198 protein-coding genes, 7 tRNA genes and 1 pseudogene (2 of these 206 only partly in view) are annotated in these 230686 nt (G+C 64.9%); 44 read left to right on the forward strand and 162 right to left on the reverse strand.

The features are described from left to right. Together QP140_RS00535 and pgl are read left to right on the forward strand one after the other, a co-directional pair. Positions 1–314, forward strand: partial view of a glucose-6-phosphate dehydrogenase assembly protein OpcA gene (locus QP140_RS00535; RefSeq protein ID WP_284757476.1) — the end only. The gene continues 700 nt to the left of window position 1, outside the view; 314 of the gene's 1014 nt are visible here — the last part of the coding sequence; the start codon falls outside the window, past its left edge; the stop codon is at positions 312–314. Between the two features lie 44 nt (positions 315–358). After that, positions 359–1261, forward strand: a complete 903-nt coding sequence (gene pgl / locus QP140_RS00540) for a 6-phosphogluconolactonase (RefSeq protein ID WP_284757478.1) — start codon at positions 359–361, stop codon at positions 1259–1261. A 111-nt stretch (positions 1262–1372) separates the two neighbouring features. Here pgl and secG read toward each other — a convergent pair whose 3' ends face one another. From secG to aspS, 44 genes are all read right to left on the reverse strand, one after another. Next, a complete protein-coding gene (gene secG, locus QP140_RS00545) occupies positions 1373–1606 on the reverse strand; it encodes a preprotein translocase subunit SecG (protein ID WP_070758920.1) in 234 nt (77 codons plus the stop codon). A 120-nt stretch (positions 1607–1726) separates the two neighbouring features. Next, positions 1727–2518, reverse strand: coding sequence for a triose-phosphate isomerase (gene tpiA / locus QP140_RS00550; protein WP_284757479.1), 792 nt, complete (start codon positions 2516–2518; stop codon positions 1727–1729). A gap of 97 nt (positions 2519–2615) precedes the next feature. After that, positions 2616–3824 (reverse strand): phosphoglycerate kinase, encoded by a 1209-nt coding sequence (locus QP140_RS00555; RefSeq protein WP_284757480.1) that lies wholly within the window; start codon positions 3822–3824, stop codon positions 2616–2618. Positions 3825–3934: 110 nt separating this feature from the next. Then, entirely contained in the window at positions 3935–4960 is a 1026-nt protein-coding gene (gene gap / locus QP140_RS00560; RefSeq protein WP_070758922.1) for a type I glyceraldehyde-3-phosphate dehydrogenase, read from the reverse strand. Positions 4961–5093: 133 nt separating this feature from the next. Beyond that, positions 5094–6080: a DNA-binding protein WhiA gene (whiA, locus tag QP140_RS00565; RefSeq protein ID WP_284757483.1), complete on the reverse strand. Its 987-nt coding sequence runs from the start codon at positions 6078–6080 to the stop codon at positions 5094–5096. A 65-nt stretch (positions 6081–6145) separates the two neighbouring features. Then, positions 6146–7183, reverse strand: coding sequence for a gluconeogenesis factor YvcK family protein (locus QP140_RS00570; protein ID WP_284757484.1), 1038 nt, complete (start codon positions 7181–7183; stop codon positions 6146–6148). Between the two features lie 87 nt (positions 7184–7270). Further along, positions 7271–8155: an RNase adapter RapZ gene (rapZ, locus tag QP140_RS00575; RefSeq protein WP_284757485.1), complete on the reverse strand. Its 885-nt coding sequence runs from the start codon at positions 8153–8155 to the stop codon at positions 7271–7273. A 5-nt stretch (positions 8156–8160) separates the two neighbouring features. Continuing rightward, complete coding sequence (gene uvrC, locus QP140_RS00580) at positions 8161–10251, reverse strand: excinuclease ABC subunit UvrC (protein ID WP_284757487.1); 2091 nt, start codon at positions 10249–10251, stop codon at positions 8161–8163. A gap of 3 nt (positions 10252–10254) precedes the next feature. After that, the gene (locus tag QP140_RS00585; RefSeq protein WP_070761400.1) at positions 10255–10731 is read right to left on the reverse strand and encodes a PH domain-containing protein; all 477 of its coding nucleotides are present in this window, start codon (positions 10729–10731) and stop codon (positions 10255–10257) included. Between the two features lie 51 nt (positions 10732–10782). Next, a complete protein-coding gene (gene ribH / locus QP140_RS00590; protein ID WP_284757488.1) occupies positions 10783–11265 on the reverse strand; it encodes a 6,7-dimethyl-8-ribityllumazine synthase in 483 nt (160 codons plus the stop codon). Between the two features lies 1 nt (position 11266). Beyond that, positions 11267–12535: a bifunctional 3,4-dihydroxy-2-butanone-4-phosphate synthase/GTP cyclohydrolase II gene (locus QP140_RS00595; RefSeq protein ID WP_284757489.1), complete on the reverse strand. Its 1269-nt coding sequence runs from the start codon at positions 12533–12535 to the stop codon at positions 11267–11269. A gap of 89 nt (positions 12536–12624) precedes the next feature. Continuing rightward, a complete protein-coding gene (locus tag QP140_RS00600) occupies positions 12625–13215 on the reverse strand; it encodes a riboflavin synthase (RefSeq protein WP_284757728.1) in 591 nt (196 codons plus the stop codon). 80 nt (positions 13216–13295) lie between these two features. Further along, entirely contained in the window at positions 13296–14285 is a 990-nt protein-coding gene (gene ribD / locus QP140_RS00605; RefSeq protein WP_442874970.1) for a bifunctional diaminohydroxyphosphoribosylaminopyrimidine deaminase/5-amino-6-(5-phosphoribosylamino)uracil reductase RibD, read from the reverse strand. A 100-nt stretch (positions 14286–14385) separates the two neighbouring features. Continuing rightward, entirely contained in the window at positions 14386–15072 is a 687-nt protein-coding gene (rpe, locus tag QP140_RS00610) for a ribulose-phosphate 3-epimerase (protein WP_284757491.1), read from the reverse strand. A gap of 14 nt (positions 15073–15086) precedes the next feature. Beyond that, positions 15087–16628: an RsmB/NOP family class I SAM-dependent RNA methyltransferase gene (locus QP140_RS00615; protein ID WP_284757492.1), complete on the reverse strand. Its 1542-nt coding sequence runs from the start codon at positions 16626–16628 to the stop codon at positions 15087–15089. Then, on the reverse strand, positions 16625–17614 hold the full coding sequence (gene fmt, locus QP140_RS00620) for a methionyl-tRNA formyltransferase (protein WP_284757493.1): 990 nt from the start codon (positions 17612–17614) through the stop codon (positions 16625–16627). Before fmt ends, QP140_RS00615 begins: the two co-directional genes overlap by 4 nt. After that, positions 17615–18115 carry a peptide deformylase gene (gene def / locus QP140_RS00625; RefSeq protein ID WP_284757496.1) on the reverse strand — a complete coding sequence of 167 codons (501 nt, stop codon included), beginning with the start codon at positions 18113–18115 and terminating at the stop codon, positions 17615–17617. Positions 18116–18124: 9 nt separating this feature from the next. After that, positions 18125–20263: a primosomal protein N' gene (locus tag QP140_RS00630; RefSeq protein WP_284757497.1), complete on the reverse strand. Its 2139-nt coding sequence runs from the start codon at positions 20261–20263 to the stop codon at positions 18125–18127. Between the two features lie 71 nt (positions 20264–20334). Beyond that, positions 20335–21540 carry a methionine adenosyltransferase gene (gene metK, locus QP140_RS00635; protein ID WP_284757499.1) on the reverse strand — a complete coding sequence of 402 codons (1206 nt, stop codon included), beginning with the start codon at positions 21538–21540 and terminating at the stop codon, positions 20335–20337. A gap of 120 nt (positions 21541–21660) precedes the next feature. Continuing rightward, a complete protein-coding gene (gene coaBC / locus QP140_RS00640; protein WP_284757502.1) occupies positions 21661–22950 on the reverse strand; it encodes a bifunctional phosphopantothenoylcysteine decarboxylase/phosphopantothenate--cysteine ligase CoaBC in 1290 nt (429 codons plus the stop codon). A gap of 18 nt (positions 22951–22968) precedes the next feature. Further along, positions 22969–23250, reverse strand: a complete 282-nt coding sequence (rpoZ, locus tag QP140_RS00645) for a DNA-directed RNA polymerase subunit omega (RefSeq protein ID WP_012360221.1) — start codon at positions 23248–23250, stop codon at positions 22969–22971. Between the two features lie 171 nt (positions 23251–23421). Continuing rightward, positions 23422–23997: a guanylate kinase gene (gene gmk / locus QP140_RS00650; protein ID WP_070758938.1), complete on the reverse strand. Its 576-nt coding sequence runs from the start codon at positions 23995–23997 to the stop codon at positions 23422–23424. A 3-nt stretch (positions 23998–24000) separates the two neighbouring features. Continuing rightward, a complete protein-coding gene (gene mihF / locus QP140_RS00655) occupies positions 24001–24327 on the reverse strand; it encodes an integration host factor, actinobacterial type (RefSeq protein ID WP_012360219.1) in 327 nt (108 codons plus the stop codon). Between the two features lie 201 nt (positions 24328–24528). Continuing rightward, positions 24529–25377 carry an orotidine-5'-phosphate decarboxylase gene (pyrF, locus tag QP140_RS00660; RefSeq protein ID WP_070758939.1) on the reverse strand — a complete coding sequence of 283 codons (849 nt, stop codon included), beginning with the start codon at positions 25375–25377 and terminating at the stop codon, positions 24529–24531. After that, positions 25377–28709, reverse strand: coding sequence for a carbamoyl-phosphate synthase large subunit (carB, locus tag QP140_RS00665; protein ID WP_284757507.1), 3333 nt, complete (start codon positions 28707–28709; stop codon positions 25377–25379). The genes pyrF and carB overlap by 1 nt, the downstream gene beginning before the upstream one ends. Before the next feature lie 67 nt (positions 28710–28776). After that, positions 28777–29931 (reverse strand): glutamine-hydrolyzing carbamoyl-phosphate synthase small subunit, encoded by a 1155-nt coding sequence (gene carA, locus QP140_RS00670; RefSeq protein ID WP_284757509.1) that lies wholly within the window; start codon positions 29929–29931, stop codon positions 28777–28779. A gap of 59 nt (positions 29932–29990) precedes the next feature. After that, positions 29991–31358 carry a dihydroorotase gene (locus QP140_RS00675; protein WP_284757510.1) on the reverse strand — a complete coding sequence of 456 codons (1368 nt, stop codon included), beginning with the start codon at positions 31356–31358 and terminating at the stop codon, positions 29991–29993. 24 nt (positions 31359–31382) lie between these two features. Further along, positions 31383–32327 (reverse strand): aspartate carbamoyltransferase catalytic subunit, encoded by a 945-nt coding sequence (locus tag QP140_RS00680; RefSeq protein ID WP_284757512.1) that lies wholly within the window; start codon positions 32325–32327, stop codon positions 31383–31385. Then, positions 32327–32962 (reverse strand): bifunctional pyr operon transcriptional regulator/uracil phosphoribosyltransferase PyrR, encoded by a 636-nt coding sequence (gene pyrR / locus QP140_RS00685; RefSeq protein ID WP_070758944.1) that lies wholly within the window; start codon positions 32960–32962, stop codon positions 32327–32329. The genes QP140_RS00680 and pyrR overlap by 1 nt, the downstream gene beginning before the upstream one ends. Before the next feature lie 175 nt (positions 32963–33137). Further along, the gene (gene nusB / locus QP140_RS00690) at positions 33138–33884 is read right to left on the reverse strand and encodes a transcription antitermination factor NusB (protein WP_284757515.1); all 747 of its coding nucleotides are present in this window, start codon (positions 33882–33884) and stop codon (positions 33138–33140) included. Positions 33885–33909: 25 nt separating this feature from the next. Next, on the reverse strand, positions 33910–34473 hold the full coding sequence (gene efp / locus QP140_RS00695) for an elongation factor P (protein WP_070758946.1): 564 nt from the start codon (positions 34471–34473) through the stop codon (positions 33910–33912). A 91-nt stretch (positions 34474–34564) separates the two neighbouring features. Further along, positions 34565–35650: a M24 family metallopeptidase gene (locus QP140_RS00700; RefSeq protein WP_284757517.1), complete on the reverse strand. Its 1086-nt coding sequence runs from the start codon at positions 35648–35650 to the stop codon at positions 34565–34567. A gap of 140 nt (positions 35651–35790) precedes the next feature. Further along, complete coding sequence (gene aroQ / locus QP140_RS00705; protein WP_284757730.1) at positions 35791–36222, reverse strand: type II 3-dehydroquinate dehydratase; 432 nt, start codon at positions 36220–36222, stop codon at positions 35791–35793. 17 nt (positions 36223–36239) lie between these two features. Continuing rightward, complete coding sequence (gene aroB / locus QP140_RS00710) at positions 36240–37349, reverse strand: 3-dehydroquinate synthase (protein ID WP_284757519.1); 1110 nt, start codon at positions 37347–37349, stop codon at positions 36240–36242. Between the two features lie 86 nt (positions 37350–37435). Beyond that, complete coding sequence (locus QP140_RS00715) at positions 37436–38005, reverse strand: shikimate kinase (RefSeq protein WP_070758950.1); 570 nt, start codon at positions 38003–38005, stop codon at positions 37436–37438. A gap of 31 nt (positions 38006–38036) precedes the next feature. Continuing rightward, on the reverse strand, positions 38037–39239 hold the full coding sequence (gene aroC / locus QP140_RS00720; protein WP_210398539.1) for a chorismate synthase: 1203 nt from the start codon (positions 39237–39239) through the stop codon (positions 38037–38039). A 33-nt stretch (positions 39240–39272) separates the two neighbouring features. Further along, positions 39273–39731, reverse strand: a complete 459-nt coding sequence (locus tag QP140_RS00725; protein WP_246821294.1) for a prepilin peptidase — start codon at positions 39729–39731, stop codon at positions 39273–39275. Positions 39732–39852: 121 nt separating this feature from the next. Further along, a complete protein-coding gene (locus tag QP140_RS00730; protein ID WP_284757524.1) occupies positions 39853–40815 on the reverse strand; it encodes a shikimate dehydrogenase in 963 nt (320 codons plus the stop codon). A 28-nt stretch (positions 40816–40843) separates the two neighbouring features. Beyond that, the gene (mltG, locus tag QP140_RS00735; RefSeq protein ID WP_284757526.1) at positions 40844–41998 is read right to left on the reverse strand and encodes an endolytic transglycosylase MltG; all 1155 of its coding nucleotides are present in this window, start codon (positions 41996–41998) and stop codon (positions 40844–40846) included. Between the two features lie 146 nt (positions 41999–42144). Beyond that, the gene (gene ruvX, locus QP140_RS00740; RefSeq protein WP_442874955.1) at positions 42145–42639 is read right to left on the reverse strand and encodes a Holliday junction resolvase RuvX; all 495 of its coding nucleotides are present in this window, start codon (positions 42637–42639) and stop codon (positions 42145–42147) included. A gap of 20 nt (positions 42640–42659) precedes the next feature. Further along, entirely contained in the window at positions 42660–45326 is a 2667-nt protein-coding gene (gene alaS, locus QP140_RS00745; protein ID WP_070758956.1) for an alanine--tRNA ligase, read from the reverse strand. Between the two features lie 107 nt (positions 45327–45433). Beyond that, positions 45434–46819: a replication-associated recombination protein A gene (locus QP140_RS00750; protein WP_442874972.1), complete on the reverse strand. Its 1386-nt coding sequence runs from the start codon at positions 46817–46819 to the stop codon at positions 45434–45436. Positions 46820–46826: 7 nt separating this feature from the next. Continuing rightward, entirely contained in the window at positions 46827–48086 is a 1260-nt protein-coding gene (locus QP140_RS00755) for a phosphotransferase (RefSeq protein ID WP_246818081.1), read from the reverse strand. Positions 48087–48157: 71 nt separating this feature from the next. Beyond that, positions 48158–49978: an aspartate--tRNA ligase gene (gene aspS, locus QP140_RS00760; RefSeq protein ID WP_284757530.1), complete on the reverse strand. Its 1821-nt coding sequence runs from the start codon at positions 49976–49978 to the stop codon at positions 48158–48160. A gap of 94 nt (positions 49979–50072) precedes the next feature. Between aspS and ypfJ the strand changes: the two genes are divergently transcribed. Further along, positions 50073–51008, forward strand: a complete 936-nt coding sequence (gene ypfJ, locus QP140_RS00765; RefSeq protein ID WP_012360196.1) for a KPN_02809 family neutral zinc metallopeptidase — start codon at positions 50073–50075, stop codon at positions 51006–51008. 153 nt (positions 51009–51161) lie between these two features. Here ypfJ and hisS read toward each other — a convergent pair whose 3' ends face one another. Both hisS and QP140_RS00775 read right to left on the reverse strand, forming a co-directional pair. Further along, complete coding sequence (hisS, locus tag QP140_RS00770; protein ID WP_284757533.1) at positions 51162–52445, reverse strand: histidine--tRNA ligase; 1284 nt, start codon at positions 52443–52445, stop codon at positions 51162–51164. Positions 52446–52485: 40 nt separating this feature from the next. Then, positions 52486–53190, reverse strand: coding sequence for an MBL fold metallo-hydrolase (locus QP140_RS00775; RefSeq protein ID WP_284757535.1), 705 nt, complete (start codon positions 53188–53190; stop codon positions 52486–52488). A gap of 144 nt (positions 53191–53334) precedes the next feature. Between QP140_RS00775 and QP140_RS00780 the strand changes: the two genes are divergently transcribed. After that, on the forward strand, positions 53335–54195 hold the full coding sequence (locus QP140_RS00780) for a peptidylprolyl isomerase (protein ID WP_284757537.1): 861 nt from the start codon (positions 53335–53337) through the stop codon (positions 54193–54195). Between the two features lie 90 nt (positions 54196–54285). Here the strand turns inward: QP140_RS00780 and QP140_RS00785 are convergent, their stop codons facing one another. The 23 genes from QP140_RS00785 to QP140_RS00895 all read right to left on the reverse strand — a co-directional run bounded on the left by QP140_RS00785 (position 54286) and on the right by QP140_RS00895 (position 77768). Next, a complete protein-coding gene (locus QP140_RS00785) occupies positions 54286–56562 on the reverse strand; it encodes a RelA/SpoT family protein (protein ID WP_284757539.1) in 2277 nt (758 codons plus the stop codon). Next, positions 56555–57142, reverse strand: a complete 588-nt coding sequence (locus QP140_RS00790; protein ID WP_148811743.1) for an adenine phosphoribosyltransferase — start codon at positions 57140–57142, stop codon at positions 56555–56557. The genes QP140_RS00785 and QP140_RS00790 overlap by 8 nt, the downstream gene beginning before the upstream one ends. 17 nt (positions 57143–57159) lie before the next feature. After that, positions 57160–58758 (reverse strand): ABC transporter substrate-binding protein, encoded by a 1599-nt coding sequence (locus QP140_RS00795; RefSeq protein WP_284757541.1) that lies wholly within the window; start codon positions 58756–58758, stop codon positions 57160–57162. Positions 58759–58843: 85 nt separating this feature from the next. Then, a complete protein-coding gene (secF, locus tag QP140_RS00800) occupies positions 58844–60055 on the reverse strand; it encodes a protein translocase subunit SecF (RefSeq protein ID WP_442874957.1) in 1212 nt (403 codons plus the stop codon). Beyond that, the gene (gene secD / locus QP140_RS00805; RefSeq protein WP_284757543.1) at positions 60052–61893 is read right to left on the reverse strand and encodes a protein translocase subunit SecD; all 1842 of its coding nucleotides are present in this window, start codon (positions 61891–61893) and stop codon (positions 60052–60054) included. The genes secF and secD overlap by 4 nt, the downstream gene beginning before the upstream one ends. 167 nt (positions 61894–62060) lie before the next feature. Beyond that, entirely contained in the window at positions 62061–62453 is a 393-nt protein-coding gene (yajC, locus tag QP140_RS00810) for a preprotein translocase subunit YajC (protein ID WP_284757544.1), read from the reverse strand. A gap of 149 nt (positions 62454–62602) precedes the next feature. After that, positions 62603–63706, reverse strand: coding sequence for a Holliday junction branch migration DNA helicase RuvB (ruvB, locus tag QP140_RS00815; RefSeq protein ID WP_284757546.1), 1104 nt, complete (start codon positions 63704–63706; stop codon positions 62603–62605). 66 nt (positions 63707–63772) lie between these two features. Then, complete coding sequence (gene ruvA, locus QP140_RS00820; RefSeq protein WP_284757547.1) at positions 63773–64393, reverse strand: Holliday junction branch migration protein RuvA; 621 nt, start codon at positions 64391–64393, stop codon at positions 63773–63775. A 44-nt stretch (positions 64394–64437) separates the two neighbouring features. Further along, the gene (gene ruvC / locus QP140_RS00825) at positions 64438–64941 is read right to left on the reverse strand and encodes a crossover junction endodeoxyribonuclease RuvC (protein ID WP_187441029.1); all 504 of its coding nucleotides are present in this window, start codon (positions 64939–64941) and stop codon (positions 64438–64440) included. Between the two features lie 251 nt (positions 64942–65192). Continuing rightward, the gene (locus tag QP140_RS00830) at positions 65193–65948 is read right to left on the reverse strand and encodes a YebC/PmpR family DNA-binding transcriptional regulator (RefSeq protein WP_284757548.1); all 756 of its coding nucleotides are present in this window, start codon (positions 65946–65948) and stop codon (positions 65193–65195) included. Positions 65949–66210: 262 nt separating this feature from the next. Next, positions 66211–67095: an acyl-CoA thioesterase gene (locus tag QP140_RS00835; protein ID WP_187441028.1), complete on the reverse strand. Its 885-nt coding sequence runs from the start codon at positions 67093–67095 to the stop codon at positions 66211–66213. A 6-nt stretch (positions 67096–67101) separates the two neighbouring features. Continuing rightward, a complete protein-coding gene (pdxS, locus tag QP140_RS00840) occupies positions 67102–68022 on the reverse strand; it encodes a pyridoxal 5'-phosphate synthase lyase subunit PdxS (protein ID WP_070758973.1) in 921 nt (306 codons plus the stop codon). 180 nt (positions 68023–68202) lie between these two features. Further along, positions 68203–68673: a hypothetical protein gene (locus tag QP140_RS00845; RefSeq protein ID WP_284757734.1), complete on the reverse strand. Its 471-nt coding sequence runs from the start codon at positions 68671–68673 to the stop codon at positions 68203–68205. Positions 68674–68678: 5 nt separating this feature from the next. Then, complete coding sequence (locus QP140_RS00850) at positions 68679–69872, reverse strand: glycosyltransferase family 4 protein (RefSeq protein ID WP_284757551.1); 1194 nt, start codon at positions 69870–69872, stop codon at positions 68679–68681. Continuing rightward, entirely contained in the window at positions 69869–70810 is a 942-nt protein-coding gene (locus tag QP140_RS00855) for a phosphatidylinositol mannoside acyltransferase (RefSeq protein ID WP_284757552.1), read from the reverse strand. The genes QP140_RS00850 and QP140_RS00855 overlap by 4 nt, the downstream gene beginning before the upstream one ends. Before the next feature lie 3 nt (positions 70811–70813). Beyond that, the gene (gene pgsA, locus QP140_RS00860; protein WP_070758976.1) at positions 70814–71458 is read right to left on the reverse strand and encodes a phosphatidylinositol phosphate synthase; all 645 of its coding nucleotides are present in this window, start codon (positions 71456–71458) and stop codon (positions 70814–70816) included. Positions 71459–71522: 64 nt separating this feature from the next. Next, positions 71523–72104 (reverse strand): HIT family protein, encoded by a 582-nt coding sequence (locus QP140_RS00865; RefSeq protein WP_284757736.1) that lies wholly within the window; start codon positions 72102–72104, stop codon positions 71523–71525. A gap of 160 nt (positions 72105–72264) precedes the next feature. Continuing rightward, the gene (gene thrS, locus QP140_RS00870; RefSeq protein ID WP_284757738.1) at positions 72265–74253 is read right to left on the reverse strand and encodes a threonine--tRNA ligase; all 1989 of its coding nucleotides are present in this window, start codon (positions 74251–74253) and stop codon (positions 72265–72267) included. A 141-nt stretch (positions 74254–74394) separates the two neighbouring features. Beyond that, entirely contained in the window at positions 74395–75603 is a 1209-nt protein-coding gene (locus tag QP140_RS00875; protein ID WP_070758979.1) for a Dyp-type peroxidase, read from the reverse strand. A gap of 129 nt (positions 75604–75732) precedes the next feature. Next, positions 75733–76389: a copper chaperone PCu(A)C gene (locus QP140_RS00880; RefSeq protein ID WP_284757553.1), complete on the reverse strand. Its 657-nt coding sequence runs from the start codon at positions 76387–76389 to the stop codon at positions 75733–75735. 128 nt (positions 76390–76517) lie between these two features. Further along, positions 76518–76820 (reverse strand): hypothetical protein, encoded by a 303-nt coding sequence (locus QP140_RS00885; RefSeq protein WP_246818082.1) that lies wholly within the window; start codon positions 76818–76820, stop codon positions 76518–76520. A 75-nt stretch (positions 76821–76895) separates the two neighbouring features. Then, positions 76896–77456, reverse strand: a complete 561-nt coding sequence (locus QP140_RS00890; RefSeq protein WP_262369135.1) for a copper resistance CopC family protein — start codon at positions 77454–77456, stop codon at positions 76896–76898. Positions 77457–77696: 240 nt separating this feature from the next. After that, positions 77697–77768: transfer RNA gene (locus tag QP140_RS00895), tRNA-Val, on the reverse strand. 310 nt (positions 77769–78078) lie between these two features. Between QP140_RS00895 and QP140_RS00900 the strand changes: the two genes are divergently transcribed. The 8 genes from QP140_RS00900 (at position 78079) to msrB (ending at position 80525) form a co-directional block, all read left to right on the forward strand. Beyond that, positions 78079–78154 (forward strand) — tRNA-Gly (locus tag QP140_RS00900). 18 nt (positions 78155–78172) lie between these two features. Continuing rightward, positions 78173–78244 (forward strand) — tRNA-Val (locus QP140_RS00905). A 31-nt stretch (positions 78245–78275) separates the two neighbouring features. Next, positions 78276–78351 (forward strand) — tRNA-Gly (locus tag QP140_RS00910). Positions 78352–78404: 53 nt separating this feature from the next. Continuing rightward, positions 78405–78476 (forward strand) — tRNA-Cys (locus tag QP140_RS00915). A 34-nt stretch (positions 78477–78510) separates the two neighbouring features. After that, positions 78511–78582 (forward strand) — tRNA-Val (locus QP140_RS00920). Positions 78583–78613: 31 nt separating this feature from the next. Further along, a tRNA-Gly gene (locus tag QP140_RS00925) sits at positions 78614–78689 on the forward strand. A gap of 71 nt (positions 78690–78760) precedes the next feature. Further along, a complete protein-coding gene (locus QP140_RS00930) occupies positions 78761–80107 on the forward strand; it encodes a glycosyltransferase family 87 protein (protein ID WP_284757557.1) in 1347 nt (448 codons plus the stop codon). A 7-nt stretch (positions 80108–80114) separates the two neighbouring features. After that, positions 80115–80525: a peptide-methionine (R)-S-oxide reductase MsrB gene (gene msrB, locus QP140_RS00935; RefSeq protein ID WP_148811721.1), complete on the forward strand. Its 411-nt coding sequence runs from the start codon at positions 80115–80117 to the stop codon at positions 80523–80525. Positions 80526–80618: 93 nt separating this feature from the next. Here msrB and hemG read toward each other — a convergent pair whose 3' ends face one another. Together hemG and hemE are read right to left on the reverse strand one after the other, a co-directional pair. Beyond that, on the reverse strand, positions 80619–82022 hold the full coding sequence (gene hemG, locus QP140_RS00940) for a protoporphyrinogen oxidase (RefSeq protein WP_070760688.1): 1404 nt from the start codon (positions 82020–82022) through the stop codon (positions 80619–80621). Continuing rightward, entirely contained in the window at positions 82019–83140 is a 1122-nt protein-coding gene (hemE, locus tag QP140_RS00945; RefSeq protein ID WP_284757563.1) for a uroporphyrinogen decarboxylase, read from the reverse strand. Before hemE ends, hemG begins: the two co-directional genes overlap by 4 nt. 116 nt (positions 83141–83256) lie before the next feature. Between hemE and QP140_RS00950 the strand changes: the two genes are divergently transcribed. Then, positions 83257–83925 carry a DUF3000 domain-containing protein gene (locus tag QP140_RS00950; protein WP_442874973.1) on the forward strand — a complete coding sequence of 223 codons (669 nt, stop codon included), beginning with the start codon at positions 83257–83259 and terminating at the stop codon, positions 83923–83925. Positions 83926–84039: 114 nt separating this feature from the next. On the opposite strand, the gene QP140_RS00955 is transcribed toward QP140_RS00950, so the two are convergent. From QP140_RS00955 to dut, 8 genes are all read right to left on the reverse strand, one after another. Further along, complete coding sequence (locus QP140_RS00955; RefSeq protein ID WP_070758986.1) at positions 84040–84795, reverse strand: iron ABC transporter ATP-binding protein; 756 nt, start codon at positions 84793–84795, stop codon at positions 84040–84042. Beyond that, positions 84792–85721, reverse strand: a complete 930-nt coding sequence (locus tag QP140_RS00960) for an iron chelate uptake ABC transporter family permease subunit (protein ID WP_246818084.1) — start codon at positions 85719–85721, stop codon at positions 84792–84794. The genes QP140_RS00955 and QP140_RS00960 overlap by 4 nt, the downstream gene beginning before the upstream one ends. Positions 85722–85813: 92 nt before the next feature. Further along, the gene (locus tag QP140_RS00965) at positions 85814–86908 is read right to left on the reverse strand and encodes an iron chelate uptake ABC transporter family permease subunit (protein ID WP_284757565.1); all 1095 of its coding nucleotides are present in this window, start codon (positions 86906–86908) and stop codon (positions 85814–85816) included. Positions 86909–87047: 139 nt separating this feature from the next. Next, positions 87048–88007, reverse strand: a complete 960-nt coding sequence (locus tag QP140_RS00970; protein ID WP_284757566.1) for a siderophore ABC transporter substrate-binding protein — start codon at positions 88005–88007, stop codon at positions 87048–87050. Positions 88008–88230: 223 nt separating this feature from the next. Continuing rightward, a complete protein-coding gene (gene dxs / locus QP140_RS00975) occupies positions 88231–90120 on the reverse strand; it encodes a 1-deoxy-D-xylulose-5-phosphate synthase (protein WP_284757568.1) in 1890 nt (629 codons plus the stop codon). A gap of 70 nt (positions 90121–90190) precedes the next feature. Continuing rightward, the gene (locus QP140_RS00980) at positions 90191–91441 is read right to left on the reverse strand and encodes a class I SAM-dependent RNA methyltransferase (RefSeq protein WP_284757570.1); all 1251 of its coding nucleotides are present in this window, start codon (positions 91439–91441) and stop codon (positions 90191–90193) included. Further along, a complete protein-coding gene (locus tag QP140_RS00985; protein WP_284757572.1) occupies positions 91434–92180 on the reverse strand; it encodes a DUF3710 domain-containing protein in 747 nt (248 codons plus the stop codon). The genes QP140_RS00980 and QP140_RS00985 overlap by 8 nt, the downstream gene beginning before the upstream one ends. 115 nt (positions 92181–92295) lie before the next feature. Beyond that, complete coding sequence (dut, locus tag QP140_RS00990; protein ID WP_070758993.1) at positions 92296–92745, reverse strand: dUTP diphosphatase; 450 nt, start codon at positions 92743–92745, stop codon at positions 92296–92298. A 221-nt stretch (positions 92746–92966) separates the two neighbouring features. On the opposite strand from dut, the gene QP140_RS00995 reads away from it, so the two are divergent. After that, positions 92967–93488: a DUF3093 domain-containing protein gene (locus tag QP140_RS00995; protein WP_070758994.1), complete on the forward strand. Its 522-nt coding sequence runs from the start codon at positions 92967–92969 to the stop codon at positions 93486–93488. Positions 93489–93555: 67 nt separating this feature from the next. Here the strand turns inward: QP140_RS00995 and QP140_RS01000 are convergent, their stop codons facing one another. Together QP140_RS01000 and QP140_RS01005 are read right to left on the reverse strand one after the other, a co-directional pair. Further along, entirely contained in the window at positions 93556–93855 is a 300-nt protein-coding gene (locus QP140_RS01000; protein ID WP_070758995.1) for a DUF4193 domain-containing protein, read from the reverse strand. Between the two features lie 185 nt (positions 93856–94040). Continuing rightward, positions 94041–95093 (reverse strand): inositol monophosphatase family protein, encoded by a 1053-nt coding sequence (locus QP140_RS01005; protein ID WP_442874959.1) that lies wholly within the window; start codon positions 95091–95093, stop codon positions 94041–94043. 8 nt (positions 95094–95101) lie between these two features. Between QP140_RS01005 and QP140_RS01010 the strand changes: the two genes are divergently transcribed. Then, entirely contained in the window at positions 95102–96007 is a 906-nt protein-coding gene (locus QP140_RS01010; protein WP_284757577.1) for an ROK family protein, read from the forward strand. Between the two features lie 354 nt (positions 96008–96361). After that, a complete protein-coding gene (locus QP140_RS01015; protein ID WP_284757578.1) occupies positions 96362–97990 on the forward strand; it encodes an RNA polymerase sigma factor in 1629 nt (542 codons plus the stop codon). A gap of 87 nt (positions 97991–98077) precedes the next feature. On the opposite strand, the gene QP140_RS01020 is transcribed toward QP140_RS01015, so the two are convergent. The 3 genes from QP140_RS01020 to QP140_RS01030 form a co-directional block, all read right to left on the reverse strand. Then, positions 98078–98437, reverse strand: coding sequence for a DUF308 domain-containing protein (locus tag QP140_RS01020; protein ID WP_246818088.1), 360 nt, complete (start codon positions 98435–98437; stop codon positions 98078–98080). Between the two features lie 78 nt (positions 98438–98515). Then, the gene (locus QP140_RS01025) at positions 98516–100252 is read right to left on the reverse strand and encodes a DEAD/DEAH box helicase (RefSeq protein ID WP_284757580.1); all 1737 of its coding nucleotides are present in this window, start codon (positions 100250–100252) and stop codon (positions 98516–98518) included. Positions 100253–100264: 12 nt separating this feature from the next. Beyond that, positions 100265–100507, reverse strand: coding sequence for a DUF3039 domain-containing protein (locus tag QP140_RS01030; protein ID WP_284757582.1), 243 nt, complete (start codon positions 100505–100507; stop codon positions 100265–100267). A gap of 60 nt (positions 100508–100567) precedes the next feature. Here QP140_RS01030 and QP140_RS01035 point away from each other — a divergent pair, with 60 nt between their 5' ends. From QP140_RS01035 to galE, 6 genes are all read left to right on the forward strand, one after another. Further along, the gene (locus tag QP140_RS01035; RefSeq protein ID WP_070760719.1) at positions 100568–101038 is read left to right on the forward strand and encodes a DUF3099 domain-containing protein; all 471 of its coding nucleotides are present in this window, start codon (positions 100568–100570) and stop codon (positions 101036–101038) included. 145 nt (positions 101039–101183) lie between these two features. Further along, a complete protein-coding gene (locus QP140_RS01040) occupies positions 101184–102893 on the forward strand; it encodes a DUF7782 domain-containing protein (RefSeq protein ID WP_284757585.1) in 1710 nt (569 codons plus the stop codon). A gap of 10 nt (positions 102894–102903) precedes the next feature. Beyond that, positions 102904–103371, forward strand: a complete 468-nt coding sequence (gene dtd / locus QP140_RS01045) for a D-aminoacyl-tRNA deacylase (protein WP_070759002.1) — start codon at positions 102904–102906, stop codon at positions 103369–103371. 173 nt (positions 103372–103544) lie between these two features. Next, entirely contained in the window at positions 103545–104567 is a 1023-nt protein-coding gene (locus tag QP140_RS01050) for a sigma-70 family RNA polymerase sigma factor (protein WP_070759003.1), read from the forward strand. 91 nt (positions 104568–104658) lie between these two features. Continuing rightward, positions 104659–105378: a metal-dependent transcriptional regulator gene (locus QP140_RS01055; RefSeq protein WP_070760723.1), complete on the forward strand. Its 720-nt coding sequence runs from the start codon at positions 104659–104661 to the stop codon at positions 105376–105378. A gap of 62 nt (positions 105379–105440) precedes the next feature. After that, positions 105441–106457: a UDP-glucose 4-epimerase GalE gene (galE, locus tag QP140_RS01060; RefSeq protein WP_284757587.1), complete on the forward strand. Its 1017-nt coding sequence runs from the start codon at positions 105441–105443 to the stop codon at positions 106455–106457. Here the strand turns inward: galE and QP140_RS01065 are convergent. Then, on the reverse strand, positions 106454–107770 hold the full coding sequence (locus QP140_RS01065) for a DUF4192 domain-containing protein (protein WP_284757588.1): 1317 nt from the start codon (positions 107768–107770) through the stop codon (positions 106454–106456). The genes galE and QP140_RS01065 overlap by 4 nt on opposite strands. A gap of 213 nt (positions 107771–107983) precedes the next feature. Here QP140_RS01065 and QP140_RS01070 point away from each other — a divergent pair, with 213 nt between their 5' ends. Continuing rightward, entirely contained in the window at positions 107984–109018 is a 1035-nt protein-coding gene (locus QP140_RS01070; RefSeq protein ID WP_442874961.1) for a PAC2 family protein, read from the forward strand. Further along, on the forward strand, positions 109018–111576 hold the full coding sequence (locus tag QP140_RS01075) for a DEAD/DEAH box helicase (RefSeq protein ID WP_284757590.1): 2559 nt from the start codon (positions 109018–109020) through the stop codon (positions 111574–111576). Before QP140_RS01070 ends, QP140_RS01075 begins: the two co-directional genes overlap by 1 nt. Here QP140_RS01075 and QP140_RS01080 read toward each other — a convergent pair. Continuing rightward, on the reverse strand, positions 111560–112528 hold the full coding sequence (locus QP140_RS01080; protein ID WP_284757593.1) for a hydrogen peroxide-inducible genes activator: 969 nt from the start codon (positions 112526–112528) through the stop codon (positions 111560–111562). The genes QP140_RS01075 and QP140_RS01080 overlap by 17 nt on opposite strands. A gap of 130 nt (positions 112529–112658) precedes the next feature. On the opposite strand from QP140_RS01080, the gene hrpA reads away from it, so the two are divergent. Further along, on the forward strand, positions 112659–116777 hold the full coding sequence (gene hrpA, locus QP140_RS01085; protein WP_284757595.1) for an ATP-dependent RNA helicase HrpA: 4119 nt from the start codon (positions 112659–112661) through the stop codon (positions 116775–116777). 52 nt (positions 116778–116829) lie between these two features. Here the strand turns inward: hrpA and nrdR are convergent, their stop codons facing one another. Continuing rightward, positions 116830–117303, reverse strand: a complete 474-nt coding sequence (nrdR, locus tag QP140_RS01090) for a transcriptional regulator NrdR (protein WP_070760735.1) — start codon at positions 117301–117303, stop codon at positions 116830–116832. Between the two features lie 108 nt (positions 117304–117411). Next, complete coding sequence (locus QP140_RS01095) at positions 117412–117861, reverse strand: cell wall hydrolase (protein WP_070760737.1); 450 nt, start codon at positions 117859–117861, stop codon at positions 117412–117414. 338 nt (positions 117862–118199) lie between these two features. On the opposite strand from QP140_RS01095, the gene lexA reads away from it, so the two are divergent. Both lexA and QP140_RS01105 read left to right on the forward strand, forming a co-directional pair. Further along, on the forward strand, positions 118200–118949 hold the full coding sequence (lexA, locus tag QP140_RS01100) for a transcriptional repressor LexA (protein WP_070759013.1): 750 nt from the start codon (positions 118200–118202) through the stop codon (positions 118947–118949). A gap of 32 nt (positions 118950–118981) precedes the next feature. Then, on the forward strand, positions 118982–119782 hold the full coding sequence (locus QP140_RS01105) for a DeoR/GlpR family DNA-binding transcription regulator (RefSeq protein WP_070760738.1): 801 nt from the start codon (positions 118982–118984) through the stop codon (positions 119780–119782). Between the two features lie 132 nt (positions 119783–119914). Here QP140_RS01105 and QP140_RS01110 read toward each other — a convergent pair whose 3' ends face one another. Together QP140_RS01110 and hflX are read right to left on the reverse strand one after the other, a co-directional pair. After that, entirely contained in the window at positions 119915–121291 is a 1377-nt protein-coding gene (locus QP140_RS01110) for a uracil-xanthine permease family protein (RefSeq protein ID WP_284757599.1), read from the reverse strand. Positions 121292–121354: 63 nt separating this feature from the next. Beyond that, positions 121355–122875, reverse strand: coding sequence for a GTPase HflX (hflX, locus tag QP140_RS01115; RefSeq protein WP_284757600.1), 1521 nt, complete (start codon positions 122873–122875; stop codon positions 121355–121357). A gap of 179 nt (positions 122876–123054) precedes the next feature. Between hflX and QP140_RS01120 the strand changes: the two genes are divergently transcribed. Then, positions 123055–123879 carry a hypothetical protein gene (locus tag QP140_RS01120; RefSeq protein ID WP_284757601.1) on the forward strand — a complete coding sequence of 275 codons (825 nt, stop codon included), beginning with the start codon at positions 123055–123057 and terminating at the stop codon, positions 123877–123879. Between the two features lie 2 nt (positions 123880–123881). On the opposite strand, the gene miaA is transcribed toward QP140_RS01120, so the two are convergent. Continuing rightward, positions 123882–124868, reverse strand: a complete 987-nt coding sequence (gene miaA / locus QP140_RS01125) for a tRNA (adenosine(37)-N6)-dimethylallyltransferase MiaA (RefSeq protein ID WP_284757603.1) — start codon at positions 124866–124868, stop codon at positions 123882–123884. Between the two features lie 141 nt (positions 124869–125009). Here miaA and QP140_RS01130 point away from each other — a divergent pair, with 141 nt between their 5' ends. Further along, positions 125010–126398 carry a DUF349 domain-containing protein gene (locus tag QP140_RS01130; RefSeq protein ID WP_284757605.1) on the forward strand — a complete coding sequence of 463 codons (1389 nt, stop codon included), beginning with the start codon at positions 125010–125012 and terminating at the stop codon, positions 126396–126398. A 56-nt stretch (positions 126399–126454) separates the two neighbouring features. On the opposite strand, the gene QP140_RS01135 is transcribed toward QP140_RS01130, so the two are convergent. The 5 genes from QP140_RS01135 to QP140_RS01155 form a co-directional block, all read right to left on the reverse strand. Continuing rightward, a complete protein-coding gene (locus tag QP140_RS01135; RefSeq protein WP_284757606.1) occupies positions 126455–127219 on the reverse strand; it encodes an Rv2732c family membrane protein in 765 nt (254 codons plus the stop codon). Then, positions 127212–128765, reverse strand: coding sequence for a tRNA (N6-isopentenyl adenosine(37)-C2)-methylthiotransferase MiaB (miaB, locus tag QP140_RS01140; RefSeq protein ID WP_442874964.1), 1554 nt, complete (start codon positions 128763–128765; stop codon positions 127212–127214). Before miaB ends, QP140_RS01135 begins: the two co-directional genes overlap by 8 nt. Before the next feature lie 81 nt (positions 128766–128846). Beyond that, positions 128847–129488 carry a recombination regulator RecX gene (recX, locus tag QP140_RS01145; protein WP_070759022.1) on the reverse strand — a complete coding sequence of 214 codons (642 nt, stop codon included), beginning with the start codon at positions 129486–129488 and terminating at the stop codon, positions 128847–128849. A gap of 8 nt (positions 129489–129496) precedes the next feature. Next, the gene (gene recA / locus QP140_RS01150) at positions 129497–130612 is read right to left on the reverse strand and encodes a recombinase RecA (RefSeq protein ID WP_070759023.1); all 1116 of its coding nucleotides are present in this window, start codon (positions 130610–130612) and stop codon (positions 129497–129499) included. Between the two features lie 411 nt (positions 130613–131023). Continuing rightward, entirely contained in the window at positions 131024–131230 is a 207-nt protein-coding gene (locus QP140_RS01155; RefSeq protein WP_070760753.1) for a DUF3046 domain-containing protein, read from the reverse strand. Positions 131231–131273: 43 nt separating this feature from the next. Between QP140_RS01155 and QP140_RS01160 the strand changes: the two genes are divergently transcribed. The 3 genes from QP140_RS01160 to QP140_RS01170 are packed head-to-tail and all read left to right on the forward strand — an operon-like array spanning position 131274 to position 133251. Next, a complete protein-coding gene (locus QP140_RS01160) occupies positions 131274–131906 on the forward strand; it encodes a biotin transporter BioY (RefSeq protein ID WP_442874965.1) in 633 nt (210 codons plus the stop codon). 14 nt (positions 131907–131920) lie between these two features. Continuing rightward, positions 131921–132628, forward strand: coding sequence for an energy-coupling factor ABC transporter ATP-binding protein (locus tag QP140_RS01165; protein ID WP_070759026.1), 708 nt, complete (start codon positions 131921–131923; stop codon positions 132626–132628). Beyond that, the gene (locus tag QP140_RS01170; protein ID WP_070760759.1) at positions 132616–133251 is read left to right on the forward strand and encodes an energy-coupling factor transporter transmembrane component T family protein; all 636 of its coding nucleotides are present in this window, start codon (positions 132616–132618) and stop codon (positions 133249–133251) included. Before QP140_RS01165 ends, QP140_RS01170 begins: the two co-directional genes overlap by 13 nt. 18 nt (positions 133252–133269) lie before the next feature. Here the strand turns inward: QP140_RS01170 and QP140_RS01175 are convergent, their stop codons facing one another. The 13 genes from QP140_RS01175 to QP140_RS01235 all read right to left on the reverse strand — a co-directional run bounded on the left by QP140_RS01175 (position 133270) and on the right by QP140_RS01235 (position 149519). After that, positions 133270–134136 (reverse strand): PspA/IM30 family protein, encoded by an 867-nt coding sequence (locus QP140_RS01175; protein WP_070759028.1) that lies wholly within the window; start codon positions 134134–134136, stop codon positions 133270–133272. A 107-nt stretch (positions 134137–134243) separates the two neighbouring features. After that, the gene (locus tag QP140_RS01180; RefSeq protein WP_442874974.1) at positions 134244–134540 is read right to left on the reverse strand and encodes a helix-turn-helix domain-containing protein; all 297 of its coding nucleotides are present in this window, start codon (positions 134538–134540) and stop codon (positions 134244–134246) included. A 166-nt stretch (positions 134541–134706) separates the two neighbouring features. Next, positions 134707–135243, reverse strand: a complete 537-nt coding sequence (locus QP140_RS01185; protein WP_284757612.1) for a CinA family protein — start codon at positions 135241–135243, stop codon at positions 134707–134709. 21 nt (positions 135244–135264) lie between these two features. Beyond that, on the reverse strand, positions 135265–135879 hold the full coding sequence (gene pgsA / locus QP140_RS01190; protein WP_070759031.1) for a CDP-diacylglycerol--glycerol-3-phosphate 3-phosphatidyltransferase: 615 nt from the start codon (positions 135877–135879) through the stop codon (positions 135265–135267). Between the two features lie 10 nt (positions 135880–135889). Beyond that, on the reverse strand, positions 135890–137005 hold the full coding sequence (locus QP140_RS01195; protein WP_284757614.1) for a TerC family protein: 1116 nt from the start codon (positions 137003–137005) through the stop codon (positions 135890–135892). Between the two features lie 243 nt (positions 137006–137248). Further along, on the reverse strand, positions 137249–140527 hold the full coding sequence (locus QP140_RS01200) for an FtsK/SpoIIIE family DNA translocase (RefSeq protein WP_284757741.1): 3279 nt from the start codon (positions 140525–140527) through the stop codon (positions 137249–137251). A gap of 204 nt (positions 140528–140731) precedes the next feature. Then, positions 140732–142951 (reverse strand): ribonuclease J, encoded by a 2220-nt coding sequence (locus tag QP140_RS01205; protein WP_070760769.1) that lies wholly within the window; start codon positions 142949–142951, stop codon positions 140732–140734. A 9-nt stretch (positions 142952–142960) separates the two neighbouring features. Continuing rightward, positions 142961–143863: a 4-hydroxy-tetrahydrodipicolinate synthase gene (gene dapA, locus QP140_RS01210; protein WP_070759035.1), complete on the reverse strand. Its 903-nt coding sequence runs from the start codon at positions 143861–143863 to the stop codon at positions 142961–142963. A 107-nt stretch (positions 143864–143970) separates the two neighbouring features. Then, a complete protein-coding gene (gene thyX, locus QP140_RS01215; RefSeq protein WP_070759036.1) occupies positions 143971–144735 on the reverse strand; it encodes an FAD-dependent thymidylate synthase in 765 nt (254 codons plus the stop codon). A gap of 19 nt (positions 144736–144754) precedes the next feature. Then, complete coding sequence (gene dapB / locus QP140_RS01220) at positions 144755–145501, reverse strand: 4-hydroxy-tetrahydrodipicolinate reductase (protein WP_284757618.1); 747 nt, start codon at positions 145499–145501, stop codon at positions 144755–144757. Positions 145502–145640: 139 nt separating this feature from the next. Then, positions 145641–147914: a polyribonucleotide nucleotidyltransferase gene (locus tag QP140_RS01225; protein WP_187441024.1), complete on the reverse strand. Its 2274-nt coding sequence runs from the start codon at positions 147912–147914 to the stop codon at positions 145641–145643. A gap of 210 nt (positions 147915–148124) precedes the next feature. Then, positions 148125–148394 (reverse strand): 30S ribosomal protein S15, encoded by a 270-nt coding sequence (gene rpsO, locus QP140_RS01230; protein ID WP_070759039.1) that lies wholly within the window; start codon positions 148392–148394, stop codon positions 148125–148127. A gap of 96 nt (positions 148395–148490) precedes the next feature. After that, positions 148491–149519 (reverse strand): bifunctional riboflavin kinase/FAD synthetase, encoded by a 1029-nt coding sequence (locus tag QP140_RS01235; RefSeq protein WP_284757621.1) that lies wholly within the window; start codon positions 149517–149519, stop codon positions 148491–148493. On the opposite strand from QP140_RS01235, the gene truB reads away from it, so the two are divergent. Further along, entirely contained in the window at positions 149511–150521 is a 1011-nt protein-coding gene (gene truB, locus QP140_RS01240) for a tRNA pseudouridine(55) synthase TruB (RefSeq protein WP_284757623.1), read from the forward strand. The two genes, QP140_RS01235 and truB, sit on opposite strands and share 9 nt — an antisense overlap. On the opposite strand, the gene QP140_RS01245 is transcribed toward truB, so the two are convergent. The 8 genes from QP140_RS01245 to rimP form a co-directional block, all read right to left on the reverse strand. Then, positions 150518–151264, reverse strand: a complete 747-nt coding sequence (locus QP140_RS01245; protein WP_070760781.1) for a 4'-phosphopantetheinyl transferase family protein — start codon at positions 151262–151264, stop codon at positions 150518–150520. The two genes, truB and QP140_RS01245, sit on opposite strands and share 4 nt — an antisense overlap. 3 nt (positions 151265–151267) lie before the next feature. Continuing rightward, entirely contained in the window at positions 151268–152212 is a 945-nt protein-coding gene (locus QP140_RS01250) for a metallophosphoesterase family protein (RefSeq protein WP_070760783.1), read from the reverse strand. 167 nt (positions 152213–152379) lie between these two features. Beyond that, entirely contained in the window at positions 152380–153750 is a 1371-nt protein-coding gene (locus QP140_RS01255; RefSeq protein WP_284757626.1) for an MATE family efflux transporter, read from the reverse strand. Positions 153751–153839: 89 nt separating this feature from the next. Then, complete coding sequence (gene rbfA / locus QP140_RS01260; RefSeq protein ID WP_070759044.1) at positions 153840–154271, reverse strand: 30S ribosome-binding factor RbfA; 432 nt, start codon at positions 154269–154271, stop codon at positions 153840–153842. A 149-nt stretch (positions 154272–154420) separates the two neighbouring features. Next, positions 154421–157216: a translation initiation factor IF-2 gene (infB, locus tag QP140_RS01265; RefSeq protein WP_148811649.1), complete on the reverse strand. Its 2796-nt coding sequence runs from the start codon at positions 157214–157216 to the stop codon at positions 154421–154423. A gap of 188 nt (positions 157217–157404) precedes the next feature. Then, complete coding sequence (locus QP140_RS01270) at positions 157405–157764, reverse strand: YlxR family protein (protein WP_284757628.1); 360 nt, start codon at positions 157762–157764, stop codon at positions 157405–157407. Positions 157765–157983: 219 nt separating this feature from the next. After that, entirely contained in the window at positions 157984–159012 is a 1029-nt protein-coding gene (nusA, locus tag QP140_RS01275) for a transcription termination factor NusA (protein WP_070759047.1), read from the reverse strand. 27 nt (positions 159013–159039) lie between these two features. Next, positions 159040–159630 carry a ribosome maturation factor RimP gene (gene rimP / locus QP140_RS01280; protein WP_070760791.1) on the reverse strand — a complete coding sequence of 197 codons (591 nt, stop codon included), beginning with the start codon at positions 159628–159630 and terminating at the stop codon, positions 159040–159042. 139 nt (positions 159631–159769) lie between these two features. Here rimP and QP140_RS01285 point away from each other — a divergent pair, with 139 nt between their 5' ends. Next, a complete protein-coding gene (locus QP140_RS01285; RefSeq protein ID WP_284757630.1) occupies positions 159770–160873 on the forward strand; it encodes a hypothetical protein in 1104 nt (367 codons plus the stop codon). Positions 160874–160959: 86 nt separating this feature from the next. Here QP140_RS01285 and QP140_RS01290 read toward each other — a convergent pair whose 3' ends face one another. Beyond that, a complete protein-coding gene (locus QP140_RS01290) occupies positions 160960–162738 on the reverse strand; it encodes a proline--tRNA ligase (protein ID WP_070760796.1) in 1779 nt (592 codons plus the stop codon). A gap of 56 nt (positions 162739–162794) precedes the next feature. Between QP140_RS01290 and QP140_RS01295 the strand changes: the two genes are divergently transcribed. Further along, positions 162795–163709 carry a YaaA family protein gene (locus QP140_RS01295; protein WP_284757631.1) on the forward strand — a complete coding sequence of 305 codons (915 nt, stop codon included), beginning with the start codon at positions 162795–162797 and terminating at the stop codon, positions 163707–163709. A 29-nt stretch (positions 163710–163738) separates the two neighbouring features. Here QP140_RS01295 and cobA read toward each other — a convergent pair whose 3' ends face one another. Both cobA and mqo read right to left on the reverse strand, forming a co-directional pair. Continuing rightward, entirely contained in the window at positions 163739–164776 is a 1038-nt protein-coding gene (gene cobA, locus QP140_RS01300; RefSeq protein WP_246821223.1) for a uroporphyrinogen-III C-methyltransferase, read from the reverse strand. Positions 164777–164888: 112 nt separating this feature from the next. After that, positions 164889–166376 (reverse strand): malate dehydrogenase (quinone), encoded by a 1488-nt coding sequence (gene mqo, locus QP140_RS01305; RefSeq protein WP_284757633.1) that lies wholly within the window; start codon positions 166374–166376, stop codon positions 164889–164891. A gap of 124 nt (positions 166377–166500) precedes the next feature. On the opposite strand from mqo, the gene QP140_RS01310 reads away from it, so the two are divergent. Both QP140_RS01310 and mtr read left to right on the forward strand, forming a co-directional pair. Continuing rightward, positions 166501–167661 carry an alpha/beta hydrolase gene (locus tag QP140_RS01310; RefSeq protein WP_284757635.1) on the forward strand — a complete coding sequence of 387 codons (1161 nt, stop codon included), beginning with the start codon at positions 166501–166503 and terminating at the stop codon, positions 167659–167661. 57 nt (positions 167662–167718) lie between these two features. Next, positions 167719–169146, forward strand: a complete 1428-nt coding sequence (gene mtr, locus QP140_RS01315; protein ID WP_284757636.1) for a mycothione reductase — start codon at positions 167719–167721, stop codon at positions 169144–169146. A 96-nt stretch (positions 169147–169242) separates the two neighbouring features. Here the strand turns inward: mtr and map are convergent, their stop codons facing one another. The 4 genes from map to QP140_RS01335 form a co-directional block, all read right to left on the reverse strand. Beyond that, positions 169243–170109 carry a type I methionyl aminopeptidase gene (gene map / locus QP140_RS01320; protein WP_284757637.1) on the reverse strand — a complete coding sequence of 289 codons (867 nt, stop codon included), beginning with the start codon at positions 170107–170109 and terminating at the stop codon, positions 169243–169245. Between the two features lie 38 nt (positions 170110–170147). Then, positions 170148–172064: a penicillin-binding transpeptidase domain-containing protein gene (locus tag QP140_RS01325; protein ID WP_442874967.1), complete on the reverse strand. Its 1917-nt coding sequence runs from the start codon at positions 172062–172064 to the stop codon at positions 170148–170150. Positions 172065–172144: 80 nt separating this feature from the next. Further along, a complete protein-coding gene (locus QP140_RS01330) occupies positions 172145–172795 on the reverse strand; it encodes a LuxR C-terminal-related transcriptional regulator (RefSeq protein ID WP_284757743.1) in 651 nt (216 codons plus the stop codon). 50 nt (positions 172796–172845) lie between these two features. Continuing rightward, entirely contained in the window at positions 172846–174192 is a 1347-nt protein-coding gene (locus QP140_RS01335; protein WP_148811638.1) for a sensor histidine kinase, read from the reverse strand. A 115-nt stretch (positions 174193–174307) separates the two neighbouring features. On the opposite strand from QP140_RS01335, the gene QP140_RS01340 reads away from it, so the two are divergent. Both QP140_RS01340 and QP140_RS01345 read left to right on the forward strand, forming a co-directional pair. Further along, a complete protein-coding gene (locus tag QP140_RS01340; protein WP_284757641.1) occupies positions 174308–175315 on the forward strand; it encodes an ABC transporter permease in 1008 nt (335 codons plus the stop codon). A 97-nt stretch (positions 175316–175412) separates the two neighbouring features. Further along, the gene (locus QP140_RS01345) at positions 175413–176186 is read left to right on the forward strand and encodes an ABC transporter ATP-binding protein (RefSeq protein WP_284757643.1); all 774 of its coding nucleotides are present in this window, start codon (positions 175413–175415) and stop codon (positions 176184–176186) included. A 72-nt stretch (positions 176187–176258) separates the two neighbouring features. Here the strand turns inward: QP140_RS01345 and ispG are convergent, their stop codons facing one another. The 3 genes from ispG to dxr form a co-directional block, all read right to left on the reverse strand. Continuing rightward, positions 176259–177419 (reverse strand): flavodoxin-dependent (E)-4-hydroxy-3-methylbut-2-enyl-diphosphate synthase, encoded by a 1161-nt coding sequence (gene ispG / locus QP140_RS01350; protein WP_012360082.1) that lies wholly within the window; start codon positions 177417–177419, stop codon positions 176259–176261. A gap of 128 nt (positions 177420–177547) precedes the next feature. Next, the gene (locus QP140_RS01355) at positions 177548–178951 is read right to left on the reverse strand and encodes a M50 family metallopeptidase (protein WP_284757646.1); all 1404 of its coding nucleotides are present in this window, start codon (positions 178949–178951) and stop codon (positions 177548–177550) included. Continuing rightward, the gene (gene dxr, locus QP140_RS01360) at positions 178936–180129 is read right to left on the reverse strand and encodes a 1-deoxy-D-xylulose-5-phosphate reductoisomerase (protein WP_284757648.1); all 1194 of its coding nucleotides are present in this window, start codon (positions 180127–180129) and stop codon (positions 178936–178938) included. Before dxr ends, QP140_RS01355 begins: the two co-directional genes overlap by 16 nt. Positions 180130–180258: 129 nt before the next feature. On the opposite strand from dxr, the gene QP140_RS01365 reads away from it, so the two are divergent. Further along, positions 180259–180645, forward strand: coding sequence for a DUF2631 domain-containing protein (locus QP140_RS01365; RefSeq protein WP_148811632.1), 387 nt, complete (start codon positions 180259–180261; stop codon positions 180643–180645). Between the two features lie 175 nt (positions 180646–180820). On the opposite strand, the gene QP140_RS01370 is transcribed toward QP140_RS01365, so the two are convergent. From QP140_RS01370 to rlmN, 6 genes are all read right to left on the reverse strand, one after another. After that, positions 180821–181684, reverse strand: a complete 864-nt coding sequence (locus QP140_RS01370; RefSeq protein ID WP_148812341.1) for a 4Fe-4S dicluster domain-containing protein — start codon at positions 181682–181684, stop codon at positions 180821–180823. Then, entirely contained in the window at positions 181665–182270 is a 606-nt protein-coding gene (locus QP140_RS01375) for a TorD/DmsD family molecular chaperone (RefSeq protein ID WP_148812343.1), read from the reverse strand. Before QP140_RS01375 ends, QP140_RS01370 begins: the two co-directional genes overlap by 20 nt. After that, positions 182270–183241 (reverse strand): dimethyl sulfoxide reductase anchor subunit family protein, encoded by a 972-nt coding sequence (locus QP140_RS01380; RefSeq protein WP_070758866.1) that lies wholly within the window; start codon positions 183239–183241, stop codon positions 182270–182272. The genes QP140_RS01375 and QP140_RS01380 overlap by 1 nt, the downstream gene beginning before the upstream one ends. 4 nt (positions 183242–183245) lie before the next feature. Continuing rightward, the gene (locus QP140_RS01385; RefSeq protein WP_012360075.1) at positions 183246–183887 is read right to left on the reverse strand and encodes a DMSO/selenate family reductase complex B subunit; all 642 of its coding nucleotides are present in this window, start codon (positions 183885–183887) and stop codon (positions 183246–183248) included. 23 nt (positions 183888–183910) lie between these two features. Continuing rightward, complete coding sequence (locus tag QP140_RS01390; RefSeq protein ID WP_284757656.1) at positions 183911–186370, reverse strand: DMSO/selenate family reductase complex A subunit; 2460 nt, start codon at positions 186368–186370, stop codon at positions 183911–183913. A 162-nt stretch (positions 186371–186532) separates the two neighbouring features. After that, entirely contained in the window at positions 186533–187645 is a 1113-nt protein-coding gene (rlmN, locus tag QP140_RS01395; protein WP_070762015.1) for a 23S rRNA (adenine(2503)-C(2))-methyltransferase RlmN, read from the reverse strand. Positions 187646–187778: 133 nt separating this feature from the next. Here rlmN and QP140_RS01400 point away from each other — a divergent pair, with 133 nt between their 5' ends. After that, entirely contained in the window at positions 187779–188216 is a 438-nt protein-coding gene (locus QP140_RS01400; protein WP_284757661.1) for a LapA family protein, read from the forward strand. A gap of 7 nt (positions 188217–188223) precedes the next feature. On the opposite strand, the gene QP140_RS01405 is transcribed toward QP140_RS01400, so the two are convergent. The 5 genes from QP140_RS01405 to rpsB form a co-directional block, all read right to left on the reverse strand. Then, positions 188224–189048 (reverse strand): phosphatidate cytidylyltransferase, encoded by an 825-nt coding sequence (locus QP140_RS01405; RefSeq protein WP_284757745.1) that lies wholly within the window; start codon positions 189046–189048, stop codon positions 188224–188226. Positions 189049–189280: 232 nt separating this feature from the next. Next, positions 189281–189838 carry a ribosome recycling factor gene (frr, locus tag QP140_RS01410; protein ID WP_070758862.1) on the reverse strand — a complete coding sequence of 186 codons (558 nt, stop codon included), beginning with the start codon at positions 189836–189838 and terminating at the stop codon, positions 189281–189283. 99 nt (positions 189839–189937) lie between these two features. Continuing rightward, positions 189938–190633 carry a UMP kinase gene (pyrH, locus tag QP140_RS01415; protein WP_222863800.1) on the reverse strand — a complete coding sequence of 232 codons (696 nt, stop codon included), beginning with the start codon at positions 190631–190633 and terminating at the stop codon, positions 189938–189940. Between the two features lie 204 nt (positions 190634–190837). Next, a complete protein-coding gene (gene tsf / locus QP140_RS01420; RefSeq protein WP_070758860.1) occupies positions 190838–191656 on the reverse strand; it encodes a translation elongation factor Ts in 819 nt (272 codons plus the stop codon). Between the two features lie 178 nt (positions 191657–191834). Next, positions 191835–192644, reverse strand: a complete 810-nt coding sequence (rpsB, locus tag QP140_RS01425) for a 30S ribosomal protein S2 (protein WP_070758859.1) — start codon at positions 192642–192644, stop codon at positions 191835–191837. A 516-nt stretch (positions 192645–193160) separates the two neighbouring features. Here rpsB and QP140_RS01430 point away from each other — a divergent pair. Further along, a complete protein-coding gene (locus QP140_RS01430; RefSeq protein ID WP_148820413.1) occupies positions 193161–193787 on the forward strand; it encodes a M23 family metallopeptidase in 627 nt (208 codons plus the stop codon). 47 nt (positions 193788–193834) lie between these two features. On the opposite strand, the gene QP140_RS01435 is transcribed toward QP140_RS01430, so the two are convergent. From QP140_RS01435 to betT (QP140_RS01490), 12 genes are all read right to left on the reverse strand, one after another. Continuing rightward, positions 193835–194818, reverse strand: a complete 984-nt coding sequence (locus QP140_RS01435) for a tyrosine recombinase XerC (protein ID WP_392389729.1) — start codon at positions 194816–194818, stop codon at positions 193835–193837. Between the two features lie 61 nt (positions 194819–194879). After that, positions 194880–196136 carry a DNA-processing protein DprA gene (locus QP140_RS01440; protein WP_284757665.1) on the reverse strand — a complete coding sequence of 419 codons (1257 nt, stop codon included), beginning with the start codon at positions 196134–196136 and terminating at the stop codon, positions 194880–194882. Beyond that, entirely contained in the window at positions 196133–197749 is a 1617-nt protein-coding gene (locus QP140_RS01445) for a YifB family Mg chelatase-like AAA ATPase (RefSeq protein WP_284757667.1), read from the reverse strand. Before QP140_RS01445 ends, QP140_RS01440 begins: the two co-directional genes overlap by 4 nt. After that, positions 197749–198213: a YraN family protein gene (locus tag QP140_RS01450; RefSeq protein ID WP_149121889.1), complete on the reverse strand. Its 465-nt coding sequence runs from the start codon at positions 198211–198213 to the stop codon at positions 197749–197751. Before QP140_RS01450 ends, QP140_RS01445 begins: the two co-directional genes overlap by 1 nt. A gap of 236 nt (positions 198214–198449) precedes the next feature. Further along, a complete protein-coding gene (locus tag QP140_RS01455; RefSeq protein ID WP_012360061.1) occupies positions 198450–198758 on the reverse strand; it encodes a DUF2469 domain-containing protein in 309 nt (102 codons plus the stop codon). Then, the gene (locus QP140_RS01460; RefSeq protein ID WP_070762000.1) at positions 198755–199480 is read right to left on the reverse strand and encodes a ribonuclease HII; all 726 of its coding nucleotides are present in this window, start codon (positions 199478–199480) and stop codon (positions 198755–198757) included. Before QP140_RS01460 ends, QP140_RS01455 begins: the two co-directional genes overlap by 4 nt. Before the next feature lie 2 nt (positions 199481–199482). After that, a complete protein-coding gene (gene lepB / locus QP140_RS01465) occupies positions 199483–200376 on the reverse strand; it encodes a signal peptidase I (protein WP_284757670.1) in 894 nt (297 codons plus the stop codon). A 140-nt stretch (positions 200377–200516) separates the two neighbouring features. Further along, positions 200517–200858, reverse strand: a complete 342-nt coding sequence (gene rplS / locus QP140_RS01470; protein ID WP_012360058.1) for a 50S ribosomal protein L19 — start codon at positions 200856–200858, stop codon at positions 200517–200519. A 130-nt stretch (positions 200859–200988) separates the two neighbouring features. Further along, positions 200989–203352 (reverse strand): Tex family protein, encoded by a 2364-nt coding sequence (locus QP140_RS01475; protein ID WP_284757671.1) that lies wholly within the window; start codon positions 203350–203352, stop codon positions 200989–200991. Positions 203353–203432: 80 nt separating this feature from the next. Continuing rightward, positions 203433–205619: a choline BCCT transporter BetT gene (gene betT, locus QP140_RS01480; RefSeq protein WP_070761996.1), complete on the reverse strand. Its 2187-nt coding sequence runs from the start codon at positions 205617–205619 to the stop codon at positions 203433–203435. A 114-nt stretch (positions 205620–205733) separates the two neighbouring features. Next, the gene (locus QP140_RS01485) at positions 205734–207305 is read right to left on the reverse strand and encodes an aldehyde dehydrogenase family protein (protein WP_284757673.1); all 1572 of its coding nucleotides are present in this window, start codon (positions 207303–207305) and stop codon (positions 205734–205736) included. Between the two features lie 39 nt (positions 207306–207344). Further along, positions 207345–209609 carry a choline BCCT transporter BetT gene (gene betT / locus QP140_RS01490; RefSeq protein WP_284757676.1) on the reverse strand — a complete coding sequence of 755 codons (2265 nt, stop codon included), beginning with the start codon at positions 209607–209609 and terminating at the stop codon, positions 207345–207347. A 454-nt stretch (positions 209610–210063) separates the two neighbouring features. On the opposite strand from betT (QP140_RS01490), the gene betA reads away from it, so the two are divergent. Continuing rightward, positions 210064–211854 (forward strand): choline dehydrogenase, encoded by a 1791-nt coding sequence (gene betA / locus QP140_RS01495; RefSeq protein WP_442874975.1) that lies wholly within the window; start codon positions 210064–210066, stop codon positions 211852–211854. 57 nt (positions 211855–211911) lie between these two features. Here betA and trmD read toward each other — a convergent pair whose 3' ends face one another. The 5 genes from trmD to QP140_RS01520 form a co-directional block, all read right to left on the reverse strand. Beyond that, positions 211912–212793: a tRNA (guanosine(37)-N1)-methyltransferase TrmD gene (gene trmD / locus QP140_RS01500; RefSeq protein ID WP_284757679.1), complete on the reverse strand. Its 882-nt coding sequence runs from the start codon at positions 212791–212793 to the stop codon at positions 211912–211914. Beyond that, entirely contained in the window at positions 212790–213374 is a 585-nt protein-coding gene (gene rimM, locus QP140_RS01505; protein ID WP_015381525.1) for a ribosome maturation factor RimM, read from the reverse strand. The genes trmD and rimM overlap by 4 nt, the downstream gene beginning before the upstream one ends. A gap of 8 nt (positions 213375–213382) precedes the next feature. Beyond that, positions 213383–214726, reverse strand: coding sequence for an NADP-specific glutamate dehydrogenase (gdhA, locus tag QP140_RS01510; protein ID WP_070758845.1), 1344 nt, complete (start codon positions 214724–214726; stop codon positions 213383–213385). 349 nt (positions 214727–215075) lie between these two features. Next, positions 215076–215585 (reverse strand): 30S ribosomal protein S16, encoded by a 510-nt coding sequence (rpsP, locus tag QP140_RS01515; RefSeq protein WP_070761991.1) that lies wholly within the window; start codon positions 215583–215585, stop codon positions 215076–215078. Positions 215586–215825: 240 nt separating this feature from the next. Continuing rightward, entirely contained in the window at positions 215826–216962 is a 1137-nt protein-coding gene (locus QP140_RS01520) for a YkvI family membrane protein (RefSeq protein ID WP_070758843.1), read from the reverse strand. A 31-nt stretch (positions 216963–216993) separates the two neighbouring features. Between QP140_RS01520 and QP140_RS01525 the strand changes: the two genes are divergently transcribed. After that, positions 216994–218586: a protein adenylyltransferase SelO gene (locus QP140_RS01525; RefSeq protein WP_284757685.1), complete on the forward strand. Its 1593-nt coding sequence runs from the start codon at positions 216994–216996 to the stop codon at positions 218584–218586. Positions 218587–218664: 78 nt separating this feature from the next. On the opposite strand, the gene ffh is transcribed toward QP140_RS01525, so the two are convergent. The 7 genes and pseudogenes from ffh to QP140_RS01560 form a co-directional block, all read right to left on the reverse strand. Continuing rightward, positions 218665–220251, reverse strand: coding sequence for a signal recognition particle protein (gene ffh, locus QP140_RS01530; protein WP_070758841.1), 1587 nt, complete (start codon positions 220249–220251; stop codon positions 218665–218667). Between the two features lie 282 nt (positions 220252–220533). After that, positions 220534–220920, reverse strand: a pseudogene (locus tag QP140_RS01535) (ammonium transporter); the annotation flags it as partial. Between the two features lie 139 nt (positions 220921–221059). After that, a complete protein-coding gene (gene ftsY / locus QP140_RS01540; RefSeq protein ID WP_284757687.1) occupies positions 221060–222742 on the reverse strand; it encodes a signal recognition particle-docking protein FtsY in 1683 nt (560 codons plus the stop codon). 5 nt (positions 222743–222747) lie between these two features. After that, positions 222748–226302, reverse strand: a complete 3555-nt coding sequence (locus QP140_RS01545; RefSeq protein WP_284757688.1) for a hypothetical protein — start codon at positions 226300–226302, stop codon at positions 222748–222750. Between the two features lie 79 nt (positions 226303–226381). After that, positions 226382–229870: a chromosome segregation protein SMC gene (smc, locus tag QP140_RS01550; RefSeq protein WP_284757690.1), complete on the reverse strand. Its 3489-nt coding sequence runs from the start codon at positions 229868–229870 to the stop codon at positions 226382–226384. Positions 229871–229921: 51 nt separating this feature from the next. Next, on the reverse strand, positions 229922–230218 hold the full coding sequence (locus tag QP140_RS01555) for an acylphosphatase (RefSeq protein WP_284757691.1): 297 nt from the start codon (positions 230216–230218) through the stop codon (positions 229922–229924). Positions 230219–230269: 51 nt separating this feature from the next. Beyond that, positions 230270–230686, reverse strand: partial view of an alanine/glycine:cation symporter family protein gene (locus QP140_RS01560; RefSeq protein WP_284757693.1) — the 3' portion only. 1089 nt of this gene lie beyond the right edge of the window; 417 of the gene's 1506 nt are visible here — the last part of the coding sequence; the start codon falls outside the window, past its right edge; its stop codon occupies positions 230270–230272.

Below are 230686 nucleotides of genomic sequence, written 5' to 3' on the forward strand. Positions count from 1 at the left end.
CTCCCGTGGACGCTGCGGGCCACGAGACCATTCCCGTTCAGAAGACGGTCCTGAAACGGAAGGGTGCGGACATCACCGTTGCTGTTCAGGACGCCCACACCGCCGAGGTCACCGTCGGGACGCGACGTTCCCTGGTGGCCCTGGCTCCCCGAGATCTGGGCGACTGCCTCGCCGAGGAGCTGCGCCACCTGGATTCCGACTACGCTTTCGGGCGGGCCCTCCGTGGACTCGTGCGTGTGAATCGCCCCCGCCGCAGCGGTGAGACGGTCACCCGCATCGTCGAGGACCTGGAGAGCCTCGAGTCCCAGCGCTAAGCACTTCTTTCCCACCCAGTTGTGGCTGAACACAAGGAGAAAGCATGACCGCAGAACACCGTGGAGAACACGCCACCATCGACGGCACCGTGAGCGAAGGTGGCGTCACCGTCGTCCAGAATGCTGACCAACGAGGCCTGGCTGCTGCCGCGGCCCGGGAACTCGTGCGCACGGTCACGAAGATCCAGCGCGAACAGTCCGGCGTCCACGGCGATGGGGTCGCACGCATCGTGCTGACCGGCGGGGGTGCCGGCATCCAGACTCTCCGCGATCTCGCGGTGCTGGATCACGCCGCTACGACGGCCGCGGAGGACTTCCCCATCGATGCGATCGATTGGTCCCGGGTGCTGATCTTCTTCGGCGACGAACGCTTTGTGCCCGCAGGTGATTCCGAGCGCAACGAGAAGCAGGCCCGCGACGCCCTGCTGGACCACATCGCGATTCCGGCTGAGAACATCGTGAGCTACCTCGCCCCCACCGGTGCCGGTCCAAGTGATGGTGCGGAGCTGGATGAAGCGGCCCGTGACTACGAGGAGAAGCTGGCCCGCCTGGCGCCACAAGGCTTCGACGTTCACCTGCTGGGGATGGGGCCGGAAGGGCACATCAACTCCCTGTTCCCCCACACCCCTGAGCTGCTGGAGGCCACCGTTGAGGTGGTGGCGGTGCGTGACTGCCCCAAGCCCCCGCCGGAGCGGGTCAGCCTCACGATCAACGCGGTGAACCGGGCAGCCCAGGTGTGGCTGCTGGTCTCCGGGGCCGAGAAGGCCGAGGCTGCCGAGCAGGTGGCCAACGGCGGCAATGGGGCCCAGTGGCCGGGCGCGATCGTGGCCGGAGTGGAGCGCACCGTGCTGTGGGTCGATGAGGCCGCCTCCCCATGGCTGGCCGCGGGCGCCAGCGACACTGCTACGGTCGCGGCCACAGAAGACGCCGAGAACGCCGAGAACTAGGTATAGGTAGCACGACGCCCCGCTCGCAAGACTGACGAGCGGGGCTTAAATCTGTGCGGGCGTCGCAAACGCTATGCAGCTACGTGGGAAATGTGGTGTCGCGAGAACTGCTTAGCCGTAGTGCAGAACCAGGTTCAGCGCGATGATGCACAGCAACCACACGACGCCGGTGCCGACGGTGAGTCGGTCCAGGTTCTTCTCTGCGACCGTGGAGCCGGAGAGGTTGGTCTGCATACCGCCGCCGAAGAGGCTGGACAGGCCGCCACCCTTGCCCTTGTGCAGCAGCACGGACAGCCCCAGCAGCAGGCTGGTGATGACAAGGAGAATCTGGAGAGTGAGAATCAAAGCCTTAAACCTTTAAAAACTTCTCGCTGAAGAATCTAACTAACAGAATAAATCTACCCACCCTGGCGGGCGGCGGGCAATTCGGCGCGCCGCCCGGTCGGTGGGAATGTTGCGTGCCGACTAGCTGACGGACGCCGCGACGAGGCGGGCGAACTCTGCACCGTCGAGGCTTGCGCCGCCGACCAGGCCGCCGTCGATATCCGGCTGCGCCATCAGCTCGCCGATGGACTCCCGCTTCACGGAGCCACCGTAGAGGACCCGGACGTCAGCGGCGACGTCCTCTCCTCCCAGCTCAGCGAGCGCCTCGCGGACCGCGGCGCAGACCTCCTGCGCGTCCGCGGCGGAGGCGACCTTGCCGGTGCCGATGGCCCAGACGGGCTCGTAGGCGATCACGATCTTGGAGAGTTCCTCCCCACCGAGGCCGGAAAGCGACGCCTTGAGCTGGTCGACGACGTAGCCCACGTGCTCGCCCGCCTCACGAACCTCCAGCGGCTCGCCGACGCAGGCGATTGGGGTCAGACCATGCTTGAGCGCGGCACGCGCCTTCGCAGCGACCGTCGCATCGTCCTCACCGTGGTACTGACGGCGCTCAGAGTGACCGACAACCGCGAAGTTGCAACCCAGCTTCGCGAGCATCGCACCGGAGACCTCACCGGTGTACGCGCCGGAGTCGTGGGCAGAGACGTCCTGGGCGCCATAGCTGATCTGCAGCTTGTCACCCTCGACGATCGTCTGCACGGAGCGGATGTCGGTGAACGGTGGCAGAACCGCAACGTCGACTCGCTCGTAGTACTCCTTCGGCAGAGCGAAGGAAAACTTCTGCACCACCTGGATCGCCTCAAGGTGGTTGAGGTTCATCTTCCAATTGCCCGCGATCAGGGGCTTGCGCTTGACGGCGCTGTGAGCTGCCACTCAAGAATCCTTTCTGTGACTTCCCCGCCCCGTGCCTCGGGTGCGGGAAAAACGGCGGGTTGCGGCCCGGTACCTCGGACTAACCCGGTATCTCGGACTAACCCAGTACCTCGACGCCCGGCAGGGTCTTGCCCTCCAGGAACTCCAGGGAGGCGCCACCGCCGGTAGAAATGTGGCTGAAGCCCTCCTCATCCAGCCCCAGGGTGCGCACAGCGGCAGCGGAATCCCCGCCACCGACCACGGAGAAGGCACCGGCGTCGGTGGCCTTGATGATGGCCTCAGCGACCGCCTTGGTTCCAGCGGCGAACGCCGGGAACTCGAAGACACCCATCGGGCCGTTCCAGAAGACGGTCTTCGCCTCGCCGAGTACCGCAGCGAACGCGGCCGCGGACTCCGGTCCGATATCCAGGCCCATCCAGCCGGTCGGGATCTCGGACAGGCCCACGGCCTTGTGCTCGGCGTCCTTGGAGAAGTTTTCTGCTGCGACGACGTCCGTCGGCAGGACGATGACGTCGCCGTAGCGCTCCAGCAGGTCCTTGCAGGTGTCGATCATGTCTTCCTGCAGCAGGGAGCCGCCGACGTCGTGGCCCTGGGCGGCCAGGAAGGTAAAGCACATGCCACCGCCGATGATGAGACGGTCGACCTTCGGTGCCAGCGCCTCGATCACGCCCAGCTTGTCGGAGACCTTGGAGCCTCCCAGCACGACCGCGTACGGGGCCTCCGGGGAGCCCGAGACCTTCTCAAGAACCTCGAGCTCCGCGGAGACCAGGCCACCGGCGTAGCTCGGCAGCTTCTTGGCCACGTCGTAGACACTGGCCTGCTCGCGATGAACCACGCCGAAGCCGTCGGAGACGAAGGCGCCGTTATCGGCGGTGAGCTCGGCCAGCTCCGCGGCGAACTCCGCGCGCTCGGCCGCATCCTTAGAGGTCTCGCGGGGGTCGAAGCGAACGTTCTCCAGCAGCAGGATGTCGCCGTCGTCCAGGCCGTTGGCGCGCTCGTGGGCGTCCTCCCCCGTCACGTCGCCAGCCAGAGGCACCCACTGGTCCAGACGCTCGGCGAGCGCCTCGGCGACTGGTGCCAGGGACAGCTCCGGGTCGACCTCGCCCTTGGGGCGGCCCAGGTGGGCGGCGACGATGACGCGAGCCCCCTCGTCCAACAGGGCGCGCAGCGTCGGGATGGACGCGTCGATACGGCCCGGGTCGGTGATCTCCCCGTCAGCCAGCGGAACATTCAGGTCCGAACGAACCAGCACGTGGCGGCCTTCCACGCCTTCGGCCAGAAGGTCCTTGAGGGTCTTTACTGCCATGAAACTCGACATCCTTTGAAAGAAGCTTGAGGGAAAGTTTTCTGCTCGCACCCACGCTCAGCGGCCGGAAGCCACCGGGCGTGTGCGATAAGTAACCGCTGCGATTCTACCTAGAGGCGGGCGCCGATATAGTCAGCCAGGTCCGCGAGTCGGCAGGAGTATCCCCACTCGTTGTCGTACCAGGAGACAACCTTGACCTGAGAGCCGATCACCTTCGTCAGCTCCGAATCGAAGATCGTGGAGTGCGGGTCACCGATGATGTCGGTGGAGACGTAGGGCTCCCCGTTGGAGTACAGTGCGATGCCCGCCAGCGGCCCCTCCGCAGCATTGCGCAGGGCGTTGTTGACGGCCTCGACGGTCACCGGCTTGCTGGCCTCGAAGGTGAGGTCAACCAGGGATCCGTTGATGACCGGCACGCGCACGGCGTAGCCATCCAGCTTGCCTTCCAGCTCCGGCAGCACCAGGCCGACGGCGCGGGCAGCACCGGTGGAGGTCGGGACGATGTTCTGGGCGGCGGCGCGAGCACGGCGCAGGTCCTTGTGCGGGGCGTCGTGGATGCGCTGGTCACCGGTGTAGGCGTGCACGGTGGTCATCAGGCCACGCTCGATGCCGAAGGCGTCGTTCATGACCTTGGCCAGCGGTGCGAGGCAGTTCGTGGTGCAGGAAGCGTTGGAGACGACGGTGTGCTTCTCCGGGTCGTAGTCCTCGTGGTTGACGCCCATGACGAGGGTGGCGTCGACCTCCTTGCCAGGTGCCGAGAGCAGAACCTTCTTCACGCCGGTCTCGAGGTGGCCGTGGGCCTTTTCGTTCTTCGTGAACTGGCCGGTGCACTCCACGACGATGTCCACCCCGGCCTCGGACCATGGGATGGATGCCGGATCCGGCTCCGCGAAGGTGCGGATGGTCTCCTCGCCGATGCGAAGAGAGTGCTCGGAGTGCAGTACCGGCTCGCCGAGGCGTCCCATGACGGAGTCGTACTTCAACAGGTTCGCCAGGGTGGCGTTGTCGGTCAGGTCGTTGATCGCGACGATGTTGAGGTGGGGGTGCATCTCGCGCACCGCGCGGAAGAAGCTGCGTCCCACGCGGCCGAAGCCGTTGATGCCGATGTTGATTTTCTTCTGGTTGCTAGCTGGCATGCTTATTGCCTCTGTCCTTTCGCTTCCTCGGTCCCGTGGGGCCGGGTGCCGGCGGATGTCATCAGCCGCTGGCGGGGTATCTATTGGTCGTGGTGTTTGGGTGCTGGAGGCTTCCAGTTCCCGATCTTAGGGATTATTCGACGTCCTGGAAGAGGTCCTCGGTCACCGCGGCGTGGGTATCCGGGATGTCCAGCTCCTCGGCCCGCTTATCCGCCATCGAGAGCAGACGGCGGATGCGGCCGGCCACCGCGTCCTTCGTCATCGGCGGTGACGCCAGCTGGCCGAGTTCCTCCAGGGAGGCCTGCCGGTGCTTGACGCGTAGCTGGCCGGCTTCGGCGAGGTGGGGGGGAACATCCTCACCCAGGATCTCCAGAGCCCGCTCCGCCCTGGCGGCAGCGGCCACCGCCGCGCGGGCGGAGCGGCGCAGGTTCGCATCGTCGAAGTTGGCCAGGCGGTTCGCCGTGGCACGAACTTCCCGTCGCATGCGGCGCTCCTCCCAGACCAGGCGCGTGGCCTGCGCCCCCATCAGGGTCAGCAGCGCGCTGATCGATTCGGCATCCTTGACCACCACGCGGTGCACCCCGCGGGTCTCCCGGGTTTTCGCGGTCACGCCAATTCGGCGCCCCGCACCCACGAGGGCGAGCGCCGCCTCATTGCTCGGGGTCGCGACCTCGAGCGCGCAGCTGCGACCAGGCTCCGTGAGGGTGCCGCGCGCGAGGAAAGCGCCCCGCCACGCTGCCACGCAGGCGGACTTTGGGCCGCCGATGATCGTCCGTGGCAGCCCCTGCACGGGCCTTCCTGCGCGGTCGATCAGCCCGGTGCGGCGGGCGATCTCCGTGCCGCCCTTGATCCACTTCACGATGTAGCGCGCGCTCTTGCGCAGGTTGCCTGCGCCGATGATCTGCAGCTGCGCCTCGTGGTGGTAGAGCTGCTCCACAAACTCCATCAGGCGTCGCGCCGTCGCGGAGCTGTCCACCTCGGACTCCACCACGATCTGTCCGGCGACCAGATGCAGCGCGCCGCTATAGCGCAGCAGTGCTGCCACCTCGGCGTTCATGTCCTCAGCGCGAACGACGCTGACGCGGGCGATCTCGTCCTTCACATCGGCGGTGAGAGCCACGGCTTGATTACCTCTTTCCTCTTCACATTCTCTTCAACCTGGGTGCCGCGTGGGCCCCGTGGGTTTTACCGGGTGCGGTGCTTCGCGGCGATGTCCGCCAGCGCGGCGGCCAGTTTCTTGGGCTTGTGCCGGTCGGTCCAGCGCCCCCGGTTGTCGTCCTCCCGGACGTCAGCGCAGATCAGCTCCGCCCCCATCGACGCTGCTGCGCGTTCGATGTGGGTGCCCATCGTCCCGCCCGGCATGGTGGACTGGTCGATGAGCATGTAGTCCACGTTCAGGTCGCGCGCGTGCTGGTGCAGCATGTGGACGTGATGCTCCTGGGAGAAACCGGAGGTCTCCCCGGCTTCCGCCACGAGGTTCAACACCACCACAGTCGGGGCCTGCGACTCGTTGAGAGCTTCGACGATCCCCGGAACAAGGAGGTGCGGAATCACCGAGGAGAACCAGGACCCGGGACCAAGAGTGATGAGGTCGGCGTCCTTGATCGCTGCGACGGCCGGCGCAGCTGCCGGCGGGTTGGCCGGGTGAACACGCACCCGGCGCACCTCCCCGATGGTGGTGGCCACGGCAACCTGGCCGCGAACCTGCACGCTCTCTCGGGGATCCTTCGCCAGCCCCAACACATCCGCCTCTAGATCCAGAGGCACGGTGCTCATTGGCAGAACCCGGCCCTTCACGCCCAGCATCTTCGCGAGCGTATCCAGGGCGGCGATGTCATCGCCCAGCACCTGGGAAATCCCGGTGATGAGGAAATTACCGATGGCGTGACCGTTGAGAGCACCCTGCCCGCCGAAGCGGTGCTGGATGACCTCCTCCCAGAAGCGTCCCTTGTCGCTGTCCTCGGTCAATGCTGCCAGCGCCATGCGCAGATCCCCCGGCGGGAGGCAGTCCAGCTCTCGGCGCATGCGGCCCGAGGAGCCTCCGTCGTCCGCGACGGTGACGACGGCGGTCACGTGATCCGCGATGGTGCGTCCCGCGCGCAGGGTGGCGAAGAGGCCGTGACCACCACCGAGCGATACGAGGCGCTGGAGAGGCTTGTTACCCGTGTCAGTAGCGGGCGGGGTGGTCGGGTTATCGACCACGGGGTGATCGTTATGAGACATGAGGTGCAACTTCCCAGTGAGCAGTGTGTGCTCCCCACACGACGGGGAACGAAGGGGTGAAGGAAAAGTTCAGTGCGTCGGTGACCATCAGCCGCGTTCCAGATCACGGTGTCGGGTCCGAACCTCCATTCCCCGCTCCCGCAACCTGGCGGAAACCTCCTCGGTCACCGCGACGGAACGGTGATGGCCACCGGTGCAGCCGATCCCAATGCTTAAGAAACCCTTCCCCTCGCGGTGGAATCCCGGCAGCATGGCCAGCAGCATCGACTCGAAGGAGTCCAAAAAGCCCGGGGCACCCTGCTGGCTCAACACGTAATCGGAGACCGGCTTATCCACGCCCCGCAGGCCCCGGAGCTCGGGAACCCAGTACGGGTTTGGCAGGAAGCGCACGTCCAGGAGGATGTCCACGTCCCGAGGAGCCCCGTGCTTGAAGCCAAAGGACTGCAGAACCACCCGGGTGCTATCACCGGCCGCATCGGAGAACTTCATCTCCAGGATGCGGCGGAGGTCATGGATGCTGGTGCTGGAGGTGTCGACCACAATGTCGGCCTCCTGCTTGATCCCACTGAGCATCTCGCGCTCGCGGTCGATCCCGCTCTGCAGAGAATCGCCGTCCTGCAGCGGGTGGGAGCGGCGCACCTCGTCAAAGCGGGAAATCAGGGCCTCGTCGGACGCCTCCAGGAAGAGCACGATGGGTTTGCGCCCGGAGTCGACCAGCTTCTCGAGCACCCCCGTCAGGCTGCCGGCAAAAGAGCGCGACCGCACGTCGGTGACGATCGCCAGCTTCTCCACCGGGGATTCCGCATCAAAGCTGAGCTCCACCATCCGGACGATCAACTCCGGCGGGAGGTTATCCGTGACGTACCAGCCCATCTCCTCGAGTACGGCCGCGGCGGTGCGGCGGCCAGCACCGGACATGCCGGTGACGAGGATTAAGGAGGGTTCTTTCTGCGGCGAGGTCATGCTGACCATAGTAGCTACCCCGCAGGCTTAGTGGGGCGGTGCTGTACCGCCTCGTGCACCTTCTCGGCCAGCGCGGGGCCGAAACCAGGTACCTCGGCGATCTCCTCAACGGTGGCGGCGCGCACCTTCGCCACAGAGCCGAAGTGTTTCACCAGCTCCTGCCGGCGTTTCGGTCCCAGCCCCGGCACGTCATCCAAGACGGATGTGCGCATCCGCTTGCTGCGCTGCTGGCGGTGGAAATTGATCGCGAAGCGATGCGCCTCATCGCGGATGTGCTGCACGAGATAGAGGGCGTCGGAATCGCGCGGGATGATCACCGGGTACTGGTCCTCCGGCAGCCAGAGCTCCTCCAGGCGCTTGGCGATGCCCACCAGGGTGACATCGTTGACCCCCAGCTCGTCCAGCACCTTCTGCGCGGCGTTGACCTGCGGTGGGCCGCCATCGACGATGAACAGCTGCGGCGGGTAAGCGAAGGCCCGCTTCGGCTCCTCACCTGCCGTCTGCTCCAGTTCTTCCTCGCCTTCCAGCCGGTCGCCGGCGTCGTCGCCGGTCGGGACGGCGGTGATGTCCTCCTTGTGCCGCAAGAAACGGCGACGGACGACCTCGGCGATGGAGGCGACGTCGTCGGAATGTCCGTCTCCCGCGGCGTCCCGGATCTTATAGCGACGGTAGTCGGCCTTCTTCGGCAGGCCGTCTTCGAAGACGACGAGGCTGGCGACGACGTCCGTTCCCTGGATGTGCGAGATGTCCGTGCACTCAATGCGCAGGGGTGACTCGTCCATCCAGAGGGCCTCCTGCAGGTCACGCAGGGCTGCGGAGCGTGCGGTGATGTCCCCGGAGCGCTTCAGCTTATGCTGTGCCAGCGCCTGGGTGGCATTGGTGTGCGCGTTGCTCAACAGCGCCTTCTTATCGCCACGCTGCGGAACCCGGATGGTGACCTTGGAGCCACGCAATTCGCTGAGCCACGCACCGAGGCGAGCATTACCGGCGGGCAGCTCGGGCACCAGTACCTCGCGGGGCACGGGCGAGATCTGCACATCCCCCACCAAACCGCCGAGCTCCGCGGCGGAGGCCGGGTTGATGGCGGTCGCCAGGTCGACATCCACATGCGAGCTTGCGGCACCACCAACCGCCGTCTCCGTCGCGGCGACCAGCTCGGCCTCCCCGCCGTAAAACTGCGTGATGAACTGGCCGATCATCTCCGCACGGGTTTCGTCGGAATGCTCCACCACCCAGCCGCGCTGGCCGTGGATGCGCCCGCCGCGGACGTGGAAGATCTGGATCGCCGCTTCCAGCTCGTCCTGTTCGATGGCAAGGACATCGGCGTCCGTGGCGTCGGAGAACACGACCGCTTGCTTCTCCATCGCCTTCTCCATGGCCTGCAGCTGATCACGCAGGCTCGCGGCCCGCTCGAAGTCCAGGTTCTCGGCGGCCTCCTCCATCTCGCCGCGCACCCGGCGCAGCACGGGCTCGGTGTTGCCGGCCAAAAAGCTACTGAACTGGTCGACGAGTGCGCGGTGCTCGTCCTCGGTCACCTTGCCGACGCACGGTGCGGAACAACGGTCGATATAGCCGAGCAGGCACGGCCTGCCCAGGGCCTCGTGTCGGCGGAACACGCCGGGCGCGCAGGTACGGATCGGGAATACCCGGGTCAGGGACTCCAGGGTCTCCCGGATCGCCCAGGCTTTCGGGTACGGGCCGAAGTAGCGCACGCCCTTGCGTCGCGGCCCACGGTAGAGATAAGCGCGCGGGAAGCGATCCTTCACGCTGATGGCCAGCATCGGGTACGTCTTATCGTCCCGGTACATGACGTTGAAGCGCGGGTTGAAGCGCTTAATCCACGTGTATTCGAGGTTGAGGGCCTCGAATTCGCTGCCCACGACGGTCCACTGCACCCGGTTGGCAGTTTGCACCATCGTGCGGGTGCGCGGGTGCAGCTGGCTGAGGTCCTGGAAGTAATTGGACAGGCGCGCCCGGAGGTTCTTGGCCTTGCCCACGTAGATGACGCGGTCGTGCTTATCGCGGAAAGTGTAGACCCCCGGCTGCGTGGGGATAGTGCCGGGGGCTGGCCGATAATCGACGGTGTTGGGGGTGCGTTCCGCCACCGGCTAGTCCTCCGGCATATAGCGGTCCTCAAGCAGGCGGAACCGCTCGACGTTCGCGGCGATGGTCTCCTTGTCGTAGATATTCAGCGCCATCATCGGCACGAACTCGAAGTCCGGGAGCTCCAGCCGCGCCATTTTCGCCTTAGCCGGGAAGGAGAGGCCGTGGATGATCTGCCAGGGGTAGAACTGCGCGTTGGCGATGTTGCGCACCTCAACCCCGCGCTCATCAATGCGGACGCGGGGACGCAGCAGGAAGAGGCAGACGCCGGAGAAGAGCAAGCCGATGCCGACGAAGGACCACTGATCCGCCGAGGTCAGCGTCACGCCGGTGTCGCCGATGCCAACGATGATGGCCATGACGATGTGGATGATCATGATGACGACGACACCGATGATCGCGATCCGCTTGAGGAACGGCGAACGGGCCTCAAAGAGCCACTGCCCCTTGGCCGGTGCTGCCTGCGACACTGGGTTACTCATCTGTGAAACTCGACCGCTCTCCTCATTCGTACTGCTACAACGTATCGGCTACTACCCTACCGCCGCGATCTGGCGGAGAACTAATGCGGCGTGGATGGCCGCGGCCGCCGAGTCCGCGCCCTTGTTTTCCTTGGCATCCGGACCGCCCGCGCGGTCGACGGCCTGCTGGTGGTTGCCGACGGTGAGTACGCCGTTGCCGATTGGCACACCCGTATCCAGGCCGACGCGGGTCAGCCCGTAGGTGACGGCATCGCAGACCACGCGGAAGTGCTCGGTCTCACCCTCGATAACGCAGCCAGTGGCAATGACGGCGTCGAAATTCTTGCAGGCCGCGGCCACGACGACGGGGAGCTCCAGGGCGCCAGCCACCCGCCAGTCCTCGACGCTGGCGCCGAGCTCACGGGCAGCTGTGATGGCCTCGGCGTGGAGCTTATCGGTGATCTCGGCGTTCCACTGGGCGCTGATCACGGCGACACGCAGCCCCTCTGCTGCGCCGGGGCCCAGGTTGATCTGCGGGATACCTTCGGCTGGCATGCTAGTTCTCCTTCTCGGCTGTCGCGGCAGCCGGTGCAACGTTGAGGTTGTCGAGCTGGTGGCCCATCTTGTCCCGCTTGGTCTGCAGGTAACGAGCGTTATCCTTCGTTGCCGGTGGCTGCACTGGGATGCGGCCGGTGACAGAGACCCCGAAGTTCTCGAGGCTCTGCTTCTTCGCCGGGTTATTGGAGATCAGGTGGACGCTCTCGATCCCGAGTTCCTTGATGATCGACGCTGCCGCGCTGTACTCGCGGGCGTCGGCTGGCAGGCCCAGGGCGGTATTCGCCTCCACGGTGTCCAGTCCCTCGTCCTGGAGGACGTAGGCACGCAGCTTCGGAACCAGGCCGATCCCGCGGCCCTCCTGGTTGCGCAGGTAGATGACGACGCCGTGGCCCTCGTCCTGGACAGCCTCCATGGCGGCGTGGAGCTGTTCGCCGCAGTCGCAACGCAGGGAGCCGAAGACGTCGCCGGTGAGGCACTCAGAGTGCACGCGGACTGGGACGTCCTTCTGACCGGTGACGTCCCCGTGGACGAGCGCGACGTGCTCGGTGCCGTCGACGAGGCTGGTGTAGCCTACCGCGCGGAACTCGCCGCGGGTGGTCGGCAGGCGGGCCTCGGTGCTGCGCTCCACGGTCTGCTCGGTGGCGCGGCGGTACTCGATGAGCTGCTCGATGGAGACCATGCGCAGGCCGTGCTCGTCGGCGAAGCGGCGCAGTTCCGGGCCACGAGCCATGTCAGTGGGGTCGTCCTCGGAGACGATCTCGCAAAGCACGCCGACGGGTGCGCGGCCGGCGAGCCGGGACAGGTCTACGGAGGATTCGGTGTGGCCATCGCGGGCGAGCACACCACCGCGGCGGGCGCGCAGGGGGACGATGTGGCCCGGCCGGGTAAAGGCCTCGGGGCCAAAGCTCTCGTCGGCGAGGCGGGTGATGGTTTCGCAGCGGCTGCGGGCGGAAATGCCGGTGGAGCCGGTGGCCGCATCCACGGTGACGGTGTAGGCGGTCGAGCGGGCATCCTCGTTGCGGGCGACCATCGGCGGCAGGTTGAGCGCGTCGGCGCGGTCGTCTCCCATGGCGACGCAGATGTAACCGGAGGTGTAGCGCACCATGAAGGCCACGAGTTCTGGGGTTGCCAGATCCGCGGCGAAGATCAGGTCGCCTTCGTTTTCGCGGTCCTCATCATCGACGACGACCACCGCTTTGCCGGCGGCAATATCGGCGATGGCGGATTCGACGGAATCCAGGACTAGCGAGTCTCGTTCAGCGGTCATAGCTTCTTTCCAACGATGCCACCCTCGCCCGGTTGGGGCGGGTGGCTTAAGGCTTGTCGAATTCTTCTTTGTGGTTCTGTTGCGGCGGGTCAGCGGTCGAGCATGGCGCGGACGTATTTCGCAAGCACGTCGCATTCGATATTGACCTTATCCCCCGGCTGGAGTTCGCCCAGCATCGTGGCCTCCAAAGTGGCGGGGATGAGGCTGACCTCGAAGAGCCCATCGGCTAGTTCCGCGATGGTCAGGGAGGTGCCGTTGATTGCAATCGATCCCTTTTTCACCAGGTAGGTGGCAAGTTCCGGGTCGTCAAGCTGGAAGCGGAAGACCTCCCAATGTTCGGAGGGCACGCGTTCCTGCAAGGTGGCGGTGCCGTCGACGTGCCCCTGGACGACGTGTCCGCCGAAGCGCCCCTGGGCGGACATCGCGCGCTCCAGGTTGACGGACGCCCCCTCGGAGAGTGTGCCCAGCGACGTGTAATCGAGGGTGACCTTCATGACGTCAGCGGTGAAGCCGGTGTCGTCGAAGTCGGTGACGGTCAGGCAGACGCCATTGACGGAGATGGAGTCTCCCAGACCGGCATCAGAGACCACTCGCGATGCGGCGACGCGGATGCGCGCGGAGTCGGGAAGCCTTTCGATCTTCTCGACGTGACCGATCTCTTCGATGATTCCGGTGAACACAGCCATCCTCTCTGACGTCGGGACCAAAACTACCAATGATGATATATCTTCTTGCGCTTGAGCACGGGTCAATCCCCGGTCTAGCGTTGCGCCAGCCAGAGGATGTCCTCGCCGATGCGCTGCACACTACGGGTGGCGAAGCGCTGCAGATCCGTGATCGAAGTACTGCCGATGCCGCCGGCTCCCAGTGCGGGTAGGCCGCGCGGCAACCAGGCGGGGGCAAGATAGGCCCGGATCTCGTCGACCAGGCCGTGGGCAAGGAAGCTTCCCGCTAGTTCGGGTCCGCCCTCCACCAGCACATCCGAGATGCCCTGCCGGCGCAGCTCCGCCAACGCCGCATGGAGGTCCCGGGTTGCCAGGTGCTGGCCGGCCGGCGCGTGAGTCCCAGCTTGCAGGAGGCGAGCGTTAGTGGGGAGCTCCCGCTGCCCCAACGCGAAGCGCAGCGGCTGCCGGGGTCCTTCCGCCCCGCCGGGGCGGGCGGTGAGCTGCGGGTCATCGGCCAGGACGGTTCCGGTGCCCACGAGGATCGCCTCCCGGTACTGCCGGTCTGCGTGGACGTCCGCGCGGGCGGTCGGGCCGGTGATCCACTGGCTCGTGCGGTCCGTGGCAGCAGCCAGGCCATTGAGGGTGCTGGCGAACTTCAGCGTGACGTGCGGCCTGCCCAAATGTGCGGCGCGCAGCCAGGGTTCCACGCTGAAACGGTGCTCCCCCAGGTGGAAGGGCTCGAGGTAGGGGCCGGTGACGGTCACGCCGGCAGCGCGCAGGCGCTGGCCTCCCCCGCCCTCGGTCTTGCCCGGGTCGGCGAAAAGGTAATGCACCTCAGCGATTCCAGCGGCGATCAGGGCCTCCGCGCACGGCCCGGTGCGTCCGGTGTGATTGCAGGGCTCGAGGGTGACGTATGCGGTGGCACCAGCGGCGCTCGCACCGGCAGCCTGCAGCGCGACCACCTCGGCGTGCCTCCTGCCTGCCGGTTCGGTAGCGCCCCGGCCCAGAATCGTGCCGACCGAATCCACGATCACGCAGCCCACTGGCGGGTTCGGCCGGGTATTGCCCGCAGCGTGCCAGCCCATCTCGTCGGCCAGCAGAAATTCCGCTGGGAGGTCCGCTGGTACCTCGGTCCGCGACGGGGTCGCCCCCTGCGTCGCAGCCTGAGAACCGCGCTGGGGGGTGTTAGGCACCTGCGTTGGCCTCCGCGGCCGCGCGGATCTCGCCGATCGCCTGATTACGGTCCTCCTTGCCAAAGACCGAGGAACCCGCAACGTAGACGTCGACCCCGGCCGCAGCAGCATCCGCGGCGGTCTCTGGTCCGATACCGCCGTCGATTTCGATGAGGGTGTCCAGCCCCTCAGCGTCGATTTCTTCGCGCAGGGCACGCACCTTATCCAGCACCTCGGGCATGAACTTCTGCCCGCCGAAGCCAGGCTCCACGCTCATCACCAGGACGAGGTCGAACTCGGCCAGATGCTCCAGCAGCGGCTCCACCGGGGTATTCGGCTTGATGGACACACCGGCCTTGGTCCCGGCGGCGCGCAAGGCACGAGCCAGAGCCACCGATTCCTCAACCCCTCCGGCAGCCTCCACGTGGAAGGTGACGTTGTCGAAGTCGGTGTACTCCTTCACCCAGCGCTGTGGGTCCTCGATCATGAGGTGGACGTCGAGGAACTGCTCGGTCTTCCCGATCAGGGACTTGGCGACCGGGGCGCCGAAGGAGAGGTTGGGGACGAAGTGGCCGTCCATCACGTCAATGTGCACCCACTCGGCGTCCGAAATGGCCTCGACTTCCGCGCCAAGGGCGGAAAAATCCGCGGCGAGGATGGAGGGGGCGATGATGGTCTGCTGTCCGTTGGCTGTGCTCATAACACTCACTCTACTTAGGCTTTTCTGATGCCCGCGATGAACATCGCGTCGGTGCCGTGGCGGTGCGGCCACAGCTGGATATAAGGGCCGACCGCTCCCCCGGCGGCCGCTGCGGCAGCCAAGGCCGGCACCTCGGAGCCAAGGTCGATGGGCTGGGCTCCCGCCTCCCGGCAGAAGGAGTCCACCAACTGCGTGGTCTCCAGCGGATGCGGCGAGCACGTCGAATAGATGACGACTCCGCCCGGTGCGGTGGCCTCCCACGCCGAGCGCAACAACTCGCGCTGGAGGGGAACCAGCTCGGTGACGTCCTTCTCCTGCTTGCGCCAGCGGGCCTCCGGGCGGCGGCGCAGCGCGCCCAGGCCGGTGCACGGGGCGTCGACGAGGACCCGGTCGAAACCGTCCTCGGGCAGCTGGAGGCCCCGCACCTCAGCGAGTTTCCGGCCGTCGCCGGTATGAACCTGCACCGGCAGTTCCTTGGTGGATTTCGCGACGAGGTCGGCGCGGTGCGCGGAGATCTCGGTGGCATCTACCGTGGCCTGCTCGGCCTGTGCCCAGGAGCCGATGAACGCGGTCTTTCCGCCCGGACCCGCACAGAGGTCGAGCCAGCGCCCGCGGTCCTCCCGTTCCAGCGGCGCCTGGACCAGGGTCAGAGAGATCAGTTGCGAACCTTCGTCCTGAACGCTCGCCAGGCCTTGGGTGATCGCCTCAAGCTCGCCCGGCGCTCCGGAGTCCAGGTAGACCGCATAATCGGACCAACGACCCTGCTCGCCTCCGGTGATGAGGGCGAGCTCTTCAGCGGAGATCTGCCCTGGTCGGGCGGCGAGGTGCACGATGGGTCGGGCGTCGTCGGCTTCCAGAGCCTCGGCCAGATCAGCCGCAGGGTTCTCCGCCGTCCCGCCGAGCGCCTGGTTGAAGGCGGCGGCGATCCACTCCGGGTGGGAAGAGCGCAACGCCATGCTGGCCAATCCCGAACCGGGTGCCACCCGGTCCAGCCATTGCTCGGGTGTGCTGCGGGAAATCGTGCGCAGCACACCATTGACGAAGCCGCTGGCCTTGCCCCCGCCATTGGCCTTGCCCAACTCCACCGAGGTGTCCACCGCGGCGTGCGACTCGACCCGGGTGCGCAGCAGCTGATAGGCACCGATGCGCAGTGCGTCCAACGCCACCGAGTCAATCTTCTCTACTGGTCGTCCCGCGGCCTTGGCGATGATCGTGTCGAGCAGCCCGGTCGCTCTCAGCGTTCCGTAGGTCAGCTCTGTGGCGAAGTTCGCATCCCGGCCGTTGATCCCGCGCTCCCGCAGGACGGCGGGCAGGGCGAGGTTGCCGTAGGCGTCCTCCTCGGTGACCTGCCGAAGCACGGTGAATGCGGCGTCGCGGGCCTTATCCCCGGTCCCGGCACGTCGGCTCTTTTCCTGGCGGTGTTCCGGGCGGCGCTGCTGATAGCCCCGAGCCCGCCCCGATTCGCGTTGCTTAGAACGTCCGGTGCCGCGGGAGGCCGTGTTGGGGCGTGCCTTGCCGCTACGTGCGGACTCGGACCTCGAACGAAAAGAACTCATTTAGCCGTGTCTTCCTCGATATCAAAGCGTGGGGACTGCGCCAGCAGCTCCTGCTGGCCACGGGCCCAATCGGCGGCCCGCATCATCTTCTTGCCTGGTGGCTGGATGCTTTCCACCAGCAGTGGATCGTCACCAGTGCCGACGAGCACCCGCGTCTTATTTGCCCACAGCTGGCCGGGGGCCAGCTCCGGGCACTCCTCCCCCTCTGGAGCAGGCAGTAGCAGCCCGAACTTATAGCGCTGGCCGTCCAGCGTGCACCACGCACCCGGTGCCGGAGTGTGGGCGCGGGCGCGGCGTTGAATCACCTTCGCCGGCGTAGAGAAGTCGATACGCGCGTCAGCGGGGTGAATCTTCGGGGCGTGTGTCGCGCCCTCCTCCGGCTGCGGCTGCGGGGCGGTCGTGCCCTCGCCGAGTGCGACCAGGGTGTCGGCCAGCAGCGACTTGCCAAAGTCCGTCAGTTCGATGAGCACGTCCTCGGCAGTATCGCGGATGCCGATCTCATAAGTCTTTTTCGACAGCATCGGACCGGTGTCCAAGCCCTGCTCGATGCGGAAGATCGTCGCACCGGTCTCTTCGTCGCCCGCGGCGATGGCGGCCTGCACGGGAGCGGCGCCGCGCCAGCGCGGCAACAGGGAGTAGTGCAGGTTCACCCAACCGTGGTCAACGGCGTCGAGCAGGTCAGCCGGGATCAGATTTCCATAGGCAACCACGGCCACCGCCGTGGCGCCCGCCTCGCGATAGGCAGCCAGCGTGTCGCGCACATCGCTTGCGTCCTCGGCGCTCGCCCCGAGGGAGGCCCACTTGTGAACCTTCAGCCCCGCGTCCTCAGCGACCTCCGCGACGGGGCTGGGGTGCAGGCTGCGCCCACGGCCGCGGCGAGCGTCGGGCTGTGTGATGACCCCGAGGACCTCCAGCCGTGGATCAGCGAGCAGGTGCGCCAGAACGATTGCGGCGGGCTTGGGGGTGCCGGCGAAAAGAATCTTCATTTAAAACCACTCCGAGCGTCGAATATCTGCCATAGCTTGCTTGCGATCCTCCGGCGCGAGGTGCTTGAGGAAAAGCACGCCGTCCAGGTGATCGGTCTCGTGCTGCACGCAGCGAGCCAGTAGGCCCGAGACCTCCCTGTCGACCAGTTCGCCGTCCAAAGTCTGTCCACGCAGGCGCACGGTCTCCGCACGCTCTACCTCGCCGCGGATCCCGGGAATTGACAGGCAGCCTTCCGGGCCTGTTTGCGTCTCCTCTCCCACCGGCTCCCAGGTGGGGTTGATGACGTGCCCACGGTCGGACTCGCAGTCGTAGACGAAGACGCGCTTGGTCACGCCGACCTGGTTTGCGGCCAAGCCGACGCCACCGTGGTGGTCCATGGTTTCCAGCATGTCCGCCACGAGAGTGGCCAGGGTAGCGTCGGAGGAAAAATCGGCCGCGACCTCGGCGGCAGGAGTGCGTAGGACGGGATCGCCGAAGTAGCGCAGGGACAGAACAGCCATGGGGATACTCTAACCGATACGAACTGGATCCATGACCACGCGTAGGGGTGCAGAGTGCCGCTGCGAAGAGCGCACCGCGATAGCGCTTTTGAGGGCGTTGCCCAGGGACAGCGCGTCAGAGTGTGGCACGCGAATGATGAGCCGGCGTGCCTCATCCGCATGGCCGCTCGACAGCCCCGCGGGAAGCCTCACCCCGGTGGGAAGCTCGACGGGGCCCAAAAGCTCCGCTGATTCTGGCAGCTCCCAGGACTCCTCGAGCTCGGCGAGGCTCGCAGGAATGCCGTCCACCACCGCCACCACAGCCGCCGGTGGGAATTCTGCCTCCACCCTGCTCGCCAACTCTGCGGCGGCGGCCGCATCCGGGTTCCAGCGGATGAGCTGCTGGATCGCGCTCAGCCGATAGTCCCCTGCCACGATGACCCGGCCACCGGCCTCACGGGGTGCGACGAGTGCGGCAGCGCCCATCCACTGGCGCAAGGCGTTCTCCTCGGCCCGCAAATCCGCGCGCGTCAACGGCGCCCAGGGATCGAGGACGATTAACGCCCCATAGTGCCCATTGGGCTGCTGAGGTGGTGTACCGGCTGCTCGAAGGATCGGTTCGGAGCCGGGGGTAGCGACGACGATGCGTCGCCCTGGTGGCACTGATGTTTTGACCTGTTCCCCGCCCGAGACGGTCACCGGCACGCCCGGGAAGGCCCGGCCCAGTTCCTCAGCGGTGCGGTCGTGGCCCACCACGCTCATGCGCAGTGCGTGGTTACCGCAGTTCGTGCAGGTGAAGGTCGGGTGCAGGTGCCCGCACCACCGGCAAGCGGGGGCGGAGTGATCGTTAGCCTGTGGCAGTTCGAGTGGGCCATTGCAGTTCCGGCACCGGGCCGGGGTGCGGCATCGAGCACAGGCCAAGGCCGGAGCGTAACCACGGCGCGGCACCTGGACCAGCACAGTGCCGTCCGCATCCACGGTCTCGCGGATCGTGGCGAAGGCCAGAGCCGGCAGCCGGCTCCCCGGGCTGTGGCTCTCGGCCTCGAGCTGGCGTTCGGTGTCCCCAAGCCCTCGAATCCAGGGCAGCTGCTCACGCAGGGTTTCGGGCGTGGGGCGGATGGAAGCCAGCTCCCCCGCCGCGACCCACTGCTGGACCTCGGCGGTGCGGTGGTGACCGATGATTGCCAACGCCGCGGACTCACCCTGACTGCGGGCCTTCGCTACCTCCCTGGCGTGCAGGTAGGGGGCTCGTGGGTCGACAAGGGAATCGTCCCCCTCCCCCAATACGACCACCAAGCCGAGATCTTTGAGCGGCGCGAAGACTGCATTGCGGGTTCCGACGACGATCCTGGCCTGACCGAGCACGATGGAAAGGAAACGCCGGTAGCGCACATGCGAGGACTCTGCGGCCGTCATTTGGAGCACCTGCTCGGTGGACGTCCAGGCCGCCAGGGCCTCGCTGACGCGGTCCACGAGCCGCTGATGTGGAGCGATCACCAGTGCCGACTTCCCTGCCCACGCGGTCGCAGCGGCGAGGACGGCGGCTAGGCGGGCGTCGTCGTCCCCAGGAGCGGTGAGCAGCGACATGCGCGGGGCGGAACCCTCGTCCAGGAGGGCAGCAAGGAAGCGCGGGCCAAAGTGATACTTGCCGAGCGCGGATTCGGCATCTGACCGCGCCTGGGTGCGCAACTCGGCGACGGGCTCCAGCGTCGAGTAGAGATCCTCCCACGCCTTACCGCCTGCAAACAGCCCTGCCTTCTCGGCGCTCGCATGGCGGGGCGGGATCGCTGCCCGTAGAACATCCGCTCGGGTCCCTGCGGCGCGCTCGGCGAGCTGATTCACCAGCCGCCACATGTGCTCCGGTAGCAGCCGAATCGGGCTGATGACGCGCTCCAACGGGCGCAGCTTTCCCGAGTGGTCGCTGCTCGAGCGTCGCTCGATGATGAAACCGTCCACGAGGCGCCCGTTGAACCGGATACGGACTCGCACGCCGGCCTGGGCCTCGGCGTCCATCTCGGTGGGAACCTCATAGTCGAAGAGGCGGTCGAGATGTGGCACCCCGACCAGCGGCAATACCCGCGCGATCCGGCGAGGCCCGCGCCCCGCACGGGCAGCGAGCAGTTCCCGATCACCGGGGTTGGCTGCGGCTGGCTGTGCGGTCGTGTTCATGAGCTACAGGCTAGCCGACGGTGCGGACACACCCAGCAGGGCGCCGAGATGCGCACCCGGAAGAGCTGCTGTTAGTTGCCGCCGACAGCCTTCTTGAGCTCCTCAACCTTGTCCAGGCGCTCCCACGGCAGGTCGAGGTCATTGCGACCGAAGTGACCATAAGCAGCCGTCTGGGCGTAGATCGGGCGGAGCAGATCCAGCTCGCGCAGGATCGATGCCGGGCGCAGATCGAAGACCTCGGCGACAGCGCGCTGGATGTCCTCCACCGGTGCCTTCTCGGTGCCGAAGGTTTCCACGTAGAGGCCGACGGGGCGGGCCACGCCGATCGCGTAGGCCACCTGCACCTCGGCGCGGTCGGCCAGGCCAGCAGCCACGATGTTCTTTGCCACCCAACGGGTCGCATAGGCAGCAGAACGGTCCACCTTCGACGGGTCCTTGCCGGAGAACGCGCCGCCACCGTGGCGAGCCATGCCGCCGTAGGTGTCAACGATGATCTTGCGACCGGTCAGGCCGGCGTCACCGGCAGGGCCGCCCAGGATGAAGGAACCGGAGGGGTTAACCAACAGTTCCAGGTCCTCGGTCACGAAGGGCTTGAGGCTCTCGTCAGAGAGCACGTGGTCCACCACATGCTCGGACAGGAGCTCCCGCAGCTCATCCTGGGTGCGCTCCGGGTCGTGCTGCGTGGAGATGACGACGGTATCCAGACGCACCGGGGTGCCGGCCTCGTCGTATTCGAAGGTGACCTGGGTCTTGCCGTCCGGGCGAAGGCCGGTGACGATGCCCTCCTTGCGCACCTCAGTCAGGCGACGGGAAAGGCGGTGGGCGACGGAGATGGGCAGCGGCATGTACTCCGGGGTCTCGTTCGTCGCGTAGCCGAACATCAGCCCCTGGTCGCCCGCACCCTGGCGGTCGTCCTCGTCGGTAGAGGAGGAACCGCGGACCTCGTGGGAGGTATCCACGCCGGCTCCAATCTCTGGCGACTGCGCACCAATGGACACGGACACGCCGCAGGTGGTGCCGTCGAAGCCCATGTCGGAAGAGGTAAAGCCGATCTCCTTGAGGGTATCGCGCACCAGCTGCGGGATCTCAACGTAGCCCGAGGTGCGGACCTCACCGACAATGTGGACGAGGCCGGTGGTGACCACGGTCTCCACAGCGACGCGGGCCTGCGGATCCTCGGCGAGCATGGCGTCGAGGATCGTATCGGAGATCGCGTCACAGATCTTATCCGGGTGACCCTCGGTGACGGATTCGCTGGTAAATAGGCGCTTAGACACTAGTTATCTCGCTTCTATCGTTCGTATTGTTGGTGCGGCCCGTCGGTGGCGGGTGGCGGGCGACGACCTAGACGGTGAACTAATTCATCAATAATAGACCAAGCGGTCTAGAAATGCACGCTAGCGATCGGCGGTTCGTGGCAAAGCGTCAAGAATCGCTCCGGCTACCTCGAGCTTATGCCCTGCCGGGACTTCACGGACATCCAGCGTCTCCGGATCATCGGAGCCGGACGGATTAGCGATCAGCCAGCCCGCGGAGTCCTCCTGACCGAAGACCTTACCGCGGCCGACAGCGTTCGCCATCAGCAGGTCGCAGCCCTTGCGGAGAAACTTCCGCTGCGCGTGCTCGAGAGGGGTAGATTCCGCGTCACCGGTCTCCGCTGCGAAACCCACGATGCGCAGATCCTTCGGCAGCTCCCCTGCCCGGCGCAGCTCGACGAGCCCCGCCAGGATGTCTGGGTTTTCTACCAGTTCGATGACCTCCAGCTGATCCTCTCCGCCCTTCTTGAGCTTCGACTCAGCCTGCTGGGCGGGACGGTAGTCCGCCACCGCCGCCGCCATGATGACGACATCCGCTTCCCGAGCGGCCTGCTCGGTCGCGTCCTTCAGCTCAAGAGCGCTGTTGATCCGAGTCACCCGCGCGCCGGAAGGCGTCGGCAGATCCTCGGTATGCCCCGCGATGAGGTGAACGTCGGCGCCACGTTGGGCGGCGACGTCCGCCAGCGCGTAGCCCTGACGGCCCGAGGAGGCGTTACCAAGAAACCGCACCGGGTCGAGATCCTCGTGCGTGCCGCCGGCGGTGACCACCACGCGGGTGCCGACCAAGTCCTGGTCGAAGATTCCCGGCTGGGCGTGGGCCGCCAGCGCCAGTGCCGCGATGTGATCGGGCTCGGGCAGCCGACCAGGGCCGCTATCCTTGCCGGTGAGGCGCCCGTGGGCGGGCTCCAGCACGGTGATCCCCCGGCTCCGCAGCGTCAAAACATTCTCCTGCGTCGCCGGGTTTTCCCACATCTCGGTGTGCATCGCCGGGGCAATGACCACCGGGCAGGTCGCGACGAGGCAGCTCGCGGTGAGCAAGTCATCCGCGCGCCCCATACGCAGTCGCGCCATAAGATCGGCCGTGGCCGGGGCGACCACGATAAGGTCGGCCTCCTGACCGAGACGGACGTGCTGAACCCCGGAGACGTCGTCCCAGACGGTCGTACTGACCGGATTACCGGACAGGGCCTCCCAGGTGGCAGCACCCACGAAGTTCAGTGCGGATTCGGTGGGAACGACGTGGACGTTGTGCCCCCGTTCCGTGAAATAGCGAACGAGGTGGGCCGCCTTAAACGCAGCAATGCCGCCCCCAACACCCACCAGGATGCGGAGCGGCTTGCTCTTATTCTTCTTCGAAGCGTTATCAGTCACACGTGACAGGATAGCCTCTTAGCCCTCGGTGTGCTCCAAGAGATCCGCGTTAATCTCGCGCAGGGCGATGGACAGTGGCTTCTCGTGCATCTCCGGGGTCACCAGCGGGCCAACGAACTCCAGGACACCTTCGTCAATGCTCTGGAAGTAGTCGTTGATCTGACGCGCGCGCTTAGCAGCGAAGATCGCGAGGGCATACTTCGAGGACACCTTGGTCAGGAGCTCGTCGATCGGCGGGTTGGTGATGCCGACTGGCGGATCGAAAACCGTCTCGTTCGAGTTGACGTCCTGATTTTCCACGAAATGCACCTATTCTTTCGATTGCTTAATTAAGCCGCGTCTGATCCCCACGACGGCTTAGGGGAAACTATATCTTAATCACCTGGAAGCGCCTAACCCCACGCCCACGTCGGTGGGTCGCGGGGTGCGGTAACAGGCTGGGTGGAGCCGGTGCCTCTGGGGCGAGGTGCCCTAGGCTTCCGGCACCAGGATGTCGCGGATTCCCGCGACGGCCTCGTCCACATCCGAGTTCACGATGACGTGGTCGAACTCATCCTTAGCGGCCAGTTCCCCGCGGGCGGTCTCCAGGCGACGCTGGATGACCTCGTCGGATTCGGTGCCACGGCCGGTCAGCCGTTCCACCAGCACCTCCCACGAGGGCGGAGCAAGGAAGACGGTGTGGGCCTCCGGCAGGAGCTTCTTCACGTTCCGCGCACCCTCGAGATCCACCTCAATGAGGACGGGGTGCTGGGCGGCCATGGCCTCCTCCACCGGCTTGCGGGGCGTACCGGAGAGCTGCAGCCCACCGTGGATCTCAGCCCATTCGAGCATGAGGTCGCTGTCGATGTTGGACTGGAACTCGTCTCGCGTCACGTAGAGATAGTCACGACCGTGTACCTCGCCGGGGCGAGGTTCGCGGGTCGTCATCGATACGCTGAAGAAGAGGTTCGGGACCGACTCGCGGAGCTTAGAGACCACCGTGGACTTACCAACGGCGGACGGCCCGGCGAGGACGACCACGCGGCCGCGGCCCGATTCCTGCGTCACGGCTTAAGCCTCTGGGTCGAAGCCGAAGTGCTCCAGCAGAGCGCGACGCTGACGGTCGCCCAGGCCGCGCAGACGGCGGGTCGGGGCGATCTCGAGCTGGTTCATGATCTCCTCGGCCTTGATCTTGCCGACCTTCGGCAGGGAGACCAGCAGAGCGGAGACCTTCATCTTGCCCAGGATCGGGTCAGTCTCGGCGTCCTTCAGGACCTGCTGCAGATCGGTGCCGCCGCGCTTGAGCTTCTCGCGAAGTTCGGCGCGTGCCTTACGTGCCTCGGCTGCCTTCTTCAGGGCCTCTGCACGCTGCTCCGGGGTCAGCTGGGGAAGTGCCACGGGATTCCTCCGTACGTAATCGTTTTTGAAAATCTTGTGGAATGTCTTGCATTTTAGCCAATCAGCGTCGGGCTGCTGGCTTGAACACCCCTTTTCAGGGCGCTACTTGCTTAAGAAAGCAAAGCACGAAGGTGAATCCTAAGGTGCTTTTGCCGTGGTGGCAACTGCGACGCGCGGATTCACCTTCGCCAAATTTGCAGGCTACACCTGAAGTTCCGCGGCGAAGCGGCGCGCTGCGGCCTGCAGATCCGCCACGGCAGGCCCTTCGTTCAGGACAGCGCGGGAGACATTCGGGCTCGCGAAGCGTGCCGCCTCACCGCAAATACGCCGCACATCGGCCATCGTGCCGCCCTGGGCCCCGACGCCGGGCATGAGGATCATGCCGTTGACCTGGTCCAGAACCGGTGGATTCTCCACCGTCGCGCCGACCACGACGCCGACGTTGCCGGGCTTGTCCCCCGCGTTGAGTTCGGCCACGCGGTCGCACACCGCCTGGGCCAGCGTGGCGCCGGACTGCGTCTGGGACAGCTGCACAGACGGGGCCTCCGGGTTGGATGTCGCCGCGAGCACGATGGCACCCTTGTTGTACTCGGCTGCCAGTTCAAACACCGGGGCCAGGGAATCCACACCGAGCCACGGAGAGACCGTCACCGCGTCCGCCTCCAGGGGCGAGCCCGGCCGCAGCCAGGCGCTGGCGTAGCCCGCCATGGTCGAGCCGATATCGCCTCGCTTGGCGTCAGCGATCACCAGCACGCCGGCCTCCCGCAGCTCCGCCATCGCGTTCTGGAGAACCTCGAAGCCTGCAGCCCCGAAAGCCTCATAGAAGGCCACCTGTGGCTTGACGACGGCGACGGTATCCCGGAAAGCGGCAACCGCGGTATCGGTGAATTCTTTCAGCCCGGCCAGGTCATAGCTCAACCCCCAGCGCTCGAGGATGTGTGCGTGCGGGTCAAGCCCCACGCACAGCGGCCCCAGGTCGGCAGCCCGAGCCAGGAAGCGCTCGCCGAAGGTCTGAGACTGGTCTGCAGCCTGCCTCACCGGCGTGGTCATTAGTGCTCCACTTCCTGAATCGGGGTCACAGTGGTGTCGTGGTCCAGCAGAGCCTCGATGCCCTGCACCGCTGCGACGGTGCCCTGAACGGTCGTCGCGCACGGCACGCCGCTGTTCACAGAGGCCGCGCGGATCTCGTAGCCGTCGGTGCGCGCGTCAGCGGTACCGGCCGGGGTGTTGATGACCAGGTCGATCTCGCCGTCGCGGATGTAGTCCACGACGTTGCGGGCGTTCTCGCCCTCGCCGCTGGTGGCGGAGACCTTCGCGACGACCTCGCACTCCACGCCATTGCGGCGCAGCATGCTTGCGGTGCCCGCGGTGGCGAGCACGTTGAAGCCCAAGGAAGCCAGGCGCTGGATCGGGAGGATCAGGGTGCGCTTGTCGCGGTTAGCGACGGAGACGAAGACGTTGCCCTTGGTCGGCAGCGCGCCGTAGGCACCTTCCTGGGACTTCGCGAACGCGGTACCGAAGTCCGAGTCGAGGCCCATGACCTCGCCGGTGGACTTCATTTCCGGGCTCAGCAGAGAGTCCAGCACCTTGCCCTCGAAGCTGCGGAAGCGGTTGAACGGCAGCACTGCCTCCTTGACGGCAATCGGGTGACCGATCGGCAGCGAGCCACCGTCGCGATCGGAAGGCAGGATGCCTTCCTCCTTGAGCTCGGCGATGGAAGCGCCCAGCATGATGCGCGCGGCGGCCTTGGCCATCTGCACGCCCGTGGCCTTGGACACGAACGGGGCGGTGCGGGAGGCGCGCGGGTTGGCCTCGATGACGTAGAGGATGTCGTCCTTCAGTGCGTACTGGACGTTCATCAGGCCCTTCACGCCGATGCCCTGGGCCAGCTTGCGGGTGGATTCCCGGACCTTTTCGATGTCCTGCTCCCCCAGCGTCATCGGTGGCAGCGCACAGGCGGAGTCACCGGAGTGGATACCGGCCTCCTCGATGTGCTCCATCACGCCGCCGAGGTAGACGTCCTCGCCATCGCAGAGGGCGTCGACGTCGATCTCGATGGCGGAATCCAGGAAGCGGTCGACCAGGACCGGGTGCTCGTCGGTGATCTCCGTGGCGCGCGAGATGTAGTCGCGCAGGCTGGCCTCGTCGTAGACGATCTCCATGCCTCGGCCACCGAGGACGTAGGACGGGCGGACCAGTACCGGGTAACCGATGTTTGCGGCGACCTCACGGGCCTCCTCGAAGCTGGTGGCGGTGCCGAAGGCCGGGGCTGGCAGCTCGGCGTCGCGCAGGACCTTGCCGAACGCGCCGCGGTGCTCCGCCAGGTTGATGGCCTCCGGGGTGGTGCCGACGATCGGCACGCCGGCGTCGGAGAGGCGCTGCGCCAGGCCCAGTGGGGTCTGGCCACCGAGCTGGACGATCACGCCCGCGACGGTGCCGGACTCGGACTCCGCGCGGTAGATCTCCATGACGTCCTCGAAGGTCAGCGGTTCGAAGTACAGGCGATCGGCGGTGTCATAGTCGGTGGAAACGGTCTCCGGGTTGCAGTTGACCATCACGGTCTCGTAGCCAACGCGGGAGAGCTCGAGGGCCGCGTGGACGCAGGAGTAGTCGAACTCAATGCCCTGGCCGATGCGGTTCGGGCCGGAGCCCAGAATGATGACCTTTTCCTTCTCCTTCTGCGGCTCGACCTCGGACTCGGCGTTCGGGTCCAGCTCATAGGAGCTGTAGTGGTACGGGGTCTTCGCCTCGAACTCGCCGGCGCAGGTGTCCACGGTCTTGAAGACCGGGTGGATGCCGAGGGACCAGCGCAGGGATCGCACGCCGTCCTCACCTGCGAACTCCGGACGCAGGGCGGCGATCTGGCGGTCGGAGAGGCCGAGGAACTTCGCGTAACGCAGGAGATCCACGTCCAGGACCGGCGCGTCGATCAGCTGCTGGCGGAACTCCACCAGGGCCATGAGTTCGTGCAGGAACCACGGGTCGATGCCGGAGGCCTGGTAGATCTCGTCCACGGTCGCGCCGAGGCGCATGGCGAGCTCGACGTCGTAGAGGCGGCCCTCGGTCGGGCGCTTCAAGTCCTCGAGGACGGCTGCCTTGTCGGTGGCACGCTCGCCCGCAAAGTCCTCATCCGGGACGGTCCAGAAGCCCGCCTGCTTGGTCTCCAGGGAACGCATGACCTTGTTCAGGCCGGTGATGTAGTTGCGGCCGATGGACATGGCCTCACCGACGGACTTCATCGTGGTCGTGAGGGTGTCGTCGGCGCCCGGGAACTTCTCAAAGGCGAAGCGCGGAGCCTTGACGATGACGTAGTCCAGAGTCGGCTCGAAGGCAGCCGGGGTGACCTGGGTGATGTCGTTGCGGATCTCGTCGAGGGTATAGCCGATCGCCAGCTTCGCGGCCAGCTTCGCGATCGGGAAGCCAGTAGCCTTGGACGCGAGCGCGGAGGAACGGGATACGCGCGGGTTCATCTCGATCGTGATGATCCGGCCGTCCTTGGGGTTGATGGCGAACTGGATGTTGCAGCCACCGGTCTCCACGCCGACCTCGCGGAGGATGGCGATGCCCTGGTCGCGCATGATCTGGAACTCGCGGTCCGTCAGGGTCATGGACGGGGCGACGGTGACGGAGTCGCCGGTGTGGACGCCCAGGGCGTCGACATTCTCGATGGAGGCGACGACGACCACGTTGTCCTTCGCGTCGCGCATCAGCTCCAGCTCGAATTCCTTCCAGCCGAGGATGGACTCCTCGATCAGGACGTTGGCCTCCGGGGACGCGGCGAGGCCGCCGCCGGCGATGCGCTCCAGGTCCTCGTAGTCGAAGGCCAGGCCGGAGCCAAGGCCGCCCATGGTGAAGGACGGGCGGACGACGACTGGCAAGCCCAGCTCGGCGACGGTCTCGTGGACCTCGTCCATGTTGTGGCAGACGCGGGAGCGGGCGGAGGATCCACCGATCTTCTCGACGATGTCCTTGAACTTCTGGCGGTCCTCGCCGCGCTCGATGGCGTCGATGTCCGCGCCGATGAGCTCGACGCCGTACTTGTCGAGGATGCCGCGGCGGTCCAGCTGGATCGCGGCGTTCAGCGCGGTCTGTCCGCCGAGGGTGGCCAGCACGGCGTCGATCGGGTGCCCCTCTGCCTTTTCCTTGGCGAAGATCTTCTCGATGTACTCCGGCTGAATCGGCTCGATGTAGGTGTGGTCGGCGAACTCCGGGTCGGTCATGATGGTCGCCGGGTTGGAGTTGATCAGGGTGACGCGGAGGCCCTCTTCCTTGAGCACTCGGCAGGCCTGGGTGCCGGAGTAGTCGAACTCGCAGGCCTGACCGATGACGATCGGGCCGGAACCGATGACGAGGACGTGGTTGATGTCTTCACGACGTGGCATGAGTGTTTTCTCTTTCTGTTGGGCGTTGTGCTGCTGGATGCGTTCTGTGCTGTGAGAAGGCGTCGGCTTAGGCCTTCTTCTCCTGCTCCAACAGGTTGAGGAAGTGGTCGAACAGGGGGTTTGCGTCATGCGGGCCGGCGGCGGACTCCGGGTGGTACTGCACCGAGAAGGCGCGTCCGCTGGTCAACGCCACACCCTCGACGACGTCATCGTTGAGGCAGATGTGGGTGACCTTGGCGGAACCGAACGGCGTGTCGAATTCCTTCTCCAGGCCGCCGGCGGGGGCCGCGAGGGCGAAGCCGTGGTTCTGGGCGGTGATCGCGACCTTGCCAGTCTCCAGGTCCTTCACCGGCACGTTGGTGCCGCGGTGGCCGAACTTCAGCTTGTAGGTGTCCAGGCCGAGGGCACGGCCAAAGAGCTGGTTGCCGAAGCAGATGCCGAAGAACGGGATGTCGGCCTCGAGCACCTTCTTGACCTGCTCCACCGTGTGGTCGGCGGTGGCCGGGTCACCCGGGCCGTTGGAGGCGAACACGCCCTGGGCCTCGTACTCGCTCAAGTAGCCCTCGAGGGTGGAGAACTCGGTATCGGCCGGAATGACGACGGTGCGGATGCCGCGCTTGGCGAACTCGCGCGGCGTGTTGGTCTTAATGCCCATGTCGTAGGCGAGGACGGTGTACTTGCGCTCCCCTTCCGCGTCGACGACATAAGGCTCGTCGGTGGTGACGTCCGCGGTCAGGTCCGCGCCGCTCATCGACGGCTGCTCCTTGACCTGGGCGATCATCTCCTCGTCCGTGCCGAGGGCGTCGCCGGAGAAGATGCCCGCGGCGATGGATCCCTCCTCGCGCAGGTGGCGTACGACGGAGCGGGTATCCACGCCGCAGATGCTGACGATGCCCTGTGCCTCGAGCTCCTCGTTGAGGCTGCGCTTGGCTCGCCAGTTGCTGACGGTGTTGGAGAGGTCGCGGATGACCAGGCCAGCGGCCCAGATCTTGCCGTCGCGGGACTCGGAGTCCTCGTCGTTCCAGCCGGTGTTACCGATCTGTGGGGCGGTGAGCACCGTGATTTGACGGTGGAAGGAGGGGTCGGTGAGGGTCTCCTGGTAGCCGGTCATGGCGGTGGTGAACACTGCCTCGCCGAGGGTCTTGCCGGTCGCGCCCATCGCGAAGCCGCGGTAGATCGTGCCGTCTGCGAGAACCAGTGCTGCTGGAGTGTGAGTCTGCATATCTTTAGTCCTTAGTTTTTCTTTCAAGGTCAGTCGCCGATTGTTGAGTTATCGGGCAGCTAGTCGGTTGTCACAGGGTTGCCGTCGCGGCATGTCACCTTGCCACGCAGGATCGTCGTGGATACCCGAACCGGCATGGGCATGCCTTCGTAAGGGTTGTTCTCGGACTTGGAGGCCATCTGCTTGGCCTCGGCGGTCCAGCTAGCGTTGGTATCCACCACGCACAGGTTCGCTGGCTCGCCTTCGGCGATCGGGCGGCCGTGGCCCGGCAGCTTGGTGATCTCGGCTGGCCGCTCGGACATCACCTTGGCGACGAAGCGCCAGTCCTGATCGCCGTTGATGACGAAGAGGTCCGCGATGATCGCCAGGGAGGTCTCCAGGCCGAGCATGCCCGGACGAGCCTGGTCGAATTCGCAGCACTTCTCCTCGGAGGAGTGCGGGGCGTGGTCGGTGGCCACGCAGTCCACCACGCCGTCGATGAGTGCCTGGCGCAGGGCCAGGGTGTCCCGCTCCTCACGCAGCGGCGGGTTCACGCGGTTCACGCCGTCGAAGGTCTCCAACCGAGAGTCGGTGAGGATCAGGTGGTGCGGGGTGACTTCGGCGGACAGCGGGATGTCCTGTCCCTTCGCCCAGCGCAGCAGCTCGACGGTGCCTTCCGTGGAGGCGTGACAGATGTGGAGCCGACCGCCGTAGTCGCGGGCCATGAGGGCGTCGCGGGCGACGATGGACTCCTCCGCCACGCGTGGCCAACCACGAAGGCCCAGGCGGGCGGCAGTCTCGCCTTCGTGGGCGACCGCGCCCTCGGTCAGGCGGGGCTCCTCGCAGTGCTGCGCGAGCAGCACGTCCATGCCACGCGAGTACTCGATTGCGCGACGCATCAGGCGCGGGTCGTCGACGCACTTGCCGTCGTCGGAGAACATGCGCACCTTGGCGTCGGAATCGGCCATCATGCCGAATTCGGTGAGCTCCTTGCCCGCCAGTCCCTTGGAGATGGAACCGACGGGGTGGACGTCGCAGAGGTTCGTGTTCTGGCCCTTGTACCAGACGCTTTCCGCGATGGCGGGGTCGTCCATGACCGGGGAGGTATTAGCCATGGTGAACACGGCGGTAAACCCGCCCTTGACAGCCGCCGCGGAGCCGGAGGCGATGGTCTCGGTATCCTCGCGGCCCGGCTCGCGCAGGTGAACATGCATGTCCACCAGGCCCGGCAGGAGCACCTGGCCGGCAAGGTCGAGCACCTCGGCCTCAGCCGGAGCCTCGTCGGAGAGATCCGCGCCGATCTTGGCGATCACGCCGTCGGAGAGCAGGACATCCTGCGGCTCCCCTTCACCGTAGATGAGCACGCCCTTGAGGAGCACCGCGTTCTCGGCACCCGCCGGGTGCGCAGCCAGTGGGCCAGTCGGGGGAAAGTTCTTGTTGTCGACCATAAAAATCGCTTATCCTTTCTGGCCTTAAGCGTCTGTCTCGGTCTCGGAGGCCGAGTGGCCGCCGATCAGCAGCTGGAAGAGGATCGCCATGCGGACGTGAACACCGGCAGTGACCTGCTGGAGCACGACGGTGTTCGGGGCGTCCGCGACGCTGTAGTTGATCTCCATGCCGCGCAACATCGGGCCTGGGTGCATCACAACCGCGCCCGGCTTCAACATGGCGTGGCGGGCCTTCGACAGCCCGTATCGGGTGGCGTACTCGCGGTGCGAGGGGAAGAAACCACCGTTCATGCGCTCCGCCTGGACCCGCAGCATCATGACCGCGTCGGCGCTCGGCAGCTCCGCGTCAAGATCGTGGCTCACGCGCACGCCCCAGTTCTCCACCCCGATCGGAAGCAGCGTCGGAGGTGCGACGAAGGTGACATCTGCGCCGAGGGCATTGAGCAGCTGCGCGTTGGAGCGGGCGACGCGGGAGTGCAGGATGTCACCGACGATCACGACGTGCTGCCCCGACAGATCACCCCGTTGACGGCGCAGCGTCGTGGCGTCGAGCAGCGCCTGGGTGGGGTGCTGGTTGGAGCCATCTCCGGCGTTGATCACCGCGGTATCGCCGATGAAGTTGGCAACGTGCTGCGCCGCCCCGGAGGACGGGTGGCGCATGACCAGTGCGTCGGCGCCGATGGACTTCAGCGTCAGTGCCGTGTCCCGGAGGGACTCGCCCTTCTTCACGCTCGAGGAGGACGCGGAGATGTTGATAACGTCCGCGCTCATCCACTTCCCCGCCGTCTCGAAGCTGGCCCGGGTGCGGGTGGAGTTTTCGTAGAACATCGTGAACACGGTGCGCCCCCGCAGGGTGGGCAGCTTCTTGACCTCGCGGCCCTTCAGCGCCTCGGCGAAGCGGTCCGCCTCGTCCATGATGCTCACAATCTCATTCGGAGTGAGATCGGAAATGCTGAGCAGGTTCTTCACTACGCACGCCCCTTGTCTGCGGCGGACGGTACCTGCCCGCCCTGATTCGCTGGTTGCTGGTCGGCGGGTGTGGTCGACCGGGTCAGGGTGACCTCGTCGCGGCCGTCGAGCTCGTGGAGAGCGACGGTGACGTCCTCGGAGGCTGCCGTCGGAATGTTCTTGCCCACGTAATCGGCGCGAATCGGCAGCTGCCGGTGACCGCGGTCAATCAGGACGGCCAGCTGGACGGTATCGGGACGGCCGAGATCCCGGAGGGCGTCCAACGCGGCGCGGATGGTGCGGCCCGAAAACAGGACGTCGTCGACCAAGATGACGGTTGCGCCGTCGATCCCCTCGTCCGGGATGATCGTGGGCTTGAGAGCACGGTGCGGGCCGCGCCCCAGATCGTCCCGGTACAGCGTGATATCCAGCGAGCCTTGGAACACATCCACGCCACTGAATTCGCTGATCTTTTTCTGCAGCCGCTCCGCGAGCGGCACTCCCCCAGACGGAATACCCAACACCACGACCCGCCGGGCGGATCCGCTGTCTAGAGCCGTCTTCTCAATGATTTGGTGCGCGATGCGTGCGACCGTGCGATTGACATCGTCCGGGTTCAGCAGAACCACGGAGTGCTGATCGACTGTCGGATTCATCGTGACCTCCTTTCCCGCCTCTCTGTGCGGTCTGTTAAAGGATGCCTCTGAAAGAAAACCTTTCATGTGAACGATAGCACAAAGCACTACCCCCGGCTGCGCGGGGCAACCGGGGGTAGATGGGTGCGATTTACTCATTCGCCGACACGATGCCGCGACTGAAAAACCTCGCTTTTTAGACGGAGTTCTGGCCGTCAGCGGCGGTGTCTTCGCCAACCCCCGCCTGGCCGTCTTCGGTCTCTTCTGCGGCGCCGTTCCCCACCTGCTCGGTGGGGTCTGCGATCACGGAATCAACCAGCGCCTCGATATCTGCCGGGGCAGGAGCAGAGCCCTCCTCGGACCCCGACTGTTCCTGCTCGCGCTGGGTGGCCAGACGGTCAGCCATCGCGGCGTCCGCGTCTGTGGCCACGCCGTCGAGCACAGCGTTGACGTAGTCCGGGGCCTTGACGTGGGAGTACTCGCTGGCAAGTTCGATCCCCTCGGACAGGGCAACGCGGTGCGGAACGTCCGGGTTAAACATCAGTTCCCACGCCGCCACGCGCATGACCGCGCGGTCCACGGCGGGGATGCGATCCAGGGTCCAATCGCTGGTGAGGTGCACGGCGATGGCGTCGTCGATCGCGTCGAGGTTACTTGCCACGCCGGGCACGATCTGGGAGGTGTACTCCGGGATCGGCTTGATCTGGTTTTCCTGATCCTTAGCTAGCTCCGCGCGCTCTTCCATGATGTCGACCGGGTCGATGTCGCGGAACTCCGCCTCGAAGAGGATGTCCACGGCACGGCGGCGGGCCTTATAGCGCGCACCACGCCGCTTGAAACGCGCAGCCGAACGCTCATCCTTCGAGCCTTTGCCCTCCCCCGCAGACTGCGGGTTCTGGCTTTCGGGGCGCGAGGATGGCGACGGCGACTGTGGTTCAACCATGAGGAAGTATCAGGCTCCTGGGGTGTTACTGGGTGACGCGGGACAGGTACTCGCCGGTGCGGGTGTCCACCTTGACGACGTTGCCGGTCTCGATGAACAGCGGCACCTGGATCTCGGCACCGGTCTCCAGGGTGGCTGGCTTGGAGCCACCGGTGGAGCGGTCGCCCTGCAGGCCCGGATCGGTGTGCTCGATCTTGAGGTCAACGTTGGCCGGCAGCTCAGCGAACAGCGCCTGGCCGTCGTGGAAGGAAACGTTGACGCGGGAGTTCTCCAGCAGGAACTTCGCGCCGTCACCCATGAGCTCCGGCTGCAGCTCGACCTGGTCGAAGGTCTTGTCGTCCATGAGGACGTAGGCGGAGCCGTCGTTGTACAGGTAGGTCATGTCGCGGCGGTCGACGGTGGCCTGCTCGACCTTCACACCTGCGTTGAAGGTCTTGTCCACGGTCTTGCCGGAGACGACGTCCTTGAGCTTCGTACGCACAAACGCCGGGCCCTTACCTGGCTTGACGTGCTGGAACTCCACGATCTGTTGCAGCTTGCCGTCGATCATCAGGACCATACCGTTTTTGAAATCTGCAGTGGTTGCCACTAGTTCAGGCTCCTCTATTCTCGTTGAGATTTTTTGCGCGCACGTCGACGCCCGAGGTCTCGGGCGTTCTCGTTCGACTTATTCTAACACCTTAAACGATGCGCAGATCAGTGCTGGAGGCGTTGCAGCTCTTCGCCCCGTCGGCCGTGACCACGTAGGTGTTTTCGATGCGCAGGCCGGTCTTGCCCGGGATGTAGATCCCCGGCTCCACGGTCAGCGTCATCCCCTCAGCAAGCGTTACTGATCGGTCGACCCGGGAGTTCGCCGACGGCGCTTCGTGGACGTCCAGGCCCACGCCGTGGCCCGTCGAGTGCACGAAGTACTCGCCGTAGCCAGCATCGGTGATGATGTCCCGGCAGGTCTTATCGATATCGAACAGAGCGGTTCCCGGGGCGACGGCCGCGGCACCAGCCCGCTGCGAGCGCAGGACGACGTCGTAGAGGGTGGCGGAGAGCTCGTCCGGCTCCCCCACGCAGACGGTGCGTGTCTGGTCGGAGGCGTAACCGTCCAGGTAGATGCCGAAATCGACGGTGACCAGACCGGGCACGATCGGGTCGCGGGAGACACCGGCGTGCGGCTTGGTGGCGTTAACTCCCGACGCCAGGATGGTATCGAAGCTCAGTGCTTCGGCACCGGCCTTGCGCAGGCGGTACTCAAGGTCCGCTGCGGCCTCGATTTCAGTGCGTCCCTCGCGGATGCCGCCCTCGTCGAGGAATTCCTGCCACACCGAATCTGCGAGCTCCCCGGCTGCCTCGAGGGCGGCGATCTCCGCGCTGTCCTTGACCAAGCGAAGCTCCTCGACGATGCCGACCGCCACCTCCGGCAGCGGCCCGTCCGCGGCAAGCTTCTTCGCCTCGCCGATGCTCAGGCTGGACTCCACAGCAAAGCCGGTGACCTGAGCCCGCTCCGGGACTTGCTCGAGCAGCTTATTGTCGATGAGGAGCTCGACATCCTCTGGCTGGCCGGTCTCGATCTCCACCTGGGTGGCGTATCGGCCATCGGTGCCGAGCACGCCCCGGCCGTCCGGCCGCTGCAGGTACACCGCATTGGAGCCACTGAAACCGGTGAGGTAGCGAACGTTCTTCAGGTCAGTGACCAGAAGGCCCGGCAGGTCGCGCTCCTGTAGGCGTGCGGCAAGCTTGTTGCGGCGCTCGGCGTATCGCTGAGTCTGGGTCATTCGCGCTCTCCTTCGATCGTTGTTTCCCCCATGCTGGGTTCAATCACCCCCACGCTACTCCCCTGGGCGTCCACACTCGCAGGCGCGGGTCATTGCGCGGAGCGTTGAGCCCGACCCCGCCCTCAAAGACGTCGGCGGTGCTAGCTCTGCGCGAGGTAACGCAGGGCCGCCAGGTATCCCTCGATCCCCAAGCCAGCGATCACGCCGCGGGCAATGGGGCTGAGGTAGCTGTGGTGACGGAAGGGCTCGCGGGCGTGGACGTTGGAAATGTGGACCTCCACGAAGCCCTGCCCGTCGGCGACCTCCGCGAGAGCGTCGCGCAGCGCCACAGAAGTGTGCGTCCAGCCACCCGGGTTGATGATCACCGCATGCCCCTGGTCAGCTGCCGCATGGATGCGGTCCAGCATCTCGCCTTCGTTGTTGCTCTGGAAGAACTCCACCGCCACACCCAGGCGTGCCGCCTCATCGGCGATCAGGGCCTCAACGTCGGCTAGCGTCGTCGCCCCGTAGACCTCCGGCTGGCGCTTGCCCAGCCGGTTGAGGTTCGGGCCGTTGAGCACGCTCACCGTCAGCTGCTGTTCCTGTGCGGTCACTGCGAAATCGCCTCCCACGCTGCGTCCAGGTGTTCCCTGCTCGGGGACTCGAGCCGGGTTGGTTTCGCCAGTCCCTCGAGGACGACGAAGCGAATCTTGCCCTGCTTATTCTTTTTATCCCGCCCCATGACCTCAATGAGGGTGTCGAAATCGGAGTGCTGATAGGTCGTCGCCAACCCAACGCTGCGCAGGATGTTCCGGTGCCGGTCCACGAGCTGCTGGTCGATGAGACCGGCGGCCTTGGCCAGCTCAGCCTCGAACATCATGCCCACGCCCACGGCCTGACCGTGACGCCAGCGGTAGTTCTCCTGCTGCTCGACCGCGTGGCAGAAGGTGTGCCCGTAGTTGAGGATCTCCCGGATATAGGACTCCTTGAGGTCCTGGGCCACCACCTCTGCCTTGACCTTGATCGCCCGCTCGATCAGCTCCGGGAGTACATCACCGGCGGGGTTCAGCGCCTCGACCGGGTCCTCCTCATAGATCTCGATGATGCGCTCGTCACGGATGAAACCTGCCTTGATGATCTCCGCGGAGCCAGCGATGAGCTCCTCGCGTGGCAGATCTTTGAGGGTGTCCAGGTCGATGAGGACCGCGGCCGGTTCGTGGAAAGCACCGACGAGGTTCTTACCCCGGGTGGTGTTGATCCCCGTCTTGCCGCCCACCGCGGCGTCGACCATCCCCAGCAAGGAGGTCGGGACGTGTGCCACACGGATACCGCGCATCCAGGTGGCGGCGATGAACCCGGCGAGGTCGGTGGCAGCGCCACCGCCCACGGAGACGATGCAGTCCTGACGCGTCAGCCCGGCATCCGCGCAGCGATCCCAGCAACGCTCGGCTGATGCAATGGTCTTGCCGTCCTCAGCGTCGGAGATCTCCAGCAGCTCGGCGACCTTGCCCTCGGCCTCCAGCAATTTCGCGACATGGGCTGCGCGCTCAGCCAGGGCCGGCTGGTGGATGATCAGGAAGGTGCTGGCGCCCTCGGTGGCCTCGAGCATCGGCGGGATCATCGTCTCGATGCCGCGGCTGATGAGGACCGGGTACGGCGAAGCGGTGCGCACATCGATGCGCGTTGGGGTGGGCTGCTGCGTGGAGTAAGGCGTTGTCACGCTGTCACGTTCTTTCTCAATCGCTGTGGTGGTTTGGTGGTCGGCCGTGGTGGCAGTGCCGCGGGTGAACGGCCCAGTGATGTCTCCTAGAGCTGTTCCGCGTCTTCGAGGTACTGCAGGATGGCAGTCACTGTCCGCTGCGGGTCGTGGTTGCCGGAGCGGATGCGGAAGCTCGCAACCTCTTCATAGAGCTCGTGGCGCTCGTCGTAGAGTCGCTGATAGACCTCTTCGGGGTTGGGGACATCCAGCAGCGGGCGGGTTTTGTTCCCGGAGGTACGGCGCACGCCCTCAGCGACGTCTACATAGAGGTAGACGACTTGGTGGTTCATGAGGGCCTCGCGGGTCTTCGCGCTCTTCACAGCTCCCCCGCCCAGGGACACCACCGCGTTAGTCTGCAGTGCCTGAGCGACGGCTTCCTCCTCAGCAGCGCGGAATTTCTCCTCGCCGAGCTCCCGCAGCACGTCGCCGCAGGGCTTGTTGAAGCGTTCGGCGATGAGCTCATCGGTATCGATGACGGGCAGGTGGAGGGCATGCCCGATGCGCCGGCCCATCGTGGATTTACCCGCGCCCGGCAACCCAGCGAGCACAACCTTGGGGCGCTGCCCAGGTGCCGTGTGCTGCGCGTTAACCGGTGTGGATTGCCCTGGTCGAGTCATCTTTCGCGAAGCCTCCTTGTCTGCGGGTTGGTTAGAAATCCAGCCGCTCGGCGACCTGCTGCTGATAAGCGGCCACGTTGCGCTTCATCTCGGCGAGGGAATCGCCCCCGAACTTCTCAACGGTGGCCCGAGCCAGCACGAGGGCGACCATCGCCTCGGCGACGACTCCTGCTGCGGGGACGGCGACGACGTCGGAACGCTGGTGGATGCCGGTCGCGGCCTCTCCGGTGGCCATGTCGACGGTGCGCAGGGCGCGCGGGACCGTGCTGATCGGCTTCATCGCGGCGCGGACGATGACGTCCTCACCGTTGGTCATGCCGCCCTCGATCCCGCCAGCGCGGTTGCTCAGTCGGGTGATCTCCCCGTCCTCGCGCACCATCTCGTCGTGGGCTTCGGAGCCGCGGCGGCGGGCTTCCTCGAAGCCGTCGCCGATCTCGACCCCCTTGATGGCCTGGATCCCCATGACGGCGGAAGCCAACTGGGCGTCGAGGCGAGCGTCACCGGACGTGTGGGAGCCCAAGCCGATCGGCAGGCCCTTGACCACGACCTCCACGATGCCGCCGAGGGTGTCGCCGCTCTTCTTGGCCGCCTTGATCTCCTCGACCATCGCGTCCTCCGAGGCCTTATCGAAGGCGCGCACCGGGGAGGCGTCGATAGCTTCCAAGTCGGAGAAACTCGGGGTGGGGCCGGTATAGGGCTCGCTACGACCGATCGAAACGACGTGGCTGAAGACCTCCACTCCCAGTACCTCGCGCAGCAGGGCGCGGGCGAAGGTAGCGGCGGCGACGCGGGCAGCGGTCTCGCGGGCGGAGGCACGCTCCAGGATCGGGCGGGCCTCGTCGTGGTCGTACTTCAGCATGCCGGCGAAGTCCGCGTGACCCGGGCGCGGGCGGGTGAGTTTCGCCCCGCGACCGGAGGCCATCGCCTTGGCCACCTCCGGGTCCTCCAGATCAACCGGGTCGGCGGACATGATGGTGGTCCACTTCGGCCACTCGGTGTTGCCAATCATGACGGCCACCGGGCTGCCGAGGGTCTTGCCGTGTCGGACGCCAGAGACGAAGGTCAGCTCGTCCGCCTCAAACTTCATCCGGGCGCCGCGACCATAGCCGAGGCGACGGCGGGCGAGCTGTTCCGCGACATCCTCGCGAGTCACGCTCAGCCCAGCGGGGAGGTTTTCCACCAGCGCGATCAGCGCCTGGCCATGGGATTCACCAGCAGTAGTCCATCGAAGCATGCCGACAAGTCTACTATGTGAGCTATCGAACAATTATAAGGACACTGCGAAGGCCAGCAGCGTACCCAGAACCATTGCCGGTCCCATGGCGACAGGCCGATGGGGTGGAGCCTTTCTGGCCCGATCCTGGATCAGTATCCCGCCGGTCGTGAGCACGCCGGAAGTGCCGATGGCGAGCAACACCCAACCCACTCCGTGCCAGGCAGCAAGGATGCCGCACACCGCCGCAAACTTGGCGTCCCCGCCACCGAAGTACTGGCCAGGAGCTCCGCTCCCCTCGTGGCGGTTCTTTACAGAGCGTTGGTGGAAGAAGCTGAACAATAGCCACCACACCGCGCCCCCGACGAGTGCTGAAGGCTGCCAGACACACGCCGCGACAACAGCAGAGAGGATGCTGGGGAGCACCACGGCGTTGGGGATGCGGCGATGCCGCCAATCTACGACCCCCAGGTAGGCCACAGCCACGCCAAGCGTGGCAAGCACGGCGCACATCACCGATGGCTCCCCCCTTAATCTTGCTCCCCTACAGTCTTCTCCCCTGCCGCAAAGCGCCCCCTGCGTCCCCACGCAGGAATCTCTTTCCCCGCCTGCGCTGAGAAGATAATGCTCCGGCTTAGTCCAGCGCCAGGTGCTGGTGCAGTTCGGCCAAGAATAGTCCCTCGGGAGCCTGCTGGCCGGTGAACAGCCGGAACTGCTCCTCCGCCTGGCCAGCGAGCATCTGCAGACCATCGGAGACTGGCAGCCCCTGCTGCTTGGCCTGAGCCAACAGCGCGGTCGGATAAGGATCGTAGATCACGTCGATGACAGACTCAGCGCGACAGAACTCATCCACGTACTCCGCAGCGACGTCCTCCGGGACCGTCGAAATCAGCGCTGCAGCCTGGCCACACACGTGGCCCAGCTCCGGGGCATCGAACCGGGTCCAGGAAAACTCCATGCCCAGCGACTCGGTGAGCGCCTGCAGGTTCAGCGCACGCTCCGAACGGGCGACCACGTTAATCTCGGAGAATCCGGCAGCCGCTGCGGCAGCAACGGCGGGGCGGGCGGTGCCACCGTTACCGACAATGACGGCCGTCTGCCCGGCGAAGGGTGCGCCTCGTTCCGGATCGCGCTCGGTGAGCTCGGCTGCCACCGCGTTCAGGCAGGCGGTGAGACCGTCGACGTCGGTGTTATCCGCGAGCCAGCGGCCATCCTCCTGCGGCACCAGCGTGTTGGCGGAGCCGATGTCCTCGGCCCGCTTCGTCGCCAGCCCCGCCAGCTCGAGTGCTGCGCCCTTGCCCGGCATGGTGACGGACAATCCGCGGATGTCCGGATCCTGCGCCTGAACGATCACCCGGATGTCCCGGGCCTCCGGCGCCTCCACCCGGTAGTAATCCAGGTCCAGGCCCGTGGCCCGGTAGCCAGCCTTGTGGATCACCGGGGACAGCGAATGCGACACCGGGCTGCCCAGGACCGCGCAGCGGGGGCCGCTTAGCGCAAAAAATTCTTCCGGACTGAGCACACTCGCACCTGCCGAGTCCGCAGTGGGCTGAGGGTCACCGCCGGTAGACAACTGGGCATCCTGGCTTTCCGACATCGGCTTCCTCTTCCTCCTGGCTTATTGCTTAGCGGGCCGAGTCCAGCACGCCGTTGGCGCGCGCCTTCTCGATCGCGGCCTCGTGGGCATCGAAGTCCCGGTTGAACACGGTCTCGCCATCCTTGTTGATGGTGACGAAGTAGAGCCAATCGCCCTCAGCGGGGTGCTCCATCGCCTGCAGCGCCTGAATACCCGGGGAGGCGATAGGGGTCTCCGGCAGCCCCTTCTTCGCATAAGTATTCCACGGGGTGCGGCGAGCGCGGTCGCTATCCGTCGTGGCGACCTCCTGCTCGTCGACGTCGTAGTTCACCGTGGAGTCGAACTCCAGACGCTGGTCTTCCTTGAGTCGGTTGAGGATCACGCGAGCAACCTTGTCGAAGTCCCCGGCAGGCGCCTCGCGTTCCACCAGGGAGGCCGCGGTGATCATCTCATATGGGCTCAGGCCCACAGTCTCAGCAGCCTTGAGCAGCCCCGTCGCCTCGTATTCCGCCGCAGAGTTGCTGATCAGCTCGCGCATGATCTCCTGCGGGGTCGAGGTCGGGTCGAAAAGGTGCACGCCCGGGGAGATCAGCCCCTCGATGCGGCGCGGATCATCGGCGCGGTCGGCCACCGCCCCCTTCGCCCACTGCGGCACCTCCAACTCCTCCGGGGTGGAGCTGACCACGGCTTCGCGCAGCGTATCGGAGGAGATGCACTCATCCTCGCTCGAGCAGGTCTGGGCGGAGATCAGCGAGTAAATCCCCTCGCGCGTCTTCCCGCCCACGACGGTGACGTCCTCCAGCGGCAGGCCGGTCGGGATGTCGACGACGCCGCGGCGGTTAGCGTCGTCTGTCAGCGCGTCCAGCGCGGCCGAGGCCGACATTTTTTCCTGAAGCGGATAGTAACCGGTCTGCAGGCTGGCGTCACGGGCTTCGGCCTCGCGCATCAGCGCCCGCCGGGAGCCAACAACCTTCTTCTCCACCAATGTCGGGGCGATGGAAGACAGGCTGTCCCCCTCGCCGACCTTGACCATCACGACCGTTCCATTGCCCGCACCCTCGTAGTCGCGCTGGCCGACGACGGACCGCTGGTACCAGACGTACCCGGAGATGCCCACCAACAGCAGGGTGAGCGCCAAAGCCAGCGCGACTGCCAGTTGACGGCGGCGCCGGTACTTCGGTTGCATACTCCGCTTCAGGGTCATGCAACTATGCCTTTCGGATCTCAGGTGCTACGGAACGCGCGGCCACGCTCGAAGCGTGAAGGCAACGCGAAGCATCGCCATGGGACAGCGATGCATCCGATGATCGTGGATCGATCATCGGACATTATTCCATGATCACAATTCGATTACGAGATGACGCGCCGACGGGAGTCAAGCCACCCCTGGAGAATGTGCACCGCCGCGGCTTGGTCAATCCGCTTTCGACCCTTCTTGGCGCTCACCCCGGAGGCCTGAAAGGCCTGGGTGGCTGCCATGGTGGACATGCGTTCGTCGACGAGCCGTATCGGGAGGTCGGGCAGCTCTTCGGCCAGGTCCTCGTAAAAGTCGAGGGCTGCCGCGGTGCTCGCGGTGTGGTTGCCGCGCAGCGCCACCGGAAGACCGACGACGACCTCCACGACGAAGTTCTCCTCGATCAGTTCCACGACGCGCGACACATCGGAGCCGTCGACGGCGGCGGCGACCGTCTCCAGTGGAGAGGCCAGGATGCCATCCGGGTCGCTCAGCGCAACGCCGATCCGCACACTGCCGACGTCGAGAGCCAGCCGCCGTCCCCGCCCCGGGTCGGTTTCCGGGTCGGGACGATCTGGCGAAATCTCCTCGCGGGAAAAATCGGATGCCATCGGCGATCGACCTCGCGGAACTAGCTCAGGGTCTCGTTCACGAGGCGCTGCACGGCGGCCAGGCCGGCGTCGACACCGGAAGCATCGGAACCGGAGCCCTGCGCCAGGGCTGGCTTACCGCCACCGCGGCCACCAACCTCGGCGCCGAATGCCTTCACCAGGTCGCCGGCCTTCAGCCCACGCTCGACAGCCTGCGGGTTGGCCGCGGCAACGAACGGAACCTTTTCGCCGTCCTGGGCAGTGAAGAGCACGACCGCCGCCTCGGAGTTGAAGCGGGCGATGGCGTCCTGCGCCACCGAACGCAGGTCCTTCGCACCCAGGCCCTCCCCGAGGTTCTGGGTCAGCACCTTCACACCGGATACATCTGCGGCGCTGTCCACGATGCTGCCGACCTGGGCTGCCAGCTGCTGGGCACGCAGCTGCTGGACCTGCTTCTCTGCGGCCTTGAGCTTGGCGGTCAGCGCGTCGATGCGCTCCGGGATCTCCTCGCTGGTGGCCTTAAAATTCGCTGCGAGGTTCGCGACGAGGGAACGGTCGGCAGCGAGGTGGCGGAAGGAATCCATTCCGGTGTAGGCCTCGATGCGGCGCACGCCGGAGCCCACGGAGGACTCACCGAGCACGCTGATCGGGCCAATCTGGGAGGAGTGGTCCACGTGGATACCGCCGCACAGCTCCATGGAGAATGGTCCGCCAATCTCGACGACACGAACCTGGTTGCCGTAGTTCTCGCCGAACAGCGCCATCGCACCCATCGCCTTGGCCTCCTCCAGGGAGGTCTCGATGGTATTGACCTGGTAGTCAGTGTCCACCGCGGAGTTCGCGATCTCCTCGATCTGCTGCAGCTGCTTCTCGGTCAGCTGATCCCCGTAGGAGAAGTCGAAGCGCAGGTAGCCGGGCTTGTTCATGGAACCGGCCTGCACGGCTGTCGGTCCCAGCACCTCGCGCAGCGCGGCGTGGATCAGGTGGGTACCGGAGTGCGCCTGACGGGCCTGGTGGCGCCACTTCTGGTCGACGCGGGCCTCGAGGAGCTCTCCGATGGCGAGCTCTCCCTCGGTGACCTCGATCTGGTGCGCCCAGACCTTCTTGGCGATCTTCTGGACGTCCACGACCTTAGCCAGGCCACCTGGGCCGCGGAGGTCGCCACGGTCGGCCATCTGGCCACCCGACTCAGCGTAGAACGGGGTCTGATCCAGGATGACCTGGGCGTGCTGGCCGGCGGACGCGCGGTCGGCGAGCTGGCCGTCGACGACCAGGCCCAGAACCTTGCCCTCGTCCACCGTGTTCTCGTAGCCGGTGAAGTGGGTCGGGTGGGAATCGATGAATGCGCGGTAGACGCTCAGGTCCGCGTGGACGTGCTTCTTGGCGGCGTTATCAGCCTTGGCGCGAGCCTTCTGCTCGGCCATCAGCTCGTGGAAGCCCTCCTCGTCGACCGTCAGCGAGGCCTCCTCGGCCATCTCGCGGGTCAGGTCGATCGGGAAGCCGTGGGTGTCGTGCAGCGAGAAGGCAACCTCGCCCGGTACCACCGTGGCGCCGCTGTTGCGGGCCTCCGTGAGGAACTGCTCGAAAAGCTGGGAACCGGACTCGAGGGTCTTCAGGAAGGCCTTCTCCTCGATCACGCCCACGGAGCGGATGCGCTCCCAGTTCTCCGCGATCTCCGGGTAGGACGGGGTCATCGCCTCGCGGACGGTGTCCAGGAGCTGCTCGATGACAGGCCCCTGAGCACCCAGCAGTCGGGCGGAGCGAATGATGCGGCGGATCAGGCGACGCAGGATGTAGCCACGCCCCTCGTTGCCTGGGGTCACGCCGTCGAGGATGAGCATCAGCGCGGTACGGCTGTGGTCGGCGATGACACGGAAGCGGATATCGCCCTTATCCTCCGAGCCGTAGCGAGTGCCGGTCAGCTTCTCGGCGGTGTCGATCACCGGGCGCAGCAGGTCGGTCTCGTAGACGTTATCCACGCCCTGCAGCAGGAATGCGAGGCGCTCCACACCCATGCCGGTATCGATGTTCTTCTTCGGCAGGTTGCCCACGATGTCGAAGCTGCCGTCGGGCTTGGTTTCGCCGCGCTCGAACTCCATGAACACGAGGTTCCAGATCTCGATGAATCGGCTATCGTCCACTGCCGGGCCACCGTCCGCACCATAAGCCGGGCCACGGTCGTAGTAAATCTCGGAGCACGGCCCACACGGTCCGGGCACGCCCATGTGCCAGTAGTTATCCTCCATCCCGAGGCGCTGGATGCGCTCGGTGGGTAGACCGACAAGGTCGTGCCACAGCTGCGCAGCCTCGTCGTCGTCCTCGTAGACGGTGACCCAGAGGCGGTCCGGGTCCATTCCCAGGCCACCGTCGTCAACGGAATTGGTCAGCAGCGTCCACGCGTTCTTAATCGCGCCTTCCTTGAAGTACTGGCCGAAGGAGAAATTGCCGGCCATCTGGAAGAAGGTGTTGTGGCGGGTGGTGATGCCGACCTCGTCGATATCGAGGGTGCGCACGCACTTCTGGATGGAGGTGGCGGTGCCGAACGGCGGGGTCTCCTGGCCCAGGAAGTAGGGCTTGAAGGGGACCATACCCGCGTTGACGAAGAGCAGGTTCGGGTCGTCGAGGATCAACGACGCGCTGGGCACCTCGGTGTGACCGCTTTTCACGAAATGGTCGGTGAAGCGCTGGCGAATCTCATGCGTCTGCACGGTTGTGCTACCTCAATCTGTCTCGGGTTGTCTTGGCGGCCTGAGTGGGGCCGACCGCCTCCTGCGGGTTGCGTGCCGCGGGGAAAGCTAAAACTACAGATGGCATTCTACTTGCCCGGGCGCGACCCACGCACAATACCCCGCAGCGTGTCCAGGCGACTGTGGATCGTACGCTCGTGGCCGTGAGTGGTGGGCCGGTAGTACTCCGCTTCGACCAGGTCATCCGGCAGGTACTGCTGGCGCAGCACGCCCCGGGGATCATCGTGCGGGTACTGGTAGCCGGTAGCGTTTCCGAGGGCCTTCGCGCCGCTGTAGTGTCCGTCGCGCAGGTGGGCTGGAACGATCGCCCCCTTGCCCGCCCGGATGTCGGCGATGGCCTCGTTGATGCCAACGTAGGCGGCGTTGCTCTTCGGGGCGGTGGCCATGTGGACGGTGGCATGGGCCAGCGTGATGCGGGCCTCCGGCATACCGATGAAGCTCACCGCCTGGTGCGCCGCGACTGCGACCTGCAGGGCAGTAGGATCCGCGGTTCCGATGTCCTCAGAGGCGACGATGACTAAACGCCGGGAGATGAACCGGGGGTCCTCCCCTCCTTCGAGCATCCGCGCAAGGTAATGCAGCGCGGCATCCGGGTCGGAGCCACGCATGGACTTGATGAATGCGCTCGTGACGTCGTAGTGCTGGTCGCCGTCGCGGTCGTAGCGAGCCACTGCCTTATTCGTGGAGCGGGTGACGTCGGCGACCGTGATCGTGGGAGCCTCGTCACCGTCCTGCTGTTGTTGCAGGACGTCCTCGGCGACGGCCTCGAGGTACGTCAGGCTGCGTCGAGCATCCCCGCCGGAGACCCCCGCGAGCTGGTTCAGGGCGTCGTCAGCGATCTGCACCTGGTCGGCCAAGCCCCGCTCATCGGCGATGGCGCGACGCAGCACGGATTTGATGCCTTCTTCGTCCAGAGACTTCAGCTGGACAAGCAGCGAGCGGCTGAGCAGCGGCGAGACCACGGAGAAGCTCGGGTTCTCGGTCGTGGCGGCCACCAACAGCACCGTGCGGTTCTCCACCGCCGCGAGCAAGGCGTCCTGCTGGGTTTTGGAGAAACGGTGCACCTCGTCGATGAAGAGCACGGTGCGCTCCCCGTGGAGCAGCCGACGACGGGCGTCCTCGATGACAGCCCGGACCTCCTTGACCCCGGAATTCAGGGCAGACAGAGCGACAAAGTGGCGCCCGGATGCCGCCGAGATCAGCGATGCGATGGTGGTTTTGCCCGTGCCGGGTGGCCCGAACAGGATGACGGAGGAGTCGCCGCGCCCGTCAATGAGCCGCTGCAGCGGGGTCCCCGGCCCCAGCACGTGGTCCTGCCCCACCACCTCAGCCAGGCTTCGCGGCCGCATGCGGACTGCCAGCGGCGCATGCGAACCCGGGTGAAAGTATGCTTCCGCCTCCGCTGCACCGGTCCCAGACTGGTTGGGTTCGGCCTGGGTGAACAGGTCCTCCACGTCGCGCCTAGTCCTCGCGTCGCTGCGGGTGCGCGCCCAGCGGGGCCAGCGCCGCCAGGAGATTTTCTGCAAGCTCAATGACGGGTGCGAAACGCTCCTCGCCCAGCCCCGCCGTGAAGCGCAAGACGGCGTCCACGGTGGTCGCGAGATCGATGAGCTGTGCGGTCGTCAGCTTCTTCAAGTCATCGACCTCGATATCGAATTCGCGCAGGTCATTAACCTTATCGGAACCGTAATACAGGAGCGCCAGAGAGAAGAAGGCCCACGCGACCAGCGAGGCCACCAGGACCTCGTTGAAGTAGGCGTCGTCCCGGAACTCCGGCCAGTAGTGCACGACCTCTGCGCGCCAGGCATCGAGGAACTCGGCGGTCTCCTGATCGTTCAGGGCCGGGGTCGTCAGGTCCTGTGGGAAACCGGCCATGACACACGCGACGTCGAAGGCAATATCGCGGAACCCTGCCCACTCGTAGTCGAGGAAGAACACGCGCTGCGCCAAGACGATGTTATCCGGCATGAGGTCGAACGGAGTGAAGGCACGAGCGGTGGCATCCGACTGTCGCTTCGCCGACAGGTTCGCCAACCGGGTGACCTCCGGGTGCATGGCGATTGAGTTGCCCTCCATCAGCTCCAGTCCGAGCGCGATGGTGTCCTCAATCTTCGGCTGCTGGTCGGCGACATCCTCAAAGTCGTAGCCATGCTTCTGGCACTGGCGGCGGAAGAGGGTGTCATAGGACTCCTCTTTACCTGCGGTAGCTACGTGCATGCGACCGAGTGACCGCCCCAGCTTCCGCAGTGCGGTGCGGCGATCCTTGGCCGGCAATTGAGTGAGCACCTCAGCGAAATTCTGGCCTTCACCAAGGTCCGAGAGGATCAGGAGGCGTTCCTCGATGTCATACGCCAGCAGCAAGGGGCCTGGCCGTGATTCCTCAGCCAGGGTGTTTGTGAACTGATAAGCCACGAGCTCGCGGAAAAGCCCGGTGCGGTCGAAGGAGATTCTCCTGCTACCGCGTGACCGGTTGGCCTCCGGGTCCCCGAGGGATGAGTGATCTTCGCCCGAGGCCTCAGGTGGTAGCTGTTTGACCACCACCGTGCGTTCTTGGAGGAAGTCATTGTGCCCGACCCGAGCGCGCAGGACCAGGGAGGATCCGTTTCCTCCGAGGTTCTCCGGGCTGCTCAGTTCCGGCGATCCGCCGAAGCGGGCGGCGAGGACTCGCTGCGCGGACTCGCCTACTGCCGCCACGGAGAGGGCTGGATTGTGTTCGGACACCTGTTTACTCATCCTCATTGCCAACGGGCCGGCACCATGTGCCACCCAGCTGGTCTTTTTATCTTTTCGCGCTACTTGGAGCTGGTCTTGGCTGCACCGGCCTGCGCCTCTGCGGCCTTCTTCGGCTTCGCGTCGATGCCGGATTCCTTACGCTGCTCCGGGGTGATCTCGCTCGGTGCATCCGTCAGTGGGTCGACACCGCCGCCGGACTTCGGGAAGGCGATGACATCGCGGATGGAGTCGAAGCCGCCCAGCAGGCTGACGATTCGGTCCCAGCCGAACGCGATGCCGCCGTGCGGCGGAGCGCCGAAGGCGAAGGCGTCGAGCAGGAAGCCGAACTTCTCGCGGGCCTCCTCCTGGGAGATTCCCATGACCTGGAACACTCGTTCCTGGACGTCCCGCTGGTGGATACGAATGGAGCCGCCACCGATCTCGTTGCCGTTGCAGACGATGTCGTAGGCGTAGGCCAGCGCGGAACCCGGATCCTGGTCGAAGGAGTCCAGGAACTCCGGCTTCGGGGAGGTGAATGCGTGGTGCACGGCAGTCCATGCGGAGTTGCCAAGAGCCACATCGCCCTCTGCGCGGGCATCTGCTGCAGGCTCGAACATCGGCGCGTCAACGACCCAGGTGAAGGCCCACTTGTTGTCGTCGATGAGCCCCAGCTTCTGGGCGATCTCGCCGCGTGCCGCGCCCAGCAGGCCGCGGGAAGACTTGGTGTCGCCGGCTGCAAAGAAGATGCAGTCGCCCGGCTTCGCACCGACGTGGTCGGCAATACCAGCGCGCTCGTCGTCGGTGATGTTCTTCGCGACTGGACCGGACAGCTCGCCGTCCTCGCCCACCAGGATGTAGGCCAGGCCCTTTGCACCGCGCTGCTTGGCCCACTCCTGCCAGGCGTCGAGCTGGCGGCGTGGCTGGCTGGCCCCACCATCCATGACGACGGCACCGACGTACTCGTTCTGGAACACGCGGAAGGTCGTGTCCTTGAAGAACTCGGTGCACTCAGTGATCTGGATGTCGAAGCGCAGATCCGGCTTATCGGAGCCGTAGAGGCGCATTGCGTCAGCGTAGGTCATGCGCGGGAACGGGGTCTGGACCTCGTAACCGGCGGTGGACCACACCTCGGTGAGGATCTCCTCGGCCAGGGCGATGACGTCCTCCTGGTCGACGAAGCTCATCTCGACGTCCAGCTGGGTGAACTCCGGCTGGCGGTCGGCGCGGAAGTCCTCGTCCCGGTAGCAGCGGGCAATCTGGTAGTACCGCTCCATGCCGGCGACCATGAGCAGCTGCTTGAACAGCTGCGGGGACTGCGGCAGAGCGTAGAAGGTGCCTGGCTTCAGGCGTGCCGGAACCAGGAAGTCACGTGCGCCCTCCGGGGTGGAACGGGTCAGCGTCGGGGTCTCGATCTCCGTGAAATCGTGGCGCTCGAGAACCTTGCGAGCCGCAGCGTTGGCCTTGGAGCGCAAGCGGAGTGCGTCGCCCTGGGAGGCGCGGCGCAGATCCAGGTAACGGTACTTCAGGCGGGTCTCCTCGCCGACCTCGCCGGCGGAGGACGGGTCGTCGATCTGGAACGGCAGCGCGGCGGACTCGTTGAGTACCTCGAGCTCGCTGACGTTGACCTCGACGGCGCCGGACGGCAGGTTCGGGTTCTCGGAACCCTCCGGACGGGCCTCCACGCGACCGCGGACGCGGACACAGTACTCGCTGCGCAGCGCGTGGGCGCGCTCGGCGACCTCGGACTCGCGGAACACGACCTGTGCGACGCCGGAACGGTCGCGCAGGTCGATGAAGATCACGCCACCGTGGTCTCGGCGACGGCCTACCCAGCCGGTGAGGGTGACCTCCGAGTCGATGTCTCCTGGGCGAAGTTCGCCTGCTAGATGGGTTCGCAGCACGTCGCTTATCCTTCCGATGCTTTCAATCTTTGAAAAAGGTGTCGAATTCAACCCTTCAGCTTAGTCCATCAACAAGTGTGGCAAACTTTAGGGCGTGACCTTCAATCAAAATCTAGGCGACTCCTCCGGCCGCGCCCAAGGTGGCGGCAATTCCGGGGGCTCCAACTTCGGCGGCGGAAACCGTGGCGGCGGCAACTTCCTCATCAACATGTTGGTGAGTCAGGTGGGCGCTCGTTTCGGGCTGCCCGGCATCATCATCGCCGGCTTGGTGATCTTCTTCCTCAACAGCGGCGGCGGAATCCCAGGCATTGGCGGCGGGGCCAACAATGTGCAGGGCCCGCAGACCGACTCGGATGCGCTCGCGCACTGCAAGACGTACGAGGACGCCAACGAGCACGACGACTGCCGCATCCAGGCCACCGCGACGGTTCTGGACGACTTCTGGGGCGAGGCGCTCCCCCAGGAGGCGAATATTGAGTACACCAAGCCGGGGCTCTTCATCGGCTCTGGTCAGTTGAACACCGCCTGCGGGGCGGCTGATGCCTCCCAGTCCGGACCGTTCTACTGCCCGGGCGATGAGACCGCCTACTTCGCGACGCCATTCTTTAAGCAGCTGCGGCAGATGGGTGGCTCCGATGGCCCGTTCGCCCAGATGTATGTTGTCGCCCACGAGTTCGGCCACCACATTCAACACCTCGAGGGCAACCTCGGTCTCTCCGATTACAACAACCCGGGTGAGGACTCCAACGCCGTGAAGATGGAGCTGCAGGCTGACTGCTACGCGGGTCTGTGGGCTAGCCAGGCAGATAAGGGGCCGGACGCCATGCTCGACCCGATCACACAGGACCAGGTGGATCAGGCCGTGAAAACTGCCCAGTCCATCGGCGATGATGCCATCCAGAAGTCCGCCGGTCGCTCGGTCAACCCGGAGAAGTGGACTCACGGCTCCTCCCAGCAGCGCGTGGACGCATTCCTGCGCGGCTACCAGGGCGGAACAATGGCCAGCTGCGAGGCGAACTTCCGCCGCTAAGCGCCATCAGCTTGGGCGCACGCCATCGGCTAAGGCCCTCCAGTAGTGCTTCATTCTGGGCGGCCGAAGAACCCACGGCAACGAAAACGGCACTGTGCGAGAAAGCACAGTGCCGTTCTTTTTGGCCGAAAGTCCCGCGTGGTGATCCGGGGACTACGCCAGCTGCTGACGGATGTGGGTGGTCAAGTCCGCCACCGCGACGTCGTGCTGCTCCCCAAGCTGCAGGTCCTTCACTGCCACGGTGCCGGCCTCGAGCTCCTGGTCGCCGATGACGACGGCGAGCTGAGCGTTCGCCCGGTTGGCTGCCTTCATCGCCCCCTTGAGCCCACGGTTGCCGTAGGCCATGTCCGCAGCAACGCCCGCCGCGCGCAGCTCGTTGATCAGGCCAACCATGTGGCGCTTCGCGGCATCGCCCATCGGGATGCCGAACACGTCCACGCGGCGACCGGTCGAGGCGGTCTTGCCCTCCGCTTCGAGCGCCAGCAGGGCTCGGTCCACGCCGAGGCCGAAGCCGATGCCGGAGAGATCCTGGCCGCCGAGCTGAGCCATCAGACCGTCGTAGCGACCGCCACCGCCAATCCCGGACTGAGCCCCGAGGCCGTCGTGAACGAACTCGAAGCAGGTCTTGGTGTAGTAATCCAGCCCGCGAACCATGCGCGGGTTGACCGTGTACGCCACTCCCATGTCCTCCAGCAGGCCGGTGACGGTCTCGAAGTGCTCGCGGGAGGAATCGGAGAGGTGGTCCTTCATCAGCGGTGCATCTTGCAGCATCTCCTGCATCTGCGGGCGCTTATCGTCCAGCACACGCAGCGGGTTGAGCTCCGCGCGACGCTGGGTCTCCTCATCCAGCGGCAGCGTGGCCAGGAACTCCTGAAGCTTCGCGCGATATGCCGGGCGATCGGTGCTATCCCCCAGGCTCGTCAGCTCGAGGCGGAAGCCGTCCAGCCCGATGGCGCGGAAGCAGCGGTCTGCCAGGGCGATGACCTCGGCATCCAGCGCCGGGTCGTCCACCCCGATGGCCTCCACGCCGACCTGCTGGAGCTGGCGGAAACGGCCGGCCTGCGGGCGCTCGTAGCGGAAAAACGGACCGTGGTAGGCCAGCTTGGCTGGCAGCTGCCCACGATCGAGGTTGTGTTGAATCACCGCACGCATCACGCCAGCGGTCCCCTCCGGACGCAGCGTCACCGAGCGACCACCCCGGTCAGCGAAGGTATACATTTCCTTGCTCACCACATCGGTAGACTCCCCCACACCGCGGGCGAACAGCGAGGTGTCCTCGAACACGGGCAGCTCGATGTGCTCGTAACCGGCGTTGTGGGCGGCGTCGAGAAACGCGGTGCGCACCGCCAGGAATTCGCTGGACTGTGGTGGCACGTAGTCCGGAATGCCCTTCGGGGCGTGCAGCGGCTGGAACTTCTTTTCACCTGAGTTAGTCACGCCACCAGATCTTAGTGGCTGGCCCGCCGCGGGCGTAGCACTACCCCACCTCGTGCAAGAAGGGGTTGGTCTTCTTTTCCTGACCGATCGTTGTCTGCGGACCGTGACCGGGCAGGACGACGTCGTCGTCATCGAACTCGGCGGACAGGCGCTTCAGGGAGAGCGTCATATCAGCTGGGTCCGAACCAGGCAGGTCCGTCCGTCCCACGCCGCCGTTGAAGAGGACGTCCCCGCCCAGGATCAGCCCCGGCATGCGGAACATGACGGATCCGGGCGAATGCCCCGGCATGTGGTGGACGGTAAAGGTTTGACCACCGATGCTGATCTCGTCGCCGAGGTTCCGGATATCCTCCGGGACCCGCATGTTCTCCGTGTCGAAGATGCGTGCAAAGTCGAGGACGTTGGTGTACATGCCCGGGTTCTCGAGCATCGAACGGTCATATTCGTGGACGTGCACGGGCACCCCGAACTCCGCGGCATCTCGCATGTGGTCGATGTGGCCATGGGTCAGCACGATCGACTCCACATAGAAGTTGTGCTCGCTCGCGGCATCGATAATGACCTCGTGGGCTCCGTGTCCTGGGTCCACCACCGTTGCGGGCCTGCGTCCCTGCTCGTCGCGTGCTGCGGATTCGTCCGCATTGATCAGCACGTAGCAATTGGTCTGAAAGGCGCCCGCCGGAAAGCCCAGCAGCTCGAAGGTGGGTGCGGGCGCCCCTGCACCGGTGTTCTCGGAGTTCTTCATGCCCCCATCGTGTCAGAAAATAGTTTTCTTAGGGCATAATGGGAAAGGTTACGCAGGCCCGCGGCCCCACAGCCAGGCTCTGCGCGAATCGTCCATGATCACGCTGAAGATGATCACGCAGGAAGAAAGGCACCGGTTCAACACGTGAGTGAGAACACTGGGCGCAAGATGCCCAACGCGCAGCGCCGCGACGAGGCGCTGGATAACCTCGACAAGGCGATTAAAGGTCGCGAGCGCAAGGCTAAGCTCGCGCCGCTCGGCGTGATGGTGACCACCGTCGTGGTCCTGGCCGCGATCGTGGGCGGCATCTACTTCGCCAGCACCTACACGGGCTCCGATGACTCCGAGGATCAGACCGAAACCCAGGCTCAGGAGGAGCAGCAGTACCCGCCGCTGCCAGACGGCCCGATGACGGCCTACCCGAAGCAGGTCAGCTGCGAGTACGAGGATGAGGGCGGCGCGGCCAAGCAGGTCGATAAGCCGGGCACCGAGAACATCCCGACCGATGGCCTGGTGAAGGTGAACCTGAAGACCACCGCCGGCGAGATTCCCATCGAGCTGGACCGCGGCACCTCCCCGTGCTCGGTGAACAGCTTCGAGTCGCTGGCCAAGCAGAACTACTTCGATAACACGGTCTGCCACCGCCACGTGAAGTCCGATCAGATGGGTATCCTGCAGTGCGGCGACCCGACCGGCAAGGGCACGGGCGGACCGGGCTACAAGTTCGGCGACGAATTCCCACTCAACGGTGTGGCCGAGGGCGAGAGCCAGTCCCCGCTGACCTACCCGCGCGGCACCCTGGCAATGGCTAACTCCGGCCCGGACACCAATGGCTCCCAGTTCTTCCTCGTCACGAAGGACACCACGCTGCCACCGGCGTACAACGTCTTCGGCAAGATCAGCGACGAGGGCCTGGCCACCCTGGACAAGATCTACGACGCCGCCCCAGAGGGCGACGGCAAGCCGGCTGATGAGGTCAAGATCGAAAAGGCCACCGTCAGCTAGATCCCTACTCCAGCTGCGCAAAGCCCGGGTACCCCGCATGGGTGCCCGGGCTTCGTCGTTGCTCCTGCCCCGACGGGGGTTGGCTGGGTCCTAGCCGCCCGTGGTGACTCGGTAGACGTCGAACACACCCTCGATGTTGCGCAGCTGCCCCATCAGGTAGCCCAGCTGCTTAGTATCGGAGACCTCGAAGGTGAAACGGATCATCGCCACCCGGTCCTCCGAGGTGCGCGAGCTCGTCGCGATGATCGGCACCTTCTGCTCGCTAACCACGCGGGTGACCTCGGAGAGCAGGCCGTTGCGGTCCAGACCCTCGATCTGGATCGTCACGAGGAACACGGCGTTCTGGAAACTCTGCGCCCAGCCCACCTCGATGATTCTTTCCTGGTCCTGGTGCAGCTTCGGAGCGTTGGTGCAGTCTGTGCGGTGCACCGAGACTCCGCCACCCTTGGTGATGAAGCCGAAGATCGCATCGCCCGGCACCGGGGTGCAGCACTTCGCCAGCTTCGCGGAGAAGTCCGCCTCCCCCTGCACGAGGATGCCGGAGCCGTCGCCACGGCCCTCCTGCGGGGTGTTCGCGATCCGGCTCGCCGGGTGGACGGGAACCTCGTTGGGCAGCATCGGGGGCGCATCGTCCTCGCCAGCGAGCTGGTCCATAAGCTGGTTGACGACGTGCCCGGCGGTGACCTCGTGGCGGCCGATGGCAGCGTACAGGGCGTCGACGTCGTCGTACCCCAGGTCGGCTGCCAGGGCGCGGACTGATTCGGGAGTGAACAGGCGCTGCACCGGCACGCCATTACGCTGCACCTCCGCGGCGAGCGCGTCACGTCCGACCTCGACAGCCTCACCGCGGCGTTCCTTGGCAAACCACTGCTTGATGCGGGCCCTGGCTCGGGGCACAACGACGAAGTTCAGCCAGTCCTTGCTGGGGCCCGCCGACTGGTCCTTGGAGGTAAAGATCTCTACCTTGTCGCCGGTCTGCAGCTTGCTTTCCAGCGCAACCAAACGTCCATTGACCTTCGCGCCAATGCAGCGGTGCCCGACCTCGGTGTGCACGGAGTAGGCGAAGTCCACGGGGGTTGCTCCCGCTGGCAGCGTGACGGCGTCGCCCTTGGGGGTGAACACAAAGATCTCGTCGGTGGAGAGGTCGTAGCGCAGCGAATCCAGGAACTCATTCGGATCCGCAGCCTCCTTCTGCCAGTCCAACAGTTGGCGCATCCACGCCATCTGGTCCAGGTCCTCGCTGGTTCCACTGTGGGTGCCGCGGGTCTCCTTGTAGCGCCAGTGCGCGGCAATGCCGTATTCGGCGTTGCGGTGCATCTCCAGAGTGCGGATCTGGATCTCAAGCGGCTTCGCGTCCGGGCCAAGCACGGTGGTGTGCAGGGACTTGTAGACGCCGAAACGCGGCGAGCTGATGTAGTCCTTAAAACGGCCGGGCATGGGCTGGTACAAGGCGTGGACCGCGCCAACGGCGGCGTAGCAGTCGCGGACGGTTTCCACCAGGATTCGGATTCCCACCAGGTCGAAAATCTCGTCAAAGTCGCGGCCGCGGACGATCATCTTCTGGTAGATCGACCAGTAGTGCTTCGGCCTGCCCACGACCTCGGCGTTGATGCCGGTGTCCTGCATCGCGGACTCGATTTCATCCTTGACGCGGGCGATGTACTGGTCGCGCTTGGGGGCTCGGTCCGCGACGATGCGGACGATCTCCTCGTACTTGCGCGGATACAGGATCGCAAAGGCGAGGTCCTCCAGCTCCCACTTGACGGTCGCCATCCCCAGCCGGTGCGCCAGTGGTGCGATGACCTCCAGCGTTTCGCGAGCCTTCTTCGCCTGCTTCTCCGGCGGCAAGAAGCGCATGGTCCGCATGTTGTGCAGCCGGTCGCAGACCTTGATGACCAGCACGCGGGGGTCGTGCGACATCGCCACGATCATCTTTCGGACGGTCTCGGCCTCCGCTGCGGAACCGAGCGCCACCTTGTCCAGCTTGGTGACACCGTCCACGAGGCGCGCAACCTCCTCGCCGAAATCAGCGGTGAGCTCCTCGAGTGAATAGTCGGTGTCCTCGACGGTGTCGTGCAGGAGTGCTGCCACCAGCGTGGTGGTGTCCATGCCGATCTCCGCGGCGATGGTCGCCACGGCGAGCGGGTGGGTAATGTACGGCTCGCCCGACTTGCGCATCACGCCGTCGTGAAGTCGCTCCGCGGTGTCATACGCCCGGTTGAGAACCTCGAGGTTCGCCTTCGGATGGAACTTCCGGTGCACCACGATGAGTGGTGCCAGCACAGGGTTCACCTTCGGGCGGGCGGTCCCCGTCAGGGTGCGCGCGATGCGCGCCGCCATCCACAGCGAACCCTTTTCGTTACTCATGATCGGTTCCTACGACATACAACGGGATATCAGGGAAGCGCTGTCGACCGTCCAGCGCTTGTACCTCAAGTACTACCCCAAGGCCACAGACCGTCGCACCAGCTTTGTCAAGCAAGCTGCGAGCGGCCTGGAGGGTGCCCCCGGTCGCCAGGACGTCGTCGAGCAGCAGTACCCGGCGGCCCCGCAGATCCAAGCCGTCGGCTGGGATCTCGAGCGTGGCGGTGCCGTACTCCAGCTGATAGTTGGCCTGGTGAACCGGCGGCGGCAGTTTTCCGCCCTTGCGCACCGCGAGGATACCGAGGCCCAGCTCATAAGCCACGGCGCTGCCGAGCAAGAAGCCACGCGCATCGAGACCAGCGATCAGGTCTGGTTCCATCTCCCGGGCAGCGTCAGCCAAGGAGCAAACGACAGCTCGGAAAGCCTCCGCGTCGGCGAGTGCCGGCGTGAGGTCCTCGAAAACAATGCCTTCGGCGGGGAATCCTGGCACGAGCCGAATGTGATCGGCGAGCAGCTTCTGGGCATACTCCTGACGCTCAATCGCGCTCGGGTCGGAGAGGATGAACTCTGATGCCTGGGTCATGGTTGTCGACTAATCCTTTAAGACTTCTTGGTGGGGGTGTCCGTGGGGCTGTTGGTTTCGGGGATGTGGTCTAGCTCGACCCACCGGTCCATGTTCCAGCTGAGCCCCACATTGCCCGGGTTATCCACGACATTGTCCACATTTTTCAGGGTTGCGATGGCCCGCGGCTCGGTGGTCAGCGGAATCGTCCACATCGCTTGCTGCAGTTCCTTTTCCGCGCGGAGAAGCTCCGGCAGCAGCGATGCCTGGTTGGCCTTGCTGAGCCCATTGCGGCCGAAACCGCTGAGGGTCGACAGCAACGCGTCGTAGTCCTCCCCCAAGGTTCCATAATTCGCGGCGGAAAGAGGCACCGCTTCTACGGTGATCCCGGCCTCCGCGCAGCTGTTCTTGATGCTCTCCACCTGCTTGGCGTAGCGCTCGCGTTCCTTCAGGTAGCCGATGCGCACGGTAGCTCCCTCGAGAGCCCCCTTCGCCGCCTGGATATCCCGGTTCATGTGGGCCCCGGACAGCGCGCGCAAGCGGGGGTGAGTCGGCGCAGATGGCTGCACAACACGCAAACCGGTGGCTGTCACGCGATTGCGGGAGAACTCCGACACGGTCTTCACGAGGGCCTTGCGGTCGATGCAGGCGCTGAAGGCGTGCCGGGCGCCTTCGTCGGCGAAGATTCCGGTGTCCGCGAGGCTCAGGGTATCCAGACGATCGCTGGGCTGGCGGCTAATCGAGAACTTCTCGGACGCGATGCCGGCGGCGGCGAAATCCGTCTTTACGGGCGCATCGAGCACCGAAATCTGGTGGTCCTCGGCGAGCTTCGGTAGGTCTGCTTCCGGGCCCCACACGTAGATCGGCACCTGCGCGGGGCGGTCCCCCGCCCATTCCGGGTTCTCCCGGAGCACCAACTGGCCTTGCTCCCCCTTCTCAGCGATTCGGTATGGGCCGAATGTCGGGACTGAGGCGGGGTCCGTCTTGGTGATATCGAAGAGCTCTTGCCAGGCCTTGCCGAGGCGAGCCAGGTCCTCCTCTACCCCAGATTCGGTGGCTGCGGTGACTGATTCCACCTCGGCCCGCTTGGTGACGCTGTGGGCAGGAAGTACGGTTCCCGCGCTGAAAAGTTCGCGGTACCGCTGGCCGAACCCCGGTTTGAACACCACCCGGAAGCGGTCGGCGCCCGGGGCGCAGTGTAGTTCGGCGACCTGGTGATAGATCGGCAAATCGGAGGCGAAAAGATCGGCACGCTCGCTGGCCAGTTTTGTCAGCTGGAAGTCATCGCACACGACCTTGTGCCCATCGGAGTATTTTGCCTTCGGGTTGATCTTGTAGTCGACGACTTCCTGGTGCTTCTCGCTCGGAGTGACCTCGACCAGATCCCGGTTGGGCAGCATTTGGCCCTCCGGTCCAGCGAGGAAGGCACCTGGGTACAGGCGGGCAGAAAGTTTTGCCGCATCAGTAGCCACCCCGACAGCCGACCCCGCGTTGGTGGTGACCGGGGTGGTCGGAAGCTGGTAGCCGAACTGTGGTTCGGCGCGGCCCAACCCGCCGCCATTGCTAGAGCAGCCGGCCAGCAGAGCGCCAACGGCCAGGGTCGCTATTCCCGCGCGGAATCCGCGATGCTTGAACACTTCACACCTCCTTAAGCGTCCGCTGGGATTCACCGCCATGCGAACGCTCCACGGGGTCTCCCCCGATTCTTTGAGCTTTCGCCAGCTACATTCCAGGTCGCCAGGATACCCCGCTGGTATCCGGGCCCGTGGCATCCGGTTGCTGTTCGCGCTGCGCGCGAAGCCCAGCGTTCGGGCTCACGACGGTGCGGGTTCCGGCGCGGGGCGCATCCTCGGCGTCGTCAGCCGGTTCTTCGCCAGCAGCTGCCCGTTCGCGAGCCTTGCGAACCTTCTCGTCGTGCTCTTGGTACTTCTTCTGGCGCATCTTCAGGCTCACCAGCATGGGGGCAGCGAAGAAGATGGAGTTGAAGGTACCGCAGATCACGCCGATGAACTGCACGAGCGCGAGGTCCTTGAGGGTGCCTACGCCCATGAGCCACACGGCGATAACCAGCAGCGCAGCGATCGGCACCAGCGAGAAAATGGAGGTGTTGATGGAGCGCATCACCGTCTGGTTGATCGCGAGGTTGACCTGCTCCCCATATGTCGCGCGGTTCGAGTCGAATAGCCCCGCAGTATTCTCCTGCACCTTGTCGAACACGACGACAGTGTCATAGAGCGAATAGGCCAGGATCGTCAACAGGCCGATGACCGTCGCCGGAGAGACGTCGAGCCCCAGGAGGGCGTACAGCCCCGAGACGATGGTGAGGTCGATGATCACACCGATGATCGCGGAGATCGCCATGTCGCGCTCCATACGCAGCCCGATGTAGGCGAAGACGGCGAGAACGAAAACGCCGAGTGCGAGCAGCATGCGCTGGGTGATGGACGAGCCCCAGGACTCGGAAACCGTGGAGTCATTCACGGCGTCCTCGGAGGGCTGCCCCTGAGCATTCACGGGCTTGAACTCTTCGAAGAGCGCGGTCCGGGCCTGACGGATCTGTTCTTCGCTGAGCCGCTCGGAGTTGATCTCGATGACCTGCGAGTCTCCCGAACCGACGGTCTGAACCGCATTGGGTTCTACTCCCGTGGCCTCGGTGAAAACGCGCTCAACGTCATCCTGCTGGACGCTTGCGGTCGGCGGCATGCTGATGCGCGTACCGCCCTCGAAATCGATGCCGAGGTTAAAGCCCCGGAAGCCGATTGTCGCGATGCACACGACGAAGATGGCAATGAGAATCTGGTACGAGAGGCGCCGCTTCGCCACGAATGGGAAGTTGCCGGTGCCGTTGTACATCTGGCTCAACCAGGAGCCCTTGTCCTGTTCCTTCTGCTGCGCAGTGTTCACGCTGCTCATGGCGGTGTCCGTGCTGCTCATCGGGTCTCCTCCTCGGTCGAGCTGCTCTCTGTGGAGCCACTCGTCGTTTTAACGTCCGCCGTGGCGGCAGCAAACTTTGGTCGGGTCGGCGAGTAGCCACGGGACTCCGCAAGGCGGAATGCCGGGCCCAGACCGTTGACCTTGCGGTTGGCGCTGAAAGGCTTACGGGACAACATGATCGTCAGAGGCGCGGTCAGCAGGAAGGCCACCAGGACGTCGACGACGGTGGTGAGCCCCAAGGTGAATGCGAAGCCCTTGACGTCGCCGATGGCGAGGAAGTACAGGATCACCGCTGCAATAAGCGACACGAAGTTACCGGTGACGATCGTCCCGCGAGCCCGATCCCACGCGCGAGGCACGGCGGAACGGAAGGTCGAACCACCGAGGATCTCGTCCTTGATGCGCTCGAAGTAGACCACGAAGGAGTCGGCGGTGGTGCCGATACCGATGATTAGGCCCGCAATGCCGGCCAGGTCCAGGCTGTAACCGATCCAGCGACCCAGCAGAACGAGGAGACCGAAGACCGTCGCCACGCTGGCCACCAGCGAGACGATGGCGATCAGGCCGAGTCCGCGGTAGTACCAGAGCGCGTAGAGGGAGGCGAGCACGAGTCCAACGAGCCCGGCGATCAACCCAGCGCGCAGGGAAGCCTCACCCATGGTGGGCGAGATCGTCGTCGCGGTACCACCCGGCTCGCCGTTCTCGCCGACGAAGCTCAGCGGCAGCGCACCGTAGCGCAGGTTGTTGGCGAGGTCTTGGGCTTCCTTCTCGGTGAACTGGCCCGTGATCTGGGAAACCTCGCCTGGCGGGGTTGCGCCCTGAATTTGCGGGGCGGAGATGACCTGGGAATCCAGAGTGATGGCGACCTGCTGGTTCATCATGTCCTGGCCGAGCTTGTACCAGGTCTCGCCACCCGGGGTGTCCTTGCCGGTCTTGAAACGGAATGTGATGGCCATCTGTGCGGACTGAGCGTCGAAACCACCGGTGATGGTGGAATTCATATCGATCATGTCACCGGTCAAGCGGCGGGGCTTGTCCTTGTTCTCATCACCGATCAGCACCGGAGCAGGCCCCAGCACCATCGGTCCCTGCGGCGAACAGGTCACCAGCGGCTTGGCAGGATCGTCGGCACCGGAGAGCGGATCAGGTCCGGAGCAGTCGAGCAGCCCCGCTGCTGCGGACTGCGTATCCGGGTCCTCGGACTGGCGGTCCTTCAGCAGGATCTGAACCTGCTTGTCACGTCGCTTCTGCTCCTCGACGGAGTTCTTCGGCTCCGCTGGCTCCTTGGCGGTTACCGTCAGCTTGTCCGGCAGCCCTGGAGCATTCTGCTCCTTCATGGCCTTGAGGAGATCGTTCATCTTCTCCTGGGTGGCCTTCTTCTCCACGATGCCCGCCTCAACCCAGCGGTTGGCCATGTCCTTGTAGACCTCGGCGAACTTCGGGGTCGTCGGCTGTGGCTGGGAGTTCGGGCGGAACAGCAGCTGGGAGGTCTGTCCCAGGGCGCGGGCCTCGCTGGCGTCCTCCCCCGGGACGGTGATCACGAGGTTATCGCCGTCGGTGACGACCTCGGCGCCGGAGACACCCATGCCGTTGACGCGGGACTCGAGGATGCGACGTGCCTGCTGCAGCTGGTCGGCGGTCGGCCGCTCCCCTTGCGGGGCGAGGGTAACTCGCGTGCCACCCTGCAGGTCGATGCCGAGTTTTGGCGTAGCGGACTTATCGCCGGTGGTGAAGACAAGTCCGTAAATGGCGAGGAAAATAACGAAGAAGACGAGCAGCGAGCGCTTCAACCACTTCTTTTTCGTGGGCTTCTGCTGCCGAGTTCGCGCTGTGGCCACAGTTGGGCTCCTGAGCTGTTAATCGGGATTAAATGAAAAGCTGGGAAAATATCTTAGTGCCTGCTGGAGACACAAAACATCTGGCACCCGGATTCCTGTCTCCGGTCACCAGATGTCCAAGTCCGCGCGGGGTGTGCGTGCGCGTCCAGCGGGTCGCGCACCGACGCCTAGTTGCGGGACTCGCCGCGGGCGCTGGTACCACCGTCGACGTCGGAATCCGTGTTCTGGACGTCACCGTCCACCGTCTCGGCCTGGTCATCCGGACGGTTGCTCAGCTGCTCTTCCTGCTGCGAGCCAGGCTCCACGGAGTTCACGGCCTGCAGGACGGCGGCGCGGTCCCAGGTGGTCACCACCGCAGGGCTGATCTCCAGGTCAATCGAGGTGTCACCCACGTGCGCCACACGCCCCTGGATGCCCGAGGTCATCTGGACGACCATGCCCGGCTGGAGGGAGTCCTGGAATTCGCGAATCTGCTTCATCCGCTGGTTCTGCTTGCGGATCTGCACCAGCGGCAAGGCGATGAATACGACGACGATCAGGATGAGTATCAAAGAATTCATAGTTTTCAGTGTCTCACATTCTTAGGTTTTTGCACGTAGCCGCTACCGTTCCCACCTCGGGGACTCGACGCCTGGGGGCCCGACGCGCGGTGCTTCGATGCGCGGGGCGCGCTAGGCGCGGGCCCGTCGGCGCTGTTCTCCACGCGGCGCTACATGCCAGGTGCGTTCTCCGGTGGCTCCAGGCCGACGTGGCGCCATGCTGCCGCGGTAGCAACCCTCCCCCGCGGCGTGCGGGCCACCATGCCTGCGCGCACGAGGAATGGTTCGCAGACCTCCTCGACCGTCGAGGGCTCCTCCCCAACCGCCAGAGCAAGCGTGTTCACTCCCACGGGCCCGCCACCGTGGCCACGCACCAGAGCGTCCAACACCCCGTTGTCGAGACGGTCGAGCCCCATTTCATCGACGTCGAAGACCACGAGCGCCTGCCGGGCGATGTCCACGGTGATCTGGCCGTCGGCCTGCACGTCGGCATAATCTCGCACGCGACGGAGCAGCCGGTTGGCGATACGCGGCGTGCCCCGCGACCGGGAGGCGATCTCGGTGGCAGCGTCGTGATCGATTTCTACGCCGAGAATGCCGGCGGCACGGGTGACCACCCGGGTGAGCTCGGGAGTGTCGTAAAACTCCATCTGAGCAGTGAAACCGAAGCGGTCACGGAGGGGACCTGTGAGCATGCCCGCCCGAGTCGTCGCGCCAACGAGGGTGAATGGGGCAATCTCGATGGGGATCGACGTTGCTCCGGGCCCCTTACCGACGATGACGTCGATGCGGAAGTCCTCCATCGCCATGTAGAGCATCTCTTCGGCGGGCCGCGCCATGCGGTGGATCTCGTCGATGAAGAGCACGTCGCCCTCCATAAGGTTCGACAACATAGCCGCCAGGTCCCCTGCCCGCTCGAGTGCCGGGCCCGAGGTCATGCGCAGAGAAGAACCGAGCTCCTGGGCGATGATCATCGCCATCGTCGTCTTACCTAGCCCCGGCGGGCCCGCAAGGAGCACGTGGTCGGGCGCAACACCACGGCTGCGGGCACCGCCAAGCACGAGCTCAAGCTGCTGGCGCACCTTCGGCTGGCCGATGAACTCCGTCAGGCTCTTCGGGCGCAGCGAGCTATCGAACTCGGTATCCCCGGGGATCTGTGCACCGGAGAGCTCGCTATTCGGCGCTTGCCCGGCAGGCTGATTGCCGGGTTCGGGGCGCGGGGTAGGCAGCGACGAACCCGGCAATTCGAATTCGGTGCGTTCGATGTCTGACATTGGTGCGTCCTTTTGCCTACGTGGTCTGCTGCTGTGAATCCTAGGTGTTGTGTGGCCCGCGCGCGATTAACGCTTGTGGCCACTCAACCGCTGCAGGGCCTCACGCAGCACTGCCGAAGGGTCGGCGGTTCCGTTCTGCTCCTCAAGAATCTTCTTCACAGCCGTAGCAGCCTTGGATTCGGTGAAGCCGAGGCCGACGAGCGCCTCCACCACCTGCGACTGCAGTGCTGTGTCGTTGCCGCTCGTGGCAATATCGCCAATGGTTGCCTGGTCGTTGGTGGCTTCCGGAGCCGGAAACTTGCCCTTGAGGTCCACGGCCATGCGTTCGGCTAGTCGCTTACCCACCCCCGGGGCTTGCTGCAGGGTCTTGATATCCCCCTCCTCGACGGCTCGAGCGATGTCCGCGGGCTGCAGCACGCTCATCACCCCCATGGCGAGGCGCGCGCCCACGCCAGAGACCTTCTGCAGGATTCCGAAAGTCTCGCGCTGTTCGGGGGTCGAAAAAGCATAGAGCGTATGCGCGTCGTCCCGGACCACGAGGCTGGTGAGGACGAAGGCCTGCTCGCCGCGATGCAACGTAGCGAGGGTATCGCCGGTGGCGAGGCAGCGGTATCCCACCCCGGCGCATTCGATCACTACATAATCCAGGCCCTTATCGATCACGTCGCCGCGCAGCGAGGAAATCATGTCGAACTCATCATCCTTCTGTTGTGTTTTCTACCCCAGGCGCCTCAGGGACGCAGGAATTGATTCATCGGTCCCCGCCAGCAGTGGCAGACCGCCAGTGCGAGCGCATCGGCGGCATCCGCGGGCTTGGGGGCCTCTGAGAGCCCCAGAATGCGGGTGATCATCTTGGTCATCTGAGCCTTATCGGCCCGGCCATTGCCGCTGATCGCTTTCTTCACCTCGCTGGGCGTGTAGCTCTCCACGGCCAATCCGTGCTCCGCCGCGGCGAGCATCAGCACCCCGGAGGCATGAGCCGTATTCATGACTGTCGAGACGTTTGAGCGTTCGAAAACCCGCTCGATCGCGACCACGTCCGGGGAGTAATCAGCGATCCACTCACTCACGGCGCGGTATAGCCGCTGGAGTCGCTGCTCCAGCGGGACATGGGACTCGGTGCGAACCACTCCGACAGCGACGGGGAACACTGCGCGGCCGTGGCCGGCTTGCACGACGGAGAGCCCACAGCGGGTCAGACCAGGGTCGATTCCCATGACGCGCTTGCCCACCATCGATTCGGTCCGCCGAAATCCAGTGGGCGACCCCCACCCTCCCGGCGACCGGGAGGCGCGGCCGAGGGCACCCTGATCCGACTCTCCGGGTGCCCCATCCGGCACTGCATTAGACCTCGCACTCATGATAGATACCGAATATAGCACACATGATCGAAATCGACGTCGGCTCGTAGCAACCCGTCATGCGGCCGGGCAGCCAACCCAGCCCCATGGGCGGGTAGGCACGTACCGCCCCGTAGGTAGGCCGATTAGTCCTCGGCGAGTTCGGCCGCAACCTCGTCGGAGACGGACATGTTGGTGTAGATCTCCTGAACATCGTCGACGTCGTCGAGAGCATCGATGAGGTTAGCGACCTTGCGGGCCAACTCCGCGTCCGCAGGAACCTCCAGATTCGAGCGGTACACCTGCTCGACGGAGTCGTACTCGATCTCCGCTTCCTTCAGTGCCTCGCGGACGGCCATGAGGTCCGAAATATCGCAGAGCACCTCGAACTGCTCCCCGTGGTCCTTGACCTCTTCGACCCCGGCGTCGAGGACAGCAAGCAGCAGGTCGTCCTCGGTCAGCTCCCCCTTGTCGAGAAGGGCCTGGCCCTTGCGCTCAAACTGGTAGGACACGGAGCCGGCATCCGCCATGTTGCCGCCGTTCTTCGTCATCGCAGTGCGGACGTCGGTGGCAGCGCGGTTGCGGTTATCGGTCAGGCACTCGATGAGCATCGCAACGCCGCCCGGGCCATAGCCCTCGTACATGATGGTCTCCCAGTCGGAGCCACCAGCTTCTTCGCCGGAGCCACGCTTGCGGGCCCGCTCGATGTTGTCGTTGGGGACGGAGGACTTCTTGGCCTTGGTGATGGCGTCCTGGAGCGTCGGGTTGGCATCCGGGTCGCCGCCACCCATGCGCGCCGCAACCTCAATATTCTTCACCAGGCGAGCGAATTCCTTGCCACGCTTGGCGTCGATTGCTGCCTTCTTACGCTTCGTGGTCTCCCACTTTGAATGGCCTGCCATCGTCCTCTTCCTACTAGCCGAATAATTCCTTCAAACTGCTGAGCAGTTTTTCGCGCCTACCAGCTTACTACGAGCCTCCGGCGGGTTTTCTTTAGAACCACTGGTCCGCGCGTCCCAAGAAGGCCTTAACGCGCTCCTCGTCGTGGGTAATTGTTCGGGAGATGCGTTTCTTGGACGCAAAAACCGCCGTGCTGCTCGGCACGGCGGTTCTGCTGCGGGGTCGAGGCTGCAACCCCGCATGTTAAAGCTGCGGGGTCGAGTGTTACTTCCCTTCGAAGCCCTTAAGCGGGACGGCCGGGCGGTCTCCCACGATCTTTCGGGTCAGCCCCTCCTGGGTCACGACGGCGACCAATTCCCCGGCCTGGTTGAAGATGCGGCCGTGGGTGATCGCGCGCCCCGCGTGCGCCGATGGGCTGACCTGGTCGTAGAGCAGCCATTCATCGGCGCGGAACGGTCGCAGGAACCACATCGCGTGATCGAGTGAGGCCTCCTGGTATTGCTCGCCCCGGTGTGGGACAAGGGCGGAGGACAGCAGCGTCATGTCAGACATATACGCCAACGTGCACACGTGGAAGGTCTCGTCGTCCGGGAGTTTGGCCTTCGACTTGAACCAGACGACCTGCTGGGAGGCCGCATACTTATTCGGCTCGAAGTCCCCTTCCGGCACGACCCGCAGATCCCACTCGCGCCACTCATCGAACAGCGCCTTGCGCACCGGAGGCAGCTCGTCGCGGTTGACCACGACCTCCTCCGGTGGCACCACCCGACGCATCTCATCGGAGTGTTCCGGCCCCTCGTCCGTACGGACGTGGAAGCTGGCCTGCATGATGAAGATCGGCTTGCCGTGCTGAACCGCCTTCACCTGGCGGGAGCAGAATGACCTGCCATCGCGGATGCGCTCCACGATGTACAGCGTTGGTTCTTCAGAACGCCCGGGGGCGACGAAATATCCGTGCAGGGAATGCACCTGGTACTCCGCGCCCACGGTTCGGGTCGCAGCGACCAGGCATTGAGCAGCCACCTGCCCGCCGAACGTTCGGCTCAACGTCGAGGGAATCACGCGTCCCCGGAAGATATCCCCGTCGATCTTCTCAAGGTCGAGAACGTCGAGGATGCGGGGCCGGGCGGCGGACGAGGAGGCAACCATGGGGAATTACCAGCCGCGCTCTGCGAGGCGGTGGGACACCGGCAGCTCGTCGACGTTGATGCCGACCATGGCCTCGCCCAGGCCGCGGGAGACGTCCGCGATGACCTTCGGGTCCTGGTAGTTCTGCGTTGCCTTGACGATGGCTGCGGCGCGTTGAGCAGGGTTGCCGGACTTGAAGATGCCCGAGCCGACGAACACGCCCTCAGCACCGAGGTGCATCATCATCGCCGCGTCGGCCGGGGTGGCGATACCACCGGCGGTGAACAGGGTGACTGGGAGCTTGCCGTTACGCGCAACCTCAACGACGAGCTCGTACGGTGCGGCCAGTTCCTTGGCGGCGACGTAGAGCTCATCCTCGGCCATGTTGCTCAGGCGGTTGATCTCCGCGCGGATGGTGCGCATGTGGGTCACCGCGTTGGACACATCGCCGGTGCCGGCCTCGCCCTTGGAGCGGATCATGGCTGCACCTTCGTTGATGCGGCGCAGGGCCTCGCCCAGGTTGGTGGCGCCACAGACGAATGGGGTTTCGAAGTCGAACTTGTCGATGTGGTTCTTGTAGTCGGCCGGGCTCAGCACCTCGGACTCGTCGATGAAGTCCACGCCGAGTGCTTCGAGAACCTCTGCCTCGACGAAGTGGCCGATGCGGGCCTTGGCCATGACCGGGATCTCGACGGCGTCGATGATGCCAGCAATCATGTCCGGGTCGGACATGCGGGACACGCCGCCCTGTGCGCGGATGTCAGCCGGAACGCGCTCCAGTGCCATAACGGCGGAGGCTCCTGCGTCCTCGGCGATCTTGGCCTGTTCCGGGGTGACGACGTCCATGATGACGCCGCCCTTCAGCTGGTCGGCAAAACCGCGCTTGACGCGCGCGGAACCGGTGGTGATGGACGCGTCCGCCGCAGCGGTCTTGGATGCCTTGCTCACGTAGTTATTCCCGTCTCTTCGTGGCTGGGCGTGCTCGCGCTTACTCGCCTCAGCCCTCGGGTTGACCTTGCGGTGCCCCTCGGGAGTGCGGCTTTAAGGACGCCAACACGTTCCAGCTCGTTGGTGTTTTAGGCCACTAGTCTAACCTGTCTAGTTCTAACCCGTCTAACAGGGTTAGGTTCACGCCACGTGATCGGTCGTCGCGGCCTCATAATACTCGGGCAGCGGAGCGAAACCGGCCAATTTGAGGGCTCGAACGCTTGCCCGAGAGCGCAGCTGGCGGGTGTCCCACACGGCGTCGTTATAGAAGCGAGATGCCAGGTCAACGCGCGTGGAGGCGGCAATGAACGCCGGGTGCTCGATAACGGTGGCATCCAGTGCCATTAGCAAGCTGTTTTCCGCCTCCGAGTGCGCCCCCATGTCGGTCGCCTGCAGGGGCACCCGGGACACCCGATCCGCCTGCTTCTTCAAATCTGGCCGCAGCGTGGCTATCAACATCGCGCGGGTGTGCAGCGCACCCTCCAGAGTGAGTCGGGCGCTATCGGTGCGGATGTGCAGACGGTTGAGCCGGGCGGCGGTGAAGTAGGCCCACAGGCCGATCACCAGCAGAACAGCCAATACGGCGGCGAGTATGACGAGCCAGGTCGGGATCGCGATCACGAGCAGGTCACCTTCCGTCCCTTAAGCGTGGCAGTCTGGTACACCTGCTCCACGCGGCTGGCCACCGTGTTCCAGTCGTACATCCGGCTCCGGTCCTGCCCGCGGGCAGCCAGTTCGCGGATCTCCGCGGGCTCTGACAGCAGGCGGTTGATCTTTAGCGCGAGGTTGGCTGCGTCGTGGTTGGCGAATAGGCACGCGGCGCGTCCTTGATCGCCGACCGCCTTGAAGGCCGGGATATCGCTGGCGACGACGGCCGCACCTGCAGCCATCGCCTCCACGAGAACGATGCCGAAGCTCTCGCCTCCGGTGTTGGGGGCGACGTAGATGTCGCTGGTGGCCAGGGCGCGGGCTTTCTCCTCATCACTGACCTTGCCCAACACCCGCACCGTTGCCTCACTAGGCTGCCTGCCGTGAACCCAACTCAACCCCATCCCATCCAGGCGCTTGCCGAGCGCCTCGACCGAACCCGCGCCCACGACCAAAAGTTCGACGTTCGGGTGTTGGCGCAGGATCGATGGCATCGCCCCAAGCATCACCTGGAGGCCCTTGCGCGGCTCGTCGAAGCGACCGAGAAACATTATCCGAGGCCGGTCAGGATCCAGCTCGGGCAGCACCTCCGCTTCCCGATAGGCAGCAGTGTCCACCCCGTTGGGGATCAGCACCGGGTCGCCGGCGAGCATCTCCACCTGCCAGCGCCGGGCCTCCTCGGAGACAGCAATGCCGGCGTGGATCTTCTCCAGAAACGGCCGCAAGACCGGCAACGCAAGCTTAAGGATCTTCGAACCACTGGCCGAGGCGTGATAGGTCGCCACCATGGGGCCTTCGGCGACCGCGAGGGTCAGCATGGAATAGGACGGGGAGTTCGGCTCATGGATGTGCACCACGTCGAAATCATGTCGCGCGATCCAGCGGCGCAGGTGGCGGCGCGCACGGGGACCGAAGCTCAGCCGGGCCACGGAACCGTTGTAGCGGATCGGGATGCTGGGGCCACCGCATTCCAGGAACTCCGGCAGCCCCTCGCGCTGCTCCCCCGGGCCGATCAGGCTCACGCGGTGGCCGCGGCGCTGAAGCTCGGCGCAGAGTTCAATCGCGTGGATCTGCACCCCGCCGGGTTCGTCGAAGGAGTATGGACACACCATGCCGATGTTAAGGGGACGCTCCCCAATCGCTGCGATTTGATCCTGGGTCACGGGGCCTCCCCTGCTGCGAGCCGAGCACGGCGAGCCTCACTGAGGTCGTCGTAGAACAGCGGCTGCAGCATGTGCCAGTCGGCGGGGTGGGCAGCGATGTTTTGCGCGAAGCCATCCGCAATGTCCTGCGCTACTTCTGCGAGCGGGCGGTCGGCATCGATCCTTGGCCCCACGGAAAAGCCCCACTGATCCGGTGCCTCGCCGAAGAAGCTGTGCGCTACGTGCAGGGCTGCCCCGGTTTTCTGGGCGAGGATGGCGGGACCCGCGGGCATGGAGGTCCGTTCGCCGAAGAAATCCACGGGAATTCCACGGCCGGTAAGATCCCGCTCCCCCATCAGGCACACGACCCCGCCCGCGCGCAGGACCTCCTCGAGCCGAGCCATCGGCGGTTGCTGGCCACCCGTCAGCGGTAGGACTTCGAAGCCCAGCTGGTTGCGGTAGTGGACGAAAGCTTCGAATAGCGATTCGGGTTTCAGCCTTTCCGCGACGGTCGCGAAACCGCCGTGGGTGTGAACCAGCCACACCCCGGCCATGTCCCAGTTCCCGGAATGTGGCAGCGTCAGGATGACCCCTCGGCCCTCCGCGACGGCCTCCGCCACGCGCTGCTTGCTGACTGGGGAGTCGAAGCCCTGGTCGAGTGTGGTGGCCAGGTCGTCACCGACCATGCTGGGCAACCGAAAGGCTTCCTTCCAATAACGCAGGTAGGAGCGCATCGCGCGACGCACGAGGTCACGGGTGACGTTTTCCGGACCGACGACGCGGGACAGGTTGCGGCGCAGCTGCTCGGGTCCCTTCCCCCGCCCCGAGGCAGCGTCAGCGATCAGATCGAAAAGCACGGCAGCGACGGGTTCCGGCAGGCGCTTAGTCGCCGCCCAACCCAGTTGATATGCCAGCGCGGAGAGATCCTCGCCGCTGGGCAGGGATAGTTTTTTGGTCACGGGCTAAAACTCCCGTGCTCCCGCGGGCGCCGCGATGTGTTCGGTGGACGCCTCCGAGCGGGAGGCCATCACGAGGCGCTGGATCACCGTAAATACGGAGCCCAGACCCAGCAGCCACAGGCCAACCCAGAGGACATATGGCACGCCCAGGCCGGACAGCCCCAGGGCGACCAGCGAGATGATGAGCCGTTCCGGGCGCTCAATGAGTCCGCCGTCAACGGGCAGATCGCTGGCCTCCGCTCGCGCCTTCACATAGCTCGTCACCTGACCAGCGACGAGAATCGTGAGGGTCAGAGCAAGCAGCACGGGGTGGGACTCGGCGTCCATCGCGAACCAAAAGGCTAGGGCTCCGAAAATCGCGCCGTCCGTGACCCGGTCGCAGGTGGCATCCAGAGTGGCGCCGAATTTCGTGCCGCCACCCGACATTCGAGCCATGGTGCCGTCCACCATGTCCAGCGCGGTCGTGAGTCCGATCAGCACGGCCGCGGCAAAGTGGTGGCCGGTGGGGATCAGCCACAGGGCGAGCACCACCGCGGCGACGGTCCCACCGAGCGTGACCGAATTCGGGCTCACGTGCGCTTTCTGAAGGGTGCGGGCGATGGGTTCGATGATGACGGAGGCAGGCCGACGGGCGTGTTCGCTCAGCATTGAGCCTTCCTTTCAGTCATCACGATTGTCCTTAGTACGGGTCCCCTACGCCCGGTATTATCCACTATTTTTGATCCTCAAGTTCGCGCCACGCCCGAGAGAGCAGGGCCCTGGTATCGCGAAGTGTCTGCGGTAGCACTTTAGCGCCGGCGATCACCGTCATGAAACTCGTATCCCCGGTCCAGCGGGGAACGATGTGTTGGTGCAGGTGCGTGGGCACCGATCCACCGGACGGGCGGCCGAGGTTCATGCCGACGTTGATGGCGTCCGGGCCCGACACATAGCGCAGGGTCTTGATCGCGTGCTGGGTGAAGGTCGCCAGCTCAGTGAGCTCCGGCATTGTCAGTTCCTCGTAGTTGGCGACCTGGCGGTATGGGATCACCATCATGTGCCCGGGGTTATAGGGAAAGAGGTTGAGGACGCAGAAGACCTCCTTCCCGCGAGCGACGATGAGCGCCTCCTCGTCGGGAAGGTTGGGCAGGTCGAGGAACGGGTCCTCGGGCTTCTCCTCGCCGCCCTCTGGGCCTTGTGCTCCCTCCTGGGCGGGCTTTTTCGGCCGATCGGCGAGATAGGCGGAGCGGTAGGGAGCCCAGAGCCGATCCAGGCCACCGGCGAGATCAGGCTGCGAGCCCACCCCGGTGTCCACGACCCGGCCATTGGCCTCAGACGCAGCCTGGGCGGATAGCTCAGTCCCCGCGGGTTCCGCGGCTCCTCGTTCCGAGGAACACCGGCCCGCAGGATCCTGGCTCGGATCGCAACTCACTATCCTCACACCCCTACCTTTATTCTTTGCCACCGGGCGATGCTTAGCCCAGCTCCGACGCGATGAGCTCCTTCGTCGGCTGCTCATTGCGACGCTGGCCGATCCACTCCTTGATCGCCTTCGCTGCCTCCTCGCGCGGTACGCCGTTGACCTGCGTACCGTCGTGGAACCGGAAGCTGACCGCACCATTCTCGACGTCCCGGCCACCGACGAGCAGCATGAACGGGATCTTGCCCTTGGTGTGGGTGCGGATCTTCTTCTGCATGCGGTCATCGGAGGTGTCCACCTCGGCGCGGATGCCGTCCTTACGCAGATCGGCGACGAACGCCTCCAGGTAGTCGGTGAAGTCCTCGGCCACTGGGATGCCCATGACCTGGTGCGGCGCCAGCCAGGCGGGGAACGCGCCTGCGTAGTGCTCCAGGAGCACGCCGAAGAAACGCTCGATAGAGCCGAAGAGCGCGCGGTGAATCATGATCGGGCGCTTCTTGGTGCCGTCCGGTGCAGTGTACTCCAGGTCGAAGCGCTCCGGCAGGTTGAAGTCCAGCTGCACGGTGGACATCTGCCAGGTACGACCGATGGCGTCGCGAGCCTGGACGGAGATCTTCGGCCCGTAGAAGGCGGCACCAGCTGGGTCCGGAACGAGATCCAGGCCGGACTTCTCGGCAACCCGCTGCAGGATCTCGGTGGAACGTTCCCAGATCTCGTCGGTGCCGACGAACTTCTTCGGGTCCTTCGTCGACAGCTCCAGGTAGAAGTCGTCGAGACCGTAGTCGCGCAGCAGGGAGATGATGAACTCCAGCACCGTCGTCAGCTCGTCCTCGAGCTGGTCCTCGGTGCAGTAGATGTGCGCGTCATCCTGGGTGAAGCCGCGGGCGCGGGTCAGGCCGTGCACCACGCCGGACTTCTCGTAGCGGTATACGGTACCGAATTCGAAGAGTCGCAACGGCAGCTCACGGTAGCTACGGCCGCGGGAGGCGAAGATGAGGTTGTGCATCGGGCAGTTCATCGGCTTGGCGTAGTAGTCCTGCCCCGGCTTGGTGACGTTGCCGTCCTCGTCGGTCTCGCCATCAAGCTGCATCGGGGGGAACATGCCCTCGGCGTAGAAGTCCAGGTGACCGGACTTCTGGAACAGGTCGCCCTTCGTGATGTGCGGGGTGTTGACGAAGGAGTAGCCGCTGGCCAGGTGTCGCTTGCGGGAGTGCTCCTCCATCTCCAGGCGCACGATGCCGCCGTTCGGGTGGAACACCGGGAAGCCGGAGCCCACCTCGTCGGGGAAGCTGAACAGGTCCAGCTCCGCACCCAGGCGACGGTGGTCGCGCTTCTCAGCCTCCTCCAGCATGTGCTGGTATTCGGCGAGCTTCTCCTTGGACTCCCAGGCGGTGCCGTAGATGCGCTGCAGGCCCGCGTTGTCCTGGTCGCCGCGCCAATACGCCGCCGAGGAGCGGGTAATCGCGAAGGCCGGGATGTAGCGCGTGGTCGGCACGTGCGGGCCGCGGCACAGGTCGTACCACTCGACCTCGCCGGTGCGCGGGTTGACGTTGGAGTAAGCGGTCAGCTCACCTGCGCCGACCTCCATGGCCTCCTCGGAGTCCGGATCGACGTTGCCCTTGTCCTCGATGAGCTCGAGCTTGTACGGCTCGGCAGCGTACTCGGTGCGAGCCTCATCGTTGGAGCCATAGGCCTTGCTCTCGAAGCGCTGGCCGGACTTGATGATCTTCTTCATCTCCCGTTCGATATTCTTCAGATCCTCGGGCGTGAAAGGCTCCGCGACGTCAAAGTCGTAGTAGAAACCGCCATCGATGGCCGGTCCGATGCCGAGCTTGGTACCCGGGAAAACGCGCTGCACGGCCTGGGCGAGAACGTGCGCCGTGGAGTGGCGGATCACGCCGCGCCCCTCTTCCGTATCGGACGCGATCGCGGTGACCTCGGTGTCCACGTCCGGAGTCCAGGCAAGGTCGCGGAGGTTACCCTCCGGGTCCTTCACGACGACGATGGCCTCGGGCCCCTTGTTCGGCAGCTCCAGCGGGCGCATGGCCGCACCGGCTGTCTCGCCAGCCGGAACGAGGAACTTAACGGCAGGCTGGGCGGAAACGGGAGAGTTCAAGAAAATGCTCCTTCAAGCAACGACGTGGGCGGTCACATACCGGGTGACAGCCACTAACGACCTTTCAGTTTACCCCTCGAGGATCTGCTGACCCCAGTAGGAGCCCGGTTCGGTGCCAGGCAGCACCCAGTAGACCCCAGAACCAGTGTGGGTGATCCACTGATTAAGTCGGTCGTTCTCCGCGAGACGGTGCTGCAGCGGGGTGAAGGAGGTGTCCGGATCCTCCTGGAAACAGATGAAAATCAGGCCGGAATCGCCGTGCTCGTTGACCTCGCCGTCCCAGTTGAACGGGCGCCGCAGCATATGCTTGCCCTCCCCTGCCGTAATGCCCACGTGGCTCTTGGGATCGATGACGGGTAGTCCGGTCTTGTCCACCGCGTTGAGATCCGGGTCATCGAACTCGTCCTCTCCGGTCAGGGGTGCACCGCTGACCGCCTTGCGGCCAAAGACGTTCTCTCGGCTCTCGCGGTCGAGGGCCTCCCAACCAGGCATGTCGAAGGTCACCCGACGCACGATCATCGAGGTGCCGTTACGGTCGTCCCAAACCGCGTTATCGAATTCCTCGTCGGTACGCGGGACGACGGTGCCGTCCTTGAAGCCCATGAGGTTGCGTGCGGTCTGCCCCTCCCGGATGTCGACGAAGCCGCGCTGGGTCCAGCGTGGCTTGACGTAGTCCCGCCCGCCGCGGGTCAGGACTCGCATCGCGTGGGACAGGGTGGTCAGATCCTCGCCACACATTTGGACGACGACGTCCCCATCGCTAAACGCTGGGTCCAGATCGTCGCCCTTGAACTTCGGCAGTCCCTTGGTGTGGGAGGAAACCCACTTCGGAACCTCATCGAGCGAGCCGATCTTCTCGATGAGGGCAGGCGACCAGCCGACGGTGATGGTCAGGTTGCCGGGCTGCAGGTTGAGCTCGGGCTCGAGGTCAGCCAACGCAGCGTTGCCCTGAGTGAGTTTCCGAGCGTCCGGGGTCCACACGCGCATGAGCCGACGGAGATCCTTGCGGAGGGCCTCGCGGCTGTTCGTGTTGTGGAAGTCGAAGGCCACGACAAGCCCGTGACTCTGGTGCGGCGTTTGAATGCCGGCCTGGCGAGCGCCATCGAAGGGGACGGTCAACTTTTCCTCGATGTCCCCGGAGGAGTTGGGCATGTCTCCCCCGCGTCCCTCGCCTTCCGCGCAGCTGGCGAGCACGGCGGCCGCACCCGCTGCGCCGACACCGGCGAATAGCCCACGCCGGCTGACGTTAAAAAATCCCGAAGACTCCCCAGTACTCATCTCGCTCAAAAACCTTCTTCTGTCCTTGCTAAGTCTCTTGATTCGCGGCCAAATGGCGGGAAAGCCTGGGCCCCCGCGTTAGTCACGTGGCCCAGGCTTTTCATTTTCATCACTTGGTGGGAGGCAGCTCTAGTGCTCGCCGTGCTCGGCGTGCTCCCCCTCGCCGTCCATACCCGCACCGTGGCCACCGTGCTCACCATGGCCCTCCATGCCAGCGTGATCACCGTGCTCGCCATGGGCGTCGCCGTAGTGCTCGTGGCTGGACTGCTGCACGCGAGCCGGAATGTCCTTGAGCTCGTATTCCGTGCCGTCCTCTGCCTTGAGGATGACAGTGATGTCGTCACCTGCGGCGATTTCCTCGGAGTAGTCCATGATCATGATGTGGTCGCCACCCGGCTTCAGCTCGAGCTCGCCACCGGCCGGGATACGAAAACCTTCCGGGTTCTCCTGCATGACGCCATCGACAACCTCGTGGAGCTCGTACGTCGCATCCAGGCTGCCGGATGCGGAGACGATGTGGATCTCCTTGTCGGTATTGTTGACCAGCTTGCCGAGGACCGCAGTCATGTTCTTATCGGTGCCCTTAGCACCAACGTATGCCCCTTCGAAAGTCAGCCCCTCGGCAGCGTTCTCGGCGGTCTGCGACTCAGAAGCGGTCTGCTCGCTTGGCTTCTCCTCCGAAGGAGAGCAGGCGGCCAGTCCGAGAGCAGTCACGCCCATCAGCGCGACCGCGGTGGCGCGCAGGGACTTGGGGCGACGCACAGAGTGCCCAACGGTTGTGTTCATGGTGTACCTCACGGAAAAGTCCTTGATTCTCAAGGAAGTGGTTGGTGCGGCGGGCGGGAGGCCGGGGCGGACGAATCGCCCCGGGATTCCACCCCACGCGCATGGGATGTGGACCCAACCAGAAAGGCTTAGTTGAAGGTGCCTGCTGCAGGCTCAGTGCCGGCGTCGTTGGCCGCACCCGGCTCGACGTCAGCGGTCGTTTCCGCAGCCTCGGAAGCCTCCTCAGACGTGGTGGTCTCTTCCGTCTCAGAGGTTGCCGAGTCGGCCTTCTTGTCCGTCTTGTCGCCCAGCTCCGGGGTCTTTGCCCCGACGGTGGCGGTGTCGATGTGCTCGGTGCCGGTAGCCTTCTCGTTCGGCGGGGAGCAGGCAGCCAGCGCGAGCGCGGCGCTCAGCGCGACAACGGCGGACAGTGCAGTGCGGTTCTGCTTCACGGTTTTCAGACTCCTTGGTGTTTCTCGTGGCTCTTCGCCCCTCCTGCGGTGAGGACCGCAGGCAGGCGCCCCAAACTACTTGGAGATATCCCGCCACCGTGCGATGGCGAGAACGAGAGCTCCTGCAATAACAACAATACTGGTTACGCCGAAAATCCAGGTAGGCACGCCCAACCCCTCAGACCCCGTCTCCTCCGACTGCTCGGAAGAGCTGGAATCCGCAGCCTCGACGTCGCCGTACTGGAACTGCAGCGAACCGCGAGTAGCGTGGCCATCCGAAGAAGTGATCTGGTAGCCCACGGTGTATTCACCGGGCTGCCAGTCCACGTCGTCAGACACCTCGATGCTCAAAACTCGGCCATCTGCATCGGGCTCCCCAGTGAAGAGAACGTCGCCATCGCGGGACAGCGCGATGCGATTAAAGCCCTCCTTAGGAACACCCGAGAATGTCAAGGAGATCTCCTTGACTGGCTCTTCGATCTTCGAGCCCTGCTTGGGCGTGGAGTCGACCACGAGGTCGTGCGCTGCCGCCGGACCAACGCCGGCCCCCAGCATCGCAATCCCCGTAACGAGTGCCGCTACGAGGCCCGCAATCCGGGACCGGAGCTTGTGTGCGTCAGCAAACCACAACTGCATCTTCACCTTCCATTGATGTTCGGGTCCGATATAGATAGTCGGACGATCGCTCGATTAAGTTCCCGCGAACTTCACTCCGCCCGAGCATACCCCCGAGCCCGCACCCCCACGTCACGCGCCGCCGCTCCTCACCAAAGGGACTTTCAGTGATTGGCTGAAGGCGCCGGCCACCCAACTAGAACGGGGATGCCCGATACGAATGAAGGGGCCGGTCGTTATCGACCGGCCCCTTCATAACCGTGGTCCTAACTGGGATTGAACCAGTGACCCCTTCGGTGTGAACGAAGTGCTCTCCCACTGAGCTATAGGACCTTGCAGGAGATAATCTAGCTGAGCGCTACAGCCTTTCCAAAACCTGCAGGCCACAAGACATATTCGGCACGATACGCGTCGACCCCTAAGCGGCCACCCCAAGAGCATCACCTCCCGAAAGGTCGACACCAGGTGCCCGCCCAACAAGAAACAATGACAGACAAATAACAACGAGGTGACTTTAAAACGACCTGATTTTCAGCCCTACACCTGGCGATTTGTCGCTTCGGACACGATTGACTATCGTTTAGTGCTGCAGCACAGCGTGCAGCCGGTGAACCACAGGTTCTCGGTGAAACTATGTTGCGATGCGGATGTAGCGCAGTTGGTAGCGCATCACCTTGCCAAGGTGAGGGTCGCGAGTTCGAGTCTCGTCATCCGCTCCACTCTTATTTTAGAGGACCGCGCGATTAGCTCAGCGGTAGAGCACTTCCCCGACACGGAAGGGGTCACTGGTTCGATCCCAGTATCGCGCACGGTGAGTTCACTATTACAGTGGATTCGCACGCGGATGTAGCGCAGTTGGTAGCGCATCACCTTGCCAAGGTGAGGGTCGCGAGTTCGAGTCTCGTCATCCGCTCCAGGTATTCTCCGCTTCACGTGGAGGATCACCACATCAGGCGGGTTTCACGCCACGGTGGAATGGCTGAGTGGCTTAGGCAACGGTCTGCAAAACCGTCTACACGGGTTCGATTCCCGTTTCCACCTCTCAGTTCGCCCCCGAGGCTGAACTTGAAAGCTAGCGCGATTAGCTCAGCGGTAGAGCACTTCCCCGACACGGAAGGGGTCACTGGTTCGATCCCAGTATCGCGCACGGTGAGTTCACTATTACAGTGGATTCGCACGCGGATGTAGCGCAGTTGGTAGCGCATCACCTTGCCAAGGTGAGGGTCGCGAGTTCGAGTCTCGTCATCCGCTCCAAAGATGAAGAGGCAGCAGTATTCACACTGTTGCCTCTTTTCTCATATCCCCACGATATTCTCGAAGACACCATGAGCCACTCTGCCTCTTCCCCAGCGCCTGCCTCCGCGAATCCAACCCGGGACGAGCCTCGTCGCGTCAGCGCTAGGACCACCCGCTTCGATGAACGCTTTCCATGGGTGAGTTGGGCACTGTGGCCTCTGGCGCTCCTCACCGCCCTGCATAAGATCTGGGCTTCCTACGAGAGCGGCACGACGGACGACTTCACAACAGTATGGGAAGCCATCAACCGCTTCTGGTCGGGCGTTCCGGTGTACTCCGAGGACTACACCACCACCGACCCGCACTATCTCTACCTCCCGGGCGGGACGATGCTGCTGAGCCCGCTGTCAGCCCTCGGTAGTTTTGAAGCGGCGCGGGCGCTGTATATCTTCGGCAACGCCATCGCGATCGTGATTGCCCTTGGGATCCTCAGCCACATCATCTACACTGCCCGCGGCTGGTCTAAGACCTGGCTGGGTTCCCTTTCCGGCGCGCTATGGCCACTGAGCATCATCGCCGTATTCAACACCGAGGCGGTCAAGAACAACCTGCTCTTCGCCAATATCAACGGAGTGCTCCTCCTCCTCGCCACGCTGTGCCTGTACTTCCTCCTGCGAGAAGGCGCCACCTCCCAGGTGTGCAGCGGGCTCGCGTTGGGACTCGCAATCACGATCAAGCCACAGTTCGTCGTCTTGCTGTTTCTTCCCTTCTTTCGACGTCAGTGGCTAAGCCTCGTTGCGGCTCTCCTCTTACCTATCGCCTGCAATATCGTGGGCTGGACGTTGATGGCTGAGCCCCAGGGCTTCTTCGACAATCTTGTGCCCTATCTCGGCGAGGTCCGTGACTTCGCGAACTCCTCCATCGTCGGTGTCGGTGTGTACTTCGGGGCCAGCACCGTGACGATTTGGTTCTGGCGCAGTCTCGCCGCCGTCCTCGTACTCATCGGCGCTTTTACCCTGCTGCCGTGGCGCAACTCCACCCGGCCCGGGGATCGCGAGATGTGGGCATTCACCACCTCCTCGCTGCTACTGATCGGGGTGTTCCTCGTCAGTTCCCTGGGGCAGATGTACTATTCACTGCTCATCGTGCCGCTGCTCTTCACGGCATTCCTCCACCGATCGACGATGCATAATCCAGTCGCGTGGCTGGGCGTCTACCTGTGCCTGGCCATCGACAGCTGGTACTCGGATCAATGGTTCTGGGCCGGGCGAATCTTCGAAACGCTACGGGGCACCGTAGGCTGGATGCTGCTGCTCATCAGCATCTCGATCAGCGCGCTGATCTGGTTCCTCAACCGCTCCACCCCGTCCATCTCCGGTGGACGGCATCGCAAGCCAGCGGAAGAGAACAAAACCCAAGCCTGGAAAGGTGAATAGTTTTCCAATGACCGAAGATTTCCAGAATCTTACTAACGAGCAGTGGCGCCAGCGCCTCAATCCCGAGGAGTTTCAGGTGCTGCGACTGGCTGGCACCGAGCGCCCCCACACCGGCGAGTACGTCGATACCGAAACCGAGGGTGTCTACCGTTGCCGCGGCTGTGGCTCCGAGCTCTTCCGTTCCTCGGAGAAATTCCACTCTGGTTGCGGCTGGCCGAGCTTCTTCGACCCAGCTGATAGCGATGCGGTTGTTCTGCGAGAAGATCTGAGCCTCGGCATGCGCCGCGTAGAGGTTCTCTGCGCGACCTGCCACGGCCACCTGGGACACGTCTTTGAGGGCGAAGGCTACGATACGCCCACCGACCTGCGCTACTGCATCAATAGCATCGCGATGACCCTCGAGCCCCGCCAGCTTTAGCCCAACCACTCCCCGAAGAAAAGCCGGGTGCAGCCCCGTCCTCAGGGGCTGCGCCCGGCTTTAGTCGCTCACTGCTTTCGCGCAGCGTGGGCCTTAACCCAAGTCGGCAATAATCTTATCCGCCGCAGCGATCCCGGTCGCAACGGTAGCCGGCACCCCGACGCCGCGGAGCATCGAACCAGCGACCGCGAGACGTGGCACCCCGGCTACGTCATCCAGTACCTGCGACATCTTCTCGGCGTGCTTAACCCCGTAGCACGGGATCCCGCCATGCCAGCGCTGCACGAAGATCTCCTCCGGAGTCTTCCGCTCGCCCGTAACCCGCTCCAGGTCCTCCAGGGCGTAAGCCAACAGAGCCCGATCGCTAGCGTCGACGTACCAGGGCTCGTCCTTGGTGCCGAAGGAGGCGCGGACGAAGGCCCCACCGCCCTGGGCGAGGTGCGGCCACTTCTTGGAGCTGAAGGTGAAGGCTTTCGCCGCGGTGCCCGAGTTGGATCCCAGCAGCACGCCGGAGCGCTCGGGAATACCGTGGTCAGAGGCAAAGCGCATACCCACCACCGCAGAGCTCGAGAGTTCCACGCTGCCCAGTGCCTCCGCCGCCACCGGCGCAGCGTCCTCCAAGATGACGGACGCGGTCGGCGCGGAGGTCGCGACGACGACGGCGTCCACCGTCCCCAGTGGATCAATCACCCACCGGCCGTCCGAGGTCCGACCGAGAGACTCAACAGCGGAGTTCAGGATCAGCTCGGGGTCGGCCTGGCGCATCATCTCCTCGATCAGGCTGCGGTAGCCCTTGTCGAAGGAGCGGAACGGTGATCCCCCACCGCCCACCGCAGTGGCCCGACGCTTCGCCAGCAGATCTTCCACCACGTCGAGCAGGAAGAAGCCCTGACCTCCCTCGCCTGCGCGATCCAGTGCCGCCGCCAGCTGTGGCAGGGTTGCCCGCACACCGAGATCGTAGGCGCTGCAGGAGTACACCCCACCCAGAAGCGGGGAGACCAGCTTATCCACCACAGCCTTGCCCAACCGGGCCTCAACGAGCGTGCCCACGGTGGTGTCGTCGCCCGCGTTCCACGTCATCGGCTGGCCATCGCGCTCAGCATCCAGCCGGGCAGCTTCCGCAGGGCTGAGGATCTCGGACACCGCATCAGCCGAGACAGGAATGCCCATCAGGGTCTCCCGCGGGATGTCAACGAACTTGCCATCCACCAGGAAGGACGAGCGCGCCGTAGAGGGGGTGCGTAGCTCGGAGCTCATTCCCAGCTTGTCGATCAGTTCCATGAACGGCTGGTCGAAGCTCAGGAACGCCTCGGCTCCCATATCCACGGGACCGGTGGAAAAGCGCACCGTCTTTAGCTTCCCGCCCAGGCGCCCGTAGGCCTCGGCGAGCATCAGCTGGGCGCGATCCCCGAGCTGTTGGCGCAGCTGCCAGACCGCGCTGACTCCGGCGATCCCGCCGCCGATAACGGCAATGCGTGGCTTTCGCGCCGTGGTCATGAGTTGTGAACCTCCTCGAAGGCTGCGGTGATGGCGTCGGCGTCCGTGTGTGGCATCACACCGTGGCCAAGGTTAAAGATGTGGCCCCGGGAATAGCCCAATTCGATGGCCTCATCGGCTTCGGCGGCGATCCGCTGCACGTGCTCGCGGATCACGTCACGGCCTGCAAAGAGCACCGCCGGGTCGAGGTTTCCCTGATAAACCTTCGGGGTCTGGTCTGGCAGCGCCTCCTGCACCCGCTTCGCGGCGACGTTCATCGGCACGCGCCAGTCCACGCCCACCACATCCGGACCAACCTTCGCCAGGTCGACCAGCAACTCGCCAGTGCCGACACCGAAGTGCGTCATTGGGATACCGTACGGCCGCACCGCATCGAGGATCTTCTGGGAATACGGGGCGACGTACTCCCGGTAATCGCGGGCGGTGAGGAAGCCTGCCCAGGAGTCGAAAAGCTGGATTGCGTCCACGCCGGCCTCGATCTGCGCCTGGAGGAAGTGCGCGATCATCGGGCTAAGCTTTTCCATGAGCTCGTGCCACAACTGTGGCTCGGCGTACATCATCGCCTTGGTGACCTCATGGTTCTTCGACGGCCCACCCTCGATCAAGTAGCTAGCTACCGTGAACGGAGCTCCCGCGAAACCAATGAGTACCTGGTCCGTGCGCAGGCGCTCGAGGATCTGCCCGATGCCCTCCACGATCGGGCCGAGCTGGTCGGGCTCGAGGTCCGGGATGTTCGCGATCTGCTCGGCGGTGCGCACCGCCTCCCCCATGACTGGACCGCGCCCAGCGACGATCTCGACGTCCATCCCGGCGGCCTTCAGCGGGACAACGATGTCGCTGAAAAGAATCGCAGCATCGGCATCGTGGCGAACGACGGGCTGCATGGTGATCTCAGCGAGCAGATCCGGCATGAAGCAGGAATCCAGCATCGGAATGCCCTCGCGAACCTTGCGGTATTCCGGCAGGGAGCGGCCGGCCTGGCGCATCATCCACACAGGTCGGCGGGATGGCTTCTCGCCACGCACCGCCACCAGGTACGGGGCGTCCGCATCGGCGCGTCGGGCGGCGGAGGCTGCAGCGAGATCGGGCGTCAACAACTCATTAGTCATGGCTCCCATTATGCCAGCTATCCCCAAATAACCGGCAGGTGGTAATGGCGGTCTTCTTGGGCTTCCCTCGGCGTGGCACGCCCCATCAAAAACCTTAAAGGCTAGGTTTAGACATTGTGAATGAGCTGAACAACGCGAAAGACAATCACCAGCGTCCGGGAGCGACCGCGCTCGGGGTCCGCACCCCCGAGGCGGAGCCTGAACAGACGCCGGAGTATTTCGAGCACGCCGTGAAGTCGATGTCGGAGGCACCCCTGCGCTCGGGCATCACCATCGCGGAGATTCGGCCACCGCGTAACCTCGCGCCACTCAGCCACGCGATCGGCCTGGAGATCAGCCAGGTGAATCTGGCCGACCGAATTGCCTCGCAGGAAGAGCCAGATGGCACGGTGGCCGCCGGGGATGCCTTCGGCCGGCTCATTCTTCTCCACGACCCGCACGGCGAGGAGCCGTGGCAGGGAGCCAAGATGCGCATGGTCGCCTATATCCAGGCAGATATGGACGCCGACGTCGCGTCCGACCCGCTGCTGCCCGAGGTCGCGTGGGACTGGCTTACCGAGGAGCTTGGTGGCCCTGGTGCCGAGTACTCCGACCTCGGTGGCACCGTCACCTCCACGGCCTCCGTACGCTACGGCGAGATCGGTGGGCCACCGCGCGCCTTCCAGCTGGAGATGCGTGCGTCCTGGACCGCGACAGGCGTTGATCTGGAAGGCCACGTCCAGGCCTTCGCGAATGTCTTGGCGAACGTCGCTGGCCTTCCGCCGGAGGGTGTCTCGCAGCTGCCGCGCTTCTAGGCTCACCTCACGCTCGTTCTGTTCGCGTCGACAGGCGGCGCGAATGCAAATATTCAACCCCGGCCCCTGCAGGTTATCGCTGCAAGGCCGGGGTTGGTTTTATCCCATCTGCCTCTAGTAGTAGATGGCGGTCGGTCGACCGTGGATCCGCTCGACCTGAACGGGAAAGTCATAGAGGCTGCTGAGCGTCTCCTCGGTCATGACTTCCTCCGGCGTCCCCGTGGTGTGGACCTTGCCGTTCTTCATTGCAACAAGCCGGTCGGAGAACGCAGCGGCCATGTTGATGTCGTGAATGACGATGACGACGGTGCGGCCCTGCTCGTGGGCGGCAGCCTTAATCGTGCGCATCATCGACACGGAGTGCTTCATGTCGAGGTTGTTCAGCGGCTCGTCCAGCAGGATGTATTCGGTGTCCTGGGCGAGCACCATCGCAACGAAGGCGCGCTGGCGCTGTCCGCCGGAGAGCTCGTCGATGAACTTATCGGCGATCTCACCGAGTTCCATCGACTCAATCGCCGCATCGACGGCTTCTTCGCACTCGGCCGTGAGCCGGCCACGGGAATGCGGGAAGCGTCCGAAAGCCACCAGCTCCCTCACCCGAATTCGGCTCAAGGTGTGGTTTTCCTGCCGGAGGACCGCGAGAATCTTCGCGAGCTCTCGGGTGTCCGTGGCGTATACGTCCATTCCCGCGACCTCCGCGGTGCCACCGTCGGCGTCGATCAGGCGCGCGATCGCAGTCAGCAGGGTGGATTTTCCTGCTCCGTTGGCTCCGATAATGCTGGTGACTCCGCCCTCGGGGATACGAAGGTCGACGTGATCCAGAACCAGCGAATCACCGTAGCGTTTGCTGAGTTGCTTGGTCTCAATCACTTGAGTTTCTCCTTCCGCAAGAGCAGGAACAGGAACAAAATACCGCCCACAAATTCAATCAGCACGGAGACGGTGGTGCCGTAGCCAAGAATCTGGCCCAGAATAAACTGCGCGCCCACGAGGGAGGAAACGCCGAACAGAGCAGCAACCGGGAGGGTCCAGGTATGCCGGGTCGTACCCGTCGCCCGGTAAGCCAGGTGCGCGACAATGAGCCCTAAGAACAGGATCGGGCCGACCAGCGCGGTGGAGGCTGCTACCAGGATGGTGATCGCGGCGAGCAGGAGCAGGCTTTCCTTGCGGTACCCCACGCCCAGGCCAATGGACGTCTCTTTCCCCAGCGCCATGACATCGAGCACATGGCGTTTATGCCAGATCCAGGCGCAGACAACGATCGTCACCAGCAGTGTAAAGACCAACAGCGGCCGGTCGATACCGGTGAAGGATGCAAAGAAGGCATCCTGCAGCACCTGGTACTCATTGGGGTCGATCATCTTCTGCAGAAGTCCGGCCAGCGACCTAAAGAAGATCCCGCACACCACACCAATGAGCAGCAGAACGTCCAGGGTCATCGTCGTCGATGTCACCAGGGGGCTGAACACAACTACGGCAAAAACGACCATGATCACCGTATTCAGCACGAAGCCCGCGATGGGGTGCATGCCACTCAGCGCACCGCTGCCGAGGAAAAACACGATCAGCGTGTTGATCAGCACATAAATTGAATCGAAACCGATCAGGCCCGGGGTCAAAATATGGTTCCGGGTCAGTGTGTGAAAGACCACGGTGGATACGCCAGCGGTAATCCCGGCCACAGCGAGCGCGCCGACGGTGGTCAACCGCATGGGCAGTACAAAACCCCAGGCGCGGGGAAGCTGCCACAAGATGAACAGGCCTAGCAGCGCTACGGTAATGAGGAGTACCGCCACGAACGTGCGCCGTGGCCTTTTCGAATCATCCCGCTTCGTGCTCGATGCGTGTGTCACGCGTCCCAGCAAAAGCTAACCTTTCCTTACTATCGTTAGCCGCGACGAGCGCGACGGAACAGCTTTGGCTTCGTTGAGTTCTGGATGCGAGCCCCGCGAATCAAGATGTAGAGGAATACGGCAGCACCCAGCACGCCAAGAACGGTACCCACCGGGATTTCGTATGGGTAACGGATGACGCGGCTCAGAATGTCCCCGCCCAGCGTCATGACTGCGCCGCAGGCCGCGACCCAAGGCAGTGCCTTGCGGGCGTTGTCACCAATGCGTGCGCGAACCAGGTTCGGGACGATCAGCCCGATGAACGGGATAGCACCCACGACGGTGACGGTGACAGCCGCGATGACAGCCACGATGACGATGGCAGAGTACTCGACGAGCTTGACGCGGACGCCCACTCCCTTAGCCAGGTCGTGGCCCAGGCCGAGCAGAGTCAACCGGTCAGCGAGGACATAGGCTGCGAGGGCGAGCACTGCGACGAGCCATAGGAGCTCGTAGCGGCCACGGAGCACGCCTGCGAAAGATCCGAGCTGCCACGCGCCGAGGCTCTGCAGCAGGTCGAAGGAGTATGCAAAAAACGTGGTGGCGGCGCCAATAATGCCACCGTAAATGATACCGACCAGCGGAACCGTGAACCCGGTCCGCACCTTGATGCGGGACACGATAAACAGGAATCCGATCGTGCCGATGAGCGCGGTGAGGCTGGCCATCCCGAGCTTCGCCCACATCGGGGCACCGGGGAGCAGTAGCGCGATGGCCAGCAGTCCTGCCATCGCGGACTCCGTGGAGCCGACGGTAGAGGCTTCGACGAAGCGGTTGCGTGCCAGCAGTTGCATAATCAGCCCGCCCATGGCCAACGCGGATCCGGCCAGCAAGGCAGCGAGAGTGCGCGGGATACGGGAAACTGCGACAACCGAGGAATCCGCATCCGCAGCCCCCAGCATCAGGCTGAGCAGCGAGAGTAGAACGAGAACGCCCGCGAGGATCATGGCATAGACGGGGCCGCGCGAACGACGCGCTTTCTGGTCTGTGTATTCGGCTGTTGCCGCGGAATTGCTCCCCGCAGCGGTGTCGGCAGCGGCGCGCTGAGCACCGACCTGATCCCGGTACGAGGTCTGCGGGGCATGTGACAAGGGAGCCCCTGCCTGCCTCGTTAGGGTGCTCACGGAACCGTTGGTACCCATCTTGCTCGCTACTCTCCTACTACCGTCTCGCTCGCTAGTTACGTGATTGAACCGCGCCCCGGGTGCCCGTGGCGCGGTCATTGTTTTATTAGAGTGCCTGCTCGATATCGTCGAGCATGTTGTTCATGCCGTCGATGCCGCCACCGTTGAGGTACCAGTCAGCACCGCTCAGCATGTAGATCCGGTCTTCCTTGGCCGCATCCGTCTGCTTGACCAGCTCGTTGTCGAGGGTGGCCTTAGCGGAGTGGCCCTCCTGGCCGATCGCTGCGTCGCGGTCGAGAACGAACATGGTCTTCGGGTTGATCTTCTTCAGCAGCTCGAAGGAAGCGTTCTCGCCGTGGGCGCTATCGCTCTTGATGCCGCCTGCCGGGGTGAAGCCCAGGTCGTTGAAGACCAGGCCGAAGCGGGAATCCGCACCGTAGAGGCTGATCTCGCCACCGTTGGTCATCAAGACGGCGGCTTCCTTCTTATCAGCCGGAACGGACTCGGAGATCTTCTTCACGCGCTCGCGGATCTCGTCAGCCTTCTCCTTCGCTTCGGCCTCCTTGCCGAAGAGCTTGCCCAGGGCCTCGACGCGCTCCAGATTGCTCTCGATCGTGTAGTGATCGTAGTTGATCGTCATGTTCGCGGTCGGGGCGATCTTCTCGAACTCCTTGAGCATCTTCGCCTGACGACCGCCGATGAGGATCAGATCCGGATCTGCTGCGGCGATGGCTTCCATGTCCGGCTCCTTCAGAGAACCAGCGTTAGCCTCGATCCCCTCTGCAGCCTTCGGCATGGTAGCAGCCTTGGCGGTGGACACGACGCGGTCCTTCTCTCCCAGCGCTGCCAGGGTGTCCAGGGAAGCGTAGTCGAGGACGACGATGCGCTTCGGCTCGGATTCCAGCTCGACGGTGCCATTTTCGGCCTCGAGGGTGTAGGTGCGATCCGCGTTATTCTGCTGGCTGGACGCGGAGTTATTCTCGGCGGAGTTGTCCTCGGCTGCGCAGCCCGTGAGGATCAGAGAGAATCCGGCAGCTGCTGCAACGAGTGCGTGGGAGATCTTCAATCTTTTGCTCTTCCTAGTTCGTCCCGGTCCGCCTCTGCAGGCAGATACGGCCGGTATTATTCCGAAAGTTGACCGAACAAGCAAGGTTAGCTTGCCCTAAGTCCCCCTAGATACTGTCAAAGACAGTGAAGATAGGCAAGCCTAAATTGAGCCCTTCGCGGATTTAGGCAACTTTATTGTTTCTAATTACCCCCGTTGGCGGGTGAACAGGGGGTAAAAGCCACTAGAAGCGGTCGAGCCACCCCGTCACGCGCTCCTCCACGGATGCCACATCGAGGCCCACTTCCTCGAGCACTTCTCCCCGCGATGCGTGCGCCAGGTACTCCTGTGGCACCGCGAGCAAACGCACCGGTGTATCAACCTCTGCAGCGCTCAACGCCGCCTGCAGCGCAGAACCGGCCCCGCCGTGGATACCGTTATCCTCGACCGTCACCACTAGGTCGGCATCGCTGGCGAGCTCGACGAGTTCCTCGGAGACCGGGTAGACCCAGTGTGGATCCACGACCGCAGACTCCCAGCCCTTCGCCTTGGCCGCCTCAGCTGCCGCCCGGGACTGCCCCACGAGCGCGCCGTAGTTAATCACCAGCAGCTTCTTCACGCCGTCCCCATCGGTCGTGCGGTGGTCGAACAGGACGTCGTAGCTCTCCTCCTGCCGCAGGGCAGGAATGTCTGCCGGAACGCTGCCCTTCGGGAAGCGCACGACGGTGGGGGCGTCGTCAACATCGAGGCACCGGTCCAGCGCCGAGCGCAGTTGCGCTCCGTCGCGCGGGGCAGCGACATGAATCCCCGGCACAATTCCGGTGATGGACATGTCCCACATACCGTTGTGGCTGGCACCATCCGGGCCGGTAATGCCAGCGCGATCCAGCACAAAGGTCACGCCCAGCCCCAGCAAACCGACATCCATCAGCATCTGGTCGAAGGCGCGGTTGAGGAAGGTCGAATACACCGCAACAACCGGGTGCAAGCCGCCCAAGGCAAGGCCAGCCGCGGAGGTGACGGCATGCTGTTCTGCGATGCCGACATCGAAGGTGCGCTGCGGAAAGACCTCACCAAACTCAGCGAGTCCAGTGGGGCCAGCCATCGCGGCGGTGATCGCCACGACGTCATCCCTCTCCCCCGCCTGCTCGATGAGGTGGGAGGAGAACACCTGGGTCCAGCCAGGCTTCGAGGCTTCCTTCGGCACACCGGTGACTGGGTCGATCACACCCGTGGCGTGCATCTGATCAGCTTCGTCGTTCTCCGCAGGGTCGAAGCCCTTGCCCTTGTGGGTGATCGTGTGGACGATGACGGGGCCACCGTAGTCCTTGGCGTAACGCAGTGCGTTCTCCACCTGGCCGATATCGTGGCCATCAACCGGACCGATGTACTTCAGCCCCAGGTCGGAGAACATTTCCTGCGGGAGGATGGAGTGCTTGACCCCTTCCTTGAGACCGGAAATCAGCTGGAATGCACGGTCCCCAACCCAGCCCATGCGGCCGAGGGTGTTTTTCCCGGACTCCATGACCTTGTCGTAGGCAGGCTGCAAGCGAAGTGCAGCGAGGTTCTCCGCCAGCCCGCCGATGGTCGGCGAGTAGGAACGCCCATTGTCGTTGACGACGATGACGATCGAGCGCTTCTTGCCGGTGGCGATGTTGTTCAGCGCCTCCCAGCACATGCCACCTGTGAGTGCCCCATCACCAACGACAGCCGCGACGTGACGGTGAGACTGGCCGCTGAGCTCGAAGGCCTTGGCCAGCCCGTCGGCATAAGAAAGGGATGCCGAGGCGTGGGAGGACTCGGTCCAGTCATGCGGGCTTTCCGCGCGGTCAGGGTAGCCCGACAGGCCGTCCTTCTGTCGCAGCGTGTCGAAGAGATCGCGGCGCCCCGTGAGGATCTTGTGCACGTACGCCTGGTGTCCCGTATCGAAGATCAGGGGGTCGGACGGCGAGTCGAAGACCCGGTGCAGCGCCATCGTCAGCTCGACGACACCGAGGTTCGGACCCAAGTGTCCGCCGGTCGCGGAAACTTTTTCAATCAAAAACTCCCGAATCTCCCGCGCCAGCTGATCCAGCTTGCCCTCATCGAGCATCTTCAGATCCGCTGGTGAGGAAATATTTTCAAGGATTCCCATTGAACTCAGTTTCTCTCCATCCCACATTGAATTCGCTGGCCCCATCTTAGTGGGGACACCGCCTTCAGCGTTATTCGCCCGCCGCCTCGAAGTACATCAGTGTTTCGACGTGATGGGTCAACCCGAAAGCGTCGACGATCTCCATCTCGCGCAACTCATAACCCGCGTCTCGCCACAGACCCGCGTCGCGGGCTGCCGTGGCGGGGTCGCAGCCGATGTGAATCACCCGCGGTGGGCGGTGCTGCGCGATGTTCTGAATGACGGCGGCCCCCGCCCCCGTACGTGGCGGGTCGAGAACGACGGCGTCCAGGTCTGCGACCTCCTCGAGGTCCTCCAGCCACGCGCCGACGTCGCTGCTGCGGAACCGAACGGCCGTGTCCGTCCCTTCTGAGCCAGCTTCCCGGGCTGCAGCGAAGGCTTCCTGTCCAGCACGAGTTGCGCTGCTCGCGACGTCCACAATCTCAACATTGCGAGCGGAGCCCAGCAGGCCCGCGGACAGAGCACCGCAGCCACCGTAGAGATCCCACACGGTGTGCAGCTCCCCGTTCAGCCGGTCGGCGACCCAGCGGGCGTAATAAGCGCTGGCTTGGATGTGAGACTGCCAGAACGCGTCCACCGGCACCTTCCAGCTCACGCCGAGGTGCGAATGCAGCACATCGCCATCGCCGTCGAGAACACGGCGTTTCCGGCCACGTCGGGTCTTCTTGAGCTCCACGACGGAACGCTTACCGTCGCGACCGACACCCACCACAACCTCGCTGTGTGGGCTGGGATTGAGCCCGGCAACACCGTCGGTCAGCCCGGGCAACCATTGGGAGCACTCCACCTCAGCCAGCGGGACGATCTCATTGCTCTTCGGCTTCCGCAACCCGGCCTGCCCTTCCGCGTCGACGCCGAGGCGTACGCGGTGGCGGTAGTGGGTAAAAGGCCATAGGCTCGTCGCGTGAACATGAGCATCGAGGAATTCCTGCGGCAGCTCGAACTTCGCGAGGCGCCGGAACTGGTCGATGACCACCGCCTGCTTAAATTCCAGTGAACCGTGGGCATCAACGAAGTCGAGATCGCAGCAACCAGCTCCGGCCTCAGCAGCGTCGCATTGCCCAGCCACCCGGTGCGGGCTCGGCTGGTCAATAGTTAGCGCTTGACCAGTACGGAATCTTTGCTTGCCGTTCTTTTTAGCCGGGTCCAGCGCAACCTCGACCCCCTTCTCCCCGGGCAACCCGCCGCGAACAAAAACGATCTGTCCGTCGTGCTGGCCGATGACCACACCTCGGTGGCCGGGTTGATCCAGATCCAGAGTGATGGTCTCCGGGCTAGTCATTGCCGCCCTCGTTGGGATCCTGCTGCTGTGCCGGGGCATTCTGCTGCTCCTGCAGGTGTCGCGCCAGCTCCTCAACCATGGCCTGCGGCAGCTGAACCGGCAACGGATCGCCGGCAGGGATTGGGTCCGTGCCGCGAACAACGAAGGTGCGGGCGATGATCTCACGGCCCAGCGCCGCCATCTGCTCAGCTGCCTCCTGTGGGCCGGCGAGCGTCATGCGCAGCATCCATCGCGGGCCGGTCGCCCCGATAACTCGGAGTGTGCCCTCACCGGACTCTGCAACGATCTCCGCGCCCCAGGGGCCTTCCTCGGTGGTTGCCTCCAGCCCGTCGGCTGCCATGCCCTCGATGAGGGTCGGCACCGTGTTATCCCAGAGTTCGCCGGTGGTTGGGGCGGCGAAGGCCACCGGGGTGACCCGGCCGAAGGGGGTGAGGATGTGGAGCATTTGCGGGCCATCATCGCCCATCTCCACCTGTACCTCGGCCTCGTGTGGGACCGGGATCATCATGGACCCCAGGTCGAGCCCGCCCTTGGCGAAATCGCTGAAATTGTATTCACGGTAGTCCAGCGTGTCCCCGTCGAAGGGCCCAAAGTCCTCACCCTGGACGGGTTGGTCAGCGTCTCCCGGTCCGCCTGCGGCGTTTTCCGCCGCGTCGGAGACCTCCTGCTCGGCCTGGCTCTGAGGTGCGCTTGGATCTGCACCGCTGGGTTCGTTTTTCTTCTTAGAAAATGGCCACATTTTTAAACATTCCTTCCGCACTTGCCAACGCGGCGCTGGCTAGCGCCACCGTTGGGGTTTAAAAGCTGGAAATTAAACCCAATCGGCTATCGGGACCAGCTGCCCCGACCCCGCATCAACGCGTGCCGGTGGAGCCGTGGCCACCACTTCCGCGGGCGGTCTCCCCGAGTTGCTCAATGCTGTCCACAGCCACGACGTCGCAGAGGCTGACCTCCTGAATGAGCAGCTGAGCGATGCGTTCACCCCGGCTGATGCTGATTGTTTCTTGCGGGTCAAGGTTGATCAGGTTGACCTTGACCTCCCCCCGATATCCCGCATCGATGGTGCCGGGCGCATTAACGATCGACAATCCCTTCTTCACCGCCAGTCCGCTGCGCGGGTGAACCAGACCAACCTTGCCGACCGGCACCGCCATCGCAATGCCCGTCCCCACCAGGCTGCGCTGCCCGGGGTTCAAGGTGATGTCCTCGGCGGAGTAAAGATCGATGCCCGCATCTTCGGGGTGTGCCCGGTTCGGTAGCGGGAGAGATGGATCAATCTGAAAAATTTCCAACGGGCTGCTCATGAGGCTCCACTCTACAAGGTCGTTCCCATCTCGTTATCGGCCCGCTGCAGGAAAGTCTCCTCCTTGGTGGGAGCCACGGCGGCTTCGGAACACCTGATGGTGTGTGGGTAAGATGGTGGCCGGTAATTGCCACCCAATAACGGCTCGGTATGGCGCCTCACCGCCTGCGAGGCCGGGCCCGGGTAAAGATCCACATGTAGACGAGGAGCACTCTGCGAGACATGGACGCTGCGAACGGAGCATCGACCCCACCGGCGAAGACCGACGAGGCGACGGGCACGCGGGTGCTGTACAGCGAGACCCAGCGCGTTCCGCTGTCCTGGTGGCTCGTCGCCGCCGGCGTGGTGGCTATCATCGCTTGGCAGGCTCAAATGGGACGCGACTGGTGGTGGTCGATCGTGGCGGGCGTGATCGCGGCTGCCCTCGCGGCCTGGGGGCTCATCGCGCTTTCTCGGACGAAGGTCGAGGTCGTGGAAGACTCCCAGGGTGGCAGGATCATCCGCGCGGGAGACGCCCAGCTACCGGCCTCCGTGGTCGACCGCACGCTGGTCATCCCGCCCACCGCGAAGCAAGCTGCGTTGGGACGCCAGCTCGATCCTGCCGCTTTCGTCATTCACAAGGGCTGGATTCCGACGATGGCGATGCTCGTGCTCGATGACCCGTTGGATCCCACCCCCTACTGGCTGGTCTCCAGCAAGAACCCCCAGGAACTGCTGGAGGCGCTGGGAAGGCCCATTTACTAGGGTTCCCAGCGCCTCCGCGCTCCCGGTCTGCTCGGTGTTACACCCACAGGCCGGGTCTTTTTATGTCTTAAGCGCAGTCGATGCAGATGAACTCGGTATCGCTGATCTTCTCACCGATACGGCTGCGGTGCTGCACGAGGAAGCACTCGGAGCAGGTGAACTCGTCGTTCTGCTTTGGCGTGACCGTGGTGGACAGTTCCTCGCCGGAGACTTCCTCCATCGGCAGTTCGAAGGGTTCCACGATTTCGCCATCGTCGGTGTCCGAGATCGCTGGCTCCGCCTTCTCAGCGGCCTTCAAGCCTTCGAGAGAATCGGTCTCCAGCTCTTCCTCGTCGCTTCGCCGTGGTGCATCGTAGTCCGTGGCCATCGTTGTCCTCCCACACTCCTCGGATGATGCTCATCAGTTCTTGGGCGGGATCCCCGCCACCTGCCGTATCGCGGGCCACAAGCCCATTCTTCACGGCAGCCATTCGGCCCCTAGTCGAGGGCGCCTCATGTGTGCTGAACGCGGATATTAGGCCATGAGGTGCACACTTGTCACCTCCCCCATACTCAGGGCAAAGAAAGTTGCTCGATGCTACCCCCTGCACCCTGGCTCAGCAGCATTTTTTCGAGTTCTTCCTGCACCCCCGGCACTCCAGCGATGATGGGCAGCCCGCTCTCCGCCGTGTAGTTCAGCGTGGGGGTAACCACGGTTGCGCCCGCCCGGGCAGCAATCAACGCCCCGGCAGCGAAGTCCCAGCCGTTAAGCCCGTGCTCGTAGTAACCGTCCACCTGACCGCTGGCCACCATGCAGAGGTCGAGCGCGGCGGAGCCCAGGCGTCGGATGTCCCGCACGTGGGGCAGTACGGCGCCCAGCACGCGTGCCTGCCGCTGACGGCGTTCAGCGTCGTAGGAAAAACCGGTCGCCACGAGCGCCTGTGCAGCGTCCTTTCGTGCCTCCTGCCGACTGATGTTCTTGCGTTCACCGACGACTGCCTCCTCGGTCCTCAAATCAACGGGAGCGACTGTCGCGGGGCCGCCGACACAGGCGCCGAAGACATGGCCATGGGCGGCGTCCACGACCGCGCCAGCTACCGGCACCCCGTCGAGGGCAGCTGCCACCGACACAGCGAAGGCGGGAATCCCGTAGACGAAATTGACGGTGCCGTCGATCGGATCCACGATCCACTCCAGCCTTGGCCCTGCAGAGTCCCCAGGATCGGCACCCAAGGATCCTGCAGCGGGGGCAGAACTATCCGCTCCCTCCTCCTCGCCGATCACGGTGGCCTGCGGGAACCTGTGATGCAGCCACTCGCGGATGAACGTCTCCGCGCCGCGGTCTGCTTCGGTGACGGGGTCGACTGCGGAAGACTTGGTCTGAGCCACCGGCATCGCCGAACCCATCAGCTCGATGATGGAGCCCGCCACCGCCTCACCATCGGTGCGTTCCCGGCGAGTGCGCAACACCAAGGCAGCGGCGAGTGCCGCGACCTCTTCAGCCGCGGCTTGCAGCTCGTGAACGCTCGCCCCGCCGGGGATTACCGCCGGAGCGTGGTCGGTGGTGGTTTTATCAAGCAACAAGGTCTCGGTCATGCCTCCACAGATACCACTGATGTGTAGCATTCAGACCCATGAGCACCGAGCAGGCTAGTAGCGCCGAATGGGCCGGAATCACCGTGGGAATCGACGTCGGTGGGTCCGCGATCAAAGCAGGCTTCGTCGACACCCGCTCCCACTGCCTCGTCGGGGAAAGATTCACCGCCCCTACTCCCCAACCGGCCACGCCCGAGAGGGTTGCTGGCGCCGCCGCAGCTCTCGCAACGCAGGTACTCGCCCAGGAGGTGGGCGCGGAGCTCACCACGCCTGCTGGCCCAGGCGGGTTCCGTGCGCTGCGGATCGGCGTCGCCATTCCCAGCGTGGTCACCAACCAGGAGGCACGCACCGCAGCGAATATCGCACCGTCGTGGGTCGGTACCCGTCCCGCTGCGCTTTTCGACGACGCCCTGCGACAGGCGTTATCGGGTGGCACATCGGGGTCTTCCTCCCTCCAGGTGGAGTGGTTCTTCCTCAACGACGCCGACGCTGCTGGGATCTCTGAATGCGGTCCGTTTAGCGCCGTCGAGGCGGCCGACCCGGAATACAGCCGGCTTTTCCTAACCTTGGGCACTGGGATCGGCTCTGCTCTCTTCCGCGGCGCGAGGCTGTACCCCAATACCGAGCTGGGTCACCTGACCGTGTTGACCGACGACGGCTCCCCCAGTGCTGCGGAGCATTGGGCCTCGGCCGCGGTGAAGGCACGCCAAAACCTCACGTTCCCCGAGTGGGCGGCCCGGTTGAGCACAGTACTCAATACCTATGTCGCACTGCTGCGCCCCCAGGAGCTGATCCTCGGTGGCGGAGTTTCCGCCGAGGCAGAACGGTGGCTGCCGATGCTTAACCTCGAGGAGTCTTCGGTCCGGGTGAGCATCGCTCGCCACTTCAACAGCGCCGGGGTCATCGGAGCAGGGCTCGCCGCTGCCTGGGACCTACGCCCCTAGACGGCATGAGTAATAAAGCTTGGCTATAATGGTCGGCCGTTGGGCGCTTGAGCGCCAGAGGCAGCCTTTCAGCTGCTCAGAGAAACTGCTCCCCCAGTAGAACACCGTCCGGTGAACCGGGTCGGTTGTACGCCACCGACACGAACTCGTTGGTGAACGTATGCTGGCGAGTAGAACTGAATGCGTCGTTTCCTGGTCGCTATCCACCAGGAAACGGCGAGCAAACGTAGTTTGGATAGCGACTGGTAGGAAAACCCCCAAGCGGGTGACCTTCCTAAACGTACAGCGCGCTCGTCGGCTCTTCCCGGCGGTCGCACCCGTACGTTGCAACAATCCCCGACCGAAAGGGCTTCTGTGGCTTCTCAAGACTCGACCACCAGCGGTGATAGCGTCCAGGACGCAAGCGGGACGTCTGGCACTGCTGCACGGAAAGTCGCCAAGAAGACGGCCCGTAAGGCGGTCAAGCGCACGGCCCGTAAGGTAACGAGCGCCACCGCCGCGAAGAAGACCACGGCTGCACCTGCCACCGCAGACACGGCGGCGTCTCCGTCGGAGGATGCAGCCGAAGAGCCGAAGAAGGTCGCGAAGAAGACCGCAAAGAAGGCGGCCAAGAAGACTACCCGCAAGGTCGCGAAGAAGGCGGCGAAAAAGACCGCCAAGAAGGCTGCTAAGAAGACCGCTAAAAAGACGGCGAAGAAGACAGCCAAGAAGACCGCACGGAAGGCGACCAAGGCGACGGCTGCTGCGAAGAAGCAGGAGCAGATCGAGGCGAAGAATAAGGACGCCGAGGTCACCGCCAGCGAGGATCCGGAGGACGTCGACGACGAGTTCGACCACGACGTCGAACCGGATCTGGAGGACATCGACGAGGACCTGGATGAGGACCTCGACGAAGACCTGGACGACGACCTCGAGGATGAGGACGACGCCGACGACGAGGAAGAAGACGAGGACGACGACGAAGAGGAGTCCTCGACCTCGAAGGACGGTCGCGACGACAGCGTGTGGGACGAGGACGAGTCCGCCGCCCTGCGCCAGGCCCGCCGCGACGCAGCCCTGACCGCCTCGGCAGACTCCGTCCGCGCCTACCTGAAGCAAATCGGTAAGGTCGCGCTGCTGAACGCAGAGCAGGAGGTCTCGCTGGCCAAGCGCATCGAGGCTGGCCTGTACGCGAACTACCGGCTGAAGCAGATCAAGGAGTCCGGCGAGCGCCTCTCCCCCATGAACCGTCGCGACCTGCGCGAGATCGACCGCGACGGCCGCAAGGCGAAGAACCACCTGCTGGAGGCGAACCTGCGCCTCGTGGTCTCCCTGGCCAAGCGCTACACCGGCCGTGGCATGGCCTTCCTGGATCTGATCCAGGAGGGCAACCTGGGCCTGATCCGCGCGGTGGAGAAGTTCGACTACTCCAAGGGCTATAAGTTCTCCACCTACGCCACCTGGTGGATCCGCCAGGCGATCACCCGCGCGATGGCTGACCAGGCGCGCACGATCCGCATCCCGGTTCACATGGTGGAGGTCATCAACAAACTCGGCCGCATTCAGCGCGAGCTGCTGCAGGACCTTGGTCGCGAGCCCACCCCGGAGGAACTCGCCCGCGAGATGGACATCACGGTCGACAAGGTGCTGGAGATCCAGCAGTACGCGCGCGAGCCAATCTCCCTGGACCAGACCATCGGCGACGAGGGCGATTCCCAGCTGGGAGACTTCATCGAGGACTCCGAGGCGGTCATCGCGGTAGACGCGGTCTCCTTCACGCTGCTGCAGGATCAGCTGCAGGACGTCCTTCACACCCTGTCCGAGCGTGAGGCCGGCGTGGTGAAGCTCCGCTTCGGCCTGACCGACGGCATGCCGCGCACCCTGGACGAGATCGGCCAGGTTTACGGCGTGACCCGCGAGCGCATCCGACAGATCGAGTCGAAGACGATGTCCAAACTGCGCCACCCATCCCGCTCCCAGGTTCTGCGGGACTACCTGGACTAACCCACACGCCGAGCCCGCCATTAGCGGGGCCGGAAAAGAAAACAACCGCCGGGAAACCCGGCGGTTGTTTTTATCTCTATCTGTCCCCTAGTTTTCGCGGTGCTCCTTGACGCACTGGGTCAGCTCCTCGTCGCTGAGTCCCTGGCACTGTTCCGGAAACTCGGTGGCCACCTTCGTGGTGATCAGCGCAAGACCCATCGCGAGGATCGCGAGCACGAGGCCTGCGATGGGGTAGGTTCGCGCCGTGCCGTGGCGGTTCGCGCGGATGAGGGCAACGATCGCCACGACCAGCGCAATCATCGCCACGAAAATGCCGATCAGCGGGAGCAGGCCAGCCGGGAGGGCAAGCACACCCAGGATCAGTGCGGCCAGCGACATCCGGCTGGCTACCTGGGGTGCGCGGGCCGGTACGGCCGGCTGGCCACCAGCTGGATTCTTCTTCGCCATCTCGCCTCAACGATCCTTTCTCGGAATTTATCTAATAGCCCTTCCCGGGCTGCGGTGTACCCGGCATGAGGGCATAGCCTACCAGTCGCGCAGGTAGGCGATGCGGTCTCGCAGCTGCTCAGCAGTGCACAACGCCGTCGGAGGGCCACCGCAGTTGCGGCGCGCCTCGTTGTGGATCGCCCCCTGTGGTCTACCGGTTCGTGCCGCGGTCATGTTCACCAGCGCGTTGAGCTCCTTGCGCAGGGCCGGCAGCTCCTCGCTGGCCACGCGGCGACGGTGCGCCTCTGCACCGCTCATCCCACCGGCAGCCCCGCCGTTGCGACGCTCTTCGGCCTCCCGACGCTTGCGCTCCTCAGCTTCGCGGGCGCGTGCCTCGACCTGGTCGGCCTGGCGCTGCTTCAACAGGGTGCGCATCTGCTCCGCATCCAACAGGCCTGGAAGACCAAGGTAGTCCTGTTCCTCCGCGGAACCGGCCAGGGTGGTCGTGCCGTAGGTCGAGCCGTCGTAAATCAAGGAATCCAGCTCGGCCTCCGCGCCGATGGACTCGTAGGTCGTCAGCTCGTCCGGCTCGTTCTCCTCGCGATTAGCCTGGGCCAGCAGCTCATCATCCCAGCCTTCCTCGTCCTTCTTCGGCGCGCCCAGCACGTGGTTGCGCTGCTTTTCCAGCTTGGACGCCAGGTCCAACAGCACCGGCACGCTGGGCAGGAACACGCTGGCGGACTCGCCCTTACGGCGGGAACGGACGAAACGACCGATCGCCTGGGCGAAGAACAGCGGCGTCGCAGCGCTCGTGGCATAAACACCCACCGCCAGGCGGGGCACGTCCACACCCTCCGAAACCATGCGCACCGCGACCATCCATTCGTCCTGGCTGGCGGAGAATTCCTTAATGCGGTCGGAGGCACCGACCTCGTCGGAAAGGACGACGGTGACTGGGGTGCTGCTGATCGTCGACAGGATCTTGGCGTAGGCGCGGGCGGTCGTCTTATCGGTCGCGATGACGAGACCGCCGGCGTCCGGGATGTGGGTGCGCAGCTTCAGCAGGCGGGTATGAGCAGCCTTTAAGACCGCGGGGATCCACTCCCCCTTCGGGTCCAGCGCCGTCCGCCACGCACGGGCGGTCTGCTCCGGGGTGAGGGACTCACCCAGCCGAGCCTCGAACTCCTCGCCCGCGCTGGAACGCCACCGGGCGTGGCCGGAGTAGGCCATGAAGACTACCGGCCGAACCACGCCGTCGCGCAGGGCCTCCGAGTAGCCGTAGGTATAGTCCGCACGCGATTCCAGCGCGCCGTCTGTGCCCGGCACCTCGATGTAGTCCACGAAAGGGATTTGCGCATCGTCGGAGCGGAACGGGGTACCGGTCAGCGCCAGCCGGCGCTCAGCGTGGGCATAGGCCAAGCGAACGCCGTCTCCCCAGCTCTTCGCGTCACCTGCGTGGTGGATCTCGTCGAGGATCACCAGGGTCTTTTGGGCGGTGGCTACCTGATAGTGCTTGGTGGGCTTCATACCAACCTGGGCATAGGTCACGGCCACGCCGTCGAAGGAGTTGTTAAACGGCGAAGAGTTGGAAAACTCAGCGTCGAGAGCAATCCCCATGGCAGCGGCGGAGAGCGCCCACTGGACCTTCAGGTGCTCGGTGGGAACCACGATGACGAGTCGCTGGACAACGCGTTTCTCCAGCAACATCGACGCCAGCGTCAGGGCGAAGGTGGTCTTACCGGCACCCGGGGTTGCGACCGCAAGGAAGTCCCGTGGCTGCTGCTCCTGGTAGAGGTCCAGGGCCTCCTGCTGCCAGGCACGGAGGGTTCTTTTCACCTTGTATCGGACCTACTTCTTACGCAGGCTCTGGTAAATTTCCTCGCACTCTGGGCACACCGGGGAGCCCGGTTTTGCCTGCTTGGTCACCGGGAAGGTCTCACCGCACAGTGCAACCACCAACCGGCCCATGACCGCTGACTCCACGATCTGGTCCTTCTTGACGTAGTGGAAAAACTTTGGGGTGTCGTCCTGGGGCTGCTCCTGCTCATCGACCTTCGGACGTTCCAGCGTGCTGGTGCTCGTGGCGCTCACAATCCTCCATCTTGCCCCTGAGGGCTTCCCACAGTTGACTCTCGTACTACCGTAGACGGTATGTCAGCAGCAGAGAAACGTGCCGGTCGCGCCCGGGGCAGTTCAGCCACCGGGGCGCGCCGTTTCCGCCGCCCTGGCAAGCGGGTCGATCGGATCACCGACGCGAGGAAGTCGCAGCTGGAGGACTGGCACCACCGGCGTCGCCTCTATTTGGGGCTACAGATTGCACGCATCCCGGTGCTTGTCCTGGCCGTGATCCTGCTGTGGGTCACCAATAACATCATTGTGGGTGCGATCGTGGCGTTCATCAGTGTTCCGCTGCCCTGGGTTGCGGTCATGCTCGCCAACGAGTCCGGGGAAGCCACGAAGGAGTCGGAAAAGGTCTATAAGCCTGGCCTCGTGCGGGCCAACCGGGCGGCGATGGCCAATTCCCAGCTCTCCCAGGCAACGAGCCCACAGCGACAGCTGGAGCCCAACGAGGTGGACTCCACCGACCGCCACCCCGTCATCGACCACGAGTCCGAGGACTAGCCCGGCCATCACCTGGGCGTACAGCTTGCGACTGCCCCAGCGCCCTTGACGAGACCAATGCTGTACCGGCGGCATGCAGAGCCCGTTCCCCAACCACGACCGAGACAAGAAGGCACACCCCGCAGTGACAACCCACCCTTCCAGCATGCAACTCACCTCCCAGCCCGCCCGCGAGGCTCTCGGTGGCCTGCTCGCCGTTGCCCGTGAACGCGGACTCAGCACCACCCTGCTCGAGGACGTCCTCGGCGAGCCCGGTCTCCTCGCCCTCAACCTCGCCAATCCTGCCGGAGCGCTGCGCGCGGTCCGCACCCATGGCCGGGGCGACTCCCCAGACGCCACAAACGCAGCCCAACTGGTGGAGCTCTTCGTCTTACGGGAACCAGCTGCCCTTGCGACGTGGCAGGAAGTCATCGGCACTGACCTCACCCGGCGTGCCATCGACGCCCGCCTGATCAACTCCTTGCCCGGCAGTGCGGATGAGCTGCAGTTGCGGGTGGATATCCGCCCGTACTCTTTCCCTCACCTGTTCGGTGATGCGGATGGCGATGCATCAGGCCTGAGTGGAGAATTCCTGCTCGCGTCGGATCCGGACGCTGGCCTGTGGCCGCAGGAGCCCACCGCGGACGATCACGTACCGGGCCTGGGTAACGCTCCGCGGTCGTTGCTTCGGGTCATCCCGCCGACGGACAATCCGTGGCTGCCCTCCCCGCGGCGGATCCTGGACCTGGGTTGCGGTGGTGGGGCGCTGAGCCTGGCCTTGCAGTTGGCCTACCCCGAGGCGCAGGTGGTGGGGACGGATATTAGTGGCCGAGCATTGGACTTCGCCGCGGTCAATGGCGCTCAGCTGGGTCAGGCACGAGGCGAGTTCTCCACGGCTGAGGCAGCCCCCGCGAGCGGCATCGAGTGGCGAGAGGGTTCCTGGTTCGAGCCCGTGGCGGGTGAGCGCTTCGACCTCATCGTGTCGAATCCGCCTTTTGTGGTCCAGCCCCCGGAGGTCGGGCATGTTTACCGCGATTCTGGGCTGGGCTTGGACCGCGCGACCGAGCTCGTGGTCTCCCACGCTCCTGAGCATCTCTCCCCCGGCGGCACGGCGCATATTCTGTGTTCTTGGGCGGTGTCCGCCGAGGATTCCGTGGCGTCGAAGATGGGGCGTTGGCTGCCGACGGAGGGGGTGCGTGCCTACGGCCTCGTGCGGGAATACGTGGACCCGGAGACCTACGTGACGACGTGGCTGAGCGACGAAGGTATTGACCCACGCTCCCCAGCGGGCCGGCGGAAGGCCGGGCAGTGGCTTCACTACCTGGCTGAGAACGGGGTCAGCCATATTGCCTTGGGTTTCGCCCACCTGCGTGCGATTGATGGACCCACTGAGGTCACCGTCGAGCAGTTGCCCGACACCATGGTGCCGGGTACCCCGCTGGGTGCTGACGTGGCGGAGTGGTTCATCCGTAGTCAGTGGCTGGCCGATGTCTCCGCCGAGGATGTCCTGGGCGAGCGTTTTGCCGTGCGCCCGGGGGTGGCCACCGAGTTGGTTCGGCAGGCCGATGCGGAGGCCGGGCAGGGGTTCCGGGAGCTGTGTCTGCGCCTGGCCAGGACAGACGGTCCGGCGTGGACGCATGAGATCGATGCCGCGGTGGAGTCGATTCTCGCGGGCCTGAATCCGGAGGGCTTGGCCCTGGAGGATGTGCTGGGTCTCTATGCGGCTGTGACCGGGCCTGCCGAGGGCGAGGACCTGGCTGCTGCAGGCGAAGATTATGAGGAAGTCCTGGCGGAGAGGATGCTGGGGATCATCGTCGACCTTGTTCGCCACGGCATCGTATTGCCGAGCGGTCTGGTCGACTGGGCAGAAAGTTAAGAGGAGAACCATGAAGGCAGTTATCAGCACGGTGAGTCAGGCCAGCGTCGACGTCCGAGATGAATCCGGTGAGGTCCGTCGGGTCGGTGAGGTCTCCGGTCCGGCGTTGCTTGCCCTCATCGGCAGCGGCAAGGACGACGACGCCGACGCCTGGGAGACGATGGTGCGCAAGATCGCCGAGCTGCGGTTGTTCCCCGCCTCGGGTGAGCCGTGGGGTGGTCAACGGGATCTGTCGGTTGAGGAGGTGGGCGGTTCCGTGCTGGTGGTCAGCCAGTTCACCCTGATGGGCAAGACGAAGCGGGGGCGGCGCCCCAGCTGGTCGGAGGCGATGCCGGGTCCGGCTGCGGAACCGGTGATTGAGAGCATCGTCCAGGGGCTTCGGGACCGTGGGATCCACGTTGAAACTGGCGAGTTCGGGGCGGATATGCAGGTCAGCTCGGTCAACGAGGGACCTTATACCGTGTTGGTCGAGTGTTAGGTCGGCGATGCTTGGGGTAGCTAGCCCCGTTTGTGGGGTGCAAGCGTTCTTCGCCCCGACCATGGAGTTGGGTCTGGGAACAAAATCCGGGTTCTGGCCGTTGGTTGTATTAGCGCCTCAAAAATAGCGCCCCGTCGGATGCCCATCGTGAGCTCAAGAGGAGACCTAACTGCATGAGCAAGTCCACCAGCGGCAGTGATTCCGCCCGCGCGACGTCCGCCAAGGATGATGCCTCGCAGCCGGAGCAGAATACTGACCGCCGTCGGCGCCGAGGCAATAACGAGAACCCTTCGGCCGACCTCGTCCGCGTCTACCTGAACGGCATTGGTAAGACTGCCCTGCTGACTGCTGAGGACGAGGTTGAACTCTCCCAGCGCATTGAGGCCGGGCTGTATGCGGAGCAGCTGCTCAAGAGCGGCGAGCCGTTGACTCGTGCGAAGAAGCGCGATGTGAAGATCCTGGCACGCGAAGGCAAGGCCGCACGTACTCACCTGCTTGAGGCTAATCTGCGCCTCGTGGTCTCGTTGGCCAAGCGCTACACGGGCCGTGGCATGCCACTGCTGGACCTGATCCAGGAGGGCAACCTGGGGCTCATCCGCGCGATGGAGAAGTTCGATTACAAGAAGGGCTTCAAGTTCTCCACTTACGCCACCTGGTGGATCCGCCAGGCGATCACCCGCGGCATGGCGGACCAGTCGCGCACTATTCGCCTGCCGGTGCACCTGGTGGAGCAGGTCAATAAGCTTTCCCGCATCAAGCGCGAGATGTACCAGCACCTGGGCCGTGAGGCGACGTACGAGGAGCTGGCTGAGGAGTCGGGGATCCCGGAGGACCGGATCGAGATGCTGATGAAGCAGTCCCGCGACCCGGTGAGCCTCGACATGCCCGTCGGCACCGACGAGGAAGCCCCGTTGGGCGACTTCATCGAGGACTCCGAGGCAGAGGACGCCGAGGCTGCAGTCGTCGCCAGCCTGCGCCACTCCGACATCCGCTCCGTGCTGGCCACGTTGGAGCAGCGAGAGCAGGATGTCATCACCCTGCGCTATGGCCTCGATGATGGCCTGCCCCGCACGTTGGACCAGATCGGCCGTCAGTTCGGCCTCTCCCGTGAGCGGGTGCGCCAGATCGAGCGCGAGGTCATGGCTAAGCTGCGGGAGGGCCAGCGCGCGGACAAGCTCCGCGAATACGCCGTATAGTGCGCCACTCCCCAAGACCGGGGATGTATGGTTGAGGCATTGATTTTTTCGAGGCTTCCATCAGCTCGAAAGGTGAGAAAGGGCGAGTAGGGTGCGTGACCTAGTAGACACCACGGAGATGTATCTCCGGACGATTTACGAGCTCGAGGAAGAGGGCATCCCGCCGCTGCGCGCCCGGATCGCTGAGCGGCTTGAGCAGTCCGGCCCCACGGTGAGCCAGACGGTGGCCCGCATGGAGCGCGATGGTCTGCTCTCCGTTGAGAAGGACCGTTCCCTGAAGCTCTCCGACGAGGGTCGAGCACTCGCGACCGCCGTGATGCGCAAGCACCGCCTTGCCGAACGCCTGCTGACCGACGTGATCGGCCTGCCGTGGGACAAGGTTCACGACGAGGCCTGCCGCTGGGAGCACGTCATGAGTGACGAGGTCGAGCAGCGCCTCGTTGAGGTTCTCGACGAGCACGACACCTCCCCCTTCGGCAACCCCATCCCGGGGCTGAATTTCCTGACCGAACAGGCGGCGGACGGCACGGATATCTCCCAGACGGCCGTGGCGGAAGACCCGAATTCGGTCCGCGCCGCCGACCTGGCCACCGGCGAGGAACACGAGGCCGTGGTCACCAGCTTTAACGAGATCGTGCAGGTCGAGGGCTCGTTGATGAAGCGGCTGCGCGAGGCGGGCATTCTCCCAGGTGTCGCCGTCTCCGTCATCCCGACTGAGGATCACCTCATTCTGCGTGGCGAATCCGCTGAGGTCGTCATCCCCAGCGAGCTGGCGCACGCGGTCCGCGTACGCAACGTGTCGAACGCTTAACCGCCTCGACGCCTCCTGACCCCGCCAGACCTCGCATTCCTCGATTGAAGAAAGCCCCCACAGTGACTGAATACAACGCAATTGAACCTGGCAGCAACGTCCTCGTCACCGGTGGTGCGGGCTACGTGGGTAGCGTATGCACCGCCGTCCTCGTTGAAAACGGGTTCCACGTCACCGTCGTGGATAACTTGAGCACCGGCAATCGCTCCGCGATCCACCCCAAAGCCAACTTCGTGGAAGGCGACATTGCGGATGTGGCCAGCGAGGTTTTGGCGGATGGCGATTTCGCCGCCGTCTTCCACTTCGCCGCGCGCTCGCTCGTGGGCGAATCCGTGGAGCAGCCGGATGCCTACTGGCACCACAATGTTCTCACAACCCTCACGCTGCTGGACGCGATGCGCGAAGCAGGAGTGAAGAACATCGTCTTCTCCTCCACCGCTGCCTGCTACGGCGAACCGGAGCAGGTGCCTATCACGGAGGATATGCCCACGGCCCCGACGAACCCCTACGGTGCCTCGAAGCTGACGATCGACTACATGCTCTCCTCCTACGCCAAGGCTTACGGCTTGGCAGCGACGAGCCTGCGCTACTTCAACGTCGCGGGCGCCTATCAGCAGTTCGGTGAGAACCGTGAGGTGGAGACCCACCTGATCCCGATCGTCCTGCAGGTCGCTCTGGGCCACCGCGAGTCGATCAGCATCTTCGGCTCCGATTGGCCCACCAAGGACGGCACAGCAGTGCGCGACTACATCCACATCAAGGACCTCGCGGATGCCCACGTGCTCGCTGCGACGTCCAACGTGGCCGGCGAGCACCGGATCTTCAACCTTGGTAGCGGTGACGGGTTCAGCGTCCGGGAGGTCATCGACACCTGCCGGGAGGTCACCGGGGCCGACATTCCGGCGATCGAGGCCCCACGGCGCGCCGGAGACCCGGCAGTGCTCATCGCCTCGAGTGCGAAGGCTATCGCTGAGCTGGGCTGGGAGCCGCAACTCTCGGACCTGAAGACGGTGGTGTCGGACGCGTGGCGGTTTACCTCCGCCCTGGGAGATGCGGCCCACTCCGCTCCCCGTCCCTAAGGTTTCGCGAGCTCACCTCCCTCGGTGTCCAGGTGACGTAGGTGTTCAAGGGCATCCCAGTCCAGCACCCGCATGAAGGCCTCGCGCGTGTCGGCCGGGACGTGTTCGCGCGGGTTCTTCCCGTTCAGGACCCCTGTGGCGATTGCGACCTTATCCTTGACGATCTGGAGCGCGAGGCCGGTTTTCAGGGCTATGACGAGCACCTGGTTATCCTTCCATCCCATGGCGCTGGTCGCCTCGGAGACTGCCCGGCGCGCGGTGTGAAATGCGACCACTCCTTCCCCATTCCCGACGAGTACCTGGGTGAGCACGTAAAGCACATTGCTTCTCACGTCGCCGGCTGTGTGGCGCGCAGTTGCCGCGAGCAGTGAGCGGATGACGGGCGAGGGCATGCCGATTGATGTGGTGATGAGAAAGGCCTGGCTGCGGGGCTCGCCGCAGAGCCGGGCGATCGCGGTCAGCAGCGCCAGGTCTGCCATTGCATCCTCCACCGTGGTGAACCCGTCGAGTATCTCTTCTGTTTTTGCCAATAGTTGGTGGAGGGCGGTGTCCAGACACTGCGGTTCCGCCTGCCCTGCCAGGGGTGGGCCCTGCTGGTCCAGCCAGCATTCCATGTCCTCGCGAGCTGCGAAGTTCAAGGCATTGGTCACCCCCGCGTGGAGAGCTACTGGGTTGGCGCTTTGTACCGGGATGGTCCCCTCGTCCACCCATAGTTGTGTGTGGAGGTCGTATGTCGCCCACTCTTGGTGGTCTGCAATCTCCTGAGCCCAGTGGCTGGTGTGCACGGGGATTCCGGCCAGGGCGAGTTGGGTGCGTGTGTCAGTGAATACGTCGACGGCGCGGGCCGGGGTGCCACCGATAACGAGGATGATCGCCTGCGGGCATTGATCCGTCGGCACGGTGTCCGAGATGGGAGCCCCCAGTGCGGCACAGAAGGTGTCGAGGGCCTCCTCGGTGCTATCGCCGTCCAGGTCGGCTCTCACGACGGGGCCTACCTGAAAGGTGACGGTGGCGTGTGTGGTGGCGCGGTCACCCGGGTTGCTGCCTCGAGGTGGCCCGTCCTTGCTGACCGGTTGGAGTCCGATGAGCACCAAGGAGTCCTGCGGTGTGAAACCGAGCATGGCTGGTAGGCCTGCGAGCAGAGCCCCGGGGTCGGCTCCCAGGGAGATGCTGCGATGCCCAGCTGGTGCTGTGCTGTGCCCTTGGCGGCCCCGTAGCCTGTTGTCGGATGGTGGGGCCTGCGCGGCGGTTGTCTCGTGGGGAATATTGCGATGGTCGTTGTGGTTGGAATGACGTGAATCGTGTGATCTCATGAGCAAAGTGTGCTCGATCACCCGGTCAGCCCCAGCGCAGCAGCGTTGGTCTGCGGAGGAGAACCGCCAGGACCCTGTGGACACGCAGTGGACTGTGGATAACTTCCCCACGCCGGAGCCCGCCACGTGTTTTGGCTGGCCTGAACTCGGTTAATGCCGAGATCTCCGGCCCGCTGCCCCGCAGTCGTTGTAAAGAAAGGGAGCGCAAAGACGATGCCTCAGGACAATTCTTTTAGCCGCCGTCCCCGGAACACCATGTATGAGATGGAATATCCCGTTCCACTGGAGGCGGATTCGCCGGACGAAGGTATCCCGATGCTGATCGCGCTCCAGGGCTATGCCGATGCGGGCCAGGCCATCGCAGTCAGTGGAAATCACCTCCTGGAGGCTCTGGATAGCTCGGTTGTCGCCAGCTTCAACCTCGATGATCTACTGGATTACCGCGCACGGCGCCCCAGCATCACGATCGACCAGAATCGTATCACCAAGTCCGACAAGCTCAGCCTGGACGTGCGCATCGTCAAGGACGTCAACGACCGGCCGTTCCTGCTGGTCGCCGGCCCAGAGCCGGACCTGAAGTGGGAGGCATTCGGGCACGCGATCATGGAGTTGGCGCAGCGAGCGAATGTCTCCCGGGCGATTTCCTTCTATGCTGCCCCGATGACGGTGCCGCACACCCGCCCGCTGGTGATTTCCGCGCACGCTTCGGACCCGTCCCTGGTGCGGGATTACCACACGTGGGACGCACGGCTGGTGATCCCGGGGGCTGCTGCGCTCGACACCGAGATGCAGCTGTCTGCCGCGGGATTCGACGCCATTGGGCTCACGGCCCATGTGCCGCACTACATCGCGGGTTCAGAGTACCCGGAGGCAAGCTACGCGCTGCTGAAGGCCTTCGGCGACCTTGCCGACCGCGAGCTGCCGTTGAAGGCGCTGGAGAAGGATATGTCGCGCGTACAGCAGCAGCTCGCACAGCAGACGGAGGATTCCCACGAGATCGCTACCGTCGTTGGGGCCCTCGAGCAGCAGTACGACAAGGAAGTCCGTAGGCTTCGAAAGAAGAAGAGTTCGTTGCTCGAGCCAGGACAGGACATCCCTACTGGCGAGGAGCTGGGCGCCGAGTTCGAGGCATTCCTGGCCCGCATGAATGACGCGGCGGATACCGATTCCGCGGCCGGCGGGGAGGATCCGGCGGATCCCACCCATAGCAACGACCCACACGACGACGATGAAGGAGACTCACAGTAGTGGGAATCGCTGCCCAGCTGGCCGACCTACTCCCCGACCTCGACGAGGTCCCTGAAGGGCTCGTTGACGACGCCGTGTTGGCGTCCTTCCTGCGGTGGACGGAAGACCGCGGGATCAGCCTCTACGAGGCGCAGAAGGAGGCAGCCACGGCGTTGGTCGCCCAGGACCACGTCATCCTGGCGACCCCCACGGGGTCCGGGAAGTCGATGGTGGCCCTGGCGGCCCACTTCGTGGCGCTGGCGCGCGGGCAGCGCAGTTTCTACACCGCCCCAATCAAAGCCCTGGTCAGCGAGAAATTCTTCGACCTCTGCGCAACCTTTGGCCCTGAGAATGTGGGCATGATGACGGGTGATGCGACCGTCAATGGTGGTGCCCCCATCATCTGCGCCACCGCCGAGATCCTCGCCAATATCGCGTTGCGCGACGGGAAGGACGCGCAGGTCGACCAGGTGGTCATGGATGAGTTCCACTACTACTCCGAGCCCGACCGTGGCTGGGCCTGGCAGGTGCCCCTCCTGGAACTCCCCCACGCCCAGTTCCTGCTGATGAGCGCCACGCTGGGAGACACTGCGTGGCTGGAGAAGGATCTGACCGACCGCACCGGCAGGCCCTGCACCCACGTTTCTGGCTCCGTCCGCCCGGTTCCGCTGAGCTTCGACTACGTCTATACCCCGGTGCACGAGACGATCGAGGAGCTAGTCAAGGATGGCAAGGCCCCGGTCTACGTCGTACACTTCACCCAGCGCGAGGCCATCGAGCGCGCTCAGGCGCTGACGAGCCTGAGCTTGGTCAGCGAAGAGAAGAAGAAGGCGATCGCCGAGGCGATCGGGAACTTCAAGTTCACCACCAGCTTCGGCAAGACCCTATCCAAACTGCTGCGCCGCGGGATTGGTGTCCACCACGCCGGCCTGCTGCCAAAATACCGGCGCCTGGTGGAACAGCTCGCCCAGCAGGGTCTGCTGACCGTCATCTGCGGCACCGACACCCTGGGCGTGGGAATCAACGTCCCGATCCGCTCGGTGCTCATGACGGAGCTAGCGAAGTTCGACGGCGAACGCCACCGCATCCTGAAGTCCCGGGAGTTCCACCAGATCGCCGGACGAGCAGGACGCGCAGGCTACGACACGGAAGGCACCGTCGTCGTCCAGGCGCCGGAACACGAGATCGAGAACTTCCGGCTTCGCCAGCGCGCTGGGACGGACCCGAAGAAGCTCAAGCGGCTGCGCAAGAAGTCCGCACCACAGGGCCGAACCACCTGGTCCGAGTCCACGTACGAACGCCTGCTCACCGCGGAGCCAGAGGAGCTGGTCAGCCAGTTCACGATGAGCAACTCGATGCTGCTGAACATCGTCGCTCGCAAGGAATGGACCTTTGCTGCCCTCAAGCGTCTGCTCCGCAGCAGCCACGAGACCCGCGCGAAGCAGAACGCTCACATCCGCACCACGATCGAGCTCTACCGTGGCCTGCTTCGGTCCGAGGTGGTCGAGGAGTTCGCGGCGGACACGCCGTCCGGGAAGGACGCCCGGCTAACCCAGGAACTGCAGCGAGACTTCGCGCTCAACCAACCGCTGGCCCCGTTCGCGCTGGCTGCTCTAGACCTGCTCGACCCGGAGTCCCCGGAGTTCACCCTGGACGTGATCTCCACCTTCGAGGCGGTTCTCGACGATCCCCGCCAGGTACTCAGCGGCCAGCAACGCGCAGCCCGCGATGAGGAGCTCGCCGCGCTCAAGGCGGAGGGCGTCGACTACACCGAGCGGATGAACATCCTCGAGGACGTCACCTACCCGCAGCCGCTGGCCGAATCCCTCGACAATGCCTTCGACATCTTCTGCGAATCCAACCCCTGGGCGAAGGACTTCGACATCTCCCCGAAGTCCGTTCTGCGCGACATGATCGAAAAGGGCATGACCTTCTCGGACATCATCGCTACCTACCGTTTGGGGCGTTCCGAGGGCGTGGTGCTGCGCTACCTCACCGACGCGTGGCGCACCCTGGACCATTCGGTGCCACAGAGCTACCGCACGGAGGAGCTCGAGGACATCATCGAGTGGCTGGGCGAGCTCATCCGCCAGGTGGACTCCTCCCTGCTGGATGAGTGGGCCACCCTCTCCGACCCGGATGCTCCGCTGACCGAGGAGCAGGTCACGGAGCATGCCTTCGGGGTCACCGATAGTTCCGCGCTCTCGGCCAACAAGCGAGCACTGCGGCGGATGGTGCGCAACCACATGTTCCGCCACGTGGAGCTCTTCGCCTTCGAGAAGGAGGAGCAGCTGGCGGAGCTGGATTCCTACCTGGAGGACGCCCCCGATTGGCCCGCCGCCATGGACGATTACTTCGAGGAGTATGCGGACCTGGGGGTTGACGCCGACGCGCGTTCCAACTCAATGGTGCTCATCGACGAGAACCCGGAGGCTGCGCCCGGCCAATGGCGGGTGCGCCAGATTCTGGATGACCCGGAAAAGGACCACGGCTGGGCCTTCGAGGGCATGGTGGACCTGTCCGCTACCGACGAGGCCGGAGAGGTGCGCCTAGCCAGCCTGGTTATTCACCAAGGCTAGCGGCCAGCTCCGCCCGGGCGGTTTCCTGCACCGCTGCAAAGGACTCAGAGAGGATGCGGCCGAGCTCCTCATAATCCTCGGTACGCACGCTGCTGGAGCGGTGGGCAATCCCCACCGTGCGGCCAGCCGCCTTCTCCTCGGGGTGGAATGTCGCCAAGCCGATGCCCGGGCGCTGGCACTCACTGGGCACCGCGCTCAGCGGAACGAGGGTCGCGCCCTGCCCGGCGGCAACGAGGTGAACCACGGTGGACAGACTCGTTGCCCGGGTCACCGCCAGCCGGGGGTCATGGCTCATATTCACCCTGCGGCACAGGTCCATCACCTGGTCCCGCAAACAGTGCCCCTCGTCGAGAAGCAGGAGGTCGAGTTTTTCGAGGTCGGCGACGCGCAGGTCGCGGCGGCCGGCCATCGGGTGGCCTTCTGGGACGACCACCACGAACTCCTCCTCGTAGAGGGGAATCGTGGTCAGCCCGGCGTCCTCAAACGGAAGCCCCAACACCGCGACGTCGATGTGCCCCTGCCGAAGGGCATCCACCAGGTGGTGGGTCTTCTCCTCCACGATGCGGGGGGCATCCCCAGCCTGCGGTTCGTCGAGGGCGCGCAAGAAATCCGGGAGCAGGAATGGGGCGACCGTCGGGATCATGCCCACGACCAGGGCGCTGCCCAACCCGCCTTTCACAGAATTGGCGTGATCAACGAGGGCGTCCACGCTCTCCAGCGTGGCGTGGGCGAAAGGCAGCAGCGAGCGCCCCATCGGCGTCACGATGACTTTTCGGGTGGAGCGCTCGATCAGCTGCACTCCGAGCCCCTGCTCGAGGGTCGCGAGAGCCTGCGAGAGCGATGGCTGGGAAATGCCCAGGTGCGCCGCGGCGGTGCCGAAGTGGCCGTGTTCCGCGATCGTCGCGAAGGTCCGGACCTGCGCAATGGTCGGCCGATACTCTTTGTGGGTCACAGCTACCTATCAATGTTTCAACAATGCTGAAGCCTTATCCTACGCGAGCTGGCCGGGTGGTTTTAGCCAAAAGCTATGAATGGCTCCCGGCTACAGGTGCCAGCCACAGAGTTGTTAAGCTGGAGCCCTAATGAGCAGGGAAAATAGCGATAAGAGCACGCAAAAATCAGCGCAACAGCCGTCGCGGCACGCCAGAAACGGGCGTCACCGCAACCGCGGGGGCAAGTCGCGCCGCCGGGGACGCAGCGGCCGACAGCGCCGGGAGCGCACGGCCGGCGTCAATCTGCCCCAGCAGGACCGGGTCTTCCCTCAGATCCACTTCCCTAGCGAGCTGCCCGTCTCGGAGCGCCAGGCGGATATCGAAAAGGCTATCGCTGAAAATCAGGTTGTCATCATCGCCGGTGAGACTGGCTCCGGTAAGACCACGCAGATCCCGAAGATGTGCCTGAACCTGGGTCGCGGCAAGCGGCAGCGCATCGGGCACACCCAGCCCCGGCGCATCGCCGCCCGCAGCGTGGCGGACCGCATCGCCGAGGAGCTCGGATCGAGCACGGATAAGCCGGATTCCCTGGTCGGTTACAAGATCCGCTTCGACGATAAGACCAGCGAGAACACCGCGGTCAAGCTCATGACCGACGGTGTGCTTCTCAACGAGATCCAGCGCGACCGGCTACTCCGCGAATACGACACGATCATCATCGATGAGGCGCACGAGCGCAGCCTGAACATCGACTTCCTGCTGGGCTACCTGAAGAATCTGCTGCCGAAGCGCCCGGATCTGAAGCTGATCATCACCTCCGCGACGATCGACCCCGAAAGCTTCGCGGAGCACTTCGCCAGCGCCGATGGCACACCCGCGCCGATCGTCGAGGTCTCGGGGCGAACCTACCCGGTCGAGATCCTGTACCGCCCGCTGGAGCGAAGCTATACCGACCCGGACAGTGGGGAGATCACCACCCACGTGACGGACCCGTTGGACGGGCTCATCGAGGCCGTCGACGAGCTGTGGAGCTTCGGCAGCGGCGACATCCTGTGCTTCTTCTCCGGGGAACGCGAGATCCGCGACGCCGCCGAGGCGCTGGATAAGCATCTCAACCGCGACCGGCGCGGGGCACGCGTCGACATCCTCCCCCTGTTTGGGCGACTGTCGAATGCGGAACAGCACCGCGTGTTCAACCCTGGCCAACGCCGCCGGATCGTGTTGGCCACGAATATCGCCGAGACGTCCCTGACCGTGCCGGGCATCCGCTTCGTCGTGGATACCGGCTATGCGCGCATCTCCCGCTACTCCAATCGCACGAAGGTACAGCGACTGCCGGTCGAGGAGATCAGCCAGGCCTCCGCGAAGCAGCGTTCGGGCCGTTGTGGCCGTGTCGCCGACGGTATTGCGATCCGGCTGTATTCGGAAGAAAACTTCGAAGCCCGACCGGAGTTCACCGACCCCGAAATTCTGCGCACCCACCTGGCCAGCGTCATCCTGGCGATGCTTGCTCTTGGCCTCGGTGATATCCAGAAGTTCCCCTTCCTGCAGGCCCCTGACTCTCGCGCGGTGCGCGACGGCGTTGCGCTGCTCAGCGAGCTGGGCGCGATCTCCGGAGGCGACCGGCACGCGTTGACGGACGTGGGACGGGACATGTCTCGCATCCCGACCGACCCCCGCTTGGCGCGCATGATGGTCGCCGCCCACCGGCTGAACATCCTGGATCAGGTCACCGTCATCGTCGCTGCGCTATCCATCCAGGACGTCCGGGAACGGCCGCTGGAGAAGCAGCAGCAGGCCGATGAGCTCCACGCGCGTTTCAAGGCGAACTCGGACTTCATCTCCACCTTGAAGCTGTGGAGCTACCTGCAACAGCAGCGCGCCGAGCTCAGCGGTAACCAGTTCCGCAAGCTCTGCCAGCGGGAGTTCATCCACTACTTGCGTGTCCTGGAGTGGGCGGATCTGGTTCGTCAGCTGCTCAATATCGCCAAGGAGCTGCGCTGGTCCGTGCCGAATATTCGGCATGTCCGGCAGCTGACCTTCGACGGCGAGCCCATCGCCGAAGATGATGTCCACCGAGCCCTGCTGGCCGGGCTGATCAGCCACATCGGCATGCGGGAGGGCGAGAGCCGCCAGTTCACCGGCCCCCGCAATTCGCACTTTGTGGTACACCCGAGCTCCCATGTGGCGAAGAAACCACCGCAGTGGATCATGGCCGCGGAGCTGGTCGAGACATCCCGGATTTTCGCCCGAACGGTGGGGCCGATCCGCCCGGAGTGGGTGGAATCAATCGCGCCCCACATGGTGAAGTACACCCACTCGGAGCCGCACTGGTCATCGAAGCGGGGTGCGGCGATGGTCTACGAAAAGGCCCTCCTGCTTGGACTCCCCGTCGTCACGGAGCGACGCGTCAACCTGGGCCGGATTGACCCGGAGCTGGCGCGGGATATGTTCATCCGCAAGGCGCTGGTCGAGGGCGACTGGGAGACGCGCCACAAGTTCTACCGCCACAATCAGGAGCTTCTTGAGCAAGCCGAGAAGCTGGAGGATAAGGCCCGTCGCCGGGACATCGTGATCGACGATGATGCCCTGTTTTCTTTTTACGACGCCCGCCTGCCCGCAGACATCATCTCCAGCCGACATTTTGATTCCTGGTGGAAGAAGGCACGCCACAAGAAGCCAGACCTGCTGGATTTTTCGCTCGACGCGCTCATCGATTCGCACGAAGGGGCCGCGGAGGCCAATGAGTTCCCGGATACCTGGCGGCAGGGCAGCCTGGAGTTCGACCTGGAGTATGTCTTCGACCCCACCGATCCGCGCGACGGCATCACCATGCAGGTTCCACTGCCCCTGTTGGCGAACATCGACCCCGAAATCACGCAGTGGTTGGTTCCGGGCATGCGTCACGAGCTAGCGGTGGCGCTCATCCGTTCCCTGCCCAAGGCGATCCGCAAGTCGGTGGTCCCGGCAACGGATTTCGCAGCACGGGCGCTGGAGGCCATGACGCCCTACGACGGGGCGATCGATGAGTCGCTGGCCGATGCGCTGCGCTCGCTGGGCGGTCGGGGCATCAACGCCACGGACTTCGACTGGACCAAGGTGCCCGACCACCTGCGCATGAATTTTGCGGTTATTGACCGCCGCGGCAATGTGGTGCGCACCGGCCGGGACATCGTCGCACTCCAGCGGGAGCTGGCCGGTGATGTCCGCCAGGCGATTGCGGCGGCGAGTGCTCGGTCCCTGCGTGGTGGCCAGGGTTCTACGGCTGCCAGCCCGCTGGACGCCAAGGTGCACCAGAAGGGTGCGGGCGCAGCTGGCAAGAAGGGCCGTGGCACTGGCGGGAAGCAGAAGGCACCTCAGGGCGGGGCCGGCGTGGGTGGCGTGCTTCAGCACGCTGATGAGTGGTCGGCCGAAAGCATCGGCGATATCCCTGAGTCCATCGAGACCGTCGTCGACGGCCAGGCCGTGAACGCTTTCCCCGCACTGGTTGCCAGCTTCTCCGCTGGCAAGACGGGTCACCGCAGCACGCGTTTCGAGCTCAAGGCCTTCCCCACCGAGCACGCGGCGAAGGCTCAGCAGTTCTCGACGGTGCTAAGCCTGATGGCCGAGGCCACCCCGATTTCCGCCGGACAGATGCTCAAGGGGCTGCCGTTGCGCCAGCGCGTGGCGCTGGAGAACTATCCGAACGGTGGTATTGAGGCGTTGGTGGACGATGCGCGCACGGCGGCGTGCCGCCAGCTTCTGGAGAAGGTTGGCCCGGTGATCAGAACCCCTGACGAGTGCGAACGGGCCTGCCAGACGGCCCGCCAGCAGGCTCCTGGTCTGGTGCGCCAGATCCTGGTTGCATTCGCCCCTGCTGCATTAGCCATCCAGGACATCTCCTCGGAGCTGGAGCAGTGGGATGGTCCCGCGATTGCGGAGATGAAAAAGCAGGTGCAGTTGTACGCCGCGGACCACAGTCTGGTCACGTGGGGCATTCAGCGCCTCCGGCACGTCCCCCGGTACGTCGAGGCTATGAAGGGGAGGCTGGCACTGCTGGAGCGGGATCCTGATCGCGAGGCGGAGCTGGCGGAGGAGCTGGCGGAAGCGATGAAGATTTATCAGCAGACGGTGGATCGCCTGCCCAGCGCCCGGCAGGCTTCGCCCCAGGTCAAGGACCTGCGTTGGCTGATCGAGGAGCTCATGGTGGCTCTGTTTGCCCAGCATTTGGGCACTGCACGCAGCGCATCACTGCAGCGGGTTCGCAAGGCTGCCGGTCAGATCCGCTAGTCCGTGGTGCGCCGGGAGCGTGAGCGCCGGGGACGGCGCTATGGTCTCGGTTTTAGTTGCCCGGGTGCGGAGGGTTGCCCTGGTGCTGGCTGCGCAGCAATGCGATCTCTGCCTCGAAGTCCTCGGAGGAGCTGAAGGACTTATACACGGAGGCGAAGCGGAGGTAGGCGACTTCGTCGAGTCGGCGCAGCGGAGGCAGGATCGCCAGGCCAATGTCGTGGGCGTTGACCTGGGATCCGTAGTCCGCACGAACGCTCTGCTCAACCTCGTGGGCGAGCAGCTTGAGGTCGTCGTCTGACACATCGCGTCCCTGGCAGGCTTGCCTTACACCCTTGATGACCTTCTCGCGGCTGAATTCCTCCGTCACCCCGTTGCGCTTCGTTACGAGAAGGACCGAGCGCTCCATGGTGGTGAACCGAGTGAGGCATTGCAGGCACTCCCGGCGGCGGCGGATGGCAATTCCGCCTTCGACAACTCGGGAGTCCACAACACGGGAATCTTCACAGCGACAACTTGGGCACAGCACGCCACTAGTTTATGCCCAGCACGCAGAAAAAGCGCCCCGGCGGATTCCACAGTTCCCCCCCCAATTCGATCGCCACGGCACTACTCCGCCAAGCCGAGCGGAAGATGGCTAGTCCGCCGCCTCGGCTGACGCGATCTCAGACACGGCCGCGGTGGCGGCAGGAGCCTGCTCGTCACCACCCTGGCCCATCGCCAACGGAGACAGTCCAAGGCTGAGTACCAATGCAATTCCACTCAGCAGCACCCCACCCCGGGAAGTGGCCACCCGGTTGGCAATATCCATTCCACGGCGAAGTGCAGAGGCCTGCGAAGCCATGACCCGCTGGGAACGAGCATTCGCTACCGGGTGAGCGAAGCGACGCTGCTGCACGAAGTTCGGAGTGAAGGCCCGCCCCTCACCATGGGTATTCGAACGTACATTCTTGCCGACGCCAGGTGAAACGACCCCGGAAAGCGACTCGGAACCTTCGAACAGGACCCGCTCAGTTGGAATAGCGACGCGTCGACCGGCGCGAGACGCAGCCGCAGGGGCGTGGGAAACGTTCTTAACGAGAGTCATAGTAGATTCCTTCCTCGTTCGAATTCCGATCATCAGCGCTGATCTTTCCGATGAATCACCGGTAACCAGCCGTTGGATAGGAGTGAATCATCCGCTAGGGACAGCGCCCCAACACCGCCTCACATGTATCGAACGGGTGTTCTAGGCGGCTACATCGAAAATATAGCACGCACGTTCGAAGAAAGTCGAGCGTTTTACCCCAAATATCGAACATGCAGGTGATACAGTGGGTGCCAGCGCGGTCGAGGCCTCCCTCGAACGCGGGAGCATAAGTTTTCAATCACAAGCCAGGTGGCACACGCAGCTGACTGCCGCCCGGGCCGCAAGGAGAGTTCACCGTGACGACGTCCCCCGAGTCCCCCCGTCGGCGCCCAGGCCGCCCCAAGAAGAGCGCTGCAGATGCGAAGATCAAGGGCAACCTGAGCTCCCGCCAACGCCGCATCCTGGAGGTCATCAAGGACTCCACGGTTCTCCGGGGCTATCCCCCAAGCATCCGCGAAATCGCAGATGCTGTCGGTCTCCAATCCACATCCTCGGTGTCCTACCAACTCAAGCAACTTGAGGAGAAGGGCTACCTGCGCCGGGAGGACAACAAGCCTCGCGCATTCGATGTTCGAGGCTACGAGGACCACACCAACCCCGGCCTCGTGAAGCCCGTGCCGCGGAAGCAGCCCAAGACCACCCCCGCTCCCGTCTCCGACGACCGCCCCGCAGCGACGTACGTGCCCGTCGTCGGCCAAATCGCCGCCGGCAATCCGATCCTGGCGGAGCAGAACGTGGAAGCGCAGTTCCCACTCCCCGCCGAGCTGGTCGGTACTTCCGACGAGCTTTTCCTCTTGCAGGTGGTCGGCGAGTCCATGCGCGATGCGGGCATCTACGACTCCGACTGGGTTGTGGTCCGCTCGCAGCCGACCGCAGATCAGGGTGACTTTGTCGCCGCCATGATCGACGGGGAGGCCACGGTCAAGGAACTGCACCACGATGAGGACGGTGTGTGGCTGCTCCCCCACAACGATCTGTTCGAACCAATCGCCGGCAATGAAGCGCAGATCCTCGGTAAAGTCTCCGCGGTCCTGCGCAAGATCTAACCCAAGTTTTTGGATTAAGTGGGTATCTAAGCGTGCTTTCAGCTCAGCGTCGTCGACAAATCACCTCGCTTGCCGCCGTGCAGGGCAAGGTCACCGTCACCGAACTCGCGGCCCAGTTTGGGGTCACGGCCGAAACCATCCGTCGGGACTTAGCCCAGCTTACGGCCGAGGGCAAGCTCTACCGGGTCCACGGCGGGGCCGTCCCGGCACGGCAATTCCAGACCGACTACGTCCCCCTGGAGACGCGGAAACACTCCGCCGCGCTCGCCAAGCATGCGATCGGCAGGGCCGCAGTGCAGTTCGTTCCCCTCGACGGCGGAACCATCTTCCTGGACTCCGGAACCACCACGGCGATGATCGCCGAGGCCATCGTCGAGCATGCCGAGAGCATCGACAAGAACTACTCCCTGTCCGTCGTGACGAACTCGCCGCACAACGCACTGTTACTCTCCACCGACCCCCGCATCAAGGTGCAGCTGCTGGGTGGCAAGATCCGCGCCCAGTCGCAGGCGGTGGTGGGAGATGTTGCCCTCCAGACATTGGCGCTGTTGCACGCTGATGTGGCGTTCATCGGCACCGACGCCTTCACCCTCACTCACGGGCTGTCCACCCACGACGCGGCCGAGGCCGCCATTAAGCGCGCGATGATTGCCTATTCAGACAAGGTGGTCACCCTGTGCGATTCGACGAAATTCGGCCTGGACTACATCGTGAGCTTCGCCGAACCGGAGAAGATCGATGTGGTCATCACCGATAGCTCCGCCCCCGAAGGATTCATCGCCCAACTCAACGACACTGGCATTCAAACGGTGGTCGTCGACCAGCAAGGGTAGCTGCCGGGCTCCCGAACTCCCACACGCACCGGGGTCGGCAGCCCCGCCCCCTGCTTCGCCCAGGCCAAGCCTCCCCCGCAGGCAGCTCCCATCCGATCCGCAACGACAGGCACCCCCTCACGGGACTTAGCGCTACGAGATGTAGCGCCCCTCGCCGAAGTTGTCGTAGAGGTAGCGCAGCACCGGGTAGCCCAGGATGATGCCCACCGAGCCCCAAGCAATGCCCTCCATCGGGATGGAGCCCACGTTCAGAGTCAGGTTGCCGATGCCGACGATCATCGCCACCGCAGCAGCGGTGAGGTTCACCGGGTCCGTCAGCGAGACCTCGTTATCCATCCAAATGCGCACCCCGAGCAGGCCGATCATGCCGTAGAGCACGAGCGTTGCCCCGCCCAACACGCCCACCGGGATGGTAAGAATCGCGGCGCCAAACTTCGGGATGAAGGCCAGCACGATCGCCGTTGCGGCAGCCACCCAATACGCGGCCGAGGAGTACACCTTCGTCGCCGCCATCACGCCGATGTTCTCCGCATACGTGGTGGTACCGGATCCACCACCGGATCCAGCTAGCACCGTGGACATGCCATCGGCCATCAACGCCTTGCCTGCAAGATCGTCGAGGTTACGGCTAGTCATCGTCGACACGGCCTTCACATGGCCGACGTTCTCAGCGATGAGGACGACCACCACTGGCAGCGTGATCGTCACGGCGGTCACCGTGAATTCCGGGGTCTCGAAGTGCGGGAAGCCGATCCACGCGGCCTCACCCACGTGCTGCCGCGCCTCCTCAGAAACACCGCCCGAAAGGAAGGCGAAGCCCCAACCGGTCAGCACGCCCAAAAGAATTCCGAGTCGCGCCACCATTCCGCGGCCCATCACTGTGAACAGGAGGATCCCCAGCAGCGTCACGCCGGCGATCAATGGCTGCTCCTGGACGTTTCCCGTCGAGGTGGGAGCGAGGTTCAACCCAATCAGGGCCACGATCGCACCAGTCACCGCCGGCGGCATCACGGCATCCAGCACCTGGCGTCCGGCGAGCTGGACCACGAGACCGATCACGAACAGCAGCGCACCGGTGGCCACAATTCCGCCGAGCTGTGCCGCGAAACCCTCCGCTTGGGTTGCCGCCAGCGGGGCGAGGAAGGCGAAGGAGGAACCGAGGTAGGACGGTAGTCGGTTGCGGGTCACCAACAGGAAGAGGATCGTCCCGAGTCCGGAGAACAGCAGGGTGGTGTTCACCGGGAAACCCGTGATCGTCGGCACCAGGAGGGTCGCACCGAACATCGCGATGACGTGCTGCATACCCACGCCGATGGTGCGTGGCCACGAGAGGCGCTCCTCAGGCTTAACGACCCCACCCGGTTCGATGTCGCGGCCGTTGCCGTGCAAATCCCACCCGAAGAACGAGCCGCGGTGCTCCGCCTTCTCTCCTGGCCCGGGCGTGCCCGGCTCCGAACTACCTGCTTTGTTCTGCGCGTTGAGCGCCCCATTGTCCTTAGTCACGGCCATAACACTACTGCAGCTAAGGAGGGTTCAGTGCGTCAGCTCCGCGTCCCGCGCGCTGCGGGCGGATTAGCTGGTCGCGGCGCCGTTGACGTCCAGATCGTCGTGGTGTCGGTCAGTCACGCGGAAGGCGTCCAGTTCCCGGGCGAGCTTCTTCGGGACGCGAGCGGTGAGGACGGTGCCGGTGGCGTCGTATTCCTCCTGTGTGACGGTACCCAGGTCGTGAATGCGGGAGACGACGTCGCCCCGGTCGAACGGGACCGCGAACACTCCCGTCTCGTCCAGTGAGTTTAGGAAGAGCTCGAGCCTGGTCTCCAGCTCGTCGATGCCCTCCCCGGTGTGTGCGGAGACGAACACCACGTCGTTGAGCTTGTGGCGCAGCTCGGCGAGGACCAGCGGATCCGCCTTGTCGATCTTGTTGACCACCATGATCTCTGGCGGGGCGTCCTGGCCACTCTCGGCGACGATCTCGCTGATCACCGTGTTCACCGAACGGATCTGTTCGAGTGGGAAGGGGTCGGAGCCGTCGACGACGTGCAGAACGACGTCCGCGGCCATGACCTCCTCCAGCGTGGAGCGGAAGGCTTCGACCAGCTGCGTCGGCAGGTGGCGGACGAAGCCCACGGTGTCGCTGAAAATCACGCTGCGCCCATCGGCGAGTTCCGCCTTGCGGGTCGTGGGGTCCAGGGTGGCAAACAGCGCGTCCTCGACGAGCACACCCGCGCCAGTCAGCGCATTAATCAGCGAGGACTTTCCTGCGTTGGTGTATCCGGCGATTGCGACCTGGGGAACCGCAGAGGCGTCGCGGCGCTGGCGCTTGGTATCGCGGGAGGTCTTCATCGCCGCGATTTCCTTGCGCAGGCGTGCCATCTCGGCGCGCAAGCGGCGACGGTCGGCCTCGATCTTCGTCTCACCCGGGCCACGCAGACCCACGCCACCATTGGAGCCAGCCCGGCCACCGGTCTGTCGCGACAGCGAAGTACCCCAGCCGCGAACCCGGTTGATGAGGTACTCCATCTGAGCCAGGGCGACCTGGGCTTTGCCCTCGCGGGACTTCGCGTGCTGCGCGAAGATATCGAGAATCAGCATGGTGCGGTCGATGACCTTCGCGTTCAGCGCGTTCTCCAGGGCGATCATCTGTCCGGGGCTCAGCTCACCATCGCAGATCACGGTATCCGCGCCCGTGGATTGGATGATCTCTGCGAGCTCGCTGACTTTGCCGCGGCCGATATAGGTGCCCGGGTCCGGCTTATCGCGCTTCTGGTAGACAGTCTCCAGGACCTCGGAGCCAGCGGTCTCAGCAAGGGCAACTAGTTCTTCCAGGCTCGCTTCGATCTGAGCGATTGTTCCCTCGGTCCACACCCCCACGAGGATGACCTTCTCCAGGCGAAGCTGGCGGTACTCGACCTCAGTGATCTCGGATTGATCGTCCGTGTAGCTGCTGACCCCTCTGGTCAGCCGCCGGAGGCTGGAACGCGCCTCCAGATCGAGCTCACCGATGGTCGGACTCTGCTGAGATTCGAGGTCGAAATCCTCGCCCTCCGACGAGTCTGTAAAAAGATCGACAACATTATCTGAATTTGAAGCCATTGCCTTCCAGTTCTACACTGTCACCTGCATAAAAGAAAGTAAATAGCGGGCTTATCCGGGGCGTAAACCCCGGCGGTGTCCCCACTCGCTCATGCTCCTTTCACCGGCTGTGGGCCGGGACGCTGAGCACGTGTCAACCCCGCTATCCCGCTCCCCGAGTTTTAAGGCGTTGGTTCCCCATGGCTACTGCATCTCAGAAGGAGATTCCCGAGCTCAGCAGCGTTGGATTGGCCTATCCCCAGTGGCAGGATGCCCTCGAGGCTGCTTATGCTTCCGGCCAGCTCTCGGTCATCGGGGAGGTATCGGGCGGCCAGGTCCTCCAGTACGCGGACGCCTCCGGGGCGACGCTCACGATCCTCGCTGCCCCGCCGTATGGCTCCTTCGTGGGTCTGCACCCGGCTGGTCAGCTGTCCACGACGGGGCACGTGACGATGGTCAACGACCTCATCGGGATCGTGGACATCGTCGCCGATAGCCCGATGCTGCAGGTCAGCGGGGCAAGCGCCCCAGTGATCACTTCCTTCACCGCGACGGTTGGTCAAGGCCCCATGATCGCTGAGCAGGAGCCGCTGGAGTACCAGCCACTCTCGATCTCCGCGTTGGCCACGGATGTCCGCATCTTCCCGGACGCTGTCGCCTTCGCAGAGTCCGGCGGCACCGAGGTCGGCTCCGTGACCTCCCGGGGACTATCCGATCTCAACAACGGCGCTACCTCCCCGCACGCCCAGGCCACGGTCGCGGTCGAGGTTTCCGAAGCGGAGTTGAAGACGAATGAGCTGAACGGCCAACAGTTCTGGGCGTTGACCTGCCGCCGCCCGTTCGAGTTCTGCCTCGCGGTCGCCGCGGATCACCCCGACCTTCCGACGGACGCCACCCGCTCACCGTTCGCCACCCCTGGCGCTGTCATCAGCGGGGACGTCCAGTTCGCCATCAGCATTAATGATCCTGGTGCCTGTAGCCCCGGCGGCTGCGGCAGCGGGGATTGTGGCTGCGGAGGCCACTAGCTCTAGGTGTTTCCCCGCAGCTCGTCGATGACCTGGTCGGCGAGCAGGCCAGGGTCGGCGAGAGTCGCATCCAACCAGTGGATCCGCGGGTCACGGCGGAACCAGCTGCGCTGGCGGCGGGCATAGCGACGGGTTCCCACGACCGTATCCTCCCGGGCCTGTTCCATGCTGCACTCCCCCGCCAGCGCGCTTAAGACCTGGGCGTAGCCAATCGCTTTGCCGGCCGTGGATTCCCGACTCAGCCCAGCTGCGGCCAGTCCCTCGACCTCCGCGACGAGACCAGCGGCAAACATACGATCGACGCGAGCCTCCAGCCGGGGGTTGAGCCAATTCCCCGGGGCGTTGAGCCCGAAGATCCTCGTCCCCCACCGGGTTGGGACGTTCTTCGGCGGTTGCGAGGCCGCGAAGGGTTTGCCCGTCAGCTCGATGACCTCCAAGGCGCGGACAATGCGGCGCGGGTCCTTTTGCTCAATGATGTCTGCCGCATCGGGATCCTTGGAACGCAACACCTCATGGAGCGCTTCCACCCCGATGCGATCCTGTTCGGCCATCCACTTCGCCCGCACCGCCGGGTCGGTCGGCGGGAACTGCCAGTCGTCGACCAGCGCCTGCAGGTACATCATCGAGCCGCCGACGATGATCGGACGGGCACCGCGGGCCTGGATCTGTTCCACCGTCTCCCCCGCCATCGCGCGGTACGCAGCCACGCTGGCCGTGTCATCGACGTCCAAACAGTCGAAGAGGTGGTGCGGGAATTCGGCGCGTTCAGCGCGGGATATCTTGGCGGTGCCGATATCCATGCCGCGGTACATCTGCATCGAATCGCCGTTGATAATCTCCACCGGCTGATCCAGTCTGCGCGCGAGTTCGAGGGAAAGCTCGGATTTACCGGAGCCCGTGGGCCCCACGATCAATAGTGGACGCAGGCTGTCCGCTGCGGTTACCCCGGCGGGTGCGGTGAGCTGCGAATCTGTTTGAGAGTTATCCATGGCTATCACCGCCAAATCTTAGTCTCCGGACGCCTTAAAGCCTCAGTTGGCCGCGGTCTTGGCCGGGGCATCTGCCATAATGAGTCCGCAACGAGTTTTTCCCCTCGCGGAGCCGGTGACTGACGTGCAAAGGAAGAAAGCATGACCGACAAGCAGCAGAGTTCCCAGCCCCAGACCGGGGCTGCCCGCCCGAAGCCGGGCCCACGCCCAGGCCCGGGTGCCATGCCCAAAAAGGTGAAGCCCACCCCGGGGATGAAGGCGCAAGCTCCTGTGTCAGTACACCCGGTCAGGTCCAATCCAGCGGACTTCGGGCGAGTCGACGCCGACGGTGCGGTGTGGCTGCGCCGCGAAGGCCATGAGGACCGCGTTGTCGGGCAGTGGCAGGCTGGGGCTCCCGAGGAGGGGCTCAAGCACTTCGGTGCGAAATTCGATGACCTCGCCACGCAGGTCGCCACGCTCGAAACGCGGCTGAGCACTCAGCCGGAGCAGGCGGCAGCGATCAAGGCCTCGGCCACCGAGCTCCTCGACGGACTGGATGATGCGGAGGTCGTGGGTGATCTCAATGCCCTGCAGACCAAGCTTGAGGCGTTGCTGCGGGACTGCGACAAGGCGCACCAGGACGTCGCGCAGGCCAAGGCGGAGCGCAAGGACCGGGCCCTCCGGGGTAAGAGGGCACTTGCCGAGGAGGCTGAGAAGCTGGGCGAAAGCTCGACCGAGTGGAAGGCAACGGGAGACCGTTTCCGCGCGATGGTCGACGAGTGGCGAGGATTCCGCGGCCTTGATAAGAAGACCGACGATGAGTTGTGGGAGCGTTTCTCCCGGGCTCGCGAGCAGTTCAATAAGCGCCGTGGAGCTCACTTCGCAGACCTCGATAAGCAGCGCGAGGTGGCACGCCGAAAGAAGGAAGAGCTCATCGTCGCCGCGGAGGAGCTCCAGCACTCCACCCGCTGGGCGGAGACGTCGGCAGCCTACCGCGATCTGATGGACCAGTGGAAGGCCGCCGGGCACGCCCCGCGCAACGTCGACGACGAGCTGTGGGAGCGCTTCCGCGCTGCGCGCGAGCCATTCTTCAACGCCCGCAAAGCGGATCAGGATGCCCGCGACGAAGAGTTCGAAGAGAATGCGACCAAGAAGCAGCAGCTGCTCGACGAATACTCCTCCCTGATCGACCCCAAGGCTCACCTCGAGAACGCCCAGCGCCTGCTGCGGGAGCTGCAGGAGAAGTGGGACGAGATCGGCTTCGTGCCGCGGGCTAAGATCCGCGAATTCGAGGACAAGATCGGGGCGATCGAAAAGCGCGTCACGGACGCGGTTGAGGAGAAGTGGCGCCAGACCGATCCGGAGCTGCAAGCTCGCGTCGACCAGTTCTTCGCCAAGGCGAAGGGTCTGCAGCAGCAGGCCAATGAGGCCAAGGAGGCTGCGAAGGATAAGCTGGCCGCTACGCTGCAGGAGCAGGCCGATCAGTGGCGGCAGTGGGCGGAGACCGCACAGGCCTCCACCAAGTCCGACTCCGAATCCGAGGAAAACTAAAAGAGGGGCTCGAAGCCCCCTAGCCCTAGCTCTTTGTCAAGAGCTAGGGCTTGTCTTTAGCCTTCTTGGCCACCGATATTCTTATCGCCGTCGGTTTTCCGGCGGCGCTGCTTAGCGCGAGCGCGGCGATCATCGACGATGTCCTCAAGATCCGCCTTAGGCCATTCCTCGACGCCCGTGCGTAGGCGCTGCTGGGCGGCCTGAGCCTCCGCAGAACGGTGCGCCTCCTCGCGACGGGCGGCCGCGAGCGCGCGCTGCAATGGATTACGGCGGAACAGGACCCACGTGATCATCACGAACAAGATCGTCATGCCGATCGCACCAATGACCAAGCCATAAGAAGGCGGGCCGGCCGGGTCGGTGACCGGGCGAGATTGACGCATCCAGATCGCGAACACGCTATACCACCAGCCCACGCCTGCGAAAGCCCAGTTGACCCACGCAACCAGCCAGGATCGCGAGACGATCGTTCCGATGGTCAGCATGACGCCGCCCAGGACGGCGAGGGTGGCGTACACCCGTTCCGGCATGGTGATTTGGAACTTCTGTGCGGTCGGCGAGTTGAAGAGCACATCGATGCCCAGCACGTCCCGGGAGTGCGGCAGGAAGAGGGAGACGAGCACCAACATGAGGCCGAGAGCCATGAACGGCAGCTGCTGGCGGTAGTCGACCATCTTCGCGGCCTTTTCCTCGGCGGCGGTGAGGTCGCCCCGGTAGGCGGCCAGCGGATCCTTGCCCTGCGTGTCCTCGGTGGCGCCGACTACGCCGGGCTTGCTTTCCTGCGGCGAATCGGCGGAATTCGCGTCGTTCTTTTTAGTCACAGCCACACCCTTCGTGGACGTTCTTGGGCGCCGCGGTTGCATCAGCCTGGGGCCTAATACCGATGGTTGGCACGCCGAGGCTCACCCCGATCGGCGCGGTGGTCGGGGTCTGGCCAGCACCCGACATGTCGCCGGCCTTGGTCAACCGGTGGTTGACGAGTGGGCCGTCCGCAATGAGGAAGAACGGACGGGCGTCGGTAATCGTGACTTCCACTATATCCCCAGGACGAACGTCCTCGCTTGGGGTGAAGTGCACGAGCCGACCGTCCCGAGCACGGCCCGACATGCGGTGGCGCTGGGCGTCCTTGCGGCCACCGGTCTCCTGGACCAGCAGTTCCTGGGTTGTTCCCACCAGCTCCTGGTTGTCCTCGGCCTGGATGCGCTCCTGCAGCGCGATGAGGCGCTCGTAGCGCTCCTGCACGACGGCCTTGGGGATCTGGTCTGGCATGCTAGCTGCCGGGGTGCCGGGGCGTGGCGAGTACTGGAAGGTAAATGCGCTGGAGAAACGCGCCTTCTCGACGACGTCGAGGGTCGCCTGGAAGTCCTCCTCCGTTTCGCCGGGGAATCCCACGATGATGTCGGTCGTGATGGCCGCGTGTGGAATGCGTTCGCGGACCTTGTCCAGGATCCCCAGGAATTTCTTCGAGCGGTAGGAGCGACGCATCTCCTTGAGGATGCGGTCGGAACCCGATTGTAGCGGCATGTGTAGCTGGGGGCAGACGTTGGGCGTCTCTGCCATCGCATCGATGACGTCGTCGGTGAATTCAGCAGGGTGAGGGCTGGTGAAGCGCAGCCTCTCGAGACCTTCGATCTCGCCGCAGGCGCGCAGCAGCTTGGCGAATGCGCCCCGATCTCGTTGCAGGTCCTCGTCGGCGAAGTTCACGCCGTAGGCGTTGACGTTCTGGCCCAGCAGGGTGACCTCCTGCACGCCCTGGTCCACCAGCGCCTGAACCTCAGCGAGGATCTCCCCCGGCCGGCGGTCCTGCTCCTTGCCTCGGAGAGAGGGCACGATGCAGAAGGTGCAGGTGTTATTGCAGCCCACGGAGACCGATACCCAACCCGAGTAAGCGGATTCCCGCTTTGCCGGGAGCACGGAGGGGAATTCCTCGAGGGAGTCGAGGATCTCAACCTCTGCCCGCTGGTTGTGGGCGGAACGCTCCAGCAGAGTGGGCAGCGAGCCGATATTGTGGGTGCCGAAGACGACGTCCACCCAGGGGGCGCGGTCGACCACCACGTCCTTGTCCTTCTGCGCCATGCAACCGCCAACGGCGATCTGCATGCCAGGATTGCGATCCTTCATGGGCTTGACCATGGCGAGCGTTCCGTAGAGCCGGTTATCCGCGTTCTCCCTCACCGCGCAGGTATTAAAGACGAGGACGTCTGGTTCCTCACCGTCCGCCGCAGGTTGGTAGCCCGAGTCCTCGAGGAGCCCGGAGAGGCGCTCGGAATCGTGAACGTTCATCTGGCAGCCGAAGGTGCGGACCTCGTAGGTGCGCTGTTCGGGCTGCTCAGATGCGGAAGTTTTCTTCTCCATAGCGTGAGTCACGTGTGCAGATCCTACCCCCAGGGCGGGGGCGAACACGAACTGTGTCACGTTCGCCACTGCCCCGCCCGCCGGCACCCCGCGCTAACTAGATTTGAGCTCGGCGAGCTGCTGATCCAACGCCTCACGGGCGTAGGCCAGGCTGGTGCCCGCGGGAAAACCGCGGCGGGCAGCGACCCCCACCACTCGCTTGAGGAATTTATTGTATTCCGCGCGGTCCGCAGGCACGGCCCGAATGCTCGCGGCCTTCTTGTCGATCAGTCCACGCATGATCGCGTCCTGATCCTCCTCGTCGACGAGCTCCACAGCAGCCTCGATGTGTTGCTCGGCGACCCCCTTATCCCGCAGTTCGCGGCGCAGCACAGCGACAGATTTCTTTTGATTCCTGCTTCTTTGCTCGACCCAGAGCCTCGCGAACTCGCCGTCATCGAGCATGCCGTTGCGCTGGCAGCGCTCGACGACTTCCCTGACGAGTTCCGGGGCATAGTCCTGCTTGAGTAGCCGCTCCTCGAGCTCCGCCACCGAGCGCGGGCGATGGTTGATGAGGCTTTGCGCCCGGTTGACAACCGGGGCGAGAGCCTCCTCCTTCTCCCGATCGACGAGCGGGCTACCGCTCCCCTGCGTCCAGGACGCGATTGCCCGCCGCAGCGCGGCAATCTTCTGTTCCCGGCTCTCCGGGGCACCCCCGGCTGTAGCCCAATGGTCGTCTGCGTTGCCTTCAGTCACAGCGGGGCCTAGTTCTCCGTCTCGACGTCTGGGTCATCGAAGTTCGGAACCACGTCGATGGGCTTATCCTCATCGGCGATGGGCTCGTCCTTCGCCTTGGCGTAGGGGCCAACCTTGAGCTCTTGCATGATGCGATCCTCTAGCTGTTCGGCCAGCTCGGGGTTGGACTTCAGGAACTCGCGGGCCTTTTCCTTGCCCTGGCCGAGCTGTTCGCCCTCATAGGTGAACCAGGACCCCGACTTCTTGATAATCCCGGCGTCCACGCCGAGGTCGAGGATCGAGCCCTCCCGAGAGATGCCCTCGCCATAGAGGATGTCGAACTCCGCGATCTTGAACGGTGGCGAAACCTTGTTCTTCACGATCTTCAACCGGGTGCGGTTACCCACCACGTCCTGGCCGTCCTTCAGTGCCTGGATGCGGCGGATGTCGCAGCGAACGGAGGCGTAGAACTTCAGGGCCTTACCACCGGTGGTGGTCTCCGGAGAGCCGAACATCACGCCGATCTTCTCACGCAGCTGGTTAATAAAGATCGCGGTGGTGCCGGTCTGGTACAGCGCGCTGGTCATCTTGCGCAGCGCCTGGCTCATGAGTCGAGCCTGGAGACCCACGTGAGAATCTCCCATTTCGCCGTCGATCTCCGCCTTGGGGGTCAGCGCCGCCACGGAGTCGATGACCACCACGTCGATCGCGCCAGAACGCACCAGCATGTCCGCAATCTCGAGGGCCTGCTCGCCCGTGTCCGGCTGGGAGACCAGCAACGCATCCGTATCCACGCCCAAAGCCTTGGCATACTCCGGGTCCAGCGCGTGCTCGGCGTCGATGAAGGCTGCAATGCCGCCGCCCTTCTGAGCTTCAGCAATGGCGTGCAGCGCGACGGTGGTCTTACCCGAGGATTCCGGCCCGTAAATCTCTACGACACGGCCACGCGGGAAGCCTCCGATACCCAGAGCAACATTGATGGCGATATTGCCCGACGGGATTGCGCTAATGGGTGGGCGATTGTCATCGCCCAGTCGCATGATCGCCCCCTTGCCGAAGTCCTTCTCGATCTGGGCCATTGCTAGATCGAGAGCCTTGGAGCGATCCTTCTGTGCCGCCGTGGTGGCCTTCTTCTTTGGTGCCATGACACCCTCCTCGTTTTCGCGTCTGTGTTTTCGTTCTTGTCTTAATCAGTTCAAGCCGACAACGTGGCGTCACCTCGCCCCGCGTCCGCGCGGCGAGGGCGAAAGCTATTGTCTTCCGCTTGGGGCTAGTTTTATCACCCGCACCGGACACCGACCTCGCCCACCTGCGCTCGCTGTGGGCAGCGATCGTGGTTATCCACAGGAACATGAGGTACTGGCACGTTGTTCGGATTTAGTTATAGGACACCGGGCAGACACGCACCGCGCCACCCACTACCTCGCCCCACATTACACGAACCTTTGTTCGATTTATTCGAACGGCGCGCCGCGATCTTTCGCGGGTTCTCCGCACCCCTTAATCCCCCGTTAAGCAACGCACATGAGCCAACAATCTTCCCCCCTCCCGAAGGCTCAGTCATCCTCCCCGAGCATCCGCTCTTCGGGAATGTCGAAGTCGCGGCAGAGCTCCCACCACACATTTCGTGGCTCTTCACCAGCCTCGATCGCCTCCTCGGCGGTCTTCCCCAGCCTGGACAACACGTGGCTTTCCACGATCCAGCCACCGTAGGTGGCGCCAAACTCACCCGCGATCAGCCGGTCAAACTCGGTTCTCCTCATGCTCGGACGCTAGCACAAAAATAGTTGAACAAAATGGGAAGCTTTGTTCAATGACTTGTTAATATGTCCAACGATGAAAACTCTCAATGTCCGCGATCTCGGCGCGATCGTCGCATTCGCCGCCCTGACCATCGCACTAGGCGCAGTAACCATTCCAGTCGGCTTCACCGGTGTGCCGATCGTCCTCCAGAACATGGGCGTGATCCTCACCGCCATGATCCTCGGCTGCCTCCGTGGCGGGCTATCCATCAGCCTGTTCGTCGGCGTCGGCCTCGTGGGCGTGCCGAACCTCGCTGGGTGGAGCCCGACGATTTCCGCGATTTCCGGCCCCAGCATCGGCTACATCGTGGGCTATATCTTCGCAGCCTTCATCGTTGGTGCAATCTCTCAAGCAATCCTCGGCCGCCGCAACCGCACTGATCAACCCGGACAGAGCTGGTCTTCCATCGTCGGGCTGACAATCGCGGGTGTGATCGGTATGGCCGTGATGTACCTTTTCGGTTCCGTCGGGCTGATGTTCCGGCTCGGCCTGGATTTCCCGGGCGCCCTGGTGTCCAACACTCCGTTCATCCTTCCCGACCTGATTAAGTGCGTCGCCGCGGCTGTCATCACCTTCGGTGTCTTCCGCGCGGTACCTCACCTGGTTCCGGCCGCGAACCTGCGCTCCCGCAACTAGATTTCCCTCCCCCCATGCCTCTCATCGAGTTCCGCGACCTTACCTTGCGGGGTATCGGCCGCTCCCCCGACGCCCCGCCCATTCTCGATTCGATCAGTCTCCGGCTCTCCGAACACCGCATCGGCATCATCGGCGCCAACGGCTCCGGGAAGTCTTCGCTGGTGCGGTGCATCAACGGGCTCAACATTCCCGACGAGGGTGAAGTCACCGTCGATGGACTCTCCACCGCCAAGCGCGCCGGGGAGATCCGCCGCCAGGTGGGCTTCCTGTTCTCCAACGCGGATAACCAGATCATCATGCCCACCGTTGCTGAGGACGTCGGGTTCTCCCTGCGCGGCAAGAAGCTGAACCGCCAGGAGAAGCGCGCCGCCGTGGCCGAGATTCTCGACCAGCTTGGGCTGGCGGGCAAGGAAGAGCAGTCACCCCACACCCTCTCCGGCGGAGAGAAGCAGCTCCTTGCGCTGGCGTCGATCCTCGTGATGAACCCACGTCTCATCATCGCCGATGAGCCGACCACGCTACTCGATCTGCGCAACCGCCAACGTATCGCCCGCACGCTGGCGTCATTGGAGCAGCAGCTGATCGTGGTGTCGCACGACCTGGAGCTCTTCGAAGGCTTCGATCGGGTCATTTGGATCGACGATGGTCGCATTCGGGCCGATAGTGCCGACGAAGATTCCGTCACCACTGTGCTCTCGGATTACCGGACGTGCATGCTGTGAGACTGCCCCGCATCAATACCGCGGCCCCGGTTCTGTACATCCCGACGGGCTCGGTCATTCATAGGCTTCCCGCCGGAGCGAAGCTCACTGGTCTCATTGCTTTTCTCGTGCTCGCCGCCATCTTCGCCAAGACTCTGGTGGCTGGCGCGGGCTGTGTGGTGGCCGCGGTTGTCGCTTACGCTCTGGCGAAGATCCCCTGGCGCACCGCGCTACGCCAGCTCATCCCGATTCTCATCATTCTGCTGGCTTTCGGCGCGCTGACGTGGTGGCGCAGCGGTCTGAACGAAGCCCTGGTGCGTTTCCTAGTGCTGTGGGCCTCGGTCTCCGTAGCCATCCTGTTGACGATGACCACCAAGGTCTCCGACCTCCAGCGCGCCGTGGAACGGGCACTCGCCCCGGCTGCCACCATCGGACTGCCGGTGGACAAGATCTCCCTGGCCATCAGCCTGACGATCCACATGATCCCCCTCCAGCTGCGCACCATCAACGAGGTCGTAGAAGCACAACAGGCCCGTGGCGGAAAGTTTTCCGCCCGGGCCTTGGGCATCCCCCTGGTGATCCGCACCCTGCTTCGCGGCCGGGAAGTCGGCGAGGCGCTGCAGGCGCGCGGGGTGGGCGACTAAGCGCCCACGAGGAAGGGTTTAGTTGCCTTCGCGCAGCTGACGCATGCGCTCGGCAACGGCGTCCGCATTCGGCTGCGCCTGCTGGTCGGCAGACTGTGCAGTGCCAGCCGACCCGGAAGTGCTGGCGTCGATGGACTTCTGAGCCGAACCGCTGATCTGCCCCTGCTCCTTGCGCATCTCCGAGCGGATCTGTTCCAAACGGGAGTGCCCCGCGAGCTGGGTGCTGGCTTGGTTGATGTCCGCCATGCGCCCCTGCACCGAGTTCTGGGCGAGTTCCGCCTGCCCCAGCGCACGTGCGTAGCGGCCCTCGATCTTCTCCCGCACCTGGTCGAGGTTCGGCGAGGAACCGGATACGGCCTGGTTCATCGACTGCAGGGATTCCGCGACCTTCTCCTGCATCTTCGCCTGCTCCAGCTGGCTGAGCAGCTTGGTGCGCTCGGCCACCTTCTGCTGCAGCTGCATGGCGTTGCGCTCAACTGCCTGCTTGGCCTGGTTGGCCTGCTGCAGCGACTGGTCGTGGAGGCCCTTGAGATCCTCTACGGACTGCTCCGCTGTCACCAACTGGGCGGCGAAGGCCTCAGCGGCGTTGTTGTACTCCGCAGCCTTGGCCGCGTCGCCATTGTTCTGTGCATCGTCCGCCAGCTTCAACGCCTGGCGAGTATTGTCCTGGAGCTTCTCCACCTCAGCCAGCTGGCGGTTGAGCTTCATCTCCAGCTGGCGCTGGTTACCGATGACCGCTGCTGCCTGCTGAGACAGCGCCTGGTGCTGGCGCTGAGCTTCCTGGATGGCCTGCTCGATCTGGATCTTCGGATCCGCATTCTCTTCAATCTTGGAGTCGAAGAGAGCCATGAGGTACTTCCACGCCTTAGTGAAGGGATTTGCCATGCGGCCTGCACTCCTTGGGGATAACTATCGACAAAATTTTTGCCCGCCCCGTGGGAGACGAGCCTCATCTGCGCTAATTTTAGCAGCATCCGCGCTGCCAATAGTGCTTAGTTCACGCGCGCCATCGACGAAGCCAGCTCTGCCGCTGCCGCGTCAAGGGTCATCATGGACGCCGCTTCGAGGATCGCCGAAGCAACGCTGATTCCCATAGCGTGGCACACGCTCGCGAGCAGCTCGGAGGAAACTTCCTTACGCCCCCGCTCCAGCTCCGAAAGATAACCGGGGCTGACGTTGGCGAGCTTAGCCAGCTCGCGGAGGGTGAATCCTGTCTGCAGACGCGTATCCCGCAGCGTCGCGCCGAGAGCTTCGCGCAGCAGCGGCTCGTCACTGGGTGCCATCGGCATGGAGGCATCCCAGTTCTGCTCCAATACGTGTTCCGCGCTGAAGTCATCCAGCTTGTCCGCCGAGTGGGCTCGCTGAGCGCTCCCGCGGGAAGTCTCTGGACTGCGCGAGGGGGAATCTAGCAGCAAAATATTTTCTACCATCATTACCTCTAACGATCCTGGCGGACTATTTGTTCCCGTCGCCGGCGATCCCGAGGATCATCTCCAGCGCACCATTCACAGCGAGCTGTCGGATCACGGCGCGTGGCTGGGTTCCGAGATCCAGGGTACGTACGGTCGTTCCCCCGGCTCCTGCGGGCGCTGACAACCCGATATGCACCTCGCCGACCGAATGGCCGTCCTGCCCATCCGGCCCCGCCACACCGGTCAGCCCGATGCCAATGCTCGCCCCGCAACGCTGCGCCGCACCCTTGGACAGCTGGACCGCCACCGCAGGGTCGACGGGGCCGCGCTTGCGCAGCAACTCCCGGTCCACCCCCGCCAGCGTGGCTTTGAGGTCTGTCGCGTACACCACCAGGCCACCGCGCAGCACATCTGAGGCCCCCGGAGTATCGGCGATGCATGCGGCGAGCATTCCCGCAGTGAGGGATTCAGCGGTGGCCAGTGTCCAGCCTCGTTCCCGGCAGGTGTCGATCACCTGGGCGGATAGCTCCGCCGCCTGCGCGCGGAGCGCTTCCAGCGAGTTTTTCCCAACCTGCTGCACGATCCTGCCCAGCCCTCTCGACTAGTTCTGTTTCCGGGAGTCCACCATGTACTGCAGTCCAGTCACCACGGTGACCGCGACAGCCACGGCCATGACCCCGTGCCCGATCCAGGCGACGGCACCTGCCAGCGGCATGATGTACAGCGCGACGGCAAGCGTCTGCAGCACGGTTTTGAGCTTCCCACCCTTGGATGCCGGGACCACCAGCCCGCGCCGGGCGAGAACCAGCCGCCACAGCGTGATGCCGAGTTCGCGGACGACGATGACCGCAGTGACCGTCCACCACAGTTCGCCCAGCAGGTTGAGGCTGATGAAGGCCGCAAGCATCAGCAGCTTGTCGGCGATCGGATCGGCAAGCTTTCCGAAGTCCGTGATCACCTCATACTTGCGCGCGAGGTACCCGTCCAGCTGGTCGGTCACCATCAGCAGCAAGAAGACGACAAGCGCCCACCAACGGTCCGCCCGAGCGGCGGCCTCGTCCGGCCACGCCCCTGTGCCCGCGATCGCCCACAGGAAGATGGGGATCAGCAGGATGCGAATGGTCGTGAGAACGTTCGGCACGTTAAAGCGACGCACAAAACGACCAAATGCGCTCAGCGTATCTGGTTGCGTGTTCCGCTCCACTGTTGTCTCCACGCTGGTAATTCTACCTACCTGCGGGATCTTTACCGAAACCGGCATCGCTTGCATGCGTAGGTGCTGGCTCCTCGGTCACCCCGGCCTGTTTCTGCTGGGCCTTCTTCCCCACCGTGAGGCTCAGCACCGTCGTAATGGCCAGCGTCAACACGATGAAGATCAAGGAGAACTCGACCGACACCTCCGGGACGGAAACGTTGCCGCCACCGTTGATGAACGGCAGGTTATTTTCGTGCAGCGCGTGCAGTACCAGCTTCACGCCGATGAAGGCGAGGATGATGGACAGCCCGTAGGAAAGGTAGACCAGCTTCTCCAGCAGCCCATTCAGCAGGAAGAACAGCTGTCGCAGCCCCATCAGAGCCAGTGCATTGGCGGTGAAGACGATGTAGGGCTCGCTGGTGATGCCGTAGATCGCGGGAATCGAATCCAGCGCGAAGAGCACATCGATGAAGCCGATGGCCAACAGCGCGACGAACAGCGGGGTCACCACGAGGCGCCCCTTGCCGGAAGACTTCTTCTTTCCTTCGACGTCACCGGTCGCACCGCCCTCCCGAACGAAGAGGCGGTCCGAATGAACCTTGTCCGTCACCGGCACTGCCTTGCGCAGGATCCGGATGATCTTCATGTCGTTGAGGTCGGTCTCCTCGGCGCCGGTGACCTCGTCGTAGGCCAGCTTCGCGGCGGTCCACAGCAGGAAGATGCCGAAGAGATAGAACACATCGGACCAGCGTGCGATCGCAGCCGCGCCGAGCCAGATGAAGATGCCGCGCAGGGCAAGTGCCATGAGGATGCCGGCGAGCAGTACCTTCTGCTGGTACTTCCGCGGAACCTTAAACGTGGTCAGGATCAGCGAGAAGATGAACAGGTTATCGACGCTGAGTGCCTTCTCGGTGATGTAGCCGGCGAAGAACTCCAGCCCGTGTTGGTGAGGATTGCCCGGCTCGCCCCAGGTGAACCACAGGAACACCCCGAAGACCATCGCCAGGCCGACGTAAAACGCCGACCAGAGTGCGGACTCCTTCAGCGTCGGCTCGTGCGGTGTGCGCACGTGCGCAAGAAAATCGAAAACAAAGAATCCGAGCACCACGACAATCGTGATGATCCAGGTTAAGGCGTTAACTTCCATTGGTCCCTCCGGCCCTTAAAGCGTGTTCAATGACCGGAGGTCTCCCCCGCCAGGCGTCAACGCGACCTGACCGGAGTGGCCGGGTGAGCGCCACGTCGGCAGGGTTGAGGCCTGCTCGCCGCCGCTCCGCCGTGTTGACGACCGACTCCGTGGATTGGGGTACTCCCCTCCATCGGGAGCAATGCTACACCAGCGAGCAGACAAGGTCCGCACCACCCGCCGGGGCGTCCCCGCAGGCGTGCCTTAGAAAGCCCCCGAGGGCGGGCTGGCGGGAATGACGCGCGTCTGAGTGTCGTCGTCGCCGTCGTTACCAGCCGAATCCTCGCCGGACGTCGTCGGCGGTGCCGCGTTCTCGGGGGCCTCCGCACCTTCGTCCTCGTCGAGCACGTCCTTCGGGGCATCCTCTGGGTCGGCGCCCTTGATCATCCAGATGATGGTCTCGAGCTCCTCCGGCTTGACCAGCACCTCACGTGCCTTCGAGCCCTCGGATGGCCCAACGACACCGCGGGTCTCCATCAGATCCATGAGGCGGCCGGCCTTGGCGAAACCGATGCGCAGCTTGCGCTGCAGCATGGACGTCGAACCGAACTGCGACGTCACGACCAGCTCGACTGCCTGGATGAGGTCCTCGAGGTCGTCGCCGATGTCGGCGTCGATGTTCTTTTTCGCCTCGGCGGACTTATCCTCGGTGACTCCCTCCGTGTAGTCCGGCTCAGCCTGCGCCTTAGCTGCCTCGACGACAGCGAAGATCTCCTCGTCGGTGACGAAGGCTCCCTGCATGCGAATGGGCCGCGGAGCACCCTGCGGGATGAACAGCCCGTCGCCCATGCCGATGAGCTTCTCGGCGCCTGCCTGGTCGAGGATCACGCGGGAGTCCGTCAATGAGCTCGTCGCGAAGGCCAGCCGCGACGGCACGTTCGTCTTGATCAGGCCCGTGACGACGTCCACGGACGGGCGTTGGGTCGCCAAAACCAGGTGGATGCCGGCGGCTCGCGCCTTCTGGGTGATGCGGACGATGGCGTCCTCAATCTCGCGCGGGGCGGTCATCATGAGGTCAGCGAGCTCGTCCACCACACAGACGATGTACGGGTACGGACGGTATTCGCGCTCCGAGCCCAACGGGGTGGTGATCTCCCCGGACTTGACCTTGCGGTTGAAGTCCTTGATGTGACGCACGCGGGTGGCCTTCATGTCCATGTACCGCTGCTCCATCTCCTCCACCAGCCAGGTCAGCGCGGCGGCTGCCTTCTTCGGCTGGGTGATAATCGGGGTGATGAGGTGCGGGATGCCCTCGTATGGAGTCAGCTCCACCATCTTCGGGTCGATGAGGATGAGGCGGACATCCTCTGGCGTGGCGCGGGTGAGCAGGGAGACCAGCATCGAGTTCACGAACGCGGACTTACCGGAGCCGGTGGAACCGGCAACCAGCAGGTGTGGCATCTTCTGCAAGGAGTGCCCCACGAAGTCGCCCTCGATGTTCTTGCCCAGGCCGATGAGCATCGGGTCCTGGTTGGCCACGACGTCCGAGGAGCCCAGCACGTCGCCGAGGCGAACCATCTCGCGGTCGGAGTTCGGCACCTCGATGCCGACGGCGGATTTACCCGGGATCGGGGTCAGCAGCCGGACGTTATCCGTGGCCACCGCGTAGGCGAGGTTGGACTGCAGATTCGTGATCTTGGAGACCTTCACGCCGGGGCCGAGCTCGATCTCGTAGCGGGTGACCGTCGGGCCTCGCTGGAAACCGGTGACGTGGGCGTCGACGTTGAATTCCTCGAAGACCTCCGTGATCGCGTCGATCATCCGGTCGTTGGCGTCGCTGCGTTCCTTCGCCGGCTCGCCCGGGATCAGCAGTTCGGTGGACGGCAGGACGTAGCTGCCCTCTGCCCCCTGCGGTGCGGCTGGGGACGAGGACGCCGCCGACGCGGTGGCGTCCCCGTTTTCGTTCTGCTCCTCGGTCTTACCCGCAGCCAGTGCGGCAGCGTCGATGCCGGAGCGAGCGACGATAGCCTGGCGCATGGCCTCGCGGGACTGGTTGACAGCCTTGTCTCCTGCCGCGCGCTCTTCGGCGTGGCTCCGCCCGGCAGCGGGCTCGGCCTGCGGAGATTCCTCGCGCGCCGCGGGGATCGCGGAACGCTGTTGGGCACGAGCGGGCTTGCGGCGTGGCGCGCCCTCCTCCGGGCTAGCGGCGACATCGAGCACCGCGGTCTCATCCGTATCGGAGACCAGTGGGAGTGGCTCATCGATATCATCCGGCACAGCTGGCTCGGGCTGCCGTGGCGCGGCGGCGCGCGGCGCCGGGGCACTGCGGCGGCGGGCTCGGCGGGCAGGCTGCGCGGGCTCCTCCTCCACCGGGTAGTTAGCCGCCGGGGACTTCTTCCGGCTGCGGGTTGGCAGGAAGTAGTCGTCTTGATCCACGGCCTCATCGAGGCGCTGGTCGATTTCGCCGTACGGATCGTCGTCGTACTCCTCCGAATCCCGGGAGAAGCGTTCACGCAGCGCGTCGAACGTGCCCTCGAGCCCCAGCCAGGAAACGGATCCGGCGAAGAACTCGGCGACCGTGCGGCCGGTGAGCTGCAGGGCACCGTAAATCATGATGAGGAACAGCAGCGGAACGGCAACGTAATTACTGAAGCCCACGGACATCGGCGTGCCGATGAACTGTCCGACGATGCCGCCCGCTCCAGCCTTATCCGCGGTGCTGGTCGGAAGACCAGCGAAGATGTGAATGATCCCCAGCAGGGATCCGGCGACAAGACCCACGCCGAGGCCGCGGCGCAGGTCAGAGCTCTGCGTCGTGCGAACTCCGAACATCAGGATCCAAGCAAGCCCCAGCAGGACGACCGGGACGATGTACGCCCCCACACCGATAGCCCAGGTCAGCGCGTAGGCGATGCCTTTGCCGACCGCGCCAGCAACGTTGAACCACAGGGTGGCGGCGAGAATGATCGCAACACCGCCGCTGACGAGCGCCGGGCCGTCAAAACCGCCGCCGATCTGGCGTGGCTCATCCGAGGAGAGCTCATCGCCGTCGAACTGCGTGTCCTCGACCGGCGCCATCTCCTTCGCCGCCTGCTTCTTGCGTCGGGGACGCCGCGGCTGGGTGCCGTCTTCGTGCTGCTGAGAGGCCAAACCTTCTACTTTCTTCTTCGACGTGCGGGCTTGTGGTCGGTGCCCGGCGAATTCGGCTGCGTCTGAGTCCTCGCTCTCATGCCGGGGACGCCGGAGCGCGCCACCGATTCCGCTGGCTACCGAGTCCGCGATCGTTTTGATGCTTCCGCCCACGGCACGGTAGGCACTGCCCGTCCTACCAAACTCCACGTCGGAGGCCGAACTACCCGATCGCGCGGTCTTGGCCGTCGACGCACCGGGGTCGACGGAGAGGTCCTCGTCGATCCCCATGCGTGGGGCACGGCGCCTCGCAGCTGGGCGAGAATCCCGCTGACCGGGGCGGGAGGGAGAGCGCCGGGAGTGGTTGCGGGAGGGCGACGTGCCGGGACGGTTTCTGACAGACATGTCCGCCATATTAGTCCCAGTAGTCACATGTTTAACACTTTCAACACGCCTCGCAGTGGGTTTCCTGGCGAGAATCCCGGTTATCCGGGCACAGAGCTCCCCTCCCCCACCGCCCCGCGGGGCGACATAAGGACGGGGACGAAAAAGGAAGACCGGGCCGTGGGTCACCGCGTGTGTCACGGCGAGCCCCGGCCCGGTCAGCCAGTTCAGTCGTTATTGAGCAGGCACGGACGGTGCGTCCTCCAGCTCCTCAACGATCTCGCTAGTCATCGGAACCACGGTCGGAACGATGAGCGGCTTGCGGTTCCACTTATCGGAGACGTGGCGGGCGAGACGACGACGCAGGGTCTGAGCCATGCGGTAAGGGTTATTCTCCCCCTCACCGGCCAGATCCATCATCACGTCGTCGGCGATCTCGCCGAGCTCCTTGAGCAGGTCCTTGGCATCCCCAGAGAAGCCCTTGGCCTGGATGTGCGGGGCCTCCAGCGGACGGCCGGTGCGGTTGTCGATCACCACGGATACGGCGATGAGGCCACCCTCGGCCATCGCGGTGCGGTCCTCGAGGGTATCCGCGTCCACGTCGCCCATGCGGGTGCCGTCGACGTACAGGTTGCCCACGGTGATCTGACCCACGACCTTCGCGTGCCCGTTGTGCAGGTCCACGACCACGCCGTTCTGGGCGAGCGGGACGTTCTTCGGGTCCACGCCGGTGGAGATAGCCAGATCGCGGTTGGCGCGCAGGTGGCGCCACTCGCCGTGCACCGGCATCGCATTGCGCGGGCGCGCTGCGTTGTAGAGGAACAGCAGCTCCCCTGCCAGGCCGTGACCAGAGGTATGGACGTTGGCGTCGCGGCTGGTGACCACCGTCGCGCCGATCTGCGACAGCATGTTGATCACGCCGAACACCGCCTCCTCGTTACCCGGGACGAGGGAGGAGGAGAGAATGATCAGGTCGCCGCTGCGGACGGTGATCTGGCGGTGCTCCCGGCGTGCCATGCGCGACAGCGCGGCCATCGGCTCGCCCTGAGTACCGGTGGTGATGAGAACCACCTTGTGCGGAGCCATGCGGGAGGCCTCGTCCATGGAGACGATGGTGCCGCGCGGGGCGTTCAGGTAGCCCATGCGCTCTGCGATCTCCATGTTGCGGATCATCGAGCGCCCGGTGAAGGCCACCTTCCGGTTCGCCGCGACCGCCGCGTTCACGGCGGACTGAATGCGGGCCACGTTGGAGGCAAAGGACGCCAGAATCACGCGCTGCTTCGCGGCGCGGATCAGTCGGTTCAGCGTCGGGGCGACGTCCGCCTCGGAACCGGAGAATCCCGGGGTTGCGGCGTTGGTCGAGTCGCAGAGCATGAGATCCACGCCCTCGTCGCCGAACCGGGACAGCGCCGGCAGGTCCGTCGGACGGCCGTCGATCGGGGTCTGATCGAGCTTGATGTCGCCGGTGTGGATCACCAGGCCGGCCGGGGTCTTCAGCGCGATGCCCAGGCAGTCCGGGATGGAGTGGTTGACGTTCCAGAAGCGCAGGTCAAACGGGCCGTAGCTCACGTGCGACTGGTCGTTGACCTCGACGATCTTCGGGCGCTGGCGGTGCTCCTGGGTCTTGGCCTGGATGAGCGCTGCGGTAAAGCGAGAGGCAACAATCGGGATGTCCGCGCGCTGCTTGAGCAGCCACGGGATCGCACCGATGTGGTCCTCGTGACCGTGGGTGATCACGAGAGCCTCGACGCGGTCCCACTTATCGTCCAGGTAGGAGAAGTCCGGGAGGATCAGGTCCACGCCCGGCTCGCCGCTGGATGGGAAGAGCACGCCACAGTCGATCAGCAGCAGGCGACCGTCGTACTCGAAGACGGTCATGTTGCGGCCGATCTCGGAGATACCGCCGAGGGCAACGATGCGCAGCCCACCCTTGGGCAGGGCCGGTGGCTCTGGGAGGCGCTTGGTCAGGTCTGCACCCTGCATGGCCTGCAGCGCACCGCGACGACGGTCGCCACCGCGGCCACGGCGGTTGTTGCCATTGCGGCCGCCGGACTTGGACTTGTTTCCGCCGCGACCGGAGTTGTTCTGGCCACCGCGGTTATCGCCGCCCTGCTTATCGCCGTTGTTGGAGCCCTTGGAACGGCCACGGCCACGGGAGCGGCGGTTGCGGGAACGGCTCCCGCCGTTCCCGCCGTTGTTATCGCCACCGTTGTCGCCGCCGGAGCGCTTGCCGCCCTTGCCGGAGCCCTCGCTGGCGCCGGAGTTCTGGGCTGCCTGCTGGCCGCCGTCGTTGAAGACGGTCGCGGCCTCAGCGTTACTCACGCGGTTCTTGTCGGCGCGTTCGCGCTGCTGCTCAGCGCTCGCGTTCCCCGCATCGGATTGTGCAGCAGTTTCCGCGCTCGGCGGAGCCGCCTTTCGGGTTACCTTGCGTCCCCGAGAACGATTTTCAGTCATATTATCCTTTTAAACCCCTGCGTCCTGCAGGTCTTGTTCCAGCTGATCCAGTTCGGCTGGGTCTACTTCCAAAATTGGTAGGCGCGGTGCACCAACGTCCTTGCCGCGCAGCTTCAGAGCCGCCTTCACCATCGTCACTCCCCCGAGGCGCCCCTGGGCCCGCTCCAGCGGGGCCAGGCTCGCCGCGATCTGCTGAGCGCCCGCCAGGTCGCCCTGGTCGTAGGCCTCACGCAGAGCCCGCAGCTTGTCTGCGGCCAGGTGCCCGATCACGGAGATGAAGCCCGTCGCACCGACCGAAAGGAACGGCAGGTTCAGCGGGTCATCGCCGGAGTACCAGGCCAGGTCCGTGTTCTGCAGCAGCTGCAGCGCCTCCGGAAGCTTGCCCTTGGCATCCTTGACGGCCTGAATATTCTCGTGCTCCGACAGCCGCTGGATGGTGTCCATCTCGATGGGGACGACCGACCGGGACGGAATGTCGTAGAGGCAAATCGGGAGATCGACGCTGTCCGCGACCGCAGTGAAGTGCTGAAACAGCCCCTCCTGGCTCGGTCGGGAGTAGTACGGGGTGACGACGAGCAGCGAATCTGCGCCGGCGTCCTGCGACAGCCGGGAGAGTTCGATGGTGCTCGCGGTGTTGTTCGTGCCAGTGCCAGCGATCAGCGTGACGCTATCGCCGAGTTCAGCGCGAACTGCCTTGAGTAGGTTGATCTTCTCCTCGTTGGTCGTGGTTGGAGATTCTCCGGTCGTACCAGCGAGAACGAGAGAATCGCAGCCTTTATCAACCAGGTGCCCGGCGAGCTCGACGCCCGCCTTCAGGTCGATAGTCCCGTCCTTGTGGAATGGCGTCACCATTGCCACAGAGACCGTTCCGAAGTGTTCAGCACCACGAATTGCTGCATTACCTGTACTCATAGGTGTAAAGATTACCTTTCTTCACCAGGTTTGTGGTTATTTGCCGCTCCCCGTGTCTCGTTTCGGGGAAAACGTTTTCCTGTTTCCGACGACTCCAGCACCGCGAACTAGATATCGCTGACGTAGGGACTTGTGGCGATCTGGGTCTTATCCCGCAGCTCGGTGATCGAGAAGTCTTCGAAAACCTCCGGGGCGATCGACTGGAGCTCAACGAGGCACGCAATCGCCACCCGGCGAATCTCCGGATCGGCGTGCTCGGTTGCCCGCATGGCGATGAAGTGTCGCCAGCTGCGGAAGTTACCGGACATGACGAAGCGGGTTTCCGCCGCGTTGGGCAGGACAGCACGTGCCGCCTGTCGGGCCTGTTTGGCGCGCAGCGCGGCATTCACCCTCGCGCTCGCTCCGTCATCGAGATTCTCGTTGAGGCTATCCAGGATTTCGGTATAGGCGCCGTGCGCGACGTCCGCCGCCTGGAGAAAGAGTCTCTCCAGGTCGGGGTTTTCCTGCACGCTGCGTGGCACAACCACCCGCGCCTCGTCATCCGGGACGTAGCGCTGGGAAAGCTGGCTGAAGGAGAACATTCGGTGCCGCATGACCTCGTGGGCACAGGAGCGAGACACGCCACGCAGGTACATCGTGGCGCTGGAGTGCTCCAGCACCGCCAGGTGGCCCACGTCCATGATGTGGCGGAGGTAGGCGGCATTCGTCGCGGTGTGCGGATTGGGCTTATCCCAGGTCTCGTAGCACGCGCGCCCAGCGAATTCGAGGAGAGCGGACGGGCCATCGGTATCCGTTTCCCAGTCGATATCCGGCGGCGCGTGGAATTGGGTGTGCCCGATGAGCTGGACGTCGAGTTCCACCGGTGTTGCCATAGCGTTCGTCGCCCGAGCCCTAGTCCAGACCCAGGAACTTCTCGAGGCCGATCGTCAGCCCAGGGTTCTCGGCGATCTTCTCCACGCCGATGACCACACCCGGTACGAAGGACTCGCGGTCGTAGGAGTCCTGGCGGATGGTCAGAGACTGCCCGCGGGTACCGAAAATGACCTCTTCGTGCGCCACCATGCCGGTCATGCGGACCGCGTGGACGGGCACCCCCTGGACGTCGCTGCCTCGTGCGCCGTCGAGGGACTGGGCGGTGGCGTCCGGCTGCTCCTCCAGCCCGGCCTCGCCGCGAGCTCGGGCGATCCCCTCGGCGGTGTGCACCGCGGTGCCGGAAGGAGCGTCAAGCTTATTCGGGTGGTGGAACTCGATGACCTCGGCGGATTCGAAGAATGGTGCGGCGATTTCGGCGAACTTCATCGTCAGCACCGCGGAGATGGCGAAGTTCGGGGCCACCAGCACACCGACCTTCGGGGCTTCCTGCAGCAGGCTGCGGACCGTCTCATAGCGTTCCTCGGTCCAGCCGGTGGTACCGACGACCGCGTGGATGCCGTTGCGGATGCAGAACTCCACGTTGCCCATCACGGAGTCCGGCTGGGTGAAGTCCACGACCACGTCGGTCTTGGTGTCCACGAGCTCCTGGAGGTCATCGCCGTGGTCCAGGGCGGCGGAGAGTTCCAGGTTCGGGTTCTGCTCCACCTCGGCGACGATGGTGGTGCCGACGCGCCCCTTGGCGCCAAGTACTCCTACGCGGATCATAACCTTTCCTTCCTGCCGAAGCGTGCTTGGCAATAGTGTCTGTGAAGCCCCGACCGGTGGCCGGGCGTTGCTGATATCAAGACTAATAAGACGAAGCGGGCACCGCGTGATGTGGTGCCCGCTTCAAGCGTTTAAGCGCTTAGTCCTCGTCGACCGGAACCAGGGAGATCTTGCCCCGGTTGTCGATATCGGCGATCTCGACCTGGATCTTGTCGCCGACGTTGAGCTCGTCCTCAACCTTCTCGATGCGACGGTCGCCGCCGATGTTCGAGATGTGCAGCAGGCCGTCGCGTCCCGGCAGCAGGGAGATGAAGGCACCGAAGGCGGTGGTCTTCACAACCGTGCCGAGGAAGCGGTCCCCGACCTTCGGCTGCTGCGGGTTGGCGATCGCGTTGATCTTTTCGATCGCAGCCTCGGCGGCCTCGCCACCCACGGCGGAGACGAACACGGTGCCGTCGTCCTCGATGGAGATGTTGGCGCCGGTCTCCTCCGTGATCTGGTTGATGGTCTTGCCCTTCGGCCCAATGACCTCACCGATCTTGTTCTGCGGGATGGAGATCTTCGTGATGCGTGGCGCCAGCTCGCTCATCTGGTCCGGCGTGTCGATGGCATCTTCCATCAGCTGCAGGATCTCGAGGCGGGCGCTGCGCGCCTGGCCGAGCGCGGAAGCTAGCACCTCGGAAGGTAGGCCGTCGAGCTTGGTGTCCAACTGCAGGGCGGTGACATACTCGGAGGTACCGGCGACCTTGAAGTCCATGTCGCCGAAGGCGTCCTCCGCACCGAGGATGTCGGTGAGGCTGACGAACTTCTCCTTGCCATCGACGAGGCCGGAGACCAGGCCCATCGCGATACCGGCCACCGGCGCCTTCAGCGGCACGCCGGCGTTGTACAGCGAGAGCGTGGACGCACACACGGAGCCCATGGAGGTCGAGCCGTTGGAGCCCAGAGCCTCGGAGACCTGGCGGATGGTGTACGGGAACTCCTCGCGGGACGGCAGCACCGGGGTCAGGGCGCGCTCCGCCAGGGCACCGTGGCCGATCTCGCGGCGCTTCGGGCTGCCCACGCGGCCGGTCTCGCCGGTGGAGTACGGCGGGAAGTTGTAGTGGTGGATGTAGCGCTTGGAAGTCTCCGGCCCCAGGGAGTCGATGGTCTGCTCCATCTTCAGGGTGTCCAGGGTGGTCACGCCGAGGATCTGGGTCTCGCCACGCTCGAAGAGGGCGGAGCCGTGGGCACGCGGCAGCAGCTGCACCACGATGCCCAAGTCGCGAATCGAGGTGTGGTCGCGGCCGTCGATGCGGAAGCCGTCCTCCAGGATGCGCTGGCGCACGATGGTGCGGGTCAGGTCATTGTGAGCCGCACGGATCTCAGATTCACGCTCCGGGAACTGCTCGATCAGCGCATCGACGGTCTCCTGCATGTTCTCTGCGAGGGACTCGTCGCGCTCCTGCTTATCGGCGATCGTCATGATCTGCGCGACGTCAGCATCGCACTCGGCCTCGACGGCAGAGTAGACATCCTCGTCGAACGGTGGGAAGAGCTCGAACTCGCGGGACTCGGTGTCCACCGCGTCACGCAGCGCGTCCTGAGCGGCGCAGAGGGTCGCGATGAACGGCTTAGCGGCCTCAATGCCCTCGGCCACCACTGCCTCGGTCGGTGCCGGAGCACCTTCGGCGATGCGCTCGACGACATTGTCGGTAGCCCCTGCCTCGACCATCATGACGGCGACATTCGGCTGGGACTTCTTGCCCCGGCCGCCCTTCGCCGGTTCGGTCACGCGACCGGCGACGACCAGCTCGAAGACGGACTGGGACACCTGCTCGCGCGTCGGGAAGGCCACCCACTGCCCCTCCGGGTGCTCCTCATCGACGACCAGCGCCATGCGCACGCCACCGACAGAGCTGGACACCGGCAGGCCGGAGAGCTGGGTGGATGCGGACGCGCCGTTGATGGCGAGGACGTCGTACATCTCGTTCGGGTCGATGGACATCACGGTGATGACGACCTGCACCTCGTTGCGCAGCCCCTTGACGAAGGTCGGACGCAGCGGGCGGTCGATGAGGCGGGCAGCGAGGATGGCGTCCGTACCCGGGCGACCCTCGCGACGGAAGAAGCTGCCCGGGATGCGGCCAGCGGAGTACATGCGCTCCTCGACGTCCACGGTCAGCGGGAAGAAGTCGATGCCCTCGCGCGGGGAACGGGAGGCCGTCGTCGTCGACAGCAGCATCGTGTCCTCGTCCAGGTACGCGGTGACGGCGCCGTCCGCCTGTCGAGCCAGCAGGCCGGTCTCGAGGCGGAGGGTGCGGGAACCAAAGTCGCCGTTGTCGATGGTTGCGGTTGCTTCCCAGATCCCTGCGTCCGGGTCGACCATCTCAACGGAGACGTTCTTAGGAAGATTATTTTTCTTGGAGCTCATAGCGTGTGTGCCACGGCCTTTCATCACAAGTAGCGCCCGTTGCAGTCTTCAGATCATCGGTGCCGAAGGGGCGCTTAGAAGTCGGTCAATATTTCACCGACGAGCCTAGCACGCGCGCAGCAAAAACCCCGCCCGCGTGTGACACGCAGACGGGGTCGGAAAGCTACTGAGAGCCTCGGGGGCGGAAACCACCTCCGGATGCGATCGCTCTTAGCGACGCAGGCCCAGGCGCTCGATCAGGGAGCGGTAGCGCTCGATGTCGGTGGAAGCCAGGTACTTCAGCAGACCCTTGCGGCGACCGACCAGCAGCAGCAGACCACGACGGGAGTGGTGATCGTGCTTGTGGTCCTTCAGGTGCTCGGTGAGCTGGGAGATGCGGGCGCTCAGCAGAGCAACCTGCGCCTCCGGGGAACCGGTGTCGGTCTCGTGCAGGCCGAACTCCTTAAGAGTTGCTGCCTTCTCGTCCTTGGACAGTGCCATGGATAACTCCTTGTTATTTCAGTCCGCGCTAAAGATTCTTAAAGACTGCCCGAAGGCAGTCCGCGCGACTACCGCGAACCGCAGTCGCTGACCGAGTTACCCTAGCACAGCCTTGCGGGTAGCTGCCACATCGCGGTCAATGGCGGCGATGAGCTCGTCGAGGGAGTCGTATTTCTCTTGGCCGCGGATTCGGGAGACGAAGCTGACGCGGACCTCGAAGTCGTAGAGATCGGCTTCGTGGTCGAGAACGAAGGATTCGACGCTGCGCGGCTCGTGGCCGAAGGTCGGGTTCGTGCCCACGGAGATCGCCGCGGGAAGCTTGGTCCCCACCGGCATGGTGCCCACCTTGTCGCTCAGCCCCTGGTGGGACAGCTCTGCTTGGTTCGGCAGGATCTCCAGGTAACCGGCGTACACCCCATCGGAGGGCAGCGCGTAGATATCCGGGAAGTACAGGTTGGCGGTAGGAAAGCCCAGCGCCCGGCCGCCCCGGCCTGCGCCGTGGGTGACCACGCCCTCCACGGAAAACGGACGGCCCAACGCCTCCGTCGCGGACTCCATGTCCCCCTCGGCGATGCGCTGGCGGATCCAGGTGGAGCAGACCGTGTGGTCGTCCTCAGAAAGCAGCGGAACCACGTCCACCGTGAAGTCCCGGCGCTGGGACACCTCACGGAGCGTGTCGGGGGTGCCGGAGGCCTTGTGGCCGAAGGTGAAGTTCTCCCCCACCACGACGTGCTTGGCCCGCAGCGTGTCGAGCAGCGCCCGGTCGATGTATTCCTCTGGGGACCAGGAAGCGATTTCCGGGGTGAAGGCCTGGACGACGACGTGGTCGATTCCGAGGTCCATCGCCAGCTGGGCGCGCTCCTCCACCGTGCCCAGCAGCTTCGGAACGGATTCCGGCTGGAAGACCACGGTCGGGTGCGGGTCGAAGGTAAACATCACCGCGGGGACGCCGAGCTCCTTGGCCTTGGCCACGGCTCGGTTAATCAGCTCTTGGTGCCCGCGGTGCACGCCGTCGAACACGCCGATTGTCACGGCTGCGCCTTCGAGGTTGTGGGGAACACGATCAAGCCCGTACCAGATACTCACGTTGGGGATCTTAACCCATAGACTGACGCCATGGCTCAAAAGCACTCCCCTTCCGAAAGCACCCAGGGTTCTGGCGACGAGGCGGCCCGCGCCACCGACCGGCCGTCGGGATCCCCTAGCCTGCTCGACCGTTCCGGTTTGATCATCCTCGATAAGCCCGCTGGGGCGAGCAGCCACGACATGGTCGCGAAAGTTCGCCGGGTCATGGGCACCAAGAAGGTCGGCCACTCCGGCACTCTGGATCCCATGGCCACCGGTGTGCTGGTGCTGGGCATCGAGCGGGGTACCAAATTCCTCGCCCACGTCGTCACGCACGACAAGCGTTACGAGGCAACGATGGCCTTCGGGGCTAGCACCGTCACCGACGACGTCGAAGGCGAGGTGCTGAAGACCGCGGACCCGACAAAGATCGATTCATTCACCGTCGAGGCAATGACCACACGGCTCGGCGAGATCTTCGCAGATTTCCAAGGGGAGATCATGCAGCGGCCGACCTCCGTGTCCTCCATCAAGATCAATGGACGCCGAGCCCACGAGCTGGTCCGGGAGGGCAAGGAGGTCGACATTCCTCCTCGCCCGATCACCATCCACTCGTTGAGCTTCTCCGATGTCCGTCGCGAAGAGACCGCCGAGGGACCTCGCTGGCTGGTCGATGTCAGCGTCCACTGCAGCTCCGGGACGTATATCCGCGCCATCGCCCGCGACGTCGGCGAGGCACTAGGGTTGGGCGGTTATCTCACTGCGCTGCGCCGCACCAGCGTGGGGCCGTTCGATATCGCTGAGGCCGTCACCCTCGAAGAACTTGCCGACACCCCGGAGCTGAGCTTGAGCCTCGATACTGCAATGCAGGTCTGCTTCCCCACCCGGCCGATCACCGAAGAGCAGGCAGTGAACCTAGCCCTGGGTAAGTGGCTGGAGCCAATCGGGTTGAAGGGGGTTCACGCTGCTGTGGATCCGCAGGGCCACGCGATCGCGCTGATTAAGGAGAAGGGTCGGCGTGCGGCCAGCGAGTTCGTCGCCCGCCCCCACGGGTTGGTTTAGGCGCGCACGCCCGCCATCGTCAGCGCGTAGCCTTCAGCTGCTGACCACAGGCCCTCAATGGCGGGAACCGGAGCGTTCCCGACGAGCAACCGGGCCTTAAAGCTCCCGTCCTCGCGGAGTTCGATGCGTGCCTGGTCGAAGTCCAGGAACTGCTGGGTCAGCGGGTACCAGGCCTTGTACACCGCCTCCTTCGCGGAGAAGAGCACCACTCCCAGGGATCCCTGGCCATCGTGGCCGCGGCCCAGGCGGCGGGACAGTCGCCGCAGGCCTGCACGCTCCTCCGGGCTCGCGATCGTTGCGAACACTCCCTCCGGGAGCGGAGTGAGTGGCTCGGCGTCGATGCCTAAGGAACTCCAGCGGCTGGCGCGCCCCACCACGGCCGCCCGGTAGCCGGTGGTGTGCGTCATCGAGCCGACAACCGGGGCTGGAAACTCCGGCATCCCACGGTGGCCACGAAGAATCGGTTGGTCCGGGATGAACTGCTCCATCGCGCGGTGGGCACACCACCGGGAGTCCCCGAATTCGGCCTTGCGACGGTCCACCGCGGTGGCGACGAGCTCCTGCTCCACGACGGGAAGACCGTGGTAGTTGCGCAGGTTTTCGGCCGAGGAGTGGTACTCGACGCACCGCACCCCACTTAGCAGGCGCCCGGGTTGGAGCAGGGAGGGCACCCGCTGGAACTGGTGGTCGTAGGCCTGAATCGGCTCCGTCTGATGCAATGAGATCACAACGTCATTCCACATTGCCTACTTCCCTCCTCGCCTTTCCTCGAAACCAGCTTGTGGACCAGATGTGTGCGGGACGCAGATGACTGGATAGGGCCACAGCTCAAGCTTTTGCCGCGGGGGCAAGCTGCGCTTCCGTTCCCTCGGATAGCCCAGGGAAACTTCCACATGAGGCACACCATCAACTTCAACACCTAAAGGTATGTGAAGATGCCCGTGAATGACAGCTGCCGCGCGATAACGCCTACCCCACTGCTGGGTGTGCCGGGTGCCGGAAAACAGCCCGATCTCGGGGTATCGCACGCGCCGCAAGGATTCCTGCGCCAAGGGCCAGTGGTTCACGAGCACGGTGGGGCCAGTGACCTGCCCCAGGCGGCGCACCGAATAGGCCAGGCGCTCCCGGCACCACAGCGGGACATCCACGAAAGGCCGGATCATGTAGTAATCACTCAAGACCAGACCTTGCGCGTGCGCCTTGGCAATCGCTTCCTCCGGGGTGTCGGTCAGATCGCGCCAGGAGTGATCGTAGAGAGTGAACAGGGGGACGATGGTGTGCCCAGCGAACTGTTGGTACGGATCCTCCGGAGTGTAGATCCCAATGCGCCGGCAACGACGGATGAGCTCCTCGTATTTCGCTTTTCCCACCGGCCCGTGCCCTGCACGGGCGTAGAGCTCATGGTTCCCGGGCGCGTAGATCACCTTGGCGAAGCGCTGCCGAAGCTCGGCCAGCACGTCGATCACCACGTCCAGGTCTTCGGCGACGTCGCCTGCCACGATCAGCCAGTCCTCGGGGTTGCGGGGCCGCACCAGGTCGACGACGAGATCGCGGTTGCCGCGCGCACCCACGTGCAGGTCGCTGACGGCCCACAGAGTCACCGCATCCCGGGTCTCTTCCTCCCCCGCACCGCCGGCGACGGCGGCGGTGTAGGCGAGCTGCGCTGCCAGCGAATCATCTGCGCCCTGCATGCCCACCACCTTCATCGTCCGTCGTTATCCGGCCCGCGACTTTATCGTCGTCCAGCCACGCTTAAATCATATTGCCGAGGAAAGTTCCTAGAAAACTCAACCCTACGTTGCCTCACCGTGGCTTCAAGAAAGAGCAAGGTCAGCCGCTTGGGCCTCTCTCCCCTCCCCTAGGCTGCCGTGGCGCCCTGGGTGCCTCGCTCCTCCCGCTGATCAGCGCTCACCGTCCAGGCGTCACCGCGGTAGCGCCACAGAACCGCGCCGAAACGGATCAGCATGAAAGCAGCCAACCCTGCCCATACCCCGATCAGGCCGACGTCGAAAGCGAGGCTCAGCCAGACCAGTGGAATGAAGCCAATGACAGCCGCCGCGATGCTGGCATTGCGCAGGAATGCCACGTCCGCGGCTCCCAGCAGCACCCCGTCCAGTGCGAAGACGGCTCCGCCGATCACGATGATGGAAACGAAGACCCACCACGGTCCACCAATCTGATCGAGCACGGGAGCGTCGGCCGTAAAGAGCTGGGGAACCGCCCGCGACCCCAGCCCGAAGAAGACCGCCAGCACCACCGAAGCCCCCAGCGAAAACTTCAACACCTGGCGTGCCACGGAGCGGGCCGCTCGCGCCGAACCAGCGCCCAAGGCGGCCCCCACCAAGGCTTGGGCAGCAATCGCGACGCTATCCAGCAGCAGAGACACGAGGTTCCACAGTTGCAGCAGAATCTGGTGAGCGGCCAGCGCCGGGGCTCCGATCCGCCCGGCCACCGCCGCTGCGGAAAGGAATGCCGCTTGGAAGGACAGAGACCGGGCGATGAGGTCACGCCCCATCGCCAGCTGCGTGCGGATCACCCTCCCGTTGGGGCGCATCGAGCGGTGATCCCCGAACTTGCGCCAGTGAAACACCAACGCCCCCAGGAAACACGCGGCGATGATCAGCTCACCGGCGACGTTCGCGATCGCGGATCCCACAAGCCCCCAGCGGCGCACGGCCAGTGGGACAGTCACAGCCATGGGGATGACCCCGGCCAGCGTGAAATAGAGCGGGAGCCGCGTGTTGGACAGTCCCCGCAGCCAGCCGTTACCCGCCATGATGAACAGCGCGGGAATCACCGACAGGCTGGTGACTTTAAGCCAGTTGGTGGCCTCGGCCGCCACCTCGGCGTCTCCGGATAAGGCAAGGGAAATGGTCGGGGAGAAAAAGAACAGGCCCACCGCGAGCACCACCCCAACGCCGAGTGCGATCCAGGAGGCCTGAATGCCCTCGTAGACAGCATCGGTGGTGCGCCCTGCCCCGAAGTGCCGCGCGGCGCGGGCCGTGGTGCCGTAGGAAAGAAAGGTCAGCTGCGTGGTGACGGTGCTCAGCACCACCGCACCCGTCGCGAGTCCAGCCAGGGAGGTTGCCCCCAGGCGCCCGACGACGGCGGTGTCCAGCAGCAGGTACAGCGGAGTGGCTGCCAGCACGATGAGCGCCGGCCAGGCCAGCGCGAGGATCTTTCGGGTTCCGACGTACTCGAACTCCCGCAGCGTTGTGGGCTCCTGCACCGTGGCTTTCCTTCAGATCCTCTTCTCGGCGAATTTTCTTCCGCGCGCACCCGGCACCCGGTCAGGGCGCTGGGGCTGCGCAGGCAGCGCTAGTCGCGCTCCTTATAAGGGTTAGCCTCGCCCGCCGGCTTGGCCTGGGCAGCCTGGGCACGCACGGCCTCGTCCTTCGCGCGAGCCTCGGCGAGCAGCTTCTCCATGTGAGCGGACGCCTCCGGGACGGTGTCGTGCACGAAGCTCAGGGTCGGCGTGAAGCGGACGCTGAGCTGGTCGCCCACGATCTTTCGGAGCTGCCCCTTGGCGCTCTCCAGCGCGGCGGCAGCCAGCGGAACATCCGGCTCCTCGTCGATGGATGCGCCACGGACGGTGTAGAACACGCTGGCGTCGTGCAGGTCGCCGGTCATCCGGGTGTCCGTGATGGTCACGTACTCCAGGCGTGGGTCCTTGATCTCCCGCTCGATGGCGACGGCGACGATCTGTTGGATGCGCTTGGCCATGCGCGCGGCGCGAGCATTATCAGCCATGATGTGGCACTCCTTTTCGGGCGGGGCCTTCACGGCCCCGCCGGGTAGTGATGTAAAAACGGCAAAAGCCGGGCGCTGCCCCGCCGCCCCCGTTTCCGGGATTGCGGCGGGCTAGCAATCGCCCAGCTTAGCTAACCGGTGTTGACCAGTTAGTCGCGAGGGACCTCGACCATCTCGTAGGCCTCGATCCGGTCGCCGACCTCGATATTCGGGTAGGACAGCACCATACCGCACTCGTAACCGTGCGAGACCTCGGTGACGTCGTCCTTCTCCCGGCGCAGCGAGTCGATCGTCGCGTCCTCGGAGATGACCTTGCCATCGCGGACAAGGCGAACCTTGGCGTTGCGGCGAACCTTGCCGGTCTCCACCATGCAGCCTGCGATGAGGCCGACGGCGGAAGCCTTGAAGATCTGGCGGATCTCCGCGGTACCGATCTCCTTCTCCTCGTAGATCGGCTTGAGCATGCCCTTGAGGGCAGCCTCGATCTCCTCGATCGCCTTGTAGATGATCGAGTAGTAGCGGATGTCCACGCCTTCGGCGTTGGCCGCCTCGGTGGCCTTGCCCTCGGAGCGGACGTTGAAGCCGATGATCACGGCGTCGGAGGCCGCAGCCAGGTGGACGTTGGTCTCGGTGACAGCACCGACACCACGGTCGATGATGTTCAGCGCGACCTCGTCGTCGACCTCGATCTTCAGCAGGGCGTCCTCCAGTGCCTCGACGGTACCGGCGTTGTCGCCCTTGAGGATGAGGTTGAGCGTGCTCGTCTCCTTGAGCACCTCGTCCAGGTCCTCCAGGGACACGCGCTTGCGGGAACGGGCTGCCAGCGCGTTACGACGGCGGGCGTCGCGGCGGTCCGCGATCTGGCGGGCCGTGCGGTCCTCGTCAACAACGAGGAGGTTATCGCCGGCACCGGACACGCTCGTCAAGCCGAGAACCTGGACCGGGCGGGACGGGCCAGCCTCCTGGACGTCGTTGCCGTGCTCGTCGATCATGCGGCGGACGCGGCCGTAGGCATCGCCGACGACGATGGAGTCGCCGACGCGCAGGGTACCGCGCTGGACGATGATCGTCGCGACCGGGCCGCGGCCACGGTCGAGGTGCGCCTCGATGGCGACACCCTGGGCGTCCATGTCCGGGTTAGCGCGCAGATCCAGGGACGCGTCCGCGGTCAGCAGGACGGCCTCCAGCAGCTGGTCGATGTTCTGGCCCTGCTTCGCAGAGATGTCAACGAACATCGTGTCACCGCCGTACTCCTCCGGCACGAGGCCGTACTCGGTGAGCTGGCCACGGATCTTGTCCGGCTGTGCGGTCGGCTTATCGATCTTGTTCACCGCGACCACAACCGGGACGTCCGCAGCCTTGGCGTGGTTGATCGCCTCGACGGTCTGCGGCATCACGCCGTCGTCAGCAGCAACGACGAGGATCGCGATATCCGTGGACTTCGCACCACGAGCACGCATTGCCGTGAAGGCCTCGTGACCCGGGGTATCCAGGAAGGTGACCGGGCGCTCGACGCCCTCCATGTTCACGCTGACCTGGTAAGCACCGATGTGCTGGGTAATGCCACCGGCCTCGCCGGAGCCAACGTTCTCCTTACGGATGGTGTCCAGCAGGCGGGTCTTACCGTGGTCGACGTGACCCATGACGGTGACGACCGGCGGGCGCTGGGCGAGGTCTTCGTCGTCGCCCTCGTCCTCACCGAACTGCAGGTCGAAGGACTCGAGCAGCTCGCGGTCCTCGTCCTCTGGGGAAACGACCTCGACCTTGTAGTCCATCTCGTCGCCCAGCAGCTGCAGGGTCTCGTCGGAGACGGACTGGGTGGCGGTCACCATCTCACCGAGGTTGAACAGCGCCTGCACCAGTGCTGCTGCGTCAGCGTTGATCTTGTCCGCGAAGTCGGCCAGGGAGGCGCCGCGAGCGAGGCGAATCTTCTCACCGTTGCCGCTCGGCAGCTTAACGCCACCCACGACCTTCGGTGCCTGCATTGCCTCGTACTCATTGCGCTTCTGGCGCTTCGACTTGCGGCCACGGCGCGGTGGACCGCCCGGACGGCCGAATGCACCTGCGGTGCCGCCACGACGTCCGCCGCGACCGCCACGTGGTCCCGGACCACCTGGGCGGCCTGGACCGCCTGGGCGACCGCCACGGCCACGACCGCCGCCGAAACCGGCTCCGGACTTGGCGGGCATCTGACCCGGGCTCGGGGTGGCTGGCATCATCGCCGGGGATGGGCGACGGCCGCCGCCCTGGCGTGCTGCCCCCGGCTTCGCGGTGCCCTGGCCACGGCCCTGACCCTGGCCCGGGCGAGCGCCCGGGCGTGGTGCCTGGCCACGACCGGCGCCGCCACGGGTGCCGCCTGGTCGAGGCATGTCGCCAGGGGTGGCTCCGCCACGCGGGCGCGGTGGGCGCTCGGTGGTGGAGGAGAACGGGTTATTAGCAACCCGCTGCGGGCGCGCGCCCGGCTTCGGACCCGGCTTCGGGCCCGGCTTGCCTGCAGCGCGAGCTGGCTTCTGTCCCGGCTTCGCGGCCGGCTTCGGTGCAGCCTGGCCCGGCTTTGGCGCAGCCTCAGCCGGGGTCGGGGTCGCCTTCGCGGCCGGTGCAGCCTTCGCTGCAGCAGCAGGGCTTGGCTTCGCGCTTGGCTTGGCTGCCGCGGTACCCGGCTTCGGTGCAGCCTTCGGCTTCGCCGCAGGCTTGGCACCCGGCTTCGGACCACGCTGGGTGCTGTCCGGAACACTGCCAGCCTGAGCCAGCGGGGACGGCGGCGTCGTCGGCTTGGACTCCTGCGCGACGCCGTAGAACTGCTTCATCTTCTTGACGACAGGGGGCTCCACGGTGGAGGAGGCTGTCTTAACGAATTCTCCCTGTTCCTTCAGGGTTGCAAGGAGTTCCTTGCTGGTCACACCGAGCTTCTTCGCAAGCTCGTGTACACGTAGCTTTCCGGCCACTACTCTCCTTCGATATCTCGGAGCCGGTGGCCTTATGCGGAAAGGCTACGTCCGGCTCCCTTTAACGTTTCTGGTTCATCGCTGATGCCGCTTCATCGTGCGCTCATCAGTTCAGAGTGCTTTCAAACATGTCGGGCTCCGTCAACTGATAAATCGTTAACTGTCCATGGAACGCTCAACGCGGCGGGTCAATGTTCTTGAGACCCCTCGCGTCCCAGCACCGCCCATAACTCCTCGAAGTCCGGCGTCACTGAGCCCAATCGCAGGGCGCGGTGGAATCGCCGTTGTTCGATGGCCTTCTCGAGGGCCTCTGCGGTGGGGCTAAGCCACGCGCCACGGCCCGGGAGCCGGCCGTGAAAATCTGGCACGATGCGGGTTGTCCCGTCGTCGCTGTGCTGGGCTACACACCGTAGGAGCTCGGCGGTGGGCTTCACCTTTCGCGTGGCGATGCACGTGCGCAGTGCGACGTGCGCCGTGGTCTTCCGCGCGAGCGCCGGGTCCGCAGCCGATTCGGCGTGCGAGCCTTCGCGTTTCGCTCGGTCCTCCACAAGCTCACTTTCTCTCGAGCACAACAAATGCGTGGTCCAGCACGTTGACCAGCCCCCAGTCTACGTGAAAAGCCTGTTAGGGGTTAACCCACCCCCATTTCAGCGTTGTGACAGTTCCCTGCGCCGATCCCCGTTATCCCACCCCTCAATGACTCGTGGCCCCGCCGGATCCGGCGGGGCCACCCTAGCGAACCTCCCCCACGTTGAACTTCAGCGGCGCTAGTTCGCCTGCTCGCCCTCGCCAGCCGAGTGCTCCTCTGGCGCGGCGTCGGACTTAATGTCGATCTTCCACCCGGTGAGACGCGCGGCGAGGCGAACATTCTGCCCCTCCCTACCGATCGCCAGCGAGAGCTGGTAGTCCGGAACGACCACGCGAGCGATCTGCTGCTCTGCGTCGATCACAGTCGAGGAGACGAACTTCGAGGGCGAGAGCGCATTGCCCACGTACTGCGCCGGGTCATCGGAGTAGTCGATGATGTCGATCTTCTCGCCGCCGAGCTCACCCATGATGGCCGACACGCGCTGGCCGCGCGGGCCGATGCACGCACCCTTGGCATTGAGCCCCTTGATCGTGGCGCGGACTGCGATCTTCGTGCGGTGCCCCGCCTCGCGGGCGATGGACATGATCTCCACGGAGCCGTCGGCGACCTCCGGAACCTCGAGCTCGAACAGCCCGCGAACCAGCTCGGGGTGGGTGCGCGACAGGCTGATCTGCACGTTGCGGTCGGCGTGCTTGATGACGTCCGTGACGAAGGCCTTCACGCGGGTGCCGTGCTTGAGCACCTCGCCGGGGATGTGCTCGGCGGGCAGGATCTGGCCGTCGATGCCGTCCGCCTCGGTACCGATGTGGACCACGGTGATGCCGCGCTCGTTTGCGCGTGCGTCGCGGGTGACGACACCGGAGACGATGGTGTGGCGGATCGGCGAGTACTCGTCGTAGCGCTGCTGGACGCGGGCTCCCCCGATCCGGCGGCGGATCGCCTCACGCATCGCCAGCGCGGTGGTGCGGTCGAAGTTCTCCGGGGTCTCGTCCAACCGACCGGTGACGTTGCCCTCCTCGTCGCGCTCCACCTGGTAGATCGCCACTGCACCAGAGGTGGGGTCGATCTGGACGTCCACCTCGCCGGCGAAGGCGCTCTGGTTGCGGTAGGCCTCCTTCAGGCCGTTGGCGATGGCGTGGATCAGCTCGTCGACCGGCACGCCCTCCTGCCGCTCGATGGCGCGCAGCGTAGCAAGATCAATATTCACTTGTACTCCTCATCGACTTCTTGTCGCTTAGGCTTCGTCACTCTTCGCGAGCTCATGGTACTCGGCCATGGTCAATCCGAGTAATTCCTGCTCGGCTGCTGGCGCGGGTGAGAATTCAACCTCGATGGTGGACCCGGCTAGCTCAGCACGCGGGTAAATCTGCACCGGTGCCTGCGGGGTCTTCTTCCCCGCCTTCTTGCCCTGGGACTTCTTCCCGGCCTTCTTCTTGGCTGCGGGCAGGATCGCGACCTCGTCATTCTCGACGGCCGCAATGCGCCCCTTGCCCCCTCCCGGCAGGTTGGCGAGGCGGCCAATGTTGCGCTGGAAGTGGCGAGCCTCTCGCAGCGGGAAGTCCAGCCCAGGGGTCGTCACCTCGAGGGTGTAGCTCGGCCCGAGGTCAATCTGCTGTGCTTCCTCGGCCGCATCAAAAGCAGCACCAATCAGCTGGGAGGCTTCCTCGAGCAGGTCGAGGTCCGGGCGTTCGTCCGCATCCACGGCGATCTTCACGCTGGACTTCGCCCCAGCCCGGGTAAAGGTGAGTTTTTCCACATCCAGTCCGCACTTCTTCGCCTCGTCGGCTGCCAATGCGCGGAGCTTTTCATCAAGAGCGGTTGCCATGCCTTGCACCCTACCCGCCGGTGCGGTGCCCAGCGGAATGTGTGGCACCATAGTGGCTGTGAATCCGGACTCTCCTCAGAATCAAAGCCTCCACCTCCCCGAGCGCTCTAGCGCCGCTCCAGCCCTCACTCGGCGTGGCGTGCTCAAAGCGGGGGTCGCGGGGCTGGGGGCGGTGCTCGCGACGGGCCTGCTCTCGGCCTGTAGCATCGACGAGGCCTCCGAGGCGCTTAACCGTGTGCGCGGTGGCTTCGAGCCCAATGAGCAGCTGCGCTCAATCGGAGCGGTGATGCGCTCGGCTCTGGATCGGGCCGACACTGAGGAAACGGAGTTCATCCGCCGCCAGATCGGAGTTCTCGAGAAAGAATTCCTGCGCCAGTGCGGTACCGACGATGAAGGCCAGCGGGACCCGCAGTGCAGTTTCGAGGACGCAGACGGTGGCGGCAGCGGTGATTCCCCCACGTCCGGCACCGCGTCGTCCACCGCTGCGAAGGCCCGGACCGCCGACGACGATAAAGGCACCGATTCCGCAGCTAAGCGCAGGCAGCTCTTCGCTGGTATCCAACGCGAGCTGCTGGGCACCATCGAAAGCCCGGAGTTGCCAGACGCGGCTGCTCACGAGAAGGACTCTCAAGGCCGCACCGTGACCCGGCAAGAGTTCCAGACTCAGCTGCTGGTGGGCCTCTACGGCGCAACCGCGCCCGTCGCCGGTGCACCACAGCGCGAGGATATCGCCGAGCTGCTCGAGGATCCTGAGGTCGTGGGCCGCGGGAACACGAAGGCGCTCGGTGAGGATCTGAAGGACGCCCTGGACTCCGTCTACGGGGCGATCCAGGCCGCCGGGGTCGCGCTGGCGGCCGACGACGGCTCCGCACGCAAGCAACTGGCAGCCGCCGGAGATGGTGCCCGACTGGCCCGCGACGTCGTCACCGCGATGATCACACCCGCCGCAGACGACAGCGCCGAGAAGCCCGAGGACGCAGAAGGCGCCTACGAGCCCCCTGCTGGCTTCGGCGTATCGAAGGCCACCAAGGCCCCCGCGAGTGCCAAGGAGGCCCCCGCTTTCCTGCACGCCGCACTCGCCGCCCCGCTTTCCCAGCTACGCTTGCTCGCTGGCCGCGCCGAGACCGGGCCGCTGCGGGTGGCTCTGGCGCAGGCGTGCGCAGCACTGAGCCGTGCCCAGGGCCAGCTGGAGTTGGCCCAGGGGCTTGGGCCCGAAGCAGTGGTCCTGCGAGGTGGGGACTAGCAACGCCCCCTTATCTCTCTGCGTAATCCGCTGAGCTCACCCCCACCGGTTGCCCCACGCCTACCCCGCTGGCGTGGGGCAGGTTCTTAGGCCCGGGCTGCCTTCGTGATGACGTCGACGGCGTCCGCGTAGTCGATCTCGGAACGCTCGTCGTTCAGACGATCTCGCAGCTCGACCTTGCCCTCGGCGAAGCCGCGCCCAACGACCACGACCTGTGGCATGCCCAGCAGCTCGGAGTCCTTGAACTTCACGCCCGGGGAGACCTTCGGGCGATCGTCGAAGAGCACCTCCAAGCCCGCATCCGACAGTGCCTCGACAAGCTCGCGTGCAGCCTCACCCGCGGCTTCGTCCTTGTTAGCGATGACCACGTGGACGTCGTAGGGGGCGATGCTGTGCGGCCAGCGCAGGCCCTTCTCGTCGTGCATCTGCTCGGCGACCACGGCCAGCAGGCGGGAGACACCGATGCCGTAGGAGCCCATCGTCGGGACGGTGCGTCGGCCGTTCTCGTCCAGGATCTGAACGTCGAAGGCCTCGGTGTACTTCCGGCCCAGCTGGAAGATGTGGCCGATCTCGATGCCGCGCGACAGGGTGAGCACACCCTTGCCATCCGGGGATGGGTCGCCCTCCCGAACCTCGGCGGCCTCAACGTAGCCATCCGGGGTGAAGTCGCGGCCTGCGACGAGGTTGGAGTAGTGACGATCCTTCTCATCCGCGCCGGTGATCCAGGCGGTGCCCTTGACCACACGGGGATCGGCGAGCACGCGCAGGTCGTTATCCGCGAACGTGCGGGGGCCAACGAAGCCCTTGACGAGGAAGGGGTACTTCTTGAAATCCTCATCATCGGCCAGTTCGACGACCGCCGGCTCCAGGGAGGCTTCGAGACGCTTCATGTCGACCTCGCGGTCGCCCGGCACGAGCACTCCGGTGAGCTCAGGGGCGTACGGGTTACCGTCCTCATCCTCGCCTGGGCGGGTGACCTTGCACACGATGCACTTGAGGGTGTCCTTCGCCGTCACCGGAGCCCCGTCGACGGTCAGGCCCGCCTCGTTGGCCCACTCCACGAGGGTCTCGATGGTGTCGGCTCCAGGGCTCTCGTGGCTTACTGCCTCCGGCTTATCCTCGACCGACTCCTCAGCCGGCGGAATGGAGACGACAGCTTCCACGTTGGCGGCGTAGTCGGACTCCGTGGAGCGAACGAAGGTATCCTCGCCGTCCGCGGCCACCGCCAGGAATTCCTCGGAGGCCGAACCACCCATCGCTCCAGAGGTCGCGTAGCAAATGACGTACTCGATGCCGAGGGCGTCGAAGATCCGCTGGTAGGCCTTGCGGTGCAAGCGGTAGGACTCATCCAGGCCTTCGTCGGTCATGTTGAAGGAGTAGGAGTCCTTCATGACGAACTCGCGGCCGCGCAGGATGCCGGCGCGCGGACGGGCCTCATCGCGGTACTTGGTCTGGATTTGGTAGAGAACCTTCGGGAAATCCTTATAGGAGTTCAGCTCCCCCTTGACGAGCCAGGTGAACAGCTCCTCGTGGGTGGGGCCGAGTAGGTAGTCCGCCTCCTTGCGGTCCTTGAGGCGGAAGAGCTCGGGACCGTATTCGTCCCAGCGCCCGGTGACCTCGTAGGGCTCCTTCGGCAGCAGCGCGGGGAACATCAGCTCCTGACCGCCGATGGCGTCCATTTCGCGCCGAACAACGTTTTCGACCTTGCGCAGGACGCGCAGACCAATAGGGAGCCAGGAGTACACACCCGGTGCAACGCGGCGGATATAGCCAGCTCGGACAAGCAGCTTGTGACTGGCGAGTTCTGCATCAGCTGGGTCGTCACGCAGCGTGTGCAGGAAGAGGGAGGACATGCGGGTAATCATGATGCTTAGCCTACAGCCCCGACCCTGCGTGGCACGCCACCGGCTAGCATGTTTTCATGCTCATCATCCTGCCTCCTTCGGAAAGCAAAACAGTGGGCGGCCAGCCCGGCCCGGTCGCCGTGGATCAGCTGACCTTTCCCGGGCTAGCGCCAACCAGAAAACACCTGCTCAGCACCCTTGAGGAGATGGGCTGCAGTTTCCTTGCAGCCCAAGAAGCACTGTCGAAGAACTCGGGTTCTGCAGAAGCCGCAGAAGAGCGGATTCGCTCCTTAGACAAGATGATCGGGATCCGTGCTACCCAGCACGCTGAGCACGAGTCCAACGCCGCCGTCGCTTCCTCCGAGCTGCTTCCTGCGGTGGAGCGATACACCGGGGTGGCCTACGATGCCCTCGACCCAACGGGGCAACGCACCGGCCTGCCCCTCCCCGCGGACGCGCGTGCAAGGCTGGCGATCGGCTCGGCACTCTTCGGGGTGATCGCCGCCGACGACCTTATCCCCCGCTATCGACTCTCCGCCGGCTCCAAGGTGCTCGTGGACGGTCAGCCCCGCACCCTGCGTTCCCAGTGGACGAAGCCGGCCGAGGGCAACCGCATCGGCGAGGAGCTCGCCCGGTGGCGGGAGGATCGCGCCGCCGACACGGATGGCGCTGGCGGCGGGATCATTGACCTGCGCTCCGGTGGTTACCGGGACCTCGGAAAAGTTCCGGGCGCGGTGAGCTTGCGCGTGGAATCCGAGTACCCGGACGGCAGCCGCAAGGTCGTCAGCCACTTCAACAAGCACTACAAGGGGCTAGTTGCCCGGGAGCTGGCGTTGGCCGGTGGACACCTGCCCGCTGACCCGCAGTCAACCGGCGAGCTGGCGGAGGCTTTCGCCCACCGCATCGGTGACGTGGAGGCGTTCGTCGAGGCGAATTTCCGCACGGAGGTGCGTGACCCCAGCGAGGTCACGCTCATCGTTCCGGCCGAATAGGCTTAAAAGCCCCTCCCCTCTTATCTTTGTTAGAACGCCGCCGCCAAGCCCTTAATCCGGCGCTCGCTGACCCGGCCGACCACGATGATCGCCGGTGGCTTGATTCCTGCCGCGTCGATCGTTTCCCCAAGGGACCCGAGAGTGGTTTCCGTGACCCGCTCGCCGTCGATGGAGGCCGACTCGATGATCGTCACCGCCTGCTCGGCGCCCCGGCCGTTGGCGATAAGTTCCGCAGCGATAGCCCCGGCGTTTTTCACGGCCATGATCAGCACTAGCGTGCCGGTCAGCCCAGCCAGCGCCTCCCAGTTCACGAGCGACTTCTCGTGACCCGGGGGCACGTGCCCGGAGACGATCGTGATGTCGTGAACCCAGCCGCGGTGGGTCAGAGATACGCCGGCCAGCGCTGGCGCGGAGGTCGCGCTCGTCACCCCGGGGATGACGGATACCGGCACCCCGGCGGCCGCACATGCTTCGGCTTCTTCTAGTCCCCGGCCGAAGATGAAGGGATCCCCTCCCTTCAAGCGCACCACCTTCTTGCCCTGTTGAGCAGCCTCGATGAGCATCTCGTTGGTTTTCTCCTGGGCTACCTGCTTGCCATAGGGGATCTTGGACACGTCCACGAGTTCCACCCCGCGCTCGGCTGCTTCCTCGGCGAGACTGAAGGGACCCAGGTGGTCGGCGAAGATGATGTCGGCTCCCTCGATGGCTCGCTTCCCTGCGACGGTGATCAACCCCTCGCCACCGGGGCCACCGCCCACCAGCGTCACGGTCCCCGCGCCAGGGCATTCCCCGCCCCTGTCCCCCGCATTCTGCGCTTCCTCGGTTCCGCCCCCAAGGTTATTGACCGGCACGCCGTGCTGCTCAGCTGCTGCGATCAGTTCCGTGGCACCCGGGGTCTGGCCCGGGAGCACGACGAGGGCGGTGGCAGCCCAGTCAATCTCCGACGCCGCCCCGGCAGGGCTGGTGGTGACGATGGCGCCTGCGTCACGGCAGCGCTGGGCGACGAGCTCGGCGTCGGGGCTGCCGGCCGGGACAAGGACGTGGACGTTGCGCAGGAAAATACTCATAAGCACAGCATAGTAGACCGAGCGGTCTAGATTCTCAAACCCCCACCAACAGCGAAAAACCGCCCGCCCCGAGGGCAATCCTCTCGGGCGGGCGGCCTGCGGGCAGCGGAAGCTACTTAGCCAGCTTCAGCGCCTTCTGGGAGCGGTCCCACTGCTCCTGGAACAGGGCCTCGCTCTTGACCAGACGCTGGCCATAGGACGGGATGATCTCGCGCAGCTTCGGAGCCCACTCAGCCATGCGACCGCCGAAGCAACGCTCCAGCACCTCGAGCATGGCAGCCGGGGCGATGGACGCGCCTGGGGAAGCGCCCATCAGGCCGGCGATGCTGCCGTCGTTGGAGTTGATCAGGGTCGTACCGAACTCCAGGGAGCCGAACTTCGGGGCGCCGATCGGCTTGATGACCTGGACGCGCTGGCCGGCGATGACCAGCTCCCAGTCCTCGTCCTTAGCCTCCGGCATGTACTCGCGCAGGGACTCCATCTTCGCGGTCTGGTCCTTCAGCAGCTCCTCCACCAGGTACTTGGTCAGTCCGAACTCCTGCAGACCAACACCGATCATGGACGGCAGGTTGCCCGGACGCAGGGACTTGAACAGGTCCAGGAAGGAACCGGACTTCAGGAACTTCGGGGTCCAGCCGGCGTAGGGGCCGAAGAGCAGGCCCTTCTTACCATCGATTACGCGGGTGTCGAGGTGCGGCACGGACATCGGCGGGGCGCCGACGGAGGCCTTACCGTAGACCTTCGCGGCGTGCTTCTCGATGAGCTCCTCGTTGGTGCAGCGCAGCCACTGGCCGGAGACCGGGAAGCCACCGTAGCCCTTGATCTCCGGGATGCCGGCCTTCTGCAGCAGCGGCAGTGCCATGCCGCCGGCGCCGATGAAGACGAAGTTGGCGGTGACGACGGAGGTGTCGCCGGTGTGGCGGTTCTTGACGGAGACCTTCCACTTCGCGCCGTCGCGCTTGAGGTTGACGACCTCGCTGCCGTAACGCACCTCGACGCCCTCAGCGGTCAGGGCGTCGACGTACTGGCGGGTCAGCGCACCGTAGTTGATGTCGGTGCCCTCCTCGAACCAGGAAATCGCGGTCGGGGTGTTGAAGTCGCGGCCCTCCGCCATCAGCGGCAGGAACTCACGGAACTTCGTCTCCGAGTCCGAGAACTTCATGTTCGGGAACAGCGGGTTATCCTTCAGGGCCTCGTAGCGGGCCTTCAGGTAGTCCACCTGATCCATGCCCTGAGCGAAGGAGACGTGAGGAACCCGGTTGATCCACTCAGACGGCTCGCCCAGGATGTCGTTCTCCACGAGGTGGGACCAGAACTGGCGGGAGACCTGGAACTTCTCGTTGACACCGACAGCCTTGGAGACGTCGATCTTGCCGTTGACCTCCGGCGTGTAGTTCAGCTCGCACAGCGCGGAGTGGCCGGTGCCTGCGTTGTTCCACGGGTCAGAAGACTCGGCGGCCGGGGTGTCCAGGCGCTCGAGAATCAGCTGGCTCCATTCCGGCTGCAGCTGCTTCAGCATCACAGACAGGGTGGTGGAGATGACGCCGGCGCCAACCAGCAGGACGTCGACGGTATCGTTTTGAGAACTATTCGTTGCCACGGTTTCCTCAATCCTTCACGGAAGAAAGCTTTGTCACGCTTCTTCAACCATACGCCTGTGCCTTTTCGATCCATATTCAGGCCTGCCCTTATACCCCTGAAAAAGTTGAATATGATCGATCCCGATGAATGATTCCAGAGCTATGAATAACGCCCCGGCCCACGGTGGCAACGCGTCTTCCCGGCAGCTGGCCGATGTCCTCACCGATCCGCGAGGCGCCAGCGTCGCAGAACTGACCTTCGGACCGGACCTTCTGGGCCCGGATTTCGGCGTGCATTACGTCGAGATGGGTGACGATCCTGACGGCGAGCCCCCGGTGCGTTTCGCCCTCGTCCGCTACTTCCCCGCCGAGGCTAGCGGGTCGACAGCCGCCTCTGCGGTCTCCGACCCGACCCGTAATTTCTACGGGCGTCCCGCCCTACTTTTCGTCCACGGAATGACGGATTACTTCTTCCAGGACCACGTGGCCCGCTTCTTCCACGAGGCCGGCTACGCGGTCTACGCCATCGACATGCGCAAGTGCGGCAGGGCGTGGCGGGAAGGCCAGACCTGGCACCACGTAACCAGCCAGGCCATCTATGACGAGGACCTCTCCATCGCGCTGGGGCTCATCGGTACTGCCCACCCGACCGTCGTTGCGGTGGGTCACTCCACCGGCGGGCTGGACGTCACCACCTGGGCCGGCCGGCTCAATGCTGCTACTCAGCGCGATCCTTCCAGCGCGGAGGCCGGGCTGCACGGCATGCTCGGCGCCGTTGTCGGCAACTCCCCCTGGTATGGCATCCAGTTCGACGGCCTCGTGGGCTTCGTGATCAAGCGGGTCTTCCCGCAGCTCGCCAAGGTCGCCCCGCACATGCCCCTGCCGGAGGGCATCAACCCTTCCTATGGGCACTCACTTCACGCCGATTACGCGGGCGAATGGGACTACGACCTTGAGCTCAAGCCCATTGAGCCCCGCAAGAAGTACGTCAGCTGGATGGCCGGTGTGGTCCGCCAGATCGCCGACCTCCAGGCGGGCCATTGTGACACCGGCCTGCCGACCCTGGTGCTCACCAGCGACGGCCACTACTTCGGGCGCGGGCTCACGGACGCGACCTACGTCAATGACCCGATCCTCAAGCCGGAGCAGATGTGGCAGACCGCGCCGAAGGTCTCCCCTCATGCACACATCGAGGTCATCGCAGACGCCACCCACGATGTCTTCCTTTCCCGCCCCGCGGTGCGCCGTCGCGCCCTGAATGCGACTGCAGACTGGCTGGCAGCCCAGGGCATCGCCGGCAACTAGCTGGCCACAAACCGGCCTCGTGGCCGCCGCCTGTTTTTCGCGCCTAGGCTGGCAGGCATGAAGAACATGAATGCCGAGCAGAACACCGCACCGGGAGAGATCCAGGACTTCGACATCATCATCGTTGGCACCGGGTCGGGGAACACGATCCCGGCTCCGATCAACGATGAGAAGACCATCGCCATCGTCGAAAAGGGTGTCTTCGGTGGCACCTGCATCAACGTCGGCTGCATCCCGACGAAGATGTTCGTCCACACCGCGGATGTGGCGCGCTCCTTCCGCGTCGCCGACAAGCTCAGTCTGACTGGCTCGCTGGAGCACGTGGACTGGAAGGGCATCCAGCAACGCGTCTTCGGTGACCGCATCGATCCCATCGCCGAGGGCGGTGCGGCCTACCGCGCCGGGGACGAGACCCCGAATATCACCCTCTTCCACGGGGAAGCGGCGTCCTTCGTCGCGCCCCGGACGCTGCAGATCGGCGACGGCTCCGACGCGCCCGTCATCCGGGGCAAGGACGTGGTGCTGGCCACCGGCACCCGCCCGTGGATCCACCCCGTCCTTACCGACTCCGGCGTGCGCTACCGCACCAACGAGGACATCATGCGCCTGGATACCCAGCCCGAGTCGCTGATCATCCTGGGCGGTGGCATCGTCGCGGTCGAGTTCGCCGCGATTTTCGACGCCCTGGGCACCAAGGTCACGGTCGTCAACCGCAGCGAGCGTCTCCTGCGCAAGCTGGACGCCGAGATCTCCGAGGCTTTCACTAAGCAGGCCCGCGAGCAGTGGGATACCCACCTCGGGGTGGAACCGCGCTCGGCGCGCGAGACCGACAACGGGCAGGTGGAGCTCACCCTCGACGACGGCACGGTGCTTCTCGCCGACGAGATCCTCGCCGCCCAGGGGCGCATCAGCAACGCGGACACGCTGGCACTCGAAGCCGCTGGCGTCGAAAAGAAGGAGAACGGGAAGATCAAGGTCGACGAATTCGGCCGCACCACGGCCGAGGGGGTATGGGCGCTGGGCGATGCCTCCAACGACTTCGATCTCAAGCACGTCGCGAACCAGGAGGCGAAGGTCATCCAACACAACCTCGCCCACCCCGAGGACCTGCGCGCCAACGACTACCACGCCGTCCCCAGTGGCGTGTTCACCCACCCGCAGATCGCGGTGGTGGGGATGACCGAGGAGGAAGCCAAAAACACGGGCCGGGAGCTGACGGTGAAGGTGCAGCGCTACGCGGATGTGGCCTACGGCTGGGCGATGGAAGACACCACCGGCTTCTGCAAGGTGATCGCCGACCGCACGACCGGCGAAATCCTGGGCGCGCACATCATGGGGCCGGAGGCCAGCACGCTGATTCAGAGTGTCGTCACCGCGATGGCCTTCGGCATCGATGCCCGCCGCTTCGCCACCGAGCAGTACTGGCCGCACCCTGCGCTGACCGAGCTGGTGGAAAATGCCCTGCTCGGCCTGGAGTTTGACTAGCCCCTAATCCCGGCTCTCGCCCCTGCCTCGCGCTGCTGTCACGCCGAGCTAGTCCGGGAACCTGGGGCTGGAGGCCCCGGGGGGCTGGTGTGTGAGTTACTCCTCGCTCGGCAGGGTGAGGACCTCGTAGCCCTCCTCGGTGACGACGAGGGTGTGCTCGAACTGGGCGGTCCACTGCCGGTCGCTGGTCTGGACGGTCCAGTCGTCATCCCAGATCTCGTAGTCCAGCCCACCCAGGTTGATCATCGGCTCGATGGTCAGGGTCATGCCCGGCTCCAGCAGCGTCTGGTTGCTCGGGTTGTCGTAGTGCAGGACGATCAGGCCATTGTGGAAGGTGGGGCCCACGCCGTGGCCGGTGAAATCGCGGACCACGTTGTAGCCGAAGCGCTTAGCGTAGGACTCGATCACGCGGCCAATGACGTTGATCTCACGGCCGGGCTTGACGGCCTTGATGCCGCGCCACATAGCGGCCTCGGTGCGCTCGACGAGGAGGCGGTGCTCTTCGCTGACGTCCCCGGCGAGGAAGGTCGCGTTCGTGTCCCCGTGCACGCCGTTCTTGTAGGCGGTGACGTCGATGTTGACGATGTCCCCGTCCTCGATCACCGTCGTATCGGGGATGCCGTGGCAGATGATCTCGTTGAGGCTCACGCAGGTGGACTTCGGGAAGTCCCGGTATCCCAGGGTGGAGGGGTAGGCGCCGTGGTCGCACATGTACTCGTGTGCCACGCGGTCGACCTCGTCGGTGGTCACGCCCGGGCGGACGGCCTTGCCGGCCTCCTGGAGCGCGTCAGCGGCGATGCGGGAGGCTTCGCGCATCTTCTCGATGGTCTCTGGATCCTGGATCCAGGCCTCGCCGATGTTTTCCTGGACCTCGGCCTTCCACGCGTATTCCGGCCGCTCGATGTGGGCGGGCACGGTGCGGATCGGGGTTGGCTTACCTGGGGAAAGTGGTGCTCTGGTCATAGTGCCCGATGGTACTCCCCGGGCAGCGGCACATTTCCTTAGCCCTCAGCGGCCGGGGTCAGCTGGTCCTCGCGCGGGGCCGCTGGGGCGTCCAGGTGCTTGAAGAACTCCCCGGTCACCGCGGTGGCGTGCTCACTGCCGCCGCCGCGGACGATGAGGGTCGCGAAGGCGAGGTCGCCGCGGTAGCCGGTGAACCAGGCGTGCGAGCCGTCGTTGATCTCCGCCTCACCGGTCTTGCCGCGGACGTCGCCGTAACGGTCGAGCCCGGCCGCGGTGCCGTTGGTCACCACGTCCTGCATCATGGCCTGCAGTTCGGCGATCCTCTTCTTGTCGAGCGCCGGGGGTGCTGCCGGGGATTTCTTGCCCTTATCGGCGCCCTTCGGCTGGGTGCCCGGCTTCGGCTTGTGGGAGGTAATGAGGTACGGGGTCGGCATCTTCCCCGCCGCCGCGGTGGCCGAGACCAGCGCCATGCCGAAGGGGCTGACCAGGTCGTGGCCCTGGCCGTAGCCGGCCTCGGTGCGGTCCAGCATGACCTCGCCGGTGGGTACCGAGCCGGTGAAGGTATCCAGGCCCGGAATCTTGAAGTCCACGCCCAGACCGAACTGCGCGCTCGTGGCCTTCAACTCGCCGGGCTTGAGCTTGGTGGAGATGTCCGCAAACGTCGTGTTGCAGGAGCGGGCGAAGGCCTGGCGAAGCGGCCCGTCGCCGAACCCCGAGCCGTTGTAGTTCGTCACGATGCGCCCGCCGATGTCCTGGGTGCCGGGGCAGCCCACGATCGAATCAGGCGTGAGGTTCTGCTTCTCCAGGCCGGCGTAGGCGGTAATGATCTTGAACGTCGAGCCCGGCGGGTACTGGCCCTGCAGCGCGAGGTCGCCGTGCTCATCGGCCTTCGCTGTCTGTGCTACCGCGAGCACCTCGCCCGTCGACGGCCTCATGACGACCATCATCGTCTGGCTATCCGCTCGGGTGTCTACGGCTCGCTGGGCGGCGTCCTGCACCTTCTTGGAGAGGCTGACCTGCACCGACGGGGCTTCCTTCGCCTCGTGCTTCTCGAGCTCCGTGACCTCGTTGCCCTCGGCGGTGGAGACGATGACTTTCCACCCGTCGGTGCCCTGCAACTCCTCGCCGACGACCGCATTCACGCGGCTTAAGATGTCCGGCGCGAAGTTTGGGTCCGGGCGAACCAGTGCGGATTCATCGTTGAGACGGACCCCAGGCACGTCCCGCAGCGCACCACGCAGCCGCTGCCCCAGCTTGTCCTCCACCATGGCGACCGAGTAGTCGCCGTCGACCTTCTTGGCCTCCGCCGCGACCTTCTCCGCGTCGATAGCCGGTGCGTTCTCCCCACCCAGGGCGCTAACCTCGGCTGCGATGCGCTCGGCGGCTGCCCGGGCATCGCCGGCCTTGTCTGCGTTGAGGAAAATGCGCCACTTCTTCCCCGGCTTCATCAACACGGCACCGTCGGAGCCGACCACGCTCGCGGCCTCGGCAGCCACGGTGCGCAGCTCCAGGTGCTGATTAGCCCCCAGGCGCGGGTGCAGAACCGTGGGCTGCCAGCGGACCACCCAGTCCCCCTTGGACTTGGTGAGCGTCATCTGGGAGTCGTAGGCGAAACGGCGCTCACCCGGCAGCTGCCAATCCATGCGGTAGCTGGCGGTCGCGACGTTGTCCTGGGTGCGCACGTCCTTGAGCTGCGCGTCGAGCCCCTCGGCCTGCAGCTTGGTCCAGGTGTTGTCGATCTCCTTGGCCGCGGTATCCGACTTGTCCGTGATGGTCTCCGGCTCATTGCGTTCGGCCAGCCGTTCCAGGAACTCCGCCGCAGCGTCATCCGCCACATCCGGGCGCGGGGTGCACCCAGTGGCGGCCACGGTGACCCCCAGGGCGCACAGGAAGGCGAGGAAAATCCGACTCATAACCGTGTACGTTAGCACCGCATTTGCGCTGTTCATCGGCATGACACAGCCGAATTTTCACCCTGCTTAAGCGTGGAGTGGTGCCCACGGGGCCGCTAGGCGATGATCCTCGCTGGGCCTTGCTAGGCGATGATCCCCCGCTGGCGGGCCACAGCCACCGCCGAGGTGCGGTTATTGGCACCCAGCTTGCGGAAAACGTGCGAGAGGTGGCTCTTCACGGTGGCCTCGGTGAGGACGAGCTGACGGGCAATGTCCCGGTTGGATTTTCCCTCGCCGACCAGGGCCAGCACCTCAAGTTCCCGTGGGGTCAGCGCTTCGCTCGGGTTGGTCATCTGGCCCATGAGTTTTCCCATGATCTCCGGGGCCATGACGGACTCGCCACGGGCGGCACGTCGGATGCCGTCCAGCACCTCGGACGGCGGGGCATCCTTGAGCAGGTAACCGACCGCACCAGCGGACACCGCACCGACGACGTCCTGGTCGGTGGAGTAGTTCGTGACCACGAGGACCTGGGGGCCGTCGGGAATCGCGCGGATCGCCTGGGTGGCGCGCACCCCACCCGCCAGCTCGGCGCCAGCCGGCCCCTCCCCGAAACGCAGATCCATGAGCACCACGTCGATCTCCTGCTCGGTTCCCTGGAATTTCCGGACCTGAACCACGGCCTCGTCCGGGTCGGCGATCGAGGCGACGACATCGATGCCCGCAGCGTCCTCGGCGGTTTCGATGAGTGCCTGCAGCCCCACACGGACGACGGGGTGGTCATCCACGATCATGATGTTCAGCCCACCCTGGGCTCCCCGAGCTGGGGTCTGTGCTGCGTGGTTCACTGTGTCTCACCTTCCCGGCGCGGGTGCGACCCAGCGCCATCGACCCGATCGTATCCGGTCGTGGGCACCGTGATCGAGATGCCGGTTCCCTCCCCGGGGGCGGACTCGATGGTCATCTCGCCGCCGAGGGCCTGGACGCGACGGTAGACGCCTGAGAGGCCGAGGCTGCCGCCGGTAGCTCCGCGGTCGATGGCGTCGCTGGGGTCAAAGCCCGCGCCATTGTCGACGACGTCGAGGATGACGTCCCCCGGGTGGAAGGTCAGCGAGAGTTTGGCGCGGTCGGCCCTGGCGTGGCGAACCACGTTGGATACGAGTGACTGGGCGCAGCGCAGCAGCCCTTCCTCCACCTCGTCGGGCAACGGGCGGGGCGCGCCGTCCGTCTCGAAGCTCAGCTTCTCCCCGAGCGGGGTGGAGCTGGCTAGCCGTGCCAGGGCCACGGGCAGCGCTGCCCCCTCTAGTGGGGCGGGCTGCAGGGCGGCAATGATGCGGCGGGTCTCGGCGAGGTTCTCGGAGGCGGTGGTTTTAGCTAGCCGCACCTGGGTGAGCATCCGTTGGTGCACTGCCTCGATCTCCGGCTGTTCTGCGGGGTGCTGGGCGGCGGGCCGCTTTCCCCCGCTATCGGGCGTTCCCCCGGCCACGCTTACCCCTGTCTCGCCTACCCCAGCCGGGCTGGCTCCCTCCAGCTGGGACTCCACGGCGGTGAGCAGCATGTGGATACTGGATAGCCCCTGGGCCACGGTGTCGTGGATGTCGCCGGCCAGCCGCATCCGCTCATCGGCCTCACCCGCCTTGCGGGAGCTGGCCAGGGCCTCTTCGCGGGCCGCGACCAGGGCATCGAGGGCGCGTGCCTTGGCGGTGGCCTCCCGGTGCAGCAGCTGGAAACCGACCCCCAGGGTCCAGGCGACTGCGGCCCCAATGGTCGGTCCGGTCACCGCGCCGATGTTCCAGCCGATGTGGCCCACCAGCATCGTCACGACCCCGAGCGTGAGCGCGGCGACCACCGCCGCGGAGATCCTCGGGCTAAACACGTACACGGCGAGGAAGAACATCGGGAAGACCACGAATGCGCCCTCCAGCTGCCCGACGGACATCACCGCCCACGCCCCCACCAGCAGGGCGAACCAGGTGGGCGCGCCCACCCAGCGGGTGACGAGTCGTTGGCTGCAGTAGATCACCCAGAACACCCCCAGCCCGACCCAGGTCATCGGGTGGGTGGCCCGCCAGGCCACGAGAATGAGCAGGCCGATCATCAACACCTGCAGGCCCAACCACAAGCCGTGGGAGAGCTTGTCGAGGGTCGCAGGCTGCGAGCTGACTGGGTGGGTGCGCGGGTCTTCCTTCACGCCTCCACCCTAACCCCCATGGCCTGGGGCTTTGGGGTGACTCATCCTTTCGTATGAGTCAAAGTCCACCCCCACAGCCGATGTTTTCCTCTCCCCGCCCGGCGAGCATAGAGGTATGTTCCAAGGTCTTAAAGAGCTCCGTTCCGCCCCCAGCCGCACTGCGCTGATCACCCTGACGGTTGCGATGATCACCGTGATGGTGACCTTCCTGGCTTCCCTCGCCGCAGGTTTGAAGTATCAGTCGGTGTCCGCGCTCCAGGACCGTCTGAGCGACGATCAGGTGCTGGTCCTCGAGGACTCCGGCACCGCGTCGCTATCCTCCTCCCGCCTCAGTGAGTCCCAGATCGACACGCTGCGCGAGGACTACGGCGCCTCCCTGCTCGTCGTCGCCCGGGAGCGCGTGGACTCCACGCCTGTGTCCGTGTTCAGCTCCCCTGATATCCCGCACGGTGTTGCGCAGGTTCCATCCGAGTTTGAGGACGACGCCCTCGCCGCGACCTCCGGAACGCCCGGCACCATCACGCTGGGCGGCAGCGATTTCCAGGTCGAGCGCCCCGACCGTGACCTCTACTTCGACGACCAGCCGGTGATCTTCGTGTCTGACGCCGATGCTGGGAGCCTGCGCACCAATTCCCTGGCAGCCGTCGTGGACGCCGAGGCGATCGATTCCGCGGGCGGGGCACCCGTGGGAACGGTGGCGCTGAGCGGCGATGACCGGTGGAATGCCTCGGCCTCCTATATCGGTGAGCAGCTCTCGCTGAACCTCATGATCAATCTGCTGTACGTGATTTCCGCCCTCGTGCTTGGCGCCTTCTTCATGGTGTGGACGATCCAGCGCCTGCGGGGCGTGGCGATCTCCTCGGCTCTGGGCGCCTCCCGTCGGGTGTTGATCACTGACTCGCTGGGCCAGGCCGTGGTCGTCCTCGCCGTGGGAATCCTGGGCGGGCTCGCGGTCACTGGCGGTGTCGGCATCGCCCTGGCCGACACCCTGCCGATCGACCTCACCGCGTCCACGATGCTCCAGCCCGCCGGCATCCTGCTGCTCGCAGGCCTGGCAGGTTCCGCGCTCTCGCTGCGCCCCGTATTGAAGGTCTCCCCACGCGAGGCAATGGCCGCAGCCTAGGCATCCTTCTGGCGAGATAGCGCCCCCGCTGGCGCACGATTCCCCTCCACTGACTTCCCCGACGTACACCCCGACAACGCCTTCCAAGGAGAAAACCATGACCACCGCAACCTCGCACAGCACCCAGGCCCTGCAGCAGAAGCGCAATGCACGCTCCGGTTCCGGGCTCACGATGGATGCCATCACCCTGGAGGTCACCGATGGCACGCAGACTCGCCGCGTTCTGGATGAGGTCTCCATACACATCGCCCCCGGCGAGCTGGTGGGTATCACCGGCCCGTCTGGCTCCGGTAAGTCCACCCTGCTGTCCGTGGCTGGCTGCCTCCAGGAGCCAACGAGCGGTGAGGCCGTGTTGACGGCGGCCGAGCCCGCCGAGGCGATGACGCTCACCGGGCACTCCGCCCGCGAGGCTGCGCGCATCCGTCGCAGCCACATCGGCATCGTCTTCCAGCAGCCGAATCTCTTGCCCTCCCTGCGGGTCAAGGATCAGCTCATGGCGATGCTGCACCTGGGCTCCCCGTGGCCACTGCAGCGCAAGGCCAAGCAGGCTGCTTCCCAGCGTGCCGACGAGCTGCTGGATGCTGTGGGCCTGGGTGGCCTGCAGCAGCGCAAGGTCGGCGAACTCTCCGGTGGGCAGCAGGCCCGGGTCAACCTCGCCCGCGCGCTCATGAACTCCCCACAGCTCCTGCTCGTCGACGAGCCCACCGCGGCACTGGATACGACCACGGCGACCCAGGTCACCGAGCTGATTCGACAGATGGCTCGGGAGTCCAACGCGGCCACCCTGTATGTCTCCCACGACCAAGATCAGCTGGCCACCCTGGACCGAGTGGTAACCCTCGTGGACGGCAAGATCACCGAGAGCCGCTAAACCTGGATAAGGCTTCGGCCCCGTCCTGCGTACGCAGGACGGGGCCGATCGTCGTCATCAAGGAAAAGACTCCTAGCGGGTGACCTTCACCTCGGCGGAAGCCCCTTCCACGGCCTCCATGCCCTGCTCCTCGGCGATGCGGTGCGCCTCCTCGATGAGGGTCTCAACAATCTGGTCCTCGGGCACGGTCTTGATGACCTCACCCTTGACGAAGATCTGCCCCTTGCCGTTGCCGGACGCCACGCCAAGGTCGGCGTCCCGAGCCTCGCCTGGGCCGTTGACCACGCAGCCCATGACAGCCACGCGCAGCGGGAACTCCATGCCCTCCAGGCCGGCGGTGACCTCCTCGGCCAGGGTGTAGACATCCACCTGGGCGCGACCACAAGACGGGCAGGAAACAATCTCCAGCTTGCGGGGGCGCAGGTTCAGCGACTGCAGAATCTGGTCGCCGACCTTGATCTCCTCCACCGGGTCCGCAGACAGGGACACGCGGATCGTGTCGCCGATGCCCTGGGAGAGCAGCGCGCCGAAGGCCACGGAGGACTTGATGGTGCCCTGGAAAGCCGGGCCCGCCTCGGTCACGCCGAGGTGCAGCGGGTAGTCCGTCTTCGCCGCCAGCTGGCGGTAGGCCTCCACCATCACGACCGGGTCGGAGTGCTTCACGGAGATCGCGATATCCCCGAAGCCGTGCTCCTCGAACAGGCCGGCCTCCCAGATGGCGGACTCCACCAATGCCTCGGGGGTGGCCTTGCCGTACTTTTCGAGCAGGCGCTTATCCAGGGATCCGCCGTTGACACCGATACGGATCGGAATGCCTGCGTCCCCAGCGGCCTTGGCGACCTCCTTGACGCGGCCGTCGAATTCCTTGATATTGCCCGGGTTGACACGCACCGCGGCGCAACCGGCCTCGATGGCCTGGAAGATATAACGCGGCTGGAAGTGGATGTCAGCGATCACCGGGATCGGGGACTTCTTGGCGATGATCGGCAGGGCCTCGGCGTCGCGAGGCTTCGGGCAGGCCACTCGCACGATGTCGCAGCCCGACGCGGTCAGCTGGGCGATCTGCTGCAGCGTCGCGTTGATGTCGTGCGTCTTCGTGGTCGTCATCGACTGCACCGAGATCGGGTGCTCGCTACCGACTCCCACGTCACCGACCATCAGCTGGCGGGTCTTCCGGCGCGGCGCCAGCGTGGGTGGAGGTCCATCTGGGATTCCCAGAGAAATGCCGGACATGAAGGTCTCTAGCCCCTTTCGAAGAAAATAGAGTGCTGCGGATCAAGCAGCGTGCCCCTTACAGCCTAATACCGCCCCGGCGACAACGGGCAACGCCCCCGCCGGTGCGGTGCGGACAGAGTTGCGAATTAGAAAAGCCGCACGGGGTTGATCACATCCGCGACGATGACGATAGCGCCGAAGACCATCAGCAGCATCGCCACACCGTAGGTCAGTGGCAGCAGCTTGCGGTAGTCCACCGGCTGGCCCGGCTCCTTACCCCGGCGGCGGCGCAGACCATCGCGAATGCGCTCATAGATGGCCACTGCGATGTGCCCGCCGTCGAGCGGCGGCAGCGGTACCAGGTTGAAGGCAGCCAAGAAGAGATTCAGGCTGGCCAGCATCATCAGGAAATAACGCCACTGCTCGTGTTGCACCAGCTCCCCGCCGATGCGGGAAGCACCCACCACGCTCATGGGGGAATCATCCGCGCGCTCGGCCCCGAAGATCGCCGCGACCACTCCTGGCACCTTCGCGGGCAGCGCGACCAAGCCCTTGGCCGTCTCGGAGACCATGTAGCCGGTAAAGGAGAGGGTCCCTCCCACCGCGGTCGCCGGGTTGTATTCGACGTTGCCCGGCAGCTTGATCGTGATGCCAATCGCACCGGCGAGTCTCGTGGAGCCGTCCTGGTTGCGCCGTTCCACGATGTCGACGTCGACCTGCTTGACCTCGTCGCTGCCATCCGGGTTTTGCACGCGCATCGGCACGGTGAGGGTATCGCCCACGCTGAGTTCGCGGCTCTGGGCGTGTGCCTCACCGCTCCCGGCGCCAGCCGCGTTCTCCGAGACGAGTTGGTCAATGGCCTTGGTGAAGTCCGGGAAGGTGGGCACCTCCTGGCCATCCACTTCGGTGATGGTATCGCCCGGTGTGATGCCCGCAGCGGCTGCTGGGCCGTCGCCCGTGCAGTCTGCGAGGGTGCCGTCGGCGTCCTGGGTCGGCGGGGCGCATTGGGTGGACTGCACGGTGGTGCGGATGTCCGCCTTGTGGTCGGGCAGGCCCCAGATATTCGCCACCGAATAGAGCACGATCAGCGCGACGAGCACGTTGACGGCGATGCCGCCGGAGAGCACGATGACCCGCTGCCACCAGGGCTTGCGGTACATCGCGTGGGGCTTTTCTTCCTCGCTGAGCTCGTCCAGCGGGGTCATGCCGGCGATCTCGCAGAAGCCGCCGAGCGGAATCGCCTTAATCCCGTACTCGGTGTGCGGCACGCCACCGGTCGGGTCGGTAGCAACCTCCGTCTCCGCCGTTAGCGGGGCCGGATTCGCCGGGACGTTGGCAGCGTCGACGTCGACGTCCGCTGTTCCCGCGGTGGCAACGCCCCGTCCCTTATCCTTCGGCGCGGTGGACCACAGGGTGGGACCGAAACCGATGAAGTATCGGCGCACCCGCATGCCGAAGGCGCGGGCGGCGAACATGTGTCCCGCCTCATGCAGCGCAATACTGATCAGGATGCCGAAGGCGAAGAGCAGTACTCCTAGCCCAAAAGCCACGGGCGCATCCTCTCATGTGCCAGTGCGCGGGCCTCGCGCTCGGCCTCCAAAACGTCCTCCAGGCACGTCGGGGTGGACGCTGCACCGGAGGCGGACATCACTGCTTCAACCGTGTCGACAATGCGGGGGAAGGCCATATTCGCGTTGAGGAACTCGATCGCAGCTTCCTCGTTCGCCGCGTTATAGATCGCGGGCATGACCCCGCCCGCCTTCGCTGCCTCGCGGGCCAGCTCCACCGCGGGGAATACCTCGTCGTCGAGTGGCTCGAACTCCCAGGTGGCGGCCTGCGTGAAGTCGAGCGGCTGCCCCACCCCGGCGACGCGGTTCGGCCAGCCGAGCGCGAGGCTGATCGGCAGCTTCATGGACGGTGGGGATGCCTGCGCGATGGTGGAGCCGTCGCGGAAGGTCACCATCGAGTGCACGATCGACTGCGGGTGAACGGTGACCTCCACGCGGTCGGAAGGCATGTCGAACAGCAGGCAGGCCTCGATCAGCTCCAGGCCCTTGTTCACCATCGTTGCGGAGTTCAGCGTGTTCATCTGGCCCATGGACCAGGTGGGGTGGCTGGCCGCCTGGAGCGGGGTAACTGGCTCCAGTTGCTCGCGGGTCCAGCCGCGGAACGGCCCGCCGGAGGCGGTCAGCACGAGGGTGGCCACCTCGTCGCGACGCCCGGAGCGCAGGCACTGTGCCATCGCAGAGTGCTCGGAGTCGACGGGGACGAGCTGCCCCTCATCAGCTGCGTCCAGCACCAGCTGGCCGCCGGCGACGAGGCTCTCCTTATTCGCCAACGCGAGACGCGCCTGGGTACCCAGGGAGGACAGCGTCGCCTCGAGCCCCTGGGAGCCAACCAGGGCATTCAGGATCACGTCCGTGCTCTCCAACTGATCGCCGAGCTCCTCCACCAGGTCGCGGGCGGAGTCCTGGCCACGAATGCAGTGGCCGCCGAGCTGGGCTTCGACGAAATCGGCGGTTCGGTCGGAGGCCACCGCGACTCGCTCGCCGGGCAGACCGATTTTCTGGGCCTGCTCCAACAGCAACTCGGGCTTACTGCCGTGGGCCGAAATCCCAATCACCTCGAACTGTTCGGGATTGTCGAAAACCACCTCGAGGGCCTGGACACCGATGGATCCAGTACTCCCGAGAATCACCACGCGAGTCTTGTCGAAAGTCATGGCCATATCCTAACCCGCCGGGGGCGAAGCCTCCTACACCCGAGTAGGGGCTGTATGGCGTGTGGAGATACCTACATTCTGTGAAATCTATGGCAAGATGAGTGTGATTAACTGATCAGACGTCAGGAGGATTCCGTGGCTCACCACGAAGCAAAGGTTGAAGTTTTCAACGGCATTTCGACCGAAGATGTACCATCCGCGGGCTGGGGCTGGAGCGCCCTGAGCAAGCGCGCCGTCGTTCTGTCCGGCCTCATTTCCGTCGGATTCCTGGTGTTCATGCTGGTTGGTAACCACGAGGGCAACGTCGAGAACATCTGGCTGATCGCCCTGGCTGCTTTCATCCTCGTCGGTACCGCATGGTTCGCGTTCGAGCCTAAGGCCAAGGAGCGCACCACGGTGACCGCACGCAACAAGGCCCAGGGCCACGTGGAGCCGAACTGGACTGCAGACCAGCTCAACAACACCGGCGTGTACGCGGACCTCACCCCTGAGGAGAAGCTGGCGCTGAACATCAAGGAGTAGCGCAGCTACCCCATTAGCGACACGCCAGGCGTCTGGCACAAGCGATGGCCCCGAACCAGAAGTGGTTCGGGGCCATCGCTGCATTCACGGGTTCCGCTAGCGCCACCGAACGCCCTCACGCCGTGGCCCGGCGATAATTCCCGGCGCCGCGGCGCCGTGAAAACGCCCCCGTACGCTAGTCGAGGGTGAAGCCGGGAGGCAGCCAGGAGGAAAACGGGTCGGCAGTGGTGCGCTCGCACGTTGGGCACAAGGTTTTCGCCGTGCCGTCCTCCCCTTCCCGGGCCGGGAAATCCGCCCCGCAGCGGCGACACTGGCAGACCGGGAATCTAGTGATTTCGCGTATGTCCCCGTCGACCAGGTCGGCGAGCTGCAGCTGGCCGCTGCTGCTCAATGCGCCGTAGGGGCAGCTGGCAACACAAGTATTCTCCCCAGTGCAGGCGGCGAGGTTCTGGGTGAGGCTGGCCACCGAATCCACAACCGTGAGCTCCAGGGCAGAGCTCGGGCACATCTGGGTGCACACCCCGCATGCTTGACAACCGGAGGCGATCAGCCGCGGGGCGTCCAGCTCAATGCTGGTGTCGGGCTGGGTTCCCAACACCTGGTGCGCTTGGGCGAGCCGGATCATCGTCGGGGCGTTCGGATCCACCACGATCTCCCCGTCCCCCAGCGCCCCCAGCCCGATCAGCGCCCGCCGGGACACCGGCACCTGAGTTGCATCCAGGTACTCGGCCGCGCGCAGCACCCGCGCCTGCGGGGTTTCCACCAGTTCCGCACCCGCCGCGCAGCGTTCCGGGTGGGCTTCCCGGCATGGCAGGACGCGCACCCGCTTCGCCCCGCAGGCCAATAACGCAGCGGCCAACGAGGGATCCTCACCCGCGCAGCCTGGCAACAGGACGGGGCTGTGGTTCCGGGGGAAGCGCGGTAGCTGGGCCTCGGCACACACCAGCACAACGTCGGGGTTCATGTCTCGCGCCCACCGGTAGAGCCGATGGCGTTGGTCGGCGCTTAAGAGCTCAGGCTTAGCGCTCGGCTCGGACATGGGCCAGCACTCCCTCGCTCAGCTCAGCCAGGGCACGGTAGGTCACGGTCTGGGCGTGCTCCCGGAGCCCCTCAGCCACGTCGCCGGCGAAGCACCCGAGGTGCTCACTCACGAAGCGGTACAAGGCTGGCAGCGCTCCGGCGTTGCCTCCAGCGGCCTGCCCTGCCAGGTGGGAGACGAAAGCAAATTCGTAGCCGATGTGATCATCCGGAACCCGGGGGTTTGGTACCCGCAGACCGTGAGCCGCATAAGCCTCACGGACGGCAACCGTCTGCTCGTCGAAGAGCAACCCCTCCTTCGACAGGTACGGCGACTCAAAGGGCTGAGCCAGCGGTTTGCCGATCCCGGTGAAGAGGTAGAGGTGGTCACGTTGGAGGGAATCCGGGCTATCCAGATTGCCCTCCCGCACCGCCTCGCGCAGCATCGCGATCCCCCGCTGGGATTGGGGGTCGGTCAGCGGCCACTCGGCCAGCGCGTCGTCGTCCTGCAACGCCCCGCGCAGCTCGGGGTTCGGGGCAGCCAGGAAAAGCTGGGAGACCACCAAGGCGGCCTCCGAGATGGCCGCCAGGTCCTGCTCGGCGCCCATCAAATCCCAATCCTGTCCATGCCGCCGTAGAAGATGAAGCGGCCGATAACCTCAGAGATCGTCACAAGGATGTAGCTGGTCATCACCAGCGTGAGCAGCAGGTTGATGTCGTCCCTCTTGGTCCGCGCCAGGAATAGGCCCATCAGCCCAGCACCGATGATCAGCAGGGCCAGCCGCAGGACGAACCACCCGGTCGGGAAGGCGAAGGCCGCGGGGTTGACCGAATCTGGTCGACTATAGGCGAAGATGATCACGAAGAGCTCGATCGGGAGCAGCAAAACGGAGAGCACGCCGATGCCCTGCAGCGAGCGCTGCACCAGCCGGTTGACGTAGTCCACGTGGGCATCGCTCATGTCTGCCGGGCGACGGTTGGCGGGCATGAGCTTGTTAAGCCAGGGCTTATCCCGCAACTTCGGGAACCACGCGAGGGCCGTGCCGATCGCGAGTGCGCCACTCAAGAAGGTGGTCACATAGAACTGCGCCGGGGTGGTCCAGTGATCCCAATGCGGGATCGTTGGCAGCATGTAGAGGCGCGCCATGGACCACACGAAGGCCAGGCCCCACAGCGCGGTGACGATCGCCAGCACGAAGCGCAGCCGTGAGCTGCCCCAGTGGAACCATTGGGTGGCGGCGAAGGCGAAGCCCAGTACGGCGAAGCCCACGCCCATCATGACTTCCTGCGCGAGCGGGGAGCTCGGCACGCCCCGGATCACGTTGATGCCGTTCATGGGGTTGCCCAGGTGGAAGAACGCGGCGATAAAGCCGGCGACCATCAACGGGCCAATCGCGTAGAGCGCGGCATCCGAGACCCGCTCCAATGCCTGCGCCTTGGCCTCGGCGCGGTCCTTATCGGCCACTGCCCCGACCCTCCGTCGGGAGCTGACTTGGATGAGCCCCAGGATGATGAACGCGCCCACGGCCATTTGGGACAGGATCGTGAAGAAGGTCAGCGGCCATTCCTGCAGAAACACTGGTCTAGATCTCCTGGCGATTCATGATCTCGCCGTGATTGGTATCCCACTCCTTCGCATCGCGGTGCGGGCGAATGACGAGGTTGGGCTTGGTGATGCTCGGATCAGGCAGGGGTGCGACGGCGCTGATATCGCCGTACTTCTCCCGCAGCTCGTCGATCGGGCCCCAGTCCAGGGCACGCGACGGGCAGGCGGTGACGCACGCGGGCTCCTCCCCCTCCGCACGAAGGTCGGCGCACAGGTCGCACTTGCTCATCTGCTTGGTCTCCGGGTTGAACTGTGGCGCGGAGTAAGGGCAGGCCCACTCGCAGTAGCGGCAGCCGATGCACTTGTCGGGGTCGACGGTGACGATGCCGTCCTCCCCCTTGTGCATCGCGGTCGTCGGGCAGACCTTCGCGCAGATCGGGTCCTCGCAGTGATTGCAGGAGATCGACGTGTAGTAGGTGAAGGTGTCGTGGTTAAACACCCCGTTGGCGAGGTTCCAGTCCCCGCCGGAGTACTCCACGACCCGGCGCCAGTTGGTGCCCAGCGGGGTGTCGTGCTTGTCCTTGCAGGCGATCTGGCAGGCCTTGCAGCCGTTGCACAAGCTCTGGTCGAAGTAGAAACCCAGCCGCTGGTTTTCTTGGGAAGCGTTCTTCTTAGCCATGTTTTCCTTACCTTCGGCCTTTCTTAGGCCTTCTCAACCTCAACGAGAGTCGTGTGCTGGGCATTGCCCTTGCCCAGCGGGGATGGATGCCAACTGGTCAGCGTGTTGACGCTGGCTCCGGCGTCCACCCCCTTGGCGTCCGGCGCAAACCAGGACCCCTGGGGAACGGAGATCACGCCGGGCGCGATGCGGGGGCTGACCCGTGCGACGGACTTGATCCTGCCGCGGTCGTTGAACGCGTAGACCTCGTCGTCGTTCTTGATGCCCCGCTTGCGGGCGTCCAGCGGGTTGATCCACAGCACCTGGGGGTGGGCGTCGTCCCGGAGCCAGTCCACGTTGCCGTAAGACGAGTGGGTGCGGCCCTTCGTGTGGTGTCCAATGCACTGCAGCGGGTACTTGCCGCCGCTGGTGTAGGCCTTGTGCGCCTCCGCGGGCCCTTCCCAGGTGTCGACGTGTTCCGGCAGCGCGGTGATCTCATCACCCGGGGCGGCGTTCGGGAATTCCCACTCCTTGCGTAGCTTCGCGAGTTCCTCGGAGTAGATCTCGATCAGCCCGGACGGGGTTTCGAGCGGGTTGGCTGCCGGGTCCTCGCGGAACTCCTTCAGCGGGATCACCGACTCCCCGGCCCGCTTCCACACGCCCATCTCCTTGAGCTTCTCGTAGCTCGGCAGCTCCGGAATTTCGCGGGCGGATTCCGCGATCGTGTGCTTGACCCACTGCTCCTGGGTGCGCCCCTCGGTGAACTTCTTTCCCACCCCGAGGCGCTCGGCCAGCTCGGCGCAGACCTCGTAGATCGGCTTGGTGTTGTGGATCGGTTCGATGGCCTTGGAGGCCAGGATCGTGTACTCCATGTTTCCGGCACTGCCCTGTTGGATGACGTCCTCCTGTTCGGCGGTGGACGCATCCGGCAGGACGTAGTCGGCGTAGCGGGCGGACACGCTCATCTGGATGTCGCTGACGACGATGAGTTCCGCCTTGTCCTCCCTGCGCAGCAGCTCGATCGTGCGATTGAGGTCGCCGTGCTGGTTGGTATTGGCGTTTCCGCCGTAGGACCAGATCATCTTGATCGGGACGTCCAGCTTGTCCTTGCCCTGCACGCCGTCGCGGGTGGCGGTCATCTCCTCGCCACGTTCGACGGCCTCGGTCCATCCGAAGACCGGGATCGCGGTCTCGATGGGGTTTTCGTGCTGGGTGTTGAACGGGCTTGCCATGCCGAGGTTCGCGGAGCTTTCGCGCGCGCCGGTGCCGCCGCCCCTGATGCCGATCTGCCCGATGACGGCTGCGAGCAGGAAAATCGCGCGGGCCTGGTTCTCGCCGTTGGCGTGGCGCTGCGGCCCCCAGCCCTGGGTGATGGCGCAGGGCTTGGCCTGGGCGATCTCGCGCGCCAGCTGGGTGATGCGGTCAGCCGGCACACCGGTGACCTTCGCCGCCCACTGTGGGGTCTTTTCAATACCGTCGGGGCCTTTACCCATGACGTAGGAGCGATAGGAGGAGTTCTTCGGCGCTGAGTCGGGCAAGGTGTGCTCGTCGAAGCCGACGGTGTACTTGTCGAGGAACTTCTGGTCCTGGAGGTTCTCCGTCAGCATGACGTGGATGAGCCCAGCGACGAGCGCGGCGTCGGTGCCGGGGCGCAGGGCCACCCATTCATCGGCGAGCGCGACGGAGGTTTCGGACTGCCTCGGGTCGATGACGATGGTCTTGACCCCGTGCTCCTGCTTGATCTTCTGAGTCACGAAGGTTTCCCCGCCACCCGACATGCGGGTTTCCAGCGGGTTATTGCCGAACATGACCTGGAGCTTGGAGTTCGCGACGTCGTCGAAGGAGTTCGACCCGACCCACTCCCCGTAGTGGTACGGGTAGGCCGAGGTGATCTGAGCCGTGGAGTAGTCCGAGTAGTGGTTGAGGTAGCCGCCCCACAGGTTCATCAGGCGCGCGAACGGGGTCTCGACGGGCGGCCAGGAACGCGCGATCGTCGCCCCGATGACGCCGGTGCCGTACTGCAGGTAGAAGGCCTCGTTGCCGTAGGTGGACTTGATCTCCGTCATCTTCTCGGCGATCTCGTCGAGAGCCTGTTCCCAGGAGATCTCGACCCACTCGCCGTCGCCCCGCTTGGTGCCTGGCTTACGCTTCAGTGGGGTCTTCAGCCGGTCCGGGTTGTAGATGCGGTGCCGAATCGAGCGGCCGCGGACGCAGGCGCGGATCTGCTGAGTGCCCAGCTCCGCGTCGCCGGTGTTATCGGCCATGACCTGAACGATCTGGCCGTCCCTCACCTTGAGGCGCAGCGGGCAGCGCGAGCCGCAGTTCACGGTGCAGGCGGACCAAACGATCTTCTCATCGGCCTCTTCCTGGCCCATCGCCGGGATGCCGAGGAACTGCTTGCTCAGTGCGTCGCCCGCACCCGAGGCGACCAGGGCGCCGGCACCGCCAGCCGCGGCCGACCAGCCGAGAAAACGCCGACGAGTGACTTTATTAAGATTAGCCAATTGAACGCCTTCACTAAACCTATGGACTCTTAACCGGATTTTAGCAATCCCGAGAATGCAGAGTCGAGGTTTTCCGGCGTAAAGTTGATCACAAAACGCCTGTACTGGTGGGGTTTTCCCAGCAGTACAGGCGCCTTGTTTTCACGGAACCCCTGGGGGTCGCTAGTCCTCCTCGGCAGCGAGCTGGCCACAGGCCGCTGCGATCTCCTGCCCCTTCGTATCGCGCACGGTACACGGCACGCCCTGCTCGATCACACGCCGGACGAACTCATCCTGACGCTCCTTCGGGGACGCATCCCACTTCGAGCCCGGGGTCGGGTTCAGCGGAATGAGATTGACGTGCACCTTGCTGCCCAATGCCTTGTGGAGCTTCTTGCCCAGCATGTCGGCCCGCCACGGCTGATCGTTGATGTCGCGGATGAGCGCATACTCGATGGACACGCGGCGACCGGACTTCTCCGCGTAATACGCGGCGGCGTCCAAAACCTCTTCGACGGACCAGCGGTTATTGACCGGGACGAGGGTGTCGCGCAGCTCGTCGTCCGGGGTGTGCAGGGACACGGCCAGTCGGACGGACATGCCCTCATCGGCGAGCTTGCGGATCGCCGGGGCCAGGCCCACGGTGGACACGGTGACGTTGCGCTGGGAGATCCCGAAGCCGTGCGGCTCCGGCTGGGTGATCTGACGCACGGCCTCGACCACGCGCTTGTAGTTAGCCAAGGGCTCGCCCATGCCCATGAACACGATGTTGGACAGTCGCCCCTCGGTGCCAGCGACCTCGCCATCGCGCATCGCGCGGGCGGCGTTGCGCACCTGCTCGACGATCTCACCCACGGAGAGGTTGCGATCCAGCCCACCCTGGCCAGTCGCGCAGAACGGGCATGCCATGCCACAGCCGGCCTGGGAGGAGATACACAAGGTGGCGCGGCCCGGGTAGCGCATCAGGACGGATTCCAGCAGCGTGCCATCATGCAGCCGCCAGAGCGTCTTGCGGGTCTCCCCATCATCGGCATCGAGCTTGCGCAGCGGGGTCATCAGCTCCGGGAAGAGCTTCTCCTTGACGGCCTGTCGGCTGGCTTCCGGGAGGTCCGTCATCTCGACCGGGTCGCCCTCGAGCCGACCGTAATACTGGTTGTACAGCTGCTTCGCACGGAACTTCGGCAATCCGAGCTCCACCACTGCCTCCTCAACCTGCTCAGCCGTCAGGTCGGCGAAGTGCTTGGGCGGAAGGCCGCGGCGAGGCGCGGAAAAATTCAGTTTCACGGGGGTAGCCATAGTGAGCCCCATTATTCCACGTATGCCCTCTACCTCGCGATTCCGGGCCATGAGCCCCGATAAGCCGGTGCCGAAGAGTAGCGAGGGCACCCCGGTGATGGCAGCTGGCCGCACAGTTCGTTTGAATAGAGGTATGACGAACCCAGGCACCAACCCCCAGAATCCTGATTTCCAGCCCGCCGGCGAGGCCTTCAACGAGCCTCCGGCAGAGGCTCAACTACCCGCCGAGCCCGCCGCAGAAAACAACTCGGCAACAGCACCCACCCAGGGGGAGGTCGCCCCCGTAGCGCAGGCTGAGCAGCAAGAGCGTACCCACCAGAACGTGAAGGGCTCCGTCGCAGCCAGCACGTGGGCGGCGCTGATCATCGGCGCTCTCGTGCTGATTCTCCTGCTGGTGTTCATCCTGCAGAATCAGACGGAGGCCCAGCTGGTCTTCTTCGGCTGGGAGTGGAGCTTCCCCATCGGCATCGGCATGCTGATCGCCGCGATCGCAGGAGCCCTCATCATGGCGATGGTCGGCATCGTGCGGATGACGCAGCTGCGCCGCCAGATCAAGCGCGGCTATAAGTAACGTCGGCCTAGCCGATCAGGTTGAGGACCACCCAGGTCACCATCGCCGCGGGCAGCATCCCGTCGAGGCGGTCCATCAGCCCACCGTGTCCAGGCAGCATGCCGGACATGTCCTTGATGCCCAGATCCCGCTTGAACTGGGATTCCACCAGGTCTCCCAGGGTGGCGCAGACGGACAGCCCCACGCCCAGCCCGATCCCCAACCACCAGGGACCACCCAGCAACAGGGTCACCGCGAGCGCGCCGACCACGGCGGCGCTCGTCACTGAGCCTGCGAAGCCCTCCCATGACTTCTTCGGGCTCACCGCAGGAGCCATGGGGTGCTTGCCGAAGAGCACGCCGAATGCATAGCCGCCCACATCATTGGCGACCACGCAAAGCATGAAGGTGATGATGTAGAAGGCTCCGGGGGCGTCGGCGGACTCCAATCGCGACAGCATCGCCGCGAACGCGCCGAACATCGGAATCCACGTCAACACCATCACCCCCACCGCCATATCGCGCACGTAGTTATGCGGTGGCGAGTGTCTGCCGTGGTGAAACAGGCGGGTAACCATCAACAGCAGCACACTGCTGGCAAACCCTGCCACCAACCCCGTGGGGCCAAAGGGCCAGGAAAGCAGGATCATCGCGGTGGATCCCACCACGAGCACCGGGAGGCTCAGCACATAGCCGGCCTCCAGTAGGCGGCGCCAGACCTCGTAGACCGCCAGGCCCATGCCCACGACGAGCAGGGCGTACCACAGCAACGGCGAGAGCAGCGAAAGGATGACGATGGCGCCGAGAATCAACGCCGTCGTGATCGCATGCTTAAGGTTTCGCCCAGGGTTGATCTGCTTGGCGGGCTTGGCCGCCTCCCCCGGGGCGGTGCTCCCGGGCTCCGATGCGGGATTCGACGCGTGAGCTGCCACCGCACCTCGCCTTTCCGGCCGCCTGCCGGCGGCCCCTCATGAGTGTGTGCACTTTGCCCTCTTATCGCGACATGCCCGCTCACAACGCGAGCGGGCATGTGTTGTGTGCTTAAAGGGCTATCAAGAGCTCAAGGAGCCCTCCTCAAGGAGGTCCCTAGACCTCCATCAGCTCCTCTTCCTTGCGCTCAACAAGCTCGTCGACCTGCTTGACGTAGTTCGAGGTGGTCTTCTCGAGCTCGTTCTCGCTGGCGCGAACCTCGTCCTCGCCGGCATCGCCGTCCTTCTGGATCTTCGCGAGCTGTTCCATACCGTGGCGGCGGATGTTGCGGATCGCGATCTTCGCGTCCTCACCCTTGGACTTGGCCTGGCGCACCATCTCGCGGCGGCGCTCCTCGGTGAGCTGCGGGATCGTCACGCGCAGCACTTGGCCGTCGTTGGTCGGGTTAACGCCCAGGTCAGAGTTGCGGATCGCGTTCTCAATAACCTGGATCTGGGACTGCTCATAGGGCTTGATGAGCATCATGCGCGCCTCGGGAACGCTGATCGTCGCCATCTGGGTGATCGGCGTCGGGACACCGTAGTACTCGGCGATCACGCTATTGAACATGGCCGGGTTAGCACGCCCGGTACGGATCGTCGTGAGGTCTTCGCGCGCGAACTCGACGGAGCTCGTCATGCGCTCTTCGCATTCCAGGAGAATTTCGTCCATCATGGCTACCAATTTAGCAGCCCTTGCCCCCAACTCTCCTGTTTGGTGCGGCGAGGCGGACTGTTCTTGCCCGCCTCACCCGCGTGCCGCCATCGCGGCGGGTTACTTCACCTCGGAGCTGACGAGCGTGCCGATGCGCTCGCCGGCGCAAGCGCGGGCGATATTGCCCTGCTCCAGGAGGTTGAACACCAGGATCGGCATGTCATTGTCCTTGCAGAGGCTGAAGGCCGTCGCGTCGGCGACCTTGAGGTTGCGCTCAAGCACGTCCTGGGGGTTGATCTCGTGGAAGAGCTCAGCGTCCGGGTTCGTGCGTGGGTCATCCGAGTACACGCCGTCAACCGCCTTGGCCATCAGCAGAACCTCGCAACCGATCTCGAGGGCGCGCTGGGCTGCGGTGGTGTCCGTGGAGAAGTAGGGCATGCCCATGCCGGCGCCGAAGATGACCACACGCCCCTTCTCGAGGTGGCGGTCCGCGCGCAGCGGAAGGTAGGGCTCAGCGACCTGGGTCATCTGGATGGCGGTCTGCACGCGGCAGTCCACGCCTTCCTGCTGCAGGAAGTCCTGCAGGGCCAGGCAGTTCATGACGGTGCCCAGCATGCCCATGTAGTCAGAGCGGGAACGGTCGAGGCCACGCTGCTGCAGCTCCGCGCCGCGGAAGAAGTTTCCACCGCCGATGACCACGGCCACCTGCACGCCACTGTTAGCGACTTCGGCGATCTGGCGTGCGACGTTCTGAACGACATCTGGGTCGATGCCTACGGCTCCCCCACCGAACATCTCACCGCCCAGCTTCAACATAACCCGCTTATAACCGGACCTGTGTGGCGCGTTACTCAACGAATCTCCTTGTCTCGCTTCAGATGTTGAACAGGATTATAGCGCACAATAAAAGCCACCCACCCGTGTGAAACGGGTGGGCGGCTCAAACTATCGCCATGCCGTGGCGCGGTGCCGTGCTAAGCGACTAAGCCACGCCGTGATGGCACGGGATCAGTGTCGGGTTTAGCCCTGGCCAATTTCGTAGCGCACGAAACCGGTCAGCTTCACGCCTGCCTCGTCCATGACCTGCTTGACGGTCTTCTTGGACTCGGTGACGGACGGCTGCTCCAGCAGGACGACGTCCTTGAAGTAGCCCTTCAGGCGACCCTCGATGATGTTCGGCAGAGCCTTCTCCGGCTTGCCCTCCTCACGAGCGGTAGCCTCGGCGATCTCGCGCTCCTTGGCGACGGTCTCGGCCGGGACGTCATCAGTGGACAGGAAGCTGGCCTTCAGAGCGGCGACCTGCATGGCGGCCGCGCGTGCAGCCTCCTCGTTCTCGCCCTCGTAAGCAACGAGCACGCCGACTGCCGGCGGCAGGTCAGCGGAGCGCTGGTGCAGGTAGACAGCAACCTTGTCGCCCTCCAGGGTGACAGCGCGCTTCAGCTCGAGCTTCTCGCCGATCTTTGCGGAGAGCTCCTGCAGAGCGTCGACAGCCTTCGCGCCGTCGACCTCGACTGCCTCGAGCTCCTCGCGGGAGTTAGCGTTCGCAGCGTCGGCTGCCTGAGCAACCTTGTTCGCGAAGTCGATGAACTCCTGGTTCTTGGCCACGAAGTCGGTCTCAGCGTTGACCTCGATCATGGTGTTACCGGAGACTGCGATCAGGCCCTCGGATGCGGAGCGCTCAGCGCGCTTGCCGACGTCCTTGGCACCCTGGATACGCAGGATCTCGATGGCCTTATCGAAGTCGCCCTCAGCCTCGACGAGAGCCTTCTTGCAGTCCATCATGCCGGAGCCGGTCATCTCACGGAGCTTCTTGACATCAGCAGCGGTGTAGTTCGCCATCAGTGGCGACCCTCCTTCGTATGGAAGTGGTGAAAGAATGAATGTGCTGTCAGCCAATAAGTCTAGAGGCAAATCCCCGCCACGTGTGGCGGCGGGCAGCACACTCACTGGGCAGGCCGAGATACGGCCTTTCCGTGTGAGGCATCGAGCGGGGCGTGCGCGCCCCACTCAACACTCTTTAGGCCTCGGTGGACTCGGCCTTCTCCTCGGCTGCAGCCTCAGCCTTCACAGCCTCAGCGTCCGCCTCGGACTTGCCGGTGTCGCCGGCAGCGTCCTTCGCAGCAGCTGCCTGACGCTCCGCGCGAGCCTTGCGGCCCTCCTCAACAGCGGAGGAGATGATGGAGGTCAGCAGGTTTGCGGAACGGATCGCGTCGTCGTTGCCCGGGACCGGGTACTGGACCTCGTCCGGGTCGCAGTTGGTGTCCAGGATGGCGACAACCGGGATGCCCAGCTTCTTCGCCTCGGAGACAGCGATGTGCTCCTTGTTGGTGTCAACGACCCACATTGCCGACGGGACCTTGGTCATGTCGGCGATGCCGCCCAGGACACGCTCCAGCTTCTCGCGCTCGCGGTTCAGAAGGAGGATCTCCTTCTTGGTGCGGCCCTGGTAGCCGTCCTCGGCTGCGTCCATAGCCTGCAGTTCCTTCATGCGGGCCAGGCGCTTGGAGACGGTCTGGAAGTTGGTGAGCATGCCACCGAGCCAGCGGTGGTTGACGTACGGCATGCCAACGCGCTCAGCCTCGTTGGCAACGGCCTCCTGAGCCTGCTTCTTGGTGCCGACGAACAGGATGTTGCCGCCGTGGGCGACGGTCTCCTTGACGAACTCGTAGGCCTCGTCGATGTAGGTCAGGGTCTGCTGCAGGTCGATGATGTAGATGCCGTTGCGGTCGGTGAAGATGAAACGACGCATCTTCGGGTTCCAACGACGGGTCTGGTGACCAAAGTGGACGCCTGCATCCAGCAGTTCGCGCATAGTAACAACAGCCATGGTGTTACAGGGGCAGCTTTGAAGCGTTTTCTTCGCCTTGTAGCGTTGCCGCCCCTTCCTCGCTTTCGAAAGTTTGGGGTTTTACGGTTTTCTTCTTCGGCGCACTCGACGAACTTCCATTCGGCTTATGCGACCGGCCGGCAGACTCCCCGGGCTGCGCCACCTGTATTGACCCGCAATCAGCGGGACCGTAGGTGGAACCTGTTGGGGACACGAGGCATCTACGTGTAGTCAGTCTGCTCGCTATCTCGCCGCCGGTTGCCCGGGGTGTTGTGTTCTTGACGTCGCTGCGATCGCCACTAGCGGGAGGCCTCGTGTTCTCCGCTGGCACGGTTCGCGCGGCGCATCATCCCCGGGTAGTGCGGGAAACGTGAGCACACTGCACCCGGATACTTTAGTCGCTCTGGCTTGTTAATCCAAGTGGTTCCCTACCCGGTGTGTATCCGTCGATCTTCCCTGTCCACAGCCCGTTCTTCGCCCTTCCTTTGAGGACGTCGCCTGCGGCAGGTTTGAGGCATGTCCCGCTTTCTTTCTTCCGCTCGTTTCTGTGGCCGACTGTTCGCAGCGGCCTGTGTTTTCAGCTTGACGTCGACCATCGCGGTGGCTCCGGTTCCGCCAGTGGCTTCCGCCGTGGAGGAAGCGCAACAAGATCGCGGGGGCGTGCTGCGGGGCACTGATCGGCTGAACCGTTCCCACCGTGTGCCGCTCGTCACGGACTCCCCGACCTCCCCCGTTGCGGCGGAAGCTCTGGTGACCCGGCCGCTCGATATTCCGGAGAAGGATTGGCTACCCGGCCACCGCGTTGTGGACCTGCGGGCAGCGCCAGGTGCGGACGTCCTCGCCAGTATGGGCGGGCAAGTCAGCTTCGTCGGAACCGTCGCGGGCACACCGGTGGTGACGATCCGGCACCGGGATGGGCTACACACCACCTATGAGCCCGTACACGCGGAGGTCACCAAGGGTGAGTTCGTATCCCGGGGCCAGCGAATCGGTCGGCTCGCGAATGCGGCGTTGTTGGGCGATAGTGCCCGGAAGCCGGATGGGTTGTCCTGGGGCGCGTGGGTCAAGGGCACGGATGGGCGGAAGCGATACCTCGATCCGTTTGAGCTCTTGGGCTCGGTGCGCGTACGTCTATTGCGCTAGCTCCGCGTGGTGTGGGGCGCATGTTGCGGGCTTCGTGGTGCGGGCCGTTATTCTCCCGAGCGCGGGTGGGCTTGGCGGTAGGCGGCCTTGAGCCGCTCGGCGCCGACGTGGGTGTAGATCTGAGTGGTGTTCATCGAGGCGTGCCCCAGAAGTTCCTGGACTACCCGCAGATCCGCGCCGCCTTCGAGCACGGCGGTTGCTGCGGAGTGGCGGAACCCGTGTGGGGACATGTGCCCCACTGTGAGCTCCGGGTGGCGGCGGATGGCCTGGTCAACTACTCGGCGGATCTCCCGTTGGTTGAGCCGACCCCCGCGCACCCCAACGAGCAGCGCCGGATTACCAGGCGGGGCAAGCTCACCGCGGTGGGAAAGCCAGTGTGTGAGAGCCTCATCGATGATTCCGCCGTAGGGAACCACGCGGGTCTTATTTCCCTTACCGGTGACACGCAAGAGCCGGTTGGCCCGGTCGAAATCCTCGACGTCAATGGCCTCGGCCTCGCCAACACGAATGCCGGTGCCAAACAGCAGCTCGGCGATGAACCAATCCCGCACCCGGCGCGCTGTGGTGCGTCGCCGTTGCTTCTCGCCTGTTGGCTGCGTGGCTGCTGGAGCGTCGTCGACGTCGTGGTCGGCGGTCGGGGGTTCGAGGGCATCACGCTTGAGCCCATCGAGGAGGGTGCGGGCCTGGTCACTGCGCATCACGCGTGGCAGTGTCTTCTCTCCCTTGGGCAGCCGGAGCGCAGAGACCGGGTTCGCGGGGAGCACCTCGCGCTGGGCGAGAAACTTCCCGAAGCCTTTCATGCTGGAGGCCAGACGGGAGAGCCGGGACCGGCTGGCGCCATCGTCGGCGGCGTACCCCAGCACGTCGCGTGCGTGGTCGAGGGTGAAGGACTCAATATCCCGCAGCCCCTCGAGAGCGTCGGTGAGGTCCCGCTGGTAGGCCCGGATCGTGTTTTCCGACCGGCCGAGGTTATAGCGCAGGTAGTCCACGTAGTCCTCGAGGAGGAGTTGCGGGTCGCGGGCTTTCGGCATGCAGCTCAGCATAGCTGTTGCCGCGCAATGGAGCTGTCGCCGCAGATCAACAGCCTCCCAGCTACTCTTGCCCATCCACCCGGACCCAACGCTCCCCTTCCCTGGTGATGAGTCCCTGCTTGTCGAGTTCCTTGAGCGTCCGCATCACCAGCTGGATGGAGAGCCCGGTCTCCTGCTGGATGTCGCGCAGCGTTCCACCGCCTCCGCCAGGCAATCCGGCTGCGTCGTAGACGGTGACCTGGTTCAGCGACATGCTCTGCACCCCGGTGCCGGAGCCGAAGACCATCGCCTGCTGTTCAGGCGCCCCGGCGTGGAACTGGCTGGAGTCCTCCACCAGCTCCCGGACGTGGCTGGCGGTCCAGACCGGTTGGGCCCGACCGTCCCGCAGGCGGTGGAGCACCCCCTGGCTGAGTGCCGTATCCACGGGGCCGGGCACCACCATGGGCTGATTGAGCATGACCTCCGCCCAGTTGAGGGTGTTCAGCGCCCCGGAGCGGTTGGCGGCCTGAGTCACGATGGTGCCTGCAGACAGGCCGGCGACCAGTCGGTTCCGGGTGAGGAAGCGGTGCCGGGCGGGGTGGGTACCCAGCGCGTACTCACTAACAACAACCCCGGACTCCGCGATCTGGTTGAACATCCCCACGTGCTGCCTGGGGTAATCCACGTCGAGTCCGCAAGCGAGCACCGCGATGCTCGCACCCCCGGCGCGCAGGGCGGCGGTATGGGCGCAGCGGTCCACTCCGCGGGCTCCGCCTGAGACGATGCTGTAGCCCTCCAGGGCGAGGTCCGTGCTGAGCTGGGTGCTCAGCTGCGCCCCATAGGCATTGGGCTGCCTGGTGCCAACGACGGTCACCGACTGGCGGCTTAAGTTCCGCAGGTTGCCGTTGCCCCGTAGCCAGAGGGCAAAGGGTGCTGCGGCAAGGCCCCGGACGGCCGAGTTCTGGTCGCTGCCGCGGTCATCAATCCGGGCGAAGGCGTGATCCAGGGTCTCTGTCCACTCCTGGTCCAGCGGGGTGATCAGCCGGAACCCCGCAGCCGTTGCGGCGTCGAGTTCGGCTTCCGGATCGCAGTCCACGCGCGTGGCAGTCGATTCCAGGATCCTGCGCGGCAGGCTGGGGTCACGGTGGCGAATGCGGCTGGCGAGCCCCCGCACATCGGGAGCCACCCCCTTTCCCGCGTCCCGGTCCGCGAGCCGATTCTCCCACCCTTCAGGCCAGAGGAGGTTGAGAATATCCGTATTTGAGGCTTCGATGGTCTGCCGCAGGTAGATCCACGCGAGCAGGTTCTGGCGTTCCTCCGTGGTGCCACCAGGGCTCATGCTGGCACCTCCTCAGTGTCGGAAAAGAGCTCGGCAGCGTCCAGAACCTCCCCAACCCCGGGCCGGGCCACCCCGGCGAGATCGGCGAGGCTCCACGCCACCCGCAACGCCCGATCCACCCCACGCTGCGAGAGCGCGCCGGAGGCATAGGCTTCCTGCAGCGCCACCATTCCCTCGAAACTCGCCGCGCACTCGGAGCGCAGCAGCCTGCCGGGAATCGTCGCATTCGTCACGGCCTCCCCTAGGTCGAGTTTTCGCCAACGGTGGTGGGAACGCTCCCTGGCCTGGGCGACCCGTTCCGCCACCACCGCTGAGCTCTCCGCTCGTCCCTCCTCGCTGTCGGCTCCACTCGTGGCCGTTGCCTGCGCACTCACCGGGAACTGTTGACCGATCAGCCGCTGCCTGCGGGTCTGTGCGAAGACGTCAATCCGGTCGCGGATGGGACCCGAGACCCGCGCATAATAGCGGCGGCGGTCCGTCGAACTACACGTGCACATGCTTGGATCCTCAGCACCGCAACGGCACGGGTTCGCCGCCATCACCAGCTGGAATCCCGCCGGGTAGGAGACACTGCGGCGGGCACGCGCGATCTCCACCCGGCGGGACTCCATCGGGATCCGCAAGCAGTCCAGCACCCCCGAGCGGGTCTCCGCGGCCTCGTCCAAGAACAGCACACCGTGGTGGGCCAGGCTGATCGCGCCGGGCTGCAGGTTCGGCCCGCCACCAACAAGCGCGGCTTGGGTCACCGAAGGGTGCGGGGCGACGAATGGTCTCACCCCGGCCCAGATCGGGCCAAGGTCTCCCCGGCCACCGGCAATCGAGTGAATCGCGGCCGCCTCGACCTGCTCGGTGGCCGACAGCGGAGGCAGGATCGTCGGCAGGCGCTCTGCGAGCATCGACTTTCCACTGCCCGGCGGTCCGGTGAGCATGATGGCGTGCCCGCCCACGGCGGCAATCTCCAGCGCCCGGCGCGCTTCGGCCTGCCCCACGATGTCGGCCATGTCGACCTCCTCATCCCGTGCCCCGTGCCCGGAATCCGGGGTCGGCGCGCCCACGGGTTTACTCACGGGGACAATGCTGCCGGAGCCACGCAGCCATGCGTGAAATTCCTTCAGGCTGCCCACGGCGAGGATGTCCAGACCGGCAACCACGTCCACGAGCTGCTGAGCATCGGGCAGGTTCTCCTCTGGAATCACGATGCGACTCATCCCCCGCCGTTGTGCGGACAGAATCATGGGGACAACCCCGGCGACGGCGCGCACGGTACCGTCCAGTCCGAGCTCGCCGACGACCACCGTGTCACGCAGGAGCTCCAGCGCGAACTCGGATAAACCCTGGGCTGCCAGGATCGACGCCACCATCGCCAAGTCGTAGCTGGAGCCCTCCTTCTTCACGTCTGCCGGGGACAGGCTCATCACGACCTTCGATTTCGGCCACGGCAAACTGCTGTTCAGCATCGCCGCGCGAATTCGGTCACGAGCCTGCACCACCGCCGCATCCCCCAGCCCGACTACGCTGACCCCGGGCAGCCCCCGCCCCAGGTCGCATTCCACGGTCACGAGCATCCCGTCCAACCCGTGAAGGGCCATGCTTCTGGCTTGCCCGACTGCCATCACGCCACCCCCACCACGTGTTCCCGCACGCCAGCGGGGCCCACGTCGATGACGTCGAAACGCACCACATCGACCCCGCGTTGCTGTTCCGCCAGCCACTTCCCCGCCGCCAGTCGCATCCGGCGCAGCTTGGTCTGTGTCACTGCTTCCACGCCAGTGCCGTGGGCGGTGTCCTTGCGGTACTTGACCTCCACGAACACCATCTCGCCTGCGGGGTCGAGAGCAATGATATCCAACTCCGCGAACCGGCAGTGCCAGTTGCGCTCCACAATTCTCCAGCCCTGATTCACCAGGTATTCCCCGGCCAGGTTCTCACCTTGTCGGCCTACCCCCACCGTCGAATCCGCTGTGCTCGGTCCGACCGAGCACTGGCCGACCGAGCCCCGTCCAACCGCACCCTGGCGAACCGAACCCCGGCCGGTCACGTTTCGGCCGACCTGTGCCACCTGCGTTGCGCTATCCATCCCCCGTACCTCGCTGTCGTTGTCTTCCGCTGCGCGTGGAAAATTCCTTCACCCATGCCCTGCCCACGCAGCTGTCGTACCAGGGCAGCGTGTGAGGCTAGCCAAGCACGGTGGCCAGGGCGTTGACGTCCTGAAAAGAAAGCTGGAAGAAGAAAACCCCAGGAGCCTGTGGATAGGCGCTGGGGTGTGGATAACAGCGGGGCAAACGGAGCAGGAAGCCCGCGAGAGGTACCGGGCTAGTGCTCCGGCAGCTGCAGCTCGGGCTTGTCGAGTTCCTCGATGTTGACGTCCTTGTAGGTGATCACGCGAACGTAGCGAACGAAGCGGGCCGGGCGGTACATGTCCCATACCCAGGCGTCCGACATCCGGATCTCGTAATAGACTTCGCCGCCGGAGTTACGGGGCGTGAGTTCCACCGCGTTGGCTAGGTAGAACCGGCGCTCGGTTTCCACGACATAGGAGAACTGGCTCACGACGTCGCGATACTCGCGGTACATCGACAGCTCAACGTTTGCCTCGTAGTCGTCTAGCTCTTCAGCGCTCACTGGCCAGGATGTCCTTCCTCACGCGGTTGTGTGCTCGCCCACTCGGCATGTGCGGTGGCGACATTAGAGTAAGTGTAACGGTGTTCCGGGCAGCCACCATGGAGGCGCACCGCAGCCATGTGCTTCGCCGTGCCGTAACCCTTGTGGCCGGCCAAGCCATAGTCCGGATACTGCCCGTCCATCTCCACCATCAGGCGGTCCCGGGAGACCTTCGCCAGAATGCTCGCGGCGCTGATCGCCGGGGACAACGCATCCCCCTTGACCAGGGGTGCGTGCTCGCACGCAAGCTCCGGCAGGTGCACCGCGTCTGTGAGGACCACGTCTGGCTCCACGGATAGCCCCGCAACGGCGCGGTACATGCCGTTGATGTTGGCGTACTGGATCCCCTTCTGGTCGATCTCGGCGGCGGGTATATGGACGATCTTATAGGCCACCGCGTGCTCGGTGATGGCGCCGAAGAGCTTCTCGCGGCGGCGCGGGGTGAGCTTCTTGGAGTCGTTGAGTCCCTCCAGCTCGGGAACGTCGTGATCAGGCAGGACGCAGGAGGCGATGGTGATGGGGCCGCAGCAGGCACCGCGACCGGCCTCGTCCACCCCGGCCACGTGGGTAAACCCGTGGAATCGCAGGTAGTCGTCGACGAAGCTATAGCCCTCGGAGAGCGCCTGCTGCACCAGCTCGGCGCCGCGGGCGCGTGCTGCCGACTGTGGGGTGGGACGCGCCATGGCTACTGCTGGATATCCAGGTGAGCGACCCCGCCGATGCGTTCGATCGGCAGCACACGTGCGGAGACCTTACCCACCACGTTCTCCACCGGGATGGTGCCCTGGTGCTCGTCGCCCACGTGGCCGCGGGAGTCCAGGGAGTTGGTGCGGTTGTCGCCCATCAGCCACAGGTGGTCATCCGGCACGGTGATGGGGCCGAAGTACTCTCCCTGGCAGGCATCGGAGCCGGTTGCCGGGTCCACCGGGTTCACCAACGGGCTCATCGTGTAGGAATCGTCCACCTTCTTGCCGTCGACCATCACGCCGGGGTCGCCGGGGCGGCACTGGACAGTCTGCCCACCGGTGGCGATGACTCGCTTGACCAGGGCGTTTTCATCCGGGGCAATGATGCCGATCATGCTGCCGGCGTTCTGCAGCCCCTTGATCAGCCCATTGTCCGAACGCTGGGAGACATAGGTCGTGTTCCAGGAGTCCTCACCGACAAAGACGACGACGTCCCCCGGCTTCGGCTCTTTACCACCGAGGTAGGCGAGCTTATTGACGAAGATCCGGTCATTCGTGCACCCCTCGCAGCCGTGCAGGGTGGGCTCCATGGATTCGGACGGGATCAGGTAGAGCCTGCCGACGAAGATATTGAACATGCCAAGAATCAGCATGGTGGCAACCAGGATGATGGGCATCTCCACCCACCACGGGTAGGTCTTCTTCTCTTTGGCTTTTGCCTGCGACGTGTCGGCGGTCTTGTGATTCTCGGTTACCGTGCCCTCCCCCGCACGTGCTGTCCCATCCCCCGGCTGCGCAGCGGTTTGACCTGCCGCCTGCTGAGGTGCAGCGCCGCCTGCATACGGGGCTGCTGCGTCGGGGTTGGGCTGGTGCTTCTTGGGATCGGTAGTCACAAGGGTTCAGACTACCAGGCGGCCACCTGCGGCACTGGGACGTTCCATTCCCCGGGTCACCACCTCAGTCAGGCAAGAAAAAAGGGGAACGGAATTGACTTCCGTTCCCCTCTCACGCGCACATCGTGCGGTGGCGCAGATTAGCGCTTCTCCTTGATCTTGGCTGCCTTGCCGTGGCGATCGCGCAGGTAGTACAGCTTCGCGCGACGGACCTTACCGCGGGACAGAACCTCGAGCTTGTCGATGTTCGGGGAGTGCACTGGGATGGTGCGCTCCACGCCGATGCCGAAGGAGACCTTGCGGACGGTGAAGGTCTCGCGGATGCCGGAGCCCTGACGCTTGATCACAACGCCACGGAAGACCTGCACGCGGGACTTGCTGCCCTCGATGACCTTCAGGTGCACGTCAACGGTGTCACCTGCGCGGAACTCTGGGATATCGTCGCGCAGCTGTGCTGCATCGACCTTGTCAAGAATATGCATGGATTAATCCTTTGCTTGCCTGGATAGAGGATCCTCGCGGCTTTTCGATGCTCATCGCGCCTACGGGTTCGTACCCGGAACATAGTTAACTCGGATAGTATGCCAGCCGATTCGGCAGAAACCAAACCAGTTAGAAGCCGGCCTGCTTGAGAGCAGCGGCCATTGCGCCACCGGCTGTTGAACCGCCGCCGCGCTGTCCGCCCCGCTTGCCACGGGAACCACCACGATTGTCGCCACGCTGTCCACCACGATTGCGTCCCCGGCCAGCCCGGGAATTCCTCTCTCCTGCCTCCCCGCGGCGACCTGCCCGACCGGAGCAGGACCCCTGGTCACCACCTGGCTCGTCGCTCAGGCGCAGGCTCAGGCCGATGCGCTGTCGGTCGACGTCGACGTCCATCACCTTCACCTTGACGACCTGACCGGAGTGGACCACCTCGTGGGGGTCCTGGACGAATCGGTCGGCCATCGCTGAGACGTGGACGAGGCCGTCCTGGTGCACTCCGATATCGACGAAGGCGCCGAAGGCGGCCACATTGGTCACCGTGCCCTCCAGCACCATGCCGGGGCGCACGTCGGAGACCTTCTCCACCCCCTCGGCCAGGCTCGCAGTCTTGAAGCTCGGGCGTGGGTCACGGCCTGGCTTATCCAGCTCTGCGAGCACGTCGCGCACCGTCGGCACACCGAAAGTCTCGTTTGCGTAATCCGCCGGTCGCAGCTTCGTGAGCACCGCGGAGTTGCCGATCAGTTGTGGCACCGCCACCCCGGTGTCCTCCGTGATGGCGCGCACCAGAGTGTAGGCCTCGGGGTGGACGGCGGAGGCGTCCAGCGGGTCCTCCCCGTCATGAATGCGGAGGAAGCCGGCGGACTGTTCGAAGGCGCGTGGGCCCAGGCGCGGCACCTTCAGCAGTTCCTTGCGGGAGCGAAAGGCACCGTTGTCGTGCCTGTGCGTGACGATATTCTCTGCCACGGATTTCGTGATTCCCGCGACCCGCTCGAGCAGCTCGGCACTGGCGGAGTTGACGTCCACCCCGACCGAGTTCACGGCATCCTCGACCACCGAGTCCAGGGAGTGGGTCAGCCACGTCTGGTTGACGTCGTGCTGGTACTGCCCCACCCCGATGGACTTCGGGTCGATCTTCACCAGCTCAGCCAGCGGATCTTGCAGGCGCCGGGCGATCGAGACCGCGCCACGCAGGGAGACATCCATGTCCGGGAACTCCCGCGACGCAACCTCGGAGGCAGAGTAGACGGATGCCCCGGCCTCGCTGACGATGACCGGCGTCGGGCGTTTCCCGCCGGCCTCGGCGATGAGATCGGCAATCTCCCGGGCGAGCTTCTCGGTCTCGCGGCTGGCCGTCCCGTTACCCACCGCGAGCAGTTCGACGCCGTGCTCGGCAACCAGACCCGCAAGCTGGGTACGAGCCTGTTCCCACTTCGCGGCCCCGGAGTGCGGGTAGACGATGATCGTGTCCACTACCTTGCCGGTGGCGTCCACGACCGCGCACTTCACACCGTTACGGTAGCCAGGGTCCAGCCCCAGGGTGGCCCGCTGGCCGGCGGGTGCGGCGAGCAGGAGGTCACGCAGGTTCTTCGCGAAGACGTCCACGGCGGAGGCGTCCGCCCGCTCCTTCAACTTCACCCGGGCATCCACGGCGGAGCTGACGGCGAGCTTGGTGCGCCAGCCGAAGCGGACGCACTCGGCGCGGAATTTATCGGCCGCATCCCCCTGCGGGCCGAGATCCAACCTGTCGGCGATGATTCCCTGGTAGAACTCGTCCTCCTCCCCTCCCGTGAGGTTCACGTGGAGCACGCCCTCGCTCTCGCCACGCAGGATGGCGAGGATGCGGTGGCTGGGGAGCTTGTCGAGTGGCTCGGAGAAGTCGAAGTAGTCCCGGTACTTCGCCCCTTCTGTTTCTTTCCCATCGACGACGCCGACCTCGGCGACACCTCGGTTGAAGAACTCCTCACGGACTTCGCCAACCAGGTCCGCGTCCGTGGCGATTCGCTCGACGACGATGGCGCGTGCCCCGGCCAGTGCTGCCTTGGTGTCCTCGAATCCCTCGCAGAGGTAGCCCTCGGCGATGCTTGCCGGGTCTTCGGCGACCCCCGGGGCCAGCAGCGTGTCCGCGAGTGGCTCCAACCCAGCGTCGCGGGCGATGGTGGCCTTGGTCTTCCGAGTTTTCTTATAGGGCAGGTAGAGGTCCTCGAGGCGGGACTTCGTCTGCACGGCGCGGATCTCGGCGGCAAGTTGGTCGGTCAGCTTGCCCTGCTCCTCGATGGCCTTGAGGATGCTTTCCTTGCGCTCCTCCAGTTCCCGCAGGTAATTCAGGCGGGTGTCCAGCTGGCGGATCTGGGAATCATCCATCCCGCCAGTGATTTCTTTGCGGTAGCGGGCGATAAAGGGAACCGTATTGCCCTCGTCGAGCAGGGCGATGGTGGCCTGGACGTGCGACAGCCCGGCACCTAGTTCCTCGGCTAAAATCTCTGCGATCATTTAAGCCATTGTAGGTGCCGGGCTGTGCCGGTTTGCACCAGGTTCACCCGGAGCGAGCCTGTGCTGGCGCAAGACGCTTATTAGTTGGCGTGGTTCTCGCCGAAGTCCTCCTGCCACTCCGGGATCTCGGTGTTGTAGGCCGAGAGGTCGGTCTCGCCCGGCTGGTTCCGCTGCATGTGCAGGTACTCCATGTGTCGTTCAAACAGGTCCAGCACGTTCGCGATGAGTTGCTCGCGGGTGTAGCCGAAGACGTCGTAGCCCAGGGAGCCGTTGATGCCGAAGACCTCGACGCGGTAGTAATTCGCGCCGTGGCTGCCTCGGCGGGCGAACTTCGGCAGGCGCTCCTCGATTGGGTAGAGCTGGTAGCGGAAGTCCGGATCGCCCTTGAAGGTGACGAACAGGTCGAGCTGGTTGATACCGGTGTGCTCGTCAGCCACCGTGGTCAACGTTGCCTCGTGGCCATTGTTCATCAGCTCCTCGGTGACGTCCTTCAGAGCCGGCTTGGCGACCTCCATGATGAAGGACTGCGACTGTTCGGCGGTCGGCCACGTGCCGGCGCGCTCCACGCGGGTGCGCCAATCACCATGCTGGCTATCCGTGCGCCCGGAGATCGCCCCGTGCAGGGCGACTGCACGGGAGTCCATCTGTAGGACCTCTTGTCTGACTGAGAGCACCAGGCCGGCCATGATGAGGAAGACCACGATCATGAACGGCAGTCCCATGATCAATGTCGCCATCTGCAGGGTGCCGATGCCGTCGACCTGCAGCATCGCGACCGTCAGCACAGCGACGGCAACAGCCCACAGCACGCGTAGCCAGACCGCGCCATCGGCTGCCGGGTCGGTGGTGCGGGAGGAGAACTTCGCCATCACCAGCGCACCGGAGTCCGCGGAGGTGACGAAGAACAGCAGGCCGACGATCATCGCCAGCACCAGCGCCAGCGTCGGCCACGGCAGGCCTTCCAGCACCATGTAGAAACCGCGTTCCGGTGAGTTAACGGTCTGCTCCAGCAGGTCGTGGTCGCCGTTGTTAACGACGCGGTCGAGGGCCATGTTGCCCAAGAAGGATGCCCACAGCGCCAGGAACAGGAACGGAACCAGCAGGGTGCCGACGATGAACTGACGGAAGGTGCGGCCACGGGAAATGCGGGCCAGGAACAGTCCGACGAACGGCGCCCAGGCCACCCACCAGGCCCAGAAGAACAGGGTCCAGTTGGCCATCCACTCTTGGGTGGAGGCCGGGGTGGTCGTGTAGGAGAAGGTCTCGAAGGTCCAGCGTGGCAGGGTGGTCAGGTAGTCACCCATATTCTTCACGAGGGAGTCGAAGAGCCAGCCGGTGCGGCCACCAGCGACGACGATGACGAGCAGCGCGACGGCGAGGTAGACGTTCCACTCCGAGAGGCGCTTAATGCCCTTATCCACGCCCGACACGGCGGAAAGGGTGGCCGCAGCGACAGCCAGCACCACCAGCGCGATCTGCATGGCCTTGCCCTCTGGCAGGTCGAAGACGAGGTTCAGGCCGAAGTTCAGCTGCACCACGCCGATACCCAGCGAGGCGGCGACGCCGAAGACGGTGCCCAGCAGGGCGGCGATATCGACCGCATCGCCGATGGGTCCGTGGATTCGCTTACCGATCAGCGGATACAGGGCGCTACGAATCGCCAGCGGCATATTGAGGCGGTAGGCGTAGTAGCCGAAGGCCAGGCCCATCAGGGCGTAGAGCCCCCAGCCGGAGATGCCGTAGTGGAACAGAGTCCACAGCACGGCCTCCTTCATCGCCTCCTCGGTCTCGCCCGGACCAACCGGCGGATTAGCATACTGCGCCAGCGGCTCGGCGACGGAGTAGAACAGGATTCCAATGCCAATACCCGCAGCGAAGAGCATCGCGGACCAAGAGAAGAGGGAGTATTGGGGGCGGGAGTGATCGGGTCCCAGCCGAATATTGCCGGCCTTGGAGGCGGCCAGCCAGATCATGAAGATCAGAGTGATCGCCACGACGGCGACGTATAGCCAGCCGAAGTTTCCGGTCAGCCAGCTGGCCGTGCCGCCGACGATCTTGTCGAAGCTCTCGGCCCCGGCGGCCGCCCAAATAGCGACGGCGACCGTGACCACGAGCGTCGTGATAATGACGGGCCAGTTGGCCTCGTCACCCTTTTTCATTTTTGCTTCGGCGGGTGCGGGCTTGCCAAGCAAAGTTCGGATGCGGGAGGCACCCTTTTCCTTGGCTGGAGCCTCGCTCCCCGCCGCTGTGCGTGCAGAATCTGCCATTCCTGACTCCTTGGAGAAAACCTTTGGTCAGCCGCAAATGTGCGCTATACCACTCCTCCACCCTAGTGGAGTCTCAGGTTTCCCGCAGGAGCCTTTGAGGTTCTGGGCAGAGACTTAGCCCTGGAACCAGCCGGTCACCGCAGGCGCGATGTTGTGGTAGACGTGCTTCTGCTCCTGGTATTCAGCCAGGCCGGTCGGTCCCAGCTCCCGGCCGTTGCCCGACTGCTTCATGCCGCCCCATTCTGCCTGCGGCAGGTACGGGTGGAAGTCGTTGATCCAGATCGTGCCGTGACGCAGGCGCGCAGTGACTCGCTCCGCCTTACCGGCGTCGCTGGTCCACACGGCGCCGGCGAGGCCGTACTCCGTGTCATTAGCGATCGCCACAGCCTCATCCTCGGTGCGGAAGGTCTCCACCGTGACGACCGGACCGAAAGCCTCGTCGTACACGCAGTCCATCTCCCGAGTGGCGCCGTCGATGACGGTCGGCAGGTAGAAGTAGCCCTTCGACAGGTCGGTGTTACCGGTGCCGTGCGGACCGTGGTTATCCGCCTCATCGGCGATCTTGCCGCCGGTGCGGATATCCGCGCCCTGCTCGCGGGCGCGATCGACGTAGGCTGCCACCTTGTCGCGGTGCTCAGCAGAGATGAGGGCGCCGGTCTCAGCGGCTTCGTCGAGCGGCCCGCCCAGCTTGATGGCCGCAGTACGGCGCACGAGCTCGTCGACGAACTTCTCGTGGATGGATTCCTCGACGATGATGCGGGCGCCTGCGGAGCAGACCTGCCCGGAGTGGACGAAGCCACCGTTGAGGGCGTTGTCCACCGCGGCGTCGAAGTCTGCGTCGGCGAAGATGACGTTCGGATTCTTGCCGCCCAGCTCGAGGGCGACGCGCTTGACGGTCTCCGCCGCCTGCTTGGCAACGAGCTTTCCGGTCACCAGGCCACCGGTGAAGGAGACCATGTCCACGTCCGGGTGGGTGGACAATGGGTTGCCGGCGGTAGCGCCAGCGCCGGTGATGAGGTTGGCCACGCCAGCCGGCACGCCGGCCTCGGTCAGCACGGTCATCAGCATCATCGCGGTGTGCGGGGTGAGCTCCGCCTGCTTGAGGACGAAGGTGTTGCCCGCCGCGAGCGCTGGGGCAACCTTCCAGGCCACCTGCAGCAGCGGGTAGTTCCACGGGGTGATCAGGCCACATACACCGACGGGTTCGGCGTCGATGCGGGAGCGGACGTTCGGATCCCCAGCGTCGACGACGCGTCCGGCGGCGTGGCCGGCGAGGGTGCCGAAGTAGTCGAAGGAGTCAGCGATGTCGTCCATATCGGCCTCGGCCTCGGGGAGGCGCTTACCGGTGTCGGCGGCCTCGGCGCGGGCGAACTCGCTCTTATTCTCGCGGATCAAGTCGGCGACCTTGACCAGGATCTTGCCGCGCTCCACGGCTGGGACGGCCCGCCACTCGCCGTTGTCGAAGGTGCGGCGGGCGACCTCAATCGCGCGGATCGTGTCCTTCTCGCTCGCCTCGGAGACGATACCGACCTCCGAGCTGTCTGCCGGGTTGATGATGGTGCGGGTCTCGCCGTCGGCGGCGGGCTGCCACTGGCCATCGATGAACAGCGACGCCACTGCGTCGTCGTTGTGGACGCCCTTCAGCAGGGGCGAGGCGGCTGGGTCGAAGAGCTTCTCAGTGCTCATTCTGTTTTCCTTTCTTGGATCACGTGGGTGGTGATCGGCTTATTTCTCGTCCGTGTCTACCGCAAGGCCCGGGTCGTCAGTCCATGCTCGCACGGGCTCAGCGCCGTCGGAGTGGTCAGAGGTACCCGGCAGGTTGCGCTGGATGTGGATGAATTCCAGGTGACGCTCGTACAGATCCATGATGTTGTCCTTGATCTGTTCCTGCGTATAGCCGTAGACGTCGAAGCCCATGGAGCCCATGAGGTCGAAGACTTCCAGGCGGTAGTAGACGCTGCCGTCGCTGGTGGAGCGGGTGAACGTCGGGACCGGAAGCTCGACTGGGTAGATCTGGTAGCGGAAGCTCTGCTCTTCGTCGAAGGTGACGGTGAGATCCAGCTGCTTGACGTCGATACCCGGCACCTTCGCGGAGACGAGGGTGGCGTTGAGACCACGGCTGTTGAATTGCTCGGCGACGTCCTGCAGAGCAGGGCGGGCCGTCTCGGACATGAATTTCTGAGCATCCTTCGCCCCAGGCCAGGTCGACGCGCGGGAGAGGCGACGGAGCCAGGCGCCCTTCTCCTTCTCGCCAGAGCTACGGCCGGACATGGCGGCGTGAATGGACACGCTCCGGGCCTCGTTGTGGATCGTCTCCAGCTTCAGGGAGCGGATAAGGCCCAGCATGATGAAGTACATCACGATCGCGAATGGCAGACCCATGACCACCGTGGCGTTCTGGACGGTCTCCACGCCATTGATCTGCAGGAGAACGATCGTCAGAACACCGACCAGGACAGCCCAGAAGATACGGGACCACACGGGACCGTCCTGGCGGGAGTCGGTCACCTTGGAGGTGAAGTTGGACATCACCAGTGCGCCGGAGTCCGCCGAGGTGATGTACAGCAGCAGACCAACCATCGTGGACAGGCCGACCAGGAAGGTCGCTCCCGGGGAGGATGCCAGCAGGTCGTAGAAGCCGCGCTGTGGTTCGGCAACCGCGGCCTCACCAAAGGCGGAATCGCCACCGATGACACGGCTGAGTGCGGTGTTTCCGAAGAAGCTCATCCAGCCCAGGATGAACAGGAACGGCACGGTCAGGACGCCGAACACGAACTGGCGCAGGGTGCGGCCGCGGGAAATGCGGGCCAGGAACAGGCCGACGAACGGCGCCCAGGCCACCCACCATGCCCAGAAGAACAGGGTCCAGGCCCCCAGCCATTCCTTGGTCTCTTCAGGGGTCTCGCTGAAGGCATAGGTGTCCATGGACATGCTCGGCAGCTGAGTGACGTAATCGCCGATGTTCATGATGAGTGCGTCGAAGAGGAAGGCAGTCTGCCCGGAGACCACGATGTAGACAGCCAGCGTGATGGCGAGGATGACGTTGAACTCGGAGAGGCGCTTGATGCCTTTATCCACGCCGGAGACAGCCGACAGGGTCGCCACGCCGACGGCGGCGGTGACGAGGGCGATCTGCACGGTCGGGCCTTCATCCCAGCCAAAGAGCAGCTTGAGGCCGTAGTTCAGCTGAACCACGCCGATGCCCAGGGAGGTCGCGATGCCGAAGACGGTGCCCAGCATCGCGGCGATATCCACCGCGTTGCCGACGGGGCCGTGGATGCGCTTACCGATCAGCGGATAGAGGGCGCTGCGGATCGCCAGCGGCATGTTGAGGCGGTAGGCGTAGTAGCCGAAGGCCATACCCATCAGGGCGTACATAGCCCATCCGGTCACGCCGTAGTGGAAGAGCGCGTAGACGACGGCGTTCTCCGCAGCCTCGCGTGTCTCCCCCGCTCCGACCGGTGGCGCGTAGTACTGCGTCACCGGCTCGGCGACGGCGAAGAACATGAGGTCCACGCCGATGCCGGCCGCGAAGAGCATCGCGGACCAGGAGAACAGACGATATTCGGGCCGGGCGTGGTCCGGGCCGAGGCGGATCGCCCCTGCCCGCGAGAGCGCGACACCCAGCACGAAGACCACGCAGATCGTGGCGGTGAGGATGTAGAACCAGCCGAGGTTATTGGCGATCCACCCGGTGGTGGAGCCCAGGGTGTCGTATGCGTTATCGGGCGCGATGGTCGCCCAGGCCACGATGATCGCGATCCCCAACGCCGAGAGGAGGAACACCGGCCAGTTGGCCTTCGGTTCCACGATTTCGCCCGGGGTGTACGGCTCGGATTCCCGCTCGTCGCCGTGGCCTACGACAACCTCGGGAACGATCTGCGGTTCAGCGCTCGCGCCGGTGCCCTTTTCGGTCGTGTCGACGGCGCCAGGGGTGCTCGACGCGCCTTCCGACACTTGATTCCCTTTCGCTGAATCTGTGTTCTTCATCTCATTTCCGGTATCTTTTGGCGGCCCTTCACTCAAGGCGTTCCGACCCTCCTACGTTAATTCTGTAATAGTTTTGGTTGCTTTTTATAAAGCGAGCCAACTACTCATGCATAGCAAACCTTTTGCCATTCCCGCACCTGAGCCTGGCAATTCTCTAAGAGTCTAGACAACATCACGGTGCGCTCTAGCTGCATGTTTCAGTGATCTCACAGACTTTTGGGCATGCCAACCGAAACTGTGATTTATGCCATCTTTTTAACTGATTCATTATTTCCCGGGTGGCATAGGCAGTTTATCCGCTGGCATACTGGATCGTGCTCAATGTTTTTAGTTGCATTTTCGGGGTTATATCAATGTCCCGGCGGCTCGTGCCCCACTTGGGACGCAGCCCGCAACGGCACCCCGGTTATGCTTTAGGAAAGGTGAGGTTTCACTCTTGTCGCTCTGGAATAAAATTCGGGCACCCTTCGCCAAGAACGACACGGCGGGCGAGGTCATCGAGGACTCGCACCGCGACGTTGTTATCGTCGGTGGCGGCTCGGCGGGCTCCGTCCTGGCCAACCGCCTGACCGAGGACAAGGACACCAAGGTCATGGTGCTGGAAGCCGGCCGCATGGACTCCTTCTGGGATCTGTTCATCCACATGCCAGCCGCCTTCGCCTTCCCCATCGGCAATAAGTTCTACGACTGGGCCTACGAGTCCGAGCCAGAGCCGGAGATGAACGGCCGCCGCATCTACCACGCCCGCGGCAAGGTGCTGGGCGGTTCCGGCTCCGTCAACGGCATGATCTACCAGCGCGGTAACCCGATGGACTACGAGAAGTGGGGCAAGCTACCGGGCATGGAAAACTGGGATTACGCCCACGTCCTCCCCTACTTCAACAAGCTGGAGACCGCACTGGCGGCCGACCCGAACGACCCACGCCGTGGCCACGACGGCCCGCTGAAGCTGACCCGTGGTCCGGCTACCAGCCCGCTGTTCCAGGCCTTCTTCCGCTCCGTGCAGGAGGCAGGCTACAACCTGACCAACGACGTCAACGGCTACCGCCAGGAGGGCTTCGCCCCCTTCGACCGCACCATCTTCCACGGCAAGCGCCACTCTGCAGCGCGCGCATACCTGCACCCGATCATGAACCGGAAGAACCTGGACATCCGCACCCGGGCGTTCACGACCAAGGTTCTCTTCGAGGATGCGCCGGCCGACGGCTCCGCACCGAAGGCCATCGGCGCGGAGTACACCTGGAAGGGCAAGACCCGCCGCGTGTACGCGGACAAGGTGATCCTGTGCGGCGGCGCGTTCAACACCCCGCAGCTGCTGCAGCTCTCCGGAATCGGCGATAAGGAGCACCTGAGCTCCCTGGGCATCGACGTGCGCAAGCACCTGCCGGGCGTGGGCCAGAACCTGCAGGACCACCTGGAGGTTTACGTCCAGTACAACTGCACCCAGCCGGTCAGCTCCCAGCCGTACTACAAGATGTGGATGCGCCCGATCATCGGCCTGCAGTGGCTGCTGACCCGCCGTGGCCCGGTTGCTAGCTCCCACTTCGAGGCCGGTGGCTTCGCTCGCTCCAATGAGAACGAGGACTACCCGAACCTCATGTTCCACTTCCTCCCAATGGCCATCCGCTACGACGGTAGCCAGCCGGAGGGTGAGCACGGCTTCCAGTTCCACGTCGGCCCGATGTACTCCGATACCTCCGGCCACGTGAAGATCAAGAGCACCGACCCGCACGAGAAGCCGGAGATCCTCTTCAACTACCTGAAGACCGAGCAGGATCGCCGCGAGTGGGTCGAGGCCATCAAGGTGTCCCGCGAGCTGCTGGACACCGATGCCATGCGCGAGTTCACCGACGGCGAGATCTCCCCGGGTGCTGCCGTGCAGACCGACGAGGAGATCCTGGAGTGGGTGCGCAACGACGCCGAGACCGCGCTGCACCCGTCCTGCACCGCCAAGATGGGCTCCGCGGATGATGAGATGGCCGTCGTGGACCCGGAGAGCATGCAAGTCCACGGCGTGGAGGGCCTGTACGTCGTCGATGCATCGGCCATGCCGATCGTCACCAACGGCAACATCTACTCCCCGGTCCTGATGCTGGCCGAGAAGGCTGCGGACCTGATCCGCGGCCGCAAGCCGGAGGCACCAATCAACGTGCCGTTCTACCAGGCGAAGAAGGACATGCCGCTCTACGCTGAGGGCGAGCAGGTCCGCGATCACACGAAGGCCATCGACGGCGCGGACTGGTAAATACCACCACCGGGCGCGGCCAAGCGCCCGCCCGGTGCCCGCGCGGTTAACAGCCGTTTAGGCTTCGCGGTGAGCGTCGAGCACTTGCTCGTCCGCCGCGCTCAGCCCACCCGCCGCTCGGAGCTTCTCAATGAGCTCCGGGCGGCGTTGTTGTGTCCGCAGCAAGGCCTGCTCGCGGCGCCAGCGGTCAACGAGACCGTGATTGCCGCTGAAGAGCACCTCCGGGACATCCAACCCCCGCCACTGCCGTGGCTTGGTATAGGCGGGGCCTTCGAGCAGCCCGTCCTGGAAGCTGTCCTCCTCGTGGCTGGCCTGATTGCCCAGCACACCGGGAATCAACCGGACGACGGCCTCTGCCATGACGAGGACAGCGACCTCGCCGCCGATGAGCACGTAGTCACCGATGCTGACCTCCTCGACGCGGTAGTTGCGGGCAGCGTCGTCAACGACTCGCTGGTCGATGCCCTCGTAGCGGCCGCAAGCAAAGACGAGGTGCTCCTCCTTGGACCACCGGGCCGCCATCTCCTGCGTGAAGGGTGCGCCCGCAGGCGTGGGGACGACGACCACGGGGCCGCGCGGTGCGGTGTTACCGTCTCCGTCGCCGTCGTCCTTCGCTTCTCCCCCACCCGCCGGAGCAGGATCGTCGAGGGGTGCCAGCTTCTTGTGGGCCAGGGAGGTCTCGAGGTCGCGTGCGGTGGCTGCGGGTCCGGTGCCCGCGACGACGTCATCGAGGGCGGGCCCCCATACGCTGGGCTTCATCACCATGCCGGGACCACCGCCATAGGGGGTGTCGTCGACGGACTTGTGGCGATCGGTAGCCCACTGCCGCAGGTCGTGCACACCAACCTCGAGACGGCCGGATTCGATGGCCTTACCCAGCAGCGCGTGGCGCAGCGGGTCGAGGTACTCGGGGAAGATCGTGACAACGTCGAGTCTCATGCCAGCTCCAGCAGCCCTTCCGGTGGGGTGACGACGAGGGCCTCGTTGTCGAGGTCCACGATGGGGACGATCGCCAGTTTGAACGGGATGAGGATCGTGGAGCCCGCGGTGGGCAGGTCCACATCTGCGTCCACGGCGACCTCGAGGGTGGCTCCGGCCGGGCCGTGGCTGACCCCGGTGACCTCGCCGATGTCCACGGGCTCGGGCTGCTCCCCCTCGTAGGCACGGCGATTGGCGGTATCGGCATCCACGGCCCCGACGTTGAGCACCCGCAGGCCGATGAGCTCGTGGTCGTAGTAGCCGTCGTCAGAATCATCCTGCAGGGGCGCGGCCATGAAGCGTGCCCCGCGCAGGGACTCGGCCTCGTCGCGGTCCCGGACCTCCTCGAAAGTGACGAGAAGGCGGTTCTGGTGACGGCGTAGACCGGCGACCGTGAGCTGGCGTTCTTTACCCGTTTGAACGGCGCGAAGCGCCTCGCCGATGGCGAAGCGCTCCGTCACGTGGTCGGTCGACGGATCCACCACGACCTCCCCCTTCACGCCGTGGGGCTTGATGACTCGACCAATCTGCAAATCTGGCATGCAGGCTATTAAATCACTCCCTGCGCCAGCATTGCATCTGCCACCTTGCGGAAGCCCGCGATGTTGGCGCCGATGATGTAATCGCCCTCGGCATCGAACTCTGCGGCCGCACGCTGGGCGGTGCGGAAGATGCGGTGCATGATGTCGCGGAGGCGCTTGTCCGTGTACTCGAAGGACCAGGAGTCGCGGGAGGCGTTCTGCTGCATCTCCAGGGCGGAGGTCGCCACACCACCGGCGTTGGCGGCCTTGCCCGGGCCGAAGTGGATGCCGCGCTTGCGGAAGACGCTGATGGCTTCCGGGGTGCTCGGCATGTTCGCGCCCTCTGCCACGAAGCGGCAGCCGTTATCGGCCAGGATGACCGCGGAGTCGCCATCGAGCTCGTTCTGGGTGGCGCATGGAAGGGCGACGTCAGCCTCGACCTCCCAGATGTTGCCCTTCTCGTGGAAGGTCACGCCGTCGATGCGCTTGGCGTAGTCGGACACACGGCCGCGCTCGACCTCCTTGATCTGGTGCAGCAGCTCGAGATCGACGCCCTCCGGGGTGGAGACGTAGCCGGAGGAGTCGGAGAACGCCACGACGGTGGCGCCGAGTTCCTGAGCCTTCTCCATCGCGTAGATCGCGACATTGCCGGAGCCGGAAACGATGACGCGGGCGCCGTTGAGGCGCTCCTTCTCGGCCATCATCATTTCCTGGACGAAGTACACGGCACCGTAACCGGTGGCCTCCTTGCGGACCAGGGAGCCACCCCAGTTCAGGCCCTTGCCGGTCAGCACGCCGGACTCGTGGCGGTTGTTCATGCGGCGGAACTGGCCGAAGAGGTAGCCGATTTCGCGGCCACCGACGCCGATGTCGCCGGCCGGGACATCCGTGTCCTTACCGATGTGGCGGTGCAGCTCGGTCATAAAGGACTGGCAGAAGCGCATGATCTCGTGATCGGAGCGGCCCTTCGGGTCGAAGTCGGAACCGCCCTTACCGCCGCCGATCGGCAGACCGGTCAGGGAGTTCTTGAAGATCTGCTCGAAACCGAGGAACTTGATGATGCCCAGGTTCACCGAAGGGTGGAAACGCAGACCGCCCTTGTAAGGGCCCAGCACCGAGTTGAACTGCACGCGGAAGCCGCGGTTGACCTGCACCTTGCCATTGTCATCGATCCAGGGCACGCGGAAGATGATCTGGCGCTCTGGCTCGCACATGCGCTCGATGAGCCCATCCTGCGCGTAGTGCTCGTCCTTGTGCAGAACGTACTTCAGCGACTGCAGAACTTCTGCGACGGCCTGATGGAACTCCGGTTCGCCTGCATTTCGCTTCAGGATCTGTTCGTAGTACTGATTGACGGTCTTATCAACGTCCACCGGTTTCTCCTCTACGGATGCTAAATCTCACGTGATGTACATCATATTCCACTGCGTGGTCAGCCCGAACACTGGGTCGGAGCTAAGCAACGCTGGTCACGATGCACCCGATCCCACAAGAACTTGTTGAACAATAATTATTTAATTGCCCAAGGTTTTGTGAGATCTTGATTACACCACTCGGGGCGCCTTTTTCGTCAATCGGAACGCGGAACCACCCCGCTGGGGGCACCCCTCACCTCGGGTGCCCCCGCCAGCCAACGATCAGATAAAGAACAACGGGGAGCCACCACGCTTGTGCGCAGCGACTCCCCGTTATGAGGAAATCACACCCCAAAGGGGGCATTGATTACTCGGCGGAAGCCTCCTCGGACTCCTCTGCAGCCTCAGCCTCTGCCTTCTCAGCTGCCTCAGCCTCCGCCTTCTCGGCGGCCTCTGCCTCAGCAGCAGCCTTAGCCTCGGCCTCTTCCTTCGCCTTGCGACGCTTCTCGGTGATGGCCTCAGCGGTCGGGCCCTCGGCAGCCTCAGCCAATGCCTCGTTGAAGATGTCCAGCTTGGACTTCTTCTCCGGCTGCGGCTTCACGGTGTTCTCGCCACCCTCGAGGCCCTTGGCCTTCTGCCAGTCACCGGTCAGCTTCAGCAGTGCCAGTGCGGTGTCGGTCGGCTGAGCGCCAACGCCGATCCAGTACTGAGCACGCTCGGAGTTGATGTCGATGACGGAAGGCTGGTTTGCCGGCTGGTAGATACCCAGGTTCTCGATGACGGCACCGCCGCGGCGGGCACGAGCGTCCTGGACGACCACGCGGTACTGCGGGGTGCGGATCTTACCAACGCGCTGAAGCTTGATCTTGACAGCCATGATGTGGCTCCTTTTCTGGTCACTGGGCAGTTCTTGTCGCTTCCCCTTGATGGGAAACCGGTTCAACCCTTGATGTTTATCCTGCGGGTGACTACCGGCCGACCGTGGTCGGGATCGGTATACCGCAGGGCGTTCGCATGGCATGGCCACAGCACAACCGCCGTAGCCACAACCCGAACCATATTAGCCATCTGCGCCAGGAAACCCAAACCCGGCAGTGCTATCGCTTAAGTTGTAGCGCTACTGCGCATCACCGGCAGGTTCCCCTTCCCGGCCGGCCCGCCACAGGTCCACCAGGCGCAGGCGGCGGTCAGCTTCCTGGGCGATCTGCTTATAGCGCCGAACCCAGGCGAATGTCATCACCGCGATGAGCAGCAGACCCATGTACCCCAACACCGGGTAGATCCAGCCGATCAGATTCTTGAAGCCCGCAAAGGAGAGCACGAAGCCCACCACCACTGTTCCCACGTAATAGCGATAGAAATACTCCGGTCGGGAGGCGCTCATGCGGCGGGCCAGCGCGTAAAACATTCCGAGCGCGGTATTGAAAATCATCGCGTAAATGACGACCGCCATGATGTGCCCCAGAGCCGGGTGAATATGCACGATAAGGCTCAGCATCGGCAGGTCGTCGTGCCCCACCTCGCGGACCGCGAGGAACAGCGTGATGGTGCTGATCGCCATCATCAGAGAAAGGATCACGCCTCCCAAGAACCCGCCTCGTCCCGCGAGCCTGGGGTTGAACATCTGCCCGCCGATGACGACCGCCATGGACACCGCGACCATCAGGTTGAATCCCACGTAGTTCACCGCGGCGATAGACCAGTGCGGCAGTGGGGAACCGATGGCCAGCGCCTCAGCGTCCAGCTCCGCGAGCGGCGGGTGGTCGACGAAGAAGATCACGTACAGGCTGGCCAGGCCGATGAAACCGAAGATGAAGGGAGTTGCAGCTCCGATCATCGTGGTCACCCGGTCGACGTCCAACCGGCCTGCGCCGAGGATCAGCAGCACCATGAGGACCCCGCCGATCCAGGTCTCCAGACCCCACTGCTGGTTCAGGTTGGAGCCGGCACCAGCGAACATAATGAAGCCGGTGGCGAACAGGGTCAGGCTCACTCCGATATCGAGCACTCGCGCAAGCACCGGGTGGGAGACGCGGTCGAAGACCTCGCCGTGCTCCTTGGCCTGGAAGTAGGAGGCCAGCTGCAGGATGATCAGCGCCATCGAGCAGACCACCAGGGCGGATAGGCCCACGCCCCACAGGCCGTCGAGGCCGAAGCCCACGAAGTACTGCATGACCTCCTGGCCAGAGGCGAACCCAGCGCCCACGATCACACCGACGAAGGCGAAGGCGATCTTTAACGTTTCACGAATCACCCGGTCATCATAAGCCGATACCGTGGGCACTATGTGTTTCCGAAACTCCAGCGAGGCCGCGGCACCCAGTGGCCATCACCCCCATGACGGCGCCACGGGTTCGCCGACGCTCGAATACAACTTCGCCCACCAGCTTCCGGAGCTCACCGCGCCTTATGAGCCTGCCACCCCACTACCTGGGGCACGGATCCTCGTGCTGAACGAACCCCTGGCAGCCGAGCTGGGCCTGAATGCTGACTGGCTCGGCTCCCCCGCTGGCGTGCAGTTTCTGCTCGGTCGCGGAACTGATTCCGAGGCTCGCCCAGTCGCCCAGTTCTACGCCGGCCACCAGTTCGGCAGCTTCAACCCGCAGATGGGCGACGGGCGCGCCGTCCTGCTGGGCGAGCGTCGCACCCCCGACACCGACGAGCTGCTGGATCTGCACGTCAAGGGGGCGGGCACCACTGCGTACTCCCGCCCCGGCTCCGACGGCAAGGCGCCACTGACGGCAGCGTTGCGCGAGTTCCTGCTCAGTGAGTTTATGCATGCTGTGGGCGTTCCTACCGCCCGGAGCCTGGCCGTGCTCACCACCGGCGAACAGGTTCGTCGCCACCGCACCGAGCCAGCAGCTGCCATCGTCCGGGTCGCCACCAGTCACCTAAGGGTCGGGACCTTTCAGGCAGCGCGCATGCGGGACCCGGAGAACGCCTCGAGCCTACTGAGGAGGGTGGCAGACATGGCAATCCAGCGCCACTTCCCTGAACTCGCCGAGCTTTCGGCCCCGGAGCGCTACCTGGAGCTGTACCGGCATGTCGCGGCAGCGCAGGCCCGGCTGATCGCGCAGTGGATGCGGCTCGGATTCGTCCACGGGGTGATGAACACGGATAACACCGCCATCGGTGGCTTCACGCTGGACTACGGCCCCGCGGCCTTCCTGGATCGCTTCGACCCGCAGGCCGTGTTCAGCTCGATCGACGCCCACGGCCGCTATGCCTTCGGCAATCAGCCAGCGATCGGTGGCTGGAACCTGGCACGCTTGGCCGAGGCGATGCTGCCGCTGCTCACCCCAGCGCCGGGCATGGACGCGGCCGAAGCGAATCGCATCGCGGTGGCCGCGGCGCAAGACGTGCTGGATGAGTATTCGGCGATCTACCGGCACGCGCTCGATGCGGAATTCGCCGACGCACTCGGCCTCGACGCGCAGCAGCCTTCCCACCAGCACGTGCTGAGCGAATTCCAGGTGTTGGCCGAGGAGCATCAGCTCGATGTAGCGCAGGTCCTGCGCCAGCTCACCGACACCGATGCCAACCCGGCAGGGCTCGGTAGCCAAGCGTGGCACGACACGTGGTCAGCCAACGGCGCGCTGGGCGATAACCGCGCTGCACTGCGCGATCTCTCGCACTGGTGTGAGCAGTGGTCGGGTGCACAGCCCGATAGAGAGCTCATGGCCCGCATCAACCCGGTGTATTACCCCCGCAACGCCCACGTCGAGGAGGCACTGGCAGCGGCCCTCGGCGGCGACTACGCCCCCTTCGAGCAGCTGTGGGACGCTCTGCGCGCCCCCTTCACCCGCCGCGTGGTCCTGGAGCGCTGGGAGAAGCCCACCCCCTCCCCAACGGGTTTCCGCACCGTGTGCGGCACCTAGCCGCCAGCCGCTAGCCGCCAGCAGGAAACACTGGCGGCACTCCCCAGCCGCGACGTGCTGACGCGGAGCGGGTGGAGGTTATTTCTTGCCTCCGCCGAACATCTTCTCCACATCGATGCCCTCCATGCCCGGGGGCAGCTGGTCCTGCAGCGCCTTGAGTTCCTTCATCGATGGCATTCCGCCACCCATGCCTGGCATCCCCGGCATCCCCGGCATGCCCTGACGGTTCATGCGCTGCGGGGAACGACGGTTCTTGTTGCGGCCCTTCTTCCCCTTGCCCTTGCGGTGATTCTTCTGCTTCTTCGTCGCAGAACGCCCACCGGGCATGCCGAACTGACCGGCCATGCGGCCCATCATCTTCTTCGCCTCGAAGAAGCGCTCGACCAGCTGGTTGACCTCGGAGACCTGGACGCCGGAACCGGCAGCAATGCGCTTGCGGCGGGAGGCGTTCAGGATCTTCGGGTCGTTGCGCTCCGCCGGGGTCATGCCTCGGATGATGGCCTGGATGCGGTCCAGTTGCTTCTCGTCGACCATGTCCGCGAGCTGGGACATCTGGGAGCCGCCAGGCAGCATCTTCAGGATATTGCCGAGCGGACCCATCTTTCGGATCATCATCATCTGCTCGAGGAAGTCCTCCAGCGTCAGCTCACCCGATGCCATGCGCTCGGCAGAGTTCATGGCCTTCTCCTGGTCCACGACCTGCTCGGCCTGCTCGATCAGGGTGAGGACATCACCCATGCCCAGGATGCGGGAGGCCATGCGGTCCGGGTGGAAGACATCGAAATCCTCGAGCTTCTCACCCGTGGAGGCGAACAGAATCGGCTTGCCGGTGACCTCACGAATGGACAGGGCGGCACCACCACGGGCGTCGCCGTCCAGCTTGGTCAGGACCACGCCGGTGAAGTCGACGCCGTCGCGGAAGGCCTCGGCGGTCGTCACGGCGTCCTGACCGGTCATGGCGTCGATGACGAAGAGCACCTCGTCGGGCTCAACGGCGTCGCGGATGTTACGCGCCTGCGTCATCAGCGTCTCGTCGATACCGAGGCGGCCTGCGGTATCGATGATGACGATGTCGTGCTGGGTGCGGTAGGCCTCCTCGATACCCTTCTCGGCAACCTCAACCGGGTCGCCCGTGGAGGTCCCCATCTCATGGTCGTGGGACTCCAGGCTGGTGCCCGGATCCGGGGCGAAGGTGGTCACACCGGCACGCTCACCGACGATCTGCAGCTGCTGCACCGCGCCCGGGCGCTGGAGGTCACAGGCCACCAGCATCGGGGTGTGGCCCTGCTTGGACAGGTAGCGGGCGAGCTTACCGGCCAGGGTGGTCTTACCCGCACCCTGCAGACCGGCGAGCATGATGACGGTCGGCGGGTGCTTGGCCAGGGTCAGGCGGCGTGTCTCGCCACCGAGGATCTCCTTGAGTTCCTCGTCGACGATCTTGATGACCTGCTGGGCCGGGTTCAGCGCCTCGGAGACGATGACGCCGTTGGCGCGCTCCTTGATGCGCTTGATGAAGGCGCGCACGACGGGCAGGGAGACGTCCGCCTCGAGCAGCGCGAGACGGATTTCGCGTGCGGTGGTGTTGATGTCCTGCTCAGTGAGGCGGCCCTTGCCACGCAGCCCCTTGAGGGCACCTGATAGCCGGTCTGAAAGTGACTCAAACACGTTCTCGTGTCTCCCTTAATACGATCGCTGAAAACGTCTCAACGCCCGGTCGGGGCGAACAACGTTAAGTAGTTATCCCTGCCACCTTAGCGCGGCGGGGGCGTTGTCCGGCAACGACCGGGCGTGTGAGAGTCAGTTGCGGGGCTACTCCCGCTGAGCGACCGCCGCATCGACGAGCGCGTGATAGGCCCGTTCGCGGTGGTGCGTCACATCGATGCCCGTGTTCTCCTCCTCAGCGCTAATTCGCCAGCCGAGGCGGTACTTCAGCGAGATGCTAAAAGAAGCCAGCACGAGGCCAGCCACCCCGGCGTTGATGTGGATGACCGTGCCGCCTGCGAAGTCGATGGGGGCAATATTCGCGACAGTCTCGGCGCCTTCCACATGGGCCCCGAAGAGCCACGCGGACAGGCTGTTGGCTCCCTCGCCAAGGAGTCCACCGCCCCAGACCATGTGGGCCATCGGCGCATAAACCAGGACGACCCATACTGCGGTGAAGATCAGCCAGGTGTGGATCTTCACCCTGTTGGCCAGCGAGCCGGAGATGATCGCGGTGGCGATCATGGCAAAGGTCATCTGAAACAGGACGTTGACGGCGTTCGGCATGCCGTGCGCGTCGATGAGAGGATTCCCGGAAGCGTCGAAGATACTGTGCGCGAGACCGAAGAACTCGGTCAGCTGAGCGTGATTACGGAAAATAAATTTATCACTATCCGGCCACGCAAAAACAGAGAAAAATACGAAAAAAGCGGCAGAACCCGTTGCTAGGTTCCGCCGCTCGAGCCAGAAAATCCTGGCTGAAAAGCTCGTTTTAGCCTAGGAGCGCGTCCACGAAGCTCTCCACCTCAAATGGTGCGAGGTCGTCCGCTCCCTCGCCGAGGCCGACGAGCTTGACCGGCACGCCGAGCTCTTCCTGTACCTGGAAGACGATGCCGCCCTTGGCGGTACCGTCCAGCTTGGTCAGCACCACGCCGGTGATGTCCACGACGTCGCGGAATACGCGGGCCTGCATCAGGCCGTTCTGCCCCACCGTGGCGTCCAGAACGAGCAGCACCTCGTCCACGCGGGCGCGCTTTTCCACGACACGCTTGACCTTGCCGAGCTGGTCCATCAGCCCGACGGAGGTGTGCAGTCGGCCTGCGGTGTCCACGAGGACGACGTCCGCCTGCTCATCCATACCCTGGCTCACCGAGTCGAAGGCCACGGACGCCGGATCCGCGCCCTCCTTGCCGCGGACGGTGCGAGCACCAACCCGGTTGCCCCAGGTCTCCAGCTGGTCGGCAGCGGCCGCACGGAAGGTGTCTGCGGCACCCAGCACGACGTGCTTACCCATGCCGACGAGCACGCGGGAGAGCTTGCCGGTGGTGGTGGTCTTGCCGGTGCCGTTCACGCCAACAACCATGATCACGCCTGGCTTGCCCTCATAAGGCATCGCCTTGATGGAGCGATCCAACTCCGGCTTGCCGGCCTCGATGAGCACCTCGCGCAGCATCGCGCGCGCCTGCTCCTCGCTCTCCACGCCCTGGGAGGCGATGCGCTCGCGCAGGGAGTCCACGACCTTCATCGTGGTGTCGGCACCGAGGTCCGCCATGAGCAGCGTGTCCTCGATTTCCTCCCAGGCATCCTCATCCAGGTCGCCTGCACTGAGAATGCCGAGCACGCCGCGACCGATGACGTTCTGGGACTTCGCCATGCGGCCACGCAGCTTGCCCAGGCGCCCCTCCACTGGCGCGATCTCCTGGGTGCGGGCGGCCTCCTGCTTCTCTGCCGGGGTGGCGGCGTGCTCAACCGCGTCTACGGGCTCATCCTCAGCCGTTGTCGCAGCGGCGGTCTCGTCGGCTTGCCCGACCTCCTTCTCCGCGGCAGGCGCCTCCGGGGTCTCGGCTGGCGCAGCCGGGACGTCAGCCGGTGCGGTGGTCTCCTGTTTCGGGGCAGGCTCGGCCGTGACCGGCTTCTCGCTTCCAGCCTGCTCCCCCTGCGACTCGTCGGCTGCCTTCTCAGCGGCCGGCTTGTCCTGCTCAGCGGCAGGGGCTACCGGGGCAGCGGGCGCTGCTGGCGGAACCGGCTTCTCTTCCTCCGGTACAGCGGGCGCGGATTCTTCCGCCTCGACCTTTTCCGCTTCAGCCTTCTCAGCCGCGGGCTGCTCTGGCTCAGTCTTCGCCGGTGCCGGCTTCTCAGAAGCCTCCGCAGGAGTCTCGCCCCGCGGCTGGGTCTCCTTCTCCTTCTCGAAAGGAGCCGGGACGCTCACCCCGCCGATATCCATCGTCGGGCGGCCTGCATCCTCCGAGGTCGGCGCCGGGGATTTCCCGCCAGAGGTGAAGTTAAACCCACCCTTGGCCTGGTAGTCGCCCGAGGACGGTTTCTTCTCGATCTCCGGACTCTTCTCGAAGGAGATCTGCTTGGACTTGTTGCGGCGCAGGCCCGCCACGACGACGATCGCCACGATGGCGGCCAGCACCACCAGGCCAATGAGTACCCAGATGAAAACGTTCATAATCCCTAGTCTTTCAGATTTGGCCCGAACACACCGAGAACCATCGCATCGGCGAGGACCACATCGCCGGTCACGAGGTCTGGAACCAGCTGGGCCATCTTCGCCCAGCCCTCATAGGCCTGCGGCAGCTTGCCCAGGGTCGGCAGGTGGCCGTGCGCGTGCATGCGCGTGGCCAGCGCGAAGACCATGGAGATCACCGGCGCCAGTGCCCAGCGGTTCTGCGGATCATCGGTATCCACCCCGTCGAGCCGTTCGAAACGCACCCGCGCGGACAGGTACAGCTGGCGGTTCGCAGACTTGATCCGGCGCAACACCGCCACCGCCGTCGTCATCAACGTCGGGTCCCCGAGCAGCTCGGAGAGCGCCACACGGTGGGTGAAGGTATCGAACACGGCGATGAGTCGGCTGTTCTCGTCCGAAATCGCACCCGGGACCAGACCGGCGTCGCCGAAGAACATGGCGAGCACTGCCTTCTGCTGATCCTCGTTCATGTGCGCGATCTGGACGGTGGTGGCGTCGATGCAGGAGTTCTCCAGGGAACGGTCGTGCCCCATCTCCAGGGTCTTGACGGCCCCCTCACCGGCGGTGGCTGCCAGCTGCTTCTTCAGCGCCTTGATGCTCGGCAGCTGCTCGGCATCATCCTCATCCAGTCGAGCGATCGCGCCCAGGATATCCAAGGCGTGGATCCATGGGGTGCCGATCTCGTCCCGTTTCTGCTCCGCGGGGCTCATCAGCTCCTCCTGGGTGACGTCGAAGGAGGAATGCACCAGGCCGGAGGCGATGAACTGCGCCGGGCGATCCGCGGTGGCGACCAGAGATCGCCCCATCGCGTGCACCGACGCGCGCGCATCGTGGGTCAGCGCCTCGCGCACCCGCTGAGAGAGCGCAGGCGGCACCTGGGCGCGCTTCTGCAGCCAACCGGCCTGCACGTCCCACAGGGTCGGCAGAATCTCCGGGTCAGACGGGGCCTGCTCGGCCTGACCGACAAGGAAAGCAGACAGGTGCGACCACGGGGTGTCCTCCCCTCGCCCGAAGTAGCCCTCGGCCTCGACGGTCTGCGCGCGCTCGCCCGGGCCGGAGGGGGGACGGAGGAAGGAGAAACGATCCGGGGCGAACAGCTGAACGGCGAGCGGACCGGCGTCCTGCAGTTCGGCGGGAAGCTCGACAGGCTCACCCGTGGCACCGATGGTGACGGTACGGGCGGGCTGCCACGGTGCCGTGACGGGCCAGACCCACGCACTCCAGCAGCCGAGGTCGGGGGCGTCAGCATCCGCGCCCGTGTCGAAGACGAGCGAACCGTCGGCGTAGGACACATTCCAGGTCGGTGCCGGGACGATGTTTGCCAGCCGGACGGAGACGCGGCGGCGGGCCACCGAGTCGATGAACTCCAGCTCGAAGCTGCCCTGCGACAGCACGGCGAGGGAAGACGCTGCGGCGCCGAGCTCCGCGGACCAAGTGATGTTGTCCTCCGTCTCCAGCTTCAGCGTGCGCACCGGGGCGCCGTGGCGGTCGCGGATGACAAGGCTAGGCCGCTCGAGCGGCTGGTCCAGGGGGCTGCCGGGGCGGACGCGGAACTTGGTGTCCTGGTCCAGCCAGGAGGAGCTGGTGCGCACGGCTTCCGTGCGCCACATCGGCTCCTCGCCACGCAGCGTGAGCTGGTAGCGCAGCCGTGGTGGGTGCACCACAACCGGTAGCGCGTCGCCGGCATCGGTTTCCACGACCGTGGTGACGTACTTCTGATCGGGGCCGACGGTGGCTTTCACCCGGCGGGAGAAGGGCTTATCACCGGCGAGCAGCTTCACCGTGGTCGGGCTCAGTCCCCCGGCCTGCGGCAACCGGGTCAGCGCGGAGGGACCATCGATTTCGACGTCGGTGCTGAGCCCCTCGACCAGTCCGTACTCGTGCCGGAAGGACTCGTTACGCGGTCCACGCAGGCGCACCAGGTACTCGCCGGCCCATGGGCTGTCATAGGCCTCCGGGTCAAAAACCTCGAAGGACCCGCCCTCCGGCGGAACCTCAAGGGGTTCCTCATCGGCGACCGTGTCGCCGTACTCGCCCGGGCCCGCGTAGGCACCGATCGTCAAGAACCAAGTCTCGACCGCTCCCGACTGGGTCGGCGGGAACTCCACAAGAAGTGACTCCGAATGGATTGGCCGACCGGACTGGGTGCGCAGACCCGGGACGGGTTCGCCGAGCTCAACGAACCGCACGCGCTGCCGCGGGTCGACGGCGCGCACGCTCCCGATCGACGGACGGCGCTCCCCCGGGCGCTCAAGATGCAGCGAGAGAGCTTCGGAGAGATCGAGCAGGCGGATAGTCCAGCCTTCCCAGGCCTTGACCTCGTGCTCCTCGAGTACCGGGATCTCCTGATCGCTCACCGGGTCCACCGCGCGGGCGTCGGAGGGGCAGACCACCCACACCGTGGCGTGGTGCAGGGTGGCCATCTCCGTCAGGTCGCCGCCGCGCTCGGTGAAGATCAGGCTGGGATCATCCGTGCTGACCATGGAGACCTGCCACTGCTCGTGGGAGGCAACGTTGCGCACCCAAATCTCACGCAGGGGCCGGCGCACGGGGATGTCGAAAATCTCGCTGGTCTTCGCGCCCGGGCGGTCCGCCTTGCTGGTGATGAATGCGGACGGGCTGCCGTCGAAGTCCAGGCGCCAACGCACCTCATCGGGGTTGGTGAAGTGGCTATTTGCCAGCTCCTGCTCCGGCAGGCGCAGCAGCACCCTGCGGCGCAGCACATCGAGGCGCAGGCGCGGCCGATCCTCCGCGTGGGCCACGCCCACCGTGTAGCGGCGATCGACGGTGCCAATGGGGCGCTCCCGCAGCTCCGCCGCGATCTCCTCGGCGACCAGCGGGAAGACGTGGTTCTTCTGCAGCGCGCGGTGCCACTGCCCCTCCTCGGCCCCCTGGTGCACCACCCGGACGACCGGCTCAATCAGCTTTTGGGCCAGTTCCGGGGAGGTCGCGCATAGCGGCCCTAATTGCAGTCGCTGGGTTGCAAGCTCAGCGACGACCGCCGCTGCCTCCTCGCTCAAGTCCTCGGCAGCCTCTCCCGACATGCGGCGGGTATCGATCAGCTCGATGAGCTCCGGTGTCCAGTCGCTGGCGATGCCCACGTGCCCGAAGAGCCGCCCCATCTCACCGTCCGGGCCACCCGCCAGGTTATCCATCGGGTCCAACCCAGCAGCCTGCAGAATCTCCGCGAAGTGGCCTTCGATGAGCGCCACCCGATCCTCGGTGGCCTCCAGACCGAGCCCGGCCCAGAATTCGGCGGCCACCTGGGGAACCTCGTTGAGCTTCGCGGCGCGCGAGATCAGCACCGCGGCGGTCAGCGCCGGGCAGGTCTGCAACAGCGCGGCATCGTCCGCGCCGGCAGCGATCTGGCGGCCTAGAAAGGTGCCATAGAAGCGGGTGAGTCGCTCGAGTTCATCTCCGGTGATGTCCAACTCCACAAAAAGCTGGACGTCCTTGAGCTTCGTCGCGAGTTCCGCCTCGGCGCTGGAGGCCCAGGCAAGGAGCGTGTCATTCAGGTCTGCAATCGGGCTGGTAGTCACGTCCGCCAATCCTAGCCTTTGGCCCCGCGGCGATTCCGCGCGCCCCGGCCCGCTCCCCCTGTGTGCGGGCTGGCCTGGGCTAACCGGCTTCCAATGGCTTCATGCGCTGCGAAATAACGCGCGTCACGCCGTCCCCGCGCATGGTCACGCCATAAAGGACATTGGCCACATCCATCGTCGGTTTCTGGTGCGTGATCACGATCAGCTGGGAGTCCTTCCGCAGCTCCTCGAACAGCGCGATCAGGCGGCGCAGGTTGACGTCGTCCAGTGCGGCCTCGACCTCGTCCATGACGTAGAAGGGGCTAGGTCGCGCACGGAAGATGGCGACGAGCAGGGCCAGCGCGGTCAGCGACTTCTCACCGCCGGAGAGCAAGCTCAACCGCTTGACCTTCTTGCCCGGCGGGCGGGCCTCCACCTCGATGCCGGTGGTGAGCATGTCTTCCGGGTCGGTCAGCACGAGGCGGCCGGATCCGCCCGGGAAGAGGGTCTCGAAGACCTTGGGGAACTGCTCCTCCACGTCGTGCCAGGCGTCCACGAAGAGGGTGAGGATGGTGTTGTCCACGTCCTTGATGACCCCGTTGAGGTCCTCGCGGGCGCGCTGTACGTCGTCGAGCTGGCTGGCAAGGAAGGAATAGCGCTCCTCCAGCGCCTTGTATTCCTCCAGAGCCAAGGGGTTGACCTTGCCGAGGGAGTTGAGATCCTTCTCCGCCTGTTTGAGCTCCTTACGCGCTGTGGCCTGGTCGAAATCCTCCGGCAGCTCGACGGCCAGCAGCTGCTCGGGAGTCATGGTGAGCTGCTCCATCGCGGATTCCGCGGCCTGCTCGAGTTTGAGCTGTGCCTGGTTGCGCTTCAGCTCCGCCTCGTGCGCCCGCTGGGTGACCGCCCCGAGCTGGCTGTTGTACTTATTGACCTCAGCCTTTTGCTGGCGCATCTGTTCCTGCCATTGGCGGTGCGCCTGCTCGGTCAGGGTGCGGGACTCCTGGGCACGATGGAGCGCATCAGCAATGCGCTGGCCGACCCGTTCGGCCTGTTCCTGCACGATGAGCGCGGCCTGACGCTTAGCTTCGCGGCGGGCCCGCGCGATCTCGTGCTGTTTGCGCGAGGCCTCCTCCTGGCGAGCCTGGCGCCGCAGGTTTTCCGCTTTGCCGCGGGTGGCGGCGGCGCGTTCCTCCGCGGTGCGCAGCTGCAGACGCGCGTCCATCTCCATGGCTTTCGCCTGCGTGAGCTCTTGAGCCGTGCGGTCACGCTGCGCGGTGGAAGGCTCCTCTTGTTCTTCCGGCTCCTGCACGCGCGAGAGTCGGTCCCGAACCTCGGCGAGTTCCTCATCAGCCTGCCGCGCCCGCTCCTCGGCCTGGTTGCGTTGGACGGTGGCGCGCTCGACGCTGCGGCGCGCCGATTCCTCTGCGTGCTCCGCCGCCTTGAAGCGGTGCTGGGCCGCCTGGACGCGTGCCCGTTGTTCCTGGACGGCGGCCTTGGCGCTGCTGGCAGCGGCGCGGCGCTCCGCGGTGGTTTCCAGCGCAGCGTCGAGGCTTGCCTTCAGGTCAGCGAGCTGTTCCTTCTTCTCGGCGACGTCCGTACTGGCCTGGTCAATCTTCGCAGCAAGCTCCACCGCTGGGGTGGCTCCCCCGCGGCCGGCCGCGAACCAACCGGGACCGAAGAGGCTGCCGGCTTTGGTCACTGCCCGCAGCCTGGTGTCGGCGGCCACGACGCGGCGAGCCTCAGCGGCGTCTGCCACGGCGACCACGTCGACGAGCATCGCGTTCAGCGCGGCGGCGACCTTATGGCTGGGCTCGATGACGTCCAGCAGCCACTGCCCCGCGGGCAGGGTCACATCGAGACGCCAGCCGGCCGTCTCCTTGGTTTCGGAGCCGGATTCGATGACGAGGGCGCGGCCCTCATCGCTGCCCTCGAGCGCACTGAGGACTGCGTCGTCCGATGCAGTCACCACCCCAGTGGGCGCGATCGCGCCTAGGACGGCAGCCACTGCGGCGGACCAGTCGCCGGTGACCGTGATGTTCTCCGCCAGGGTGCTCACCGCATGCCCCTGCTCCTCGGCGGCGGAGGTCGCTCGGGCGGCGCCGTCGGTGGGGCGAAGCCGCTCCTGCCAGCCGGTGATGGTGGCCTCCAGGCCAGCGATCTCGCGTTCCAGCGCGCGTTCCTGGTTGCGTAGCTCCTCTGCGCGCTGCTCGACGGTCTGCACCTCGCGGGCGAGCTGCTCTGCGGTTGCGCGGAGTTCCTCGCCCCCGCCTTCGATATCCGCCAGCGCGTCGGCGGCTTCCGCGAGTTCCTCACTGAGGTTTTCTAGCTCCTCGGTGTGCTCGCCCACAGCTTCCTCGCTGCGCTCCACCTCGGCTTGTGCGTTAGCCAACCGCTCGCTGGCTGCTTCCTGGCGGGAGAGCAGCCGCACCACGCCCTCACGCCGGTCCGCGATGGCCCGGACCTGGGCGAGGTGCTCGTTTTCTGCCTGCCGGGCGGCGTCCTGAGCCTCCGCGACGGTCTCCCTGATGCCCTCGAGTTTCTCCTGGGCAATCTCGACGGCCTCGTCGAGCTCCTCCTGTTCGGCATCTGCCCGCTCGGCGCGCTCCAACAGATGAGCGGGGTCGGGTCCCAGCCAGGCGGTCTCTTCGCTGGCCTGAGCGCGGTCAGCCGCGATGCGCAGGGAGGCGGAGTTCTTCTCCGCGACCGCCGAAAGTCGGTACCAGAGGGTGCGGGCTGACTCCGCGTCCTCCAACGCGGTGCGCAGCTCTTCCTCCACCTCGGCGAGCTCACCGGAGTGCTCTTCAAGCTGCTCGGTGAGGTATTCGCGCTCCTCGATGAGCCGCCCGGCCTCGGCGTTGGCCTCGTGGAGGTTCTCCGACAGAGTGCGGACGTGGTGGGCGGCCAGCACCGTGCGACGGTCCCGGATGGTGGCCTGCACGGTGGACGCCCGCTGAGCGGCGTCAGCCTGTCGGGCCAGGGGCCCCAGCTGGCGGTGCAGCTCGTCAGTCAGGTCCTGGAGGCGATCCAGGTTGGCCTGCATGCCGACCAGTTTGCGCTGCGCCTTCTCTTTGCGGCGCCGGTGCTTCAGCACACCCGCGGCCTCCTCGATGAAGGCGCGGCGCTCCTCGGGCTTGGACTCCAGGATTTGGGAGAGTCTGCCCTGGCCGACGATGACGTGCATCTCGCGGCCGATGCCCGAGTCGCTCAGCAGCTCCTGAATATCCATGAGCCGGGCTTTGGCCCCGTTGATCTCGTATTCGCTGGCTCCGTCGCGGAACATGCGGCGGGTGACTGCGACCTCGGAGTACTCGATTGGCAGCTTGCCGTCGGAGTTGTCGATGACGAGGGTGACCTCCGCCCGCCCCAGCGGTTTGCGGTCACCGGCACCGGCGAAGATGACGTCCTCCATCTTGCCGCCGCGCAGGGTCTTCGCCCCCTGCTCCCCCATCACCCATGCCAGGGCGTCGACGACATTGGACTTACCCGAGCCGTTGGGGCCAACGACCGCGCAGATCCCTGGCTCGAGTTTCAGGGTCGTCGAAGACGCAAAGGACTTGAATCCTTTGAGGGTCAACGACTTGAGGTGCATGCGGTTATCTTATCGTTGCGTGCGGACAAGCTCTAAGCACAGGCTCGCGCGTTAGCGACGCTCGAAGCCGATCGCACCCTTGGGTTCGCCCCACAGTTCGACGACCGTGGTGACCTGTCCCGGGCGCTGCGGGTTCGTCAACGCGCCGGGTTGGAGCCGGTCGAGCAATTCTTCGGCCAGGTGTCGCGCCCCCTCCGCGACAACGAGCACCCGCCCGTCCGGGTAGTTCGTGGCCGAGCCTGCCAGCCCCAGGGCTTTGGCCTGGCCGGCGACCCACCAGCGAAAGCCGACGCCCTGGACGTGGCCGTGGCACCAGGCGGTGAGGCGGACCTGTGGTTGCTCAGTCACTTCCGTTTCTCCTTAGCTCGCCATATTCCGGGCGCAGTCTTCTCGTCGCTTTTAGGTGAACTCGCGCAGGGAGCGGCGCTGGAGCCAACCGCGGCGGGTCGCCGAGTCGGAACCGTCCCAGACCTCGACGTTCTTCGCCTCAGGCAGCATATCCCGGTGGAAGACCGGGTCCAGACCCTGCTTGCGCTGATCATTGAAGTTCTTCAGCAGCTTGAAGACGATGCCACCCAGCGGGACGATCGCGATGATGTTGATGATCGCCATGGTGCCAGCCATCGTGTCGCCCAGCGCCCACACCAGCGGCAGGGAGCCGAAGGCGCCGAAGAACACGAAAGCGATCACGCCGAGGCGGAAGATCGTCATGACCTTCTTCGACTCGGAGAGGTACTCGATATTGGCCTGGGCCAGGTAGACATTGCCGATGACCGAGGAGAAGGCCAGGAAGAAGAGGATGAAGGTAATGAAGTG

Origin of the sequence: Corynebacterium sp. UMB9976 (assembly GCF_030212265.1) — a bacterium.
In the GTDB taxonomy this organism is placed as follows: Bacteria; Actinomycetota; Actinomycetes; order Mycobacteriales; family Mycobacteriaceae; genus Corynebacterium.

Coding starts and splice junctions, on each gene's coding strand:
- pgl (WP_284757478.1), top strand. CDS start 359: ATGACCGCAGAACACCGTGGAGAACACGCCACCATCGACGGCACCGTG.
- QP140_RS00555 (WP_284757480.1), bottom strand. CDS start 3,824: ATGGCAGTAAAGACCCTCAAGGACCTTCTGGCCGAAGGCGTGGAAGGC.
- gap (WP_070758922.1), bottom strand. CDS start 4,960: ATGCCAGCTAGCAACCAGAAGAAAATCAACATCGGCATCAACGGCTTC.
- QP140_RS00570 (WP_284757484.1), bottom strand. CDS start 7,183: ATGTCTCATAACGATCACCCCGTGGTCGATAACCCGACCACCCCGCCC.
- rapZ (WP_284757485.1), bottom strand. CDS start 8,155: ATGGTCAGCATGACCTCGCCGCAGAAAGAACCCTCCTTAATCCTCGTC.
- QP140_RS00585 (WP_070761400.1), bottom strand. CDS start 10,731: ATGAGTAACCCAGTGTCGCAGGCAGCACCGGCCAAGGGGCAGTGGCTC.
- ribH (WP_284757488.1), bottom strand. CDS start 11,265: ATGCCAGCCGAAGGTATCCCGCAGATCAACCTGGGCCCCGGCGCAGCA.
- QP140_RS00595 (WP_284757489.1), bottom strand. CDS start 12,535: ATGACCGCTGAACGAGACTCGCTAGTCCTGGATTCCGTCGAATCCGCC.
- ribD (WP_442874970.1), bottom strand. CDS start 14,285: ATGGGCTGGCACGCTGCGGGCAATACCCGGCCGAACCCGCCAGTGGGC.
- rpe (WP_284757491.1), bottom strand. CDS start 15,072: ATGAGCACAGCCAACGGACAGCAGACCATCATCGCCCCCTCCATCCTC.
- QP140_RS00615 (WP_284757492.1), bottom strand. CDS start 16,628: ATGAGTTCTTTTCGTTCGAGGTCCGAGTCCGCACGTAGCGGCAAGGCA.
- fmt (WP_284757493.1), bottom strand. CDS start 17,614: ATGAAGATTCTTTTCGCCGGCACCCCCAAGCCCGCCGCAATCGTTCTG.
- def (WP_284757496.1), bottom strand. CDS start 18,115: ATGGCTGTTCTGTCCCTGCGCTACTTCGGCGATCCCGTCCTACGCACT.
- QP140_RS00630 (WP_284757497.1), bottom strand. CDS start 20,263: ATGAACACGACCGCACAGCCAGCCGCAGCCAACCCCGGTGATCGGGAA.
- pyrF (WP_070758939.1), bottom strand. CDS start 25,377: ATGACCACGCCGGTGAGGCAGGCTGCAGACCAGTCTCAGACCTTCGGC.
- carB (WP_284757507.1), bottom strand. CDS start 28,709: ATGCCACGTCGTGAAGACATCAACCACGTCCTCGTCATCGGTTCCGGC.
- carA (WP_284757509.1), bottom strand. CDS start 29,931: ATGCAGACTCACACTCCAGCAGCACTGGTTCTCGCAGACGGCACGATC.
- QP140_RS00675 (WP_284757510.1), bottom strand. CDS start 31,358: ATGGTCGACAACAAGAACTTTCCCCCGACTGGCCCACTGGCTGCGCAC.
- pyrR (WP_070758944.1), bottom strand. CDS start 32,962: ATGAATCCGACAGTCGATCAGCACTCCGTGGTTCTGCTGAACCCGGAC.
- nusB (WP_284757515.1), bottom strand. CDS start 33,884: ATGGTTGAACCACAGTCGCCGTCGCCATCCTCGCGCCCCGAAAGCCAG.
- QP140_RS00700 (WP_284757517.1), bottom strand. CDS start 35,650: ATGACCCAGACTCAGCGATACGCCGAGCGCCGCAACAAGCTTGCCGCA.
- QP140_RS00715 (WP_070758950.1), bottom strand. CDS start 38,005: ATGACTCGACCAGGGCAATCCACACCGGTTAACGCGCAGCACACGGCA.
- aroC (WP_210398539.1), bottom strand. CDS start 39,239: ATGCTTCGATGGACTACTGCTGGTGAATCCCATGGCCAGGCGCTGATC.
- QP140_RS00725 (WP_246821294.1), bottom strand. CDS start 39,731: ATGTGCGCCGTGCTTGCCACGCTTGGCGTGGCTGTGGCCTACCTGGGG.
- QP140_RS00730 (WP_284757524.1), bottom strand. CDS start 40,815: ATGTCGGAAAGCCAGGATGCCCAGTTGTCTACCGGCGGTGACCCTCAG.
- mltG (WP_284757526.1), bottom strand. CDS start 41,998: ATGACCCTGAAGCGGAGTATGCAACCGAAGTACCGGCGCCGCCGTCAA.
- ruvX (WP_442874955.1), bottom strand. CDS start 42,639: ATGGCATCCGATTTTTCCCGCGAGGAGATTTCGCCAGATCGTCCCGAC.
- QP140_RS00775 (WP_284757535.1), bottom strand. CDS start 53,190: ATGAAGAACTCCGAGAACACCGGTGCAGGGGCGCCCGCACCCACCTTC.
- QP140_RS00785 (WP_284757539.1), bottom strand. CDS start 56,562: ATGAGTAACGAAAAGGGTTCGCTGTGGATGGCGGCGCGCATCGCGCGC.
- QP140_RS00790 (WP_148811743.1), bottom strand. CDS start 57,142: ATGACCCAGGCATCAGAGTTCATCCTCTCCGACCCGAGCGCGATTGAG.
- secF (WP_442874957.1), bottom strand. CDS start 60,055: ATGAGCAGCACGGACACCGCCATGAGCAGCGTGAACACTGCGCAGCAG.
- yajC (WP_284757544.1), bottom strand. CDS start 62,453: ATGAATTCTTTGATACTCATCCTGATCGTCGTCGTATTCATCGCCTTG.
- ruvB (WP_284757546.1), bottom strand. CDS start 63,706: ATGTCAGACATCGAACGCACCGAATTCGAATTGCCGGGTTCGTCGCTG.
- ruvA (WP_284757547.1), bottom strand. CDS start 64,393: ATGATTTCCTCGCTGCGCGGCGACGTGATCGATAAGGGCCTGGATTAT.
- ruvC (WP_187441029.1), bottom strand. CDS start 64,941: ATGGTGGGCAAGCGCGTCATGGGAATCGACCCTGGTCTGACCCGCTGT.
- QP140_RS00830 (WP_284757548.1), bottom strand. CDS start 65,948: ATGGCAGGCCATTCAAAGTGGGAGACCACGAAGCGTAAGAAGGCAGCA.
- QP140_RS00835 (WP_187441028.1), bottom strand. CDS start 67,095: ATGGTTGCCTCCTCGTCCGCCGCCCGGCCCCGCATCCTCGACGTTCTC.
- pgsA (WP_070758976.1), bottom strand. CDS start 71,458: ATGCTGAGCGAACACGCCCGTCGGCCTGCCTCCGTCATCATCGAACCC.
- thrS (WP_284757738.1), bottom strand. CDS start 74,253: ATGCGCCCGCTGGAGCTGCCGAACAAGGGGCCCGAGGCCATCGTCGTC.
- QP140_RS00875 (WP_070758979.1), bottom strand. CDS start 75,603: ATGAGTACTGGGGAGTCTTCGGGATTTTTTAACGTCAGCCGGCGTGGG.
- QP140_RS00880 (WP_284757553.1), bottom strand. CDS start 76,389: ATGAACACAACCGTTGGGCACTCTGTGCGTCGCCCCAAGTCCCTGCGC.
- QP140_RS00890 (WP_262369135.1), bottom strand. CDS start 77,456: ATGCAGTTGTGGTTTGCTGACGCACACAAGCTCCGGTCCCGGATTGCG.
- QP140_RS00930 (WP_284757557.1), top strand. CDS start 78,761: ATGAGCCACTCTGCCTCTTCCCCAGCGCCTGCCTCCGCGAATCCAACC.
- msrB (WP_148811721.1), top strand. CDS start 80,115: ATGACCGAAGATTTCCAGAATCTTACTAACGAGCAGTGGCGCCAGCGC.
- hemG (WP_070760688.1), bottom strand. CDS start 82,022: ATGACCACGGCGCGAAAGCCACGCATTGCCGTTATCGGCGGCGGGATC.
- hemE (WP_284757563.1), bottom strand. CDS start 83,140: ATGGGAGCCATGACTAATGAGTTGTTGACGCCCGATCTCGCTGCAGCC.
- dxs (WP_284757568.1), bottom strand. CDS start 90,120: ATGGGAATCCTTGAAAATATTTCCTCACCAGCGGATCTGAAGATGCTC.
- QP140_RS00980 (WP_284757570.1), bottom strand. CDS start 91,441: ATGACTAGCCCGGAGACCATCACTCTGGATCTGGATCAACCCGGCCAC.
- QP140_RS00985 (WP_284757572.1), bottom strand. CDS start 92,180: ATGTGGCCATTTTCTAAGAAGAAAAACGAACCCAGCGGTGCAGATCCA.
- dut (WP_070758993.1), bottom strand. CDS start 92,745: ATGAGCAGCCCGTTGGAAATTTTTCAGATTGATCCATCTCTCCCGCTA.
- QP140_RS00995 (WP_070758994.1), top strand. CDS start 92,967: ATGGACGCTGCGAACGGAGCATCGACCCCACCGGCGAAGACCGACGAG.
- QP140_RS01000 (WP_070758995.1), bottom strand. CDS start 93,855: ATGGCCACGGACTACGATGCACCACGGCGAAGCGACGAGGAAGAGCTG.
- QP140_RS01005 (WP_442874959.1), bottom strand. CDS start 95,093: ATGCTACACATCAGTGGTATCTGTGGAGGCATGACCGAGACCTTGTTG.
- QP140_RS01010 (WP_284757577.1), top strand. CDS start 95,102: ATGAGCACCGAGCAGGCTAGTAGCGCCGAATGGGCCGGAATCACCGTG.
- QP140_RS01020 (WP_246818088.1), bottom strand. CDS start 98,437: ATGGCGAAGAAGAATCCAGCTGGTGGCCAGCCGGCCGTACCGGCCCGC.
- QP140_RS01035 (WP_070760719.1), top strand. CDS start 100,568: ATGTCAGCAGCAGAGAAACGTGCCGGTCGCGCCCGGGGCAGTTCAGCC.
- QP140_RS01040 (WP_284757585.1), top strand. CDS start 101,184: ATGCAACTCACCTCCCAGCCCGCCCGCGAGGCTCTCGGTGGCCTGCTC.
- dtd (WP_070759002.1), top strand. CDS start 102,904: ATGAAGGCAGTTATCAGCACGGTGAGTCAGGCCAGCGTCGACGTCCGA.
- QP140_RS01050 (WP_070759003.1), top strand. CDS start 103,545: ATGAGCAAGTCCACCAGCGGCAGTGATTCCGCCCGCGCGACGTCCGCC.
- QP140_RS01065 (WP_284757588.1), bottom strand. CDS start 107,770: ATGAGATCACACGATTCACGTCATTCCAACCACAACGACCATCGCAAT.
- QP140_RS01070 (WP_442874961.1), top strand. CDS start 107,984: ATGCCTCAGGACAATTCTTTTAGCCGCCGTCCCCGGAACACCATGTAT.
- hrpA (WP_284757595.1), top strand. CDS start 112,659: ATGAGCAGGGAAAATAGCGATAAGAGCACGCAAAAATCAGCGCAACAG.
- QP140_RS01095 (WP_070760737.1), bottom strand. CDS start 117,861: ATGACTCTCGTTAAGAACGTTTCCCACGCCCCTGCGGCTGCGTCTCGC.
- QP140_RS01110 (WP_284757599.1), bottom strand. CDS start 121,291: ATGGCCGTGACTAAGGACAATGGGGCGCTCAACGCGCAGAACAAAGCA.
- hflX (WP_284757600.1), bottom strand. CDS start 122,875: ATGGCTTCAAATTCAGATAATGTTGTCGATCTTTTTACAGACTCGTCG.
- QP140_RS01120 (WP_284757601.1), top strand. CDS start 123,055: ATGGCTACTGCATCTCAGAAGGAGATTCCCGAGCTCAGCAGCGTTGGA.
- miaA (WP_284757603.1), bottom strand. CDS start 124,868: ATGGATAACTCTCAAACAGATTCGCAGCTCACCGCACCCGCCGGGGTA.
- QP140_RS01130 (WP_284757605.1), top strand. CDS start 125,010: ATGACCGACAAGCAGCAGAGTTCCCAGCCCCAGACCGGGGCTGCCCGC.
- recA (WP_070759023.1), bottom strand. CDS start 130,612: ATGGCACCAAAGAAGAAGGCCACCACGGCGGCACAGAAGGATCGCTCC.
- QP140_RS01155 (WP_070760753.1), bottom strand. CDS start 131,230: ATGAGGAGAACCGAGTTTGACCGGCTGATCGCGGGTGAGTTTGGCGCC.
- QP140_RS01165 (WP_070759026.1), top strand. CDS start 131,921: ATGCCTCTCATCGAGTTCCGCGACCTTACCTTGCGGGGTATCGGCCGC.
- QP140_RS01175 (WP_070759028.1), bottom strand. CDS start 134,136: ATGGCAAATCCCTTCACTAAGGCGTGGAAGTACCTCATGGCTCTCTTC.
- QP140_RS01180 (WP_442874974.1), bottom strand. CDS start 134,540: ATGCCGATGGCACCCAGTGACGAGCCGCTGCTGCGCGAAGCTCTCGGC.
- QP140_RS01195 (WP_284757614.1), bottom strand. CDS start 137,005: ATGGAAGTTAACGCCTTAACCTGGATCATCACGATTGTCGTGGTGCTC.
- QP140_RS01200 (WP_284757741.1), bottom strand. CDS start 140,527: ATGGCGGACATGTCTGTCAGAAACCGTCCCGGCACGTCGCCCTCCCGC.
- QP140_RS01205 (WP_070760769.1), bottom strand. CDS start 142,951: ATGACTGAAAATCGTTCTCGGGGACGCAAGGTAACCCGAAAGGCGGCT.
- dapA (WP_070759035.1), bottom strand. CDS start 143,863: ATGAGTACAGGTAATGCAGCAATTCGTGGTGCTGAACACTTCGGAACG.
- thyX (WP_070759036.1), bottom strand. CDS start 144,735: ATGGCAACACCGGTGGAACTCGACGTCCAGCTCATCGGGCACACCCAA.
- dapB (WP_284757618.1), bottom strand. CDS start 145,501: ATGATCCGCGTAGGAGTACTTGGCGCCAAGGGGCGCGTCGGCACCACC.
- QP140_RS01225 (WP_187441024.1), bottom strand. CDS start 147,914: ATGAGCTCCAAGAAAAATAATCTTCCTAAGAACGTCTCCGTTGAGATG.
- rpsO (WP_070759039.1), bottom strand. CDS start 148,394: ATGGCACTGTCCAAGGACGAGAAGGCAGCAACTCTTAAGGAGTTCGGC.
- truB (WP_284757623.1), top strand. CDS start 149,511: ATGGCTCAAAAGCACTCCCCTTCCGAAAGCACCCAGGGTTCTGGCGAC.
- QP140_RS01245 (WP_070760781.1), bottom strand. CDS start 151,264: ATGTGGAATGACGTTGTGATCTCATTGCATCAGACGGAGCCGATTCAG.
- QP140_RS01250 (WP_070760783.1), bottom strand. CDS start 152,212: ATGCAGGGCGCAGATGATTCGCTGGCAGCGCAGCTCGCCTACACCGCC.
- rbfA (WP_070759044.1), bottom strand. CDS start 154,271: ATGGCTGATAATGCTCGCGCCGCGCGCATGGCCAAGCGCATCCAACAG.
- rimP (WP_070760791.1), bottom strand. CDS start 159,630: ATGGCAACCGCTCTTGATGAAAAGCTCCGCGCATTGGCAGCCGACGAG.
- QP140_RS01290 (WP_070760796.1), bottom strand. CDS start 162,738: ATGATTACCCGCATGTCCTCCCTCTTCCTGCACACGCTGCGTGACGAC.
- QP140_RS01295 (WP_284757631.1), top strand. CDS start 162,795: ATGCTCATCATCCTGCCTCCTTCGGAAAGCAAAACAGTGGGCGGCCAG.
- cobA (WP_246821223.1), bottom strand. CDS start 164,776: ATGAGTATTTTCCTGCGCAACGTCCACGTCCTTGTCCCGGCCGGCAGC.
- QP140_RS01310 (WP_284757635.1), top strand. CDS start 166,501: ATGAATGATTCCAGAGCTATGAATAACGCCCCGGCCCACGGTGGCAAC.
- mtr (WP_284757636.1), top strand. CDS start 167,719: ATGAAGAACATGAATGCCGAGCAGAACACCGCACCGGGAGAGATCCAG.
- map (WP_284757637.1), bottom strand. CDS start 170,109: ATGACCAGAGCACCACTTTCCCCAGGTAAGCCAACCCCGATCCGCACC.
- QP140_RS01325 (WP_442874967.1), bottom strand. CDS start 172,064: ATGCCGATGAACAGCGCAAATGCGGTGCTAACGTACACGGTTATGAGT.
- QP140_RS01330 (WP_284757743.1), bottom strand. CDS start 172,795: ATGATCGTGGATGACCACCCCGTCGTCCGTGTGGGGCTGCAGGCACTC.
- QP140_RS01340 (WP_284757641.1), top strand. CDS start 174,308: ATGTTCCAAGGTCTTAAAGAGCTCCGTTCCGCCCCCAGCCGCACTGCG.
- QP140_RS01345 (WP_284757643.1), top strand. CDS start 175,413: ATGACCACCGCAACCTCGCACAGCACCCAGGCCCTGCAGCAGAAGCGC.
- ispG (WP_012360082.1), bottom strand. CDS start 177,419: ATGTCCGGCATTTCTCTGGGAATCCCAGATGGACCTCCACCCACGCTG.
- dxr (WP_284757648.1), bottom strand. CDS start 180,129: ATGGCCATGACTTTCGACAAGACTCGCGTGGTGATTCTCGGGAGTACT.
- QP140_RS01370 (WP_148812341.1), bottom strand. CDS start 181,684: ATGTCCGAGCCGAGCGCTAAGCCTGAGCTCTTAAGCGCCGACCAACGC.
- QP140_RS01375 (WP_148812343.1), bottom strand. CDS start 182,270: ATGGGCGCCGAGCAGGACCTGGCGGCCATCTCGGAGGCCGCCTTGGTG.
- QP140_RS01385 (WP_012360075.1), bottom strand. CDS start 183,887: ATGGCTAAGAAGAACGCTTCCCAAGAAAACCAGCGGCTGGGTTTCTAC.
- rlmN (WP_070762015.1), bottom strand. CDS start 187,645: ATGGCTACCCCCGTGAAACTGAATTTTTCCGCGCCTCGCCGCGGCCTT.
- QP140_RS01400 (WP_284757661.1), top strand. CDS start 187,779: ATGACGAACCCAGGCACCAACCCCCAGAATCCTGATTTCCAGCCCGCC.
- frr (WP_070758862.1), bottom strand. CDS start 189,838: ATGATGGACGAAATTCTCCTGGAATGCGAAGAGCGCATGACGAGCTCC.
- pyrH (WP_222863800.1), bottom strand. CDS start 190,633: ATGTTGAAGCTGGGCGGTGAGATGTTCGGTGGGGGAGCCGTAGGCATC.
- tsf (WP_070758860.1), bottom strand. CDS start 191,656: ATGGCGAACTACACCGCTGCTGATGTCAAGAAGCTCCGTGAGATGACC.
- rpsB (WP_070758859.1), bottom strand. CDS start 192,644: ATGGCTGTTGTTACTATGCGCGAACTGCTGGATGCAGGCGTCCACTTT.
- QP140_RS01430 (WP_148820413.1), top strand. CDS start 193,161: ATGTCCCGCTTTCTTTCTTCCGCTCGTTTCTGTGGCCGACTGTTCGCA.
- QP140_RS01435 (WP_392389729.1), bottom strand. CDS start 194,818: ATGCCGAAAGCCCGCGACCCGCAACTCCTCCTCGAGGACTACGTGGAC.
- QP140_RS01440 (WP_284757665.1), bottom strand. CDS start 196,136: ATGAGCCCTGGTGGCACCACGGAGGAACGCCAGAACCTGCTCGCGTGG.
- QP140_RS01445 (WP_284757667.1), bottom strand. CDS start 197,749: ATGGCAGTCGGGCAAGCCAGAAGCATGGCCCTTCACGGGTTGGACGGG.
- QP140_RS01450 (WP_149121889.1), bottom strand. CDS start 198,213: ATGGATAGCGCAACGCAGGTGGCACAGGTCGGCCGAAACGTGACCGGC.
- QP140_RS01460 (WP_070762000.1), bottom strand. CDS start 199,480: ATGGCGCGTCCCACCCCACAGTCGGCAGCACGCGCCCGCGGCGCCGAG.
- rplS (WP_012360058.1), bottom strand. CDS start 200,858: ATGCATATTCTTGACAAGGTCGATGCAGCACAGCTGCGCGACGATATC.
- QP140_RS01475 (WP_284757671.1), bottom strand. CDS start 203,352: ATGATCGCAGAGATTTTAGCCGAGGAACTAGGTGCCGGGCTGTCGCAC.
- betT (WP_070761996.1), bottom strand. CDS start 205,619: ATGGCAGATTCTGCACGCACAGCGGCGGGGAGCGAGGCTCCAGCCAAG.
- QP140_RS01485 (WP_284757673.1), bottom strand. CDS start 207,305: ATGAGCACTGAGAAGCTCTTCGACCCAGCCGCCTCGCCCCTGCTGAAG.
- betT (WP_284757676.1), bottom strand. CDS start 209,609: ATGAAGAACACAGATTCAGCGAAAGGGAATCAAGTGTCGGAAGGCGCG.
- trmD (WP_284757679.1), bottom strand. CDS start 212,793: ATGAGACTCGACGTTGTCACGATCTTCCCCGAGTACCTCGACCCGCTG.
- rimM (WP_015381525.1), bottom strand. CDS start 213,374: ATGCCAGATTTGCAGATTGGTCGAGTCATCAAGCCCCACGGCGTGAAG.
- rpsP (WP_070761991.1), bottom strand. CDS start 215,585: ATGGCTGTCAAGATCAAGCTTCAGCGCGTTGGTAAGATCCGCACCCCG.
- QP140_RS01525 (WP_284757685.1), top strand. CDS start 216,994: ATGTGTTTCCGAAACTCCAGCGAGGCCGCGGCACCCAGTGGCCATCAC.
- ftsY (WP_284757687.1), bottom strand. CDS start 222,742: ATGAACGTTTTCATCTGGGTACTCATTGGCCTGGTGGTGCTGGCCGCC.
- smc (WP_284757690.1), bottom strand. CDS start 229,870: ATGCACCTCAAGTCGTTGACCCTCAAAGGATTCAAGTCCTTTGCGTCT.